Consider the following 220,989-nt stretch of genomic DNA (forward strand, 5'->3'; position numbering starts at 1 on the left):
CGCCTCCTTCGACGGCGACCTCTTTCTCACGGTCCGCGGCGCCAACGAGTATCCGCCACAGAACCACGTCGTCACCGTCGACTCGGGAGCCATCTCCTTCGTCTCCGACGGCGCGAACGTGATGCGTCCGGGCATCACCGAAGCGACCGACGACATCGAACCCGGCGACCTCGTCGTCATCGTCGAGGAGACTCACAGCAAGGCCCTCGCCATCGGTCGGGCGGAGGCCGACGGCGACGACATGGTCGGCGACAGCGGGAAAGTCGTCGAGTCGCTGCACCACGTCGGCGACGACCTCTACGAGTTCCACGTCTAAAGCGACAACTCGGCGGTCTTGAGGCCGTGTGCCGCGACGAACTTCTCCAGTTCCTCCTTCCGTTCGCCCATCTCGGTCGGGTCGTGGCTGTCGGTGCCGGGAACGAACTCGACGCCGTATTCCGCCAGTACGTCGAGAAAGTCGGGATTGGGATGGAACTCGCCGTAGTCGGCGAGGATGCGGCCGGCGTTGAGTTCGAGTTTCGTTCGGGAGTCGGCGGCCGCCTCCGCGACCGCCCGGTAGTGGTCTTCGGTCGCGTACCCACGGAGGGCGGGGTTGCGCTCCACTAAATCGACGTGGGCTGCGATGTCGAACAACTCCGATTCCAGCAGCGAAACGGCCTCCTCGTAGAACGTGTCGACCAACCGCGAGCGCTCATCGTCGGTCTTCTTTTCGAAGTACGGTTCGATGTGGACGTTCATCCCGTCGAGGTGGTGGACGCTGCCGATGGCGTAGGCGAAATCGGCCTCGTCCAGAAACGTCGCAATCGTCTCCTCGTCCCGGGCGTCGTAGTCCATCTCGACGCCGTCGTACACGTCGACATCGAAGCGGTCGTCGACGGTCTCGATGGCGTCGCGTCGACGCTCGTAGGTCACGTCGAGGTTGAAGCCGAGCGCCTTCTTCGCGCGCTTCTGGGCCGGCCGCGAGGAGACGTTGCAGTGGTCGGCGAAGCCGATGGCGTCGAGGCCGGCGTCTTCGGCGGCGCTGCACATCGACCACATGAAGCGGCCGTCGGAGTACGTCGAGTGGGTGTGATAGTCGACCCGCACGACTCGACTGTCGTCGCGGGGTTCCTTTAACCCGCTGGCGTCCCTACGTGGAGTATGCGCGTCGTCTCACTGCTGCCCTCGGCGACCGAAATCGTCTACGCCCTCGGCGTCGAACCCGTCGGAACCTCCCACGAGTGCGATTACCCGCCGGAAGCGACCGGGGTGCCGTCCGTCGTCGAATCCCGAATCGACGCCTCCGCGTCCAGCGCCGACATCGACCAACAGGTCCAACAGGCCGAATCTGACGGCGGCGTCTACGCCATCGACCGCGAGGCGCTGTCCGAAGCCAACCCCGACCTCGTCATCTCACAGGGCATCTGTGAGGTGTGTGCCGTCGACACCGTCGTCGTCGAGGAGGCCATTGCGGACCTTGGATTGGACTGTGAGTTGCTGACGACCGACCCCCACAGCCTCGGTGACATCTTCGAAGACATCGAGCGAATCGGTGCGGCGCTGGGTCGGGAGGAGCGCGCCGAGAGCCTCCTCGCCGACCTCCGTGGTCGCGTCGAGGCGGTCGAAGAGCGCGTCAGCGACACGGACGACCGACCGGAGGTGGCCATCCTCGATTGGCTCGACCCCGCGATGGTCGCCGGCCACTGGGTACCCGAGTTGGTCGAGTTGGCCGGCGGCCGCTACGGACTCGCCGACCCCGGCGACGCCTCGACGCCGCGGGAGTGGGCCGAAATCCGCGAGTACGACCCCGACGTCCTCGTCGCGGCGCCGTGTGGGTTCGAACTGGAACAGACGTTCGAGAACCTCACGGACCTGACCGACCGGCCGAGGTTCGACGACCTCCGGGCGGTTGAGACCAACCGCGCCTACGCGATGGACGGCCACCACCTGATGAACCGACCCGGGCCGCGGGTCGTCGACACACTGGAGACGCTGGCGGCACTGCTGCATCCCGAGACGTTCGAAGCGCCCGAGGAGTGGGCGGCACGACCGCTCGCCCGGACGACGGTATGACACTGTCGTTGCCGTCGGAACTCAGAGGGGAGATACTCGCCCACGCCCGCGAGGGCGCCCCCGAGGAAGTCGTCGGCGTGTTGGCCGGTGACCACGGCACCGAAACATCGACTGTTCAGCGGTGCTATCGGGCCGACAACGCCGCTGCGACGCCGCGGACGCGCTACGAAATCGCACCGACCGAGGAACTCGACCTCCTGGAACGCATCGACGCGGCGGGATTGGACGTGGTCGGCTTCTATCACTCCCACCCTCGGGGGCCGGCCGAACCGAGCGACACCGACGCCCGACTGGCGGCGTGGCCCGACCGCTCCTACGTCATCGTCTCGCTTTCTGGCGATGCAGAACTCGGCAGTTGGCGCTGGCGCGGCGAGCGATTCGAGCGCGAGGAGATACGCGCCCCCTGAGACCGCTCAGATGGCGCAGGTCTCGGTGTACTCCACGTCGTGTATCGACTCGATTCCCCCCTCACCGTCGCCACAGACCGGACAGTCGGGGCGTCGCTCGATTGTGATTTCCTCGAAGGTCATGTCACCGGCGTCGTAGAACAGCATCCGACCGTCGAGCGTCTCGCCGTAGCCGAGGACGAGTTTGACGGCTTCGGTCGCCTGAATGCAGCCGACCGTTCCGGGAAGCACGCCGAGGACACCGGCCGTCGCACAGTCGGGGACGGTGCCCGCCGGTGGCGCCTCGGGGAACAGACACCGATAGCAGGGGCCGTCGTCGTTCGCTTCGAACGTCGTTATCTGCCCCTCGAAGCGGAGAATCGCTCCGTGGGCGAAGGGGACGCCTGCGAGCGTACACGCGTCGTTGACGAGATACCGCGTCGCGAAGTTATCCGAACCGTCGACGACCACGTCGTAGGCTTCGAGCAGGCCCTCGATGTTGTCGGCGGTGACGCGCGTTTCGTGTGTCTCGACGGTCACGTCGGGGTTCTGTCGTTCGACGAACTCGCGGGCGGAGTCGACTTTCGGCCGCCCCACGTCGGTGTCGCCGTGGATGACCTGTCGCTGGAGGTTCGACCGCTCGACCACGTCGTCGTCGGCGATGCCGAGCGTGCCGACGCCCGCGGCGGCGAGATACTGGATAATGGGTGAGCCGAGGCCGCCCGCCCCGATGCACAGCACGTTCGCATCGAGGAGTTTCTTCTGTCCCTCCGGCCCCACGCCGTCCATGATGATGTGTCGGGAGTAGCGGTCGAGTTGCTCGGCATCCAACGAGAGGTCTGTCATGCCTCGCCATAGCGGTCGGAAATATAAATCCCCGAGGGTGGCCGCACCACTCACGAGCGTCGATTCGACTCGAAAACCGGAGTTTCAGCGTTGTGGTGCGGTTCAGTACTCGGGTTCGTCTCGGCTCTGTCGGAGCATCAACACGACGAGCGCAATCGGCGAGAGGAACGCGAGAACGAGTGCGATGCCGTACAGCGCCAACACGTCGTTGTCGGGGAGGCCGCTGTTGTCGCCCCCGCTCTCGCCACCGTTTCCACCGTCGCTGCCGTCGCTTTCGCCGTCTCCGCCCTCGCTGCCGCCGTCGCTGCCGTCGCCGCTGCTGCCGCCACCGCTGTCGCCACCGTCGGCCATCCCCATCTCGCCTTCGGTGATGTCGGGCGTTCCCTCGCCGCTGCCGACGGCGACGGCGCCTTTCATGCCCTGTGTCTGGTGGGGTTCACAGACGTACGTCGAGATGCCGTCACTCTCGAAGGTGACCGAGTAGGTCGTACCGGTGGTGTCGGTGAGTTCGCTGCCGTATCGCTCGCCGGACTCCTTTTCGACGACGTTGTGGAACCCCTGGTCCCACTCCCAGATAACCGTCGTCCCGGGGTCGACGTGAATCGCCGGCGGGTCGAAAACGAGGTTGCCGCCGGGGCCGACCGTGACTCGAACCTCGTCCTCGCCGGTCCGGTCGACGGTGCCTTCGAAGTTCGGTACGCCTTCGAACCAACCGCCGTAGTCGAACTCCTCCTGTGCGTATGCAGTCGTCGCCGAGGCCGACGCGGCGGCGGCCGCCGTCGCGCCAGCAGTAACGCGGACGAAGTCCCGTCGGCTCACGCCACCGGTGTCGTTCGTGGACATCCTTGTCGCCGCTTGTCGGGCGCGTTATATGAGGATTATCACTTCGAATTCCGCTGCGTGAATCACTCCGATTCGAAATCCAACGCGGCGGAGTTGATGCAGAACCGCTTACCGGTCGGTTCCGGCCCGTCGTCGAAGACGTGTCCGAGATGGCCTTCACAGCGGGCACAGACGACCTCGGTACGGACCATCCCGTGGCTGCGGTCTTCGCGTAACTCGACAGCGCTTTCCTCGGCGTCGTAGAAGGAGGGCCACCCCGAGTTCGAGTCGAACTTCGTCTCCGAGTCGAAGAGGACGGCGCCACAGCCGGCACAGCAGTAGTTGCCGTCGTCGTCCTTGCCGAGGTACTCGCCGGTGAACTTCGGTTCTGTGGCCTGCTCGCGGAGGATACGGTACTCCTCGTCGGTCAGCACCTCGCGCCACTCCTCGTCGGTCCGTGGTATGTCGTCGGCCATACCCCGCTTTGGGGAGCCAGCGGCTTCCGACTTCCGGCGGCGCGCTCGACGCCGCAAGGACAAAGAGGGCTCCGGCGGTGTCTCCGGATATGCGAGACGAAGCGGTGATTCGGGAGCGAATCGCGGAACTGGAGGCCCAGTACGACGACTACGACCCGCCGTCCTCGGAGTTCGAGGACACCGCCGAGGTCGCCATCCTCCGGGCCATCGAGGAACTGGAATGGGTCTTAGAGGAGTACGACGAGACAGCCGGGTTCACCACCTCCTGACCGCGAGGGAAGGCTTAACGGACGACCCAGCGTACTGTTCGGTATGACTCTCCTACAGCGCGTGGTCGTCCCGGTTGCGACCGAAGACGACGCGGCCGAGACGTGTGCGGCGCTTTCGCCGTATCTCGACGAAATCGAGCAGGTCGTCGCGGTCCACGTCATCGAGAAGGCCGGCGGCGGCATCGACAAGGCGCCGCTGGAGAAACGCCAAGAAGACGCCGAAGCCATCCTCGATGTCGTCGAAGACGCCCTCGGCGACGACGTGCCCGTCGAGCGGGATACGGCGTACGGAACCGATGTCGTCGAGACGCTGTTGGCGGAGGCGAACGGTCACGACGCGACGGCTATCGCCTTCGTCGCTCGCGAGGGAAGTCGACTCGTTCGACTGCTGTCGGGCGATACGTCGGTCCGACTCGTCACCGAGGCGACGCTGCCGGTCGTCGCGCTACCGAACGAGTGAGGCAGTCGCCGTGAGGACCACCGACGAGCGGGCGACCGAACACGAGAGACCGACCGTGATGGTCGCGCTGTCGAACCCCCGAACCGAACCGGCGCTGGTTTCGCTCGCGGCGGTGTGGGCGAAACACCACGACGGGCGGGTCCTCGCGATACATATCGTTCAGGTACCGGACCAGACGGCCCTGTCGGCCGCCGCGAAGAACCGCGAGCGAATCGACGCCGAGTCCGCCGAGCTGCTCGCGACCGCCAATGCCGACGCCGAAGCCGCCGGCGTCCCCATCGAGACGAAGACGGTACTCTCCCATCGCGGCCTCGCGGAGGTGTTCGACGCGGCACGAACGAACGACGCCGACGCCAAATTGCTGGTCGAGACGGGTGACGTGGAGGCGGCAATCGAAGCGGCGGCCGCAGACCACACCCTCGTCGTCGTCGGCGCGACTGAACGTGGGTTGCTCGCTCGCGTCGTCGGCGGGTCGCTCGCGCTGTCGGTGCTCGAAGACATCGAAACTCCGGTGGTACTCGCCGAACGACCGACTTCGCGGTCGCTTCGCGAACGGCTGTTTCGGCGCCGGTAGCGGTTGTCCCTGATAAACGACGGCTGAAAATTGGAGATACACTAAAGGCGGTTGCGTGGTACGGTCCGACACACCACGATGTCAGCCGACGAATACAAACTGATAGACGAACAGGTCGGACTCTGGGGTGCGGTCGCACTCTTGGTCGGGACGGCGCTGGGCATGAGCATCTTCATCGTCCCGACGCAGATGGCCGCGGCGGCCGGCCCGAGTATCACCGTCGCGATTCTCGTCTCCATCGTCCCGATGGTGCTCGGGGTACTGTTGCTGTTACAACTCGGCGGGGCGATTCCCGTCGCCGGCGGTATCTACGTCTACGGCTCGCGGCTGGTCGGCCCCTTCTGGGGGATGCTCGGCGTCTCGGTACCGGTGCTCGCGGTGTGGTCGTACCTACTCTTTGCCGCCGTCGGCTTCTCGGATTACCTCAACGGCTTGCTGGACACCCTCGGTATGGGGTCGGTCCCGACCGTCGCGGCGGTGTGGGGACTGCTCGGCCTGTTTCTCGTATTGAACTACGTCGGCGTCCAAATCGTCACGAAGGTCCAAATCGCGTTCGTCATCGCACTCATCCTCGGGATGGTCGCCTTCGTCGTCAGCGGGATTCCACACGTCGACACCGCGAACTACACGCCTGTGTTCCCCTCCGGCGAGGGCCAACCGTTCGCCGACAGTTTCGCGCCGTTCCTGCTGGCCGTCGTCACGCTGTATATCCCCTTCCAGGGGTTCGGCATGATAATCGAAATCGGCGAGGAACTCGAAAATCCCGTCGAGAACATCCCGCGCGTCCTCGCCATCGGGATGGCCATCGTGACGGTGCTCTCGATAGCTATCGTGTTCACGCTCATCGGGGCGATTCCGCTGGAGAACATGACCGTCTCGGGTGAACTCGGCGGCGAACCCGTCGAAGGCGGCCTCGCCGCGGTCGCGACGGGCGTCCTTCCGACGCCGATACTGCTGGTCGTCGGCGTCTCGGCGCTCATCGCCGCCGCGACGACCGTCAACACGCTGTTTACCTCCTACTCCCGAACCGTGATGCGGGCGGCCCGCGACGAGGTCGTCCCCGACGTGTTCGCGTCGGTCCACGACGACTACAACACGCCACACCGCGCCATCCTTCTGTTCGGCATCCCGCCGTTGCTCGCGGCGCCGTTCGTCGGCCAACTCGACGCCATCACGCCGCCCGACGTACTCGACTGGCTCGTCGTCGTCGTGGTCACCGGCATCTTCATCGCCTTCGCCATCGGCGGCGTCGCGCTGTGGAACCTCCCGAAGGTGTTCCCCCAACGCTACGAGTACTCCATCTACAAGCTCCCGATGCCCGTCCTCCGAATCGTCGCCGTCGGCAACGTCGTCGTCTCGGTGGCGTTCACCGTCCTCGTCGTCTCCAGTGCGCCCTCGGCGTTCGCCGTCGTCCTCGCGTGGATGGCGCTGTCGGCCGCGCTGTACTTCTACCGCATCCGCGCCTACGACAAGAAGGGCGTCGACCTCAAAGAGCGGATGGCACTGTTGCACAAACACGAACAGGTCGGCGGGTCGGACGACTGAATCCCCGCCGACCACCAATTGAAGCATCTCGAACTCCTATCGGAAGCCATGACAGAGACCGCGACGCTCGCAGGGGGCTGTTTCTGGTGTATCGAGGCCGCGCTGAAGGAACTCGACGGGGTGGCGTCGGTCGTCTCCGGCTACGCCGGCGGCCACGTCGAGGACCCCACCTACGAGGCCGTCTGCCGGGAGGAGACCGGCCACGCCGAGGCCGTCCAAGTCGAGTTCGACCCCGAAACCATCTCTTATCGGGACCTCTTGGAGGTGTTCTTCACCATCCACGACCCGACACAACTCAACCGACAGGGTCCGGACATCGGCACGCAGTACCGGTCGGCGGTGTTCTACCACGACGACGAGCAACGCGACACCGTCGAGTCGGTCATCGAGGACCTCCAGCCGCTGTACGACGACGACATCGTCACGGAGGTCGAACCGCTGGACGAGTTCTATCGCGCCGAGGAGTACCACCAGGACTACTTCGAGAAGAACCCCAACGACACCTACTGCGTCGTCAACATCAACCCGAAACTGAAGGAGATACGGGAGAAACACGCGGCGCTGTTGGCCGATTGAAGACGGCGGCCGTCCCGCATCTCTTTGTACCCTGGGGGAGACATTCCGTCCATGTACGACCGGATTCTTCTCCCGACCGATGGCAGCGACGCGAGCAACCGCGCAGTCGAGGAAGCCATCGGACTCGCCGAAGCGACGGGCGCGGAACTGCACGTCCTGTTCGTCGTCGAAGACATCCCCTACGCCCCGGAGATGATGGACGACGAGGTCGAAGCACGGCTTCGGAAAATCGGCGAGGACGCCCTCGAAGAGATTCGCACCCGCGCCGACAAGGCCGGCGTCGAAGTCGTCACCGACCTCGAAGAGGGGGCGCCGCATACGGCTATCCTCGGGTACGCCGACGAGGCCGACATCGACGCCATCGTGATGGGCACACACGGTCGAAGCGGGCTGGACCGCTACCTGCTCGGGAGCGTCACCGAACGCATCGTCCGCACCGCGGACGTGCCGGTGTTGACCGTCCGGATGTCTTCGGAGGGGTAGCCGTTCAGCGCAGGCCGAAGGAACGAAGCGAGCCGTAGGCGGCCAGCGCCGACAGCGCCACGGCGCCAGCCGCGACGCCGAGGAAAAGCGGGTCGGTCCGCACGCCGTACACCGCCGCCTGCAGCGCGCCGAAGCCGGACATCGCCGACAGCCACAGCAACGCGAGCCCGCCCAACGCGCCGCGGACGGTGACCCAGCCGTCGCCCGGCCCCTCGCTCGGGGCGTCGGCGTCGATTTCGCCGTCGTCCGTCCCGGATTCCATACCACGACGAGGGGCGTCGCGCCGATAAGCCCTCTCCCTCGCGATACACAGAGTAAAGTCACTGGCCTCGGGGGAACGTCTATGAGCGTCGAGTTGACCCGCGACGGTGCCGTTGCGACCATCACGATATCGAACCCCGAACGAAAAAACGCAGTCGACGCCCCGGCGTCGAAGGAGATGGCCGAACACGTCCACGACGCCGCCTACGACGACTCGGTTCGCTGTGTCGTCGTCACCGGCGAGGGTGACGCCTTCTGTTCCGGCCTCGATTTGGCCGGCGACATGGGCGGTGGCAGTCCCGCCGCGGAACTCGAACACGGACTCAACGCCATCGCCAGCGGCCTGATTCGGATGGAGAAACCGACCGTCGCGAAGGTTCCCGGCCCCGCAGTCGGCGCCGGCGGGTCGCTGGCGGCGGCCTGTGACTTCGTCTACGCCGCCGAGGACGCCTTTTTCGAGTGGGGCTTTACGAACATCGGCCTCGCTCCCGACACGGGCGCCACATACGTCCTGCCGCGACTCGTCGGCGTCCGGAAGGCCCTGGAGTTGCTCATCACCGGCGACCGAATCGGCGCCGAGGAGGCCGTCGAGTTGGGCGTCGCAAACGACGCGGTGCCGGCCGAGGAACTCGACTCGTTTGTCGCCGAGCGCGTCGAGACGCTCGCCGGCCGGCCGACGATGGCCGTCGGCGCCGCGAAACGACTCGTCTACCGGAGCCACCAGCGCTCCTTAGAGGAGACGCTTCGGGAGGAGGCGCTGGCCCAAGAGACGATGATAGACAGCGACGACTTCGCAGAGGGCGTCGCGGCGTTCATGGCCGACCGCGACCCGGAGTTCGAGGGGCAGTAGCGCCCTCCTGCGGTTGCCTCTGGGGTGGTCCGTGTCGACTAATGACATAAACCACCCCGCATTCGAGGCAGTAGGACGATTCTGTAGTAGGTGTCACGTGTAGTCGACCATGACACAGATTCGCGACGACAGCCGAGAGATGCGCATCAGCGAGGACACCGTCGGTGGTGGCTACTTCCGACACGCCGTCTACAACCACTGGGACCCCTACGAGGACATCTCCCAGGAACTCATCGAACAGGACCGCGAGCGAGCGATGTCGATGGACGGCGACGAGGAGGAGTTCTTCGACGTGGCGCAGTACCTCGCGCTGTTCGGCGCGGGCGAGGAGGCGGTCACCGAGGACCTCGCGCCGCTGATGATTGCACTCGGAGACATCAACGACCAGATGTTCGTCTCCAGCCAGATTTACGAGGAGGCCAAACACACCCAGTTCTTCGACCGCTACTGGCGGGAGGTCATCTATCCGGTCGCCGAGGAGCGCGGCTGGGAGAAAATCGCCCCCACCGACCAGCGGTTCTTCCCGGATGGCTACATCGAGCTGTTCGACCGCACCGAGGAAGCCATGCAAACGCTTCTGACCGACGACACCCCCGAAAACCGCGTGCGGGCGTACTGCCACTACCACCTCGTCGTCGAGAGCATTCTCGCCCAGACCGGCTACTACGGCCTCACGACCGCACTCGGGCCCGACGACGACGACCCGCTGACGCCGCCGGACCGCGAGACGCCGCACCTCGAAGGCCTCGTGAAGGGAATCAACTACATCCGGAGCGACGAGGGTCGACACGTCGGCTTCGGGATGCAGAAAGTCCAGAAACACCTCGCCGAGGACGGCGTCGACGAAGCGGTCGTCCAAGAGACGCTGATGGAGTTGATGCCGATGGTCGCCGAAACCGTCTCGGTCGGCGACAGCGTCATCGACCCGATGCCGCTCGTCAACTACGCTCGCGACAAACTCACCCGCCGCATCGACATCATCACCGACGCACAGGCCGAGATTCCGGACGTCGAGGAACTCGTCAAACTCGACGACGAACCTGCGGCCGCCGACTGATACGGGTCGCACCCGACGACGAACGAACCGCACGTTTCTTGTCCGTCTCACGCCTTCCATCTCCTAAATGGACGACACCGTGTTGCTCACCGGAGCCAAGGGCGCAGTCGGAACGGCCATCCGGGAAGGCATCGGCGACGACTACGACTGGCGCTACCTGTTTCACAACCCGCCGCCGTTCGACCCCGACCACCCGTATCTCGTCGGCGACGTGACCGACGAGGAACTGATGGCCGAGGCCTGCGAAGGCGTCTCCGCCGTGGTCCACCTCGCCGGTGACCCGCGACGCGACGCGCCGTGGGACTCCGTTCTCGACAACAACATCCACGGCACGAAGGTGCTGTACGACGCCGCAATCGACGCCGGCGTCGAGAAGTTCGTCTTCGCCTCCTCGAACCACGCCGTCGGCCACTTCGAGACCGACCGGAAACCCGACCTCTACCGGACCGACGACGAGTTCCGCCTCGACGGGACGGAACTGCCCCGTCCCGGGAACTTCTACGGCATCTCGAAGGCCACCGGCGAGACAATCGGTCGCTACTACCACGACGAACACGGCATCTCGGTGTGTAACATCCGCATCGGCAACCTCACCCGGAACCACCCGCCGAAGGAGTACGAACGCGGGCAGGCGATGTGGCTCTCCTATCGGGACTGTGCCCACATCCACGACTGTGCCTTGCAGGCCGACTACGACTACGAAATCGTCTACGGTATCTCCGACAACGACCGGAAGTACTACTCGCTGGAGCGCGCCAAGGAGGTCCTCGGCTACGAACCGCGGGACAACTCCGCGGAGTTCACCTTCGAGGGTGAACCGAAAAACGATACCGACAACTGACCGTCGCTACCCCTCACGTTCCGCCGGCTCGTCCGTCGACTCGATTTTCCGCAACCGTTCGACGCCGTCTATCTCCTCGATGCCCGCGACGACCGGGTCGGGGACGAGGTGGGCCCACTCCTCGCCGGCCAGTATTCGCCGTCGAATCTCCGATCCACAGAACTCCTCGCGGTTGTGCAGTGGCGTCCCCCGGACTTCATAGCCGTCCTCCTCGAAGAGCCGTTCGACGAAGGGATTGTTCGTGTAGGCCACCTCGAAACGGGGACACAGCGTTTCGATGTGTTTCACCCAGACGGCGTTTCGCTCCACGTCGGCGATGGGGATGAGGTAGGTCTTGGCGTCGACCTCGTCGAGGACGTTCTGGACCATCTGGACGCGCTCGCCGGACGTGAAGGGGTTGCGCTTCGTGTGTGACTGGCCGGCGCTGCCGATGCCGACGACGACCTCCTCGACCTCGTCGGCGATGCCTTCGACCAACCGACGGTGCCCCTCGTGAAACGGCTGGAACCGTCCGATGACTAACCCTCGCATGGCTACGCTCTCGGTGGCCGAACGGTTAGATTCCGGGGTAACTCACTCGAAGAGCCCGTCCACGTCGGCCTCCCGGGCCTGCCGCCGTTCGACGTGCTGGACGAGCCGTTTTCGGGCCGTCGGCGACCCACCGCGTAAGTAATCCAGCGTCAGCGTCACGAACGGACTCGTCTCGTTGCCCTCGGCGATATCGGCTTCGGCGTAGCCGACTCCCTGCTCGACGAGTTCGTCGCCGCGGGTTTCCGCGAGCGCCTCGGCAGCGATGCCGGCGGCGGGGAACTGCAAATCGGCCGTCGTGACGGCCTCGTCATCGATGTGGATTCGGGGTGGTCGCTCCCGCTCGCCCAGTTCGGGGTCGGCGGCGAGTTCGCGAAGCCACGCTCGAAGGTCGTCGTGGCCACAGCCCTCCAGATACTCGATGGCGCTTTCGGCCAACCCGACCGCTCCCGACCAGTTGCCGGTTCGGGCCTTGTGCGTCGCCGCCGTCGCCTGTACGAGTCCCTGCAGACAGTCGTCGCGCTCGCCAGCGGGTGCCTCCAGCCACCGATGTTCCCACGGCTCGTGAGCGGCGAGATAGTGGCCGGCGTTGAACAACGCCGCGCCGGCACGGAGGTGGTCCATACGCCGAGTTGGGGACGGGTCGGCAAAACTCCAGCGCGAGCAGTCGCTCGCCGTACAGCGTCGAGAGAAACGTCCGGACGGAGATTTGAACTCCGGTCCCTGGCTCCGCAAGCCAAGAGGATAGTCCACTACCCTACCCGGACTCATCTGTTCATACCCCGGTTCGACGTATAGGGGTTACGATTCGACAGCCACTACACCATCCGGCGACCAGTCGGTTCCCCGCCATCTACCCGTATATTTATTACAACGGGATTATAAGTGTGAATATAATGTCGGCCGGCGATGCAGTGGGGGACTCCTCGGGGGAGGATGCGGGGGTTAATCTCGACGGGGTGTCGAACCTCTTGGTGCTTGCACCGACGATGAGTAGCGCCGCTCGCCAGTCGTACTACGAGGCGCTGTTGCCGGAGCGGCCCTCGACGCTGGACGTGTTGGCCGTCGAGTATCGGCGCTCGCCGGACCAGTGGCTCGACGAGTGGCAGCAGTACGTCGGCGACCGCCCGCGGCAGTGTACCATCGTCAGCACCGACGAGACGACGCGGTCGGCGGCCGCGGCGAGCGGCGGTCCGGTCACCTACGGTCCGAACACCGCCGCCTGCGTCGAGAATCCGAGCGATTTGACGGGGTTGGGTATCACTGTCAGCGAGTATCTCTCCGAGCACGGCGGCCCGAACACGGTCGTCACGTTCGACTCGCTGACCGCGCTGTTGCAGTACGCCGACCTCCAGCGAGCGTTCCGGTTCCTCCACGTCCTCGCGAATCGCGTGAAGACGGCCGGGGCAGTCGCACACTTCCATATGGACCCCGGGGCCCACGACGACCGCGAGGTGGCGACGCTGTCGTCGCTGTTCGACGCCGTCGCGGAGTTCGACGACGGCGAGTGGTCGCTCCGGCGCCGGTAGCGACCGAGGGTTTTTGACCGAAGCCGCGACCAGAAACGCTATGTCGAAACGACGCCGTAGCGGCCGGTCGCACCGACAACGACAACGCTTTTCGGGTGGCCGTACTTGCCCTCCATAGCAATGGGCGCCATCGACGATATTTATGCGGAACTCGACGCGGACGTCGAGAAAGAGGAGTTCCGCGAGGCCGTCGAACAGAAGGTCGAACAGATGGGGGGATTGGCGGACGAGGAGACCGCCGCGATGCTCATCGCCCACGACCTCGACGGCGGCGAAGTCGAAACTATCGCGGACATCGAACCCGGGATGGACGAGGCGAAGTTCCTCGCGAAAGTGACGAGCGTCGGCGACCTTCGGACGTTCGAACGCGACGGCGAGGACGAAGACGGCACGGTGCTCAACATCGACGTGGCCGACGAGTCGGGGTCGGTTCGCGTGGCGCTGTGGGGCGAGGACGCCGTCGCGGGCGAGGAGGAACTGGAACCGGGACAGGTGTTGCGCGTGAAGGGCCGTCCGAAAGATGGCTACAACGGCCTCGAAGTGAGTGCCGACAGAGTCGAGGGCGAACCCGACGCGGATGTCGACGTGGAGGTCGGCGGCGAGGTGACTGCCGACTCGCTGACCATCGGCCAATCGGACGTGAACCTCCGGGGGGTCGTCCTCGACACCGACTCGATTCGGACCTTCGACCGCGACGACGGTTCGGAGGGCCGGGTGTCGAACCTGACGCTGGGCGACGAGACGGGTCGGGTCCGGGTGACGCTGTGGGACGAACGGGCCGACCGCGCCGAGGAACTCGACGCCGGCCAGAGCGTCGAGGTCGTCGACGGCTACGTCCGCGAACGCGACGGGGCGCTGGAACTGCACGTCGGCTCTCGTGGTGCCGTCGACGAACTCGAAGAGACTGTCGAGTTCGTCCCCGAAGCGACCGATATCGACGCCCTCGAACTCGACGAGACGGCCGACATCGCGGGCGTCGTTCGTTCGGCGGACCCGAAGCGGACCTTCGACCGTGACGACGGCTCCGAGGGACAGGTCCGCAACATCCGCCTGCAGGACAAGACCGGCGACATCCGCGTGGCGCTGTGGGGCGACAAAGCCGACCTCGACCTCGGACCCGGCGACGAAGTGTTCTGTGCGGAGGTGGAGATACAGGAGGGCTGGCAGGACGACCTCGAAGCCTCCGCCGGGTGGCGCTCGACGGTGACTGTCATCGACGGTGCGGAACCGGACCGCGGCGGTGATTCCGCCGGCCTCGACGAGTTCGCCAACGGCTCGAAGCCCACCTCAGGCGGGGAATCCGAGGAGACGGATGCCGACGACGGCGAGGAAAGCGACGATAGCGACGAGGAGACGTTCACCGGAACCGTCGTCCAGCCGGGTGACCCGGTCATCCTCGACAGCGGCGAGGAGACGTTACACGTCGAGACCGACGCCGACGTACACCTCGGCCAGGAAGTGACGGTTCGGGGTCGACGCGACGGCGAACGGTTCGTTGCCGACGACGTGTTCTAGGGTCGCGCCGCCTGCGTTACAGTTAAGGCCGACTCGGCCCGCGTGTGGGGTATGAGCGTCGAGCTACCGTTCGCTCCGGTCGATACCGTCATTCGCCGGAACGCGGGGAACCTGCGGGTCAGCGCCGAAGCCGCCGAGGAGCTCGCGCGTCGGGTTCAGACCCGTGGCGCCGAGTTGGCGGTCGAGGCTGCCGAACAGGCAACGGAGGACGGTCGAAAGACGCTGATGGCCGAGGACTTCGATGCCCCGGTCGTCGACAAAGACACCTTGGAGTTGCCGGTCGCGCCCATCGACCGAATCGCCCGACTCGACATCGACGACCGGTATCGGGTGTCGATGGACGCACGAATAGCACTCGCCGGCGTCCTCGAATCGTATGCCGACACCGTCGCCGCCGCGGCCGCCATCCTCGCGCGCCATGCTGACCGTCGAACCATCAAGGCCGAGGATGTCGAGACCTACTACGAACTCCAGCCCTACTTCGAATGAGGTTCGGCTACCGCGAGCGCTGCCTCGACCACGACACCGGTTCACGCCACCCAGAGACCGCCGACCGGCTTCGAGCCATCCGTCGCGGACTGAAGCGACGCCACGGTGTGGAGTACGAAGATGGCAGTTTCGCGGAGCGAGCGGCGCTGGAAGCCGTCCACGACCCCGACTACGTTGCGGAAGTCGAGGAGTTCTGTGCTGACGGGGGCGGAACGTGGGACGCCGACACCGTCGCCGTCGAAGCGACGTGGGATGCCGCCCGGGCGTCCGCGGGACTGGCCTGTTGGGCGGCCGAAGAGGCGCTGGACGGCGCCGACGGCCGACAGACTCCCTTCTCCATCGGTCGACCGCCGGGCCACCATGCCGAAACCGACGAGGCGATGGGGTTCTGTTTCTTCAACAACGCCGCCATCGCGGCCAACCGAGCGCTGAAGCGCGACGGCGTCGACCGCGTCGCCATCTTCGATTGGGACGTCCACCACGGCAACGGCACGCAGGACATCTGCTACGACGACCCGAACGTGTTCTACGCCTCGTTTCACGAACGCGGGCTGTTCCCGGGGACGGGCGACATCCTGGAGACGGGCGGCCCGAACGCCCGGAAGACGGTTCTCAACGCGCCGCTTCCCGGCGGTTGTGGCGACGTGGAGTACACCACCGCAGTCGACGACCTGCTCGCGCCCGCGCTCGACCGGTTCGACCCGGACCTGTTTCTCATCAGCGCGGGGTTCGACGCCCACCAACACGACCCCATCTCGCGGATGCGCGTCTCGACGGAGGGGTACGGCGTCCTCACCGACCGCATGCGGAGCATCGCAGAGGACAGCGACGCCGCGTTGGCGTTCATCCTCGAAGGCGGTTACGGTCTCGATGCGCTGTCCGACTCGGTGGGCATGGTCCACGAGACGTTCGATGGTCGCCAACCCGTCGAACCCGAGGGAGAAATCCTCTCGAAGGCCAAGCGAGTGCTCAACGACGTTCGTGACGCACACGACCTGTAGCCGGCGTCAGGGCCGCGGGTCGAAGTACGACGCCAACTCGGTGCCGAACTCCTCGGCCAGTTCCCCGATGTCACGGCCGGCAAGCAGGTCGTAGTCGTCTTCGAGTGCCGACTCGACGTGCGGCCCCAACGACACCTCGAACAGTTTCGATTCGACGAGTTCGGCGGGCGTTCGAGCCTCTCGAGGCCGTTCGACGACGTACCGTCCGTCCTCGTCGATGAACGGGCCGGCCACGCTCTCGTCGTCGTCGTAGGCGTCGTAGAACCCCTCGGCGTGAGAGCGGACGCCGACCGGTGGGCCGTCGTGGCGCTCGACGGCCGGCAACCTGGCGACGCCGCATTCGACGAACAGCACCGCCGTCTCGTCAGCGAACCGGGCGCTCCGAAGCGGTGCAAAGCCCGCGCGTTCGAGGGTGCCCTCGATGCCCGACAGCGACTTGTCGAGTTGGGGGTACAGTTGGTCCTCGACGATATCCGGGGTCTCGAAGCGGACGGCGACGGGTGCTGTCCCCCGGTCGGCGACGTGGTCTCGGATGTCGTTCGCTGAGAGGGGGTCGGGGTCTCGTGGGTCGAACAGTTCGATTCGAGGGTCGGCGAGCATCTCGCGGGCGTAGTGAATCAGTCGGCCGACGTTGCGTGGCGAGCAGACGGCGGCGACGTTGCGTTCGGGGTCGGTCGGGTCGATGACGACCAGCGGGTCGTCGAAGGATTTCGCCCCGTGGTCCTCGGGGTCGAGGTGAATCGGGGGGTTCCAGTCGGCGGCCGCTTCGAGTAGTTCGCGAAAGCCGCCGTACTCGACGACGAGCAGTTCGGTCAGAAACCCCGAAAACCCCTTCGTCCGGAGGTCGCTGCCGTAGGCGCCGACCGCACCGAGAAACGCCTTCGCCAGTCGAACGTCGTCGGCCAGCGAATCGATTCGCCCCTCCAGATACGCGGTGTGGAACGGCGTCCGGTCGACGGCCGAGCGGATGTTCGCGGCGTCATCGACGGCGTAGCAGGGCACACAGTCCACGTCGAAGCCGCGGTACTCGCCTTTGACGTAGGGGTGTTCGGCGAACTCCTCGTGGCCCTCCGGAACGACTTCGTGGCCGACCGCCAGCCCGTAGCGTTCGAGGTCCTCACGAGCGAGGTCCGGCGAAAACCGGACGAAGAGGTCGATGTCTCGGTCGCCGGCGAGCCACGTTCCGCGGGCGGTCGAACCGACCAGCCGCGTGTCCGCCTCGACGGGGAGGTCCTCGATGGCGCCCTCGGCACGAGCGGTGAGGTCGGCGACGACCCTCTCCAGGGCCTCGCGCTCCTCCGGTTGAGGGACGACCCGGTCGCGGACCTCCGAGACGACCGACTCGAATGTCATACTCGCGGTTGCGCCGTCGGCTGGTAAAGCGTGTCGATGCCGGGGCGAAGCGAAAGCCCTATTTGTCGTATCCGGGTATGAACGACTGCAACGTGCCGCCGTAGCTCAGTTGGTAGAGCACCTGGTTGTTACCCAGGTTGTCCCAGGTTCGAGACCTGGCGGCGGCGTGGTTCTCCGGTCGCTACACGGGTACCGATCGGTGTTCCAGTCGTCGTTTCCATTCTTACCACGCCTCCCGCAACACCGCTTCGAGTTCCTCGATGGTCGGATTCAGCCCGTCGGGACAGTACGGCATCAGCCCGTCGGTGTGAACGTCTTCGGCGATGTCGGTGAGATCGGATTCGTCCATGTCGTCGATTTCCCGCAGACTGCTCGGCAGTCCGAGGGCGTCGCGTATCGCTTCGACTTCTTCGACGACGGCCTCGGCGGTCGCTTCGGGCGTCCCACCGTCGACGCCGAGCCCTTCCGCCAGCAGGTCACGGCCGCCGTCGACCTCCGCGAACAGATACCGGAGGGCATGTGGTGCGATGATGCCGTGGGCACCGCCCTGCTGGATGTCGTAGCCGCGGGCGAGGCCGTGTCCGAAGGCGTGAATCAACGACAGCGTCAGCCCGTCCGGACGCGAACAGCCGTACTGGGCCAACACCGTCCCCACGACGGCGTCGTGTAGCGTCTCGTCGTCGCGGTCGCCCGCCCCGAGTGCGGGCAGTCCACGCGAGAGCAATCGCAAGGCTCGAACCGCGGTGCCGTCGGTTATCGGCGTCGCGGTGTTGGCGTACACCGTCTCGACGGCCTTGTCGAAGCCGTTCATCGCCGAGGCACACAGCACGCCGTGAGGCGTCGTCCGGAACAACTCGGGGTCGTAACACAGCGCCGCGGGCATCAACCGCTCGTCGTAGACGCCGCCGCGAATCAACTCCCCGCCGTCGCGGGTAGTGACGCTGCCTACCATCGAGAGGTCCGCACCCGCAAGCGTCGTCGGCACCGCAACGACCGGCCGGAGGTCACCCTCCGGCGCCGGAATCGACCCAGTGGCTTCGAAGGTCTCCCGGAGTTTCTCGTGGGCGGCCTCGGCGTCAGCGACGACAGCGATGATTTTCGCGATGTCGAGGCTGCTCCCGCCGCCGACCGCCACGAGGGCGTCGGCGTCGGATTCGGTGACACGGTCGGCGCCGTCAAACGCCGTCTCCAGCCGCTTTTCCGGCGTCGTCTCCGCGAACTCGCCGACGAGGCGGTCGCCGAGGCCGTCACGCAGGGGGTCCATGACTGCGGGGGTCGTCCCGACTGTCGTTCCCGTGACGACGAGCGCTCGCTCGACACCAAGCGCCTCAAGTTCCGCATCGAGGTGGCGCACGCAGTTCTTCCCGTAGCGGATGGTTCCGGGGTCGTACTCGAATCTGAACATACTGGCGTGTCGGGCGACAGGGGTTTGTGTGTTGGTGTGGAGACGACGACCGTCTTGCTCGGTGTCCCGTTTCGCACACCCTCATTTCGGGTCGAAAGCGTTTCGATGGGGCGTGATAGTGGTCGTTCGACTATTGTACACCCATGTTCCCCTCCGAAAGTGTGGGTTCTGTGAGGACGTGTGGACAGTCGAAGCCGAGTATCCTGTTCCAATGGCTCTCACTCCCTTCCCGAGACGACCGCTGACACGGACTGTTGTGGCGGTTCTCCAGTCCGATGCGAGATAATGGGGTGACGACACCGTTCCGACCCGAACTCCGAACTGCCGGCACACCCCATCGTTGGTAGGGTGTGCTCCGTCATTTGGGGTTTTCGAGAATGCTGTGTGTCGAGTCAGTATCCCCTCGTGGTCGTTGTACGCTGGCTGTTCCGGACCCCATCGCGCTCACTCGGACGGTTTCGAATACACAGCCTCCGAAGATGGTCACTTTTCGGCCAATCAGATGCCTGTGACTCAACGAGGCAACGCCAGAGACGTGTGTTCATTAGCAATTGGCCGAAACACGAGGGTGTTCTGTCGGCATACGTCTGTGGGTTTTATCGGGCACCCTGACGGGTGCGATGCCTCGGAGACTACTGACACACGCGAGCATTGATTGGGAAACACGCAGCGAACGCGTGGTGAGTCATGATGGGTGAGTTCCACGGGAATCAACACACTGACTCGGAGTATAATGAATACGAGTACGAGGATTTGGTGGAGGATGTCGCCGCACTAGCCGAAGAACTCGGTCGGTCGCCGACGACAGAAGACGCAAGCCAGGCGGACGGACTGCCTTCCATCGCCACGCTGTACAAGATTATTAAGGACGACTGGGTGAGCACGCTTCGGGACGCTGGCGTTGAGCCAACGAAGAACCAGCGTCGGTCGCTGCCAATTGACCGACGCGAGCGGATGCTCGAAGACTTACGACAGACGAACCGTGAGACAGAGGGGGACGTACTCCGACTCCGCCAGTATGATGAAAACGGGTCGTTCGATGGCAGTTCGATGAAGGTACGATTCGGGTCGTGGTCCGAGGCATGTACCGAAGCAGGGATTGACTGTGGAACGAGACACGGTGAACGGTGCGTTGGACCGAACGGCAACCAACTCGATAGCCGCCACGAACTGGCTGTTGCTCGGTATCTCGACGAAGCCGGAATCGAATACGAGACACATGTCGGAGTTGGGTCGACACGTTGGACGTGTGACTTCTACCTTCCAAATCAGTGCCTGTGGGTCGAAGTAGACGGATACGTTGCGGGTGAACGGCCGAACGAACGCATGTTCACACAGAAACTCGGCTACTACGCGTTTCGTGGAATGGATTTCGTGGTCGTCAAGACGCCTGAAGAGTTGAGAGAATCACTAGCCTCTACACGAACAGGAGACGATACCCGGCAAACCTAAGAGGGGGGAGCGGATATTCGGGTACACAAGGGCCCTTAGCTTAGTCTGGTCTAAAAGCCCCCGGCTCATATTCCTGTCAGTAATATCGGGCTGGTGCCCGCAGGATGGGACACCGGGTGAGCGCTGGTTCAAATCCGGCAGGGCCCATCCAGATTTTGCACGATTCGTAGCCAAAGGAATCGTGCGTATTAGCGTCCCTAAGATGGACTCCTCCCTTTCCATTCGATATTTGGGATATGATTTCGTTCGGAGTTCAACCAACCGTTAGATGCGGGTCGCCGCTGTCGTGCGTTCGCGAATAGTCGATACGAAGAGCCAGCAGCACGATGTCGAGTGGTTCGGCCGAGGTCCCGCAGGAGAAGTACGCGGCCGGTGGGCGTGAATTGCGGTTATCGATTCCCTTTGGGTCTGAAATATTTGATGTGGATACGACCGTCGATATGCTAGATACTCGATTCTCGCAGCCGCGGGTTTCGTCACCGCGAGCCGAACACTTCTAGGGCGTCTTTCTCTAAGCCGGATTTCGAGAACAGCGAGATGACATCTCCGGTTTGGATTTCGGTCTCGCCTTTCGGCGTAAGCATATCGCCGTCTCGTTCGATTCCGACGACCAACATCTCATCAGCGAGTAGCCCCTCATTGACTGCCTGCTCGATTGTCAGCCCTGCAACTTCTGCGCCCTCCGAGACCGTGAATTCGACGACCTCTGCGCCCCCTGCGAGACTCATGAAATCGGTCAGTGACGGACCGAGGGGGATGTCGTCCGGGCCGAATGGGTTGTACGGTTGGTGATACTCCTCTTCGATGACGCTCTCGTCTTCGATTTCTAAGCCGATATCCGATAACTCGCTCGCGATACGGCTGATGTCGCTGGTATTCGACCCGACTGCCGTGACTGTGAGGTTCGTTTTCCCCGTCATCAGTTCTCGGACCGACACGACACCGGAGACATCGAGGGCGGCTTGAGCGAGTCGGTCTCTGTCCGGAATCGGGGCCGTACAACTGAAGTGATAGGTGACGTGCCCCTCGATGGATTTGTAGTTGATGTCCGCGAGATACCCTCGCAGAATCCCCTCCGCTTCGAGCTGACGGATTCGATTTCGAATCGTTGCTGGCGTCACCTCCATCTCGTCGGCGATATCCGCGGCTGACGTGTTCCGGGCGTCACGCGCCAGGTGATAGAGGATTCGCTTATCGATCTCATCGGCCCGGTATTCCATACCGGAAATAGGGTTAGAACGCATAATTAATTCCCGATATACGCGTGGGCGAACCGCCGTTGTGGCACCCTTGATATATCATTACTCCACTAGGTATTCCGAATACTAAAAAATACTGTGCTTGTATTTCGCATCTCAAAAATTGAATACCAATATTTATGCCGTCTCGATAATCTAGGGGAGATAGCCCGCATTGACCACGACGAGATCGTCGGTCATCGTGGGTCCCGACCGGTGTAGACGCCAAACAACCCGACCAACCCATGACGCCATCCAACACTGACCCTCCCGACGACATCCCTGCTGACGTTGCTGAGACCCTCGAAGGGTTTAGCGACCACGAACTTCGGGAGGTCATTCATTACGCACAGCAACTCCTCGGAGACCATCCACCGCTGACGGATGCAATCGAGTCACGAACGGGCGAAGAGATCGTTCGTGTGGAAGACCACGACGAGTATGTCATCGTCGTCGTCAAGCGCCCCGATGAGACGGGCGAAGCTCGTGGCCCGTTCGCATATCGGGTCGATTGGGCACCGGACATTGAGGGTGGAGAAGGCAAGTATCGGTGGCATTACCTCGGGAAAGTTCACGGCGACTCCGGAGGCAACTGAGATGGTCGAGCAGTTCTTCCAGCGAGTCGTCATCCCCGTTGCTAACCGCGACGACGCGGCGGCGACGACTGCTGCACTCCTCCCCCATGTTGAAAATACGGATTCCACTGTGATCGCAGTCCATGTCATCGAAAAAGCCGGTGGGGCTCCCGACAAAGCATCCGTCGCTCAACTGGAGGAGCGCGCAGAGGACATCTTCAGCATCGTTACCGATGGGTTCGCGGATACCGGTGTATCCCTCTCAACGCGACTCCTCTATGGAACCGACATCGCGGCGTCCATCATCGACGCCGCTCACGAGAGCGACGCCAGTGCAATCGTGTTCACGCCCCGCGGCGGGAGCCGCTGGCGCAAACTACTGACCGGAGATGTAAGCCACAAACTCGTCGAAAACAGTGATATCCCGATTCTGGTTCTCCCGGACGAAGAGGTGAACGAGGCGTGAGAAAGACTGGACATCGACCGTGTGAACAGCCTACAAACAGATAATCTACACTACACATGTACATCATCATTGTTGGAGCCGGTGATATCGGAAGACCACTCATCGACATTGCCACTCGTGCCGGAAACGAAGTCGTGGTTATCGAGAGGGATTCACAGAAAGCCGACGCGGTCGCCAGCGAGTATGACTGCTTGGTGCTTAACGCCGATGCCACCACGAAAGAAACGCTCGCCGATGCCGGTGCTGGGCGTGCTGATGCGATAATCTCGACGACCGATCAGGACGCCACGAACGTCATGGTCTGTCTGCTCGCAAAAGAGTTCGATATTCCGGGAATCATGTCCGTCGTCCACAATCCCGAGCATATGAATCTCTTCCGGCAGATAGAGGTAAATACGATTGAAAACCCCCAGCAACTCATCGCTGGATACCTCTACCGGGCGGTCGCAAGGCCAGCCATCGTCGATTACATGCGAATCGGTGAGGATGCAGAAGTCTTCGAGATTACCGTCACGGAAGACGCTCCAATCGCTGGAAAGACACTCACCGAAGTGGGCGAGGAGAACCTCCTATCGGAGGATGTCCTCATCGTTGCAATCGAACGCGAAAGCGAAGACAAGCCGCTGACTCCCCGAGGGAAGACCCGAATCAACGCGAACGATTTGTTGACCGTCTATTCAGCGACCGGAGCGGACCCAGAACTCACCGACATCTTCGGCCATTACGAAGACCGAGCAGTGTGAGTGCTCAAAATGAAGATTTACAAATATGTCTAATACATCAATAGGCCGTCCCGGATTTCTGAGCACCTCGAAGACAGTCGTTAGAGACGTTGGCGCGCTTCAAGTCCTCATCGGCGGATTGATGGCGATACCGCTACTCGTCTCCCTGCTCTATCAAGAGTGGTACAGCGCACTCGCGTTCCTAATTGCTGCAGGGGTTACCGCGCTTGCTGGTGGAGCGGCGTACAAACTCTGTGAAGATGCGCCCGAACCGAAACGCCATCATGCGATGATCGTCGCGGCACTCGGGTGGTTCGTCACGGCGGCCTTCGGTGCTCTCCCGTTCATCATCGCGGCCTACATCACACCACACGCGGTACTGGAATCGTTCGTTCCAGCAGGGGCGAGCTATCAATCGAGTCTGCTCAACTTTCAGAACCCGCTACACGCCTTCTTCGAGAGCATGAGCGGGTATACGACCACCGGCCTCACCATGAGTGTCCACGAGCCATCGGTGGGCCATGGGTTCCTCTGGTATCGCTCACAGATGCAGTGGGTCGGCGGCGCAGGGATGATCGTCCTCTCGTTGGCGATTCTCCGACAGCCACACGGAACGGCCGGCATCTCGCTGTACCAGTCCGAAGCACGAAACGAGAAATTGCGGCCCAGTATCGTGGGCACAGCACGGGCAATTTGGAAGATCTACGTCGGTATCACTGCTCTGGTCGCCGTCTACCTCGCGGTGGCGACGTTCCTCGTCGCGCCAGGCTACGGCATCGAGAATACGATCTTCGATGCAATCAACCACGCCATGACCGGCCAGTCTACCGGCGGTTTCAGCACTCTCGACGATTCTATCGCCGGCTACGACTCGTATGCGATGGAGCTCGTCCACATCCCGGCGATGATTACTGGTGCAATCGCGATTCCGGTCTACTACGGGGTCCTTTCCGAGCGGGATTTCCGGGAGTTCACGCGTGACCCACAGGTCAGAGTGTTGTTCGGGCTGTTCGTCGTCGGTGTAATCGGCCTGTCGGCGTTTCTCGCCCGGTGGGTAGGCGTTCCGTATCACGGTGATCCGATAGGGTACGTCGGACGGGTAGCGACGAGTCAGGCGTTCCGTGACGGGCTCTTCCAGTACATTAGCGCGCAGACGACCACTGGATGGCAGACCTCTTCGATCGGTGACTGGAACAACGGCGCGGTCATGGTCATCGTTCTCGGTGCGATGTTACTCGGTGGCTCCGCCGGGGCGACCGTCGGGGGAATCAAAATCTTGCGTGGCTACATCATCGCTCGTGGGATTAGTTGGGAGGTCTCTCGAGTGTTCCTTCCGGGACACGCTATCGACGACCTCCGAATCGGTCAGCAGACGTTCAAGGCCGACGAGGCAAACGACGAAATTCGCGCGGCGACGACCTTCGCATTCGTATATCTCATATTGTTAGCTCTGTCGCTGTTCGTCCTGTTGGCGGTACTACCCTCGGATTTCACCCTCGCGGATGCAATCTTCGAAGTCGCGACTGCACAGGGTACTGTCGGTCTCTCCTCGGGGATTACCGGCCCGAGTATGCCGGTCGTTGCGGAAGTACTGTTCATCGTTCAGATGTGGATGGGGCGACTCGAAATTATCCCTGTCCTCGTCCTGATTAACAGTCTCCTCAGGAGGTGACCCGTATGTATCATCACAGTAGACCCAACACAACCGTACTCAATGTCCCCGGTCCGCCCGACTGTACCACTGTCAGTCGATTGTATCGCTAGCTGACTTTCACCGTTCCGATTCAACAACCAATGTACGTAATCATCATCGGCGCAGGCCGTACCGGGAGCACAGTCATCGACCTCGCAACCAAGGACGACCATGAGGTGGTCGTCATCGAACGCGACACGGAACTTGCCGAAGAGGTGAGTGCCACCTACGACTGTCTGGTCATCAACGCGGATGCAGCATCGAAGGACATCCTCCTCGAAGCCGGCATCGAGGAGGCGGATGCCCTCATCTCGACAACGGAGAGCGATTCGGTGAACCTCATGATAACCATGTTCGGGAAGCAATACGGGGTCGAGACGCTCGTCAGTTCGATAAACGACCCCGCACACATGGAACTCTTCGAGGACCTCGGCGTGAATCTCGTCGAGAGTCCCCACCGACTCAACGGCCAATACCTCTATCGTGCCGTCCAACACCCTGCGATTCAGGATTTCATGCCGGTTGCAGGTGAAGCCGAGATCTTCGAAGCCACGGTCGATGAGGGGGCACCAATCGACGGCCTCAGTCTCATCGATGCAGACAAAGAAGACCTGCTACCTGAAGAGACGATTATCGTGGCCATCGTACGGGACGACGAGTTACTTATCCCACAGGGGGACACCGGAATCCAAGCGGGTGATACTGTCACGGTATTTGCCAGAAACGGAGCGAGGAGTCCGATTACGGGAGTATTTACGAGGGACTAACATGCCGGATACCCCGGAGGAGCCTACCGTTCGAATCACCGCCCCAAGCCGGTCGTCCGGGTCGGATGATGAGTCCTATCTTCGTAGCGGCTCGCCTATTCAGACCCCGGAGTATATCGTCGTGGTTCCCGTTACCGACGCGCTGCTTGAGAGGCCGGGCATCAACGTCCGGCAATTCCTTCGGACAGCGGTTGCCCTTGCGGCGGATAACGACGGTCGGGTGCTCTTAGTTGGGATCGAGACCGTTGCGGGCGAAGCGGTTCTTGACACCGTTCGAGAGCATGTACAGACAGCGCAACCAACCGACGGCGAGAACACGGCAGTCGAGAACATCAAGCAACGACAGACACAGTTGGCAGAGATGGCTAATGTGGCCCAGGAACTCGACCCGGATGTCTCGGTCAATGCAGTCGTCCGGGCCGTAACAGACTCCACTCGAAGGATTCTCGATATCGTCGATGGTAACAATGAGACCGTCGTCTTGCTGTTACGCGGTACTGGACTCGATGAAGGATGGCTACTCAACCGAAGCACGATTGATGCGCTCTTGGCTGAGAGTGAGTGTGACGTATTCGTCGAAAATATGGGCACTCATGGGGGTGAGAACGCGCTGTACGTTCCGGACGTTGAGGAGCATACGGTCGCGTCCCTCGCCAAATCCGAATCGGAGTCGATCGAATCGATACTGCTACCGGTCGGAACTGGTCCACACGCTGCCCTTGCTGCGGAAGCAGCGCGCGCAGTGGCACGCGCCAGTGGTGCATCAATCACCGTGCTCCACGTCATATCGCCGACTGCATCTGCCGAGACGAGAGCCGACGGCGAGGACCTTCTGAAGTTCGCTGCATACATCCTCGGTTCCGAGGTGGCGGTTGAAACTGAACTCAAAGAGGCGTCTGATACGACCGATACGATTGTCCAAGAGGCGAAGACGTATGATTTCGTCTCGATAGGCTTCCCCGAGCAGAAATCCAGGCTGAAACAGTTGGTCTTTGGGTCGGTACAAGAGACGCTTTCAGAGTTACGTGGGACAACGGTACTCATGTCACGTGACTCGAATCGAACGATGCGTTCGCTCTACTATCGATGGAAACGCGGTATCACATCGACAGAGGACGACGGTGACTCCCGAAACTGATGACGTTCTGTCCGGGATGGTGAACGACGAACTACGATGAGAGTAAATACAGATACGGTCGGACGCGACGTTGGACGCATCGTTCAGGCGGTTTCGTTGATGATGCTCGTTTCTATCATCGTAGCAGCCGTCAATCAAGAATTCTACGCCATCCCCGCTTTCGTGGTCTCGGCGATTGTGATGGCGGGAATCGGAACCGGGTTGGTGTGGCGATATCGGGACGCAGAGCCACCGGAGAAACGGGAAGCAATGATTACCGCGGCGACCGCGTGGGCTGTGGTCGGCGTCCTCGGTGGACTACCTTTCATTCTCATCGCGTGGACGATTCAGTTCGACCCGTTTCCCGCCTGGGCGAATACACCCCCGATGGACGCGACGACGGCGGTGTTTCTCCACCCGCTCGATGCGGTGTTCGAGAGCATGAGTGGCTTCACCGGAACCGGGCTGACGATGGCCGCCGTCGAAGAGAAACTCCCACGCTCGCTACACTGGTGGCGGTCGTTCATCGAATGGGTCGGTGGCGTCGGGGTCATCGTCCTCACTGTCGCAATCCTCCGGCGGGGTGGCGGGAGTAGTGGGTCCTATACCCTCTATGAGAGCGAAGCGCGCTCGGAGAAGATTCACCCGAGCATCGTAACGACAGTACAGGAAATCTGGAAGATTTTCGTGGGCCTCACCGTTGGCTCGATCGTCCTGTTTCTCCTCGTCGGGATGCCGTTGTGGGACGCAATCAACCACGGGATGACCGGAATTGCGACGGGCGGGTTCTCCGTCCACGCGGATTCCATCGGACACTACAACAGCCCGCGAATCGAGTATGCGACGGTCCCGATAATGGTTGCAGGAAGTATCGCCTTCCCCATCCACTATCTGATATTCAAAGGGAAGTTGCGGAATTTCTACACCGACTTGCAGACGCGGTGGGTGTTCCTCTGGTTTACCGCCGGGTCGCTCGCACTGACGGGGATTCTGTACGCGAACGGGCAGTACGCGACGCTCGAAGAGACGTTCAGGGTGAGTCTGTTCCAGTTCGTCTCTGCGACATCGAACACCGGCTTCGGGAGCGCGACGATCGGCGGCGGGACCGAACAGGTCTGGAGTGCTGGCGCGACGCTGATGGCGTGTCTGGGCATGCTCACCGGGGCAGCGGCTGGGTCGACGGTGAGTGGAATCAAACTGATTCGAGTGATTACGCTCGTCAAGGGAACGGTCTGGCAGATACAGGAGGTGTTCCGACCCAGCACTGCCGTCCGATATTTGCAGATTGGAGAGCGCAAACTCGACGAGAAACAGGCCCAGCGCGAATACACCGAAGCGACAGTCGTGTTCATCCTCTGGATTACGTGTTTGGTGATTGGCATCGCTGTCCTCCTCCGTGTTCTCTCCCCCGCACACCCGCTGGAATACGTCATCTTCGACGTGATGAGCGCACAGAGTAACGTCGGGTTGGATTCGGGAATTACCGGTCCGGAGATGCCCGATGCGGCAAAGGCGATGTTGATTATCAACATGTGGGTGGGCCGTCTAGAGATTATCCCGGTTGCGGTGCTGTTCGGGGCGGTTTTCCAGCGCCTTGACCTCTACCGTTAGCCGAGAAATCAACTGCGTTGTCGATCCCCTCGGCACCACACCACGCAACGAACTGCTTCAGTCGGTACCCATGTGCCTGAATGGTCGCATTCGTGAGTTCGTGGCGCCGTTGTCGCGGTACATCTGCCGTGTTTCTGTCGGTGAACGTGATTTCAGTTCGTCCGCCATTGGCCTGTTTGGCGAAGCCACTCACAGCGAGCCGGCGCCTTGCCGACCGGTCATGTCGGTCGGAGTGAGGGCGTACCACTCGAAGGAGATTTCGGAGGGGTCGGGGCTGAACACGTCGACGGAGGCGAGTTTGCTGTCGGCGAAGACGGCGTGTACGTCGCGGTCCCGAACCTCCTCCGCCGAGAGGCGCTTCAGGTGGCCGTCGACGACGACACTCCGCCAGCGGTCGGGGCGTTCGTATCGGGTGACGACCAGCGACACCGCCTTCGACTCTTCCAGTCGAGTCTGCTTTTGACTTCCTTCGAACGACGACATGTGGAGGTACAGTTCTCGCCGCTCGGCGTCGTACCCGTAGGACATCGGGACGGCATACGGCCCTTCACTACCGAACGCGAGGACGCCGTAGCCGGCCGCGTCGAGGAACGCATCGATTTCCGCGTCGGTCATCTCCGTCGTCGTCGTCGCCTCCGCCTCCGGGGTGTCTTCGGTGTCCTCCGGTTTCGGTTCGGTCGCCGCTGTAGCTGTCGTTTCGTCGGACTCGCCCGGTTCGATGACCTTCGTGAAGAGGGATTTCAGCATGTGAAGCGTCTGCTCGTCGGTCGCCGTCGGGTGGAGGTGGGCGTGGACATCCGCCCCCGCGCCTTGCAGCGTCGCGAGGACGGTGTTGAGAAACCGGTAGACGAGGTCGTCGTCGTGATACGGTAGGAGCGATTCGATGTCTCGGAGACAGATTCTCACTGTCCCCTCGGTTTCGTCCCACTTCTCGATGAGTCGGGAGAACGCGACCGAAATCCCCGTCAGGTCGTGCGGGTTGACTTTGAAGCCGTACAGCGGCGTCCCCGCTCCGACTTCAGAGGTCGTCGCTTCCTCGTCGGCCTGTGGGGTGGTGATGATGACCGCCGCCTCCGAGGGGTCGTGGAGCCGTTCCAACTGGACGTCGAGTGCCTCCCGGAGCGATTCGAACGACTGCGCCGCAGTGAACTGGACGACTCGGTACTCCCCGCTGGCGTCGTCGAATACGTCGGTACAGAACGCCTCGTCGGCGTCGAGCGGTGTCGATTCGAGATACAGGGTCGGTCCGACATCATCGTCGGCTCTGTCGCTGCGTGTCCCCATCGTGGGTCAACCCTGCGGACCGGTGGGGATACGTTTTGTCACTCCATCGGGTCGAAGATGTCGGGGTTCTCCGGCCCTTCCGCGGAGACCACCGCGAGGGCGCCCTTGCGGGCGACCCGCGAGAGCGCGTGGTCGACGAGTTTGAAGTCCCCGGGAACGGGGAACGACATCGTCGCGACACAGGCGCTTCCGGGGAGGACGGGCGTCGTCTGGACGTAGCGCATCGGTTCGCTGGCGAGGGCGCCCTGCTCCCAGACCTCGTCCCACACCGACCCGATGGGGTGGAAACTGCTGAAGAGGTTCGGCCCACCGACGCCGTAGAAGATTCGGGCCGTCTCGCCGGTCTGGACGTTCATCTCGGCGTAGTTGTCGGGCGTGATGGCGTACTTCTCGCCGTTCATGAGGACGTAGGTGGGGTCCTCCATCGCCATCCGCTCGAAGTCGAACTCGTGGTGGCCCTTCTGTCCCGTCGTGCCGTTCGTGTACAGTTCGTGTTGGCCGAGGTAGAACTCGTGGTCGACCGGCGGCAGCCCCTCCTCGGGTTCGACGAGGATGAGGCCGAACATCCCACTGGAGATGTGGTAGTCGACGTTCGCTACCGCACAGTGGTAGATGAACGCGCCGGGGTAGGTCACTTTGAATCGGAGATGTGCCTCCTCGCCGGGGGCGACGTTCGTCGCCTCCGCACCACCGCCCGGCCCGCGGGCAGCGTGGAAGTCGACGTTGTGGACCATCGAACTGTCCTCGTGATTGCGGATGGTGAGGTCGACGGTGTCGCCCACGCGGGTGCGGACGAGCGGGCCCGGAACCTGCCCGTCGAAGGTCATGTAGGTGAACGTGACGCCGGGTTCGACTTCCGCGACGACTTCCCGGGTTTCGAGCTCCACTTCGACGGTGGCGGGACTCGACCGCGTAATCGGTGCGGGGATGTCCCGAGGGTCGGCGGCGATTCGGTCGACGTCGACCGGCTTGGCCTCGTCAAGTTCTTCTTCGGTCTGGAGCGACAACGGGGAGGTTTGGACCTCTTCGGTCGTCAGCGAGCCGACCGTACAGCCTGCGAGGGCCATCGCCCCGCCGAGTCCGGCGGTCTGCAAAACACGTCGTCGAGTGGTCGTGGGCATCATTGTTCTACTAAATCATACGATATCTTATGTTATATACTAGAATACGGTTTCTCAATGGCCGAGAATCCGGTTCTATGGTTATATCGTAAACGTACGTTGTATGGTGTATGACCGAAACGACTACGGGCCGACCGCTCGGCCGCCGACGGTTTTTGCAGACGACCGCCCTCGCGGCGGGCGGGACGGCGTTGGTCGCCGCCCACCCTGCGGCCGCTCAGGCCGACGCTGACTTCGAGGAGTGGTTCGGCAACGTCTCGAACTACGAGGGCATCGTCGACATGCGCGGCGCGGAGACGGTGTCGGTCGCCGTCGGTGCGGCGGGCAACGGGGGCGGGTTCGCCTTCGAACCCGCCGCGGTCAGGGTCGACCCGGGAACGGAGGTGACCTGGGAGTGGACCGGCGAGGGTGGCGTCCACAACGTCGCCGCGGAGGACGGAAGCTACGAGAGTGAGATGGTTTCCGATGCCGGCGAGACGTTCGCCCACGCCTTCGACGGCGAGGGCGTTTCGCTGTACGCGTGTTCGCCGCACAAGACGATGGGGATGAAAGGCGCCGTCGTCGCCGGCGACATCGACGTCGGTGCATCCACGGCCGCCCCGGATTACGTCTCCCGTGAGCCGGAGTACGACGGCTGGTTCGACGGCGTTGACAACTTCGACGGAACCGTCGACATGCGGGGTCGGGAGGAGGTCCGAATCGCCGTCGATACCGACGGCGACGGTGCGCCCGTCTTCTCCCCGCCGGCGGTCCACGTCGACCCCGGAACGCGGGTCCTCTGGGAGTGGGCGGGAGACGGCGCTCACGCAATCGAGGCGTCCGACGGGAGCTACGCCAGCCCCGAGCAGTCCAGCGGGATGTGGGGGCTGGCGTTCGACGGCACCGGCATCAGCAAGTACGCTTCGTCGGTCCACGGCAATACTGGAATGCGCGGGGCCGTCGTGGTCGGTGACGTCTTCGAAGGCGTTCGCGAACTGACCGTCGAACAGGTGTCGCTGCTGGGAGTGTACGGTGCGGCCCTGCTGTCGCCGGTCGTCCTCGGCGTTCTCATGTGGGTTCGGTCGTGGTACAGGACCGAGGAGACGGAGCCGTTGCCGTCCCGGGCGCCCCCGAACTCCGGCGTGTAGGCGTTCGCCTTTCGTCGGGCATTGCCACGCTCGGGTGACCGAGTTACACGAGCAACTGGGGTTTGATACGGAATCACACCGTAGGTACTCCATGGAAGACTTCGATTTCGTCGTCGTCGGTTCGGGGTCGGGACTCGACGTGGCCAACGCCGCTGCCAACCAAGGGCAGTCGGTCGCCGTCGTGGAAAAGGGCCCGCTCGGGGGGACGTGTCTCAACCGGGGATGTATTCCCTCGAAACACCTGTTGTATCACGCGGACGTACTCGAAACCATCGAGCGGGCCGGGGAGTTCCACATCGACGCCGAGGTGAACGATGTGGAGTTCGCCGAACTCGTCCGGTCGGTCAACGAGGAGGTCTCGGAGGACGCCGAGTCGATTCGGCGTGGACTGCGCTCGTCGTCACAGCACGACCTGTTCGAGGGCGAGGGCCGGTTCGTCGACGACCGAACCCTCGAAATCGTCGGCGGCAACGACGAGGGGGCGCGACTCCGGGGTGAAACGGTGCTCATCGCGGCGGGAACGCGACCGGCCGTCCCGCCTATCGACGGCATCGAATCGGTCGATTACCTGACGAGTACCGAAGCCCTCCAGTTGGAGACGCCGCCGGAACACCTCGTCATCGTCGGCGGCGGCTACATCGCGGCTGAACTCGGCCACTTCTTCGGGACGTTCGGCAGCGACGTGACCATCGTCGGCCGGCGGCCGAACCTGCTTCCCGACGCCGACGAGGGGGTCGCGGCGGCGTTCACCGACCGCTATGCCGACCGCTTCACCGTCCACACCGGCCACACGGCGACGGCCGTCAGCGACGGCGGCGACTCGGTGACCGTCGAGGCAAAGCCCTACGAGTACGGCGACGACGGCGGCATCGTCGAGGGCGCCGACCCCGTCACCGCGACCGGCGATGAACTGCTCGTCGCCGCTGGCCGCGTGCCGAACTCGGACACGCTGAACGTCGAGGCGACGGGCGTCGAAACCGACGACCGGGGGTTCGTCGAGACCGACGAGTACCTGCGGACGACCGCCGACGGCGTGTGGGCGCTGGGCGACATCGTCGGGGAGTACCTGCTGAAACACAGCGCCAACCACGAAGCGCAGGCGGTCGCCCGGAACCTCTTCGGCGAGGAACTCCAGGCGGTCGACTACGAGGCGATGCCGTTCGCCGTCTTCGCCTCGCCGGAGGTCGCCGGTGTGGGGGCGACGGAAAGTGACCTCCGAGCCGACGGCGTCGAGTACGCCACCCGGACGTACCCTTACGACAAAACTGCCCGCGGGAGCGCCATGCGTGCCGAGGGGTTCGTGAAGGTACTCATCGACCTCGACGGCGAGATACTCGGCTGTCACATCGTCGGTCCCGAGGCGTCGAACCTGGTTCAGGAGGTCGTCGTCGCGATGAAAGCGGGGTCCGGGACGGTTCGGGACATCCGCGAGTCGGTTCACATCCACCCGGCGCTGTCCGAGGTGGTCCAGCGGGCGTTCGCCGGGCAGTTCACCCGCCCGGACGACGCCCACGGCCACGACCACTGACCGGCCGTGACTTTTGCCGCGTGGTTCCGACGACACACGACCGAATCGGCCTTTTGTACCGACTCGACGTATCCATCCCCGTAATGACGAACGCAGCAATCGTGATTCTCGCAGGCACCGAATCGCACGCCGACCGCGGCCGACTCGTCAACGGCCTCGAAGCGGCCAAGGAGTTCGCCGAAACCGACGGCGACGACGTCGAGTTGATTTTCGACGGCGCCGGCACCCAGTGGGTGCCCGAACTGGAGGACGAAGACCACCGACACCACGACCTGTATCTGTCGGTTCGGGAGGACGCTTCGGTCTGTGATTTCTGTTCAGGGGCCTTCGGCGTCGACGAGGCGGTACACGACGCCGGCGTCGTCGTCGCCGACGAGAACGACGGCCACCCGAGCATCCGCTCGCTCGTCGCCGACGACTACGAAATCATCACCTTCTAACGCTCACTCGACCGTTCGGCGCCCGACGACCGACTCCATCTCCAACTCGAAGAGGCTGAAATCGACCGCCTCGACGGCTTCGTCGAACAGCCGAAACGGCGGGAACCACTCCCTGAGCGTCGCCTCCTCGACGTCGCTTTCGAACTCGCGTACGGGCCCGCGGACCTGAATGCTCCAGGAATCGGCCGTCGAGGCCTCGTAGACGACGAACGTCGTCGTTCCCGTCGTCTCCAGGAACTGCCGTTTCTCGCTGTCGTCGTCGTGGCCACTCACTCTGAGCAGGAGTCGCTCCCCGTCGTAGTGGTAGCTCAACGGCACCGCGTAGGCGTCGTCGCCGTCAGCCAACCCCAACACCCCGTGTTCGCCGATTCGAAGGTACTCCTCGAGTTCGGCGTCGGTCATCCCGACGGTGTACACGTAGTCGACGTGTTTCATGTGGCTAGTACCACCCCCAGTCGCTTAAGCGGGTCCCCGGTCGGGGCGCGGCGTCGCCCTGCCAGTCACTCACGGTGGATTTCGACCGTGACCGCGCTGTGTTTGTACTCGGGAATCTTCGCGACGGGGTCCAACGTGTCGCCGGTGAGTCGGTTGATGAGCGGGTCGGCGTAGTGAAACGTCGCGAAGACGGTCCCCCGACGAATCGCCGGCGTGAGGTCGGCCTCGATGGTCACCGACCCCCGGTCGCTTTCGACGCGAACCGAATCGCCGTCGGCGATGTCGCGTCGCTCGGCGTCCTCGGGGTGTATCTGTAAGACGTCCTCGCCGCGCATGCGGACGAGCGTTTCCGACCGCCGCGTGAGCGCGCCGCTGTTGAAATGCTGGAGGACCCGGCCGGTCGTCAACACGAGTTCGTCGTCGGCGACTTCGTCGACGGGGTCGACGTGTTCGACCGCCCGGAGGTTCGCGGTTCGGCGTCCGGATTCGAACCGGTCGCTGTGGAGGACGCAGACGCCCTCCTCGGCACCCGCTGGAAACGGCCACCGCTGGCTTCCCGTCCCGATGCCGGCGTAGCTCATGCCGGCGTACTGTGGCAGCACTTCGGTGAGTTCCTCGAAGACGGCCTCGGGACCGTCGTACTCGAAGCGGACGCCATCGTCGGCTAACCCCTCGCCGAGTGCACACAGCACCGCGAGGTCGAGGCGGGCGTCGCCGGGCGGTTCGGTGTTGGGTCGCATCCGCATGACCTGTCGGTCGGTGTTGGTGACGGTTCCGGCCTTTTCGGCCCACGCGCTCCCCGGAAGAATCACGTCGGCGTACTCGGCGGTTTCGGTCTCGAAGAGGTCCAACACGACCAGACAGTCCAGTTTTTCGAAGCGCTCGCGGACGCGGTCGGCGTTCGGTTCCGTCACGGCGGGGTTTTCACCGAACACCAGCGCTCCGCGCAGGTCCTCGCCGAAGGCGTGTGTCATCTCGACTTCGGTGAGTCCCGGCGTCGCCGGCGGTTCGAACCCCCACACGTCGGCGGCGTCCTCGCGGGCCTCGGAATCGGTAACGGGGCGATACCCGGGCAGGACGTTCGGCAGCGCACCGACGTCGCCGGCGCCCTGGACGTTGTTCTGGCCGCGAAGCGGATTCACGCCCGTCCCGCGCTCGCCGACGTTGCCGGTCAAAAGGGCCAAGTTCAACAGCGCGTGGACGTTGTCGGTGCCGCAGTGGTGTTGGCTCATCCCCATCCCGGTGAAAATCGCTGCCCGGTCGGCCTCGGCGTACGCGCGGGCGGCCGCCCGGAGGTCGTCGGGGTCGACGCCCGCCTGCCGGGCGTTGTCGTCGACAGCAACGCCCTCGAGGAACTCGGCGAACGCGTCGACGCCCTCGACGCGCGTTTCGAGGAACGCCTCGTCCGTGAGGTCCTCCTCGACTATCACCTTCGCGACGGCGTTGAGAAGCGGGATGTCGAACCCCGGTTTGACCGGCAGGTGATGTGTGGCCGCCTTCGTGGTGTCGTTCTCTCGTGGGTCGACGTGAATCAGTTCGGTTCCGTCCCGAACCGCGGGCAGGAGATACGACCGGAAGATGATGGGGTGTTGCTCGGCGGGGTTCGCGCCGGCGACGAGGTAGGCGTCGGCCTCTTCGAGGTCCTCCAGCGTGTTCGTCATCGCGCCGGCGCCGAAGCGCTCGCCCATGGCGGCGACCGTCGAGGAGTGACACAACCGCGCGCAGTTGTCGACGTTGTTCGTCCCGAGACCCCGTGCCAGTTTCTGGAGGACGTAGTTCTCCTCGTTGGTGCAGTTCGAGGAGGCGAAAAACCCCAGCGCGTCGGGACCGTCGGTTTCGACGATTTCCGAGAAGGCCTCCGTAACCTCCTCCAGGGCCGTCTCCCAGGAGACGGGGACGAACGTCTCGCCGTCGCGGACGAGTGGCGTGGTCAGGCGGTCCTCGTGGTCGACGATTTCCCACGCCGCCGCTCCCTTCGGACAGATTTCTCCGCGGGTGTTGACGGGGCCCTTCCAGCCGGTCGCCTTCCCCGAATCCGGGTTGTACGTGATGCCACAGCCGACACCACAGTACGGACAGATGCTTTCACGTGGCTGTGTGGGTCGATTTGACACACGTCTAAATCGGCGTCACTCAACATTAGTGTTCACGCCCGACGGGTTACCCAACCGACAAAAACCGACCGCGAACCGACGCTATTCGTCGGCAGTGCTGATTCCCAGCGCGCGGTACAGCGGACAGAGGCCGGTCAGGCTCGTCCCGACGAGGACGGCCCCGACGACGAGCGCGATGATGCCTGCCGTCAAGCCGAGTTCGAGAACGTTTGCGACGGCCGCGATACCGACGGCCGCGAGCAGTGCGCCAACCGCGAGCCGAACCCGTCCGTCGAGTACGCCGATATTTCGCTCCATGCACAATAATACGCACGCAACGATGTTAAAGATGGCCCTGCCAGCAGCGTGTTCACAGTTCCTCCGTGTCGGCCCAGACGGCGGGGAGCCGCGCGTAGACGGCCGCGTTGGTCGCGAGAGCGTCGACCGTGATGTACTCGTCGACAGCGTGGACCGTGTCGGTTCCAGCCGCGAACTCGACGGTCGGCACACCAGCATTGCGAAGCTTCTTGGCGTCTCCCCCGCCGGTCGCACTCCGGCGGTACACCCGCTGGCCGGTCACGGTTTCGGCCGTCGAGGCGACGGCCTCGACGAGCGGGCTGTCGGGTGGCTCTACGGTCCCGACGCTCCAGGAGACCTCCGAGATGGTGACGCCGTCACACGTCGCGACGCACTCTCGAACCTCCGAGAGAACGTCGGGCGTCTGTACCCCCGCCGTCAGCCGGATGTCGATTTCCGCCGTCGCGGATTGTGGGACGCTGTTTATCGCCTCGCCGCCCTCGATGGTTCCGAGGTTGATTGAGGGGTAGGCAAAGAGCTCACGAGCCGTCTCGGCGCCCATCGTCGGCGCGTAGTACTCGATTGACTCCTCCAGTATCGGTTCGACCGTGGCGTCGATGTCGAGTTCGCGCTTCCCGAACCGCTCCCGAAGCGTGGTCACGGCACCGTACAGGCGGTCGATGGCGTTGTCGCCGAGAACCGGCCGCGACCCGTGGGCAGCCTCGCCGGTCGCCTCCAGCGTCAACCAGATGCTCCCACGGTCGGCGACGACGACGGAGTATCGGCCGTCCGAGCAGGTCGGTTCACCGATGACGCAGGCGTCGGCGTCGAGTCGGTCGGCGGCCAACAGCGCGGGAAGGCCCGCGTCGCCGCCGACCTCCTCGTCGCTGACGAACGTGAACAGGAGGTCGACCGGCGGCTTCCCGTCGGCTTCGACGAACGCCCGCAGTGCGAGCAGCATCGCAGCCAGCGGCCCCTTCATGTCGGTCGCGCCGCGGCCGTAGATGCGGTCGTCGACTCGTTCGCCGAGGGGGTCGTACTCCCAGGTTTCGGCGTCGAACGGCACCGTATCGAGGTGGCCGTTGAAACAGAACGTCCGGTCGCCGTCACCCGGAACTCGTACGAGGAGGTTCGGCTTCGCGGGGTCGACCGCGAACCGTTCGGTTTCGACGCCCAATCCGTCGAGTTCCGCTTCGATTCCCTCGACGAGGGTGCGCGTGTCGCCGGGCGGGTTCGACGTGTCGACGGCGAGTACATCGAGCGTCGTCCGCACCAGTTCCGACCGGTTCTCGGCAACGTACGTCGCAGGGTCGCTGTGAGTCATCGTGTAGTGTGGTGCTGTCGGTGCTGCGACACAGTCACCCGATAGAGGTGCTGGTGGTACGTCAGCGCTTCGACGGTTCGGGCAGCGGATTCGAAGGTCGTGGAACAGTCGGACTCCCTACAATCGCCGCCGGGAGACCAACAGGCCGGCCGCGGCCACCGGGAGGACACACCACGCGAGGAGCGCGGCGACGAGTCCCGGCGTCGAAAGCCCCGTCGCCGAGAGGACGGCCGCGAACCCGCTCCCGGCGGTCGTTCCCAGTTGGCCCAACACGAGCACGCGGAAGATGCTCGCGGGGTTGGTGAGGACGAACACACTCAGCACCGCCTCCGGCAACTCGAAGGCCGCGACGACGCCCAGCGCCAGCAGGTCGTGGACGAGGACGAACCACACCCACACGAGCAACACGCCGCCGAGGGCGTGGGTCTTCTCGCGGGCCAGCGTCGAGACGAGCACGGCAATTGCGAGGAACGCCGCGCCGACGGCGACCGCACCGGCCAGGAAGGCGAGGAACGCCCCCCAGTAGGCGATGCCGAACTCCCGAACGAGCAGGGCGCCGACGACGCCGAAGCCAAGCACCGTCGCACCGGCGAGGACGGCGACCCGTCCGAGGTACGTCCCGGCGACGACCCGCCACCGCGACACCGGCAGCGAGAAGACGACCTCGAGCCAGCCCTCCTCGTCGCGGCCGACGACGGCGTCGTAGCCGAACGCCAGCGCCGAAAGCGGCACGAGATACACCGCGAGGCTGGTGAGGCTGGCGACGACCCGCTCCATCCCTTCGGGGCCGACCGCGGACCCGCTGAACGTCGCGAGCATCGTCCCGAACAGCGCGAACAGCGCCGCAAGCGCCAGCGCCCACCGACTCCGCAGCGCGAGTCGGTACTCGGTGACTGCGACCGTGGCTATCTGCCGCAGTCGCGGCCGCTCGCTGGACGCCGCGGACGCTTCGTGGGCGGCCGCGTAGCCGCCGTCGGGCGTCGGTTCGTCGGCCGAGTCGGTCATGCGTTTACCTCCGTGTTGAGTGCGCCGTGGAACGCCGCTTCGAGACTCTCGCGTTCGACGGTCACGTCGACAATGTCGGCCGCCGAGTCGACCGCCGCGAAAAGCGGCGGAACGTCGCCTGCCGGACACCGGACAGAGACCGCCCCGTTGGCCGTCGAGACGGTGCCGAACGGTTCGGCGGCGTCTGTGAGTGACTCGAGGGACGCCTCGCGCTCCGGGCGGATTCGAACCGTCACGTCGTCGGTGTCGACGAGTTCCGAGACTGGCCCCGCGGTGACGACGCGGCCGCCGTCAAGGATTGCCACCCGGTCACACAGCCGCTCGATTTCCGAGAGCACGTGCGATGAGAGGACGACCGTCGCGCCCGTCTCCGTCCGCACGCGGTCGATGATGCCGTGGAACTCGGCGACGCCCCGGGGGTCAAGTCCCGCCGTCGGCTCGTCGAGGACGAGCACCTGCGGCTCCGGGAGGATGGCGGCGGCGAGTCCGAGCCGCCGGCGCATCCCGTTGGAGTATCCCGAGACGGCACGGTCGGCGGCCGACGGCGAGAGACCGACCGTCTCGATGGCGTCGTCGATGCGGCCGTCACGCGGGAGGCCGCGCATCCGGGCGTGAAACGACAGCACCTCTCGGCCCGTGAGCGCGCCGGGGAAGCCGACCCGTTCGGGCAGGTAGCCGACACGCTCTCGTATCTCGGTGCCGGCGTCGGCGACCGACTGCTCGCCGACAGCCAGTCGGCCGCCGTCCGGTCGGTCCAGTCCGACCAGCAGTTTGAACAGCGTCGTCTTGCCGGCGCCGTTCGTCCCGAGGACGCCGAAGGTGCTGCCGTCGGGTATCTCTATCGACAGCCCGTCGAGGGCCGTCACGCTGCCGTACTCCTTGCGGACGTCGTTAGCTGTGATTCGCATAGTGCCTCCAGTCGTGTGGGGTGTCGGCCAGCGGCTGTCTGTCGACGATACCCGGCGAGTCGACGACGGGGAACGAACTCTCGGCGAGTCGAACCGCGTCGAAGGCGGGGCTGTCGACGAAGATTCGCGCCTGTGGCCGCTCGGCGACGAGGTGTTCGACCAGCCCCGCCGGTCGGTGGCGGACCTCGCTCGTCCCGTCGCCGTCGAGGTCGACGGCGCGGGCGTCCGACCAGTAGTTCCCGCGGTCGCTGCCGTTCCAGACGATGAGGTTCTGTGTCGTCGTCAGGACGGCGTCTTCGTTGTTGATGAAACTGTTCCCGACGACCTCCTGTCCGTTGCTGTCCGCGGTCACGTGGATGCCGACCGCATTGCGCAACAGGAGATTCCCGGCGATGCGGTTGTCCTGTGCGTTGTAGACGTACAGGCCGTTGCCGTTCTCCAGTAGGACGTTGCCCCGGATTTCGGAGCGCTCGATGTCCTTCAGGAGGATGCCGTGGCCGCTGGTGCCGTCGTTGCGGGCCGCCGTGTTGTTGAGGAGGGTCAACCCGTCGCTGACCATCAGCGCATAACCCACGTCGTTGTCGACGGCGAGGTTGTCCTCCAGTCGGTTGTCGTTGGAGTACATGTAGTGGACGCCGTAACGGCTGTCCCAGATGGTGTTGTTCGTCGCGACGACGTCCTCGGCCCACGAGTAGTAGATGCCGTCGCGGACGTCCGTGATTTCGGTGTTCCGGATCGTCGAGTTCCTAGTCTCCCAGAGGTTGATGCCGTTGCCGCGGTCGGTGCGGCGCTCGACGTCCTCCCGTCCCTCGATGCGGCTGTCGGTGACGGTCACGTCGTCGGCGCCGTCGACCCACACACCGAAGGTGATTTCCGAGAGGTACAGGTCCCGGAGTTCGGTTCCGTTCGCCGTCCCCTCGACGAAGACGCCGGCGTCTTCGCCCCCGGCGTCGTAGCCGGAGTTTCGGAGCCACAGCCCCTCGACGGCGACGTTTTCGGCTGCGATGAGGAGTACGTTCCCCTCGCCGCCGCCGTCGACGACCGCGCCGGCCTCGCCGGCCCTGACGGTCACGTCGCTGGTGTTCACCCTCAAGCGGTCCTCGAAGCGGCCTTCGAGGACGACGGTGTCGCCGGGACCGGCGGCATCGATGGCCTGTTGGGCCTCAGAGAACGTCTGCCCGCCGACCGTCGCGGTCGACTCCTCGGGCACCGACGGCGGTTCATAGGCGTTGGTCTCGTCGAGGTCGAAGCCATCGGGCGCCTCGTCGGCCGGCGCCGCCACGACGAACGGCGCGGTCACCGACACGAGGAGGGCGGCCACGACCGCGACCGCGAAGCCGGCTTCGAGGCGGGTCACGGCTCAGTCACCACCCGGTTCGTTCCGAACGCCGCTGTCTCGTCGGCGGATGCCGCCGATTCGTTCATGGACCAGTTCGGGCACGTCCCCGAACCGCATCTCGCTGTCGCGGGCGAGGTAGGCGACGCCCAACAGGACGACCGCCAGCATCGTCAGGTAGCCGCCGGGGCCGAACCACGCGAATCCGCTGATGTTCGCCACCTCGTAGCCGCCCAACACGGGCGGGGTGAACCCTTCGACGCCACGCAGCGGGGCATCGGGGTCAAGCGAGTGGCCGGCCTGATACAGCCGGTACTGGATGAGTGCGAACATGACGGCGAACGTCACGACGGTCCCGCCCAGTTGGGCGGTCAGTCCGCGTTTGAGCTTCCGGGCGGTCGGCGCCAGCGAGACGAACACGCCGGTCGCGGCGATGGCGACGAACGCCACCGGGCCGAGAATCCACTCCGGAACGCGGATGGATTTCTCGTGGACCGGGAAGTTCGGCTCGACGTAGACGGGGTCGGGGTAGTAGAACCCGACGTACTTGTTGAGGCTGTGGACCTCCACGTAGTCGCCGCCCAGCCGCGGGTAGGCGTACAGCTCGATTGCGAGCGTCTCGGTCGGGTACTGCGGCGCGGTGAGCGTGATACGCCACATCGGCACCGCGAGTGCGACCAGCAGGAGCCCCGCCGCCAGCAGGGGCAACCCACGCCGGAGTTCGCCGAACCGCGCGAGCGACGACTTCATGGGTTATCCCTCCGGTTCGACGAGGAGCCGAGAGCGCATCTCCAAGTGGAGTGCACTGCAGAAGAACCCACAGTACATCCAGTAGACACCTGGCTCGTCGGCTTCGAAGGTCACTTTCGTCGTCTCCTGTGGCGCCATCTTGATGTTGATGTCGTGCTCGGGGATGACAAGCGAGTGTAAGATGTCGCTCGTCGTCTCGATGTTCGTCACCTGCATCTCGACGGTGTCGCCCTCCTTGACGGTGATGTCCGGGAAGCCGAACTCGTTGCGCATCGAGTACATCTTCACCTCGACGCGGTCGTCGGCGACCCGCTCGACGGACTCCTCCCCGGCGGCAGTGTGCTCTAAGTCGATGTCCTCGGGGTCGTACGTCTTCGCCGGGCTAATCTTGTCGCGGTGGACGATGGAGGCGTCGTGGGGTTCGGCGTAGGACGGCTTGTCCTTCACCAACTCCATTCCACCCTCGTCGTCGCCGATGTAGATGAGCTGGTCGTTCTCGGGGTGCATCGGCCCGACCGGCAGGAACCGGTCCTTCGAGAGCTTGTTCAGCGAGATGAGCCAGTCACCCGCCGGGTCGGCCGTGTAGGACTCGCTGGCGATGAGGTGGCCGGGGTTGTAGTGGACGTCGATTTTCTCGACGACCGGGTCCTCGCTGTCGAGGTCGGCTTCGACGGCGGCCTCGATGTCCCACTTGACGACCTGCGAGTCGATGAACAGGGTCGTGTAGGCGTGGCCGCGGCCGTCGTAGGCGGTGTGCAGCGGCCCCATCCCGAGCCGCGGTCGGCCGACGACCGCCTCCTCGGGGTCGTCGACTTCGCCCAGCGCCGCGATGTCGATGACCGTCGCCGTCGGGTCGAGTTTCCCGCTGGCGATGGCGTAGCTGTTGTCCGGCGTGACGCTGACGCCGTGGGGACTCTTCGGCGTCGGGATGTACTTGACGACGGGGTCGCTCCCGCTGTTCAGCGGACTGTCCTGCCGGCCGTCGACGACCGGCACCTCGTTGATTTCCTCGTAGTCGCCGGCCTCGACGGCGGCCTCGATGGCCGGGATGTTGAACGCCTTCACCATGTCGCGGTCCGACTGGGTCATCTCCGATTCGGTGACGCCGCCCTCGCTGTTGTAGCCGGTGGTGAAGAACCACTTGCCCTCCTTGCCGCCGTCGCCGTTGTCCATGTTGCCGTCGACCAACACCTCCCACTCGACGTTCATCGTCTCGGGGTTGATGGCGGCGAACACCGACCCGTACTCGTCGGGGGCGTCGAGACTGCGGCCGTCGTTCTCCAGCGGGACGCGGAACTCGCCGACGCCGATGACGTACTTCGTGTCCGGAAGGACACAACAGGCGCCGTGGGTCCCCTGCTGGTTCGGGATGTCGACGATTGCGTCCGTCTCGAAGTACTTCAGGTTGATACGGGCCATCCGGCCGTTGGCCTTGTCGTTGACGAACGCCCAGCGGCCGTCGTAGTCGTTGTCCGTCTGGCTGACACGCGGGTGGTGGGTGTCCCCCCACGTGTAGCCGCCGGCCTCCTCCAGCATCTCGCTGCTCTTGTCGTCGTAGCCGTAGCCGCGTGCGCTCTCGTGGTTGAACACCGGAATGCGCATGATTTCTCGCATCGACGGCAACCCGAGAACGCGGATGTCCCCGGAGTGGCCGCCGCTGAGGAACGCGTAGTACTCGTCGAGTTCCCCGGGTGGGACGTGGGCGTCGGCGTTGCCGCTTGCGCCACCGGCTCCGGTCCCGTCGTCGCGGTCGAGCAGGCCGGTACAACCGGCCATGGCCCCGAGGGTCCCGGCGGCGGCACCGGCTTTCATGAAGTCCCGCCGGTCGAGGCCCAACTGCGGTAACAGCATCTCCTCCTCCCGGCCCTGTGCGTCGTCCGTCTCCGTATGGGTCGTTTCGTTCGTCATTGTCCTCTGGTATCGTTGGTCGCCGGGCGGTGCTACATGCGGCAGTACTGGAGGGACGCATATACCATCCTGAGCAGGGTCCCGACACCTGAGATGGTCCCGAACGTGTTCGGCCGACCGCCCATCTGTCGGGTCAATGCTCCGGGCAGCGGCGTTCGGCGCACCCGCTGTCGGAGGCTGGACACTCGAAGGATGGCGACACCGCCGCCGACACGCACGCGAGAAAGGAAGGGGGCTCGAACTCGACGGCTTACTCGACGACGACGACGCCTTTCATCCCCATCGTCTTGTGGGGATTACAGTAGTACTTGTACGTTCCGGCGCTGTCGAAGGCGTACTCGAAGGTCTCGCCGGATTCGCTGTAGAGGTCGCTCTCGAAGTCGCCGCCGTCGGCGACGACGTTGTGAGCGCCGCCGTTGCCGGTCCACTCCCAAAGGACCGTCGTGCCGCTGTCGACCCGAACCGCCGGCGGGTCGAACGTCAGTCCGTCGGAGCCGGCTCCCACGTCGACCGTGACCTCCGACTCGCCGGTCGCGTCGGTGACGCCGTCGTAGTTCGGCACGCCGTCGAACCAGCCGTCGAAGTCGGGTGTGTCACCACCGCTGTCGCCGCCGCTGTCGTCGCTGTCGCCCGGGGTGTCGTCACCGTTGCCGTTTCCGCTGTTGCCGTTGCCATTGCCACCGCCGGTACAGCCGGCGAGCAGGCCCGCGGCAACCGTCGTTGCAGTCACCTGAAGCACTCGCCGCCGCGTCGAATCGTGTCGTCCCATTACGTTCGGAGCGAGGACACCGATGGATAAAGACCGTCGAGGGGCGTCTCACCGCTCGGGACCTGGCCGAACATGTTCGCCCCGGCGGCGAGCGTCGCTCACACGGGTGAATCCCAACATATGGGAGGCGACGACGGGGCTTTGCCGTCGCGTTCCGTACCCTTTGGGTATGCCACGTGCCGAACTCACCATTGACCTCCCGGAGCGAACCTGGATTCACCAGGTGACGACGACGCACGCCGACGCGACGTTTCGCGTGCTCGCGACGATGCCCACCGACGACGTTGGGTTCGCACTCGTCGAGATTACTGCCCCCGAGCTGGAGCCGGTGATTCGCTCGATGGTCGAAAACCCTCAAATAAATGATGCCGAGCCGCTCCAGCAGTCCGCGGGCCGCGTCGTCGTCCAAATCGAGACGACCGCCCCCTTGTTGTTGCTGTCGGCGCAGGCCTCGGGCATTCCCATCGAACCGCCGGTGGTCATTCGGGAGGGCACCGCCGAAATCGAGGTTCGGGCCTCCCACGACCGACTATCGACCCTCGGCGAGGAACTCGACCGGTTCGGACTCTCCTACACCGTCGAGGCCGTCCACGAGGACACGGACCCCGACCGACTGCTCTCGAAGCGACAGGCCGAGTTACTGTTGACGGCCGTCGAGTGTGGCTACTACGACACGCCGCGGGAGTGTTCGCTCACCGAACTCGCCGACGCGGTGGGGCTCGCCAAATCGACGTGTAGCGAGACGCTCCACCGCGCCGAGGGGCGGGTCATCCGCCGGTTCACCGAACAGAACCTCGTCCCGCGAGGCGACATCGAGGCCCAGACCGACTCGCCGACGATGCTCTCGAACCGAACATAATCGGGGGAACGTCCACCCAACTCCGCCGTCGAGTGGCGGGTATGTCCGAGTCGACACTCGACGTTCGCGAACTCGCGCCGACCGAACGCCACCCGACGATTCACGAGGCCTTCGAGGAGTTAGACGCCGGCGAGACGCTGACGATACGCAACGACCACGACCCGAAGCCACTGTTCTACGAGTTCAGCGCGGAGGTAGAGGCCTTCGACGCCGAGGGCTACGAGGTCGAACAGCGCGGTCCCCAAGAGTTCGTCGCTCGCCTGCCGAAAAAGTAGTCGCCGAGTCGCACTCACCGCCAGATGGCGGTCACGACGCCGTCCTCGACGGTCACCGTGTCGTACTGCAACCTCCGGTCGTCGAGTTTGGGGTACAGCAACTTCGGCGCCCGGTCGTTCAACTGCAACAGCAGGTCGTCGCCGAGTTCCGGCACCGTTTCGAGCGTCCGCTGGAGCGGTTCCGGCGGCGGGAGTTCGCGCACATCGAGGAACTCCGTCGGTCGGTCCTCCGGGGCGGCAAGCGCTCGCCGCCACGCCGCTATCGGTGGGTCGGTCATCGTCCCGGACATACTCGAACCGTGGCGGGGGACGCTCCAGTGTGTTCTCCCGAACAGGTTCGGGACGGCACTCTCGGGGGCGTGAGACGAACGACGACGTATGTCGAGGAAAGCGCCCACTTCCGAGGGACCGCCGGCCGCTCCGGTCGACACCGACGACCGCCCGTTCGTTCTCGTCTGGGAGTTGACTCAGGCGTGTGACCTCGCCTGCGACCACTGCCGGGCGTCCGCTCGCCCCCAGCGCCACCCCGAGGAGTTGACGACCGAGGAGGGCAAACGACTGCTCGATGCGGCCCGCCGCTTCGGCGACGGGCAACTGGTCGTCCTCTCGGGTGGTGACCCCATGGTTCGGGAGGACGTTCGGGACCTCGTCGCCTACGGCAGCGACGTCGGCCTCCGGATGACGCTCACCCCGAGCGGAACGGCGTCGCTGACGGCCGACCGAGTCGGTGAGGTGGCCGACGCTGGCCTCAAGCGGCTCGCGCTCAGCATCGACGGCCCCGCGGCCGTTCACGATACCTTCCGGGGGGAGGTGGGAAGTTTCGAGCGGACGAAAGCCGCCGCCGAAACCGCCCGCGAGGTCGGCCTCCCCTTGCAAATCAACACGACCGTCTGTGCGGCGACCGTCGAGACGCTGCCGGCGGTTCGGGACATCGTCGCCGAGTTGGGCGCCGTCCTCTGGTCGGTGTTCTTCCTCGTCCCCGTCGGTCGGGGCCGTCGACTGGAGTCCGTCAGCCCCGACCGCGCCGAGTCGGTCATGGAGTGGCTCCACGCCGTCGCCGACGAGGCGCCGTTCGGCGTGAAGACGACCGAAGCACCACACTACCGCCGCGTCGGACTCCAACGGGAAGGTTCCGAACCGGCAGTGGGTGACGCCCCGACCGACACCGATGGCCTCGGCCGACGGTCGGGCATCGTCGCCGGCGACGGCTTCGCCTTCGTCTCCCACACCGGCGAGGTGTTCCCCTCGGGGTTCCTGCCGAAATCCGCCGGCAACGTCCGAGAGAGGGGGCTGGTCTCGACGTACCGGAGTGCGCCGCTGTTCGAGCGGCTTCGGGACCGCGACCGACTGCGCGGGAAGTGTGGCGCCTGCCCCTACCGAGGTGTCTGTGGCGGGAGTCGTTCGCGGGCGTTCGCGACCACCGGCGACCCGCTCGAAAGCGATCCCCTGTGTCCGTACGTTCCCGAGGGGTACGACGGCCCGCTCCCGGACGGCGTCGCGGCGACCGATTCGGACGGGGGCGTTCCGTGGTGAGGAGGGAACTCGGGGTTCGAATGCGGTCGTATCTTGGAACGGAGAACCGACTCCCGGCTATCGATTGTAGCGAACATCTTCGGGGAAATCGATTTGCCGACGGCGGACCGACGCCCGCCATGGTCGAACGACCGGAACGAAGCCGAACCGAGGGCGGCGAACGGGCACCCACCGGCCGGGAGTGGGAGGTGTTCGTCCGGGACGCCGGCGACGACCCCATGCGCCACGCCGGGAGCGTCCGCGCCCGCGGCGCCGAGACGGCCCACGAACTGGCCAGTCGGCTGTTCGCGTGGTACGCCACCGACATCTGGGTGTGTCCCGCCGAGGAGATGTCGCGGTTCAGCACTCACGAGGCCGAGGGCGCCTCCGCCGACGTGCCGCGGGAGGAGCCACGAACCACGGAGGGGTTCTGACGTGATTTCGGTCAGCACGCTGCTGTGTGACCACGCCGCAGGCGGGAACCGACTCCGTTACGATGTCGACACCGGCGACACCGACCCCGTCTCGACGGCACCACAGCGACGGCCCGTCGTCGTCTGGAACACCACGAACGGCTGTAACCTGCGCTGTGCGCACTGCTATGCGGGTTCAGGTGGACCGGAGCGGCCGGGCGGGGACGAACTGACGACTGAGGAGGGCAAACGGCTCCTCTCGGAGTTGGCCGACTACGGCGCCCCCGTCGTCCTCTTTTCCGGCGGCGAACCGCTCGTCAGAGACGACCTCGCGGAACTCGTCGCCCACGCCGCAGACGAGGGACTTCGCCCGGTGCTGTCGACGAACGGGACGCTGTTGACCGTCGAGCGCGCCCGTGAACTGAAGCGAGCGGGCCTCGCCTACGCGGGGGTGTCCGTCGACGGCCTCCCCGAGCGCAACGACGAGTTCCGCGGCGTCGACGGCGCCTTCGACGCCGCCATCGACGGCATCGAGTCGTGTCTCGATGTCGGCCTCAAGACCGGCCTACGGTACACGGTCACCGGTCGGAACGTCGACGACCTCGAAGGGGTCATCGAGTTGCTCCGTGAGGTCGGCGTCGACCGGTTCTGTTTCTATCATCTCGCCTACAGCGGCCGCGGTGCCGACCTCGAAGGCGTCGATTTGACCGACGACCAGCGCCGCCGGGTCGTCCGAACGCTGTGTGACCGAACTGTCGAGGCCCACCGCTCGGGTGACGATATAGAGACGCTTTTGGTCGGCAACTACGCCGATGCCGGGTTCCTCGTCGAGTACGCCCGCGAACGGTTCGGAGAGGTGGCCGCACGGCGCGTTTACGACCGACTGGAGCGCAACGGCGGCGACCCCGCAGGCGAGCGAGTGGCCGCCGTCGACTCCCGCGGCAACGTCCACCCGACGCAGTTCTGGCGCACCTACAGCCTCGGCAACGTCCGCGACAGGTCCTTCGGCGACATCTGGGAGGACGAGTCGAACCCGCTGTTGGCGGCGCTTCGGAACCGCTCGGAGCGCCTCCGTGGCCGGTGTGCGGAGTGTCGCTATCAAGAGGTTTGCCGCGGCGGCTCCCGACTCCGGGCGCTGTCGGCCGGCAACGGCCTCTTCGGTCCGGACCCGCAGTGCTATCTCGACGCCGAGGAGCGCCGGGGAGCGCCGCCGCCGACCGCAGATGCCGACTGAGCGGGCGCGGCGCCCCCGAGGACTTTCACGCTTGGCCACGAACCGCCGCCGATGAGCGCCTCCTCGACGACTGCGCGGTGGACGCGGCTGTTCGTACTCGCCGGTCTCGGGTGGTTCGTCTGCTGGCAGGCGGCGGTCGTCGCCGGCGTCGGCCGCCCCACCGTCGTCGTCGGCCTGTACGGCTTCGTCCTGCATACGGTGTTCGGGAAGGCCTACGCGCTCGTTCCCTCCTACTTCGACCGAGCGCTCGCGTTCCCGCGAGCGCCGGCGATTCATCTCCCGCTTGCGGTTCTAGGGACCGCCGCTGTCGCGGCGGAGGCGGTCGGGCTCGTTCCGACCCTGTGGGGGACCGCCGGCGCCGCGCTGTGGGCGCTCGGCTGTCTCGTCTTCGTCGGGACCCTCGTCTGGAGCGTCCGCGACAACCTCTCCGGCGGCGAAACCGGGACCAGCGACGCGAAGGCCGACAGACGGCGGGTCGACCGCTTCGCCAACGCCTTCGTCCCCGTCGCGCTCGGCTACCTCCTCCTCGGGTCGGTGCTGTCGCTCGATGTCGGATTCGGTCCACTCCCGACCGGTGGCCCGCCGGTGACTCACCTCTTCGCGGCCGGGACGGCCGCGCTCCTCGTGTTCACGCTCGGCTTCCGACTGCTGCCTCGATTCCTCGTCGTCGAACCGCGGTGGCCGCTCGTGGCCGTCGTCCTCCCCGCCGGCGCGGCCGGGCCGCTCCTTTTGACGACTTCCTTCGGCGGCGGCGGGTGGTTCCACCTCGGGGCCGGCGTTCAGGCGCTCGCTCTCCTCGGGTTCGCCGTCGCCTACGTCGACATGTTCTTCCGGAGCGATCGGCGTCGAATCGGGCTGTACACCGTCGCCGTTGCCGCCGTCGCCGCGGCGGGGGTCGCACTGCTCGGCGTCTACATGGCGGTCGGCGGAATCCGTCCCGGGGTCGCTTCGGCCCACGCTCGCCTCGCGTTGCTCGGCTTTCTCGGCCTCGCCGTCGTCGGCGTCGAATACCAGTTCTATCCGCCGACCGTCGCCTCGGCGATGGGGGTCGACGACCGAACCGCAGGGGTCGCCGTCGCCCTGCTCGCCGTCGGCGTCGTCGCGGAGGGCGGTGGACTGCTCGTCGGCACGGAGGCGGCCGTCGAGGGTGGTCGGTGGCTGGCGCTGGCCGGCGCCGTCGCTCACGCGGTCGTGTTGCTCGCCGTGTTCTGGGCGCGCCGAAACCGGAGGTAAGTCACTGCTCGTCCCTCGACGTGGTGAGTTGCGGCTCGAAGGCGGCATCGGGGCCGAACAGCGACCACGCCAACAGCAGGAACCCGAGGGCGATGGAGGCGCTGTGGACGGTGACACCGACGAGCAGCGAGGCGAGTTCCGATTGGTGCAGTAGCCCCCCGAGCAGCGTCCCGCCGGTGATACAGCCGAGGCCGGCCGACAGCGCCCGAAGCGACCGCGAGCCGGTTCGTCGGTATGCCCGGACGGCGAGCAGCGTCACGAATCCGCCGACGACGAGCGTCACCGTGTTGGCCACGACCACGGCCAACTGGAGTCCGTCGGCGGTCATCTGGTCAGTCCCCTCCGTGTGTGCCGTTGTCCACCCTTCATACTCATGAATACGGCACCCGTGGGTTTCAATCGGTAGTCGGCGTCCCAGTTCCTGAGAGTCGACACGGCTACTCGACGGTCCGGCTCTCGAACGTCGGAAGCACGTCGAGTTCCTCCGTCGGCGGGTTGGCGAGCAACTCCCGGGCGACGACGCGCTTGTGAACCTCGTCGGCGCCGTCGACGATACGGAAGGCACGAACCGACTCGTAGAAATCCGACAGCGGGAGGTCCTTGCCGATGCCGCTGCCGCCGCAGGCTTGGACGGCGTTGTCGACGGCCTCCTGGACGACTTCGGCGGTGAACGTCTTCGCCATCGCGACTTCGGTGCGTGCCTCCTCGCCCGCTTCGATTCGGTTGGCGGCGTGGCGCACGAGCGTCCGGGCGGCGTGGAGTCGCGTCCCCGAATCGGCGATGGCGAACCGCTGGGCCTGCTTGTCCGAAAGCGGCGTGCCGAAGGCCTCCCGCTCGGAGAGATACGCCGCCGCGATGTCGAGGGCGCGGTCGGCGACACCGGAGAACCGCAGACAGTGAGTCAGCCGTGCCGGGCCGAGACGCCGCTGGGCGGCGGCAAAGCCCTCACCCTCCTCGCCGAGGAGGTGTTCGTCGGGGACGCGAACGTTCTCGAATTTCACCTCGGCGTGGCTCTTCCCCGTCGGCCCGCCGCCCATGTGGGGGATGTTCCGAACCACATCGACACCCGGCGTCTCGGCGTCGACGAGGAACAGCGAACACCCCTCGTAGGGGTGGACCTCGGGGTCCGTTCGGGCGAGGACGACGAACACGTCGGCCTCGACGCCCTGTGTCGTCCACCACTTGTGGCCGTCGATGACCCACTCGTCCCCATCGCGCTCGGCGCGTGTCCGAATCATCTTCGGGTCCGACCCTGCACCGGGTTGCGGTTCAGTCATCGCAAACGCCGACCGCATCGTCCCGTCGACGAGCGGCTGGAGATACCGCTCCTTCTGGAGGTCGTCGCCGACGAGTTCCAACAGGTGCATGTTCCCCTCGTCGGGGGCGTCGACCCGGAGGGCGAGCGGCCCGAGCAGCGAGCGGCCGGCGGCCTCGAAGACGGGCAACGCCTCTCGAAAACTCAAGCCGAGCCCGCCGTACTCGGCGTCGATTTGGGGCGCGTACACCTCGTACTCCCGTGCGGCGTCCCGCAGTTCCTTGACGGTGTGTGCGGACACGTCGCCGCCGCTGGCGATGGAACGCTCTTTCGGAACGACAACGTCGTCGATGAACTCGCGGGTCCGCTCGGCAACGACGCGGCCTGCTTCGGGGTCGTCGTATTCCATGGGTAATCCTCGTCACGCCACATAACAACGGCTGTGCGGAATCCCAGCGACTGAGACACGAACATGTTCGGCGACGGGTGGACGTGGTCGGCGCTCGAACGCCGAACGTGCCCACGAAACGCCACCTCTCGGACCTCGACTCGACGCCGCAGGCGAACGTGTTTCCGGGAACCGAACCCCGGACGGTTCGACTGTCGCTTTCGGCCGGCGAGGAGATACCGGCCCACCGCCACCCCGACCGACACATCGTGCTGTATCTCCTTGATGGACGTCTCGACCTCGTACTCGACGACTCGACGCACGAACTCGATGCTGGGTCAGTCGTTCGGTTCGACGGTGACCAAGATATCTCGCCGAAGGCGGTCACAGACGCCACGGCGCTGCTCGTCCTCGCCTCGCGGTGAACGGTCCTCGGTCCGCCGACCGTCTCTTTCGTGTGTGGGTATGACACGCGCACAGCGAAGACGCTTTGATTGCCGCCGAACACACAGAACAACTGATGGACCGAGCGGACCCCGCCGACCGAATCGACGCGATTCGAACCGCCGAGGGCCTCGAGGAGTTGGCCGAACACTTCGAGACGGATTCGGTCCACGAGGCGTACTTCCGGGCGAAGGCGGTGTGGGAGGCGGCCATCCGGCGAACGCAGGCATCCGACTCCGACGACGAGGGGCTTCCGGGAACTCGCGTCGTCGTCGACGGCCACGCCTTCCACGTCCACGGCGTCACCCACGCCGACACCGACGAGGAGCGGTCGTTCCTCCGCGAGCACGTCTCGGCGTTTCAGGACCGCGGTGCCGTCGTCTACTGCGAGCAGGGCATCCGGCCGATGTACTTCGAGGACTTCCCTTCGACCTGTGAGATGGACGACTACCGGTGGGCGATGCAACGGTGTGCGGAACTCGATTTGCCGTCGCATCTGGAGTCGCTGCCGGAGTCCGGTGTCGACGCGCTGTTGGAGAACCTTCCCGGGGTCACGGAGACGTTCCGGGAGGCCACCTTCTCGCTCATCGACTCCGGAACGCCGGTGTACGGCGAAGCCTTCGAACGCGCCCTCGGCGACGTGGCGGCGGATTTCCTGACCACCCACACGGACCTCGCGGTCGGCAAGAGTTACGAGGCGTTCGCGCTCAGCAGCGAGGCGAGTCGCAACCCCGAGCGACTCGGCGCCCTCCAGCGATACTACGAGCGCAACTTCCTCCCACAACCGCTGGAACGCGAGTGGCTCCGAGGACACGACCCGGAACTGGAGATAGTCACCCACGCCCGAAACGAGCGGATGGCCGACTACTCTGTCTTCCACAACGACGACGCCGAGGAGGTCCACCTCATCGTCGGCGCGGCACATCAACCCGGCGTCGTCTACTACCTCGAACGCTACCGGGATGGACGGACGGTTCCCGAGTCCTTCGAGTTGGTCTGACCCACTGTGGTGTTCACGGGAACGCGTCGAACGGCGTCCACTCCCGGGGTTGGTCGGACAGTCCCCGTGTCCTGAGTTCGGCACTGCCGTCGCGGTCGCGAACCTTGATTTGTCCCGAACAGAACTGCGCGAGCGTGTTGATGGCCCGTTCGTCGTGTCCGGTGGGGTCGACGACGAACACGCCGAGTCCGTCGACTTTGTCGATACGGCCCACGAGCGTGTGGACGAATCGAGACACCGTCCGGAGGTCGCCGAACGACAACAGCGTCGACACCGAACAGAGTCCCGTCCGAACGCGGTCGATGTCCGTGGTTTTGAACTCCCGATACACGTCCGAGAACCGCATTCCGATACCCGTCAGGTCGGCGGGACCGGAGACGGGCAACACACGAGCGGGCACGTCCGGGTCGTCGTCGTCGCCGACGCAGTCGAGAATCGCGGTTCGGTCGTCTCGAACGTCGATGCCGAATCGCTGGCAGTCCTCAGCCATCCGGGAGGCGCGCTGGTTCGTCGTGACGATGATAGCGCCCTCGTCGTACTCACCCGCGAGCATCTGCATACCGAGACTCCGGGAGCCGTCGTGGGTCGGACCGGAGACGAGCACGCTGGTACCCGGTCGAATATCGTCCAGCGGCAAGTCGGTGAACCGGTAGTCGTCACTCATCGCGCTCACCTCCGGAGTCGCGGAGCCGTCGACGCAACACCAGTTGCTCCATCGCCTCGTCGGCCAGAAGCGACAGCAGTTCGCGCTCGCGTTCGGAGACCGTTCGCGGGTCGTCGCCGTACACACAGAACGTCCCGATGGTGTGTCCTTCAGGCGTCGTGATGGGCGCGCTCGCGTAAAATCGGATGTCGGCGGCTTGTAGCCCCTCGTTGTCCTCGAACCGTGGGTCCTCGCTGGTGTCCTCGATGACGGTCACCCCCTCGTCGAGCAGTGCGTAGGTACAGACCGTCTCCTCGCGTTCGACCGGGCCGAAAGAGATGCCGAAACAGGAGAGGAATCGCTGTTCGTGGGCGTCGATGAGGCCGATGGCGGCGGCGTCGAGGTCGAACAGTGCCGTGGCGAGTTCGGTCAGTCGGTCGAGGGAGTCGCCGAGGGATTCGGGGTCGGTCGCGTACCGTTCGAGCGCCGCCACTCGCGCGTCCTCGTCGTCCGGAAGCGGATACGCCGTCTGGTTTCGAAACAACAGCGCGTGTTCGACGAGTTCGGCGAGTTCCCCGTGGGCATCGGGGTCGTCTTTCGGGAGATACTCCGCGACCACGTCTCCGAAGGCGGCAGTGTCGATTTCGTCCAGCGCCGTGTCGGTAAACAGGATACACGCGGCGTCCGGCGCGTCGTTTCGCACCGCTCGAACCAACTCCAACCCGGTGCCGTCGGGGAGGTCGTACTCCGTGACGAGACACTCGACGGGCCGCTCGGAGAGTACGCCCTGCGCATCGGACAGCGACGCTGCAGTCCGGACCTCGTAGGTAGAATCGAGGGCCGCCCGCGTCGCCTCGCGGTCGTCCTCGCTCGGGTCGACACAGAGAATCATACAGCACTGTCAGATGGCCCCATAGTAAAGGATGTGGACTATATTGCAGGTTTCGGCGTGAACAAAACCTCGCTCAAGTGGCCGAAGCGGCTACTAAGACGCGTATTCGAGGGCGACGACGCGACCGTCGCCGTAGCGGACCAACACCTCATCGCGGCCGTCGCCGTCGATGTCGGCGGGGGTAACGAACGTCCAGACGGGTACGGCGCGCTCGTAGACGGCCACTTCCCCGCCGGAATCGGCATCGAGGGCGGTGACGGTCCCGGTTCGGGCCGCGGCAAGGACTTCGGGCCGGCCGTCGCCGGTCACGTCACCGAGTCGGGGCGCCGCGACGATGGTGTCCTCGCCCGACACCGTCGTGGACCACTCCGTGTCGCCCGATTCGGCATCCAAGACGACGACCTCGCTTTCGATTCGTCCGAGGTACACTTCGGGAGTGTCGTCGCCGTCCCCGTCGGCGACGGTGTGGATGCGGCCGTTCGTAATCGACCGGTTCCACGTCTCTGTGCCGGAGGCTCCGTCGTGGGCCCGGATGGTCGATGTTCCGGCGGCGACTATCCGTGCGCCGCCGTCGGTTTCCACGCTTGCGACGTACCGTGCGGCGTCGTCGCGCTGCCACTCGACCGTTCCATCGGCGGAAAGCAACACCAACGCTTCGGTGGTCCCCACGAGGATTTCGGGTCGGCCGTCGCCGTCGAAGTCCTCGACGATGGCTGATTGATACACCGACTGCCGCTCGCCGACGGTTTCGTTCAGCGCGACCCGCCACGCGACGGTTCCGTTGTTGTGTGCGAGGACGACGCCGCCACCGATGTCGCTGGCGACGATTTCGGGCCCGTCTGCGGCCGTGACGTTCGCTATCGTCGGCCGCGCGTAGCCGTACGTCGACAGCGGGACGCGCCACTGCTCGCTGCCGTCCGTTCCGTCGTAGACGACGAGTGCCTCCTCGGTTGTCGCGACGGCGACCTCCCGTTTCCCGTCGCCGTCGATGTCGTCGATGGCCGGTTCGGTGAGCGCGTGGGTGAAACACGCCTCCGGCGGCATTCCGTCCCGCCACAGCGTCTCGCCGTCGTCGGCGGCGAGTCGGACGAGCGAACAGGAGGCGTCGGTCAACTCGGCGTCGCCACCGGGTTGTTCGGTGACCGGCGCGACGAGTACGTCACCATCGCTCCCGGCACCGATGGCGTGGTGGTTGAACTCGTTGTCACGCGGGGTGTCGCTCACCCACGACTCCTCGAAAGTGCCGCCGAACGGCGAGGCGCCGATGCCACCCAACCCGACGACGAGGCCGGCGCCGAGGATGACGAGCAACCCGCCGAGGACGACCGCTGTGCGGACGCGCATCTGTCGTTCCTCGGGAATCGCCGCGCAAAAGCGTATTCATCGGAAACGGACGTTCGAGACACGAACCAGAGCGGCTTTTGGGTCGTCGGTGACTACCCTCGGTCGAATGGTTCACCGCCGGCCCACGTCGTCGCTCGCTGTCGGCATCGTCGCTGTCGCCGCGTTCGCCGTCGGTCCCGGCGTGGCCGCCGCACACGACGTGACCGGCTCTCGCTTCGACGCGCCGATTCCGCTGTGGCTGCTCCTCGTCGGTGCCGGCGTCACCGTCGCAGTGACGGCGCTGTGGCTGGCCCGCTCCCCGGAACCGACCGAGTCTCCCCATCGCCGCCATCTGTTGACGGTCCCGTCGTCGGTCGCCGGGCCACTCCGAGGCGTGACCCGCGGGCTCTTCTTTCTCGCCGTGCTCGCGGCTCTCGTCGCCGGCGTCGTCGGGCAACAGGTGCCAGCCGAGAACGCCGCGACGGTGTTCGTCTGGCCGGTGTGGTTCCGAGGGGTCGCCCTCCTGGCCATCCTGTTCGGAACCCCGTGGCCGACGCTGTCGCCGTGGGAGGCGGTCTACGACGGCCTCGTTCGACTCGAAGGCGGGGCCGTCGCCCTGCTCGGCTCCTACCCGACGGCGTTCGGGACGTGGCCGGCGCTCGTCGGCTTTCTCGCTCTCGTCGGCATCACCGAGACGCTGACGGTCGTTCCCCGGTCGCCGCGGCTGACGACCGCCGTCGTCGCGGCCTACGGCCTCACGATGGTCGTGGGCGCGGGCTGTTTCGGGCGGTCGTGGCTCCGGCGAGCGGACCCGCTTGCAGTGTTCTATCGTCTGTTCGGTCGGGTGGCGCCGCTGGAGTGGTCTCGGACCGACGACGGCGGATACGCCGTCGCCGCCCGCCCGCCGTGGCAGGGATGTCGCGACCCCGTCTACGGCGTCGCGAGCGTCGTCTTCGTCGTCGCGATGGTGTACACGGTGAGCTTCGACGGCTTCACCAACCTCCGGGCGTTCCAGACGGTCCTGTTCGCGACCCGGGACGCACTCGGTACCGGTCCCGAAACAGCCATTTTCCTGTACACCGCTGGCCTCGTTGGATTCGTCGCGACGTTCGCTTTTACCGGGTGGGCAGTCGAACGTCTCGGACGGCCCGCCGACGGTTCCGTCGTCGACGCGCTGTACGGCTTCGCCCCTACCATCCTTCCGATTGCGGCCGCCTACGAAATCGCCCACAACTACCCCTACGTCCTTCGGAGCCTCGCCACGCTGCTCGAAATCGCCGCCAGTTCCCGTGGGCCCGCCGTCGGGCCGCTCGACCCGCTCGGGTGGCTCTCGATGCCAGCCTTCTGGGGGTCCCAAGTTGCGCTCGTCGTGTTCGGTCACGTCGTCGCTGTCGTCGCCGCCCACCGCGTCGCAGTCGAGCGATACGGCGATTCGGCTGGCCGCGGCCACCTCCCGCTTGTCGTCCTGATGGTCGGATACACGGTGCTGTCGCTGTGGATTATCTCTCGGCCGGTCGTGTTCGTGTAGGCGTGGCGGCGGCCGCTACTTGTTCGGTCCCATCTCCGCCCCCGCCGTGTGGTCGAGCTGTTCGTGCAGTTCCCCGGGCGGTCCGACCCACGCCCCGAGTTCGAGTGCGCGCTCGATGAGCCGCCGGTACAGCGACCCGTAGTTCGGAAAGTCGTTCTCGTAGAAGAACCGGGGGTGCCACAGTACGGTCATGACGGCACCGTTCTCACGGGCTTCCTCCAGCAGTCGCTTACAGACCCGCCACGCCCGGTTCGGCCGACGCTCGACGTTCGGAAGCGGCAGCTCCATCACCGTCAGCGGGAACACGACGAATTCGTCGTCGAACGGTCGAAGCGGGGTGTAGCCGTGGTCGAAGCCGTACGTCTTCGAGGAGCCGAGACTGGCGTCGTACCGGAGTCCGACGTCGGCCTGCATCTCCCACGTATCCGGTACGTCGAGGTTCAGGTAGTGCTGCCGGCCGCCGACCACCTTGCCGCCGAGAATCGCTTCGAGTTTGCCCTTCTCGGCACGGAGGCGCTGTGGCTCCCGGTAGGACTCGTAGGACCCATGCAGTCCCACCTCCCAGCCGCCCGAATCGAGCCGGCGGATGACGTCGGCGATGTCAGGGTCGCTGACAGAGTAACGGTCGCCGTACAGCTGCCAGCTCCGTGCCGAGAGCCACTCCCGAACCGGCCGGTTGCGGAGGCGCTGTTCGTTCAGGAAGTAAAACGCCGAGCGGACGCCGAGGTCGTCCTCGATAGCCATCACGTCCTCGAAGCGCCAGTACGGCTCTGTTCCCGGGAGCAACGCTTTCAGGTGCCGTGGGTTGCGGTCCCGAAGCGTGCCGTAGATGGCGCCGAACCGCTTGTACACCTGTTCGACGTCGTGTGTGAGACACAGATGGAAGGTGGCATCCTCAGCCATCGGCGACCTCTCGGACGACCGCCAGTTCGTAGGCGGTCACGTCGATTGTGTCGTCGAGCAGTTCCCGTCGACGCTCGGCCCACCGCGCGGCGGCGTCGGGGTCACTCGCCACTCACCGTGGGCCGCGACGACGCCCGTCGCCGGTACCTGTTCGATGAGGCCGTAACTGGCGACCGCAGAGAGCGTGCCGAACTCGCCGCCGGCATCGATGGAGTTCGACCGGACGGTCGGTGTTCCCAACACCGCTGCCTCCATCGCCATCGTCGCCGAGTCGGTCACGCAGAGCGATGCCTCCGCGAGCAGTTCATCCGGCGTCCGGTCGTCGACGCTCAGCCGATAGGTCCACTGGGTTTCTATGTCGAGGTCGTCCCAGACGGAGGGTCGGGGGTAGCCGTACGCGGTGGGACACACCATCCGAAGCAGCGTCGCCCTCGAGTCGGCACGGGTCGCATCCACGACGAGGTCGGTGAACTCGCGGTTGAGTTTCTCCCGTTTGCTCCGTTTGGGGCTGGCCGGCATGAGTACGGGACCGAGCCGCGAGACGCCCACCCCCGGGCGGCGACGTGAGTACCCGTCCGAGTGGGGTTGACCGGCCGAACACCGGCAGCAGCGCCACCGGCCGGTCGCCGTTGAACCCCGCAAACAGCTGTAGGTCGCTGGCGGTGTGGTCGTCCAGCACTTCCAGCGCTTCGGGGGCATAGAACGGTTCGATTCCGTGGTCCGGAAGGGCGTCGTCCCACTCCGCAAGCGAGAGTCGTTCGAGTCGCATCTTCTGGGTGCTACGCTCCCGTCGCCTTCGTTACCGCTACCCTTCGGGCGCTTGCGGGGAGTAGGCCGTTGCTATCGCGGGGTGTCTCCCGAGCGGTCGACGAAAGTAACGTTACCCTTCGGTGCGTCCTCGCGGTATGGACCTGCTGGCCGCCCTCGGGAACCCCGCCGACAGCGACCAAGTGCGCGCCGTCGCCGCCGCCCTCGCTGGCATCGAGCGCGACCTCCACGACGCGATACAGGACCACTACGAGGCGTTGGGTGCCGACCCGCCGGCGGACCGCGGCGCGCCCGAGGAACGAATCGCACAACTCCAGCGCCTCGTCGAACACCACGTCGAAGGCGACCTCTGGGGATACTTCGTCGCCGAGCAGGCACCGGCGGGTTTCGAAAACGCCGAAGATGCCCGCAACTACGCCGACATCGAGGCGTCGGCGTGGGAACGACGGCGGGCGGAATTGGCGGAAACGGTCGACGACGAGGAGGCGAGCGAACGCGAGCGGGCCGACCGCGCCGTCAGGCGACGCTTCGGCGTCGACATCGAGACGTTCGAAGAGCACGTCGTCGGGTACTCGCCCGAGCGGACCCTCCGGCGTGCGCTCCGAGGGCCCGTCGATACCGACATCGAGCGCCTCCGCGTCGCCACGCGCGCGCTCGAACGACGGGACGAGTGACTTCCGTAGAACACGGCCGATTCCGCGAGACGTGGACCACGGTTCGACGGTATGTCAGAGGCCGAACGGGCGTGCGGTCGCGGGGCGCGACCACGGCGTTCGCGGAACCGGCCACCCGAAACAACAACCCCCGAACGGTTGAATCTGACTCAAAACACATCACGTGTCGATACTCCCTATCGCGTGGCCAGTTGCCTTCCATCGACGACTGTATTTAAACTCCCTCGGATTCGCGGAGGTAGGGCCAACGGTGGGGCGAACGACGTGCAGACGAATCACAATGTCGCAATCAGATAGTGAAGAACTCATCTTCCCGAGTCAGGCATGGTTCGAGGAGTACCGACAGCGCATCAACGACAACGAGCAGTACGCCGAGATGGGCGCCGATTGGGGCATCGACTTCAACGGCGACTTCATCTTCGAGATGCGTGAGATGCCCATCGACGACCTCGACACCGAGGCGATGCCGGAGTTCCTCGACGAGGAAATCGACACCTACGTCAGCGACGAGAACGGCACCTACGTCGGCTACGCCTTCCTCGGACTGGAGGGCGGGAAGTGTACCGAAGCGCGCTTCATCGAGAGCGAAGACGAGGTCGACGCCGGCTTCAAACTCATCGCCGACAACGAGACGTGGAAACAACTGATGAAGGGCGAACTCGGTGTCGTCGACGGCATGATGTCCGGCCACTTCGACATCGAGGGTGACATGCAGAAAGTGATGCAGTACTCCCAGGCGGCGGTGCAGTTGACCGAATCCGCCGCCGACATCGACGCGGTGTACGCCGACGACGAGTTCTCCGCCTGAGCGTTCACTCGTCTTCCTTCAGCGCCTCGCGGTCCGTCTTTCCGATGTCCGTCAGCGGCACGCTGTCGAGGAACTCCACTTCTTTCGGCATCGCCTGGCGGGGGACCCGTCCGTCCAGATACGCCCGAAGGTCCTCGGCATCGATGTCGGCGCCGTTTTCGCGCTCGACGAATATCTTCACGCGCTCGCTGCCCGGTCGCTCGGGGTCTGGAACGCCGATGGTGGCGGGTCGGCGGACGCCGTCCATCCCGAACAGCACCTCGTCGACCTCCTCGGCGTACACCTTCAGCCCCGAGACGTTTATCATGTTTTTCACGCGGTCGACGACGTAGAACCGCCCGCGTTCGTCGATTTTCACCACGTCGCCGGTCGCGACGAAGCCGTCGTCGTCGAAGGGGTCCTCCGCGTTGAGATACCCTTTCATGCGCTGGGGGCCGGACAGACACATCTCCGCCTCCCGCTCGTCGGCGACGGCCTCCGCAATCGGGATTTCCTCGCCGCTATCGATGTCCAGCAGTTTCACTTCGGTGTCGGGAACGGGGACGCCGACGGTCGGTTGCTCGAAGCCCTCACAGTCGTCGTCGGTGCCCATCAGCGCCTCCTGAATCCCGGCGACGTTGAAATGCGTTATCGGCGACAGCTCCGAGAGGCCATAGCCCTGTGAGAGGCCCGTCGAGCGCTCGCCGAAGCGCTCTTTCGTCTCGGAGGCCAGCGGCGCCGACCCCGCGATACCGATGACGTCGTGTTCGAGTTCCTCCTCGGCGATTTCCATGAACTGTGTCGGCACGCCGAACATCACGATGGGGTCGTGTTCGGCGACGTGGCGCCGCATCAACTCGGTGTCGCGGGCGTCGGGAACGACCAACAGGTCCAATCCCAACGCCACGAGCATGTTGCCGATGGAGTAACCGTAGGAGTGATACATCGGCAACGAAAGCACTGCCGACTCCCGGCCGCGCATCAGGTCGGGGAGCCGCGATTGGGCGGCGATGGTCTGGAGGGCGTTGGCGACGAGGTTGCGGTGGGTGAGCAGACACCCCTTCGGGAGCCCCGTCGTCCCGCCCGTGAACAGTACCGTGTGGGTGTCATCCGGGTCGATGTCGACGGGGTCGGGGTCGCCGTCGCTTCCCTCGATGACGGCCGGCAGCCACTCGATTCCCGCCTCTGGGTCGTGGTCCGGCGGGTCCGCCGAGTAGTCCTCGAGGTCGGTGAGGATGAGGTGTTCGACCGCGGCGGCCTCACGGAGTCGCTCCAGCAGTTCGCGGTGTTCGTCGTGGCCGATGAGCACCTCGGGGTCGCTCTGTTCGAGGCGGTAGACGAGGTCCTCGTCGGCGTCGAGGAAGTCGTTGGGAACGTGGACGCCGCCCGCCCGCGAGATGGCATGCGTCGCAAGCACGAACTGCGCCGAGGTGGGCAGCACCGTCGCCACCCGCGCACCTTTCTCGACGCCGCGGTCCTGAAGCGCGGCCGCGAGGGCGTCGGCGTCCTCGCGTAACTCCGCGTAGGTGACGGTCCGTCCGGACTGGACGACGCCCTGTTCGGGGTAGTCCTCGGCGGCGTCGTAGAGGAACCGATGCAGCGGGTGGTCGGGGTACGGTTCCAGCGACTCCTCGATGCCGAAATCCTCGTATTCGCTGAACCACGGCGGCCGTTCGGTCATATGCGGAACTTCTCCCACGCCGGCCAAACGCTGTGCGCTCGTATGCGAGGCCGTTTATCCAGTCCCCCGTGAGGAACGTCGACGGCGTTTGACCGACCGTTCGGTGGGGTCCGGCCGCGCTCTACAGCGGTGCTGTTCGACCCACGAACAGCATTGTTCCGACAGTTTAATACTAGAATTTTTATAAAAATATTGTAGTGTGTGATAAGGTAGCATAACATCTATGAGTTACAGAAATGCCTGACGAAAGGGAACTTACGGAGGGGGATGCCGGTGAACGAGATGGAATGGGTGCACACTCGACGCCGTATCGTCTCCGGATGCTCTCTTTCGAGCGCTCGGCAATCCGAAGCGTCGACGGGTGTTGGGGTATCTATTCGGACGGGGGGAAGCCACGTTCGAGGAGTTGGTTGACGTCCTCGTCGGGTGGGTCGCTTCCGAGGGGGTAGTCGTCGGGCCGGACGAGCGGCGCCGACGACCGACAGAAGTGTGCGCTCGTCGCCGAACAGCGCGGACCGGGCGAGTTCTACGGCACGTGGACCTACGACCCCTCGCTCGTCGACAGCGCGTTCGAAGCGGTTTCCTGAAAAACGAACCGCTACGGTGCGATGGCGGCCATCACCTTCGCCTCTATCTTCCGGAGGTGTTCGCCCACCGTCCCGTCAGAGCGGTCGAGGTGGTCGGCGATGTCTTGGTGGGTCGCCTCTCGCGGCACGCGGTAGTAGCCCACCTCCAAGGCCGCCTGCAGCGTCTCCTGTTGCCGCGGCGTCAGCATCGAGAACAGTCGTTCCTCCTCGGGAACGTAGTCGCTTATCTGTTCGAGATTGAGGCCGAGACCGTCGGGGACTTTCGGGATGACCTCCCGAATCACGTCCTCCTCGCCGACGATGTGGGCGCGCAACCCGCCGTCGGCGGTGTACTCCAGCGGCATATCGAGGATGAGTTCGTACTCCCGAAACAGGCTGAGGAGGTCGACGACGGTGTCGTTCGGGACGAAGTGGGCGTAAATCGTGACGTGGTCTTCGCCCTCGGAAATCTGGTATTCGAGGATTTCGGGGGACTCGGAGGCGATTTCGCGCATTCGCTCGACATCACCGGAGAGTTGAAACAGCGTGATAGCGGTGTCGTCGTCCAGCAGGCTGATGTTGTGGAGCAACTCGCGTGTGATATTTGGCTCCGCCGCCAGCGTCTCGTCGACCGGGTGTAACCCGCCCTCCCGAGGGATGATGACCGTCCGAACGTAGCGCATTGTACCTTTCAATGGTAACTCATGGATATAAACGCTTGGCAACGGCCCTCATCGGTAACGAATGAAGCGAACGGCGTCGTGATATAAAGACCCACCCATGGGAGGAACAATCCACAGGGACGAACGGCCGAACCGATTCGGTACACGGGGCGTCCGCCCCGAACTCCGACCATGAGTGAACTCACAGACCGCATCGAAGCATCGCTCGAAAAGTCCGCCGACGAACTGGAAGCCGACCTCCCCGACCTGCTGGCTGACCTCGACGGACAAACCCGCGAGTTCGTCCAGGAGAACCCCGGCCTCTTCGGCCGTCTCGTCGGCCGCATGGACGAGATGGAAGTCGCGCCGTTCGTCGAGGAAAACCCCGAGACGGCCGACGGCTTCCAGAACTTCCTGTGGACCGGCATGGAGGTCATCGTCGAGAACAGTCCCGAGGTCCAAGAGCAAATCGGCCAGGACATCACGGTCACCTTCGAGGCGACCGACTGCCCGATGGACGGCCACATGCAGGTCGACGGCACCGAGAAGACGCTCACCGGCGGTGCCGGCACCTTGGAGGACCCGACGCTGAAAATCAGCGGCCCCGCCGACAACCTCGTCGGCCTCATCACCGGTGCCATCGACCCCGTTCAGGGGTTCATGAGCCAGCAGTACGAGATGGACGGTCCCGTCGCGACGGGGACCCAACTCGCCCCCATCATGGGGAGCCTCTCGGAGAGTTTCGAGTAAGATGTACTACGACGACGACGGTGGAGAGTTCCGCGAGAACCTTCGGGCCCACCTCGAAGAGCACATCGAACCCATCGTCGACGAGGCCGACCGCGAGCCGCTGACCCGCGAGGAGTTCCTCGAATACACCGGCGTCCTTCGGGAACTCGACATCGGCTTCGAACCCGGCGTCGCCGAGGAGTACTTCGGTAACCTCGAACGGTTCACCATCGTCTCCGAGGAAGTCTCCCGGGTGTGGCCCAGCCTCAACGTCGCGTTGCAGATGTCGTTCCCGTCGGTGTTCGTCCAACACGCCGCCGACGTAACGCAGGACGCGATGTTGGACAAACTCCACGACGGCGAGTGTATCGGCTGTCTCGCCGTCACCGAACCCGAGGGCGGCAGCGACACCGCCCGACCCAACACCGTCGCCTACAAGGACGGCGACGAGTACGTCCTCGAAGGGAAGAAACAGTGGGTCGGCAACGCGCCAATCGCCGACGTGGCCCTGGTCGTCGCCCACGACGACGAAGCCGACACACAGGACATGTTCCTCGTCGACCAAGCGAACTCGCCGTTCGAAACCGAGACGATGGACAAACTCGGCTGGAAGGGCGTCAACAACGGGAAGATGTACTTCGACGACGTGCGGATTCCCGAGGACAACCGCCTGTCAAACATCGTCGGCAACGCCCTGATGGACGGCGCCGACATGCAGGAAATCGTCCCGTTCCCCGAATCGGTCTCACAACTGTTCTTCGAACAGAAGGCCCTCAACGCGACGTTCTCGTTCATGCGGACGGGAATGTCGTTCATGGCCGTCGGCATCATGCAGGCGGCCTTCGAGGAGGCCCTCGAATACGCAGAGGAACGCGAGACGTTCGGCGACCCCATCGGGTCGACCCAACTCGTCCAGGAGAAACTGTACGAGATTCTGCGGGACCTCGAAACGTCGCGGCACCTCTCGCGGCACGCGCTTGAACTGCTCAAACGAGGCGACGACCGCGCCCGCCTCATCTCCTCGCTGGCGAAAGCCTACACCGCCGAACGCTCCGTCGACGCCACCTACAACGCCCTGCAAATCCACGGCGGCGAGGGGCTAAAAACCGAGAACCGACTCGAACGCTACTACCGGGACGCCAGCGTCATGACCATCCCTGACGGCACCACCGAGATTCAGAAACTCATCGTCGGCAAGGAGCTGACGGGGATGAGTGCTTACTAACACCCACTTTTTACTCCCTCGGGTGTCCTTGCGCGCCTTCGGCGCGCTGCGGGCACCACTCGGTCGCAAAAACGTGGGGAAAAACGACCCGACGCCTCGCTACGCTCGGCGTCGGTGGAACCGCTCGCGCCTTCGGCGCTCGCGGATGCTTGTACTCGCTCTGCCCTACACCGACAGCACCGGCTGTGAGGCGTGAGCGAGGACGTACTCGGCGGCCTTCTCGATGACGGCCTCGGGGTCGCCCGTGACCGGTTCTCGGGGGATAACGACGAAATCGGCCTCCAGTGACTCCGTCACGTCGAGGATGACGCTGCCGGGGTGTTGAGAGAGCCGCGTCTGGGAGTAGCCGTACGCCGAGGAGTGGTCGACCGGGATGCCGTCGGCGACCGCACGGACGCCGGCCATCACCTGCTCGCCGCGCTCGGCGATGGCGGCGGCCTCGACGCTGCCCTCCTCCATCGCCGCGGCGGCGTTCTCCCCGAGGACGTACAGCGCGTGAACGACGGCGTCGTAGCGCTCGGCGATGGCGGTGGCGTATTCGACGGCCTCCATCGCCGCATCCGACCCGTCGACCGGAACGAGGACCGTTTCGACCTCCATACGCTACCCTCGTGAGGGGTGGTCAAAAAACCATCCGCGCTGGGGCCGTCTCGTGAGGGTGCTTCCTTCGGCGTTCGATACGTCTCGGCGAACGGAATATCGATACGCCCTACGAACGATTTAAACTACGGTGAATAACTCGCATAATTAAGTTACGAGTTTGGCGACTTCCGCAAGTATGAGACTGGGGAGGCGCGCCCTACTCGCCGCTTCGGGGTGTCTGGTTACCGGACTCGCTGGCTGCCTCGATGGAACGACGGACGCTTCGGAAAGCGGCTGTCTGACTCCGGTAAACCTTCCGACAATGACCGGACCAGACACGTGGCCGCAGTTCGCCGCGACGGCCACGAACGCGAATTTCGTTCCCGGTTCCGGCGTTCCAGCCGACCCCTCGACCGTCGGGTGGCGTTCACCCGGAAGTGAGGCACTCCTTCCGCCCGTTATCGCCGAGGACCTCTACGTAGCGGATTCGGGTACGGGTTCGGTCTCCGCAGTCGCGGCCGACGACACCGTCCGCTGGCGCTACGACGAGTTCGACCGGACTCGATGGCCCGTCGCCGTTTCCGACGGCACCGTCGTCGCACTCACGGAGAACGCCGACAGCCACGTTCTTCTTCAGGGAATAGACACCGAGGACGGGACAGTACGATGGGACATCGACACCACTGCCTCGTTTCGCGGGATTCTGTTACCGATAGCACCGACTGTCCGAGGGGGCATTGTTTATATCTGCACTAACACCGGCGTTCGGGCTGTCCAAATCGACGATGGAACCGCCGAGTGGCACACGGAACTCGGCGCGCACGTCGTCGAAGGGCCGGACGGTTCCTCGTGGCGGACGCTGTGGGCGACTCCCGCCGTCACCGAGAACCACGTCTACACCTTCGACAGAAACGACACCTCGGGTGACACCAGAACGATACACGCACTCGACCACGGTGGAAACATCGCGTGGAAGCGCGAGATTCCGGTGCCGGACGACTGGCGGGTTCTCGGTCACGTCGTCGCCGGCGAGAGCAGATTGTTCGTCGTCGCCCACCGCGAAGATGTCCGACTGATGGGGCACAACGGGACGGACGCCGACGGGAAGTCTCCGAAGAGTCGACTGTTCGCACTCGACGCCGACACCGGCGACACCGCGTGGCGTACCGACTTCGAGGGTGCCGCGCCGACGCCGCCCGCGCTGGCTGGCGGAATCCTCTTCGTCACGTCTCGCCGTAACGACGGTAGCGGTCGACTCCTCGCTTACGATGTCGAATCACAGTGTGTGCGCTGGGAGTACGAGAGCGACCGCGGCGTCGTGGGGACGCCCGCAGTGCCACCAGAGGCCCTCTGTATCAGCGAGGGCGACCGACTCACTGCGCTCGATGTCCAAAAAGGGGAGCCTCGCTGGCATCTCGGTTTCGAGTCCTCTGTGTCCGCGCCTATCGTAGCCGGCGGGAGCGTGTACGTCGTGGACCGTGTGTACACGGACCAGCCGATGCGAGTCGTCCGCGTCGATTGAGTCCAGCCGCGTACTTTTATGCCGTCGCCCCGCCGAGACCGAGTATGTTCGAGACGGTGGTCGTGGCGACCGACGGCTCCGAGAGCGTCTCGCGGGCGGTCCACTGTGCGCTCGACCTCGCATCGCGCTTCGATGCGACCGTCCACGCGCTGTACGTCATCGACGAGAGCCACGTCGAATCGCTGCCCGACCGGCTTCACGACGAGGTTCGCGAGGCTCTCGACGAACAGAGCCACGAGGCCCTCGACGCCGTCGTCGAGGCGAACACGGCACGCGGGGACGGCGTCGAGTTACAAACCGCCGTCAGGGCCGGCCCGCCGTCCAAGGAGATAATCGGCTACGCCGACGACGTCGACGCCGACGCGGTGGCGATGGGGACGCGCGGACGCCACGGGGAACACTCCTTTCTGCTCGGCAGCGTCGCCGAACGCGTCGTCCGAACGTGTTCGCGGCCGGTGTTGACCGTCCGACAACTGGAGTGACCGGCCGGCGGCAAGCGGTGGGATTATTCCCCGCGCCGCCCCTCCCGTCGGTATGGACGACTATCTCATCGACGACGACAACATCCCGCTGGGCCGCCGCTCGGTCCTGCCCGGCGAGGGCTTCTTCACGCCGGATTCCTTCGACGAAGCCCAAGCCGAAAAGGAGGCCCGCGAGGCCCTCGCCGGCGCCGACCGGGTCGTCGTCGCCGACCCCGACGCCGACGGACTGGGCTGTGTCGCACTCCTCCGGGTGGCCTTCGGCGATGCTGCTCTCCTTCCCGCAGGCCCCCACGAAATCGCCGAGGCGCTGGAGTACGTCGCCGAATTCGGCGAACCCGACCTCGAAGTGTTCGTCTGTGACCTCTGTCCGGACTCCGAGAGCGACATCGAGGCGCTGCCGGCGGTCGCCGAACGCGCCACCTCGGTTCGGTGGTTCGACCACCACCAGTGGGACGACGACCTCGCGAGGTCCGTCGAGGAGTACGCCGCCTTGACCGTCGGCGACTCCGAGGAGGTGTGTACGACCGACGTGGCGCTTGCGGAACTCGACTACACCTTCGACGACCGCTACGCCGACCTCGCGGCGGTCACCCGCGACCACGACCTCTGGCTCCGGGAGGACCCCCGAAGCGACGACCTCGCGGATTACGCGTACTGGTCCGACCCCGAGGAGTACATCGACACCGTCGTCGAACACGCCGCAGACCTCCCGGCGGAGGTGGAGTCGTTCCTCGAAGAACAGCGCGTCGAGAAGGAGGCGCTCATCGAGAAGGCCATCGAGCGGGCGGAGTTCGAGGCCATCGGCGAGTGGACCGTCGGCGTCACCTACGGCCGCTGTTCACAGAACGAGGTCGCCGAAGCGATGCGCGAGGAGGGCGCCGACGCCTCGGTCATCGTCAAGCCCGCGGGGTCGGCGTCCATCCGCGGCACCGACTCCTTCGAGCGTTGTCACGAAGTTGCCGGGCAGGTCAACGGCGGCGGCCACCCGAAAGCGGCGGGCTGTAAACCCGATATCTACGACGACATGCTGGATTACGCCCACCACTGGACGACTCGGGGCGCTATCACGAAACAGGTCATCCTCGATGCGTTCCGGAACCTGCCCGAAGAAGACGAGGAAGGCGTCGAAACCGACCGCTAACTCACTCCTCGACGACCCACTTATCCGAGTAGGTCGTCCCGCAGGCACAGGCTGCGTAGCCGTGAATCACGTCGCCGTCGGCGTAAATGCCGCCGACGCCCTCGTTTTGTTCCTCCGCGAAGGCGAAGACGAACTTGACGTAGTGGTCCTCGTCGGGCTTGTCCTCGGTGTCCGGACACGTCCCGCCGGTGCAGTCGGCGTCGATGTCGCCGTCGGTCTGCATCGCCATCCCCGCGAAGTCCATCGCGTTGAGGCCAGTCGCCTGCTGGAACGCCGACCGGCCCTCCTTGCCGGGCAACACCAACACGACGCCGTCGTCGACGCGGGTTCCGATTTCCAGCAACTCGCCCATCGTCCCGACGCCCTCTTCGTGGAGGTACACGAGGATGTCGTCGACGCGCTCGCCCTCTAGGAAGGCGTCATACAGCGCGCTCGCGGGGCGGTCGTCGTCGGTCATCCGTCGAGGTCCTCCGCTATCGAGGCGAGGCTGTCGTCGGGCGTCTCCGCAACGTCGTAGACGGCGTCTTCGCCCGGTGCACGGAGGCCGTACTGTTCGCCGTCGACGACTACGTCAAGAAGCGCGGAGCGACCTGCTTCGAGGCCGGCGGATTCGACCCACTCGATGAGTCGGTTCTCGCCGCCGCCTTCCCGGGCGAGACGGGCGTTATCGTAGAGGCCGCGCAGTTCGTACTCGCCGTCGAGGCCGACATCGACGGGGGCGTGATACGTCGACTCGTCGGCCTCGATGCGGACGACGCCTTCCGGCATCGTCCCTTCGGGAACGACGAGTTTCGGTCGGTCGAGCGCGCCGGCTGATTCGATGGCGACGCGAACAGTCTCGACGCCGTCGGAGGAAAGACTGGGCATGGATGCGATACGAACAGAAGGGGAGATTACTCGTCGTCCTCGTCGCCGCCGAGCAGTTCCTCGACGGACTGGTCGCCGCGACCGACGATTTTTGCGTTAATCTGCCGCGTGTCGTCGGAGACCTCGGCGCCGCGGACGGTCACGCGCTTGCGCTCGCCGTCGACGCTCGGCTCGAAGCCGACGCCGCCCTCGAGGAGGATGGCCTTCGTGCTGGTGCCAGCCACGTCCTCGCGCATCGGGCGGCCGGAGGTGTCCGACCCGCCGGTGAGTTCGAGTTCGTAGCCGGGGAGGCCGACGGCATCGCCGTCGACCGTCTCGCCGAGCGAGCGGCCGATGAATCGGTTCGCGTCCTGTCCGTCAACATCGAAGGAGTGCGTGGTGCCCTCCTCTGGGTCGCCGACGACGACCTGAAAGTCTGCCATACGGGTTTCAACTCGATGCGTCGGCAAAAGGGTATTGAAAAGACCTCGGCGTCTGAACTGCCGCTGAAGCCCGCGTTCCGTGCTCAGTCGGCCAGTTTTGCGGCCATCTCCAACTCGAAGCCGCTGGTGTCGCACGGCTCGAAGCCGACCTTCCGGTACAGCGCCGTCGCGGCCTTGTTCCAGCGCTCGACGGTGAGCCACACCTGCTCGATGCCGCTCTCGCGGCCCGCCCCGAGCAGACACTCGATGAGTTGGGTTCCGATACCCGCCTCCTGAAACTCTCGAAGGACGAAGATGGCCAACTCCGAGGCGCCCTCGGTGTCGGGAACGAGCGTCGCGTGGCCGACCGCGTCGTCGCCGTGCCACGCGACGACGTTCACACACTCATCGAGGAGCAGGTTGTCGAGCCACTTCCGAACTCCCTTTTCGGCGGTCGGCGGAATCCCTTGTGCGCGGTCCTCGGGGTCGAACTGCAGATACATCTCGACGAGCGTCTCGAACTCGTCGTCGTAGCGGCGGATTTCGATGTCGCGGTCGTCGCGGTCGGAGAACGAACGTGGTGGCCCTTCGTAGGGCCCGGCCACCTCGTCTGGGTACTCGCGAGTCATCGGATGAGTGTCACCGTCGTTTGGGCGTTCAGCAGGACGAACTCAGCAATAGAGCCGAGTTGTACTTTTCCGAGCGGACTCGTCTCGCCGCCGCCCAATACGATTCGGTCGAACTCCTCGCGCTCGGCGAATTCGAGCAACTGACTCCCCGGATGCCCGGAGAGCGACACCACCTCGGCGTCGAAGCCCTCGGTTTCCAACACCGCGTCGACGCGGGTCCGCAGTTCCTCTTCGTCCATGGTTGAGTCCGGGTTCTCCACGATAGCGATGGTGAGGTCGTCGCCGGCCGCCATCGCTCGCGCGACGGCTTGCTCCAGCGCATAGAGGGAGTCCTCGCTTCCGCCGATACCCAGCAGCACCTTCATGCACGGTGCTTGACGCCCCGAAGCAAAAGCCTCCCGGCCTCTCGTGTCGGCTCGCTGAATTGTTGTGTGTGGGCGACCACCCTTCCGGTCGGCCGACGCGACTCACGGCCCACTTCGTTCGCCGTTCGGACGTATCATGGTCCTCCTTACAGTCGGACCACGCGTACGCCACCCGTCAGACAACGCCGATACGCTTTTTCGGCGTCAGAACGCTACGGCCAGTATGGCCGACGACGCGCAGGCGACGGACGATGGGGAGGAACCGACGCCGGCGTTCAGACGACTTCCGGAGGACGAACGCACCGACAGCGAAGCTGATAGCGACGCTGACGTTCCCGAGGACGTCCGGGAGTACGCCCGCTTTTCGAAAATCGACGGGGCGACCTACGACCGTGCCAACGAGTTCCTCCGGGACCGGACGTACATCACCGCCCGCGAGTGGGCGATGGCGCGACTCTGTGCGGATTTCCGCACGGAAACCGGCGTCGAGATGACGAAAATCGGCGAGAACCTCCCGGAACTCGTCCCGTTCATGACCGACACCTACAGTCCGCAGGCGGTCAATCAGGCCCGCTCGTCGTTCGACGAGAAGGTCCGAAAGGCCGGTGCGACGTTCCTCTACGGCGCGATGTGTGACTTCTACACCGCCGAGGAACTCGACGACCTGATGTACGAGATTACCGAGGTAGCGAAGTTCCTCCTCGAAGTCGAGGGCGTCGAACTCACCGTCGACGAGGAACTGGAAGCCGAAGAGCGCATCTCCAGTGTCATGCGCGAGGTCCGGGAGTCCTCGGCGGCGCTGCGACACGACGAACTCGCCTGTCCGAACTGCGGCCACGAGATGCACGCCACGGAAGACGGCACCGACGCCGACATCGCCGCCGACGCCGCCGACGCCGCCGACGACTGACGCGCGTTACTCGCGGACGTTTTTCCCGTCTCCTTCACCGAACTCGCCGTCGTGGTAGACGACGGTCCCCCGAACCATCGTCAATTCGGGGAAAACGGCATCGCGACCCTCGAACGGCGTCCACCCGCACTTCGAGTGGAGCGCTTCGCCGCGAATCGGCACGCTCGCGTCGGGGTCGAACAGCACGAGGTCGGCGTCGTTGCCGGCTTCGATGCGACCCTTGTTCGATAACTCGAAGATGTCGGCGACGTTCGCCGCGGTCACGTCCCGGACGCGCTCGTAGTCGATGGTTCCCGTCCGGGCCTCCTCCAACAACAGTGGGAGGGCGGTTTCGACGCCGGGAACGCCGCTCGGCGCGTCCCAGATGCTGGCGTCTTTCTCCTCGCGAGTGTGGGGTGCGTGGTCGGTCGCGACGATGTCGACGGTTCCGTCGATGAGTCGCTCGAACAGTTCGTCTCGCCGCCGCTCGCTCCGCAGCGGCGGGTTCATCCGGCCGAACGTTCCGAGTTCTTCGAGGTCGTCACGCGAGAGGAAGAGGTGATGCGGCGTCGCCTCGCAAGTCATCCCCGCCTCGTCGGCGATGTCGGCGCCCTCCGGCGTTGAGGTGTGGGCGATGTGAATCTCCGAGTCGAGGCCGTTCGCGACCGTACAGGCGCGGTCGATGGCCTCGATTTCGGCCTCGGCGGCGCGGTAGGCGCTCCAGGCATCGGCGTTCACAGGACGTGCGTCCTGTGTGCTCGCGAGAGCGTCGCTCTCGCGACCGTCGTCGCGTTCTGTGGCCGCCTCATCGAACAGCGTCGCGTCTTCGGCGTGAACGGTCACTTTCACGCCCGCTTCCTCCGCTTTTTCGAGGGCATCTTCGAAGAGGTCGGCGTCGATGCCCATCTCGCCCGTCGAATCGGCGAGGAACACCTCACCCAGCGCCGCGATGGGTTCCTCGAACAGTTCCTCGGGGTTCCACGCCTCCGTAACGCCGCCGTTGATGCCGTAGTCGATGGCCGATTCCCGCGCCAATCGAGCTTTCTCCTCGAAACTCGCGGCATCTATCGTCGGCGGGTCAGTGTTCGGCTGGTCGAACACCGTTGTCACGCCGCCTGCAGCGGCGCTCTGTGACCCCGTCGTCCACGTCTCCTTGTGGGAGTATCCCGGCTCTCGGAAGTGGACGTGGGCGTCTATCATCCCCGGGAAGAGACGCTTTCCGTCGGCGTCCACTACGTCTCCGTCGGCGTCGAGTCCCTCCCCGACCGCGGCGATGGTTTCGCCGTCGACGAGCACGTCACGAACCCGGCCGTCGGCGAGCGTCGCGTTCCGAATGAGCATTACTCCGACTGTGGGGGGCCGACTCCTAAACGTCACGGAGTACGTCCTCCGCCGCGACGCGCTCGACGCGTCGCTCGTCGACGAACGCCGACTCGATGGCGTCGACGACCGCGCCGGGGTCGCCGGGGCCGCCCGCTGTTTCGACGCTGCCAACCGATTCGGGGTCGAACGGCACGTCGAGGGCGTCGTACACCGGAGTGAGTACGTCGGCGATGGCGGATTCGTCGGTCGCTCGGACGACGATACAGCCGCCGACGGTCGTGGTTTCACGGCGGACGCGCTGGGCGATGCCGGCGATTTTCCCCGCTCCCTGCAGGGAGTGGTCGCCGGGACAGAACGCGCCGTCGGGTTCGTCGTCGCGGACCGTCGCCCCCAGCGACCGAAGGGCGCGTTTCAGCCGGTTGGTCGTGTCGTCGTATCGGTCTCCGATCCCCTCGCCCTCTCGATTCGGGACGACGTAGGAGAACGCGACGACCGAACCGGTGTAGGCGACCGCACGGCCGCCGACCTCGCGTTCGACGACCGCGTAGTCTCGCTGTCGGGCAGCCTGCCGAGCGCAATCGTAGCCGTCGCTGGCGGCGTCGCGGCGTCCGAAGGCGACCTGTCGATGGGGCGTCCACACACGGAGCGCCGGTTCGCCGGTCGCCTCGACGCCGGCCGAGAGCGCGGCTTCGACCTCCCGGTCGGCGTTCACGTCTTCCCTTCGGCCTCGAACGACGCGCATGGGTCGCGTTGGTGACGACGGGGCTAAAACGGCCCGGCCCGAAGCTGCCGGTATGGTGACGCTGCCGTCGTCGGTCATCGAGGCGTACGAGCGGTTCTCGCTGTACAACTCGCCGTATCCGGCCCACGACCGCGGCTGTGCCGTCGATTTCTACCCCGGTTCGGACGAGGCAATCTCGCCAGTCGCCGGTGAGGTCATTGAGACGCGAACGGTTCGCTGTCCGCCGAAACCGTACGCCGTCGACGAAGACCACCTGATACTCGTCGACTGTGGCGACGTGGTCGCCCGTATCCTCCACGTCGACCCGGCGGTTTCGGCGGGCGAGTCGGTCGCAGTCGGCGAGTCGCTCGGCACGCTCGTCCGCTCGGGTTTTTTCGGCCAGTGGGTCGACAACCACGTTCACCTCGGCTTCCGGAGCCACGACCAGAACCTCCGGCGGGCATCGGGGTCGCTACCGTTGGAGTTAGACGTGGCGGTCGCTGGCGTGCCGTGGGACGGCACTGGCGAGGTGCTGGAGACGGGACCGACGCACGTCTCACTCGACGCGCCGACGTACCCGGGGGAGGGGTTCGCGGCGCTGTCCAGCGACGAGGGTGTTCCGCTCGATGGTGGACTTCCCCACTACGCTGGTGGCGGAACGCTACGGCAACACGAGGGGTCGGTGTCGCTGCTCGGAACGACGGTCGGCGAGGCGACGGGACGGGACATTCGCTGGGAGGACGTGGCCGTTTACGCCAACGATGTCCGAGCGACGGGGCTATCGCTGTTCGCCTCGCAGGTGCCGTTCGGCGCGAAACTCGTCTTCCACGATGGCCACGACTTCTCGGCCGGCGAGTCGGTTTCGGTGTCAATCGAACCGACGAGCGAACCGGTTCGGTTGGGCTGACAGCCGGTGGTCGGACACGACAGCGCGCTCCCGCGGCGGGCCACCGGACTCCTGCCGTGTTCGCCGCGGGTTCGGGTTACGTCACGACCGTCGGTGGCCGCGGCTCCGTATATAAACCTCAGCCGTGCCGCCTGTTTTCGGGTCGAGCCCACTACAAAACGAGCCAGCCGGCGATTCCGAGCAGGACGACACCCGAGATGCGCTGGAGCCACGGGCTGTCGCCGCCGAATTGTCCCGAGAGTGCGCCGACACAACCGAGGTAGGAAGCGGTGATGACGGCGTACAGCGCGCCGAGCACTAGCATTCCGGCGGCGGGGTTCGCTTCGGGTGCAAACCCCGGCAGAAAGGCGAGGAAGAACAGCGCGACCTGTGGGTTCAACACGTTGACTGTCAGGCCCTGCAGGAAGGGCTTTCCGGCCGTCGTTTCCCGTGTGTCGCCGTCGGCGTCGCGAAGCGACTGCACGCCGAGGTAGGCGAGATAGACCGCCCCGAGCGTGACGACGACCGTTCGGGCCTCGGGGACGGCGGAAAACAGCGCGGCGAGGCCGAACGCCGCCGCGGCGGTGTGGACGAGAATCCCCGTCGAGACGCCAAGTGCCGAGAGAACGCCAGCGCGTCGCCCCTCGCCGGCGCCGCGTGCGAGGACGTACGCCGTGTCCGGCCCCGGCGTCAGAATCAGGGCGACGGCGGCGGTCAGATACACCGCGAGCGTGGCGGCCTCGAACACGTTTATCGGTTCTCGCGTTCGGTCAAATCGCTGTCGACCGCGGCGACGTTACGCTCCGTCGCCGTCTTCGCTCCCCGAGAGGCCGTCGTCGCCGCGTTCGAGCGCCGGCGGGGCGTCGTGGTACTCGGAGTAACCGTCGAACCAGCGGGCGATGCGCTCCAGACGGTCGACGACGTGGCCGGGTTCGCCGGACCGAGACAGTTCGTGGCCCTCACGTGGATAGCGGACGAGTCGGGTGTCGACGCCCTGCTTGCGGAGGAACAGGTAGAACAGTTCGCCGTTGTTGACGGGGACGCGGTAGTCGTCGTCGGCGTGGACGACGAGCGTCGGCGTCTCGACCGATTCGACGTGGGCCGCCGGCGAGTGTTCCCAGAGGAACTCGGGGTCCTCCCACGGCGTCGCGTCGAAATCCCACTCGACGAGGTGGAAGGCGTCGGTCGACCCGTAGAAGGAGTTGAGTTCGTAGACGCCGCGCTGGGAAACGGCGCCGGCGAAGCGGTCGGTGTGGCCGATTAGCCAGCCGGTCATGTAGCCGCCGAAGGAGCCGCCGGTGAGGAACTGCTGGGAGTCGTCGACGTAGTCGCGTTCGCACACTTCGTCGACGCCCGCGAGCACGTCAGTGCTCGTCACCGCGCCCCAGTCGCGTTCGATGGCAGCCATGAACGACTCGCCGTAGCCGGTCGACCCGCGCGGATTCGACCAGAAGACGACGTAGCCGCGGGCCGCCAGCGTCTGGAACTCGTGGAACATCGTTCCGGCCGTCGACCACATCGCGTGGGGGCCGCCGTGAATCTCGACCGCGAGGGGGTAGGTCTCGTCCTCGTCGAACTCCGGTGGGTGGAGCACCCACCCCTGTATCTCGACGCCGTCGTCGCTCTCGAAGCGGATTCCCTCTGGTTCGGCGACGTGGTGAGTCTCGAAGTAGTCCGAATTGACGTTCGTGAGTCGGCGTTCCTCTCCTTCCTCGGTCAGGAACACGTCGCCGCGGTGGCTCCACTCGCTTTTCGTCACGACGACGCTGCCGTCGCGGGCGTCGAAGGCCGTCACGTCGCCTTGGGCGACGACGACCCCGATATCCTCGCTGTCGGTGTCGACGAGCGGCCCACGCCGTACCTTCCGGTGGCCCTCGTCGGGCGTCGAGAACAGTAGCGCGTCGCCGTCGAAAGCGAAAGCGCCGGCCATACGGTCGATGCCGGCAGTCGGTCGGACGGTCTCGCCTGCCTCGCGGTCGAACACCTCGATTTCCCGTTGTCGGATGGTCGGCCGGTCGGGTTCGGTGTAGGGGTAGGCGAGTGTCCCGTCGGCGGTCGCCTCGATGTCCAACTCCCAGGCGGTCGTCGTCGTCACCGTCTCGCGGGCCAGCGTCTCGAGGTCGAGGGCATCGATGTCGTACTCGATTGAGTCGTCGGGTTCTTCGCCACGTTTGACGCCGTAGTACAGCGTCGCCTCGTCGCCGAACGTTGGCGCGACGAAGTCGAAGTCGCCGTCGGTGTGGCGTTCGACCGCCTCCGAATCGAGGTCGACGGTGTAGACGTGGCTCCGCGTTCCGTCGAAGTACTGCTGGTCGGCGCGGTACACCATCCGGTCGATGACGCGTGGGTCCGGCGTCTCCCGCTCGTAACCGTCGTCGGCCGCGAGGTCCTGACTCGCCCGGCGTTCGGCTTCGGTGGCCCGTTGGGTGAACGTCAGCGCCTCGCCGTCCGGTCGCCACGCTATCGAGGACACGTCGCCGACCACGTCAGTCACCTGTCGGGCCTCGCCGCCGTCGGTCGGGACGACGTACACGTCGGCGGTCTCGTCATCACTCCGGACGAACGCCAGTCGGTCGCCGGACGGCGAAAAGCGCGGTTCGGTGTCGCTGCCGCCGGTCGTGAACGGTTCGGCGTCGGCGCTGCCGTCCGCCGGGACGGTGTAGACGTTCCGGTCGTAGCTCTCGTCGTCTGCCGGGTCCTCGTGGACGAAAGCGACCGTCTCGCCGTCGGGCGACAGCTGGGGGTCCGACACCTGAACGATGTCGCGATAGTCGGCGGCCTGAATCGGCTCCATGGCCGTCCGTCGGCCGCCGCGGTGGTAGGTCTTTCACTCGGAGCACTCGCAGTCAGCGGCCGAACGCTCATTTCGACGCCGGACGATGCGCCACGTATGGCCCTCCCCGATTTGCTCCCGTCCGACCGCTGGCTTCCAGCACCGACCGCCACGCTTGCGGTGTCGGCGGCCCTGTTCGGCCTCCAGATGGTCACGATTGGAACCCTCCCACAGCGAGCAGCGGTGGCCGTCGCCGTCGGAACCGCCCTCCTCGGCGGCGCGGCGCTCTTCGTCGCCCTCCGGTTGTACGCACCGCTTCTTTCGGGCGTCCTCGCCGTCCCGCTCGTGACCGTCGACCTACCGCTACTCGGCACCGTCGTCCTCCCCTGTGTCCTCGCCGTCGCCGGAGTCGAATACGGGGGTCGGCGACTGCTCGGCCACAGCGAGGTTCGACTGTCGGCGGCGACGGAAGCCTCGCTCGTGGCTGGCGTCGCTGTCGGGGCGCTGTGGACCGGGATGGTCCACGTGTTGTCACCGGGCGGCGACGATTTCGGCGTCGTCGCTCGGTCGGTCGGCGTCGAAGGGTACCTTGCGCCGCTGGCGGAACTCGCCTTCGTCGCGTTCGGTCCCCTCCTCGTGGTCGGATTGCCGGTCGCACTCGCCACTCGATTCGGCCTGCTCTCGCCGCTTCTCTTCGCGGCCGTCGAAGTTGGGTCCTTCCTGTCGGAACCCTCCGGCGGCGATACGGTCGGGTCGGCGGCGAGTCTCCTGTGGCCCGCCGCGGTGCCGCTGTTGCTCGGCGCCGCCGCCATCGAGCTGTGGGTGCGTCGTGAGGCAGTCCCGGCGCTCGGCGCTCGGCTCGCCGGCAGTTGAGGCCGCCGCGACGAACAAAGCCTTTACCGGCTGGGTAGCGTACGGAGTGTAAATGGTACTCGACGACTTGGGCAGTTCCCTCCGGGGAACGCTCGACAAGTTACAGGGGAAGACGACCCTGAGCGAGGACGACGTCGAGGAGATCGTCAAGGAGATTCAACGCTCCCTGCTCTCCGCGGACGTCGACGTCTCGCTCGTGATGGACCTCTCGGATTCCATCCGGGAGCGCGCACTGCAGGAGGAACCGCCGGCCGGCACCACCGCGAAAGACCACGTCCTCAAAATCGTCTACGAGGAGATGGTCGAACTCGTCGGCGAGTCGACGGAGCTCCCGCTGGAGGAACAGACCATCATGCTCGCCGGCCTCCAGGGGTCGGGGAAGACCACCAGCGCCGCGAAGATGGCGTGGTGGTTCTCGAAGAAGGGCCTCCGCCCGGCGGTCATCCAGACCGACACGTTCCGGCCCGGCGCCTACGACCAGGCCAAACAGATGTGCGAACGCGCCGAGGTCGACTTCTACGGCGACCCGGACAACGACGACCCCGTCGATATCGCTCGGAAGGGCCTCGAAGAGACGAAAGACGCCGACGTGCGCATCGTCGACACGGCCGGTCGCCACGCCCTCGAAGACGACCTCATCGAGGAGTTAGAGCAAATCGAGTCGGTCGTCGACCCCGACCGGAACCTCCTCGTCCTCGACGCCGCCATCGGTCAGGGCGCAAAAGACCAGGCCGAACGGTTCCACGATTCGGTCGGCATCGACGGCGTGATGATAACGAAACTCGACGGGACGGCAAAAGGTGGCGGTGCCCTCGCCGCCGTCGACCAGACCGATTCCTCCATCGCCTTCCTCGGGACCGGCGAGGAAGTCGGCGACATCGAGCGGTTCGAACCCTCCGGGTTCATCTCCCGATTGCTGGGGATGGGCGACCTCAAACAGCTCTCCGAGCGGGTCGAACGCGCGATGCAGGAGACCCAAGAGGAGGAAGATTGGGACCCCGAGGACCTGATGAAAGGGGAGTTCACCCTGAAGGACATGCGGAACCAGATGAACGCGATGAACAAGATGGGCCCGCTCGACCAGGTGATGGACATGATTCCTGGCTTGGGCGGCGGCATCAAGGACCAACTCCCCGACGACGCGATGGACATGACCCAGGACCGCCTCCGGGACTTTGAGGTCATCATGGACTCGATGACCGAAAACGAACTGGAGAACCCCCGCTCCATCGGCCAGAGCCAAATCGAGCGCATCGCCCACGGCTCCGGGAAGGACGAGGAGACCATCCGTGAACTGCTCGAACAGCACAAGATGATGTCCCGGATGATGAAGCAGTTCCAGGGGATGGGCGACGGCGACATGCAGCGGATGATGAAACAGATGCAGGGCGGCGGTGGCGGCGGTGGCGGCGGCGGTCTCGGCGGAATGGGGCCGTTCGGCGACTAAAAACGTCGTAGTTGATGGGTTGCCTTTTGACACGAAAAACGATTAGTGGTCACGCCCAGTCGACTCACACATGTCGCCCTCCACTCGATTCGGTCGTCTCAGCCCCTATCGGCTGGCCATCCTCGTCGTCTTCTTGGGCCTTTTCGGCGCTGGGGTCGCGTTCACCGATGAGCCCCTTGCGCCGACTGTCCTCGTGATGGGGGTGCTCGTGGCGGTATATCTCCTCGCCAGCGCCTTCGATTCGGTCCGTGACCACCCCCTTTTCAACGTCGCCAACGCGGCGTGGCTAACTGTCGTGTTCGTGCTGTGGTACGTCTCGACCGACGAGAGCATCGTCGTTCTTGCGTTCGCCGTCCTCGCGGCGGTCGGCACCGCCGTCGAGGCGTACAACTACCGCAACGACACGTCGTATCTCCGCATCGATTTCTGAACGTGATTCCAGCCGTATCTGTGGCGGCACCTAGTCTCAAGTGTCCCTGCCGAGACAGAAGGGTATGGCAGACGAGCCAAATCCACAGCTACAGCCCATCCTCGATATGGTCAACCAGACGCCGCCCCTCGAAGAGGTCGGCGTGGAGGGTGCCCGACAGCAGTTCGACTCCGTGGCGGATTTCACGCCCTCGTATGAGGTGTACGACGAATACGACACCACCGTCGCCGGCGCGACCGAAGAGCTAGACGCCCGCGTCTACCAGCCCGGCGAGGGCGAGCGACCGGTGCTCGTGTACTTCCACGGCGGCGGCTTCGTCGTCGGCGGACTCGACACCCACGACAACGTCTGTCAGAAAATCGCCGAGGAGAGCGGCTGGACGGTCGTCTCCGTCGACTACCGACTGGCGCCGGAACACCCCTTCCCCGCGGCGCTGGAGGACGCCTACGCCGCCACCGAGTACGTAGACGAAAACCCCGAGGCGTTCGGTGGCGACGGCACGCTCGCGGTCGGCGGCGACAGCGCCGGTGCGAACCTCTCGGCGGGCGTCTCGCTCATGGCCCGTGACGCCGAACTCGAAGTGACGTCCGACGTTGTGGGACCGGACATCACCCATCAGGTGCTGTTCTACCCCGTCTGTGGGTCGCCGTTCGAGGAGTACGACAGTCGCGAGGAGAACGCCGAGGGGTACTTCCTCGAACGCGAGACGATGGAGTGGTTCCAAGACCAGTACGTCCAGTCACCGGTCCACTCCCGAAACGAGTACCTCGCCCCGCTTCTCGCCGAGGACCTCTCGGGACTGCCGCCGGCGACGGTCGTCACTGCAGGCTTCGACCCCCTTCGGGACGAGGGCAACCGCTACGCCGAGGCGCTGGAGGACGCCGGCAACGAGGTGTTCCACGCCCAGTACGACGACATGATTCACGGCTTCGTTAGTTTCCTTGGCTTCGTCGATGCCGCTGAGGACGCGATTCGCGCCGCATCGAGCGGTCTTGAGGCCGAACGCTGAGGTATCTCCGGGCCTGGTTCGTTCCACCCGAAACGCAACCGTTTCCACCGCCCCGCCCCTGTTTCGACTCGAATGGCCCCCTCCGTCGGTTCGATACTCGTCGGCGACGTGTTGCCGCGAGTGCTCACCATCGCCGTCGCCATCGCGGGCGGGGTCACCTTCGCGAACCTGCTCGTCGCCTTCGGCGTCATCGATTACATCGCGACGCTGTCGCGGCCGCTGACCGGTCCCGCGAACCTCCCCGACGAGGTCGGTGGCGCCATCATCACCACGGCCGCGTCGACGACGGCGGGCTACGGCATGCTCGCGGAGTACCGCGATTCCGGCTTGCTCGACGACCGTGCGACGCTCGTCGCCGTCACCATCAACACGTTCTTCGGCTTCGTCCAGCACATCTTCACCTTCTATGCACCCGTCCTGATTCCGATTCTCGGACTCCGCGTCGGCCTGCTGTACGTCGGCGCCCGCGCTGGCGTCGCACTCGCGATTACGCTCACCGGTGTCGCGTTGGGCGCGCTGTTGCTCTCGGCGAAGAATGTCGACCCCGAGGCGATGGCGGGTGGCGAGGGCGACGGGGAAGCCCCTCCCGACGCGCGAGCAGACGGCGGCGAGAGCGACGACTCCGAGAACGGACCGCCCGAGACGACCCGCGGAAAACTCCGCGAGGCCGGCCGCTCCGGCATCGAGAAGACGTGGGACATCCTCCCCCGACTCGTCGTCGTCTACACCCTCGTCGTCCTGCTGACGACGTACTACGACCTCGAAGCGCTGACCGGTGGCGCCGCCGACCCGCTGGCGACGCTGACCGGCCTGCCCTCTGCGGCCGTCCCCGTCATCGTCGTCTACGCCTTCGACACCACCAGCGGTGCCGTCACTATCGCCCCGCTCATCGAGGACGGCGTCTTCACCGCCCGAACCGCCGTCGCCACGATGCTGCTCGGCGGTATCGTCTCCTTTACCGTCTCGACGTTCAAGCGGTCGGTTCCGTTCCAGTTCGGCATCTGGGGGACGGAGTTTGGCACGAAAGTCGTCGTCGTGAACACGACGCTGAAGGTGGTGTGGATTGCTGTCGCGTTGGCACTGCTGTTGGCGGTTTGAGACTCAAAAAACAGCGACGTGTCGAGCGCTTCGGAGCCGACCGTTCGTGTGGTCAGCTCTCGATTGGGATGGCCTCGCCGGGGGCGGTGCCCTCGGCGATGGGGATGGTCACTTCGAGGACGCCGTTGGTGTACTCGGCTTCGATGTCGTCGTCGACGACTCGCTTGGGCAGGCGGAACGACCGATAGTACCGCTTCCGCCGGCCGCGGTCGTCGTCGGTGTGTTCGGCGGCGACGTAGAGTCGGCCGTCGTCCCAGCGGAGGTCGATGTCCTCGGGGTCGAACCCGGGCATCTCGACGCTGAGGACGAAGGCGTCCTCCTGTTCGTACAGTTCGAAGCCATCCTCACTCCCGTCCGTTCCGAACAGGCGAGACGGGAGACCGAGGTCACTCGTCCACGAACCTGACGGTGTGGTCGGGAATGCCATCTTGGAACACCTCCACTCGACGGTATGTGCTCGCTTCGAAATAAATTTTTCGGAAGTTTATTTACTGGTCCCCCTCTCGCTGCCCTTTTGAAGCCGCCGCCCGTACCGCCGGTCGTGGAACTCCTCGCGACGACCAACGGCGGGCTCGAGACGATTGCTGCGGACGAACTCGACGACCTCGTCGGCGCCGATGCCGACAGACACCACCGTGGCGTCGTCGCGTTCAGTGGAAACCAAGACGACGTTTATGACCTCCACTACCGCTCGCGGACCTGCCACCGCATCATGGAGGTACTCGTCGACGCGCCGGTTGCGGAACTCGAAGATGTCTACGACCGCACGCGGGAGGCCGACATCGCCACCCACCTGCCCTTTGCCGACTTCGGCGTCGTCGGCACCCGACACGGCAGCCACGACTTTACCAGCGTCGACGTGGCCGAGCGGGTCGGACAGGCCGTCATCGACGACTACCGCGAGTCGACCGGTGACCGTCTCCCCGTGGATTTGGACGACCCGACCGTGCGACTGGAGGCGTATCTCTACGACGACCGGTTCACGCTGGCAATCGATTTGAGCGGTGAGTCGCTGCACAAACGTCCCTATCGGGTCTGTGAACACGACGCGCCGCTTCGCTCGACGTTCGCCTACTCGATGCTCCGTATCGCTGGCTACGAGGCCGACGACCGACTCATTGACCCGATGGCGGGGTCGACGACGATTCCAATCGAGGCGGCGCTGGCGGCGACCGACCGGGTTCCCTATCCCGGGTTCGAACCGGCGCTCGACGCACTGCCGCGCTACGACGGTGAGACCTTCGAAGAGCGGCGGGCCGCCCACGAACCAGTCGATGCCGACCCCAATATCGAGGCCCGGGAAATACGGGCGCGGTGGCGGCGCTGTGGGCGCGTCAACCGCGACGCGGCGGGCGTCGAGTGCGTCGACATCATCGAAGCCGACGCCCGGGAAGCGACGCTCGATGCCGACTGCGTCGTCACGAACCTCCCGTTCGGCATCCGGGTCAGCGAGGACCTCCGGGAGCTGTATTCGGCGTTCGCCGACCGCCTCCGTGAGGGCTCTGTCGACCGCTGTGTCGCGCTGACGACGAAACCCGAACTGGTGCCGCTGGAGCCAGTCGAACAATACGACGTTCCCTACGGTCGCCTTGAGGCCACTATCGCCGTCTACGAACCCTGAGCGGTCTCCGAGCGGCCGTCTCATTGGACGACTGTCGAGGATTTCACCGCCGGTTCGATACCTTTATGAACAATCGTGTTATACAGCGGAGTATATGCGAAACCCTGTCCGTGTCCGTGGTTCGCAGCTCCTCCTTGTAGGCGTACATTGCTGATTCTCCGGTCCGACCGCACCGCCTTCGACCGCACTTTCAAACCCTACAAATGAGCACCGAACCCCGATCCGACGCCCAGCCGATGACCGACGCCCGAACGACAGCAATCACCGCCCGTGGCCGCAGCGACCCGTGGGCCGACGAGGACGCGACGCCGTCACTTACCGCCGCCCGCGCACCACGACAGTTCGAGCCGACCGTCCGGGAGCGACTTCGCAACCTCATGGACGACGAGAACGCCTACTGTAGCTGAGCGGTCTGTGTCTCCGCTTCCCGTGGGAGTTCCGTGACCAACACGATGGCCTTGCCGTCAACGACGACCTCTCCGTCGCCGTCGTAGACGGTCGTCGTGAGTTCGAACTTCTCTTTCCCGAGGTCTTCGACCACCTCACAGACGGCGGTAATCGTTTCGCCGACTTCGACGGGCCCGAGGAATCGGAGGTCCTGTGAGAGGTAGATGGTCAGCCCCGGCAGCCGTGCCAGTGCCGCGCTGATGAGCCCCGCCGTGAGGATACCGTGGGCGATGCGCCCGCCGAATCGTGTCTGCTCGGCGAAGTCGTCGTCGAGGTGTATCCGGTTCGTATCGCCCGTCGCCTCGGCGAATCCCCGGACGTCCGCCTCGGAGAGTCCCTTCCGGAAGCGGACGGCGTCACCGACCGACAACGCCCCCTCTCCGACCCGCTCGAAGGTCCAGTCGGGGGCGTCGTAGGCCGTCGACGGCGATGTCGAGTGGGGCCGCTTGATACGCTCGGTCCAGTTCGAGGTTCTCCGGGAAAGGTGCGGCAGGTAATACGAGAGGTCCGTCGTGGTGACGATACCGACGAGCTCCCCCGCCTCACAGACGGGAAGCCGGTGGATGTCGTGGTCCGCTAGCAGCGTCGCCGCCGCCTCGATTTCGGCGTCCTTCTCGATGGTGATCAATTCGCCGGGTATTAGTTCCCGTACCGTCAGCGACTCCGCGTCGGCGTTCTCGGCGAGGAGCGCGACCATGTCTGATTCGGTGATGATACCCACCGGCCGTCCGTCCTCACACACGACCAGCGATCCGATGTCGGCGTCCCGTAACGCCCTCGCGGCCGCCGCCCCCGTCGCCTCGGGTGAAACGGTTTCGACGGGTGCCGACATCACGTCCTCGACGGTCAGTGAAACGAGCATATCCAGTCGATGGTGGCCCCGCCCAAGAGCCTACGGGAGAAGGTATTACGTCCCGGAACCCCACCTTGGGGCATGACGCGGCCGTCGTGGCTGACCGAGCCCCACCCGCGGGTCGTAGACGGCTCGCTGCTCGTCGGGGTGGGATTCGTCCTCGTTACGGGCGTCGTGAGTCTCTATTCGGGACGCCCCAGTCGAGCGTGGGTGTTCCTCACCCACGGCCTCGGTGGTCTCGTACTCGCCGCTCTCGTGGTACTGAAACTTCGGCGGGTTCGCAAGCGAGTCACCGGCGGCGCCTGGACCGCGGTCACCGCCATCTCCGTGCTGCTTGTGACCGTCACCGTCGCTGCCCTCGCAAGCGGCGTCGCGTGGGTGTTCGGCGCCTCCTTGGACCTCGGCCCGTGGGGTCTGCTCAACCTCCATATCGGCCTCGGATTGGCAGTCGCGGCCCTGCTCGTCGCACATCTCCGGTTCCGGTTCCGCCTCCCCGAGCGCTCGGACTTCGAGGGCCGCCGGACCGCGCTGCGCTACACCGCCCTCGTCGTCGCCGGCGCGGCCACCTACCGGCTGCAGGGTGCGGTCAACGCCGCACTCGAAACGGCCGGCAGCCAGCGGCGATTCACCGGTTCCCGCGAGGAGGGAAGCGACGACGGCAACGGCTTTCCAGTCACGAGTTGGGTCGCCGACAGCCCCGCCCCACTCGACCGCGAGACGTGGTCGCTTTCCGTCGATGGGGTGGTTTTCGACCCCCTCGAACTCGACTACGACGACCTCGCTCGCGACGAACGGCGGGCACTCCTCGACTGTACCAGCGGCTGGTACTCCGAACACGACTGGCAGGGCGTCGCCGTCGGCGACCTGCTCGACGCCGCCGGTCCCGAAGACGACGCCGAGTGGGTGTCGTTCCGCTCGGTGACCGGCTATCGCTGGAGTCTCCCCATCGAGGAGGCTCGCGATGCGCTGTTGGCGACCCACGTCGACGGCGAAGAACTCAGCCACGGTCACGGCTTTCCCCTCCGCCTCGTCGCTCCCGGCAGACGCGGCTTTCAGTGGGTGAAGTGGGTCGAGGAAGTTCGAGTCACGCGCCGCCGCGACAACAGCGAGCGGCTGGCGATTTTCGTCAGCGGCTTTCGGTAGCGTCGACCGGCCGGCCGTCTTCCGTCGGCGGCGCGACGTGGTCGATGAACGACTCCACGTCTGGCTCTTTCACGCGAACGCGGACGTGAATCTCGCCGAGTTCGCTCCCCTCGCCGACGGCGAAGTTGACCGCCCCGCGGAAGGCGGCCTGCTTCTTCAACTCGAAACTGAAGGTGTCGCCCTCCTGTCCGGCGAAGAACTGCCCGCGGGCGGTGTCGAGGATGGCCTGCTCGTGGAGGCGCTCCGAGAGGTGGTCCAGCGAGTGACACGTCGCCAGCAGTTCGCCGGGGTGGGACTCGATTTCGGCCTCCGGGAAGAGGTTGTGAATCGCATCTGCCACCCGGTCGGTCACTTCCGTGTCGTTGACTGGCGCCGTAATCTGAACGTCGATGCTGTATATCATTGTAATATCTCCTGCACCTGGCTCCTGAACTCCTCGAGCGTCCCCGTGTTTTCGACGGTGATGTCGGCACGCGCCATCGCCTCGTCGAGGCCGAACCCCAACTCGCGTTCGTCGCGGGCGGCGAGGTTCTCGCCGTCCCCGTCGACTTTGTCCCGGCCGCGTTCTCCGATGCGTTTCTCGCGGAGTTCGAACGGCGCCTCGACGCTCACGAGGACGAACGCCTCGCCGAAGCGCTCCTCGAAGGCGTCGACCTCCACGCCCGAGCGGATGCCGTCGACGAGGACCGTATCGGCCTCCGCCAGTGCCTCCTCGATGTGCGGTAGCGACTCCTCGGCGATGGCCGCCGGGCCGTTCTCCTCGCGGAGCGCCTGGGCGATTTCGCCGTGGTGTTCGGCCGGGTCTAATCCGCGGTTGCGACACTCCGCGCGGATGACATCACCCATCGTCACGACCGGGATGTCGAGTGACTCGGCGACGGCGGCGAACTCGCCTTTGCCGCTGCCGGCCAACCCGACGGTTCCGATGACTCGCATTCACTCCGAGATACCTCCCTGTCGGGCTTGAAGGCTTTGCTCGGCGGCCGTCACGCTCATCCCCCGGCGTCACCTATCCCAACCATGTCCGAACGCTCGTTTCTCACCCGCGCGCTGTGGTTCGTCTTCATCGGCTGGTGGCTCACGCCCGTCCTCGTCAACGCCGCGTGGCTACTGGGACTCACCGTGATTCTGCTCCCCATCTCGGTGAAACTCATCAACCTCGTCCCGACGGCGCTGACGCTGAAGACGCCCAAATCGACGCTTGACCCCGACTCCGCCCGCGGTCAGCGCAACCTCCTCGTGCGGGCGCTGTACTTCGTCTTCGTCGGCTGGTGGCTGAGTTTCCTTTGGGCCAACGTCGCCAACATCCTCGCCGTGACGATTATCGGCTTGCCGGTCGCAATCTGGATGCTGCATCGGCTGCCGTTCGTGCTGTCGCTGTATCGGTACGACGGCTGATTCGCACCGTTTTTGAGGTGGGGTCCGCTATTCGGTGGTAGGGCACGTAGCTCAGCTAGGATAGAGCGTCGGACTTCTATCCGCACCGGGCTTGCGGTGTGGGAAGCCATCCGACGGCCGTGGGTTCAAATCCCACCGTGCTCGCTCTCCGTTCGGTCGTCACCCTCGCAGTTCGTTCACGAAGTTTCGACGTGTGCGGACATTCAACCGTTAGATTTTCATAATTTTTATACTGGCTGGAGGGAAAAATTGTCTGGCCTCGAATGGTCTGGACTGACGAATTAACATACGCAGTCGTAAGCCAATCTTCGTCCGGATTCGGCGACCTGTTCGGATTTTTCCTGTTCGTGTTCTATTTGATGTTCGCGCTGGGTGTTTCAGTTTGGATACGCGGTGATGCGGTCAAACGGGGGAGCCAGCACCCGACGTTGTGGGGACTTGCGGTTGGGGCGCTCCTGTTCTTCGCTGTGATTCCCGGTGTGGTCGCTACTGCTGTCTACTTCTACGCGCGTAGGAATTTCACTTCGTAACTGCCCGCTCGATGGAGGTATCGGGCGATAATCGGTCGAGTCTCGATGGCGACCAGCCGACCGCTCTCGCGACCGCCTCGACCAACGCCAACCTCCAAACTCATGTTTCACGATATTCGTCATAATCTTGCACGTATGTATTCAAAATAGCGTAATAGGTTGTCTAGAGGAAAGATTTATTACTTCTCTGCGGATGTATGTGGATGTAATGTCCGCAAGTGTCCCACCGTACGTGGGGTCAGCAAGCTACGCACCGTGTCCCGAGTGCCGAGAAGGGGCCCTCACGTGGGACCCCGTCGAAGGAACGAGTACCTGTGGGGTGTGTGAAAACGCTCGGTGACCTCGACCGACCGCTCTGGCATCTGCCATTACCGCCGACGCCGCTTTGCGGCGTCACCCGCCGGCTCCGTGGGCCGGCGACTCCTGTCACCGACTCCGCCCTGCTCGGGCGGACGCCGTGGCGCTCTGTCCACCGCTGCGGCATTCGTTTTTGCCTGATACCAGTAGACTCAGCGACCGCTACTCGTTCGATAAAAGCGCTCTCCAAGGGATGAGTGGCCTCCCTACTCCTCGAACCCGTCTTCGAACCGGAATGTTCCGTCCCTTTGGACGACTTCGCCGTCGGCTTCGATGTAGGAGTCCTCGCTCATGTCGACTATCATGTCGACGTGGACGGCCGATTCGTTCTGCTCGCGGCCTTCGCCGACGGTGTCGGGGTAGGCGCGTCCGACCGCCATGTGGACGGTGTCGCCCATCTTCTCGTCGAACAGCATGTTGTAGGTAAACCGGTCGATGTCGCGGTTCATCCCGATACCGAGTTCGCCGAGTCGACTCGCGCCTTCGTCGGTCTCCAGTACCTCGGTCAGCAGGTTCTCGTTTTGGTCGGCAGCGTGTTCGACGACTTCGCCGTCCTCGAAGACGAGGTGGGCACCCGTAATCTCACGGCCCTGATGGTACAGCGGCTTGTCGAACAGCACCTCGCCGTTGACGCTGTCGACGACGGGAGCGGTGAACACCTCGCCACCGGGGAGGTTCTTCTCGGCGTAGTCGTTGATGGTCACCATCCCGTCGACGGACATCGTCACGTCTGTGGTGTCGCCACTCACGATGTGGACCTCGTCTGCGGGGTCGAGAATCTCGACCATCCGCTGTTGGTGCTTCCGTTGGGCTTCCCAGTCTTTGTTTACGGCGTCCCAGACGAAGCCCTCGTAGGCCTCGGTGGACATGCCCGCGAGTTGGGCGCTGGCCTGTGAGGGGAACTGCGTGAGACACCAGCGACTCGAGAGGGCAGCCTCCTGTACCGGCTGGTTCGCCCGCGAGCGGACGGCCTGCGTTTCGGGGTCGACATCGCTCGTCTCGGTGGCGTTTCGCTCCGCACGGACGCGGATGAGCACGTCGCTTTCCTCGTACAGCGCCTGGGTGTGGGTCGGCGTCTCGATCTTCTCGTCGTCGACGGCCTTCAGGTACGCCCGAGATGCGCGGGCGTCGTTGGCGAGATACACCGGCGTTGCACCCCGGTCACCGACGACTTCGTGGAGGGCGACCGCGAGGTCCTCGGCGACGCTCGGCGCGCTGATGACGACGTTGTCGCCCGCCTGCACGTCCGTCGAGTGGTCGACGATAATCTCTGCGTGTTCGCGAATGCGCGGGTCCATACCGAACATGTCGTCGCCCGGACCTATACGCTTTCGACTGTGCCGGCGAAGCAACGGATAAGTTACCCGCCGTGGTAGTGGGCTCCATGTGGCGCCGCCGGGACAACGAGGAGGTGACCTGTATCGCCTGCGGCGAGTCGGTCCCGCGTTCGGAGGCCCGCGAGTACGACAAACACGGCGACCGCTGGGACCGCGAGGACAAGGCCTTCGAACACCTCTGTAAGCCCTGCTATCGCGAGTTGTGTCATCTCCCTCGAAGCGGTCTGGAGACGCTGTTAGAAGACATCGACACCGGCGGTCGCACGCGTGCGGAGTTCCTCTCCGAGTACGTCGAACGCGTCGAGAGCGACCGCGAGGCCGAATCCCGAGACTAATCCAGCGCGTACATCGTGTGGTCGTACAGCGAACTGCCCTTCACCTTTACACAGCCACCGGTGTACAGCGTGCCGTCCCGGAAGATAGGTGACCCGAAGGTACCGGCGACGCCCGGCAACTCGATGCGCCACTGGGCGTCACCGCCGTCGGCCGAAAACGACGCCACCTCGTTGCCACCGACGTGAACCATCCCGCCACCCACGCCGATGCCCGTCTTGGCGACGTGGTCGACCATCCCGGACCACTGGCCCTCGCCACTCGCCCGGTCGAGGGCGACGACCCGCCGTGGCGTCGTCGTGTAGACCCGCTCGTCGTCGACCGCCGGCGTGGTGTTGACCCCTCGCTCGAAGGTCGCTTCCCACCGCTCGTCTCCGTCTCCGCCGACGGCGTACAGTCGGCCGGCGTCGGTGCCGACGTACACCGTTTCTCCATCGGACTTCGAGACCACCCGCGGCCCCTTGTGTACCGCCCCGTCGAGGTGCTTCGACCACCGAAACTCGCCGTCCCGACTCAACGCGAGCAGGCTACTGGTGTCGTCTTCCCGCGCCGTCGTCGCGACGTACACTGACTCGCCGACCGCCGGCGTGGCGAAGATGTCCGGCGCCGACAGCGTTCGCGTCCACAGTTCTGCGCCGGTGTCGAGGTCGCGTGCGGTCACCGCTGTCTCCTCGCCGTCGACCAGTGGGACGAACACCGTCCCGTCGGCGACGACCGGACTCGCCGAGACGGCGAGCGGTTCACGCCACCGCCTTTCGCCGGTAGCGGCGTCCAGCGCCCGCAGTGACGCCGTGCCGCCGCGGTCGATGATGTTCCGTCGGCCGACGATGTCGCGGGCCGACCCGACGACCGTTCCGGCGTCGACCGCGGCGGTGAAGCCGTGGGTCAACCCGCCCATCTCGACCTGCCAGTCGACGGTCCCGTCGGAAAGCGAGACGGCGGTCAGTTTCGTCTCGCTGCCGACGTACAGTCGGTCGTCGTCGACGCCCGGCGTCGACAGCGTGAACTGCCCCGGCAACTCCTGGGTCCACGTCGCCGAAAGCGGTGCGTCCTCGAGCGTCCGGGCGGGCGTGCTGGTTGGCTCCAAGCCCGCCGTCGCGTCGACGGTTCCGGTCCGATACCCCGCCGTACAACCGGCGAGACCGGCCGCAGAGACGCCGGTGGCCGCGAGGAGGGCACGGCGCGAGAGGCGGCTATCCATGCCCATCACTTCGACTCCGCGGCCAAAAGCCCGCCGTTCGTTTCGGGGTCGTTCGGTCCCCCGTGCGACACGCCTAACTACTCGACCACACAACTCCTCGATATGACTGACCGCGACGAGCAGGCGTACGCCGGCACTGCGGAGGGGCAGGGCCCCGTCGTCATCGACGAGGAACTCGCCCGCCACCTCGCCAACAAGCGCGAGGAACTGTTCGAGGAGTTCGAGATTCGCGACGAGTTCCCGAGCGAGGTGTTGGAGGAAGCCGAGGAACGCGCCAACGACCCCGAGGGCGACATCGAGACGGAACTCGACGAGCGGAAAGACCTCCGGGAGTTGACGACGTGGACGACCGACCCCGCCGACGCACAGGACTTCGACGACGCCATCTCCATCGAACGCACCGAGGAGGGCTACCGCCTGTGGGTTCACATCGCCGACGTGACCCACTACGTCAACCCCGAGACGGCGATGTGGGAGGAGGCCCAGAAACGCGGCAACACGGTCTATCTGCCGGGGTACACGATGCACATGCTCCCGCCGATTCTGGCGGAGACAGTGTGTTCTCTGGTCCCCAACGAGGACCGACTCGCCCACACCGTCGAGATGCACATCAACGGCGAGACGCTTTCGCACGAATCCATCGACATCTACAAATCCGTCATCCACTCCGACGCCCGACTGACCTACAACGAGTGTGAGGAGTCGCTGGACGACGAGGGCCACGACCTTCACGAAAAGAACACCCTCGCCTACGAACTCGCCGAGAGACTCCACGAACAGCGCAAGGAGGACGGCTCGCTCGTGCTCAACCCCAAGCGGGACCGCGCCCACACCATCATCGAGGAGTGCATGCTGAAGGCGAACAAGGCCGTCACCCACACCCTCCAGTGGGACCGAGGGCTCGAAGCCATGTTCCGGGTCCACCCCCAGCCGACGCCCGACGAGTGGGACGAGGCGCTCCGGGAGATTCAGGACCTCGAAGGCGTCTCGATTCCCGGCAACACCTGGGACGACCCCCGGAAGGCCGTCAACGCCACGCTCGAAGAGGCGCCCGGCCGACAGCTCAACAAGATTCAGTGGGCCGTGATGAAGGTGATGCCCCGCGCCAAGTACATGTCCGACCCCTTCGGCGGCCACCACGCGCTGAACTTCGAGATTTACGGCCACTTCACCTCGCCAATCCGCCGCCTGTCGGACCTCGTCAACCACTGGATTATCTACACCAACGAGGTGCCGGAGGGCATCGCCGACCTCTGTGACCACGCCAGCGACAAACAGAAGGACGCCGAAACCTGCGAACGCCAGTACAAGAAGTTCCTTGAGGAGGTCGGCCTCGACCCCCACGCGGTGAACAACCGCGGCATCGAGGTCGTCGAAGACCCCGAAGACGCCGACTACACGGTCTGAAACGCGCTGTCGACGCCGGTCCAGTAGCGGCAACCGACCGGGGTTCGCGGCAGATACTTGCCTGCTCGTCCCCTTATTTGGGTATCGTGCGCCGTTTCATCGCCCTCCTCGTCGCGGCCGCGCTGGTACTCTCGCTTGCGCCACCGAGCGTCGGTGCCGTCCCCGACGCTCGACTGACGGTATCCGACGTGACCGTCGCTCCCGACCGCCCGACCACCGACGAACCGACGACCGTCTCCGCGACGGTCGCGCTCTCTGCGGGGTCGACGAACGCCATCGAACTCGACGACGTGACGCTCCGAACCGACGCCGGCGACCGCCTCGCCCGCGCGTCGAACCCCGGGTCGTTGTCGCCCGGCGATAGCCTGACCGTCGACCTCGTCGGCGAGTTCGACGACGCCGGCAGACAGAACCTCACCGTCGTCGCCCGCGGGACCGACGGCGACGGCGACGACGTGACGATTCGACGACCCGTGACCGTCGTCGTCGAGGACTCACCGCCCGGTATCATCGTCGAGGCCGACCCCGTCGAGGGCGTCACCTCGCCGGTCGTCGTCGACATCGGCAACCCCGGCGTCGACCCGGTTCGCAACGTCGAAGTGTCGGTGTTGAAGAACACCGCCGTCGCCGACCGCGCGTTCGTTCCGACGCTCGCCGCTGGCGGCGAGGAGACGCTGAACCTCTCCGTGACGCCCGACGGCGACCGCCAGGAAATCGCGGTTCGGGTCTCCTACACCACCGCCACCGGCGACCGACAGACGACGTTCCGCAGGGAGACTCTCCGCGTCGACCCGCTCGAAGACGACGTCGGAATCGACGTTCGCCCGGTCCGAGAGCAACAGGCCGACGTACAGGCCGGCAGCGACCTCGGAAGCCTCCTCGGCGGTGCCGGCGGCGGGAGCGCCGGCGGCAACCTCCAGCAGGACGACGCCGAGGGCGAGACGCCCGGCCAAGTCGAAGTCGCGGTCACCAACTTCGGCAACGCGCCGATTACCGAGGCCGTCGTCGAACCCGAAGGCGAGGAACCGCTCGCCCGACAGTTCGTCGGTGACCTCGCACCCGGTGAGACGGAAACGGTGACCGTCGACCTCTCGGAGGCCTCCGGCGGCGACATCGACGTGGCCGTCAACTACCGACTCGACCGCGAACAGCGGCAGACCCAGACGACCTACGAGTACCGTCCCGAGACGGCTGCCATCACCGTCACCGGCGTCGACATGGAGCAGGACGGCGACCGCCTCGTGATTACGGGCAACGCGGGCAACACCGGCGAGGCGTCGGTTTCCGGCGTCGTCGTCTCGGTCGGCGAAACCGAGTCCGTCTCCCCGGCGTATCCCCAGCGCGATTACTTCGTCGGCACCGTCGACGGCAGCGAGTTCGCCCCCTTCGAACTCACCGCGCGCGTCGACGACAACGCCACGTCCGTCCCCGTCGAGGTGACCTACCGCGTCGACGGCGAGGCGTTCACCCAGCGCTACGAGCTCCCGGTCGAACGCTTCGAGGACTCCGATGACGGCGGCGTTCTCGGGTCGCTGTGGCCGTTCTCGCTGGACATCGCGGGCGTCGGCATCTCGGTCGCCCTCGGCGCCGCCGCCCTCGTCCCACTGTACCGCTGGCGACGATGAGCGGTGACGTGTCGCCGCCCACGGCGGAGCGAACGGCGGCCGCGGAGTCGACCGACAGTGACGGCGAGGCGCCCCCGCTGCAACTCATCGGGGTGACTCGGGAGTACGACGGTGGCGGCGAAACCGTCCGGGCGCTGATAGACGTGGATTTGACCGTCGAGGCCGGCGAGTTCGTCGCCGTCATGGGTCCCTCCGGTTCGGGAAAGTCGACGATGCTGAACACGCTCGGCCTGCTCGATACGCCCACGAGCGGGGAGGTGTTGCTCGACGGCCGCGACGTGACGACGCTGGACGACGAGGCCCGAACCGACCTCCGCAAGGAGTACATCGGCTTCGTCTTTCAGGACTTCTTCCTCATACCGACGCTGACAGCGACCGAGAACGTCAGCCTGCCGACGGTGTACGACCGCGACCGCGACGCGACGGCCCGCGCCGAGGACTTACTGGACCGCGTCGGCCTCGGTGACCGCCTCGACCACCGCCCACCCGAACTCTCGGGTGGCCAGAAACAGCGCGTCGCCATCGCGCGGGCGCTCATCAACCGCCCGGAAGTGCTGTTGGCCGACGAACCGACCGGCAACCTCGACACCGACACCGGACGGCAGGTCCTCGGCGAGTTCGAGCGCATCTGCGAGCAGGGTGTCGCCGTCGTCGCCGTCACCCACGACGAACTCGTCACCGAATACGCCGACCGGACGGTCGAACTCATCGACGGGCGACTAGAGGAATCATAGATGCGGCTCGGAGACTTCCCGGCGGTCGTGATGGCGACGCGAAACCTCCGGCGGAACAAACTCCGGTCGGTGCTGGCGGCGCTCGGCATCGTCATCGGCGTCCTCGCCATCGCCACCCTCGGCATCTTCGGCAACGTCCTCCAACTCGCGGCACTCGAATCGCTGGGCGGCCTCGGCGACCAAGTCATCGTCTCGCCGAACCAGGACGCCGGCGGTGAGTCGCTCACCGCTCGCGACATCACCGAAATCCAGCGCGTCTCGGAGGGCCGCGGTACGGTCGTCCCGTTGCGGAGCGACGGCGCCGTCGTCTCCGGAACCGGGGGGACGAGTAGCTTCGCGACCATCTACGGCACCGACCGGCCAGCGGCGCTGTTCAGCGCCGAAGCCGGCACCGTTCCCGAGCGCCACAGACAGGGCGCGCTCGTCGGCAGTTCGCTGGCCGAGGAACTCGGCGTTCAGGTCGGCAGTCTCGTCGAAATCGCCGGCAACGACTATCGGGTCATCGCCGTCCTCGCCCCCGGCGAAGACATCTCGCCCATCCAACCCGACAGCGCCATCGTCCTCCCGGAGAGCGCGTTCGTCCCCGGCGACTACGATCAGGTCGTCGTGCAGGCGAACTCCGGCGAGGACGCCCGGACTATCGCCGAAGAAGTTCGTGACCGACTCAACGCCCGCGAACAGCGTGTCTCCGTGTTCGAGTTGTCGAGCATCCTCGACCAAATCGAGGAGTTCTTCGACCTCCTGAACCAGTTCCTCATCGGTCTCGGTGCCGTCTCGCTCGTCGTCGCCGGCGTCGCCATCTTCAACGTCATGCTGATGAGCACGACCGAGCGGAAGGGTGAAATCGGCCTGCTCCGTGCGGTCGGCGTCCAGAAACGGGACATCCTCCGGACGCTCGTCGTCGAGGCGACCCTGCTCGGCATCCTCGGTGGGTTCGTCGGGGTGCTGTTGAGCATCGGCGCGGCGCTGCTGTTGTGGTACGTCTCGCCAATCGCTCTCGACATCATTCTCGACCCTTCGAACGGCGTCTACCTGCTCGTTGCCTTCGTCTTCGGCGTCGCCGTCAGCCTCGCCAGTGGGCTGTACCCGGCCTGGAAGGCCGCCAATCTCGAACCCGTCGACGCGCTCCGGGACTGACACTACACACGCGCCCACCCGACGACCGGCTGTCCGAAGCGTATCGACTGGCGGTCACAACGGACGTGGGCTCGGAAGCCGTGACAAATCTCTATCAGGGGCCGTCGTCGGCCTGAGCGGCGTCGGCCATTCGGTCGGTGAAATCCCACGTGTACAGTTTCTCCGGCGTGATGCGAAGTGCGACCTCCTCGCGGCTGTCGTCGAGTAGTCGGTCGGCCAGCGAGTTGTCGGTGCCGCCGAGATACCGCTCCAACAGCTCTCGTAGAAGTGTCTTCCCCTCGTCGGCTTCGATGCTGACGGTTCCCGACCCCCTGACGCCGCGGTACGGCGGCTCATTGTCCGAGACCTCGAAGGCCACGCCGGCGTCGGCTTCGAGATACCGAACTACGTCGGCATCGGCGCCGGTTGCACAGAGGAACTCGCCGTCGTGGTAGGCGTACCAAAGCGACAGCATCCACAGCCCTCCCGAGGGCGTCCGGCAGGCGAGTCGAATCGGGACGGTCGATTCTCGGAGGTACGCGGTGGCTTCCGTCGCCGACCACGCACCGTTCCAAGCGGGCATACCCCAACCTACGGGCGAACGTGGTAATTAGTTGCTGCCGGAGATCGCGTTGTCCGGTTTCTCTTCGTCGGAAGAAGACGGCCCGCTCGCTTCGCTCGTGAAGTAGCGTTGTCAGAAAGCGCCCGAGGCGGGATTTGAACCCGCGTCACGACCGTGACAGGGTCGTATGATGGGCCACTACACCACCCGGGCCTGACGCATCTCATCGTAACCGGGTTTGTACCTTAAGGCTTTCCAATGGAAGGCGGCCCGGTTGGGTGTGACACACCACGAATCGGCCGGCCGAGTAGCGGTTTCGGAGGCGACGGCTGGCTGGCGGGGGTCCCAACTCACCGAACACGAAATACTCGACCCCCTAAATGCCACGAACACTCCCGAATCAACGAACGAGCATCCGCGAGCGCCGCAGGCGCGAAGCGGTTCTCCGGCGGCGAAGCCGCCGGTAGCGACGAAGCTGACCACCGCGCGCCTTCGGCGCGCAACGGGAGCGAGTCGCCATTTTTCATCGACGTTTTTCCGGCGCGCGGAGCGCGCCGTCGAAAAAGTTCGCAGGGAAGAACTTTTTATACTGCCCTCCGTAGGGGGTGCAACGAGCAGTCGCGTGCCGCAGTAAGGGCGGCACGAATAGCCACCGCCGTCCGATTTGGCAACTGTTAAATCCCTGCCGCCAGTAGCACGCTGTAGTATCTCGTGACAGCTTCTTCACCCGGTCAGCCCAACACATGGTAGACGTAAGCCAACACAATCTGGTTCCGGAGCATTCGGTCCTCGAGGAGGACGAAATCGAGGAGATGCTCACGGAGTACGACATCGACCGCACAGACCTGCCGAAAATACAGCGTCGCGACCCCGGACTCCCCGACGAGGCGGAGGTCGGCGACGTCATCAAAATCGTCCGTGACTCCCGGACGACGGACCAAGCAGTCGTATACCGACTGGTGGTAGAATGAACCGGGAGGACCGACGCGCCGTCTCTCGGGAGTACTTCTCGCGGGACCGACTCGCCGAGCACCACTTCCGGTCGTTCAACAACTTCCTCGACCGCGGCATGCAGGACGTCGTCGACGAAAAGGAGAACATCGACACCGACATCGGCGACAAAGAGGGCCAAGAGCCGGTCCGTGTCGACCTCGGCAACGTCCGCATCCTGACGCCGCGCGTCCGGGAGGCTGACGGCTCCGAGGAACTGCTGTACCCCCAGGAGGCCCGCCTCCGGAACATCACCTACTCGGCGCCGGTGTTCATGGAGATGAGCATCGTCCGCGGCGGCGAGGAGGAGGAAGAACACATCGTCGACCAGGCGGAGACGAAGGTCGGCCGGATGCCGATTATGGTCGGCTCCGACAAGTGCAATATCGCGGGATTCACCCGCGACGAACTCATCGAAATCGGCGAGGACCCCGCCGACCCCGGTGGGTACTTCATCGTCAACGGCTCCGAGCGCGTTCTGATGACGAGCGAGGACCTCGCGCCGAACAAGATTCTCGCCGAGTACGACACGAAGTACGGCGACGAGATTCAGATTGCCAAGACGTTCAGCCAACGGCGCGGCTACCGCGCGCTCGTGCTGTGTGAGCGGAACCGAAGCGGCATCCTCGAAGTGTCGTTCCCCTCCGTTTCGGGCTCTATCAACTTCGTGACGCTGGTTCGGGCCCTCGGGCTGGAGTCCGACGAGGAAATCGTCCACCGCGTCAGCGACGACCCCGAAATCGTGAAGTTCATGCTGGAGAACCTGGAGGCCGCGGAGGTCCAATCGACCGCCGAGGCCATCGAGCAGTTGGGCCAGCGGGTCGCTTCGGGGCAGGGGAAGAACTACCAGTTGAAGCGGGCGAACTACGTCATCGACCGGTATCTCCTGCCGCACCTCCACGAGGAAGGTGTCGAGGACGAGGAGACGCGGATGAACAAGGCCGTCTACCTCTGTCGGATGGCCGAGGCCTGTTTCGAGTTGGCACTGGAGCGTCGGGAATCCGACGACAAGGACCACTACGCCAACAAGCGGCTGAAGGTCTCCGGCGACCTGATGAAGGACCTGTTCCGGACGGCGCTGAACAAGCTCTCCCGGGACGTGAAGTACCAACTCGAACGGGCGAACATGCGGAACCGACAGTTGTCGGTGAACACGGTCGTTCGCTCGGACGTGCTGACCGAACGGCTCGAACACCCCATCGCGACGGGCAACTGGGTGGGCGGTCGCTCCGGCGTGAGCCAGTTGGTCGACCGGACCGACTACATGGGTGTGCTGTCCCACCTCCGTCGGCTCCGCTCGCCGCTCAGCCGTTCACAGCCGCACTTCGAGGCGCGTGACCTCCACGCGACCCAGTGGGGTCGCATCTGTCCCTCCGAGACGCCGGAGGGTCCGAACTGTGGGCTGGTGAAGAACTTCGCACAGGCGATGGAACTGTCCCAGAGCGTCGACGACGAGCGCGGACTGAAGCGCGAACTCGCGTCGATGGGCGTCGAGGGCATTCCGGGAATCGAGACGGTCGAAACACACACGGCGGACGACTAACATGAGCCAGGGACGAGACGCAAAAGTGTACGTAAATGGGAGCCTCATCGGCACCCATCCGGACCCGCATAAACTCGCAAACGACATCCGCGAATCCCGACGGCGCGGCGAAATCGACGAGATGGTGAACGTCGCGGTGCGGGAACGCACCGGCGAGGTCATCGTCAACGCCGACGCCGGCCGCGCACGCCGGCCCCTCATCGTCGTCGAGGACGGCGAACCGCTGCTCGGTGACGAGGAAATCGAGGCCGTCGAGGCGGACGAACTCCAGTTCGAGGAGCTCGTCAACCGCGGCTACATCGAGTTCATCGACGCCGAGGAGGAGGAGGACATCTTCGTCGCCGTCGACGAGGACGACCTCACCGAGGACCACACCCACCTCGAAGTCGACCCACAGTTGATGTTCGGCATCGGTGCGGGGATGATTCCGTACCCCGAACACAACGCCTCGCCGCGGATTACGATGGGGTCGGGGATGATCAAGCAGTCGCTGGGGCTGCCGTCGGCAAACTACCGCATCCGGCCCGACACGCGTCAGCACCTGCTTCACTACCCCCAACTCTCCATCGTCAAGACCCAGACGACCGAGCAAATCGGCTACGACGACCGCCCGGCGGCACAGAACTTCGTCGTCGCCGTCATGTCGTATGAGGGGTTCAACATCGAGGACGCACTCGTCATGAACAAGGCGAGCGTCGAGCGCGCACTCGCCCGGTCGCACTTCTTCCGGACCTACGAGGGCGAGGAACGCCGCTACCCCGGCGGTCAGGAGGACCGCTTCGAAATCCCCGACGATGAGGTTCGGGGCGCACGTGGCGAGGAGGCCTACACCCACCTCGACGAGGACGGCCTCGTCAACCCCGAAACGGACGTCGGCGAAAACGACGTGTTGCTCGGGAAGACATCGCCGCCGCGGTTCCTCGAAGAACCGGACGACATGGGCGGACTCTCCCCACAGAAGCGCCGTGAGACCAGCGTGACGATGCGCTCCGGTGAATCCGGCGTCGTCGACACGGTGACGCTGATGGAGGGCGAGGACGGCTCGAAACTGTCGAAAGTGAAGGTACGTGACGAACGCGTGCCGGAACTCGGCGACAAGTTCGCGTCCCGACACGGCCAGAAGGGCGTCGTCGGCCACCTCGCACCACAGGAGGACATGCCGTTCACGCAGGACGGCCTCGTGCCGGACCTCATCGTCAACCCCCACGCCCTGCCGTCGCGGATGACGGTCGGACACATTTTGGAGATGCTCGGCGGGAAGGTCGGATCCCTCGAGGGACGCCGCGTCGACGGGACGCCGTTCCAGGGCGAAAACGAGGACGAACTCCGCGGTGCGCTCGTCGACCGCGGCTTCAAGTCCAACGGGAAGGAAGTGATGTACTCCGGCGTCACCGGCGAACGCATCGAGGCCGAAATCTTCGTCGGCGTCATCTTCTATCAGAAGCTCTACCACATGGTGTCGAACAAACTGCACGCCCGCTCCCGCGGGCCGGTGCAGGTGTTGACGCGCCAGCCGACGGAGGGGCGTGCCCGTGAGGGTGGCCTCCGTATCGGTGAGATGGAACGGGACGTGTTCATCGGCCACGGTGCGGCCATGACGCTGAAGGAACGACTGCTCGACGAATCCGACCGCGAGTGGATTCACGTCTGCGGGCAGTGTGGGATGAGCGCGGTCGAGAACGTCGAGCAACGCCGGGTGTACTGTCCGAACTGTGACGAGGAGACGGACGTCCACGAGGTCGAGATGAGTTACGCGTTCAAGCTCCTACTCGACGAGATGAAGGCGCTCGGTATCGCTCCGCGAATCGAACTGGAGGATGCAGTATAATGGAGGGACACGCACCTAAAGAAATCGGGTCGCTCAGTTTCGGACTGATGGACCCCGAGGAGTATCGGGACATGTCGGCGACCAAAGTGATTACGGCCGACACGTACGACGACGACGGCTTCCCAATCGACATGGGGCTGATGGATCCCCGACTCGGGGTCATCGACCCCGGACTGGAGTGTAAGACCTGCGGGAAGCACTCGGGTTCGTGTAACGGCCACTTCGGCCACATCGAACTCGCGGCGCCGGTCATTCACGTCGGCTTCGCGAAACTCATCCGGCGGCTCCTGCGTGGGACCTGTCGGGAGTGTTCGCGACTCTGTCTCACCGAGGACGAGCAGTCGGAGTTCCGCGACCGACTCGACCGGACGCGACAGCTCGGCGAGGACTTAAACGACGTGACGAAGGCGGCTATCCGCCTCGCACGGAAGAAGGACCGCTGTCCGCACTGCGGGGAGAAGCAGTTCGACATCAACCACGAGAAGCCGACGACGTACTACGAGGTCCAGCAGGTGCTGTCCTCGGAGTACCCCGAGCGCATCGCCGCCGCGATGGAGGGACGAGACCCCGACGCCGAGGACGGCGAGGAAGACGCCGACCGCGAACCCATCGGTCCGAACGAACTCTCCGAGGAGACGGGTATCGACCTCGAACGCATCAACCAGATTCTCTCCGGGGAGTTCCGCCCGAAGAAGGACGACCGGAAGGCTCTGGAGAAGGCACTGTCCGTCGACCTCACCGAGGAGGACATGAACAAACTGATGCCCTCGGACATCCGCGACTGGTTCGAGGACATCCCCGACGACGACATGGAGACGCTCGGCATCTCCTCGGAGAAGTCCCGGCCGGAGTGGATGATTCTGACCGTGCTTCCGGTGCCGCCGGTGACCGCACGACCCTCGATTACGCTCGACAACGGCCAGCGTAGCGAGGACGACCTCACGCACAAACTGGTCGACATCATCCGCATCAACCAGCGGTTCATGGAGAACCGCGAGGCCGGTGCGCCGCAACTCATCATCGAGGACCTCTGGGAGCTGCTCCAGTACCACGTCACGACGTTCATGGACAACGAGATTTCGGGGACGCCGCCGGCCCGACACCGCTCGGGACGGCCCCTGAAGACACTCTCTCAGCGACTGAAGGGCAAGGAAGGCCGCTTCCGTGGCTCGCTGTCCGGCAAGCGCGTGAACTTCTCCGCGCGAACCGTCATCTCGCCGGACCCGACGCTCAGCCTCAACGAGGTCGGCGTTCCCGACCGGGTCGCAAGCGAGATGACCCAGACGATGAACGTCAACGACCGGAACATCGAGGACGCCCGGCGCTACGTCGCCAACGGCCCCGAATCACATCCGGGCGCCAACTACGTCAAACGGCCCGACGGCCGCCGACTGAAGGTGACCGAGAAGAACTGCGAGGAACTCGCAGAGAAAGTCGAGGTCGGTTGGGAGGTCGCTCGACACCTCATCGACGGCGACATCGTCATCTTCAACCGCCAGCCGTCGCTGCACCGGATGTCCATCATGGCCCACGAAGTGGTCGTGATGCCGTACAAGACGTTCCGGCTGAACACCGTCGTCTGTCCGCCGTACAACGCTGACTTCGACGGCGACGAGATGAACATGCACGCCCTCCAAAACGAGGAGGCCCGTGCGGAGGCGCGTGTCCTCATGCGCGTCCAAGAGCAGATTCTCAGCCCCCGGTTCGGAGAGAACATCATCGGCGCGATTCAGGACCACATCAGCGGGACGTACCTGCTGACCCACGAGAATCCGCAGTTCAACGAGACGCAGGCACTCGACCTGCTCCGTGCCACGTCCATCGACGAACTGCCCGAAGCCGACGGTACCGACGAGGAGGGCAAGGAGTACTGGACCGGGCGAACGGTGTTCTCGGAGTTGCTGCCGGAAGGGTTGAGTCTCGAGTTCACCTCTTCGGCCGGTGATACCGTTGTCATCGACGAGGGGCAACTCGTTTCCGGCACTATCGACGAGGACGCCGTCGGTGCCTTCGGCGGCGAGGTCGTCGACACCATCTGTAAGGTGTACGGCAACACTCGCGCCCGCGTGTTCGTCAACGAAGTCGCGACGCTGGCGATGCGTGCCATCATGCACTTCGGGTTCTCCATCGGTATCGACGACGAGTCCATCGAACGGGAGGCCGAAGACCAGATTGCCGAGGCCATCGACAACGCCTACGAGCGCGTCCAGAAACTCATCGACACCTATCGGTCGGGCGAACTCGAGTCGCTGCCGGGCCGGACCGTCGACGAGACACTGGAGATGAAAATCATGCAGACGCTCGGGAAAGCCCGTGACTCCGCCGGTGACATCGCCGACGACCACTTCGGCGACGACAACCCCGCGGTCGTCATGGCCCAGTCCGGCGCACGTGGGTCGATGCTGAACCTCACGCAGATGGCCGGCTGTGTCGGCCAGCAGGCAGTCCGCGGCGAGCGAATCAACCGCGGTTACGAGGACCGTACCCTGAGTCACTTCCAGCGCAACGACCTCTCGGCTGACGCCCACGGCTTCGTCGAGAACTCCTACCGCAACGGCCTGACGCCGCGGGAGTTCTTCTTCCACGCGATGGGCGGCCGCGAGGGACTGGTCGACACCGCGGTCCGAACGTCAAAGTCCGGCTACCTCCAGCGCCGACTCATCAACGCGCTGTCGGAGTTGGAAGCGCAGTACGACGGCACGGTCCGGGACACTTCCGACACCATCGTCCAGTTCGAGTTCGGCGAGGACGGCACTTCGCCGGTTCGGGTCTCCTCCGACGAGAAGTTCGACATCGACGTCGAATCCATCGCCGACCGCATCGTCGAAGAGGAGTTCGACACCGAACAGGCACGCGAGGAGTTCCTCGGCCTGCAGGAGCCGACGACGAACCTCTCGGAACACGGGGAGTCGTGGCGAACCGCCTCGGGAACGGAGGTGGAATCCGATGACTGAGGTTACCGACGACATCGAGGCCATCGTCGAGGACACCGACCTCCCGCGACGGCTGAAAGACGAGGTCTATGAGACCATCGAGGCCCGTGAGGGCGTAACGACCGAACAGGCCGAGAGCATCACGCAGGCCGTCGAGTCCCAGTACCTCGATACGCGCATCGACCCGCTGGACCCCGTCGGGACCGTCTCGGCGCAGTCCATCGGCGAACCCGGAACGCAGATGACGATGAACACGTTCCACTACGCGGGCGTCGCGGAAATCGACGTGACACAGGGGCTGCCACGGCTCATCGAGCTGGTGGACGCCCGGAAGACGCCCGACACGCCGATGATGACGGTGCATCTCGACGGCGAGTACGCCGAAGACCGCGAGAAGGCCCACGAGGTCGTCTGGCAAATCGAGGCGACGCGCATCCTCGCGCTGGGTGACATCTCGACGAACGTCGCGGACATGCTCGTCCGCATCGACCTCAACGAGGAGACCCTCGAAGAGCGGTGGCCGACCGTCGAGAGCCTCCCGGAGGTGGCCGGCGAAATCGCCGATACCATCGATTCGAAACTCGGCGTCGAGACGGTCCAGCCCGAACCGACCGTCATCGAGTTCGGCCCCGACCAGCCCTCCTACCGGGAGTTGCTCCAGTTGGTCGAAGAACTTCGGGAAGTCGTGTTCAAGGGCATCGACGAAATCAGCCGCGTCGTCATTCGGAAGGAAGAACTCGAAGACGGCGAGGAGTTCGTCCTCTACACCGAGGGGTCGTCGTTCGGCGACGTTCTCGACATCGAGGGCGTCGACGCATCCCGGACGACGTGTAACAACATCCACGAAATCAACCGCAACCTCGGCATCGAGGCGGCCCGCGAGGCCATAATCGAGGAGACGATGAACACGCTCGAAGAGCAGGGGCTCGACGACGTGAACATTCGGCACCTGATGTTGGTCGCCGACATCATGACCAACAACGGCGAAATCGAGTCCATCGGCCGACACGGCATCTCCGGCAACAAGGACTCGGTGTTGGCGCGTGCGGCCTTCGAGGTCACCGTCAACCACCTGCTCGATGCGGCGATTCACGGCGAGGTCGACGCCCTCGATGGGGTCACGGAGAACGTCATCGTCGGCAAACCCATCAAACTGGGCACCGGCGACGTCGACCTTCGGATGGGCGCAAAGCAAACCGGCGGCAAATCCGCCGACGACTAATTTCGGGCTCGCGTTTCATACTTCATGACCATCACGCTCTCCGACGAGGCCAGACAGTACATTGCGCTCCTCGATGAGGAAACCGGCGTGGCGGCGACTGATTGTCTCGTAGACGACGACGAGGACCGCCTGACTTTCGTCGTGCCGCCGGGGACGATGGGACAGGCCATCGGACCGGGCGGAAAACACGTCAAGACCCTCGAAGAGCGGTTGGGCAAGCACATCGAGTTAGTGGAGGGAGCGGACACACCCGAGGATTTCGTCGCGAACGCGCTCGCGCCCGCGGCGGTGTACAACGTGACGATAAGCAACGGCGATACGACCGTCGCCTACGCGGAGGTCGACCACGACGACCGCGGCGTCGCCATCGGGACGGAGGGTCGAAACATCGCTATTGCGCGTCGGTTGGCGAAGCGTCACTTCGACATCGACGAAATCGAGCTAACGTAGCAGGCGTCGCCACTCCCAAACGAGGATGCTCCCGCAGTCGGGGCCATCACCGCCAAGGGCGGCGTACAGCCGGCGTTCGCGGTTGGTGGGTCCAGACGAGTGGGTGTGACTCCCACGTGCGGGAAGGACACACGACGACGCGGTCGAAAAGGGATGCTTAAGTATCTCCGTAGGGAAGCAAGGGGTACTATGGCGAACGGCAAATACGCCGCGCGCAAACTCAAGAAGGACCGCCAGAAACACCGGTGGTCCGACTCTGATTACGCGCGCCGTGCCCGCGGACTCGGCAAGAAGTCCGACCCCCTCGAGGGCGCCCCCCAAGGTCGGGGCATCGTCCTCGAGAAGGTCGGTATCGAGGCAAAGCAGCCCAACTCGGCCATCCGGAAGTGTGTCCGAGTGCAGCTCATCAAGAACGGAAAGCAGGTCACCGCCTTCTGTCCCGGTGATGGTGCCATCTCGTTCATCGACGAGCACGACGAGGTCACCATCGCCGGTATCGGTGGTGCAAAGGGTCGTGCGATGGGCGACCTCTCGGGTGTCAACTACAAAGTCGAGAAGGTCAACGGTGTCTCGATGATTGAACTCGTCCGCGGGAACGCGGAGAAGCCGGTGCGATAACGATGAGTTCGGACGCACCCGAGCCGGACGCCCCGGCATCGACCGACGACGAACGCGTCTCGGCGAAACTGTTCGGACAGTGGGAAATCGGCGAAATCGAGTACACCGACCCCTCGATGCGCCGCTACATCACCGTCACGCCCATCGCTCACACGATGGGACGCCACTCCGAAAAACAGTTCAAGAAATCCGAAATCAGCATCGTCGAGCGGCTCATCAACCGCCTGATGCAGACCGAGGAGAACACAGGCAAGAAACAGCAGGCGACGCGCATCGTCCGCGACGCCTTCGAAATCGTCGCCGAGCGAACCGACGAGAACCCCGTCCAGGTACTCGTCCGCGCCGTCGAGAACAGCGGCCCCCGAGAGGAGACCGTCCGCCTGAAGTACGGCGGCATCTCGGTTCCGAAGGCCGTCGACGTGGCCCCGCAGCGCCGCGTCGACCAGTCGCTGAAGTTCATCGCACAGGGCACACAGAGCGGGTCGTTCAAGACGACGACGCCGGCCGAGGAGGCGCTGGCCCAACAGATTACGGGCGCCGCCAACTACGACCTCCAGGCCTACCCCATCAGCCAGAAGGAAGAACAGGAGCGCGTCGCTGCCGCAGCCCGCTAACCGTTCGCTTTCCCTCTCGTTTCTCTTGGCGAGTAGCCCTGCCGCTGTCGAGTCAGTCTCCCGAACACCTTCCCGAAACAGCACGTTTTAGCGGGCGGGACCGCATGAGGCGGTATGGAGCCCCTCCACAGTCGCCGTCGGTTCCTCGCGTCGGTCGGTGCGGCCGGGTCAATCGCCGTTGCCGGCTGTTTCGGCCTCGGGACCGACGACCTGGAACCCGTCGACTCACAGTACGACCTCTCGGTGTCTCACGACATCGAGTCGTGGAACCGCTACGACCCCGAGTGGGAGCCGCCCCGCAACTCGCCGCAGGAGGCGACCTACGGAACGGAAACGGTCATCGAGAACCTCGAAGTCGGCTGGGACATCGAGTTCGCGGACAGCGGCGAGGTGTACATCTCCGAGCGTGTCGGCCGCATCAGTCGTTACTCCTCGGGGGAACTGGAAGCCGTCGCCACGCCCGACGACGTTATCGACCACGCGGACTCCATCGCGGACCCCGAAAACAACGACTGGTGGGCCGGCGGTAGCGAGGGTGGCTTGCTCGGTATCGCCCTCCATCCGAATTACCCCGAGGTGCCCGTACTGTACGCCTTCTACACCTATCAGGCGGGCGAGGAGGACTACCGCAACCGACTGGTGTTCTATGACCTCGAAAACGGCAACGAGGAGACGGTCGTCATCGACGACATCCCCGGCCACCGCATCATCCACAACGGCGCACGGCTGGCGTTCGGCCCGCGGAACTACCTGTGGGTGACCACCGGCGACGCCAACGTCGAGGGACTGCCGCAGGACCCCGGACGACTCGGCGGGAAAGTGCTTCGGTTGAACCCCGACGGCACCGCTCCCGAGGACAATCCCGGCCTCGAAGACCCCCGCGTGTACACCTACGGCCACCGGAACCCACAGGCCGTGACGTGGCTGCCGGATGGAACGCCGGTCGTCTCCGAACACGGCCCGCAGGCGCGCGACGAGGTACAGATACTCGAAGCGGGCGGCAACTACGGCTGGCGGAACGTCCGCAGCGGTCCGGACGACGATGCCTACGAGTCGTACCCGGACCACCCGGACGTGGTTCCGCCGCTGGTGAACACGGGTCCGGGAACGAGTTGGGCGCCGACCGGCGGCGTCTTCTACACTGGCGATGCCGTCCCCGCCCTGCAAAACCGGTTCATCAGCGGCGGACTCATCTCCCAGCGGCTGAACGTCGTCTCGATTTACGACGGCGACCCGCCGGACATCGGTGGCCGGCGCTTCGATGCCGATTGGCTGTACTCGGAGTACGACGCGGTTTCCCACCCGCTGTTCGAGGACGAACTCGGTCGGATTCGCCACGCAGAGCAGGGTCCCGACGGGGCGCTGTACGTCGTCACGTCGAACCGCGACGGCCGGGCGACCGAGCAGTTCCCCAAGCCGAACGACGACCGCTTGCTCCGTATCGTCCAGAACTAGTCGGCGGCCCGCTGGGTCGGTCCCTCGTCGAGGACGTACTCCCGGGTCACGTCGACGAGTGCCTTCCGGTACTCCGACTCGTCGGGGTCGTCTGCCAACGACCGGAACGTTCGTTTGAACGTCGACAGCGACACGTCGGGTGCGTCCGCGGCGGCGGCGTGGGCGAGGTCGTACAGTCGGTGGTCGTCGTCGATGGCATCGTGGCGTTCGAGCAAGGCGAGTGCGAACGCCGCGTTGACGGCCGTAATATCGGGGTCGGCGGCGGGACTCCACCGCTCCCACTCGCCGGGTGCCGACGGTGGGGAATCGGCGACCGCCCGCGCGAGTGATGATTCCATGAAGGCGACCAACTTCTCGGTCGGGCCGATGTCGAGGGTGATGTCGTCGGCGTAGATGTCCTTCATGTGGTTGGCGATTTGATAACAATGTGAGAGTTTGCGCCGCTCGACGCTCTTGCCGGCCAACGCGAGAAACAACGCTTCTTCGGTCGATTGGAGGTGTGAGGGGTGTTCTTCCTCGTAGCGGGCCATGTGTGCGAACTCGTGGAGGGCGAGTTCCCGTGCCATCGCCGAGGTGGCGGCTCGTCTGGAGACGAGCAGTTCGTGTCGGTCGTCGTAGTGACCCGCGACGGTCCGCTCGTCGGGGTTCTCGCGTATCTTTACGACCACCGGGAGGTCGAGGTCGTACTCGGTCGCCAGCAGGTCACGCGAACTCAAGAACGGTTCGGCTGGCCCACGTCCCGTCACGCGAACGTCCATGTCATCACTTGACAAGGGCTGCCACCGTTTGACTCTTACGCAGGCGGCAGCCTCGATGACGAACGTCGCCGTTGTCGTAGTCGTCGTTCCGGCACGCTCGTTCACAGCAGAGGTCGAATTAAGTGAACGGGTGGCATACGTCTAAAGAATGCCCGAGCGTGACGAATCGGAGTCACCGCCGGAGTCGTCCGGGCGGGGGGTTCCCGAGTGGAAGACCGACTGGAAAACGGGGGATGAGACGGGGATTGACCGTTCCGAAGTCGACCACGGCGGCGTGTCGCCGCCGGAAGCGTTCTCGATGCTGGCCAACGAGACCCGAATCGAGATACTACAGGCGCTCTGGGAGCGTCGCGACGAACCGGTCGCCTTCTCCGAACTCCACGCCGATGTCGACGTCGACCGGGGGAACTTCAACTACCATCTCTCGAAACTGGCCGAACACTTCGTCCGACAGACGGGGGAGGGCTACGAGCTCCGAGAGGCCGGAAAGGCGGTCATCAGGGCGGTGCTGGCAGGCACTATCACCCACGACCCGCGAATCGAACCCACCGACCTCGGCGTCCCCTGTCCGCTCTGTGGGGGTGCAATCGAGTTCAGCTACGCCGACGAGTTCATCACCGTCCGCTGTACCTCGTGTGCGGGCGTGATGGGAGGTGATGTCCCTAGAGGTACGTTCATGCACCACACGTTTCCGCCCGCCGGCCTCCAGGGCCGCCACGGTATCGAGGTCCTTGAAGCGGCTCGCGTTCACTACGAGACCGATCTGGCCACGATGTTACAAGGTGTCTGTCCCGAGTGTGGTGGAACGGTCGACCGCTCGATGCACGCCTGTGAGGAACACGAGACGGACACCGACGGGATGTGTACTGCGTGTGGTTCCGTCCCCGACATCTGGGTCGAACACGTTTGTGCGAACTGTTCGTACAGTCGGTGGTGTGTCGTCTGGTTGCCGATACTGTTTCACCCGGCAGTCATTGCCTTCGTCTACGAGCGTCAGCCCTTCGAGAGCTTCCTCGAGTTGCGGCGGCTTTTTTGGGTCGATTCGGGGTACATCGACGGAATCGAACGCTCCGTCGTTTCGGAGGCTCCCCTCGAGGTAGAGGTACGTGTCCCGTTCGACGGCGACGAGATTCGAGTTACCGTCGACGAGGAGATGCGAACCAAGAACGTGCGCTGATACCGGTGTCAGTCAGTTCCGGCCGCTGGAACGAAACGGCCGACCCACGTCGTCGGCTCCATCGATGCTCCCGAGCGTCGTCGGCCGGTCGCCAAACCTGTCAGATGATTTGGAGCAGTCGGTTGCTCACAATCGTTTACTTCCAGCCACACGGGTAGACGAACGCCGCGGCAGGGGAGGGGGGCATACTGGGGATGGGCCCTTGGTGGTGGGTTCCGTGGCCCACTTCCTGCTTTGTAGTCGGGAGTCGACCACTCGGAGCACTGCCGTACGCCGAAACATTGCTGAGCGTTCTCAACCCACCTTGGGGCGGTTGTCGTCCGTGGCGAAACACTATCCTTTTCACCCTGCTGTCGATAATTGACTGTATAATGGGCCGACGCAAGAAAATCGTACAGGAGTGCGAACGGCTGATGGACAACCCGGAGAACATCCGGAACATCGCCATCGCCGCGCACGTTGACCACGGGAAGACGACGCTGACCGACAACCTGCTGGCAGGTGCCGGCATGATTTCCGACGACACCGCCGGCCAGCAACTCGCGATGGACACCGAGGAAGACGAACAGGAACGCGGTATCACCATCGACGCGGCCAACGTCTCGATGACACACGAGTACGAGGACACCAATCACCTTATCAACCTCATCGACACGCCGGGCCACGTCGACTTCGGTGGCGACGTGACCCGTGCGATGCGTGCTGTCGACGGCGCGCTCGTCGTCGTCGACGCCGTCGAGGGCGCGATGCCCCAGACGGAGACCGTCCTGCGGCAGGCGCTGCGGGAGGGTGTCAAGCCGACGCTGTTCATCAACAAGGTCGACCGCCTCATCTCCGAGCTTCAGGAGGGTCCCCAGGAGATGCAACAGCGGCTCACGGGTGTCATCCACGACGTCAACGAGCTCATCCGCGGGATGACCGAGGAGATGGACGACATCGACGAAGACTGGACGGTCTCCGTCGAGGACGGCACCGTCGGCTTCGGGTCGGCGCTGTACAAGTGGGGCGTCTCGATGCCCTCGATGCAGCGTACCGGGATGGACTTCGGCGAGATTATCGACCTCGAACAGGCCGACAAGCGCCAAGAGCTCCACGAGCGGACGCCGCTGTCCGACGTGGTTCTCGACATGGTGTGTGAGCACTTCCCGAACCCCATCGACGCACAGCCTCGTCGTATCCCGCGTATCTGGCGTGGTGACCCCGAATCGGAAATCGCCGACACGATGCGACTCGTCGACGAGGACGGTGAGGTCGTCATGATGGTCACCGACATCGGTATCGACCCCCACGCCGGCGAAATCGCCGCGGGTCGTGTCTTCTCCGGGACGCTGGAGAAGGGCCAGGACCTCTATGTCTCCGGGACGGCCGGGACGAACCGCGTCCAGAGCGTCGGCATCTACATGGGCGGGGAACGCGAGGAAGTCGAAGAGGTTCCCGCCGGCAACATCGCTGCCGTCACCGGACTGAAGGACGCCATCGCCGGGTCGACCGTCTCCTCGGTGGAGATGACGCCGTTCGAGTCCATCGAACACATCTCCGAGCCGGTCATCACGAAGTCCGTCGAGGCCCAGAGCATGGACGACCTGCCGAAGCTCATCGAGACGCTCCAGCAGGTCGCAAAGGAGGACCCGACCATCCAAATCGAAATCAACGAGGACACCGGCGAACACCTCATCTCCGGGCAGGGCGAACTCCACCTCGAAGTCATCACCCAGCGTATCGAGCGCAACCAGGGTATTCCGGTCAACACCGGTGAACCCATCGTCGTCTACCGGGAGGCACCGCAGGAAGCGTCCCGCGAGGTCGAGGGCCGCTCGCCGAACAACCACAACCGGTTCTACATCACCGTCGAACCGCTCGAACAGGACATCGTCGACAGTATCAAACTCGGCGACATCTCGATGGACATGCCCGAACTGGAGCGCCGCGAGGAGCTCATGGAGCAGGGCATGGACAAAGACACCGCCCAAAACGTCGAACACATCCACGGCACGAACGTGTTCATCGACGACACGAAGGGTATCCAGCACCTCAACGAGACGATGGAGCTCGTCATCGAGGGGCTCGAAGAGGCGCTCAACGACGGCCCGCTCGCCGCCGAACCCGTCGAGGGGTCGCTCATCCGTCTCCACGACGCACGCCTCCACGAGGACGCCATCCACCGCGGTCCGGCACAGGTCATCCCTGCGGTTCGGCAGGCCGTTCACAACGCGCTCATCGACGCCGAAATCAAGCTTCTGGAGCCGATTCAGGAGGTCCGCATCGACGTGCCCAACGAGCACATGGGCGCTGCCTCCGGCGAGATTCAGGGTCGACGCGGACGCGTCGACGACATGTACCAAGAGGGTGACCTCATGGTCGTCGAGGGCATCGCGCCCGTCGACGAGATGATCGGCTTCTCCAGCGACATCCGCTCGGCCACCGAGGGCCGTGCCTCCTGGAACACGGAGAACGCCGGCTTCCGCGTGCTGGCCGACAACCTCCAGCCCGACATCATCAACGAGATTCGAGAGCGGAAGGGCATGAAGCTCGAACTGCCACAGTCTATCGACTACTTCTAAGGCGTCTCGACTGCTCTCTCGTTTCTTCGTCTCTTCGCCGAACAGCGTCAGCAACCGACGACTCGTCCCTCAGACGGGGGTTTCGGTCCGGCAGTCCCACTCGAAGACGGCGTAGTACGACAGGACGATTGCGCCGCCGGCCAGCACGGTCATCACCGGGTTGACGCTGAGTCCGACATTGGCCGGAGGGACGCCGATGAGGGCGCCCAACATCCGATAGCCGACGACGGTGCCGAAAAGCAGGGACAGTCCGACGAGGGACCCACAGAACACGACGGCGAACCGAGAGAGTCGGCGCGCGTCGACGCCGACGGCTAACGCCGTCGCCGCGGGGAGTGGCCAGACGAGCAACGCCCCGTACAGTTCCGCTCCGGTCTGCGGACCGAACACCGCGGCCGTCGTGACGACGACGAGCAGCGCCGTCACTGCTGCTGTGGTTGCCACGCTCGGAACCTTCCCTTCCATCGCTCCGTAGCCATCGTCTTCAACCGGACATAAACATACGTTCGATTTCGAGGCTCGAAACTCGATACAGGAACACAGCGACACGCCGAAGGGGGCGGCCGGCGTATCTCTCGGTATGTCCATGGCGTATCAGGTGGTCGACGTGGTAATCGCGGCGCTGTTGGCAGGGCTGTCGTCGTTTCTCCTCAGTGCCGTCCTGCCGGAGTTCGCGGTCACGACGGGTATCGTGTTGGCCTGTATGTACTACTTCTCGCGGAACCCGTGGGGAGCGGCCGACGGCGCGGCCTACAACGAGCGCATCGACGAGGTGTACGATCGGCTGTTGCCGGTGTGAACTACCGGCCACGCTTGCGAATGACGGCGCTCTTATAGCCGGCGGTGTTGAGTGGCAGGTAATGAGCGAACGTTCGGAGGTGAGTCGATGAGCGAGGCAGACAGACGGTCGTACACGGTTCGGCTCGAACTCGTCGACGAACCCGGTGAGCTGTTGGGCGCGCTCGAACCCATCGCGGACAACGGTGGGAACCTGCTGTCAATATTCCATGAGCGCGGCAATCTCACACCGCGGGGCCACATCCCTGTCGAGGTCGACCTCGAGGCGACCCAAGCGCAGTTCGACGTCATCGTCGACTCGCTCCGGGGGGCGGGTGTCAACGTCATCCAGGCGGGCGCCGAACGCTACAGCGAGGAGTTGACCGTCGTGTTGGTCGGCCACCTCGTCGAGACGGACCTCTCGGATACCCTCCGGCGGTTCCACGATTGCGGTGGGGTTTCGGTCGCGGACCTGTCGTTGTCGGCGCCAGCGGGTACTGAGGGGCCATCCAGCGCCCGCCTGCGCGTCGTCGCCAGCGAAGGACAGAGCGACGACGCACTCGCGACCATCCGGTCGGTCGCCGAAGAGAAGGACCTGCGCGTCATCGAGCCGCTGACGGAGGGGTCCCAATGAAACTGGCCGTGATGGGAGCGGGCGCCGTCGGTTCCTCCGTCGTGGAGTTGGCCGGCGAGTACGGCCACGAGGTCGTCGCGGTCGCGGACTCCTCGACGGCGGCCGTCGACGACGGGGGTCTCGACGCCGAGGATGTCCTCGCCCGAAAGCGGAGCCGTGATGTCGTCGGGAACCACGACCCTGCGGACGCGCTGGAGGCCGACTACGACGCGCTCGTCGAGACGACGCCGACGACGCTCGGTGACGCCGAACCGGGCTTTTCACACGTCGCGCGTGCGCTCGAACGCGACCGTCACGTCGTGTTGGCGAACAAGGGGCCGGTCGCCGAGCGCTACGACGAGGTTCGCAGTTTGGAGGCCGACTCGAAGGGGACGGTGCTGTTCGAGGCTGCCGTCGGCGGCGCGATTCCCATCCTCTCGACTATCGACGACCTCAACGGGCAGGTGACCGCCGCTCGCGGCGTTCTCAACGGGACGGCGAACTTCATCCTCACTCGGATGGCCGCGGAGGGACTGGGCTACGAACACGTCCTCGCCGAAGCACAGGACCTCGGCGTCGCCGAGGCCGACCCCACCTTCGACGTGGAGGGGACCGACGCCGCCCTGAAGTGTGTCATCCTCGCGAACGTGCTGTACGACGACACCTACACCCTCGAAGACGCCGAGGTCGAGGGCATCGCCGATTTGCCCGGAAGCGCCCTCGAACTCGCCGCAGAGGACGGCCGAACCATCCGACTCATCGGGGAAGTCGCCGACGGAGCGGTTCGGGTCGGACCGCGATTGGTGCCCGAAAACGGGACGCTCGCCGTCTCGGGGACGCTCAACATCGTCCAGTTGGAGACGAACCACGCTGGCCGACTGAACATCTCGGGGCGCGGTGCGGGCGGCCCGGAGACTGCCAGCGCCGTACTGGCCGATATCGGGCGACTTCCGCCTGTGGAGTGACCGCTCTGGACGGCGGCGTTCCCCGCTAACGCTCCCGCTTACTGTTCCCGTGTCATCACCTCGCAAACCGCCCGACGCGCCCGGTTTCGGCGGAATCCCTTTCGAAATCGTTTTACGGGGCACCGACAAAAGACTCCGATATAGCGCCTCTGCGCGTGAGACCACAATGAGCGACAAACCACACCAGAACTTGGCCGTCATCGGCCACGTCGACCACGGAAAGAGTACGATGGTCGGGCGGCTCCTCTTCGAGACCGGGAGCGTCCCCGAGCACGTCATCGAACAGTACCGAGAGGAAGCCGAAGAGAAGGGTAAAGGCGGCTTCGAGTTCGCCTACGTCATGGACAACCTCGCCGAGGAGCGAGAGCGCGGTGTAACCATCGACATCGCCCACCAGGAGTTCGACACCGACGAGTACTACTTCACCATCGTCGACTGTCCGGGTCACCGCGACTTCGTCAAGAACATGATTACTGGCGCGAGCCAGGCCGACAACGCGGTGCTCGTCGTCGCAGCCGACGACGGTGTCCAGCCGCAGACCCAAGAGCACGTCTTCCTGGCCCGTACGCTGGGCATCGACGAGCTCATCATCGCGGTCAACAAGATGGACCTCGTCGACTACGACGAGAGCAAGTACAAGGCCGTCGTCGACGAAGTCAACCAGCTGCTTCAGCAGGTTCGCTTCAACACCGACGACGCCAAGTACATCCCGACCTCGGCGTTCGAGGGCGACAACGTCTCCGAGGAATCGGAGAACACGCCGTGGTACGACGGCCCGACCCTGCTCGAGGCCCTCAACGACCTGCCGGAGCCGCAGCCGCCGACGGACGCGCCGCTGCGACTGCCGATTCAGGACGTTTACACGATTTCGGGTATCGGTACGGTCCCGGTCGGCCGTGTCGAGACGGGTATGCTGAACACGGGCGACAACGTCTCCTTCCAGCCGAGCGACGCTGGCGGAGAGGTCAAGACCATCGAGATGCACCACGAGGAAGTCCCCGAGGCCGGCCCCGGCGACAACGTTGGATTCAACGTCCGCGGCGTCGGCAAGGACGACATCCGACGCGGTGACGTCTGTGGCCCCGCCGACGACCCGCCGACGGTCGCCGAGACCTTCCAGGCACAGGTCGTCGTCATGCAGCACCCCTCGGTCATCACTGCTGGCTACACGCCGGTCTTCCACGCCCACACGGCGCAGGTCGCGTGTACCATCGAGTCCATCGACAAGAAGATCGACCCCTCCTCCGGCGAGGTCGCCGAGGAGAACCCGGACTTCATCCAGTCCGGCGACGCTGCCGTCGTCACCGTCCGACCGCAGAAGCCGCTCAGCATCGAGTCCTCGAACGAGATTCCCGAGCTGGGCAGCTTCGCCATCCGCGACATGGGTCAGACCGTCGCGGCCGGCAAGGTCCTCAGCGTCAACGAGCGATAACGCATGCAACAGGCACGCGTTCGCCTCGCGGGCACGGCACCCGAGGACCTCGACGACATCTGCGACGACGTTCGCGAAATCGCCGACAAAACCGGCGTGACGCTGTCGGGACCGGTCCCGCTGCCGACGAAGAAGCTGGAAATCCCGGCGCGTAAGTCCCCCGACGGAGAAGGGACCGCGACGTGGGAACACTGGGAGATGCGCGTCCACAAGCGACTCATCGACATCGACGCCGACGAACGCGCACTCCGCCAGCTGATGCGGATTCAGGTCCCGAACGACGTCTCCATCGAGATCGTCCTCGAGGACTAACGCGAACCCCCGTTCGCGAGGGTCGGAAGACGCCACGCGTCTTCCACACCGCCCGCCGCAGCACTCACGCGCGACCGCTCCCGGTCGCTTTCCCGAGTGCGAAACAGAAGGTACAAACGACCGAACCGATAATCGACTGTCGAGGGCTCGTAGATCAGCGGCAGATCGCTTCCTTCGCAAGGAAGAGGCCCCGGGTTCAAATCCCGGCGAGTCCATTTCCTTCGCTCACTACGTTCGCTCAGTCACTGCACTCGCCGACCTTCGCGAAGCCGAAGGCTTCGCTCAGCCCCGGCGAGTCCCGTTTTGACTGTTTCATTCATCAGGTGAGAACCCGTCGACGGTGTCGAAATCACGACAAGGGCATAATTTTGTCCTAGCAACTAGAGTTCGCGTCGCACACGTAGGGCGGCAGTGTACCAGCCGAGATTCCCTCGGCCGGTTTGTGGGTGGGTGGATGGAAATGCCGCCCGCTCGTATAATGCAGTCGACCCGTGTTAGCGATACTGCCTGTTAGTTGAGAAGTATTTATATTGTGGCTTATTTATTCCGTCTGTAGGTGCAGTTGAGAAAGGCGTCTTGGAGGCGAAACGGCCGTTCTCAGAGCGAGAAAACAGCCCCAACGGCTATTTTGTTGTATCTCGTTGGGGTCAGTATGGGGACGGATACGGAGACGACCGAAACGGCGACGGTACTCGTCGTCGACGACGAGCGGGACCTTGCCGATTTATACACGGCGTGGCTCTCCCAGGAGTACGACGTTCGAACGGCCTACGGCGGCCAGGAGGCGCTCGACGCTCTCGACGAGGACGTCGACGTGGCGCTCATCGACCGCCTGATGCCACAGGTGTCGGGCGACGAGGTGCTCGAACACATTCGCGAGTCGGAGTACGACTGCCGGGTGTCGATGGTGACGGCCGTCGAACCTGATTTCGACATCATCGAGATGGGGTTCGACGAGTACATCGTCAAGCCGATTCGGCGCGATGACCTCGTCGGGGTCGTCGAGTCGTTGCTCTCCCGGTCGGCTTACGACAACCAACTGCAGGAGTTCTTCTCGCTTGCCTCGAAGCGGGCGGCGCTGCAGTCCCAGAAGAGCCAACACGAACTGGAGAACAGCGATGCCTACAGCGATCTCACCGAACGCGTCGAGGCGTTGCGGGCGGACCTCGACAGCACGGCCGAGGAGCTTTCGACACGGGATTTCGAGGTACAGCTGCGGAAATTGAACGCCGATAGGTCGGCTTAGCGAACGGTATTCTCCAACGTCCCCAGTCCGTCGACGTGTAGTGTGACGGTGTCGCCTTCTTCGAGAAACCGTCCCAACTCGAGGCCACAGCCTTCGCCGACGGTACCGCTGCCGAGTACGTCACCGGGGTACAGCGTCTCGTCGCGTGAGACGTGTTCGACGATGTCCGCGAAGGAGTGATACATCTCGCCAGCGACGCCGTCGGACCACGTCTCGCCGTTGATTTCGGCGGTCATGCGCGCTTCGGAGAGGTCGAAGGAATCGGTCGTGACGAGAAACGGGCCGAAGGCGTTGGCGAAGTCCTTTCCCTTCGCGGGGCCGAGGCGGCCCTGCATCTCCTTCATTTGGGTGTCCCGGGCGCTGAAGTCGTTGAAGACGGTGTAGCCGGCGATGTACTCCTCGGCGTCGGCGGCGTCGATGTCGGTTCCCTCCTTGCCGATGACGGCGGCGATTTCGAGTTCGTAGTCGAGTTGCTCGGAGTGACTCGGCCACGCTACCTCCTCGCCGGGTCCGACGACGCTGTCGGGGTTGCCCTTGTAGTAGACCGGGGTGTCGTACCACACCTGCGGTGGCTCCTCGCCGAGGCTATTCTTCACGTGTTCCTCGAAGGCCATGAAGTCCCGAATCGAGTTCGGCCGCGGTAGCGGTGCGAGGAGTCGAACGCCCTCGTCGGCGGGGTCGAACCGGAGTTGCCCGCCCGTCGGGCCTTCCGAGGCGTCGGTCTCACGGACGAACGCGACGGCGTCGCGGGCGGCGTTGAAGGCCCGTTCACCGCGCTGGAGGAACGTCGACATTTCGGGTGGAGCGTGGGTTTCGGCGACGGCGAGGGGGTCGGCCTCCCCCCGCGAGTTGAGGTCGGCGGCGTAGGCGGCGGTCACGTCGACGAGCGCACCGTGTTCGTCGCGGACGCCGACGCGCTGTCGTGTTCCGACCGGCGTTTCGACTTCGAAGGAAGCGAGTTTCATGCCGCACCCCCCTCGAAGACGGCGACGGGACGGACCCAGGCGGCGCTGGCGTCTTCGGTGCCGATGCTGACCGGTGTGGCATCCTCGAACATACCCCTATGCGCGTGCGAACGGACCTATACTTTCGCCCGGTCGACGGGGCAGCTACGCGACGGTGGCACCGATTTCGCTTCCGAGAGCGACCGCGAGGAGAGCGGCGACGAGCGTCCCGGCCGCATAGACGGCTGCGACCTCGACGTTTTCGTCTTCTGCGAGTCGGACGCTCTCGACGGCGAACGACGAGAACGTAGTGAACGCCCCACAGAAGCCGACGCCGAAGGCCAGCCTTGCGGTGTCTCCGAGGCCGACTGCGAGAACGACGCCGAGTGCGAAACTGCCGAGGACGTTCACGGCGAACGTGTCGAGGCCCCGCTGCTCGATTGCGTTCCCGATGGCGTACCGTGCGAGCGCCCCCACCGACCCGCCGATGCCGACCGCAAGCGCCGCTACGAGCGCCACCGGACCACCTCTCGTGCGAGCAGGACTGCCACGCCGCCGAGTGCGTAGTTGGCGAGGACGTTGGCCGCCGCCAGCGTCGGCGTGAGTCCGACCGTCTCGCTGGCGAACGTGCTGTAGGTGGTGAACGACGAGAGGAACCCGGTCGCGACGAACGTCCGAGCGGCCACCGAGAGTCGCCCCTGATGCAGCGTCTCGTAGACGACCATCCCCAACAGAAACGCGCCGACGACGTTGACCGCGAGCGTCCCCCACGGAAACGCTGTCGGCAACGCGACGGCGACGGCGTGTCGACTCACCGCACCGACGAACCCGCCCGCCGCGACCAGCGCCGCCGCCCGCGGTTGCATGGGCGACGCTGCGCCCGGGACCTACAGGGGTCTTGCGGTTCCGATGGCCGAGATTGCGGTTCCGGCGACCCGGCGGTTTATGTACGATACCGAGGCCAGACGCCCCATGTTCAGAGCAACACGGCTACGCGAGGACGAACGCGGTATCGAGGGACTGCCGGTTCGCCTCGTTATCGCACTCGTCGTCGGCGTCGCCAGCCTCTCGGTGATGATGAGCATGATTTCGGGTATTTCCGGACTCGCGGTGACGGAACTCGACGTTCGGCCGACGCCGGAGGTCACGACGCCCGACAACGGTTCCGTCTCGGTGGCGGTCGTCGACCCCGACGGGGGGCGCGTCGCCGATGCCACCGTCGTCGCCCGCGGCGGGTCAGCACGGCTCGACGGCGTCGCGACGGCGAAGACCGACGAGAACGGCACCGCGAAGTTCGACATCGACCCCGAGTTGGGGCCGAACCAGCGAGACGGCACCGTCGTCTTCGACATCAAACCGCCCGCGGGTAGCGACTACGCCGACAGACGTGAGAACACGGCGCTGTTGGTGGTCGAAAAGTAGGCCACTTCAGAGTCGGTCGTCCCAGTCTATCCACGACTGCTCCCAGCCCTTCCGGCGCTCGGCGGCCCGGCGGGCGTGCTCGCGGTCCTCGCGGTGGGTTCGGTTGCGCTCGACGGTGTCGGCCTGCTCGCCTTCGACCAACATCGGCTGGAAGGCGACGGTGCCGAACTCGGCGACGGCCTCCTCGCCCTCGACGGCGACGAGTTCCTGGGTTCCGGTGCCTCGGGGCATGACCAGTCGTCCTTCGGGGGCCAACTGGTTCAGGAGCGCCCGCGGCGGTTCGATAGCGGCGGCTTCGAGGAGAATTCGGTCGTAGGGTGCGTAGTCGGGGAGTCCGCGGGCGCCGTCGCGACGGTCGACGAGTACACCAGGGTAGCCGGCGCGTTCGAGGTTCGACCGCGCCTCGTAGACGAGGCGGCGCGTGATGTCGATGGCCTGGACGTTCGCCTCGCCGACAATCTCGGCGATGACGGCGGCGGTATATCCGACGCCACAGCCCACGACCAACACGTCGTCGTCGGGGTCGACGGCGAGTGCCTCCAACAGTCGTCCCGCCGCACTCGGGGAGAGCACGCGCGTTCCGTAGCGCTCCGAGGAGCGGTCGGCGTAGGCGGCCGCCTCGTCGTCGACGAACGGCTCACGAGGCACTTCCCGCATCGCGACGCTGACCGTCTCCGAGCGAACGACGGCCTTGGCCTCGTGTTCGAGGCTGTCGACCATGTCGTCGCGGAGCACCGCCGGGTCCATACTCGAAATCGGGGCCGGAGCCTATTGAATCGAGCGCCCGATGAGCGCCGAGCGCCGACTCGACGGCACCGCCTCGACGGATACGTCGTCGAACGCCCCTTCGAGCCACGAGCGGGTCGCTCCGATTCCGTGTACGCGACCCTCCCCTGCCGCCAGTCGGTCGATATCGACCAACGCGGCTCCGGGCGTTTCGCCATCGAAGGTGTCGAGGAAGACGACCGTAGATGCCGCGGCGGCCGCGGCCGCGACGTGGTCTGTGGCACTGTCACTGTCCCGGCGACTCAGGGTTTCGACGCCGACCACGAGGTCACACGTTGGTATCTCGGTTCCATCGCCGCGACGGAGGTCGATGGATTCCCGACGAAGCAGCGGTTCGGCGGCATCGATTCGGGCTTCGCTGTCCAGCAACGTCACTGACCAGCCACGGCGGGCGAACTCGACGGCACGGCGGCCCGCTCCGTCGCCGACCACCACGACGCTGTCGCCGTCCGGGGCGGCGTGGACCGCGGTCGTCACCTCCGAGCGCAGACAGACTTCGTCGGCGGCAGCCTCTTTGCCGAGTTCGTTCCGCAACTCGTCTGGCTGCTCCGGAACCGCTCGACCGGCCAGCGTCTCCGGCAGCGCGACCCACCGCCCGAAGGCGTCCAACTCGGCGGGCAGGCGGCCGATAGAGCGGAGGTCGGTCTTCGTTAGAAAGCCAAGCAAGCGGTTGGTGGGTTCGCACTCCCCGTCGACGCGGGTGAGAAAGCCCTGCGACTGCAGCGCGGCAACGAGACGCTCGGCCGCTTCGGGGTCGATATCGGTGGCGTCGGCGACCGCTTCGGGCGCTCCCGCGGTCGTCGACAGCGCTTCGAGGGCGCCACAGCGGCGGGCCGCCCACAGCAACGCTATCTCGCGCCAGGGCGGCTCGCTTCGGTCCTGCGTTGGCATACGCCGACTTCGCGTTCCGGCCTCAAGAATCGCCGCCCTGCATCGGGACGAACCGGACGCCGCCGAACTCTTCGCGGTCGATGCCGTCCTCGCGTTTGACGGCGCGGACGAGCCGCTGTCGGCGCTCACCGACGGGCGCGAGCAAGCGACCACCCTCCCGGAGCTGTTCGAGGACCGCTTCGGGCAACTCACGGGCGGCACAGGTGAGATACGCGGCGTCGTAGGGGGCGTACTCGGGCCACCCGTCGTGGCCGTCGCCGACGCGGACCTGAACGTTGTACCCGAGGTCGTCGAGTCGCTTTCGCGCGTCTTCGGCCAGCGATTCGACGTACTCGACGGTGTAGACGTTGCCGTCGCCGACGATTTCGGCCGTGACCGCGGCGTGATACCCACAGCCGGTACCGACTTCGAGCACCGCCTCGCCTTCGCTCAAGGCGAGTCTGTCGCACATGATGCCCACCATGTGCGGCGCGGAGATGGTCTGGTCGTTACCGATGGGAAGCGGTCGGTCGGCGTAGGCGCTCCCCCGGCGCTCGGGTGGGACGAACTCGTGTCGCGGGACGGCCTTCAGCGCCTCGATAGTCGACTCGCGTTCGATGCGACCGCTTTCGGCGAGTGCCTCGACCATCCGCTCTCGCCGCGTCTCGAAATCCGCATCGGCGTCATCGTCGCGTCGGAACACGGTCCTACCAGGCCGACCACGCCCGCTGGGTGGAGTTCTCGTCTCGGGCGTACACTCGCTTGAGGTCCTTCGCGAGCGCCGCGTCGCCGCCGTGGTCGTATCCCTCTCGATAGTAGTCGGTGGCGTCCTCCCGGACCAGCAGGCGCTCGACGGTGAACTCCTCGCCGCCGTACTCGTGGGTTCGGCCGACGATGAACTCCTCGTCGCCGGGTACCTGTATCTTCACGCTCCGAGTCTCGTCGTGGCCGCCGTCTTTCGGGTGCAGCGTCAGGTTCACCGCGACGTTGCCGACCGCACGCGTCCACAGCGTCTTCACGTCTTCTGCAGTGGCTTCGTCGACGCGGGCGCCCTCCGTCGTCTCGATGGAGGTGATACGTGCGGTGAGAATCGCCTCGTCGGTTTCGACGAGGAACTCGTCGCCCGTCGATAGCTCTTCTTCCGGCGGCACTTCGACGCGTGCCTCAGTCGATTCGTCGTCCTGGGAGACGATGACCCGGCGGTCGACGCGTGACTCCTCCTCGATGGTCGTCTTGTGAACGTGACTGCACTCGCTGCATCGAACCGTGGCCTGCCCACCGTGGTTGAGCACCTCGTGGGCGGTCTCGTCGGCCGGCGAGCAGGAGGGGCACCGAACCGCGACGCGCTGTTGACTCATTGGCCGCACTTGACGGCGCGGACGTATAAGCGCGTGGCTCCGGCGGTGACGAGGCTTCGACGGTGACCCGTCGGTAGGATTATTTCCTCGGCCGTCTCGTTCGGCGCCGTGACGCTCGCCGAATCGGCGGTTCGGATGTACCTGTTCTACGCCTTCGCCACCATCGGGTTCGTCTCCATCGGAGCCGTCCTCGGGACGGTCCTCCCGGACGCGGTCGCGCTGTTCGTCGGCTTTCTCGTCCTGCTGGTGGTCGTTCTCGCGGGGCTATTCTGGTACGCTCGATTCTGAGCGTCACTCGACGGTCGGAAGTTCGATTTTCTCCCCGTCTCGCGGTTTCACCGCTCGACCTGAGGAAGTTCCACTTCCTCCCCATCCACGTACACCGTCGGCTCCCGAAGGATGCCGTCGAGGTGGATGGGGGCGTCGTTGTCGCCGCCGATACCGGCGTCGTCGCCCAGCGCGATGTGAACGGTTCCGCCGGCCTTCTCGTCCAGCAGGACGCTGCCGACGAGGTCGGTGACACCGATGTTCGTTCCGATGCCGAGTTCGGCCATGTTGTAGGCGTTCTGCCCCACCTGCTCGGCGGCCTCTTCGACATCGGCGCGGATGGCGTCGTCGCCAATCGAGGTGACGTAGCCGTCTTCGACTTCGAAGGTGACCGTCTGTCCCTCGTCGAGCAAGCCGTGTGGTCGGATGGTGCCGTCGACGACGTAGGTGCCGTCGGCGGATTCGGGGCTGATGAACACCTCACCGGCCGGGAGGTTCGAGAAGTCGCCCGACTCGTGGACGATGCCGGTGTCGTCGTTCCAGACGCGGTCACCCAACTCGAAGGTGATGTCGGTGCCCTGCGGCGAGGTGACGCGGATTTCATCGGCGCCCTCGACGGTTTCGAGCATCGCCTCGCACTCGGCGGCGATGGCGTCGTAGTCGGCGTCCAACCCCGTCGTGAACACCTCCTCGGTGATGCCCGGCAGCGTCGCGCCACGAGCGCCGCCGTCGGTCGCATCCGAGCGCGCGCGGGTGTGACTGAGACTCTTCGTCGTCGGCGCGAGGAAGGTGTCGGCCGATTGCAGCGCGCCTGCGACCGGTTCCGGCGGCTCCGCGCCGTGCTGTGGTCCCGGCGGGTACCGGACGATGACGGCGTCGTCGGTGGCTTCGAGGGCGGCGTCGTACAGCGCCTCGCCGATGGGCTGGCGTTTGTCGTCGGTGACGACGACGCAACTCTCGTCGGGGTCGACGGCGAGACACTGCTGGACGGCGGTCTCGGCCGCCGCGGCGACGGCCTCCGGGTCTTCGATGTCGAGTACGTCCGAATCGCTCATGTCCCGACCTGCGGCCGAGACGACGAAAAGGATTGGCTTCGCGGACTACTCCTCGCGGAGTTTGAACTTCTGGACTTTCCCGCTTGGGTTCTTCGGCAGTTCCTCCACGAAGTGGTACTCACGCGGCCGCTTGAAGTCCGCGAGGTCGTCGCTGTCGAGGACGAACGACTCCAGGGTGTCGGCGTCGGTGTCGCCGACGACGTAGGCGACGACCGCTTCGCCCCACTCGGGATGCGGTTCGCCGACGACCGCCGCCTCGACTACGTCTGGATGCGAAAAGAGAACGTCCTCGACTTCGGTCGGATAGACGTTCTCGCCGCCGGTTATTATCATGTCGTCCTTGCGGTCGACGACGTAGAGGTAGCCGTCGTCGTCGAAATACCCGAGGTCACCGGAGTAGTACCATTCGACGCCCCCTTCCTCCCGGAGGGAGTCTGCGGTCGCCTCCGGGCGGTTCCAGTACTCCCGCATCGTACACGGCCCGGCGAACAGTATCTCGCCGATGTCGCCCTGCTCGACCTCGGCATCCGGCGCGCCGTCGGGTTCGACGACCCGGACATCGTGGTTCAGCGCGGGTTTCCCGGCCGACCCCTGTTTCGGTATCTGTTCGTCGGGGTGTTGGAACGTTCCACAGGGGCCGATTTCGGTCATGCCGTAGGCCTGGAGGTAGTCGTCACAGAACTGCTCCATGCAGGCGTCGAGTACCTCCTTCGGCATCGGCGAGGCGCCGTACATCCCGAGTCGGAGCGAGGAGGTGTCGGCGTCGACCTCCTCGGCGGCGTGAGCCAGTCCGTTCCACGCCGTCGGCGCGGCGAACATCACCGACACGTCATGTTTCTCGATGTCCTGAAGCACAGCGACGGGGTCGAACTCGTGGTGGACGACGCTTTTCGCCCCCACCTGAATCCGGGGGAACAAGGCGGCGTGTAACTCCGCGCAGTGATACAGCGGCAGCGCCGACAGCCCCACGTCGTTTTTCCGGAGGCCGCCCTCCGCGACGCAGATGAGGTTGTGTTCGACCATATCGCGGTGCTCGTGGACGACGCCCTTCGGCCGACCCGTCGTCCCCGAGGTGTAGATGAACGCGTACACGTCGTCTTCCTCGACGATGGTGTCGGGTGTCTCCGCCGGGGCCGCCTCGATGATGGCATCGAAGTCGTGGGTGTCGTCGGGGGAGTCCTCTTCGATGAAGACGTACTCCTCGACGGTTTCGAGGTTCTCGCGGGCGCCTTCGACCGCCTCGCGGGTGTCGTCTTCGTAGATGAGGACGCGCGATTCGGCGTCGTTGCAGATGAACTCGACCTCGCCGGCCGGTAGGCGGTAGTTCAGGGGGTTGAACACCGCACCGAGTTTCGCACAGGCGAACACCGTACAGATGATTTCCGAACCGTTGTACAGCATCGTCGAGACGCGGTCGCCCTTCTCGACGCCGAGGTCCGCCAGGGCGTTTGCCAGCCGGTCGGCACGCTCGTCGAGTTCCGCGAACGTGTAGCGGCGGTCGCGTCGCGGATACACCAGCGCTTCTTTCTCGGGGTACTTCTCGGCGCTGAGTTCCAGTGTATCTGCTATCGTGGGATGCATACTCAACCCACAGACTCCGCCGTGTTAACGCTTCGCCCGACGACCTCCTGCGGCGTGGAGAGAAACGGTTATTCCCGTCGGCACACGACCCGGAGGTATGAGCATTCAGGTCGCGGTCAACGGCTACGGAACCATCGGCAAACGCGTTGCCGACGCCGTCGCGCTCCAACCCGACATGGAGTTGGTCGGCGTCGCCAAGACCCGCCCCAACCACGAGGCGGAACTCGCCGTCGAGAACGACTATCCGCTGTACGCTGCCATCGAGGACCGCGTTCACCTGTTCGAGGAAGCCGGAATCGAGTTGGCCGGCACCGTCGACGAACTCGTCGAAGCCGCCGACATCGTCGTCGACGCCTGCCCCTCCGGCATCGGCGCCGAGAACAAGTCGCTGTACGAGGCCCACGACACGCCCGCGCTGTATCAGGGCGGCGAGGACGCCGACCTCGTCGACGTCTCGTTCAACGCCCGGAGCAACTTCGAGGAGGCCGCCGACGCAGACCACGTCCGCGTCGTCTCCTGTAACACGACCGGTCTCTCGCGGTTGCTCGCGCCGCTACAGGAGGAGTACGGCGTCGAGAAGGCCCGCGTCACCCTGGTCCGACGCGGCGGCGACCCCGCCCAGACTGGTCGTGGACCCATCAACGACATCCTGCCGAACCCGGTGAGTCTCCCCTCCCACCACGGTCCCGACGTGAACACCATCTTCCCCGACCTCGCTATCGACACGCTCGGGTTGAAGGTGCCCGCCACGCTGATGCACACCCACTCGGTCAACGTCACGCTGGAGGACGCTCCCGACGCCGAGGATGTTCGGGAGTTGCTCGACGCTCAGTCCCGAACCTTCCTCGTCCCCGAGTCCTACGACATCGACGGCGCCGGCAAACTGAAGGAGTACGCGATGGACCGCGGTCGGCCCCGTGCGGACATCTGGGAGAACTGCATCTGGTCGGAGTCGATAAGCGTCGAGGGCGACGACCTGTATCTGTTCCAGGCGATTCACCAGGAGTCCGACGTGGTGCCGGAGAACGTCGACGCCATCCGTGCGGTGCTGGGGACCGCCGACGCCGAGGAGTCCATCCAGCGCACCAACGAGACGATGGGTGTCGGTTTCTAACCGCCGTCCTCGTCGGATATCGATTTCTGCCCTCGACAGAAGGCTTTTGATGGCGACTCACATACCGACGGGTATGCGCCGTGACGACCGCGACGACCCCTTCGACGACATCTTCAGCGAGATAGAGCGAATGATGGAGGAGATGACGGGCGGCGTGAGCGCGGCGGGTAACGCCGGTTTCGGTAGCGACGCCCACGTCTCCATCTACGAGACCGACGACGAACTCCGAGTCGTCGCGGACATGCCCGGCGTCCGAAAGGAGGACATCGACATCAAATGTGACGGCCGCCACGTCACCATCTCCGCGTCGACGGACACCAGCGACTACGAGGAGCGCATCGAACTCCCCGCCCGCGTCGACGAACACTCGGCGTCGGCGACGTTCAACAACGGCATCCTCGAAATCACGCTCGACCGAACCGGCAGTTCCGCGAACATCGACCTCGACTGAGGCCCCGACGCTTGGGTTTCGTTTCTCTCGCTTCGAGCATCGAAGCGACCAGTACATCACCGGTCCCGATGTGCGGTCCGACGAATGAGGGCGGCGAGGCGTTCGTAGAACTCCGCCTCGTATTTCGTCGCCGCATCGACCGTCGGGCGGGCGTTCGTCTCGTTGACGACCGCGCGGTCGCCCGAGACGAGGATGTCGACGCCGAGCCAGTCGATGTCGAGTGCTTCTGCGGCGTCTTCGGCAAGCTTGCGGTGTTCTTTCGGCAACTCGATGCCCTCGGCGACGGCGCCGCGGTGGACGTTGTGTTTCCAGCGGCCTGCCGCTCGCTCGGCCTCGGGGAGGCGGCGCTCGACGGCGCCGACGCACTCGCCGTCGACGACCATCGCCCGATAGTCGCGGGCGTCGGGGAGGTACTCCTGGACGAGAAACGACCGGTCGCCGGTCGCGCGGTAGTCGTGGACCAAGGATAGGTAATCGCACAATCCGAAGAACGAATCGAGATCGCCCGCTTTGGCGATGCCGACGCCGCGGGTCGTCGAGTTCGGCTTGACGACGACCGGTGGGTCGAACCGCTCGAAGGCCGCCCGGAGTTCGGAGTTGTCGGCGGGGTTCGAGACGTACACCGACTCGGGTGTGGAAACGCCGGCGCGGTCGAGACGGGCGAGTGCACCGGCCTTGTTCCGACTCCGCAGGATGGCCTCCCGGTCGTTGACCCACGGCACGTCCAGCATGGCGTCGGCGACGCCGCCCTCCATCAGCCGCGAGGGGAAGACGAACCCGGCGTCGAACGCCTCGTCGGCGAGCGGTTCACCGAGCGGTTGGGCGCGCTCGCTCGTCGGGACGTACGTCGCCTCGATGTCGCGTTCGGCGAGCGGGTCACGAATCCGTTCGAGTGTTTCGGCGTCGGTCGCGACCGCGAGCCGGAGCATATCCCGAGATGGGTGTCGGCGGACTTGAATACGTGGCTTCCGGCGGGTCGTCGGCGGTCGGCCGTCGATGGTCGGCCGTCAGTCGTCGTCGGCGTCGGTGCGGGCCTGCCGTTCCGCCGCCCGTTCGATGAACTCCTCGGGAAGTTCGTCGATTTCGCCGGCTTGGACGCCCCAGAGGTGGGCGTACAGGCCGCCCTCTTCGAGCAGGTCGCCGTGTGTCCCGCGCTCGACGATTTCGCCGGCTTCGAGGACGACGATGGTGTCGGCGTCCTTGATCGTCGACAGGCGGTGGGCGATGGCGAAGGTCGTTCGGTCGGCGGTCAGTCGGTCCAGCGACCGCTGGATGAGCATCTCGGTTTCGGTGTCCACGTCGCTTGTCGCTTCGTCTAAGACGAGCACGTCCGGGTCCTTGAGGACGGCCCGGGCGATGGAGATGCGCTGTCGTTGGCCACCGGATAGTTTGACACCGCGCTCGCCGACCATCGTGTCGTAGCCGTCGGGGAGGTTCTCGATGAACTCGTGGGCCTCGGCGGCCTTGGCGGCCTCGACGACGGCCTCCTCGTCTGCGTCGAAGGTGCCGTAGGTGATGTTCTCCCGGACGGTGCCGTAGAAGAGGAACGTGTCCTGTCCGACGTAGCCGATGTGCTGTCGCAGCGAGGATAGGGTCACGTCGCGGATGTCCTGTCCGTCGATACGGATTGCGCCCTCGTCGACGTCGTACAGTCGAAGGAGGAGTTTCAGTACCGTCGACTTGCCGGCGCCCGTGGGGCCGACGAGAGCGAGCGTCTCGCCGCCCTCGACGGAGAAATCGACGTTCTCGATGATGGCCTCCTCCTCGTCGTAGCCGAAGGTCACGTCGTCGTACTCGACGCGCCCGTCGTCGACCGCCAGTGGTTCGGCGTCGGGGTCGATTTCGAGGCGGTCGGGTTCGTCCATCAGTCCGAAGATGCGCTCGGAGGAGGCGTAGGCCCGCTGGTACATGTTGATAATCTGTCCGAACTGCGCCATCGGCCAGATGAACCGCTGGGTAAAGAGGATGAAGACGACGAACGTCCCGACCGAGAGTTCGCCGGAGAGTGGGCCGGGGGCGGTGCCGGTGAACACCCACAGCCCGCCGACGATGAACGTGACGACGAAGCCGATGCCCGCGAGCAGTCGGAGGCTGGGGAAGAACTTGATGCGGGTCTCGATTGCGTCCCAGTTGGCGTCGAAGTACTCCATCGACACGTCGTCGACGCGATCGGACTCGTAGGGTTCGGTGTTTGCGGATTTGATGACCTGAATCCCGCCGAGGTTGTTCTCCAGTCTGGAGTTGACCTTCCCGACCGAAGAGCGGACGCGGGCGTACTTCGGCTGGATGATGCGGATGAACAGGTAGGTAAAGCCGGCGATGAGCGGCACGGGAAGCAACGCGATGAGCGCCAACTGCCAGTTGTAGTACAGGAGGACGCCACCGATACCCAGTACCATCACCGACAGCCGGAACACGGAGTTCAGGCCGTCGTTGAGGAACCGTTCGAGGCGGTTGACGTCGTTCGAGAGAATGGACATGAGTTCGCCGGTCTGCTTGTCGGCGAAGAAATCCATGTTCAACCGCTGCATCGTGTCGTAGGTATCCGTTCGAATGCTGTGTTGGATGTTCTGTGCGAAGGAGTTGAACCCCCAGTTGCGAATCCAGTGGAACGCCGCCCCGAGAGTGAACGCGCCGGCGATGATGCCGATGACGACCCAAAACTGCGTCCACTCGTCGGTTGGTACCCACGCTTCGGGGACGAGCCACAGCGAAAACGCCTGCTCGCCGAAGACCGAATCGATGGCCAACCCGAGCATGATGGGTGGCAGCAAATCGAGCAGTCGCGCGAAGATGCTCGCGAGAACCCCGACGGTCACCTGCAACGCGTTCGGTCGGCCGTACTCGGCGAACAGCCTGCTCATCGGGTTCTCCGCGTTCTCCCGTTGCTCCTCGAAGGGGTCGTCCTCGTCGGCCCCGACGGCACTCTCCGCCATTACTAAAACTGACTCTTCGGTCAGCATAACGCTTGGCACATCGGCCGGACGGGCCGCTACACCTCGAAGACGAGTCGGTCACCGACCTCGACACCGCGCTCGTCGGTCCACCCGCGATTGACTTCGAGGACGTACTGCCCCGTACCGGTGTACTGCTGGTCGTTGCCGTCCTCGTCGGGGGCCGGGGCGGGTGCCTCGTGGATTTCGGTAATCGTCCCGTCGGAATCGACGAACACGATATCGAGGCCGAACTCCATCTCCCGCATCACGTAGGTTCGCTCGGCGACGCCGTCGTGGACGAACAGCATTCCCTGGTCGTCGTCGAGCGATTCGGTGTCGCTCAGACCCACGTAGCGCTTCGAGAAGGTGTCGGCGACGGCGGCGTCGACTCGACCCAACACCTCGTCGCTGTCGGCGTCGACGACGGTCACCTCGGTGTGTTCGTAGCCGGATGCCGCCGGATTCGAGGCGTCGTAGCCGGCCAAGAGTGAGGCGAACACGCCCATCGCAAAGCCGAGATAGACGAGCAACGCGAGAACTACGACCGCCGAGAGCGCGTAGCCGAGACGGCGTCGGTCCATCACGCCGACGCACGGCCCGGCGGGCGAAAAGCGTGCCGGCGCACCCTCACTCCGGCAACTCGAAGGCGACCTGGTCGCCCGCTTCGACGCCACGGTCGGTCGTCCAGTGGTGGTTCACTTCGAGGACGTACTGTCCGCGGCCGGAGTATTCCTGGTCGTTGCCGTCCTCGTTCGGTCCCGGTGCGGGCGCGTGGTGAATCGACGTTATCGTCCCGTTGGAATCGATGTAGACGATGTCGATGGCGAAGTCCATCTCCCGCATCACGAACGTCAAATCCCGTTCGGAGTCGAAGACGAACAACATCCCGCGGTTCTCCGGCAGCGATTCGGTGTTGCTCAACCCGGTGTATCGGAGCGACCCGTTGTCGGCGATGGTGGCCTCGACGGCCCCCAGTTCGGCGTCGCCGTCGCCGTCCTGTACCGTGACGGTCGTCTGGGCGTAACTGCTGTGAACCGGCGTCGCAGTGTGCGTCGGGTCGTCCGTTGCCGTCGGTGCCGTCGACTGTCCGCCGGCGTCGAACGGGCCGACACAGCCGCCGAGGGCGGCGGTGACGACCACAACGGCGAGTGCCCACGTCCGGTGTCGCGTCATTTCCCCTCCCTCGGGACGGAACGTGCCTAAACGTTCCGTCACCGGCGACGACCGGCCGGCGCGGAAGGCAAGGGTTAACTCTACGGGCCGGTTTCGGCCGAGTGCGGGCGCGTGGTCTAGTGGCTATGACGCGTCCCTTACAAGGACGAGAAGATGGTTCGATTCCATCCGTGCCCACTTTTCGAACGGTCGTCGCCGCGAAAGGCCTATGCGCCGCCACGACCCACCACGTAGTATGTCAGGACGTGCCGGTTCGGACTGCCCGGAGTGTGGCGGACGACTGGAATCCATCGATGGGATGGAGTACGAATGCGGCGACTGTGGCCGAACGTTCGACTCCGCAGACGTGTTCCTCATCTAGCCTCGATTCAGTCTCATCGCCGCGCCGGCTTTCGAAACCCTTTTTGATAGCGTCGGCGTCGTTGCGTCTGCAAGCCGCCTTAGCTCAGACTGGGAGAGCACTCGACTGAAGATCGAGCTGTCCCCGGTTCAAATCCGGGAGGCGGCATTCGGATTCTACACGATTTCCATTTGAGTAGCTTTTGTACTCGACTGAAGATTGAGCTGTCCCCGTTTCCGCGAGCGAAGCGAGCGGGAAGCCGGAAGACGAGTCACAGCCCGGGAGCGCAGCGAAGCGAGCACCCCGGACTGTCTCGGCAAGGTTCACAATCCGGGAGGCGGCACTCCCTGCGAACGACGTGAGAAGTGAAAAGCCGTGGCGTCACTCTGATTGTTCGGCGACGATTCTACTCGACCCACCGACCCGAAGCCGTCGGGTTCGAAAGCCCGCGTCTTCGAGCGTCCTTTCGATGACGGCTTCGTTGTCGTGCGGTTCGACGACGAGCAATCGGCACGCTGGGCGGTCGAGTGTCGCCTCCATCCCTGCCAGTAGGTCAGGGGCTGCTCCCTCGACGTCGATTTTGACGACGTTCGGCGGTGGATACGCTCCGGACTCGACCGTCCGGTCGGCGGTCGTCGTCTCGACGGTGATGGTCCCAACCGCGTCGTCGGTCGTTGCGTACTCTTCTTCGATGGAGCCTTCTCTCGACCCGACTTCGTCGGTTCTCATCACGAAGAACGTCCGTTCCCCCTCGCCGTCCGAGAGCGCGCGCGACTCCACGTCGTGGAAAACGTCGTTTCGCTGGAGATTGCGTCGCAGTCGTTCGACGTTCGGCGGGTACGGTTCGAAGGCGACGACGTGGCCGTCCTCCAGTACGTCGCCGGCGATGCAGGAGAAGGTACCCACGTTCGCGCCGACGTCCCAGAACACGTCGTCTTCGTTCAGTTCGTCGACGATGGTTCTGGCGACGGGTCGCTTCTTCCCGGAGATGCTAACGACGTTGTCCAACTCGGCGGCGCTTTCGATTCCAACGTCAGCCGTTGTGTGGTCGATTTCGACGGTAATCGTCTCTCCGTATCGGAGTCGGTACAGCGTCACGTACAGCGTTCTCAGGTGGGCGTCGATGCCGACCCGGTGAACGGCGTCTTTCAGCCTCGGCCGATACAGCCACGACCGGACCGAATCGAGGAGCGAATGTCCGCCCATACTTCTCGAAACCCACCCGAAAATAAAGTCATGCGTCGGATACGGACGACTGGATTGGGCGTCAGTTTCCCGCTATGGCCTCGGCAGCGATGGCGGCGGCGAGGCTCTCTTTCGGCGCGTCTTCGGAGTCGCTGTCCTTCGGCGGTGACGACTGAGGTCGCGATGGCGTTCCGTACGGCCGCTGGAACGGGCGGCCGTCGGAGTATCATGTTTTACGGTACCATGAACCAAGAACTGAAGTACGTCTCCCCCGTCGGCCCGAACATGGAGACGTCCGAGCGGCCAACGTTCGAAACGGAGGCCGGAGAGGAGATTTACCAGTACGTCGAACGGCACGGCACTGCAGCGCGACATCGGGTTCGAGAGGTCACGTCGCTGCCGCCCGAGGAGTTCAGCGAGGCGCTCGAACAGTTGGAATCGAGGGGGTATCTCGAAGACGATGGCGGGACGCTACAGGTCGCTCTCGACGTGGGGTCGGTGGAGTCCTACACCGCCGGCGACGTCGAGTACACGATTCGACCGGCCAAGCAGTCTGATTTCGATGGACTCATCGACACCATCCGGGACGTGACGGCGAAAGACACCTACGTCGTCGCCGAGTCCATCGCCGAGCAACTGCTGTACGAAGACGCTGTGACGCGACACAACAGCGTCGAATCGCGGGTGTTCTTCGTCGCCACCGTCGACGGCGACGTCGTCGGGTGGGCACACCTCGATTTGCCGCAGGTCGATAAACTCCAGAGCACCGCTCAACTCACCGTCGGCGTCCGCGGAGACTACCAGGACAACGGCATCGGGAGCCGACTGCTCGAACGCGCCCTCGATTGGGCGGAGGCCAACGGCTACCGGAAGGTGTACAACAGCGTCCCGACGACCAACGACGAGGCCATCGTCTTCCTCGAAGACCACGGCTGGGAGACCGAGGGCGTCCGCAAGGACCACTACACCATCGACGGCGACCACGTCGACGAAGTGATGCTGGCGTACACGTTCTGAGCGCCATCCTCTCGATGCGGCACCTCTTGAATGGGCCTTCAGTGCGGGGTGTAACCTCTATACTGATTCGTGTGAAACGTCATGGAGAACCATGAATATAGATAGCACACGACACCTACAACTCGACCGGGAGAGTCGTGGGACCCGATACTACCGCAACGCTGTTGAACGACACTGGGATCCCTTCGATATCGACCTCGAGGCCGACCGCGAGGCGCTAGTCGAGTCCCTGCAGTCCGTACCCGATGCCGAAGAGCGACTCGACAACTTCCGGATGGGTGTGGCCCGCTTCGGTGCCGGCGAGCAGGCCGTCACCGAGGACCTCGCGCCGCTTGCGACGGCACTCGACGACATCGACGACCAACTGTTCATCACGACGCAGTTGTACGAGGAGGGCAAACACACCGACCACTTCGACCGCTACTGGCGGGAGGTCATCCACCCCGTCGAGGAGGAACTCGGCTTCGAGACCTCCTCGCCGACCGACGAGAAGTGGTTCAACGAGGCATACGACGACCTCTTCGAGCGCAACGAGGAAGCGATGCACCGACTGCTCGATGAGCCGACGCCGGAGAACTTCGCACGCGCGTACTGTCACTACCACCTCGTCATCGAGGGCATCCTCGCCCAGACCGGCTACTACGGTCTCCAACAGGCGTACTCGAAGGACAACCATCCCGACCTTCCGCACCTGCCCGGGCTATACGAGGGCTTTACGCTCATCCGACAGGACGAGGGCCGACACGTCGGCTTCGGGATGGCGAAACTCAAAGAACTCGTCTCCGAGGGCGACGTCGACCCCTCGTTGCTCGACGAGACGGTCAACGAACTCCTGCCGTTGGTCGACGGCATCGCCGCCAACCCCGACGAGGAGTACCGCGAGGACATCGGGCCGAGTCCCGAGGAACTCCAGCAGTTCGCCACCGAAAAACACCTCCAGCGAATGGAGCAAATCAAAGACGCCGCCGAGGACGTGCCGGACCTCGAATCCCTCACCGAACTGGAAGGCGTCGGCGACTGAGGCGACTCAGTACCGGTAGACGGCGTCGGCGATGCCCGCGGTTTGCCCGACGCCGACGACTGCGAGTGACGCCGCGAGCGCGGGTTGGGTTCCGGTGGCGACCCCAGTCGCGTATCCGGCCGCACCGAGACCGCACAGCGCCGCCCCGCCGAAATAAATCCACGCACCCGCTCGCACGCGCCGTCCGGTGTAGACGAACCCGATGGCGGGCAGGAGCATCCAGCCGTACAGCGCGACCGAAAACAGCGCTCTCGCGGGACCCTCAACGCGAAACCCGACCGTTCCGGCCACCGTGATGAGGAACCCCACCGCGATGACGGTTCGCCAGGCCCACAGCACCCCTTCGCTCATCTCTTGCCACGACGCGACGGCGAAGGCCGCGAGCAGGACGCTCATCACGACGTGGGCGACGAAGAGGGTATACGAGTCGACGATGCCGAGGTGGGCGGCGGTGACGAACGCCCACGCCAGCGGGACCAACACGACCGGCCCTGTCTCTCTCGCGTTTCGGAACACACCACCGCTTCGTGTCGAACCGACAAATAGCCCCGCTCACGTCGGCTCGATTCTGATGATTCGGTCGTCGGACTCGACTGGGAAGTCGGTGAGCGTCCGACCGTCGCGGTTCGAGGTGAGCAGGTACAGCGCGCCGTCGGGACCTTCCTCGACGTGGCGCAGGCGGCCGAACTCGCCGTCGTACAGCCGGTGTGCGGTCGCGGTGTAGCGGTCGTCGAGCCAGTCCGCATCGAAGCGTCTTCCCCCGTCGGGGTCTGCTCCGTCGGCGTCGAGAGTCACACAGAACAGTGTCTGGGAACGCAGGCCAGCGACGAACAACCGGTTGTGCCACGCCGATATTGCGTCACCGGTGTAGAACGTGCTGCCGGAGGGTGCCCACGTCGTATCGGCGCCGGTGTTGAGAAGCGGCGGCGTGAACGCCTCGCTCTCGCCGTAGGCGTTGTACTGGACGCCGCCGGGGCCACCGCGGGCGACGTTCCAGCCGTAATTGGCGCCGGGGCGTAACGCCGACACCTCGTCGCGGTTCAGCGGCCCGTGTTCGGCGACCAGTGGTTCGCCGTCCGGCGTGAACGCGATACCCTGTGGGTTCCGGTGGCCGAGCGTGTACGTTCGGGGGTCACCGCCCGCCCCGAAGTCGGGGTTTCCGGGTGCGGGGTCGCCGTCAAGGGTCACCCGAAGCACAGCGCCGCCGAGGGAATCGGGGTCCTGTGCGATGTCTGCGCCTTCCTGTGCGTCCCCGGCGAGTATCCAGAGGTGGCCGTCGGGACCGACTTCGATGCGGCCGCCGTTGTGCCAGTCGTTGGCCGGAATCCCGTCGACGACAGCCGAGACTTCGTCGGCGTCGATGTCATAGCGGATGACCCGGTTCCGGAGGTCGTCGGCGGCGGTGTAGTAGACGAACAGTGTCCGCGGGTCCGGGTATTGTGGGTGGGTGGCGATACCGAGCGTCCCGCCCTCGCCGGGGCCGGTTCGGTCGGGGAGGTCACTCGCCGAGAGCACGGTCGTTGCGTCGTCGGGCTGCAAGCCAGACTCCGTCGCTAGTGTCTCGGCCTCGAACCGTCGGACGCCGCCGGTTCGCTCGGTGAGTAGCGCCTCGCCGCCGGCGAAGGTCAAATCCCACGGAATCGAGAGGTTCTCGACGGCGGTCGTCGCCGTCACCTCGGCGTCCAGCGGCGACCTCTCGGCCGGGTCCCACGTCGGCGTCGCCGGCCACGTCGTTTCGCCCTCGCCGGTCGGGTACTCGTCAGCCTCGCCCGCGAAACAGCCGGCGGTCGCCGTCAGGCCGGCAACACCACAGGCGAGCAACTCCCGTCGCGTCGGCCGATGCATACCCGCCATCGGGGGGCGAGACGGATACGTTCTCTCCCACCGGCGAACGTTCCTCCCCCGAGGTCTCAGAACACGGAGTCGGCGGTCGCGGCGCCGACGACGCTGAACACCGCGCCGACGGCGATGGCGCGCAGCGTGACGACAACCATCTCGACGCCGACGAGGTCATCGAGAAAGGTCCCGGGGGCGCCGAACGCCACTGCGAGAATCGCGACGGAACCGTAAGAGACCAGCATCAACGAGAGAAATCGGGTAGGAACGCCCGCGAGGTCCCTGTCGTCGTCCGGGTCGCGGCCGGCGGCTTTGTACAGCGCCGCATAGCCGATGGCGAAGACGATGGTAACCGTCAGAAGCAACTGAAAGGAATTCATGTCGCGTGCGAGCGTCCACACCTCCTCAGTGACGACGAACGGGCCGGCAAGCAGGAACCCGCCGACGACTTGCTGGGCCGAGTCGGCGAGTCGGAACCGCCCTTGAGGCCGAATGCGACGCATACTCACCCCGTCGGCAGCGATAAGTAAAACGGCTCCGTTGTGTGCGGCGATGGTCGACCGAGCGGGAATTCGCGCCGCCCTGTCGGAAACGCGGGGGTATCTCCTCTCGCATCACGGCCCCGACGAGGAGTTCCAACGGAAGTACGTCAACTGAGTCAGCAGAACAGTTGCGTGACGTAGACGGCGTCCTCGCCCAGTGCGACGCCGACGCCCTGTCTCGTGTAGCGGTCTCGCAACAGCGTCCGTCGGTGCCCCGGCGAATCGAGCCACGACCGGATGACGTGGTCGGCGACGGCACGCTCGGAGGTGGCGATGGCGCCACGGGGCGTCTGATAGATGTTCTCGCCGACCCGACAGTCGAGCCCGGCGGCGTCGACTCTGTCTTGGGGGCTCTCACCGTCTGGATTCGTGTGATTGACGAACCCTCGGTCGCGCATGTCGCGACTGTGTGCGCGGGCGACCGCGGCGAGTGATTCGTCGTGTTCGGTCGCTCCCACGCCCGCGTCGGCCCGCGCGGCGTCGCTTCCGTTCTCGATGTGGGTTTCGACCGCGTCGGCGTCGAGACCACCGTCGTCGAAGGGGCCGACGGTGGCGACGGCGCCCAACGCGAGGCCGACGACGAGGAGCGTCAACACGGCGAGACCGACGCCCGGCCGGAACAGCGACGACAGCGACGGCGAGTCGTCGGTGTCTTCTCGCCCCCTAGCCGCCCCGTCGAGGTCGAGTCGCCATCCGGTCGTCGTTCCGGCGGCCGTCCCCGGGCAGTCGTGGGCGTCCGGCGGGCGGTGGTCGGGACAGTACGCTCCGCCGCAGTGCGGACAGGCGTCGCTGACCGTCGCATCGTCGCCACAGACCGCACACTCGGAGGCCACGGTCGGCCTATGGTCCGGCCCCTCAAAACGACGGCGTCGAACTACAGCGTCAACTCGGCGCTCGGCATCTGAAGGAACGCCGTCTCGTAGCCCTCGTGGCGGGCTACCTGCGGATGCGTGACGACTTCGAGCGTGAGTTCGTCGCCTGCCTGGATGTCGTCGACGGCCGCGCCGTAGTGGTAATCGAGGCTGTCGTCGAAGGTGCGTTCGAGCGCCCCCTCGAAGACGGTCTCGCCGCCGCGTTCGATTCTCGCATCAAGCGCCATTCCCGGCAACACGAGTTCGTTGTACGGCGTTCGGGCCGATACCGCGAGATAGTCGCCCTCGCCGTCGACGCCGTCGGGTCGCTCCGAAAGCGAGACGACGGCCAGTTTCGCCTCGCCACTCTCGGCGGTTCCGTGGTGGGTCCCGGGCAGTTCCTCCAGTTCGGGCGCGACGCCAAGGGGGTGGTTCATGTCCATGACCGACGGGACGGCGGCCTCGCCGGCCCGGTCGCCCGCTCGCTCGATGCCGAGTTCGTCGCGCTTCTCGGTGGTGAACTCGAAGGGGACCGTGACGCTGGCCGGATCGCTGAAACGGCCCACGTACTCGCCGGTCCGGCGGACGTTCGTACCGCCGACCGACATCGTCACGTCGTAGGTTCCCTCGCCGTCGAGTTTGAAGTTGGCGCCGTAGTGAAAGCCCATCCGTGCCGACAGCATCGGATAGATGACCTGTTCGTCGAGCGCTTCGCCGTCCCGGGCGATGTCGACGCTCATGCCCGTATCCGGGAGGACGCGGCCGGTCTTGGGGTCCCAGACGACCGCCATCAGGTGGATGTCGTTGCTCCCGTCGACGTCGTGGAGGTTGGCCTCCTCGGCTTCGGTCGTCGTCGCATCGACCCGCCAGAAGCGGTGCGGGTAGGTGTACATCAGCGCGAAGGCGTACTCGCCGTCGTCGGTTTCGGCCATGTCGACCATCGCCATTCCGTCGACGTGCGTCGGGTAGTACACGCGGTCGGGTCGGTCTTCGAGAATCGGTGGTGTGGAGGTGACTTCCCGTGTCCGGATGAGGTCCGAACAGCCGGCCAATCCGACGGCTCCGGCACCGAGACACAAACGGACGTAGTCGCGGCGTTGCATTACGTGTGCGTCGGTTCGGAACCCGTATTTGGGTTCTGGTCCGACCGTCGAATCGTGCGGGGTGTCGTCGTCCGTTATTCCAACAGCGCGTCGACGAGTCGCGTAAAGCGGTCGACGAGGCGCTCGGGGAGCCGCGGGTCGGCGGTGTCCAGCAGTTCGGCGGTCCGGTCGGCGTCGACGACGGCGAGTTGGTGGCCGTCGTGGCGCTTCTCGATTAAGCCGGCTTCGGCGAGTCGCTCGGTGTGCCACGAGAGCGTGCTGCGGGCGATGCCGACCGATTCGGCGATGTCGACGGGTCGACTCGGTCCCTCGTCGAGCAGCGCCGCGACGATTTCGGCGCTCGTCTCCCGGCGCAACAGCGCCAGTGCCGCCCGCTCCCACTCGTCGTACTCCGGCGGGTAGTAGTGGGTCCTACCGAACAGTTCGTCGGTGACGACGGCGCTGCGGCGCCGGAGTTTTCGGACGTGATACTGGACCTGCCCGGGTGCGAGGTCCAGCGCCCGGACCAACTCGTTGAAGTGGACACCCGGGTCCTCCCGGATGTGTCGTTCGATGCTGTCGCGGGTGTCGCTCACCGTATCCCACCTCCGATGGGGTCTCGGACGGTGTGTGCCGACAGCACGGCGGCAATGACGAGTGCGGCCATCACGATGTCGAGTCCGTGTTCCAGCAGGTGATGTACTTCCAGCGATAGCCCGCCGGTCATGTATCCGACGCCGGTCACTGCGCGGACGAAAAGTGCCGCGAGCGCGAGCGCGACAAGCAGATACGGCCACGAGCGCCGCTGGACGAACGCGGCGAGGCCGACGCCGAGGATGCCAGCGGCACTCACCGTCCCGAACGCCAGCAAAACGCCGAGTATCAGTGTGTAAGCCATGGTTTGGGGTACTTCCACCTCGTCTCACGACGGAAGTGAGTTGTCGCCCGACGCTATGGGTCCGAGTCGAATATGCGTTCCGTCGCGTTCGTCGTTGGACCGTAGCGGTGACTCCCCAGTTCGATTATCAATTAGAATCAGCCGTCACCAATCGCTCACAGCTCGATTTCCTGTTCCTCGTACAGTTCCTCGAAGTCGAGGTCGCGCTCTTGAGCCTGCAGTTCGCGCTCGATTTCGTATTCGCGGCGCTGCTCTCGCTTCTTTCGTCCTTTCTGCTCGCGGCCTCGCTTCGTATCCGGCATGGCTATGTGTGGGTATGACACGCACACATATATGCGTAACGCCACCGGCGGAGTCTGCGCTCAAAAAAACAGGGTTGCCGGCCTCAGACCGGGGGTCCGCCGGCGAGGCTGTCGCGGTCGTGCGGTTTCCCGAAGTCGGAGGTCGGCCCCATCGGTACGATTCGTTTTGGGCTCACGTCCGGATGGGTGGTGTAGTAGTGTTCCTTGATGTGGTCCATGTGGGTCGTCTCGCCGAATCCCGGCGTCTGATACAAATCACGGAGGTACGGCCAGAGGGTGTCGTACTCGCGGACGAGTTTGTGGTTGCACATGAAGTGGGTGTGATACACCTCGTCGAAGCGGACGAGGGTGGTGTACATCGCGATGTCCGCCTCGGTGAGGCGGTCGCCGACGAGGTATCGCTGGTCGGACAGCACCGAATCCCAGCGGTCGAGGGCTTCGAACAGCTCGGTGACAGCCTCGTCGTAGGCCGACTGCGTCTCGGCGAATCCGGTCCGGTAGACGCCGTTGTTGATGGGTTCGTAGATGTCGTCGAGAGCCGAGTCGATGTCTGCTCTGCGGTCTGCGGGCGCGAGGTCGATGCCGTTGCCCAACTCGGCGAACGCCGTCGTCAGGTTCCGCATTATCTCCCGGGACTCGTTGTTGACGATGGTTTCCTCCCGTTTGTCCCAGAGTACCGGCACCGTGACGCGGCCGGTGTAGTCGGCATCGGCCTCGACGTACACCTCCCGGAGGTAATCGGAGCCGTGTATCGAGTCGGTCGTACAGCCGTCCTTCTCGGGGGTGAACTGCCAACCGCCGTCGTCGCGGTAGGGGTCGACCACGTCGACGGAGATAGCGTCCTCCAGACCGAGCAGTTTTCGTGTGACGAGCGTTCGGTGCGCCCACGGACACGCATAGGAGACGTAGAGATGGTAGCGGCCCGCTTCGACGCCTTCGGCATCGACGCGGTCCCGGAACGTCGTGGGTTGGCGCTGGAACGACCCGTCTTCGGCGGTGGGGTCGTACTCGGTTACCCACTCGCCGTCGATGAACTGATTGACCATATCCATTCTTGGTTCTCTCGGGGGATATGCTTCCGGGCGATGACGGCGGTTGCCGGAATCGGTGACGGTAGAATCGATATCACGTAATTTCGTGGTGGTGGGCAGGGATTCAAGTCGTTCCGTCGTTGTACGCGAGTGAGGGCCGATGGCCCGAGCGAGCGCTTTTTCATCGACGTTTTACGGGGGTTGAGCGCTCGCCGCAGGCGAGCGCGAGGCCCCCGACGAAAAAAGGTCGAATCACAACGCTATTGAAGGGCCTTTACTAACATCGAATATGGTCACGACAGTGGGTATCGTTGGCGGGGCGGTGCTGACACTCGCCGCGGTCGTCCTGCACTTCTCGAAGGGCTCGGAGTGGACGCCCCGAGAGGACATCTCCGACGAGGTCATCGAACAGCGGGCCTCGGCGGTCCCGGAGACGGAGTTCCCCGAACCGGGCAATCGCAGTATCGGCGGTGGCGGTGCGGCCGCCGCGGCGGTCGCTGCCGGCGAGGGTGAAAGCGAGGGCGAACTCGAAGACGGCGAGGCGGGCGACGACAGTCCGGCCGCCATCCCCGACGACGAAGCGGAAGTGTACGAAATCGAGTACGTGAAGGAAGGCACCACCATCGAGGTCAAGGAGAACGAAACCGTCCTCGAGGCGGGCGAAGACGAGGGCTGGGACCTCCCCTACGCCTGCCGGGAGGGACAGTGTATCTCCTGTGCCGGCCACATCACCGACGGGGGCAACGCCGAAGACTACGTCGAACACCACACCAACCAGATGCTCGGCGAACCCGAACTCGATGACGGCTACACGCTCACCTGCGTCGCCTACCCCGTTTCGGACTTCTCCATCGAAACCGGCGAATCGCCGTAACGCTCGGCCTTCTTTGGCCGTCTATTTCCGTTCACAACGGTTACATTGCGGCTTCGATTATCTGCAATCGAGAGCCGTAGCTCAGTAGACAGAGTGCTTGGTTCCGGACCAAGATGTCGCGGGTTCAAATCCCGTCGGGCTCGTTCCGTTTCATCACGTTCCGAATTGTGCGGATGATGGCTTGGTGTATGCAACCCCATCTTCAATAGATGAATAAGCCCCTTCGTCACATATCTCAGCGAGAGTATAAATCAACGACGGGATGTCGGAGTCGCCAGATATCCGTCGTGGGGTCGAGGTTATTCGGTTCGCTTCCCCGTTCGGTGAGCAGGCCAACGTGGTAGAGCATCGCTTTCAGCTGGAACACGGTCGGTGAATGGTAAACGTTGCCGTCAGCGAGCACCGATGTACGGAGCCCACCGTCGGCGTCGAGAGCTCGCGTTCGGACGCTCTCGGTTCCCCGAAGGAACAGTTCGACTGCGAACGTCGGGTGTGAACGGTGGAGATGCGTGAGAAACTCGGCGAGCGACGGTTCGGTGTTCCCGTCCTCCTGAAGCGTCTGGAGGGCCTCGACGAGCAACGGCGTCGCCGGATACGCCCAGACGACGCGGCGAGCGAGTTGCCCCCATGCCGGCGCGAGGTCGGTGAACCGTTTTTGGCTTCTGTACCAGCCGGCGAACTCGGCAAGTGCGTTTTTGACGTTGCCGGAGTGGTCAAGCGCAAACCGGATGACTTCGTCACCGAGTGGAGTGAGTCGCGGGCCGGCGGCTGTCTCCTCCGTCAGTCCGAGAAACGCGGACCCACGGCGGGCGTCATTGGTCGCGCTGACCACGTCGTACTCGTCCAAGAGGTCCGCGGTGTCTCCGTCGGCGTAGAGTGCCAGCGGATAGCCAAGGTAGTTTTTCGGGTGATTGAGGCCGAACGACTGGTCGGTGACGCCCTGTGCGCTCGCCTGAAAACGGATGGCCCGGGTGTCATCATTCGCGCTGTTGCCGACGACTCGCGGCGTCTCCAGTACCTCGACGCGCTTGCCATGGACGGCGAGTAGGCCGACGTTGAGTTCGCGTGCGAGCGTCCGGTTCGGTTGGTCGACTGCTGCTGCGGGTACGGCGACGTACGCCGCGTTCGCCTCGCCAAGCCGGTTATGCGCCTGCACGATGCCTCGTTCGACGTCGACGGTGCCGTTGGCAGTGTATCCCTTCGCCTCTATGACAACGAGGGGTGGATTCGTCTCGTCCACTCGGTCGACCGAAAGCAGGTCGTTCTCGAGTTTCCGGACGCCAACGAGGTCGGGGTAGCCGCTCCCGACGCGGACATGATTGAACGGGGCGAGTTGGTCGCGGATTGATTCCGGGATTTGCTGGCCGTGTAGCCACGTTTGCTGTCCGAACTGCGTGTCGCAGACAGCGTAGGTGCGGTCCTCGTCTGGGTAGGGAAACAGTCGTGCCTTCGCGGACGCGAGGACCTCCGGTTCCGAGAGGGCAGTTGCGGACATGGGTGGGGATCGCGTGGGTGCGGCAAGAAGTTATGGGGAGCGAGAGTGCGAAACGGGCCGTCGGATTGGACGGCGTCGAGTTATTCCCCGCTTTGGGACGGAGCGGTACAGGGCGCAGTTTCCGGTGTCCTCGCTCGTTTTCCGTCTTCCGCTCTCTCAGATTGGTTTCGACTCGCCTGCTGTAATCCGCTATGTCGACGATTCGGCCGAACAGTTCTGCGACAGTCTCGATGAACTCCGGGTCGCCGGTCAGGCGAATCGTCGAGATGTCCGCCGGGAGCGTGTTCCCGGCGATGTTGCTCGGTTTCTCGACTGCATCACGAGCGTCGGAATCAGTCCTCTGGGTCTTTCGAGGCCATCTCTGAGGGAACGCCAGCGTGTCTGATTCCCGTCTGGTTCTGTATCTCGAACCGATACACGTTGACATCCTCCGATTCGCTCGCATCCTTCAGCGCCTCGGGGCGTTGGATCGGTTCGAGGGCCTCTCCGAGCGATTCCCATTCCCGTTCCGGCACTCGACTGATGGTCCCTTCGAGGCTGACGCTACTCCACATGTGCTCAGTGTCGGCTGTGTACACCAGGAAACTGGCCGCGGCGGTTTCCTCGGTCAGCAGCGCCTTCTGACTCACGCTCCCCACGACGTAGGTGAAATAGAGGTTCGTTTCGCCGTCGAACCCGTAGGATAGCGGCACCATGTACGGCAGTCGCTCGGTCGGGAGGCCGAGTACGCCGATTCCCTGCGTTTCGAGGAACTCCCGAATCGTCTCCTCGTCCATACGTTCGACGCCGTGGTCGGCGAGTTCGTCAATCGTCATGGGTCACATACGACTCCGTCCTCATTAAATTGGACGGGCGAAACGACCGTCTGGGGTCCACGCTGTCGGTGCAGCCGTCGGATACCGGCGTTCGTGGCGGCGTTTTCACGTCCCGTCAGACGCGTGGCCGACTGGTCTTTTTGTACGATGCCGTCCAAGCCGGTATTCCACAGTATGCCTCGTGATACGGATGACGGCGAGCGTCCGACATCGGGAACCGACGGTCACGTCCCCGTCGAGGTCAGCGTCGGTGCCGACACGGACGAACAGCCGTCCGTCGAGTCGAACACGCGCATCGACATCATCGTCGACCGGGAGTCGTACCCGACGGCGCGACTCGACGACGGCCGATACGTCGCGTGGTGGTTCACCGCCGACGCTCCCGAACCGGATGCAGCGGTGACAAGCGAGTGGGTGACTGCGCCGACGCGCTTTCTTGCGGCCGGCACGTTACACGAACTCTGGGAGAACCCCGCGGCCTTCGACTCGCTGACTGCACAGGGATAGCGGTGGCCGTTTCGGCGCTTCAGTCGGTCACTCCTCGGTCGTCTCTTTTCCGTCTCCGGTGTCGACCAACCCCAATCCATCGAGAAGTCGGTCGGTGACGACGGCGGCGACGATGTCGACGAGTGTGGTGTCGTCGCTGTCGTAGTTGGCGAAGATTCCGAGCGGAATCTCCCCGCCGGCCATCTCTCGGTGGCCGCCGGCGCTTCCAACCTCCTCGAAGGTCGTCGCGAGGACGTCACCGATGTTGATTCGTGGGTCCGTCGAACGGGCGCTGATGTGAATCGATTCGTCGATAATGCCGAAGACGACGGCGGTTTCGACGCCCTCCAAGGTGGCGAGGTAGTCGGCGGCTTGCGGGAGGGCATCCCGTTCGGTCGTCCGGCCGACGTGGGTGATGAGGACGGCCCCGCGGACGGTTCGATTGTCGATGGCGTCGGCGATGGCGTCCACGGTCGCTCCGGTGACCGACGGCGAGGAGAGTTCTCGGAGGAGGCCGCGGTCGGCGTGGTCGTGAAGCTCGGCGGCGGCTTCGTACTCAGCGCTCGTCGTTCCTCGGAGAAAGCCCAGCGTCTCCCGTCGTATCGCGAACAGTAGCGCGGTCGCAAGGGGCGTGTCGAGTTCCACGTCGAGTTCCTCAACGTACTCCGTCAGGATGGTCGCCGTCGCGCCGATGTCCTCGCGGTGGTCGACGAACGTCGCGTCGATGTCGTCGTTCGGGTGGTGGTCGATGACGATGTCGACATGCGTCCCGTCGGGTACTTCGTTGTTCGACCCCGGGACCGCGTGGTCGACGAACGCGAGCAACGAGTCCTCGGGGCGTTCGGTGATGGCCGCGGCATCGAACGGCTTGAGGTCGATTTCGAGAAGATTGACGAACGCACGGTTCTGCTGGTGGCTGATTCGGCCGCTGTAGACGATGCGACGCTCGTCGATACCCACGCTGGCAGCGATTCGCCCCAACGCCAACGCGCTCGCGAGACAGTCCGGGTCGGGGTTGTTGTGACAGACGATAGTGAGCTCCGAGGCTCCCGACAGCAGTTCCCGAAGTGATGCTGCGTTGCTCATCCGTGTCGTCCATCGGGCCGTCGCTACAAGCCTCTGACCCCTGTCCGTGACTCCACGCTGCCAACGGCTAGGTGAATAATGCCATTTCTTGGTATTGAGTGGTATTTGGTGGTAAGAGTTATATAGTCGGGACGCGTTAGTTCAATTACAATGAGCCAAAACGACTCCGCGGTCAGCACGATGTTCAGTTTCCAGCGCAGCACGCTCGAACAGACTCAGAACGCCATCGAATCCGGCGTCGAGTTCCAGCAGAACGTCAACGAGCGTCTCGTCGAGAGCTTCGACACGACCCGAGAGTTCTCCGAGCGCAGCAGCGACCTCGTCCGCACGGGTGTCGACGCCTACTTCGACGCCGTCGAGTCGGCCGTCCCCGGCGACCAGGACGTGCTGGCGGACGTTCGTGAGACCCTCGACGAACAGCTCGACGAACTCGAAGCCAACCAGTCGGATGCCTTCGACACCATCGAGGAGAACCTCGACGACGGCCACGAGTCTGTCGATGAACTCCTCGAGGACTTCCTCGAAACCCTCGACGAGCAAGTGTCCCAACTGCTCGAGGCCAGCGAGGACCTCGAAGACCAGACCGTCGACGCCCTCGAAAACCTTCAGGAGTCCATCGAGGACCTCCAGGAGCAACTCGACGAGCGCTCCGAGGAGTTCCAGGACCAACTCGACGAGCAACTCGACAACATCCAGAACCAACTCGAAGAGCAGGCTGACACGGTCCAACAGCAGATAGAGGACGTCTCCGAGCAGGTCGAGGACGCGACCGAGAACACCGACCTCACGGCGTAACTCGGATACACACTGTCGAACCACTCCTTCGACGTTTTTCCGCTTTCATCTAGCTACCGTCAGGCCCGCTCGGCACGTCACCTCGACGGCGCGTGACGGCCCTGCTCGGCTGCTCTCACGTTTTCAGTCCGCCCGACCCTTTATACCGAAGAACGGCACAACGTATACACCGAAGCGGTCCCCGAACGCGGAAACAGGGTCTACGGATGAACGACGATGCGCCGTCGCTGCAGGGTACGGACGATGCCACCAGCACCGCACAGGTCGGTCTCGTCGTCCTCGCCGCTCTCGCGCTCGTCGTCGCCGCCTTCCTCGTCCCCGTGGTCGCGCCCTCCGGCGGGGCCGGCTCGGGGGAGAGCGACTCGACGGGTGGTCCCGGAGGGGATGACTCGACCGACTCCCCCGACGGCACCTTCGATTGGTACGAACTCCTGGAGTGGTTCCTCCCGGAGAACGACGGCGAACCCACGCGTACCGAGCCGCGCTGCTCTATCGGCCTTGACCGCCAGCCGGAGCCCGGCGGCGAGGTCACGGCGAAGGTCTCCTACGAGGGCGAGTCGCTCGCCGACGCGTCCGTGTGGTTCAACGGCGAGCGCGTCGGCACCACGAACGCCAACGGCGAGGTGACCGGGACGGTCCCCTACGAGCGCGAACTCACGATTCGGGTCGACGTTCCGGGCCGTCCCGACTGCCGTGCGAGTACCGGCAGCGTCCGCCGAAGCGGTGGCCCCGTCCTGTCGTCACCTGCAACGTTCCCGGCCCTCTCGGTCGCCGCGGCGGCCCAGCAGACCGCCACGCCGAACGCGAGCGTCACCTATCCGGTCGACGGCACCGTCACGGTCGACGTTCGTGGGCGTCCCTATCCCGGCGACACGCTCACCGTCAAGTCGGCGATCGACGGACGACCGTTCCGCGGCGCCGAGGTATTCGTGGACGGCGAATCGGTCGGCGAAACCGACGACGACGGCACTGCAACCGTCGCAGTCCCCGAAGACGGCACGGAACGATTTCGTGTCCGCGTCGTCCGCGGTGACTTCGCGGGGTCCGAACGGGTTGACGTGCTCCTGTTGTCGGCATCGCTCCGCCCGGAGAACCTCCTCGCGCTCCCGGGTACCGAGGGCGACGTACTCGCTCGGCTGGGAGACGACCCGACCGAAGCCGCCGTCTTCGTCGGCGGTGAACGCCGCGGGACGACCGGTGCCGACGGCCGACTCACCATTGACTTACCGTTGGACCCAACCACAACGATAGCAGTCGAGACGGCGGACCAGCGGGCGACGACCAGCGTCGCGTCCCACTACGCCGTTCCGGCAGGCGCCTTCGCCCTCGTCGTCGCGCTCCTCGCGGCAGTCGCCTACCGCATCCGCGGCCGCCGCGGCGTGGCAACCGTCGCTGCCGGTGTCGCCGCCGTCGCTGCAGTCGTCGTCGCGGACGGCCTCTACGGACCGACGGGTCGATACGCCGCAATCGTTGCGGTGGTCGCCGCCGTCGTCGGAATCACTCTATACCGGTGGCGGCAGTCGATTACGAAGGGTGCCGCTACGGCTGGCGGGACGCTCCGCTGGCTGGGCGTCACCGTCGTTCGCGCGGCCACGAACGTCCGCCGCCTTCCCGGCCTGCTCCGACGCCTGTGGGCGTCGTTCGTCGAGTCGGCGTACCGCAACGCACTCCGTGTGGCCGACGACATCGGGCGCCTCGCGTCGGCCGTCGCGACGGCCGTACGGCGTGCAGCAGCACGCCTCCGGTCGCTCCCACGGTCGGCATCCGAGTTCTTCGAGCGTTTGCGTGACGGTCTCCGCTCGATGGCCGGCGGTATCCGACGGACCGTTCGGAACCCAATCGTCCTCGCCCTCGCGGTGGCGGGCGCGGGAGCGACGGTCGTTGGCTACCGCGTCGGTGGCGGCATCGGTGCGGTTCTCGGAGCGGCAGCCACGCTCGTCGTCGCCGTCGCTCTCGAACTCCGTCGCCGTGCCGCCGACGGCTCGAACTCCGCCGACGGCCCCGCCGCCGGCGAAACTGCCCCGACCGAACCGGCCCACGTGACCGACGACGGCCGCTCGGTTCGCACGCTGTGGCGTGGCTTCGCCCGTCTCGTCGCTCCGAATCGGTGGCGTTCGAGCACTCCGGAGGAGATAGCCGCTGCCGCGGTCGAACAGGGGTTCCCCCACCGACCGGTCGCGGAACTGACGCGGCTGTTCCGGGAGGTGGAGTACGGCGACCGCCCGCTGTCGGCGGCCGTGCGCTCGCGTGCGACCGACGCCTACGAAGCCATCCGACGACGCGACCGGGGTGAAGAGCAGTGAGACGCCAACTCCTCGTCGCCGTCGCCGGGTTCGCCCTCGTGTTGGGCGGCGCCGCACTCGCCGTACTCGCCGAGTGGCCGAGTTCCTCGACGGTCGAAACCGGTTTGCTCGTCGCCGTCGCGCTCTTCGCACTGCTGTTGGCCGCTCTGAAAATCAGGACATCCCCCGCGGCCGCCGACAGCGGGCGGTCGTCTGCCGAGCCTTTCGCCTCGCCTCCTCCCGAAGATGTCGCAAGCGAGTATCCACTCTCGAGTGTCGCACTCGCCCGCATCCTCGACGGTGCGGGCGAGACGGCACGCCGTGAAGGAACCGTCGAGGACGGCATCGACGTCGTCCGGCCAGCGCTCCGTGATACGCTCATCGGCGCGCTCACACAGGGTGGGAGCTCCGCCGAATCCGTCGAGGACCTGCTGGACTCGGGCGAGTGGACGGACGACCGTGTCGCTGCCAGCGTCCTCTCCGAACACGTCGACCCGCCGGACCGGTCGATTCGTACCCGCCTCGAAGCGTGGCTGTTTCCCGAGCGAGTCGTCCGACGGCGCGCCCGTCGTGCGACCGAGGCGGTCGCGGTCGCCGCCGAAGCGGCGCTGCCGACCGTCCCCGGACAGACGGCACCCCGAACCGTTCCCACCGTCAGCACGTCGCTGTCGGAACTCCAGCGCGGCGTCGACGGGCGCCTCCAGCGCGCGAGTGACCCGATGGCGATTGCCCGTGGCCCCTCGCCACCGGAGGCTTCCACCGACGAGGAGGATAGCGAATGACTCGCCGACAGCGGCGCTGGGGTGGCGGCCTCGCAGCGAGCGTCTTCCTCGCTGCCGTCGGCGTCTTCGACGGCAACGGCGCTTTGCTCCTCGCCGCTGCAATCCCGCTTGCGTACGTCGCGGCCGACGCCATCTCGGACGTCACCGTTCCCGACGCCATCTCGATAACCAGACACGTCGACCCGACGCCGGCCCCGCCCGGCCGCCCGGTCACCGTCTTGCTCACGGTTCGGAACGACTCCGAACGGACGGTCCCCGACCTCAGGGTCGTCGATGGAGTTCCGGCCGACCTCGCGGTCGTCGACGGGACGCCGCGAGGCGGGACCTCGTTGGCCCCCGGCGAGGACCTCACGGTCGAATACGCCGTCGCGGCACGGCGCGGCACCTACGAGTTCGAACCGGTGCAACTCCGGGCCCGCGGGTTCGGTGCGGGCACCGTCGAGACTACACGGCGTGTTTCGGACGGCGACAGGCGTCTCGTCTGCCGTCTCGACGCTGATGCCCCACCCATCGACGAATACGGCGACGCACGGCCGGGACGACTCGAAAGCGACGCTGCCGGCGCCGGCGTCACGTTCCACTCCACGCGGGAGTACTACGCCGGCGACCCGGCCGAACGAATCAACTGGCGTCACTACGCGAAGCGGGGCGACCTCGCGACCACCAACTACGAGCGAACCGTCGCCGCGACGACGGTTCTCGTCATCGACGCCCGGATTCGAAACCGGGTCGTCGCCGGCCCCGGCCGCCCGACGGCCGTGGAGTTGGGCACCTACGCAGCGACACACGCGCTCACCGACCTCCTCAGACGCGGCCACGACGTTGGCGTCGTCGTCTTGGGTCTCGACGGCCCTGGGCCGGCGGGGCTCTACTGGCTGCCGCCGGCCGGGTCCCGACAGCAGCGCGCTCAGGCCCTCGAGTTGTTTCGGGCAGCCAACGACGCCGCAGGCCGTCCGCCGAACGAATCGGCGCAGGTCAGACGCGTCATCGAGTTGCTCCCGCCGGGTGGACAACTCCTCACCTTCTCGCCGGTCCTCGACGACCGGGCCGTCGACGCCGTCGAGACGTGGCGAGCGGCCGACGTTCCCGTCGTCGTCCTCTCGCCCGATATCGTCCCGGAAAACACCGTCAGCGGGCAGTACGTCCAAGTCCGGCGGCGGGCCCGACTCGCCCGGTGTCAACGAGTCGGTGCCCGAACGGTCGATTGGCGCCGCGGGACGCCGCTTCCGGCCGTCTTGGCCGAGGCCTTCGCCGCCGACGCACGCCTCGCCTCGACCCGGCGACGAGGCCGCGCGACCGGGGGTGACGGCCGGTGACGATACCGATTCCGCTCTTGGACCGCTCGTCGGCCGTCGGCGACGAGGGCCGCCCCCGCGCAGCCAGCCTCGCTGTCGCCTCCTTCGTCGTCGCGTTGCTCGTCGTCGCGGGTGGGTTCGCTATCGGCCAACCCGACCTCCTGCTTTCGCTCGGTTCGGTGACTGGACTGGCCGGGGCCGGCCTCGCGCTGCTGGACCGCGAGCGGTTCGTCCACCTGCTGGCCGGCCACTGTCTGTTCGTCTGGTTCGGGGCGCCGCTTTCGCTTCTCGTTGTCTTCGCGCCACTCGCCGGCCGCGTCGGCATCGCCGTCGACGGGTTCGCACTGGCGCTGTTCGGCCTCGCGATGACGTGGGGCAACGCCGGCACGCGAACGCATCTCAGCGACGGTCTCTCGGCGAGTACGCTCACTTTCGCGGCGGCGATACTGTGGCTCGTCGGGTTCGCTGCCGTCGCCGTCGGTCTCGCGATTGCAGAGCTGTCGGTCGAGGCTCTCGTCGGCCAGTCGTCCGCTGCTGGAGGGCTGGCGAGTTTGTTCGTCGTCGCCGCCTATGCGGGGGCGGGAATCGCCGTCGCGATTCGATGGCTCCCGATTCGACAGTTGACGCCGCGCTCGCGGCGTCCGGCCGTCGAGAGGCGGGTCGCTGCTGTCCGGCGGTACGCCCTCGGAACGATTGCCGTCGCCGTGCTCTCGCTTTTGGCCATCTCCCTGATTCGGGCGTCGGGTGGATTCGAACGTCTCGAGGGGACGGTGCCCGCGGCGGGATTCAGCGCGCTGTCGTCGCCGTTCGTGGTCTGGCCCGCCGTCACCGTCGGGACGGTCGGCATCCTCGCCGGCGCCGTCGCGCTCACGCTCCGCCGACTGGCCCGCGACAGCGACCCGGCGTCGGCCGAGCGACTCGCCGCGGTCATCGCTGGGTTCGTTCTCGCGGTGGCCACCGTCGTCGCTGCCGCCCTCGTCGCCGTCTCCCCGCTCGTCGGCGTGATGACCCTCCTCGCGGTGCTCGCCGCTCCGCTCGCGCTCGTCGTCTGCGTCGCGATACTCGTCCTCGCTATCGACATCGGCGTCCTCCCCGACCGAGCCAGCGGTGCGGCGGTGGCTGCGTTCGGACTGGTCATCTCGGCTGTCGGCTTCGCTCGTATCTCGGTGCCGTTGACGTTCGCCTGCGTCGCCGTCGCGCTGCTCGTGTGGGACCTCTCGTCGTTCGGGTTCGGCGTCACCGCCGAACTCGGTCGGATTCCCGAAACGCGGCGTCTCGAACTGGTCCACGCCGTCGTCGGTGTCGGCGTTACGGTCGCCGTCGTCGTCGCCCTCACTGCCGTCGACACGTTCCGAACGAGCGTCTTCGCCGGCGTCGGCGGGACCGTCCCCGCCGTCGTCGCCTGTCTCGGCGCGCTTGCGCTGCTCGGAACGCTCCGTGGATGAGGGCCGGACATTCTTGTAGCCACCCGCCGAACGACGGCCATGAACGAACCGGACGAAACCGTCGACGACCCCGAGGAGACGGTGCAGTCCGTCGTCGAACGCATCGAATCCGTGGCCGTCATCGACCGGCGCGTCCTCCGGAGCATCCTCTCGGCGGTCGTCGCCCGCGGCCACGTCCTCATCGAGGACGTTCCCGGAACGGGCAAGACCGTCACCGCCCGCGTTCTCGCCGAAGCGCTCGGCCTCGATTTCAACCGCATCCAGTTCACGCCGGACCTCCTGCCGGCCGACATCACCGGCTCGACGGTGTACGACGAACACGAGGGCACCTTCGAGTTCGCCGAGGGTCCGGTGTTCACTAACGTCGTGTTGGCCGACGAAATCAACCGCGCGCCGCCGAAGACACAGGCCGCCCTCCTCGAAGCGATGGAGGAACGACAGGTCAGCGTCGACGGAACGACCTACCCCCTCCCGGAGCCGTTTCTCGTCATCGCGACCCAGAACCCCGTCGAACAGGAGGGAACGTTCCGTCTCCCGGAGGCCCAACGCGACCGCTTCAGCGTCAAGACCTCATTCGGATACCCCGACGTCGACGGCGAGATGGGGCTGTTGGCCCGCCGTGACGACCGCCGGGAACTCTCTCCTTCCGTCGAAGCAGTCGTCTCCCCCGAGACGGTTCGGGCCTTGCAGTCGCTGGCCGAGGATGTCCACGTCGACCCGAAGATTCGCCGATACATAATCGACCTCGCGCGGGCCACCCGGGCGGACGACCGAACCGAAATCGGCGTCTCGCCCCGTGGCGTCCAGCGAATCTTCGAAATCGCACGCGCCAGCGCGGTCATCGACGGTCGTGAGTACGCTACACCGAGCGACGTCAAGGGCCTCGCAGAAGCGACGATGGCCCACCGCCTCCTGTTGACGACCGAGGCCACCGTCGAGGGAATCGACGAGCGCGCCGTCGTCCGGTCGGCGCTCGAAGATGTCGACATCCCCGCGGTGTCACCGGACGCCAACGACCCGACGGCGGAGAGCGACCGGGAATCGACGGACCCGGACATCGAATCCGAAGCCGACGACTCGGCTTCCGAGGCGTTCGAGTTCGAATCGGACGCGACCCCGAACGCGGCCGGTGACGGACGCGACTCCGATTCGTCGTCCTGAAACGCGAACACAGAATTCAGTCCGCGCCGCCAGCGATGGCACCGCCGGGTTCGCCCGGTTTGGGAACCGTCTCGGGTTCGAGCGCCGTCCGGGCCTCCGCGGAGAGTTTGTTCATCACCGCACGTCCCTCCCGTTCGCGGGTGATGATGCCGTCCTCTTCGAGTCGCTGAAGGTGGTGGGTAATCGTACTCGGGTCCCGACCGAGTTCCCCCGCGAGGTCGCTGACCGACGCCGACCCGAGGCGCGCGATAGCGTCGATGATGCTCGCCGTCGAATCGTCGTTGAGCGCCGCGGCCAGTTCGATTCCCTCGGCGTACGCCGGGTAGAATCGACGCTTTCCACGGAGTTTCGCCCCGGAAACGAGGTCTTCGCGCTCGAGAACCCGCACGTGGTGTCGCGTCGTCGACAGCGGGAGGTCGGCTTCCTCGGAGACCTCCGAGAGGTACGACCCCGGCGCCTCGTTGACGATTTCGTAGACGCGCTCGCGGGCCTCGTGTTCCAGCGGGTCGGAATCGTCGTAGCGGCTGTATCGGAGGGGGAAGAAGAACGGCCGGAGTTTCTCGACCAGCGAGGTAAGGGTGAACCGGGGCATCGCCGCGAAAGCGCCCATCGCCGACGCGCCGACGCCGGCGCTGCCGGAGAGGAACGCGCTCCCACGGAAGGCGGCGACCGCTGCGACGGCACCGAGGCCGACCGCGGCACCGCCTGCGGGGGCGGTGGGGAGGGGTTGTCCGCCGGTACCACCGGCGCCGCCGGCACTCATCGCTGCACCGGCCGGGGCGTCGTCCCCGTCGTCGAGGACGATTTCGTCGAACTCGTTATCGGAGTCCGATGCCGCCGATGTACCGACGGCGCCGACCAGCACCTCGTCGCTTCCGGAGGTCAGTGTCCCACCGACGGTCGTCAACGTGGCCGTGGTGGTCGTTGCTGTTGTTTCGACGGTTTCGTCGGATTCGATTCCGGTGCCGGCCTCCAGCGTCTCGACGGCCAGCTCCGAACCACTTCTCGTCTCGACGTAGAGTCCCTCGAAGCGGTGCTCGTCGAGCGATTCGGCGTTCTCGAGGTCGCCGATGTAATCGAGTACTTCTGTCCGCCAGTCGATGTCGTCCGTCGAGTCTTCGGCCGTGTCGCCGGCCTCATCCGTCGCGTTCTCGACCGTGTCGTTGATTCCACCGGCCGTGTCGTTGACACGGTTTCGCACGCCTGTACTCGAGTTGTTGTCGCCTTCTCGGTCGCCAGAGGTGGTATCATCGGTCGAGCCGTCCGTCGTGTCAGCCGTCGACTCGTCCGAACTCGATGCGCCGTCGGAATCGTCACTCGCGTCGTCGTCCGTACTATCGCTCGTGCTGTCGCCCGAATCGCCGTCGGTATCGTCGCTCGTGTCGCCGTCGGTATCCGCTTCACCGTCGTTCGTATCGTCGTTCGTGTCGTCCGAAGTGCTGTCTCCATCCTCGCTGTCGCCGGAGCCGAACGTGCCGTTCAGTCCGTCTTCGAAGGTCGACGTACTCGCAGCCGCGACGGGCGCTCCCACCGCCGAGCAAACGACGAGCAGCGCCGCCAGCACAGCGAGGAGTCGACGCATGTGAGTATTTGACATGGTTGGGGCTCCGAAACCAAGTTAGCGAACGTATCGACTGTCTATTTAAATCGATTGTGCTGGTGATGTATGGGTGTATAAGTGAGGTGTCGACCCAGAACCGCAAGAGTGCGGGCCGAATACGAACGCGGACCTGGAATTGTCTTTTGTTTCTAAACACCTATATAAATACACTAGCCAAAGCGTCCAAAAGTGACAATATTTGCACCGGCGTTGTTCGTGAATATCCAACCCCGTTCCGCCCGCCCCGGTCAGAGGTTCTCGCGCTGATAACTCCCGTCGTAGGTCCCCTCGTGGTCGGCCTCCGCGAGGACGAACTGTGCGATTCGGGCACCGGCCTCGATTTCGATGTCGTGGTGGACTTCAAGCAGCCCCTCGCCTTTTCCCTCGTAGCCGGCGTCCCAGACGGCGGTATCGAGCATACAGGAGTTCCGCAGCAGCGACGACCGCGGGTAGATGAACCCGATGTGGTCGTCGGGAATCGAGACGATTTCGGCGTACTGGACGATGTATCCACCCGGTGGAAGGTAGTACGTCTCGTTTTCCTCGGTCACCTCGTCGATGGATTCACCCTCTACGACGGGGTCTGCGGGACGGCGATGCCGCGTCCCGATTTCCTTTCCGTCGCGGCCGATGCGTCCCGGTTCGCGCTGTTCGTACACCGCCTGCAGGGTCACGTCGACGCCGTTCGGCTGGACCTGCTCGTCCGTTGTCGGCGTGACGTGGTCGGCGACGAAGGCACCGCTTCGGTACATACGACCGGCCACTCCGGCCGCGAACAAGTCGCTTGCGCTCCCCCGCTCGCAGGGGTCCGACCGGCTTTTAGGGCCGCGCGACGAACGGCCCGCCATGGATGCAGACACCTTCGAGGAACAGAAGTACGTCGACTACTTCCCACAGCTCCAGCAGGCGTACAAGAACGCGTTTAACCGCGTCAACGAGACGTACGACTCCACGCTGGTCCACGGCATCGACCAGCAGGTGCTCAACGAATCCGAGCCGTTCTACGACGACGAGGAGGGGTTCTATCTCGAACTCCCCGAGGACCCCTATGACCGACTGACGGGCGTGCTCGTCGACGAGGAGAAGTTCGAGGCGGTACTGGACGAGTACGTCGAGGAAATCGAACGGGAGTTAGAGCGGGTTTTTGACGCCTGATACGAGACGGAACCAACCTGAGGGGTCAGCTGTCACAGGCCCCGCCGTTCCACACGTCGAGGCTCCCCTCGTCGTTAATGTGAATGCGGAGGCGGACGCACTCGGCGTCCTCACTGACACCGTGGGTGACACTCCTCGTCTCTATCTCGCCGTCGTCGAGACGGGCGTGGATGCGGTAGGCACCCGGTTCGTCGTTCCACTCGCCCTCGATGGTGGTGCTCGACCCGCCGGATTCGAGTTGGTAGGTGCCGAGATGGAGCATTCCGTCGCCGGCCTCGACGGCCAGTTGTACCTGATGGCTCTCCTCGTGGTTGTTCTGGACGGAGAGTTCACCGAGTTCGACCGTTTGGGTGTCATCGTCGTCGGCCGCATCAGCGATGCTACCCTCGGCGTTCGGCTCCCCGTCGTCTCCTAAGACGCCCAGACAGCCCGCACTGGCGGTTGCGACGCCGGCAGCCGCGAGCAGATGGCGACGAGTTGGCATACCAGCTAGCGGGCGTGAACCGACATAAACTCCCGTCAGACGCCCGTCTCCCACGTGTCACACCTCCGGCAGAAGTGCCCATCTGGACGCTCGGCCCGACCGGAGCCAAATCTTCATACGGCTGCGCTGCATACGCTCGGACATGAGTACCGAATCCGCCGACGCCGACGAGGACCTTCGCGAGCGCATCAGCAACTTCCTCCGCCGCAACTTCCCACAGATTCAGATGCACGGTGGTAGCGCGGCCGTCCAGAACCTCGACCGCGAGGCGGGCGAGGTCACCATCATGCTCGGCGGCGCCTGCTCGGGCTGTGGTATCTCCCCGATGACGATTCAGGCCATCAAGTCCCGCATGACCCAAGAAATCCCCGAAATCGACACCGTCCACGCCGACACCGGCATGGACGGTGGCAGCGAGGGAATGGCCGGCGGCCAGATGTCCCCCTCCTTCCCCGGCCACGAGGGCGGCGACGACGAGGCCGACGAAGGCCCCGAAGCCCCGTTCTAACTCCCTTCTAACGGCTAATCGTTCGACCACGACGACACACCAGTCGTTTTAAGCCCGGAACACTTCGACCACCGGTATGGACACCGACGGTCGGAACGTGCTGTTCGTCGTCATGGACACCGTCCGAAAGGACCACCTGACGCCGTACGGCTACGACCGCGAGACGACGCCGACGCTTTCGGCTTTCGCCGAGGAAGCACTCGTCCACGAGGAGGCCGTCGCACAGGCGCCGTGGACGCTGCCCGTCCACGCCTCGATGTTCACGGGGCTGTACCCCGGCGAGCACGGCGCCTCCCAAGAGTCCCCCTATCTCGCTGACGGGACGGCGACGCTCGCCGAAGCGATGTCTGCCGCCGGCTACGCCACCGCCTGTTACTCCTCGAACGCTTGGATAACTCCTTACACCCGTCTGACGAGTGGCTTCGACCAACAGGACAACTTCTTCAAGGCACTTCCCGGCGACACGTTCTCGGGTGCGCTCGCGAACCTCTGGCAGCGCGTCAACGACAGCGACCGCCTCCGTGGCATCGCCGACCGTCTCGTCGAGTTGGGCAACGAGGTCCACGAGTACCTCGCAAGCGGGGAGGGAGAGGACTCGAAGACGCCACAGATAATCGACGACACCATCGACTTCATCGACGACAACGAGGAGTGGTTCGCGTTCATCAACCTGATGGACGCCCACCTGCCGTACTACCCACCTGAGCAGTACCGCGAGGAGTTCGCCCCCGGCGTCGACCCCCACTCGGTGTGCCAGAACTCCAAGGAGTACAACGCCGGCGCCCGCGAGATAACTGATGCGGAGTTCGACGACATCCGCGGCCTGTACGACGCCGAAATCCGCCACATCGATTCGGAACTCGACCGGCTGTTCTCGCATCTGAAGGCCACCGACCAGTGGGAGGAAACCGTCGTCGTCGTCTGTGCCGACCACGGGGAACTCCACGGTGAACACGGCCTCTACGGCCACGAGTTCTGCATCTACGACCCGCTGGTGAACGTCCCGCTGATGGTGAAACACCCCGACCTCTCGACCGGCCGAACCGACGAGCAGGTCGAACTGCTGGACCTCTACGACACCGTCTTGGAGTCGGCCGGAGCCACGGCGGCCGCCGACCGCGTCGGGGCACGTCCCTTCGAGGCGGGCCGGTCGCTGCTCTCCGAAGAGCGAGACATCACCGACGGCGAGTTCGCCTTCGTCGACTACCATCGCCCAGTCGTCGAGTTGAACCAACTGGAGACGAAAGCCGCCGAAGCCGGCATCGAACTCGACGAGGAGTCACGGTTCTACTCTCGGATGCGTGCCGCCCGCCGCCCCGACGGGAAGTACATCCGCAACGAGCGCATCGCCGACGAGGCCTATCGGCTCGATTCCGACCCCGACGAGCGCGAATCGGTCGACCCAGAGGACCCCGTCATCGGCGAGGTGCTGGCGGCGCTGGAGCGCTTCGAGGCGCGGGCGGGAAGCGAGTGGGACGACTCGACGGCTGACGCCGACGGCTCACTCGAGGAGATGGACGAGGAGGCCAAACAGCGGCTGCAGGACCTCGGCTACGTGGAATAGAGCCGTCCGGCTATCGGCTGCTCAGTTCGCTTCGAGGTGGGCCGTCTCCCACGCTCGAAGGAGACGCGCAAGGGTCGTGTTGACCGGCACGTCGACGCCCAGTTCCTCGCCGCGGTCGACGACGTAGCCGTTGATGGCGTCGACTTCCGTCCGCCGGCCGGCGAGGACGTCCTGTCGCATCGAGGAGGTATTTTCGGCGGTGGCATCGGCGACCGCCTCGAGGGCCGCTGCTGCGTCGTCAGCCGAGAGGTCGACCCCGTCGGCGCGTGCGACGGCTGCGACCTCGCGGGCGGCGGTCGTCGCCACGGCGTTGGCGTCGGCGCCCAACAGCGCGCCGTTGTCGATGTCTGCCAGCGCCGTCGTCGCGTTGATGCCGGCGTTGACGGACAGTTTCTCCCAGAGGCGACGCGGCATGTCCGCCGCGACGGCGGTGACGACGCCGGCGTCCGCGAAGGCGGCCCCGACGCGGTCTGCCGCCTCCGAGTGCCCTCCTTTGCGTGGGCCCAGAACCGTCTCGCCGACGCCGGTACAGCGGACGACGCCCGGTGATTCCAGCATCGCACCGTAGGTGCAGGTGCCGGCCAGCACCGTCGCGTCGAGGCGGTCGGCCAGCAGTTCCTCGTTTCCCATGCCGTTCTGTAGCGACAGACACCACTCGAGGTCCGTCCCAGTCAGGGCCGTGGCCGCTTCATCGGTGTCGAAGGACTTCACGCAGATGACGGCGAGGTCGGCTTCTGTCGGCGGCTCGGTGTCGGCGTCGGGAAACACCGTCGTCTCGACGGCCCCCTCGATACGGAGACCGTCCGCTTGGACCCGACTGACGTGGGGGTCGCGTCCGACGAGTGTGACGGCGTGTTCGCGGGCCAACAACCCGCCCAGCAGGCTGCCGAGGCTGCCCGCGCCGAAGACGGCGATGTCCATACCGCTACAACGGGCCGTTACGGTAGAAAAGCGGTCGGTTCCCGCTCAATCCTCCTGCCAGTAGTAGATTTCCTCACTTTCGGCGCCACAGGAGGGACACGTCTCGGGAATGTCGTCGATGTTACCCATCTCGCCGCACTCCCAACAGCGCCACATCAGTGTCTTCTCGCCGGCCTTGCTCTCGGCTTGGCTCATCGTCGAGACGCCTTCGGCGCTGGAGACGTAGAACCCTGAGTCGTCGAACGCACGAACGCGGCCCAACTCCTCGCCGTCGTCGTCGTAGACGGTCTCTCCGAACTGTACCTGTCGCTGTCGTTGCTCGGTTGCCATACACTTTGGTACGTTATCACACACCAAAAAACCGCCGACGGTTCACGCTACTCCGTGGTCGTCTCTTCGAGGTCCTTGTCGCCTTGATGGATTGCGATGCCGTCCTTTGCGACTTTCTCGGCGAGGACGGCGCATTTCACTCGCATCGGGCTGAGGTCGACGCCGAGCATCTCCTCGATATCCTCGCGTTCCATCTCGCGGACCGCCTCGAGACTCTTGCCTCGGAGTTCCCCCGAGAGCATGCTCGCGGAGGCTTGGCTGATGGCACAGCCGTCGCCGATGAAACTGACGCCCGCTATCGTGTCGCCGTCGTCGGCCAGCTTCAGGAACATCTTGATTGTGTCGCCACACATCGGGTTCTCGCCGACGTGTTCGATGTCCGCATCCTCGAGTTCCCCGTAGTTGCGGGGGTTCTTGTAGTGGTCGAGGATTTGCTGCCGATACATATCCGTGCCGGGTCCCATTGTTGTCGAACACGAGGGGAATGACGAGTAAAAGCCCACCGGTCGTGTGAGCCCGTGCCGTGTCGAGAGCGCAAGGTCGAATACCCCCGGGCGTCCACACCGCGACATGAGTGACGACTCCGAGTCGGCAGTCGATGGTTCCTCCGGGGACGAGACCGACCCCGACGACCCGGCGTCGGAGCCTCGCCTCTCCGACGACGGCGTCATCCTCGCGTTGGCCGGTGCCGCGTGTCTGCTCGCCGCCGGAACGGCCTACTCGCTGGGCCAACCCGGCCCCATCGTCGTCTTCGCGGTGCTGGCGGGCGTCCCCGCCGTCGTCGCGGTCGGCGCGGACCTCCTCACCGACTACACCCCGGGGCTCCGACCGCATCTCGTCCTCGGCGTCGCCGCCCTCGTCGGTGCCGTCGCCGCCGTCCCCGGCGAACACTACGTCAACGTCGCCACGCTCGGCGTCGCCTCGCTGATGGGACTCGGACGGGTGTTCGAGGTCGAAGTACGGGGAAAGTCATGACACGTCGTGTTCCACGATAGACCTCAGGTCCTCGTCGCCCCAGCGCTGAAGTGATAACATACTTGGATCATACGGGGTCGGCGTTATACCACTTCGCAGCGACCACGGCATATGGGCATCGGTTGGGACCATTCGAGTAAGACGAATCTATGCGAGTCGCGACGGCGGGGCTTGCGATAATGAACCCCGAGATGTGTATGGAGTGTACGTGTTCGCGAGAGCTCCGATTCCGACCCTCGAACGAGCGCATCGAGTGTGAGTGTGGCGCTGTCTACGCGGTCGCCATCACGAAACTACGGCACGGTGACCGGGAATGATGCCTCGTCGGTTGTTCAGTGCGTGGTGACCATCAGCTGAACAGTTCTCGGGCCTCGTCGACGGCGTCGACGAGTTCGTCGACCTCGTCTTTCGTGTTGTAGAGATAAAACGAGGCACGTGCCGAGGCCGTCGCACCCAACACGTCGTGCAGCGGTTGGGTGCAGTGGTCGCCGGCGCGGATGGCGACGCCGTAGTCGTTGAGGATACTGGAGAGGTCGTGTGCGTGGAGCCCTTCGACGTTGAACGCGACGAGGCCACCGCGGTCGTCGGCCGGGGGGCCGTACACCTCGACGTCGTCCCATTCGGTGAGGCGGTCGTAGGCGTACTCGGCGAGTTCGGCTTCGTGGCGCTGAATCGCCTCCATGCCGATGTCATCGAGGTAGTCACAGGCCGCCGCGAGCGCGATGCCCTCACAGATGTTCGGCGTGCCGGCCTCGAACTTCCAGGGCAGTTCGTTCCACGTCGCGTCCTCGAAGGTGACCTTCAGTATCATGTCGCCGCCGTAGAGGTACGGCTCCATCTCTTCGAGGATGTGTTCTTTCCCGTAGAGGACGCCGATGCCGGTGGGTCCGGCCATCTTGTGTCCGGAGAAGGCGAGGAAGTCGGCGTCCAACTCCTCGACGTCGACGGGGCGGTTCGGAACCGACTGGGCGGCGTCGACGAACATGTAGGCGCCGTGGTCGTGGGCGATGTCGGCCAACTCGGCGACGGGGTTGATGGTACCGAGGGTGTTGGAGACGTGGACGGCGGAGACCATCGCCGTATCGTCGGTGATGAGTTCGCGGGCGGCGTCCATGTCCAGTCGCCCCTCGTCGGTAATGGGGATGTACTTGCAGTCGGCGCCCGTGCGCTTGGCTATCTGTTGCCATGTCACGAGCGAGGCGTGGTGTTCCATCTCCGTGAGTACGACCTCGTCGCCGGGGCCGAGTTCGTTCAGTCCCCACGCGTAGGCGACGAGGTTCATCGATTCGGTGGTGTTCTTCGTGAACACGATTTCCTCGCGGCCGGCCGCCCCGATGAACTCCGCAACGCGGTCGTGGGCCTCCTCGTAGGCGATGGACGCCTCCTGGCTCAGTTGGTGGATGCCCCGGTGGACGTTCGCGTTGTAGTTGCGGTAGTAGTCGGTGATGGCCCCGATGACCTGTTCGGGGGTTTGCGTCGTCGCCGCGTTGTCGAGATACACGAGGTCCGTCCCGTTGACCTCCCGCTGGAGAATGGGGAAGTCCTCGCGGAGGCCCTCGACATCGAGTGGCTCGACCTGGTGGCTCATTACCGGGTAAAACGGGTTGGAGGCTGGTTACTCCTTCGGTCCCACGGGCCGCTATGTGGGGATTGAAGATACAGGAGGTGCATGGTGAGGTGGATGCGTCTCCCGCTCTCCGGTCGGACATCGACGGCCGTAATCTTCGGCTTCGGGGCCTCTCTCGCGGCCGTCCACGCCTACCACGCCCTCTCTCACGAGACGCTGGCTGCCGGAACCGTTCTCGGCGCCGTCGTGCCGTTCGGTCTCGCGGCCGCACTCGCGGCCATCCCCCTCGCGCTGTATCGGAACGACCGCAATGTGGTCCCGATTATCGCGGCGTGGGTCCTCCTCGGTTCGGCCACGCTCGGCGTCGTCGCGAGCGCCGTCGTCGCCCACCAGTTCGTCGAGGGCGTCCTCGTCGCGGAGGCGCTGTTCGTCGTTGCGGCGTCGGCCACTGGTGGCGGATTTCTGGGCGGCATCGCCGGGTGGTACGACGCACAGACCCGGACGCGTGCCGACCTCGTCGAGTCGCTCCAGCAGGCGACGACGGACCTTTCGGCGGCGACGACACAACAGGAGGTGTGTGAACGGGCCGTCGAAATCGCCAATCAGGTCCTCGATTTGCCCGTCACTGGGGTGTGGCTCTACGACGACGAGGCCGACGCGCTCGTCCCTACGGCCGTCGCCAACCCCGGTCAGAAACTGTTCGAGACCCCCCCGACGTACGCTCCCGGGGAGAGCCTCTCGTGGCTGGCCTTCGACTCCGGCGAAATGTCAGTTTACGACGACGTTCGGTCCGTCGACGGGGTTCACAACCCCGACACCGTGATTCGCTCGGAGATAATCATTCCGTTGGGAGCGTACGGCGTGATGAATCTCGGTGCGACGGAACCGAACGCCTTCGACGACCTCGACGTGACGGTGGCGAAACTGCTCGCGACGGCGACGAGGGCCGCGCTGGGCCGTGCCGACCGCGAGGAGGTCCTCCGCAGACAGCGCCACGAACTCGGTCGACAGAACGAGCGGTTAGAGGAGTTCACCTCCGTCGTCAGCCACGACCTCCGGAGTCCGCTGTCGGTCGCCAAGGGTCGGCTCGACCTCGCCCGCGAGAGCCACGACGACGAGGACCTCGAAGCGACCGCCGACGCCCTCGACCGGATGGACTCGCTCATCGAGGACTTGCTCGCACTCGCCAAACAGGGCCGGACGGTCGGTGACGTTCGGTCGGTTTCGCTGGCCGACATCGCCGAGACGGCGTGGGCGAACGTCGAAACCGCCGAGGCGACGCTTTCGACGACCGAGGCGACCATCGACGCCGACCCCGACCGCCTCCGACAACTCCTCGAAAACCTCTTCACAAACGCCGTCACCCACGGCGGCGAGACGGTGTCTGTCCGGGTCGAACCGACCGAGTTCGGCTTCGCCGTCACCGACGACGGCCCCGGCATCCCTTCCTCGGTACGTGAACAGGTGTTCGAGGCCGGCTACACCGACCACGAGTCGGGAACCGGGTTCGGACTCCCCATCGTCCGCCGCATCGCCGTCGCCCACGGCTGGTCCGTCGACATCGAGGAAAGCGAGTCTGGCGGCGCGCGGTTCGAATTCCGGTTCGACGGCGACCCGGCGGAGTGAGCTACTCGGCGTCGGCCAACACGCCGTCGGGAATCTCGATGCCGAGACCGGGTTTCTCGGGTGCGCGAATCGTCCCGTCGTCGTGTTCGAAACCGTCTTCCAGCATGAACGACCACACGTCGGGCGTCCACGGCGGCTCCATCGGGTACTCACACCACGGGCTCCCGACGGCGGTCATCACCTGTAAGTTCGCCGCGAAACCGACGGCGTTCGTCCACGTGTGGGGAACGAACTGGAGACCGTGTTCCTGACCCATCCGCGCGACGTCGACGGCCTGCCTGATGCCCGTCGCCAGCGCCGCGTCGGGCTGGAGGATGTCCAGCGACCCCTGCCGGACGAACTCCCGGAAGTGATGCGTACCGTTGTTGAACTCGCCGCCGGCGATATTGACATCCACGGCATCTCGGAGCCGACTGTATCCCTCGTAGTCGTGGCGATGTAGCGGCTCTTCGAGCCACGCGACGCCGCCGATGTCGTCGAGGCCGCGGGCGAACTCCAAGGCGTCGCCGAAGGACCACTCGATTGGGTCCTCCATCACGCGGACGGCCCACCCCTTGTTCGCGTCGACCATCAGCGTCAACTCGGGGAAGGCCTCCCGCACTCGTCGGACCGTCTCGATGTGGTCGACTTCCGTCACCCGGAGTTTGACGGCCTCGAAGCCCTCTTCGATGCGCTTTTCGACGTAGTCGATTCGCTCCTCGGCGTCCATCAACTCCCCCGTCGAGGCGTACACTGGGATGTCCCGGGCCTGTGCGCCGAACAGTTCGTAGACGGGCTTGCCGGCGTCTTTGCCGATGATGTCCCACAGCGCCATCTCGACGTGCCACGGCCGCGGGCCGACGAGGTTGACCGTCTCCAGTTTGCCGAGAATCCCCTCGACGTTGTGGGGGTCCTCGCCGGTCAAAAACAGCTCCAGCGGCGTCTCGTAGTCGAGGCCGCCCGCGAACGACGGCGAGGCGCCGTAGCCGCTGATGCCTTCGTCAGTTTCGATTTCGAACAACTCGAGTTCGTGAGTCGACTGCGGGTAGCCGGGAATCCACGTCGGATAGAACGGCTCCTCCAGCGCGTGGTCGAGGTGATACTGATTGACACCTGTTATCTGCATAGGTGCACCCCACCGGCGAAGGGCTTGAAACTTCGGCCCCGGGTTGCCGGTTACTTATTTCGTCCGGCCCCACGGCGTGTCGATGTCCGGTCGCTCCCGCCGGGGGCCGGCGTGCAGTTGGACGCTCCGGAACTCGAAGCGTGCGCCCCCGTCCTCCGAGTCGGTGACCGACACCTCCCACCCGTGGGCGACGGCGATGCTCCGAACGACGGGCAGTCCGAGCCCGGTCCCGCCGTGTGTCGAATAGCCGTAATCGAACACGTCGGCCCGGGCGTCGGTCGGGATGCCGATGCCGTCGTCGGCGACGAAAAAGCCGTCCGAGAGCATTCCGATTCGGACGGTGACGCTGTCGCCGTCGCCGGTGGCGTGTTCGACGCAGTTCTGGAACAGTTTCTCGAGTAGGTTCGTCAGTCGTGTCTCGTCGGCGAGTATCCACCCGTCGTCGACCGCCTGAAGCGTCCCATCGTCGGTCTCGACGTTCGCCCACGCCCGTTCGGCGGCCTCCGCGACCGGAACTGGCTCGGTCTCCTCGACGACCTGTCCTTCCTCGCCGAGGGTCAGCAAGTCGTCGACGAGCGTCTCCATGCGGTCGGTCGCAGGGTCGACCTGTTCGAGATACGAAACCTCACCCGTCTCGCGGGCGAGTTCGGTGTAGCCCGTTATCGCGTTCAGCGGGTTCCGGAGGTCGTGGGCGGCGACGCGGGTGAACTCCTCTAAGCGCTCGTTTTGCTCGCGGAGTTGTCGCCGGCGCCGCATCCGTTCGGTCACGTCGCTGACCAACAGAACCGCCCCTATCTCCTCGATGGGGACCTCCCGGGAACGGTACCACCGGTCTGTGCCGTTGGTGTCGAGTTGTGTCGCCTCGCCGTCGTCGTCTGAAAGCGACGCCGGGAGGAGGTCGGATATCTCCTCGCCGATGGGGTCGTCGTCGTCCAGCAGCGGCGCCGCTGCGGTGTTGAAATCGACGAGGCGCCGTTGGTCGTCGAGGACGAACACCGCGTCGTCGATGGCGTCGACGACCGACGACCGAGCAATCGGCGTCAGGTCGGCCAGTCGGGCGCCGAACACCGCATACGCGATGAATACGCCGCCGAGAGCGAACCCGACCGGCGTCGGGTCGACGGGGAGACCGCCGGCGGGTCCGAACACGTAGGCGACGTTCGTTCCCCACGGCAGGGCGACGCCGAAGAGCAACGGGAGCGCCTGTCGCCGGTAGTGACTCCGGTTCCCCGCGGCGAACCGGACGAGGAGGAGGGTTCCACAACCCAACAGCGCGTAACTGTACAGCGAGTGGACCCAAAACCACGGCCCGGCCGCCGCCTCGAAGACGACCGTCCCGTCCGTCACCGACGGTTCGACACCGGCGAAGAACAGCCCATGGGCCGGGTTCGTCGCCAACAGGAGCAACGAGATGGCCGGAACGACGAACAGGCCGGCGAGCTGTTGTCCCGTCACACGTGGCTTCGACCCGGTGTAGCGGACCGTGAAGACGAAAAACAGGACCGCCGTACTCACGACGCCGGCGTACATCACGAGCGTCAGGGCGTACCAGGCGGCCTCCGTCCAGACCATCGTCCGACCGAGCGCGCCGACGGACCACGATAACACCGCGACCATCGTGAGGCCGAACGCCCTCGAAATCCGGCCGGAGTGCCGGTACAAACAGTACCCCGACAGTCCGCCGGCGACCACCATGGCGGCCGCATACCCGACGAGGAACGGCTGTGAGACGGGTGCGGCCAGTGGCATTTACTCGCACACTCACAACCGACTCAAATAATTCTACCGGGCACAACGCCGCCGTCGTGATGTTTGTTCTATATTTCTTAGGTTTCCAGTCCGGAAATCAGAGCCGGAGGTACTGGGCGTGGACCGTCTCCTCGAACTCGAGGACGTTGTCGCTGTCGACGAACCCGTGTTCGACGGCGACGCCGACCGCCCGGTCGCCGACGAGGTTTGCCACTGCCGCCCCCGAGAGGCTGGCGACCACCTCTTCGACGGTCGCCTCCTCGCCGTCGTAAAAGTCCCGTTCGACGGTCAGCGACACCTCGCCGTTCTCGAAGGTTTCTCCGAGTACGTCGGCGTCACAGACGGAGACGAGCGTTCCCTCCTGTGTCGGCCGCTCCCGCAGTAGCATCATCGCTCCCGTGACTCGACGAGTTCTTCCTCGGCGTTTTGTCTGAGTTCCTCGGCCTCTTCGGCGACCTCCTCGGCGCGTTCGTCTTCACCCATCGCCTCGAGTGCGCGTGCTTTCTCCTCCAGTACGTCGGGACTGCGGTGGCCCAATCGGAGCGCGTTGTCGAAACAGGAGACGGCGTCTTCGGCCAGTCCCCGTTCGAGCAGGAAGAATCCGCGGTTGTACCACCCCTGCGGGAACCGAGGGTCCAACTCGACGGCGCGTTCGGCGTGTTCGAGCGCCTGTTCGCTCTGGCCGGACTCCCACAGCGCGTAGGCGAGGTTCGTCTCCGCCGAGGCGGCGTGTTCGGAGTCGTCGTCGATGGACAGGGCCTCTCGGTAGGACTCGATGGCTCGTTGGAACTCCTGTAACTCCGCGTGGGCGGCGCCCTTGTTCACCCACGCTTCCTGTTCGATGCCGTCGTCATCGGCGAAGTTCGCGACGCGCTCGAACGCTTCGGTCGCCTGCTCGTGGCGGTTGATGCGCATGTACTCCAGTCCCACGTCGAGGAGGCTCTCGGCGTCGACCTGGTCGGCCGGAATCTGCCGTCGGTCGAGCGTGTCGGCGACGACTCGAGAGTCCACGGGGTCTACCATCTCGGGGTCGAGGTCGAGTTCCGGCGGGTCGAGGTCGAACCCCTCGTAGGGGTCATCGAACCCTTGGCCCTCTGAGAACTCGTGTGAGTCGTCGGGTTCCTCGTCAGTCATGGCCGGGAGTTGGCCGCGAGCGCGGTTAAGGCCTACGGGCCAGCGATGCCGGCGCTCGGCCGGCCGAACACTCAATCCAGGAGCGCCGAGGATTTCGACTCGTTGTCGTAGCTGACGAGCTCTTCGAGTTCGTCTTCGGTCCCCTCCCGCTCCGTGTTCCAGATGAACTCCTCGGTCCGTATCGCCTCGGCCTGTACGTCGTCGATTCGGGGGATATCGGTCACACCCGAGAACACGACGACTGCGGCCACGCTGTCGGCGTCCGGGCGCGGATAGTCGCCGGTCCGAACCTCCAGACAGCCGGTCCGTTCTTCGAGCCAACTTCGCGCCTCTTCGATACCGTTTCGGTTGAGCTGTTCAGGTGGCCCTGAGACCACCAGCAATGCCCGCTTGGTGCTCTCGAGACCGCAGGGAACCGTGAGTTTTCCGAGCGTCGCTCGACGGACGAGCGAGGTGATTCGCCCCGCCGCGTCGCCCTCGGAGGCGATGTCCTCGTCGTCGGCTTTCAGTCGGTCGAGCAGTCCCGATTGCTCGGCGGTCAGTTCCTCGGCGGCGTAGCCGACGCTCGTGATGCCGCGGTCCCCGAGCGTGTTGATGATTTCGGAGGCGTCGACGACCGATTCAGCGATTGTGTCGCCGAGGGCGTCGAGTTCACCCGCCGAGAACAGCGACCCGAAGCGAGTGACGATTTCGTCGTTAATGGCGGTGTATCCCTCCGCGAGGCTCTCGCCGGTGGCTTTGAACGCGTCGTTGTCGAACAACAGGAGGTTGTCGACGCTGTCGACGAACCGCTCTAGGGAGTCGGCGGCGTTGCGATTGTAGATGCCGCCCTCGCTTTCGGCCGGCAGGATGCCGAGTCCGTAGACGGGCTTGGTGTATATCTCTCGGAGGTGGTCGGCCAACACCGGACTGCCACCGCTGCCGGTCCCGCCGCCGAGGCCGGCGACGACGAGGAACGCATCGACCTCGCTCGTGGCACCGTCGAGGGCGGTCTGTATCCGCTGGAGGTCCGCCTCCGCACACTGACGCCCCAGCGACGGTTCGGTACCCGCGCCGTGGCCGTCGACGACCGTCTGCCCGATGAGCACGCGGTTTTCCTCCGGGACACACTCCAGACTCATGAGGTCGGTCTTTGCGGAGTTCACCGCGATGGCGTGGCTGACGACGCCCGTTCCTCGTTCGAGGTCGTACTCGAGCAGTCGGTCAAGCACCTTACCCCCCGCCTGTCCGAACCCGATTACCGCGAGTTTCATGTGGCTATACCTCCCCAAATCGACGATTGCTCCGTCTCCGTGACTGTTCGATAGTGGTGCGTCATCTGTAAACACACCTTCTGGATGGGCTTTATTTAATATAGATTCAGTTTCGATAAACGAAATCAGTACCTTTCTTTATGTCAAACGAACCGTTCGAAACGGGGTCGATGGCGGCCGAACGCTCCGCGTAATCGCCTTTCAGCGGCCGGTTTCTCGCTTCTCACCCCTCGGCTTTTGGCCGTTCGGTCCCTAACTCCGATATGCGCCTGTTCGTGAGCGTCGACCTCGACGGTCTCGGCGAGGGGGTCGCCGAGGCTCAGGCACCGTTCGCCGACCTCCCCGGGTTGAACCCAACTGACCCCGAGAGTGCCCACGTCACGATGAAGTTCCTCGGAGACGGTCCGGAGGGTGGTCACGACCTCGATGCGCTGTCGACGGCCATCGAGTCGGCCGTCGAAACGGCCGACGTGGGTCCGTTCGACGCCCGATTCGAGGGACTGGGTGTCTTCCCGTCGCTGGAGTACATCAGCGTCGTCTGGCTCGGCGTCGAAACGGGAAGCACCGAACTCACGACGCTCCACGAGGCGCTGGAGGCCGAAACGACTGCCCTCGGCTACGACGCCGAATCCCACGAGTTCACTCCACACGTCACGCTGGCACGGATGGACCACGCCGCCGCAAAGGAGACGGTCCAGGAGGCAGTCGAGGAAACCCACCCCGAAGTCGGAACGCTCCGCGTCGAGGAACTCCGTCTCACCGAGAGTACGCTGACGCCAGACGGCCCCGAATACGAGACCGCCGAGCGGTTCCCGCTGTGACCCGACGGCCTCGATGGTGAGTGAAACGGCTGTTTGTCCCTCACGAACGCTGATGTCGGCGGCGAACGACCGGCCCACATGAATCGAGTGACGGAGATGGCGACGAGCGCGCTGGCGGCGTTCTGTGTCGGTGTCGCCGTCTGGCCGCCGTGGAGTGAGGCCCTTTACTGGTCGGCGGTGGCCGATGCGGTCGGTACGATACCGACCCTTGCCGTCGTGTTCGCGGTGTGTGCGGTGGCCGGGGGCGCTGCCGCCCGTCTCGGGCTCTCCCTCGAGTCGCTCACCGCCGGCGGCGCCATCGCGTACGCCCTCGGGATGGCCGGTATCGAGGCCACGATGTCGCCGGACAGCCCCGTTCACTTCCTGCTGTACGCCGCGCTCCTCGGCTGTTTCCTCCTCGGTGCGTTGGCCACCAGCGCCGGCGTCGGCGAGGCCATCTCACGACGCCTCGCCGATGGGTGAAGCGGTTGACTCTCGCACATCTCGTATGTCGTCACTCGCGCTGCTCGCTCGAACTCCCTTCGGTCGTCCTCGCAGCCTCCACGGCTCACTACGTTCGCCGTTCCGGTACGAGACCACTCCCTGCGGTCGGCGCCTCGCACTCAAAGGAACAAGAATTTAAACACCGCGAGGGAACACAGCGACACTATGAGCAAGAAGTCGAAGGCCAAAAAGAAGCGGCTGGCCAAACTGGAGAACCAGAACAGCCGCGTCCCCGCGTGGGTCATCATGAAGACCGACCGCGACACGCTGCGCAACCACAAGCGCCGCAACTGGCGTCGGAGTGACACGGACGAATGAGCGCCGAATTCGACGAGCGCGTCATGACGGTCCCGCTCCGAGACATCCTCGCGGAGTCGAAGGGCCAGCGCGCCGATAAGGCGATGAGCCTCGTTCGCTCGCATCTCGCACAGCACTTCAACGTTGAGGAAGACGCCGTCCGTCTGGACCCCTCCATCAACGAGGAAATCTGGTCGCGCGGCCGCTCGAAACCGCCGAAGAAAGTCCGCGTCCGGGCCGCCCGCTTCGAGGAGGAGGGCGAGGCCGTCGTGGAAGCCGAAACCGCATAACGTGCTCCGCGCGGCCCTCTCCGGCTCCTCCTATGTCGGCGTCTTCGCGCGGGCCACGGACGACTGTCTGCTCGTTCGTCCAGACATCGAGGAGTCCCTACGCGAGGACTTCGAGGACGAACTCGACGTTTCCGCCGTCCCGACGACCATCGCCGGCTCCTCGACGGTCGGTGCCCTCGCTGTCGGCAACGAGAACGGCCTGCTCGTCAGCCAGCGGGCCACCGACCGCGAGTGCGACCGCATCGAGGAGGCGACGGACCTCCCGGTCGTCGAACTCCCGGGCCGCATCAACGCCGCCGGCAACGTCGTGTTGGCGAACGACACGGGTGCGTACGTCCACCCCGACCTCCCGAGGAAGGCGATTCGGGCCGTCGAGGACGCCCTCGACGTGCCGGTCGAACGCGGGATGCTCGCGGACGTCCGAACGGTCGGCACCGCCGCCGTCGTCACCAACGATGGCGTACTGTGTCACCCGAAGACGACCGACGAGGAACTCGACGCCTTAGAGGACGTCTTCGGCGTCTACGCCGACATCGGGACGGTCAACTACGGCGGACCGCTGGTCGGTTCGGGCCTCGTCGCCAACTCCGCCGGCTACATCGTCGGCGAGGACACGACCGGACCGGAGTTGGGCCGCATCGACGACGCCCTCGGCTTCATCGACTGACGCCGGGATTCAGAACTCCGACCCGAGCGTCGACTCGTTTTCCAGTTCCGGCACGACGCCCTCCAGCATCGACTCCCGGTAGAAGTACGCGAACAACAAAAACGGGATGAAGACGGCGAACGGCTGGACGAGGATGAGAAGCGGGAACGCCAGCAGAATCCCGACGACGGTGATGAGCAGGACGAGGAACACCAACATCATCGCGAGGGTGATTCCGAACGTCGCGAGGAAGCCGAAGAGGAGTGCCTTCAGGTAGTTCGTCGTCTTGACGAACTCCAGAAACCGGAGGCCGCTGTAGGTTCGGGTGACGCTTCCGGTCGCCATGAACGTCGGCAGGACGCCGCCGCCGACGTACAGCGTCGCCAGATACAGCGGTATCGCCAGCAGCATCACCGACGGCGCATCGAGGGCGGTCGACAGACCGACCGGAACCGCGATTGCGATGAGCATCGCGATGAACACCGGTATCCCGACGACCGAAATCAGTAAGCCGTCGACGAACAGTCCGCCCCAGTCGCCGTACTCAGGTGGCCGATGGTCGCCACGGATGGCCGCCCGCCCGAGTCGGTAGGCGTAGCCGTAGACGAACACGAACGGAAAGATGACCAATCCTGCCAGAAACAGCAGTCCGGCGCTTATGAGCATCTGCTCCCAGCCGTCGGCGACGGGGTAGGTGAGTGCGAACCCCAGCGGGCCCTTCTCGAAGTAGTCTTCCCCGTCGTCGGCTTCTGTGGGCCGTGCCGTTTGCGGCCCCGAATGACCCTCTGGCGTTTCGGCGGGTTCGCCCCACCCCGAGGCGTCGGCGCCGCTGCCGGTCTCTCGCTCCGTTCCCCACTGGTCGCGGTCCGTCGACGGTTGGACGAGTTCGGACCCACAATCGGGACAGTACCGCCCATCGTCGACGGTCTTGTCGCACTGTTGGCAGTATGGCATGGGTGACACTGTTGGACGACGATGTTAACCGTTCGGGTCGTATCGCGCGTCCGACCGCAGGACGGCGAACCGTTTTGTCGGTTTTAGCCATCGAGCCCTCGGAGGGAAGATGAGGAAGATACTTCCCGCTCGCGCGTCGTATCCCGTAGTATGAGTGAGTTTACTGTCACGGGAACGTTCCCTGCTCGATTCGGCGAGCAGGCCTTCGAGAAGACGCTTGATGCGCCGAACGAAAACGTCGCGGTCGAGCACGTGTACACCCAGTTCGGCTCCCAACACGGCCTGAAGCGCACGCAGATTTCCATCGACGAGGTGTCGGCATGAGCCTCGGTGGTGGCGGTGGCGGCGGTGCGATGCAGCAGCTCCAACAGCAGCTACAGGCGCTCGAAGAGGAGAAAGAGGCCATCGAGGCCGAAATTCAGGGCGTCCGCGACGAGCAGTCCGAAATCGACGAGGCCATCGAGGCCATCGAGACGCTCGACAGCGACTCGACGGTGCAGGTCCCGCTCGGCGGCGGCGCCTACGTCCGTGCCGAAATCGCCGACATCGACGAAATCGTCGTCAGCCTCGGTGGCGGCTACGCGGCCGAACGAGACAGCGAGGGCGCAGTCGAATCCCTGAAGCGGAAGAAGGACACCCTCGACGAGCGCATCGAGGAACTCGAAGCGGAAATCGAGGAGGTCGAATCCGAATCCGAGGACCTCGAAGAGCGAGCCCAGCAGATGCAGCAACAGCAGATGCAGCAGATGCAGCAGCAGATGTCCCAGCAGGACGACGAGTAAGGCCCGATGTTCGACGGACTGAAGGACAAACTCGGCCGCTTCAAAGACGACGTCGAAGAGGAGGCCGAGGACGGAGAGGCCGACGCCGCCGAAGAAGCGGCTGCTGAGGCCGACCCGGACACCGAGACAGCCGAGACGCCGGACGTCGTGGGTAATTCCGACGCCGAGAGCGACTCGGCGGAAGCCGACGACGACGGCCCTGGACTGGCGAAGAAGGCGGCGCTGGCGGCGACCGGCAAGACCATCATCACCGAGGAGGAGCTCGAAGAACCCCTCGAACAACTGGAACTGGAACTCCTACAGGGCGACGTCGAGATGAGCGTCGCCAGCGAAATCACCGACCGCATCCGCGAGCAGTTGGTCGGAGAGACTCGCAAACAGGTCGAATCCGGCGAGCAGGTCGTCGAGCGAGCCATCGCCGACGCACTGCGCGAGGTCATCGGCGTCGGCCAGTTCGACTTCGAGGGTCGCATCGCCGAGACGGAGAAACCGGTCGTCATCGTCTTCACCGGCGTCAACGGCGTCGGCAAGACGACCACCATCGCCAAACTCTCCGAATGGCTCGAAGAGCGCGGCCTCTCGTCGGTGATGGCCAACGGCGACACCTACCGCGCCGGGGCCAACGAGCAGATTCGCGAGCACGCCGAGAACCTCGACCGAAAGCTCATTTCCCACGAACAGGGCGGGGACCCGGCGGCGGTCATCTACGACGCCGTCGAGTACGCCGAAGCCCACGACATCGACGTGGTGTTGGGCGATACCGCCGGTCGGCTGCACACCTCCAACGACCTGATGGCGCAACTGGAGAAAATCGACCGCGTCGTCGACCCCGACATGACGCTGTTCGTCGACGAAGCGGTCGCCGGGCAGGACGCGACAAACCGCGCCCGGGAGTTCAACGACGCCGCAGAAATCGACGGTGCGGTGCTCACGAAAGCCGACGCGGACTCACAGGGCGGTGCCGCGATCTCCATCGCGCACGTCACCGGGAAGCCGATTCTCTTCCTCGGGACCGGCCAGGGATACGGGGACCTCGAACGGTTCGACCCGGACGTCATCGTCGACCGACTGCTCCGCGAAGAGTAGTCAGGCTGCGGCGTCCTCGTAGGGCACTTCTAGCAGCCTGTCGCCACAGTTCTCACAGCCGACGGCGACGACGGTATGGGAGCGACAGCAGGATTCGACGGTTTCGGTGTCGGCGGTGACGATGCCGCCGCAATTCGGACAGGTTTCGACGAACACCCGGAGACCGCTGAGCAACTGGCTTCGCGCCCGGGAATCGAGGCGGTCCCATTCGACCCACTCGGGGAGTTCCGTCGCCGCCGCGAGGTCCGCCAACAGCGCCGACCGCGACTCCCACTGGCCGATTCGAGTCGTCTCGTTGCGAGCGAGGTAGGCGTCGCCGTGTGATTCGAAGGTGACTTCGCTGGCGTCGAGCCCCAGCTGTTCGGCGAGCTCGACTCGGAGCGCGTCGTCGTCGGCCATCGCGTCGATGTGGCGCCGCCACGCTCGCTCGAAGTCGTCCGTCAAACAGAGGTCCTCGTCCTCGCAGGGCTCGACGACGCCCGATTCGAGCAGCACCGTCTCGGGGTCGAAATCCGCGGCCGATATCGGCTCGCGGTCGGGCGTCGGCGCCTTGTCGAACTTCGCCAGCAGCCACTCCGGGAAGTACCGCTTGGTCAACTCCGGCGTTCCGGGAACGAGATACCCGCGAAGCCAGATGCTTCCGACGGCGACGACGGCGAAGACTAGGGCTGCGGGCGGCACCAACACCGCGAGCGCCGCCGTCACCACCGCAGCGATGAGGAGGTTCGTCGTCGTACACGGCAGACAGCGGTTCTCGCCAGTGTACTCCGGACGACGGACTCGGTCGAGTACTCCCTGAGACATGGGCGGAGATTCGTCCCGGACGGCAAAAGGATGCCGCACGGAACCGACGATTCTATATCGCAAATAGCGGTTTATTATTCGATTCCGGGCGTCACTCCTCGTCAGGGACGCCTTCGCCGCTGCGGCCCGCTCCGCCGGCAAATCGGTCGGCTCCGGCCTCGGCCACGTCGAGCGCACGCGACCCGTGCCAGCCTTCGGCCGCCAACCCCTGTTCCAGCGTCGACCCGAGGCCGTCGTAAACCGCCTCCCGGTCGGTTCGGAGCGTCTCTTGTGGAAATCCGGCGACGGTCTCGCCCAACTCGACGGCGGCATCGAGCGCTGTCCCCTCCTCGACGAGTCGATTGACCAGTCCCCACTCCATAGCGGTCTCGGGGTCGACCTCCCGACCGGTGATTATCATGTCCAGAGCCCGCCCCAATCCGATGACGTGCGGGAGCCGTTGTGTACCGCCGTCGACTAACGGGACGCCGAAGCGACGCTCGAAACATCCGAAAACGGCGGATGAACTCGCAATACGGAGGTCACACCACAGCGCCATCTCCAGTCCGCCGGCGACGCAGTGGCCCTCGATGGCCGCGATGGTCGGCTTCGAGACGCGCGTCCGCGTGAACCCGAGCCAGCCCTCCGGTCGGTCCTCCAAATCCATCGCCTTGAGGTCCGCCCCCGCGGAGAACGTCCCTTCGCTGCCGGTCAACACGCCGACGAGGGCGTCGTCGTCCCCATCGAAGCGCTCCCACGCGTCGCCGAGGGCTTCAGCGGTTTCGTTGTCGATGGCGTTACGCCGCCCGGGTCGGTCGACCGTGACGACGGCGACCGGTCCCTCGAGTTCGTAATGGACTGCCATAGCCCACGGAGCGGCGGGAGTATAAAAAGAGTGGCGTCAGTTGTCTCCAATAAACTGTATGTCGGGATATCGAATCGGTACTCGTTGGTTCGACCCACGCATCTATACGCCCCCCACTCGAAGGGGTCGGCGTGTCAACCGTTCGTCCGCTCGCAGTCGTTTTCCTCGTCTGTGCGGTCGTCCTCGCCGGGTGTTCGGGTGCGCCCGTCTCCGTCGAGGATGATTCGACACCGACGCCGGAGTCCGGTACCGTCTCGACCAACGGAACCGTCGCCGTCCACAACATCAACGTCGGCCAGTCGGTGAGTACGCTCGTCGTCGGACCGACCGGCGAGACGATACTCATCGACACCGGCCACTACAACGACGACGGTGAGTACGTCATCGACTACCTCCAGCGACAGGATATCGATCGCATCGACTATCTCGTTACGTCGCACAACGACGCCGACCACATCGGTGGCAACGCGGCCGTCATCGAGCACTTCGAGACCGAAGCCGACGGCGTCGGCGCGGTGTACGACCCCGGCATCGCCGCGAGTACCGCCACCTACGGGGAGTATCTCGACGCCATCGAGCGTCACGACGTGACGCTGTACGAGACGCGGGCCGGCGATTCGATTCCGTTCGACGGCGTCGAAACCGAGGTGCTCGGCCCGCCCGAACCTTACGTCGACGGCGAGGACCGAAACGAGAACAGCATCGTTCTCCGACTCTCCTACGGTTCGACGAGTTTCCTCTACACCGGTGACGCCGAAGGGGACGCCGAGCGACGACTCGTCGAGGAGTACGGTTCGGGGCTGGACTCGACGGTGTACAAAGCCGGCCACCACGGGAGCAGCAGTTCCAGCAGCGAGACGCTTCTCGACGCTGTCGACCCGAAGGCCGCTGTCGTTTCGAGCGCGTACGACTCCCAGTACGGGCATCCACACGACGAGGTGCTTGAGGCGTTCTCCGAGCGGTCGATTCCGACCTACTGGACGGCGACTCACGGCAACGTCGTCTTCGTCACCAACGGCGAGGGCGTCTCCGTTCGAACACAGGCCGAGGCCCCGACGGACCCGCTGTCGATTCGAGACGCGGCGCCGGTCGCTCCCGGAACCACGACGCCGGTCGAAGAGCGCGCTCGAATCGGTGCTGCGCCGTCGGCAACGTCGACGCCGACCGAGACGGCGCGGGCCGACGGCGGCACCGAAACCGAGGGTGAACTGGTCGTCGAGACGATTCACGCCGACGCCGACGGCGACGACCGTGAGAACCTCAACGACGAGTACGTAACCTTCCGCAACGTCGGGGACGGCCCGCTCGATTTGGGCGGCTGGACGCTTCGAGACGAGGCCGACAAAACGTACACGTTCCCCCAACTGACGCTTTCGGCCGGCGAGACCGTCACCGTCTACACCGGAAGCGGCACCGACACCGACACCGAACTGTACTGGGGGGCCGACGGCCCGGTCTGGAACAACGCTGGCGACACCGTAATCGTGACGAACGCGGCGGGCGAACGTGTCCTCACGGAGTCCTATTCATGATTTCAGACGGGCGCTACGTCGCGGTGGTCGACCGCATCGAAGACGGGGTCGCCGCGGTGATACCCGAGGTCGACGGCGTCGGTGAGGAACTCCTCGTCGACCCCGAGGCGTTACCGGAGCGGGCCCGCCATGCCGACGCAGTCCTCGATGTCGTGGTCGCCGACGGTGAACTCAGCGAAGCGACGTACGACGCCGAGGAAACGGAACGGCGAAAGGAGACGGCACAGAGCCGATTCGACAAACTCTCGAAACGACCACCGAAAGACGAGGAAGACGACGAGGAGTAACGTCTTGCTCCGACGGACGAAACGCTACCCGTGGGCTTCGTCTAGTGGGTCCTCCAACTCGCCCATGACGGCTTCGAGGGCGTCGGTGGCGGTCATCAGACCGACGACTTCGCCGTCCCGTAACACCAAGGCGAGTTCCTGGCCTTCGGCCTGAAACTGGTCGAAGGCGTCGCTGATGCTCGTGTCGGCAGCGAGGGTCATCGGCGGCGCGGCGATGTCCTCGAAGGTAACTTCCCCGGCCTGCAGGCGCTCGATGTTGTTCAGAATCGACGGCGCGTAGACGATGCCGCGGAAGTCGGTGGGCTCCTCGCCGACGAGCGGGAATCGGGTGTGTGGCGTCTCCCGGATGCGCTCGAGGTTCGTCTCGATGGTGTCCGTCGTCGATAGGGCGATGACGTCCGTCGGGTCGACCATGATGTCGCTGATTGGGAGTTCGTCCACCGCCAGAGCGTTGAGGACCTCCTCGCGGCGCTCGTCGTTGAGGTTGCCCTCGTCCAGCAGGCTATCGATGCGGTTTCGGAGGTCCGCACGGCTCTCGAGGACGTCCTCTTCGGTCTCCAGCCACGCGCCGGTCATCTCGATGCCGAACAGTTTCAGCGTCGCCTTCGCCACCCAGTCTCCGAGGGTGATTATCGGCGAAATCAGTGCGTTGAACCAGTACAGCGGCGTCGCGCCGTATCGACACACGAACCGCGAGCGCTCGACGCCGAGATACGTCGGCGTCTGTTCGCCGTGGGTGAGATGGACGAGATTGATGATACCGAAGGCGATGATGGCGCCAGCGCCGACGGAGGCCAGCGCCGTGTTCGCGAAGTACGGTTCGAACAGCGCCGCCAGCGCCGGCTCGGCGACGATACCCACCGCGATACTGGAGGCGGTAATGCCGACCTGACAGGTGGTCAGATATATCTCCAGGTTCTGTGTCATCTCCCAGGCACGCTCGAGTGCGGCCGTTTCGCCGATGAATTCTCCTCTGGTGAACTGCCGTGCTCGTGTCAGCGCGAACTCGATGGCGACGAAGAAGCCGTTGGCGAGGATGAGCAACACGCCAGCGACTAATCGGAACGATATCTCCAGTGGAGTCATTCACGGGCGATTATCCCCAGGAAACTGAAATATCCTCTGGCTCTCGGCGACGCCGTCACTCCAACTGCTCGCCGACGATGCGGTCGGCGTGCTCGATGAAGGTTTCCTCGGTGCCGGCCGGAATCGTCGCCCCGGCGGCCACGTCGTGACCTCCGCCGTCGCCGCCCGCTTTCTGACTCGCCTCTTTCATCACGACCGAGAGGTCCAGTCCCTCGCTCACGAGCGACCCGGTTCCGCGGCCCGACACTTTCGTCTCCTCGTCGTTCTTGCGAGCGAAGGCGATGATGGGTCGGTTCCGCGAGACGCCGTCGGCGCCCATCGACATCCCGGCGATGATGCCGACGATGGTCTCTCGAATCTCGTCGCCGGCATCGAACCACTGCAGGTTGTCTTCCTGCTCGACACCCCGCTGTTCGACCCACTCGATGCCCTCCGAGAGGTTCCGGCGGTGGTTTCGCAGGAGTTCTCGGGCGCGTTCGAGGGCCTCACCTCGGTCGCCGAGACACACGGCTAACCCTACGTCGGCGCGTTCGTACCGTGCGGTGGCGTTGAGCAGCGTCGAGAACTCGCTCGCGTCTCGGAGTTCCGTTCCGACCGCCTCCTCACGAAGGATGTAGGTCGTTCCGACGAGGCGGTCGATTTTGAAGGCGGGAACGCCACGCTTGACGGCGTGTTGGACGAGTGCGCTGGCGACCGACTGGCGTTCGTCGTCGGTGAGGTCGACCCACCGCTTCCAGTTTCCGTCCTCGCGGCACGCCACGTCCAAATCGGAGAGAAACGAGACGGCGCCGCGTTCGTCGTTCGTGATGCCCGGAATCCGTACGTCGGAGGCGTATTCGAGCAGTTTCGGTAGTGGCCGGGTCTGTTTCCCGTAGACGGCGAGGTCCTTCGTCTCTTCCAGCACCCCCGCCTCGACGCCGTCGGCGACGATGGCGGCGTTGGCACCATGGAGTGCACCGCTTTTGGCTTGCATGTCCCCGACGGCACCGACGACCGCCAGTGCCGCGAGGTCACGGTTGTCGTGTGCGTCGCTCTCGGCTGCGAGTGCGCGCGCGAGGACGTACGCCGCGCCGGCCCCGGACATCTCCGAGGCGCCGTCGATACCCTCCAACAGCGGGTTGAGGTGGTACTCCGTCTCGGCGTCTGCGGGCTGGTGGTGGTCGGCGATGACCGGCGTAAAATCGCCCGCGGCCTCGTGTTCGGCGATGATGTCGAGTTGGCCGCTGCCGAAGTCGGTGAACAACACGGTGTCGTACCCGTGTTCGGCGATGCCGGCTATCGACTCGGCGTCGAGTTGCTTTTCGAACACCGTCTCGAAGGGAAGCGACGCGCGTTCCAGCGCCGTCGACGCGACGCCGGCGCTGGTCAGTCCGTCGGCGTCGATGTGGGAGGCCAACAGCACGCGGTCGGCGTCGAGCAGGCGTTCGGCACACGCCGCGGCGGTGGTCGCTAACTCCGGGACGGGTGCGTCGGCAGCCATCTACGGATTCGTACTGCGCTCTCGGGTTTAAACCTCCGGACCGACCCGTGTGAGGACCGCCTCTGCCAGCGCCTCGAATTCTGCGACGGTCGGGACCACATCGACGGTGATACCCGCGTTCTCGGCCGTTTCGCGGGTCGGTTCGCCGATGGCGCCGACGACGGCGTCGTTCAACCCTTCGATGGCGTCGGCTCGGACGCCCCGTTCGGCGGCGGCCTCGAGGAAGTGCTCTACCGTGAGCGAGGAGGTGAAACAGGCGCCGTCGAGTCGGCCCTCCGCTGCAGCGACCGCCGATTTACCGGCTTCCGGTGGCCGACGGAGACGGTACAACACCGTCTCGTGGACGTACGCGCCCGCGGCTTCGAGGCCGTCGGTGAGCACCGGCGACCCGTGGTCCGAGCGGGCGACCTCGATTCGGGCGCCGGGGGCGTCGGTTCGGAGTTCCTCGACGAGTCCCGACGAGGAGTACTCCCCGGGGATGCGGTCGACACCGTATCCGGCCTGCTCCAGCGCCTTGGCGGTCGCAGAGCCGATGGCGACGATTTCGCCGGCCGGCTCCCACCCGGCGTCGGCGGTCAGTTCGACGCCGGTCTTGCTCGTCAGCACGGTAAACGCCGCATCGTCCCGCGGCGTCTCGCCGGTCGGTTCGACGGTCAACATCGGGTCCGAAAGCGGCTCACCGCCGAGCGAGCGGACGATTTCGGCCGCTTCGGCCGCTCGCTCGTCGTCAGGTCGGAAGAACGCGACCGTCTCAGACATCGCTCACTCGGCCTCCTGTCGTCCTGTCAGTTCGCATTTGATATCGTATCATGTGGTTTATTGAGTGTTCTCTCTCGAGTCGGGTTCGTTCTCCAGAAACGCCAGTACACGCTCTCTCGTCGCCGCGACGCCGCCGATGACGGTAATCGCCGGCGGTTCGATATCGGCGTCGTCGCGAACGTCGACAATCGTTTCCAGCGTGCCGACGGCGACTCGCTGGTCGGGCCAGGTCGCCCGCTCGACCAGTGCGACCGGCGTTTCCGGGTCCATACCGGCCGCCAGCAGTTCGTCGGTGTACAGCGGGAGTTTCCCGACGCCCATCAGAACGACGAGCGTGCCGCCGGTCTCTGCCAGCGCGGTCCAGTCGATTGCGGACTCGTCTTTCGTGGGGTCCTCGTGGCCGGTGACGAACGACACCGATGACGTGTGTTCGCGGTGGGTCACGGGGATGCCGGCGACGCCGGCCCCGGCGATGGCGCTCGTCACGCCGGGAACGTACTCGAAGGGAATCTCGTTTTCGGCCAGATGTTCGGCTTCCTCGCCGCCGCGGCCGAAGACGAAGGGGTCGCCGCCCTTGAGTCGGACGACGGTCTTTCCCTCCTCGGCGAGTTCGACCAACCGCTTGTTCGTGTACTCCTGTGGCGTCCACTCGCCGCCGGCGCGTTTTCCCACGTCCTCGCGCTTCTCCGCCGGAATCGACGACAGTATCTCGGGGCCGGGGAGTTTGTCGTGAAGCACCACGTCGGCCTCGTCGATGAGCCGTCGGGCTTTCACCGTCAGGAGTTCGGGGTCGCCGGGGCCGCTGCCGACGAGGTACACTTTCCCGGTCACGTCTCCCTCCTGGCGCGTTCGATGAGTTCGGCCGCACCTTCCTCGGCTAACCCCTCGGCGAACTCCCGGGCGGCTTCGGGGTGGGTTTCGACCGGCAAATCGCGCGTGGCCGATATTTCCTCGGTGCCGTCCTGTGAGAGCACCCGGACCTTCGCGTGGACGTACTCCCCTTGGATGACCGCGTGAATGCCGACTGGAGCGACACAGCCGCCGCCCAGTGTCCCCAAAATCGTCCGCTCGACGGTGGTTTCGACACGTGTCCGCGGGTGGTCGAGTTCGTGATTAATCGTCTGTGCAATCTCGCCGTCGCGGGCGGTGACCGCGAGGGCACCCTGTCCCGGTGCCGGAACGAAGGATGCTCCGAGGCGTTCGTGGTCGACGGAATCGAGCAAGTCGCTGCGTTCGAGGCCGGCTTCCGCGAGGACGATGGCGTCGAATCGCGTCTCGACCTCTCGGCCGAGCGCCTGCCGTTCGAACTCCGTGAGGTCGTCGAACCACTCCTCGGCGGTGCGGTCGTAGGAGGTGTCCGACTCCTCGGTATCGGCGTCCATCCGCCGTTCGTGTTCGGTCTGCAATTCCGGTGCGAGTAACTTCTGAACCCGGGTGTCGACGTTACCGCGAAGCGGCTGTACGTCGAGGTCCGGACGCTCGGCCAACAGTTGGGCTTTCCGCCGCAGACTCGACGTGCCGACCGTCGAGCCGCTCGGCAGGTCCTTGAGGGTCGCCCCGTCGGACGTCAACAGGAGGTCGACGGGCGAGGCTCGCTCGGGAACGCCCGCGACGACCAACTCCTCGGGGAACTCGGTCGGCATGTCCTTCATCGAGTGTACCGCGGCGTCTACGGTACCGTCGATGACCTTCTCATCGAGGCTGCGGACGAACGCACCCGTCTTGCCGAGTCGGTGAATCAGCTCATCGCGCAGTTCGTCACCCGTCGTGGATACCTCGACCAACTCCACGTCGCGTCTGCGGTTCTGCAGGCGCTGGGCCACCGCCTGGGCCTGTCGCAACGCGAGGTCCGACCCCCGTGTCGCCAGCCGAATCGTCTCAGTCATACCCGAACCTCCGTCGCGGCGGTTGAAACGCCCTTCGGCTTCTCCGGACGTGATTTCGTGTGCCGGGACGGCCGCCGATTTCTCGACGATAAACCGCTTCTCGATATACGAAATCGGGTGTGCGGTCGACCCACAGGTTCGGAAGGTAGATACCTACAAATCAAAATACCCTTGACAAATGTACAGGACTACGCAATCGACAACCCTCGATAGCGTGGCACTGTCTAGTTAAGCCAGTTTGAGAAGCGAGCAGGATCGCTTCGCGACTGCACCGGTGGTCGGCTACGCTGCCGCGATCGCCGGCATCACCGCCGCCTGCGCCATTCTCTGGCACCCCTCTGGCCGTCTATTGGGAAACGCGGGCGCGATTCTCTTCTTTCTGAGGGATCGTTTGTCGAGAGGTCGGTAATCAACAGATTTTCGGCTCAAAAGTCCTGTTTAGCCAAGCCAGATCGGCCGCCTAACCGTTGTATTATCTACATTGTGGTACGTGACATGGATGTCAACGGTTACAGGGCCAGCTGTCTGCGGTCCACGGCCCGTATATGTAATCCTGTATTCGTGAACGAATCCATCAGTGCCAATATAGGCATACAGTTCCGCGTTTTCAATCGTCTCGAACTCGGTGATTGAAGCAATATTCTTTTGATGGAAGTCAGTCGACTGCACTAAGAATACGTCCTGACTCTCTCGTTCAACCTGACTGTTAACCGTGGTTTGGAATGAATCAAAAACTAGGTACAGGCGATCTCGCTTCGAAGAAACTCCACCATAGTCCGGAGCGGTTCCAGTGATGTTCTCGATGGTTGTCTCTTCTGTTGTCGTCCGGGCGACCCACGTTTGAGTGCCATTCGAATAACTCTCGGTTCGAAGCGATTGGTTAGCTGCTGGCCGTGTTTGAGTGATAACTGAATAGAAGACCGAGTGATTTGACGCGACTTTCGTAGTCGTGTTTGTGGCACCCACACGAGTTCCGTTTTCGTCAGACCGAATCTCTGTCCGGTTAAATGTATATGACGAGTTGTCAAGTATATCCGCGTGGGCCCTTGCTAGCTCATCGGGATCTTCTACCCCCGCACTATCTAACCCGGGCGCAGCCGTCGATTGTCCGTTTGGCGACTCAAACACTGTACATCCAGATAGCGCTAAACAGACACACAGGATGAGGATCACTTGATGGGATTCCATAGATGGGTCAGGTGAACCGATTGGCACGTTATCTTCTAAATAAATAATATTTGGTCAAATAATTCAGTCATCAGGGCACTGGCAAATTGCGCTGCAGGTACAAGAGCCAGTTGAGCAGTTATCTGTATGCCCCAAATCGTAGCAGGTATAGCTACCATCTCCATCTGGACAACATTCGTACTCGTGGAGCTTACAGCTGTAAGAACCATCAACCGGGTGACAACAAGCCCCAATGACACAACCGCTCGAAGCTGTCACTTCGGAATCATCACCACCGTAACTAGTGGCGCTTCCTTCAGGTTCAAACACTTTCCGTTCTCCTGAATCGTCCTTCGGATTGTAAACGGCGTATCGCCGGTTCGAATCGGGGAGGAGGATAATATTCAGGGTGGCGTCTGGCAAATCTTTTTTGATTTGAATAAGCTCTCTTCTCCCTCTTTCGCCATCTAATAGGACAGCACAAAGCCCATAATCACAGTCATTTTCAAACAGCGAATATACAGACTCGGCTTTAATGCCAATGTCCTGAAATTCTGGACCGGAAATGACCTCGTAACTGTGGAGGAGTTCAAGAAGATCTCCAGCTTCTTTATCCACGTATTTAATCACATCATCTACTGTGGAATATTGCTCGCTCTCTTCTGCTATTAATTGCTCTTCGTCGTCTTTTGATAACGCGGCTCCAGTTTGGGTTAGAGCCAACCCGCTTGCTGTTCCTGCTCCTAATGTTCTGAGCAGTTGTCGACGCTGTACATCAGCCGTGTCGTCGCTGGCACTATCTTGTGCCATGCAAAACAAATGGGGGCCAGAAGGGATTAATAATATCTTCTAGGTAGTTTAAAAATATAGTTTCAGAAGTTGATTTTTGATTTTCATAACAAATAAATGAAATGTATAAGAAATTCGAGGGTTAACTCCGAGGCTGATACATACCAAGTCTTCAAATCCAATCCTGAGGTACTGATACGGCAAGAAATCGGCTATAGTAGCGTAGCCAACACCAATACCCATCCCCACGCAACGGTGCTCGTCAAAATCACTAATATACGGACATATAATGGAAATTTATCATCAATAGTGTCTGAAGGACCATTTTCAGCGAAGCGAGACCCAGAACGGAATAGCAATTCGTTTAGTGGGCTCGCTGCTCTCATTTTCCGGCCCCACCCGGCCACTATCGCCCAGAGCACTGACATCACGATTGTAAGACCAAAAATGATATTTCCGAACACGACCCCGGACACTTCACTCACTACATAGACCCCGGTGAGGCAGATTGCGGGGACAATCAAGCCAAACACCGGTATCCCGAAACGGACATCCCCTATGGATTTGACCGCCATTGAATCACCTTCATAAAGAATTTACAGCGCAACAATAAAAAACCACCACTTGACAACCCGTGTTAAATCACAGTGAGTGGTGATTCGGTTTCTTTACCCAGAACTTCACCTGAAACTGAGTAGGACGATTCAATATGTACAGACCGCAGCCATTACGATAACTACAATTAAGATTCGATATAATCAGCGAACTAATGATTACTTTTTTATATTTAATTTTGGTATGAAAAGACATGGGTAAACAAACTCCCCGCGATCTTAACAGATTGAACGAACACAAACTGACCCGCCGCCGGGTAATGAAGGCCGCAGCTGCCGCCGGGATGTCATCCGCAGCAGTGTTGACGATGACGCCCGATGATGTGAAAGCCGCTGATTCCGATCAAGTAACGATCCCGTTCGACACAGAGGGCGAAGAGAAGAAACAGATTGCAGCTGATGTCCTTGACTGGTACTACCGTGCCCGTGATGCAACGGATAAAATCAAAGAAGCCCACTTCGGCAAAGATGGAGTCCATCGGGTCGCCACTCGCGGCGGAGGTCAACTGACAATGCTCATGTACACGTGATTCTAAACAACGAGAAAGGAGAGGCCGACGAACGACGGGGCGAACTCCCTGAAGAAAGAAACGGAGTTCGAGTTGAGGTCGATACTACGGATACCGTAGAAACAAACGACCATTGTAACCCAAAGTGCTGGACCGACAAAGACAATTTCCCTGGTGGGCAAATAATAAGAACAATACAAGAAAATGGCGAAGGGACAATTTCGCCGCAACACTACCAAGGCGATCTTGAATGGTTCGGATGGACAACTGCCGCACACATCCTTCAGGATTGCTACACCGGCCAAAGCATGGAACACACAGCCTGTAGCACTCCCAAGGGTGTCGGTGAGGTGACAAAGATAGACAAGAAACGGGACATCGCCTGGATAACGCCCAATCAAGACGTGAGCCAAAGTCCGATGAACTACCATCCCGAACACACAGAGAGCGTAGAAATCCTCGGTACCATCACCGAAGAGGGTTTTGTCACTATCAACCAAGAAAACCAGCCACTGTTCATCTACGGAATATCAAGCTGTAAATCCTCGATGAACCTCCAAGAGTGGAACGGAACCCACCAGAAAGGCGACTACTGTGTCTCCGAAAGAGTTGACCAGATGTATAGCGGACACGAAGTAGTTGGCGGAACCGAGAAAGGCGACAGTGGCGCCCTCTACACAGTTGAAGACCCAGGCGTAGACGGGAATTTCTACGCAATGGGAAGCCACAGCGGGGCCGATGTTTTTGGATTTAATACATACAATTACGGGGCGCAGGGCTTCTCCATCGAGAACATCTATGACCGCCGGTGGGACAACTAATCTTAGGGAGTGGAACTATCAACCAACACAATTGTCAAGAAAAAGATTATGAAAGGTATGAAAACCGTCTTACCAGATAAAGTATCAGGTCAGGTGTCACTAGATGGAGTGGTCTATGTTCTGGCCGCTGTAACAACCGCGATCGGGATGTGGCTCGCACTCCACAAGTTCCTCCCGAAACCACCAGCAACAGAGGCTATTATGTGGGTAGGCGGCACTATTATCGCGCCATCGACAGCCATCCTAATCGGGTATAGGAACGGGCCGTTCAGTGCAGGTGCTCTCCTCGGCGGCCTCCCAGTTATCGGCATAATGTTTGGTGGGTTCTTTCGAGGCTTTACGATCCGGGGCATTGAGAGCGCTATCGCCGCCGCATTCGTCCCTGCCAGCATTAGCCTCCCCGTCAGCGGTGGGCTCTATGTTCTCGGTATCGCCCTCCGACGCGACGGCACCTTCACCCGGCGCAGACGAGACCTCGCGATACGTATGGCCGTCGCCATCAGCATCGGAATCACTCTCGGATTGATGGCTCAACTAGGTATCGTAGAGGTACTTGGCGACCAGTGATCGTGCCACAACAGTGCGAACCAAGTGACTCAAATTCTATTACATGATTGACCGGGTTGACGGAAGAGAATATCCCGAAGCTGGGCGTGCGTTCTCTCTAGAAACCGTCTTCGAAAGAGACACGCTTGTTAAGACGATCGAGGCTTGTCTTAGCCCCCTCTGACTTATCTGGTTTGACAGGGATTCACGAAAACGGTGGCACCCTGCGATGCTGCTGTACACACGGAAGATCCCCACTCGTTGACTACCTCGAGTACCCAACGTACCCAACAGTATAATTTGACCTGCTAAACACTCATTACACAGACGTACTCAACGCGAGTTTCATTCCATTGGGATAAAGAAACCGTAATACCAACTACTGATATGCCGTCTTCAGATTGTTTTATCGACATCAGTCAGTTTCTCGTCGGCCCGGTCAAGAAACGCCGTATATTTCGACTCAATCCGATCCTGAAGCGCCGCTCGCTCCGCAACCAACTCGTCAAGATCCCGACGCCCCAACCACTCCCCAAGCCACTCATACTCGTCTGTCAGTTTGTACACCTTCCGCTTCTCTCTACGTTCCTCTCGCTCGATGTACTGAATTTCCTCTTCCAGCATTCCCAGTTTGACACCCTCCTCCAACCGTGAGGTAAGCGTCGCCGAACTCACATCAACCAGCTCTTTCAAATCACTGAATCGTTTCGGAGCCTCACGCAGCTCGAGTAACAGTTCCATCACTCCCTTCTTTCTGAGATATTTCGTCCGAGCAACATTCTCTGAAGACCCCTCCGTGCCAGATCCAGTGCTTTCAATCATTACTTCAACTTGAACTTGAGTTCACCATAACATTAAAACTCCCGCACCCAATACTTGAACTCAACTTTAGATTAAAGCCAACTCTAACATATCTCTCTCCGACTCACGACCCTTCCTAAACCCATCCACTCTCCCATGATCTGTCGTCACCCACGCCGAGCCCTCCAGCGAACCGTTGAGGCACCGCCCACGCCATGAGTGCTACCCCACCTAGCATCGCTTCGTCTATCGTCACTCACGCCAGCGCAGTCTGTAAACACGAAGACCACCTCTGGGATGTGATTAAACAACTCTCGATACCCACTGAGGAGGTCCACGACCAGCGCCAATCACACAAAACCACATACGAAACCGACTCTGTTCTTCGGGCATTTCTCTACCAGAACATACGAGGATTCAGCCAGGCCGAATTCGCCTCGCGACTCTCTCAGAGACCCATCTTGCTCAACTGCTTCGGCTTCGAATCCGCTCCAACCCAACAAACCCTCTCACATAGCTGGAATCAGCTTGACCAACAGGGCAAAGCAGTCATCGAAGCCGCTGCGACTGGAATTGCTAAAGAAGCTGCCGAGCACGGCATCATCTCGGAGGCACTCACCGTCGACACGCCAGACGACGGCGGGCCGCAACCGGACAAAGAACGCGATTATCGACGAACAAAGACGACCAAAACAATCCAGCTCGCCAGAAAACATGCGCTAACAGAATTCGACACAGGACGCGCCCCCCATCGCACGTACTCGGATGCGGACATCTGGGATATGTTCGCTCGGCTCTGTGATCGAAACGGAAGTGCCCACGCCGAAAGCGAGTATGGCTGGCTCACTGCAGATGACCTAACCTGTCATGGCTCGACCTTCCTCAGAGCAATTAAAAAAGCCGGCACACCCAAAGACAGCGAAACGCAACTCACGCTGGCTGACTTCGAACACGACGACCCGCTGCCGCGAATCAATCGAATTCGAGACTCCCTCATGGAGTCGTTCGATGCAGCAACCCACAACATCATCAACTCAATTCGTGGTGATGACCCCTTCGACGACCGCAACACTGTCGCCGCAATCGACATTACACACGAACAATTCCACGCCTCACCATGGACGGACAAAGCCGCTGGGTCCGTGAAGGCAGACTTCCCAGCGATGGTGAGTGGATATAAGAAAGGCGGTGAGTACAAGCGAGGATACAAATATGCCACAATCACACTCGTTGGCGACCACGTGCCGATTATTCTTGGTATCGAGCCAGTCAAAGAGAACTCGAAATGGGAGCCTGCTGACTCATCGTCGTTCTCGAAAGCTGATCTCGTCGACCGACTCTTGGAGAAAGCCCAACGGTTTGTCGATCTCGATGAAGTGCTCTTCGACCGCGGCTTCTATAGTCACGACGTCTACGCAACGGTCCACGATCGGGGGCTAATCTACACCTCGCCGGTTCCAACGTACGAGGATGATTACGAAGTGATCGCGGATATAGAGGCTCATGAGACGGCTGATGCAGCGGTTAATCACGATGTGCCGTTCGGGCACGGTGGCGAGATTCATCACCACGCAGAGATGCTGTATGTCCCGAGTCAGAGCGATGATGCTGACGGGGCGTACGCGGTGTTCGTAACGAATCGTGACCGCGTGGAGCCCAACGAAATTCAGCGTGTGTGTAACGGCTACCGTCGACGATGGGATATAGAGAATCAGTACAAATCGATCAAGGAGTTCCTCCCGAAGACCTCCTCGAAGGACTACCGAGTCCGGCTCTGTAATTTCGCGTTTGCGTCATTGATTTACAATCTCTGGCGGTTAACGGATTACTTGGTGAAAGTGGGCCTGGACAAAGACATTCGGTCATCACCGGTCGTGACGGCGAAGACATTTGTCCGAGCACTTGGGGAACACCTCCGCAAGTTCGGATAGCTGTCCGTTCTCGTATTAGGGCCGCACCTCCGGAGTGGCAACGCTTATTTGATTGTCGTTTAGTTTACTAGTTACTGACAGTTATCGTACTATTCTGGTGAGCGAATTCTCAACGAGCACATATTCGAACAGATCTGGCGCGAATCGAGCTGTCGTCGCTCCTGTCTCATTTGTTGGCTTATAACTCCTCTAAGAATGTGGTCGACGGACACGTCACTCACCGGTTCGACAGTCGATGTGGACCTCTCATGAGCAACGACCGACGGCGCAGCCGCTGTGGCGGGGCTATGACGACAAAAAGACCGTTCAGGCCGGTTCTTCGAGTCCGGCGCGCTCGCGGATGATGTCCTCCAGTTCCTCGGGGTCGTCGATGCGCTCGATTTCCTCGCGTTCGATGAGCGCGGTTCCCTCGACGGACTCCTGTCGGGCACGGTCGACGACGTACACCGACCGGGTTCGGGTGACTTCCCCGACCGACGACATGATTCGGGCGCGCTTCTCGGCGGTGCGGTTGAAATCCGAGTGACCGGTGAGCATCTTTCGCTCGCGGGCCTCGTCCTCGCTGACGGCTTTGAACGGCGCCCGCATCGTCGGGTGGACATCGAACCCGACGCGGGTAAGGACGGTGATGAGGTGTGCGTCGTCGGGGTCGGCCTCGGGTTCGCCGGGGTCGTCCATCTCGTCGCGGACCTCCTCGGCGCCTTCGAGTACCTCGACGGGGTTGGCAAGCGGGCGGTCGAATATCTCCTCCAGTTCCGCCGCGACTTCGACGCTCGCGCTCATGCCGTCCTCGTACTTCGAGACGGTTCGGCGGGAGACGCCGAGTTCGTTCGCGAGTTTGCCGAGCGACATCTCCTCCTCGGAGCGGACCTCCGAGAGCAACTCGCCGTCGATGTTGACGTACAGGCCGCCGGGTGCGGCGTAGATGAGCGGTGGCACCTCCTCGATGAACAAATCCATCGCGGTGTCCGGCGAGAACACCGGGACGCCGTGGCGGAAGTAGATGACGCCAGGTTTGAGCTCCTCGTTTCGGGTTCGCAACCCGATGACCAGCGGTGTCGCGTCGAGGTACTCGCCGAGGCGGCGCATCTCAGCGCCGGTGTAGCCGTCGAAGGCGTCGATGTTGGCGAGCAGTTTCAACAGCAATACGTCGTCGCCGCGCCGTGCGGCGATATCGAAGCTTTTGGGACGGATTGCACACCGGTCGCTCACCGTGAAGCCTGCGTCCTCGAGCATCGCGGTGATGTTACCAACCAGTGCGGACCGTGACATAGTGGTACATAAGCCATTCGCCAGTTAAATCGTTTTCCCCAGCGATACCGCCGCTATCTGGCGGTTGGGACAGCCAGTAACACGGCGTCGGAACGCCGACCGAAACCCCGTTAGGCGGTGGTGTCCTACCCCGGGGCGTGACAGTCATCGGGTTGGACGACACCGACTCCCGCGAGCGCGGGATGTGTACGACCTACGCCGCCGACACGGTCGCTCGGCGACTGACCGACGCCGGGGCGGCGGTCGAGCGAGTCTTACTCGTTCGGTGTAACCCGGCGGTCGAACACAAAACGCGCGGGAACGCGGCGCTCGCCGTCCACACCGATGCGTCGGTCGACACCGCCCTCGAGGTGGCGGCAAGCGTCGTCGACGGCGCGGCCGAAACCGGCGACGACCGAACCAACCCCGGCGTCGTCGTTGCGGCGGGGGCGCCCGAAGCAGTTCCCGAATCGGTCGCGGCCTTCGCTCGGGCGGCCGTTCGGGACCACCACGACCGCGCGGACGCAGTAAACCTCGCCGAGGAGGCGGGTTTCCGGGTTCGTCGCTGGAAGAACGGCCGCGGCGTCATCGGCGCGCTTGCGGCCGTCGGCGCGTGGCGTGCCTTCGAGGAGTGGACCTACGAACACATCACCTACCGCGAGCGCCGGCGGTGGGGGACCGACCGCGATGTCGACGCCGAGTCCGTCTTCGAGGCCGCAGACGAGTACTACCCAACGGTGTGGGACACTGTCGACCGGGAAAGCGGCGAGGTCGTCTGTGTCCCCCGGACGCCGGGGCCGGTTCTGTACGGCATCCGAGGTGACGATGCGGCGGCCTGCCGTGCGGTCGCCGACCGAATCCGGAGTGAATCGGTCGACCGCGAACGGACGTTCGTGACGAATCAGGGGACCGACGGCCACCTCCGAGAGGGGGCCGTTTCGACTGCACGCGAGGGTCGTTCCTATCGACTCGACGCGACGGTCCGGACAGCTCCCGAGACGCGGCGGGGCGGCCACGTCTTCTTCCGGGTCGGCGACGGCGAGGCGGAACTCCGCTGTGCGGCCTTCGAACCGACCAAGCGGTTCCGCGACCACGTGCGGGCGCTCCGTCCCGGCGACGAGCTCACCGTCTGTGGGGAACTGAAAGACGGGACCCTGAAACTGGAGAAGTTCGCGGTTCGGGACCTCGACCGCACGGAACTCGTGACGCCGACGTGTTCGTCGTGTGACCGGTCGATGGAGTCCGCGGGCCGGGGACAAGGGTATCGGTGTCGGGACTGCGGGACGGTCGCCGATGGGAAGGTCGAGCGCCAACTCGACCGCGAACTATCTGTCGGGTGGTACGAGGTCCCGCCGCGAGCACGACGACACATCGCCAAACCTCTCGTTCGAGGTGGGTTTGACGCGCCGACGCATCCGGAATCGTAGTGTGTCTCGTGTGAACGTTCCTCACTATTTATTAGCACACGCCGACATGTCCCGGCATGGCGAGTCGTTCAGCGGGCCGGCGTCGAACCGTTTGTGAAACGTGTGAGTTGCCGTTCTACGCTGATTCGGGGGCCTGTCCGTACTGCGGCACCGAAGAGTCGGCCGCCGATACCGACGCCGACGCTGGTGGCTTCGTCTTCGAGGTTTCGGAGACAACCCAACGAACGCGGACGACCTGTCCGGCGTGTGGACTCCCCCACTACGACGATGTCGAGGCGTGTCCCTACTGCGAACGCGCTGGCGGGACTTCCGTCGAGGCCGATAGTCCCGACGGACCGACCGAATCGGAACCGAGCGCCGACGAACCGAGCGGCCTGTTCGGCCGCATCAAGCGCGCGCTCGGGTTCTAACTACCCCTTCAGGCCGCTGCCCGAGAGTGGAACGACCACGTCGTCGTCCGACTCGATGACGCCCCGATTTCGGTACACCTCCACTGCGGCAGGTGCGACCGCACACGTCGGTTCTGTGTAGAATCCGGCCGAGTGGAGGCGCTTCAGTTCCGAGGCGACGGCCTCCTTCGACAGCGCAATCGCGTCGCCGTCGGTCGCCTCGATTGCGTTGAGGATGGACGCTTTCTGTACGGGCTGTCGAATCTGGATGCCGTCGGCGACGGTGTTGTCCCCGACCACAGCGCTTTCTCCGTGGAGTTCGGCGGCGATGGGAGCGTATCCGGCGGCTTGTGCGCCGAGGAGTTTCGGCACCCGGTCGGTCCACCCGGCCTCTCTGAGCGCCCGGAAGCCGCGGTAGGCGCCGAGGAACATCGTGCCGTGACCGAGCGGCATCACGACGGCGTCGGGAACCGACCAATCGCGATGGTGGGCGATTTCGTAGGCCATCGTCGCCGTGCCGGCGAAGAAGGCCGGGTTCCACGCGTGGCTGGCGTACCACGCCTCGCCGTCGGTGACGGCGTCGATGCAGGCGTCGGTCACGTCCTCGCGGCTCCCCTCGACGCGAACCACGTCGGCGCCGGCGCGGCGAATCGCTTTCACCTTCGACTCCTTGACGCCCGCGGGCACGTAGATTTCGGCGTCGATGCCGGCGCGGGCGGCGTAGGTGGCGATGGCCGCACCGGCGTTGCCCGAGGAGTCCTCGACGATGCGGTCGGCGCCGACCTCCTTTGCGCGCGTGAGCGTCGCCGTCGCCCCGCGGTCCTTGAACGATCCGGTGGGGAAGACGTACTCCAGTTTGAACGTCGCGTCCCACTCCGGGGCGTCGACCATCGGGGTGTACCCCTCACCCAACGTCACGCGGTCGGTCGGGTCGGCGCCCACCGGCAGGAAGTGCTTGAAGGCCCACAGCCCATCCCGTGGGTCGATGGCGGCGTCTTCGGGCGTTCCGGTCGGCGGCAGCGGCTGGTCGGTGAACTCCAGCGGCGCCCCACACCGACAGCGCCAGCGGTCGGCGTAGTTCTCGCCACACGCTGGACAGCGAAGGTTCATATCGGACGGTCGGCCGCGGTCGCCGTGTCGGTTTCGGTGGGAGTGGGCAGAAGAGCAGCGCAAACGGCGTCCCACCCGGACTCAGAACTGGTCGATGTCGGTACCGACCGAGCAGACGTACTCGCCGGTGGCGACCTGCGGGAGTCGCCGTCGCCGCCAGAAGATACCCTCCGAATCGGCGGTCACCTCGGCTTTGACGGCTCCGAAGGGGTCGGTAACCTCGAACAGCGTGTCGCCGCGGGAGACCTCGTCGCCGAGGTCGACGGCGAACTTCGTGAGGCCGCCGGCGGGGGAGCCGTACTGTTCGAAGCCGGTGGCCCGCGTCTGCGGCCGTGATTCGACACTTCCATCGAGGAAGCCGTAGTGATGCAGGACGTTGAAGACGCCCTTGACGCCCTTCCGGATGGATTCGTCGTCCCAGCCGACCGCGCCGCCGAGTTCGGGGTCTATCGTGGGAATCCCTTCGTCGGGGGCCGCACGCGCCAGCTGTCCGTCGGGACCCTTCTGGTCTAAGATGTAGCCACAGTCGAACACCTTCGCGAGTTCGAGACAGTCCCGGTGCAGGCGGTGACGGGAGCCACAGCGGACGCGCGTCTCGTTGAGCATCCGGGAGGTCGACCCCTGATGGAGGTCGAGGATGAGGTCGGCGTCGCTCGCGGCCTCGAAGGTCGCTGCGGCGATTCGCTCCGAGGAGGTGCCGGTGGCGTCGCCGGGGTAGGTGCGGTTGAGTTTCGTGTCGTCGATGGGATTGCGGTGTTCGGCGACTTGAAATCCGTAGTGGTTGACGATGCCGACGATACGTATCTCGCCGGCGATGTCGGCCGGGTCGAGTTGTGGAACGAGTCGCTGCAGGACGCCAAGCCCGTTGAGTTCGTCGCCGTCGGAGACGGCCTGCACGTAGAGCGTCTTCCCGTCGCGAGCGCCGTTTACGACCGCGACCGGGAGGCCCACCTCGGAGCCGTCACGCGCCTCGCCGACCGACAGCCGCCCCGTATCCATCTCTCCGGGAGCGGCGTTCGCCGTACCGAGGGTAGTCATTATTATCACTCCTCTCCCGTTCGTTCTTAGGCTTACTGATACCCGCCGGGTTTTCCGTCTATCCGAAAAGTCGCCACGCCGAACCTGTACGGCTTATGTGGCTCCCCACGCTAGTTCGGGTGTGTCCGCCGACTCCGCCGACCGACCCGACCGTCCCGGCGTCGCCGCCCTCGTCGCCGAACTGGAGGTCCGTCGTCACGTCCGCACCGCCGCCGTCGCCGGCATCGGCTTTGCAGCCCTCGTGTTTTTGCTGTTCGCCTACCTCCCCGGCACCGACGAGTCGCTGCTGTACTGGGCGTCGCTTTCGTTCGTGCTCGCCTTCGCGGTCGTCTGTCTCGTCGCCGTCGTCCTCGTCGGCCGGGCGGCCTACCGGCGGACGCTCTCGGTCAACGGCATCGAACCGGGCGGCCGCTCGCCGACGACGGTTGCGGCCCTCCTCGGGTTGCTCGGGTGGGTCGTCGTCCCCGTCGTCGCGACGCTGGCCGTCAACGTTCCGAGCGACGCCTTCCGACTCACCGTCGCGTTGCTGACCGGCGGGTTCGTCGTCCTGTTCGTCGGCGGTCTCGGAATAAAACTCGTCGCGGCGCTGTCGCTGGACCACGCGTGGCGGCCGCTCGATGCGGCCATCGGTGCGGCCGCCTACACCGCCGTCGTCGCCCTCCCGGCGGTCGGCTGTCCCGCCGGCGGGGCGTGTCTCGGCACGCCCGACCGACTCGTCGCGGCGACCGTCGCTCTCGATTCGAGTCTCGTCGCGCCGGCGTACGCGGGCGTGGTCGTGGTCGGTGGGCTACTGGTCGGCGTCGCCCTCGGGATTCGAGGCGCCGCGCCGTCACACGGCTTCTTCGCCGGCGTCGCCGCAGCGATGAGTACGCTCGTCGTCGTCGCTGCGGCGACCGGCCAGCCATCGGCGGTGCGTTCGACTGCGCTGTACCTGCCCGTCATACTCGGAGCGGTCGGCGCAGTCGGCGGTGCCGTCGCCACCGTCGGGCGTAGAAAGATGGCCGAAGAAAGCGGCGGGTTTCCGGACGAATAAGCACTCACACGCCTGCCGTGAACGGTAACCCTTTTCTCCCGGGCATGGAAACCGGTAGCGTATGACCGAGGAGCTCAAGAAAGGGCTGGAGGGTGTCCTGGTCGCCGAATCGTCGTTGAGTTACATCGACGGCGACGAGGGCAAACTCGTCTATCGTGGCTACACAATCGACGACCTCGCCGAGAATGCGAGCTTCGAGGAGGTCGTCTACATGCTGTGGCACGGCGAACTGCCGAACCGCGATGAACTCTCGGAGTTCAAGGCGGCGATGGCCGAGGAGCGCCACATCGACGACGGCGTCCAGCGGCTCGTTCGCGACCTCGCCGAAGCCGACGAGGAACCGATGGCCGCACTCCGCACTATCGTCTCGGAGCTGTCGGCGTACGACCCCGACGCCGACGCCGACCCGACCGACGAGGCCGCGAACCTCCGGAAGGGCCGCCGCATCACCGCCAAGATTCCGACCGCGCTGGCGGCGTTCGCCCGCATCCGTGACGGCGACGACCCCGTCGACCCACGGGAAGACCTAGACCACGCGGCGAACTTCCTCTACATGCTCAACGGGGAGGAACCCGACGACGTGCTCGCCGACACCTTCGATATGGCGCTGGTGCTGCACGCCGACCACGGCCTGAACGCCTCGACGTTCTCGGCGACGGTGACGGCGTCGACGCTCGCCGACCTCCACTCGGCAATTACCTCCGCGGTCGGCACCCTCTCGGGGAGCCTCCACGGTGGCGCCAATCAGGACGTCATGGAGATGCTCAAGGAGGTCGACGCCTCCGGCAAGGACCCCCTCCAGTGGGTCCAAGACGCAATCGAGGAGGGTCGACGCGTTCCCGGGTTCGGCCACCGCGTCTACAACGTCAAGGACCCCCGTGCGAAGATTCTCTCGAAGAAGTCCAAGGCGCTCGGCGAGGCCGGCGACATGAAGTGGTACGACTACTCCGTCGCCGTCGAGGACTTCCTCACCGACGAGAAGGGGCTGGCCCCGAACGTCGACTTCTACTCCGCCTCGACGTACTACCAGATGGGTATCCCGGTCGACATCTACACGCCAATCTTCGCGATGAGCCGCGTCGGCGGCTGGATTGCCCACGTCCTCGAACAGTACGAGGACAACCGCCTCATCCGACCGCGCGCCCGCTACGTCGGCCCCGACGACCGCTCGGTGCCGTCGCTCGAGGAGCGATAGCGGCCGAACCAACTCCCGTTTTCACGCCCTTTCAGCCTCGCGCCCGCGTCTCCGATTCCTGGTTTGGCCGACACTCACAGCACGCCGAGTCGAACCCCGAGAAACAGGAACAGCCCGGCAAGCCACGACTGGAACAACAGCGTCCCGAGTGCCGACAGCGCGATGAACCGCCGGTCACCCATATCCGCGACGCCGGCCGGCACCGTCAACATCCCCCGCGTGAACAACAGCGCGTTGGAAATCGGGACCGCCAGCGGCCCCCAGCGGTCGAACCAGCCGTCGAAGCGGGCCAGCGACGACTCGCTGATACGGAACCACGACTGTTCGAGCAGGTACTCCCGGCCGGCGCGTTTGGCGACGGTGAACAGGACGAACTGACCGATGGTCGCGCCGACGACGGCGACGCCGATGACCGTCGCGATGCCGAGGTAGTCGTCGGCACCGGCCGTCAGAAGCGCGATACCGGCGGGGACAAGTGCCTCGCTCGGCGCGAAGTACAGAAGCATCGCACCCTCCAACACGAGAATGAAAAACAGCGCCGCCAGGCCGTAGTTTTCGAGCAGTCGGGCGGCGACTTCCGGGTCCGCGAAGACGAGGAGATACACCCCGGCGGCCGCACAGACGAGTGTCAATCCGCCGGCGAGGTGGACTGCGTAGCGTTCGAGAAAGCTTCGAACGCGGTCGACAGCGGTTGGTCTGCCGAGCGACATGTTCCTTCGTCGGTACAGGCGATATATAGGCGTTGTGTCGTCGCTTCGGGAGCGACGGGCCTTTGATGGCCCGGTTCGGAACGTCGGGTATGAACCTCACGGACCGGCCGAGACGGCTCCGAACCGACGGCATCCGCCCGCTCGTCGGCGAGACGGACGTACGGCCGACGGACCTCATCGCCCCGGTGTTCGTCGACGCGACGACCGACGAGCGCGTCGAAATCGAGTCGATGCCCGGCCACGAACGGGTGCCCGTCTCCGAGAGCGTCGCTCGCGTCCGGGAGATACAGGAGACGGGCGTCGATGCGGTGATGGTGTTCGGCATCCCAGAATCGAAGGACAGCGAGGGCTCGCGAGCGTGGGCCGACGACGGCGTCGTCCAGCGAGCAGTCGAACGAATCACAGACCGGACGGACTGCTACGTCATCACCGACGTGTGTCTGTGTGAGTACACCGACCACGGCCACTGCGGCATCCTCGAAGACGGGGCGGCCGAGGAGCCGTGTTTGACGGTCGAAAACGACGAGACCCTGGAGTTACTCCAACGCATCGCCGTCTCGCATGCGGACGTGGGCGCGGATATGGTCGCGCCATCGGGGATGATAGACGGGATGGTCGGTGCCATTCGTGAGGCCCTCGACGTGGCGGGCCACGAGAACCTGCCGGTGATGAGCTACGCCGCGAAGTACGAGTCGGCGTTCTACGGGCCGTTCCGGGACGCCGCCGACGGCGCCCCTGCCTTCGGCGACCGAAGACACTACCAGATGGACCCGGCGAACGCCCGCGAGGCGATGCGGGAGGTCCGACTCGACGTCGAACAGGGCGCCGACGTGTTGATGGTCAAGCCGGCGCTGCCGTATCTCGACATCGTCGCCGACATCCGCCGGGAGTTCGACCACCCGGTGGCGGCGTACAACGTCTCCGGGGAGTACGCGATGTTGCACGCCGCAAGCGAGAAGGGGTGGCTCTCTCTGGAGGAAGTCGCCTACGAATCACTGCTGTCGATAAAGCGGGCCGGAGCGGACCTCATCCTGACGTACTTCGCCGAGGATATCGCCGAGCGCCTCTGAAACGCCCCGAGGCCTTTTGTTGTCCGACTACTGTACGGCCCATGGACGCACGTGAGGAGTCGTCCGAGTCGTCGGACGGTCGGTCGCTGGGGTGGGGATGGGCCGGGAGTCTCCTCGTGGTCGCTCTCGCTGCGGTCGTTCTCGTTGCGGCTGCGCTCCGAACGCCGGGCGGTCCCGCTTGTGAGGCGTACACCGCTTCGGGGCGGGCGCTGCTGTGTCCGTGGTATCGGGCGTACCTTCGGGAGGCGGCGCTGCTCTTTGCGGCCGTCGGGGTGGCAGCTATTCCGCTGGGATTAGCCGTCGGCTTCACCCGGGTGCTACTGGGCTCCTCGTAACGCCCGTTCGGCCGGCGCGCGCTCCCGCGAGAAGAGTGAAATACGGCCAATTGGCAAGTGTTGCGATTGACGTTCGTCCAGAAAACGAGAATATTCCTCCCTGAACTCTTGACGCGAGACGACCTTATACAGATATTATCCTACCCCATTGCTGACGACCGTCCACTAAGGTCATACAGAAATTTTCAATTTCAACTGCAGGATTTATGTAGGGCTGTTCCATGAGGTTCTCCCGTGAGTTGGAAGACAAACATGGTGCAAATCAGAGAAAACATGGACGAACTTTCACAGAACTACGGAAGTAGTACGGAGGTCAAAGCATGCTAGACGGATTCGCGATGCAGCTTGACCCGGCTGGCGTCGCTGGTGCGCTCAACTACACCTGGATACTGGTGGTGACGTTCCTCATCTTCTTCATGCACGCGGGCTTCGCGATGCTGGAGGCCGGACAGGTACGTTCGAAGAACGTCGCCAACCAGCTGACGAAGAACATGCTCACCTGGAGTGTCGGCGTCGTCGTGTTCTTCCTCGTCGGTGCGGGCGTGAGTAGTCTCGTCGGTGGCGGCGGGTTCAGCTGGGTCGCCGGCAACGACCCCGCCTCGTGGGCCGACGGCTGGCTCTACGGTGCGGTGTTCGCGATGACCGCGGCGACCATCGTCTCCGGGGCCGTCGCTGGCCGCGCGAAACTCCGTGCGTACGTCGGCTACACGATTCTGCTGGCGGCGGTCATCTACCCCGTCGTCACCGGTATCACCTGGAGCGGTGCCTACGTTAGCCAGTACCTCGGTACCGGCTTCCAGGACTTCGCCGGTGGGATGATTGTCCACGGCATGGGCGGCATCGCCGGGCTCACGGCTGCCTGGGTGCTCGGCCCGCGCATGGACCGCTACAACGAGGACGGTAGCGTCAACGTCATCCCGGGTCACTCGATGACCTTCGCGGTGCTCGGGACGCTGCTCCTGTGTTTCGGCTGGTACGGCTTCAACGTCGGCACGGCGTCCATCTTCGTCGAAAACGCCGCCGGTGAGATGGTGTTCAACGGCGACGTGCTCGGTCGCGTCGCGCTGACGACGACGCTCGCGATGGCGATGGGTGCGGTCGGTGCGGGTTCGGTCTCGGTGCTGAAGACCGGGAAAGTCGACACGCTGTACGTCGCAAACGGCCTGCTGGCCGGTCTCGTCGGCATCACCGCGATTCCGAACGTCGCCGCGTGGTGGGGCGCGCTGGTCGTCGGTCTGCTGGCCGGTGCCCAGCTCCCCATCGTCTTCGAGTTCGTCGAACGCACGCTCAAAATCGACGACGTGTGTGCGGTCTTCCCCGTCCACGGCTCCGCGGGCGTCCTCGGGACGCTGTTGTTCCCGTTCGTCGCCGCCCCGGGCGTCGTCGACAGCATCGCACAGGCGTTCCTCGCACAGCTCGTCGGCGTCGTCGCCATCACGGTGTGGACGGTCGCCGCGACCGCCATCGTCTTCGGCGCGTTCAAGGCACTCGGACAGGCCCGGGTCACTCCCGACCACGAGCGCGAAGGGCTCGACGTCGCCGAACACGGCGTCGACACCTACCCCGAGTTCGGTGGTCGTGACTCGCTGGCCACCGACGGCGGAATGGTCGAGAAGGACGGCATCGTTCGCCCCGACGGCGGCGTCGCCAACGACGGCGGCATCAGGATGGTCATGGGCTTCATCCGCCCCGACAAGCTCTCGGATGTCAAGCAGGGTCTCGCCGAAATCGGCGCGCCCTCGCTGACGGTCACGAACGTCTCCGGCCGCGGCTCCCAGCCCGCAAAGAAGGGCCAGTGGCGCGGTGAGGAGTACAGCGTCGACCTCCACCAGAAGGTGAAAATCGAGTGCGTCGTCGCGGATATCCCTGCCGAGGATGTCGCCGAGGCAATCCGTGACTCCGCGAAGACGGGCGAACCGGGCGACGGCAAGGTGTTCATCCTGCCTGTCGAGAACGCCTACCAGATTCGTACCGGTGAGGTCGGAACGAGCGCGGTCTGACGTGACCGAGTCGCTCGACAGGCAGATTGTCGCCGCCCTCTTTCGGGACGGCCGCGCCGACGTGCCGTCGGTCGCGGAAGCCACCGACGCGGTCGCGACGACGGTGCAGAAACGCCTTCGGGCGCTCGAAGACGACGGCGTCATCGCGGGCTACACCGCCCGCGTCGACTACGACCGCCTCGGCTACGAGACGGCCATCGTCCGACTGGCGGTCGACCTCGATGCGATAGACGACGTGACGGCACGGCTCCGGGAACGCCCCGAGTTCGTCACCGTCTATCAGATGAGCGGTCCCTACACAGTCTTCGCCGTCGGGAAGTTCGAAGACGACGCGGCGCTGGCCGCCCAACTGCACGACCTGCACGACGACCCCGACGTTCGGACCGTCGACACCTGCTCGGTCCGGTCGGTCGTCCGCGAGGGTGACCCGCCCGCCTTGGAGGACTGAGCGCCGTCGGGGCGACCGCGTTTCGGTTTCACGCGACGCTTTTTTCCAGCCGCTAATTCCAGTACCCCGAGTCGTTCGGGTGCGACACCGGTCTCTATCGTCGATTCGTCGATAGCGTCCCGTTCGCCGTCTGGGAACTCACAGCAAAAAAGACGTCCGACCGTCAGTCGTCGCCGTCGAACAGTTCGGGTGCGGCATCGAACGACGCTGCGGTCCCCCGCGGTTCGTGGTCGTCTCGTTCACGGCGCGCTCTCTCAGTCATCGGATGCCGCCTCCGCGGTCGGTGTCGGAGCCTCTTCCTCCTCGCCGAACGGGTACCACGACTGCTTGGCGTCGTACAGACAGGGGTCGACGTAGTCGGTCTCCTCGCCCTCACAGAACTCCACGATAGGCTCGGTTCCCATCTGGTCGACCCACTGGCGGAACGACTGGCCCTCCTCGCGGTGGGCGGCGAAGGCCTCGACGAGGTTCTTGATTGCGCCCGGCATCTCGTCGGCGGGAACGCGTTGGTTGACCCACTCGACGAAGGTCGGTTCCTCGCCGATGCCGCCGCCGACGCCGATGTCGACGGCTTCGACCATCTCGCCGTCCTTGCGGGCGCGCATGCCCTGCAGGCCGATGTCGGCGGTCATCGCCTGCCCACAGTCGGCCGTACAGCCCGAGAAGTGCATGTGGATGTGCTCGACGTCGTCGGGTAATTCGACGTTGTCACGCAGCCACCGCAGGGTTCGGGCCATCCGCGCTTTCGTCTCGGTCAGCGCAAGCGAACAGAACTCGGTTCCGGTACAGGCGATGGCGCCGCGCTGGAAGGGGTTCGGTTCGGGTGCGTGTTTGTCGAGTAGCGGCTCCTCCAACAGGGCATGGAGTTTTCCCTCGGGCACGTCGACGATGAGTGGGTTCTGTCGACGGGTGAGCCGTATCTCCCCGGAGCCGTACTCGAAGGCGAGGTCCGCCAACTCGATTGCGTCCTGTGCCGACAGCCGCCCGACGGCCACAGAGAGGCCGACGTACTTGTTGCCGTCGGCTTGCTCGCCGACGCCGACGTGGTCGGCACGACCGGCATCGGCCGGCAGGCCGGCGTTGTAGGTGTACTTCTCGCGGAAGTCATCGCCCGCGGACTCCAGCGGGCCGACGCGCTCTTCGAGTCGGTCCCGAATCCAGTCGGTGCCGTGTTCGTCGACGAAGAACCGCGCGCGGTTCTTGTTGCGGTTCTGGCGGTTGCCTTCCTCGAAGTACAACTCGACGAACGCACGGACAACCTCGTAGGCTTCCTCGTCGTCGCTGACGAAGATATCGAGAGCGCGAGCGCGCCGGGGCTGACGGCCACCCAGACCGCCACCGACGCGGACGTTGAAGCCACGTTCGCCGTCTTTCTCGGCCGGTTCCAGCCCGATGTCGTTGATGGAATCCTGGGCACACCCCTCGTGACATCCCGTCGCCGAGATGTTGAACTTCCGGGGCATGTTCGCCAGTTCGTCGTCGCCGCGCAACTCCTCCTGAAAGCGGTCGAGCAGTGGTTGGGTTTCGACGTACTCCTCGCCTTTTCCGGCCAGCGGACAGCCGGTTATGTTCCGCATCGTGTCGCCGCCGGCCGATCTAGACGTGACGCCGACGGATTCGAGTTTCTCCCAGATTTCCGGTACGTCGTCCAGTTTCAGCCAGTGCAGTTGGATGGACTGTCGGGTCGTCAAATCGATGTAGCCGTTGCCGAACTCGGGATTTTCGACCGGCCCGGTGGCGTAGTCGCGGGCGACTTCGGCGATGGCACGGAGTTGCCCGGGTTCGAGGACGCCGTTTGCGTTCGTCAGCCGCATCATGAAGTAGCTCTCCTGGCCGTCGCGTTGGTGGAACAGCCCCCAGAACTTGAACCGGGAGAACCACGCCGCCTTCTCCTCGTCGGGAATCGACTCGAAGCCAGTCGCCGCGAACTCCAGAATCTTCTCGCGAACCTCGTCGCCGTAGCAGTCGCTCTTGTACTCCTCTTTGCTGTGCATGCGTCACTCGCCTCCGTTAGACGATGACCACTCGTCTACCAATACCGAGAATTCCTGTCCGAATATGCCGTTCATTACGTCCGGCCGTACCGTCCTTTCGCCCATAACGATGAGCGTTGACGAGCGTTCAGATAACTAGGGTACAGGAACCCGTTCGTGGCGTATGACAGGGAATATGTAGAATATAATCGCTTCAAACGGCGGCTTCTGTCCGGAGTTATTGAACAGCCGTTCGTCCGCGGAGGGTGTCGTCGGCAGCAGTCACCTCGGTCGGGTCGTTGCAGTTGCGTATCGCGCGGGCGTCGGCGTCGACGGCGGTCACGTCGAGTCGACCGAGGGCGTCGACGAGACGGCGAGACCCACAGGCAAGCGTCGTCTCACAGGCCTGTCGGGCAGCGTCGACGCGGTAGGCTGCTCCCAACGGCTGGGTCGTGTCGTCGGTGTCGACGACGGCGGCCTCGGCGCCGTCCAGCGCCGCCAGCAGACGCTCGGCAGTCCGGCGGTCGAACATCGGCATGTCGCAGGCGACGGCGACGACGCGGTCGGCGGCGCTCACGCGGAGGCCGGTCAGCAGTCCCGCTAAGGGCCCGCGGTCGGGAATCGTGTCGACGGCGAACCGCAGGGACAGTCCGCTGAAGGCCTCGGCCAGCGCCGCCCGCTGGTCGTTCCGACAGTTGACGACCAGTTCCTCGCCGGGTAATCCCTCGGCCGCCCGACGGCACATCGGTTCGCCGCCGACATCGGCCAGCGCCTTGTCACCGGGCGGATACCGCCGCGAGCGGCCGCCGGCGAGCAGGAGCGTCCCGACCTCAATCATCGGCGCTCACCACCGCCCGCTCGATGGCCTCTTCTCGTGTCTCGACCGGAGTGAGACGAACCGCACACTGTTTGAAGTTCGGTTCGCCGGTCGGGTCACGTTCGCGCGTCGTGAGTTCGTTCGTCGCGGGATGGTGAATCGGGAGCCACGCCATCCCTTCGGGGACCGCCTCGTCGCGGGCGACGACTGCGGTGACGACACCGCGGGGTGATTCGATGTCGACCGCTTCGCCGTCGTCGACGGGTGCGCTCTCGGGGTGGGCCCGCACCGTCACCGTCTCGGGGTCGACCGACCGCGAGCGGATACCCGTGTTGTAGCCGTCCTGTTGGCGGGCCGTCGTCAGTGTCAGCGGGTACTCTTCGGAGACGGGTTCGGCGACGCCCTCGAACGTCGCCGTCGAGAACCGCGCCTTCCGGGAGGGTGTCGGAAACGACCACTCGCCGGCGAGGCTCCGGGCCTGGGGGTCGTAGTAGCGATACCCCCCGCGCGATGTCGCGTTCGGCGCCGGCCACCGAACCGCATGCTCGGCGTCGAGCCGTTCGTAACTGATGCCCGAGCAGTCCGCGAGCGTCCCACGCGTGAGCGCGGCGAACTCATCGAAGACGGCCGCCGGGTCGCTCGACGGGAAGAGCCCGTCTTCGAGCGCGTTGCCGATGGTCGCGATGATATCGAGGTCCGTCCGAACGCCCGATGGCGGGTCGGTAACCCGGCGGACCCGCGAGACGGTCCGCTCCATGTTCGTCGTCGTTCCCTCGCTTTCGCCCCACGTCGCGGCGGGAAACACCACGTCGGCGAGTTCGGTCGTCTCGGTGTGGAAGGCGTCCTGTACGACGAGGAACGCGTCTTCGAGGGCTTCGCGGGCGGCCGTCGCGTCGGGCATCCCGGCGGCGGGGTTCGTGGCGACGGCGTAGATGGCTTCGACGTCCTCGCCGACGGCCTCCAAGGTTCCGACGGGGCCGGGGCCGGGGTCGTCGGGCAGGCGTTCGGGTGGCACCTCCCATGCGCTCGCCACGTCCCGTCGGGCGGCAGGGTCGTCGAAGTCGCGATGGCCGGGCCAGGTCCCCTTCGAGGAACAGATGCGGGTTCCCATCGAGTTGGCCTGTCCGGTCAGCGAGAAGGGGCCCGTCCCCGGACCCATGTTGCCGGAGGCGAGACACAAATCGATGAGCGCCGCGGCCGTGTCGGTGCCCTGGACGTGTTGGTTGATGCCCATCCCCCAGTACAGAAGCGTCGGATCCGCGAGAGCCTCACAGAGGTGGTCGACGGTTTCGGGGTCGACGCCCGCCGTCTCGGCGGCGTCTTCGGCTTCGGGTAGCGTCTCGCGGAGTTTCTCGAACCCTTCGGTGTGTTCGGCGACGAACTCGCGGTCGATGTCGCCGCGGTCGAGGAGTCGCGCGAGGACGGCCCGGGCCAACGCGAGGTCCGTTCCCGGGTCGGGTGCGACGTGGGTGTCCGCGGCCTCGGCCGTCTTCGTCTCGACGGGGTCGACGACGAGTAGTTCGCCGTCGTCGTCGCCGGCCGAGGCGTGTATCCACCGGAACATGACGGGATGGGCGACGGCGGGGTTGGCGCCCCACACGAGGTGCGTGTCGGCCTCGGGGATGTCGTCGTACGTCGGCGGGGGCGCGTCGCTGCCGAAGGCGTCGTAGTAGGCGGCGACGGCGCTGGCCATACACAGCGTGGTGTTGGCGTCGTAATACCGCGTGCCGACGGCGCCGCGGGCGAACTTCCCGAGGGCGTAGGCGGCTTCGTTGGTCTGTTGGCCGCTGCCGAGGACGGCGAGGCTGTCGGGGTCGTTCTCGACGCGCTCGCGGAACCCGGTGATTGCCTCCCCCAACGCCACGTCCCACGTCGTCGGCACGAGGTCGCCGTTCCGGCGGACCAGCGGCCGGGTGAGCCACTCGCCGTCGGGGTCGGTGCTCTCGGTGATGCCGCGGCCGCAGGCCAACCCCTCGTTCGTGGGGTGGGCGGGGTCGCCGCGTGCCACGTCGACGCCGACGCCGATGTCGGCACCACGGTGGACATGGCCACAACCGACCGCACATCGCATACACGTCGTCGGAACGGGGTCGCTCACGGCAGTCCCCCGTTTCGACGCGGCTTCGTCGACGATTCGACCGAGAGAGATGAACGAACGTCTACCGCAGCGGCCGATTCGAGTCCGAACGGAGTATCCATCGTCAGTCGATTCGACGAACTATCGTGCAAAAACCGTACGCGTTGACGAACGGCCACTACAAACGATTCAAACTGACTGCGTGGCGGGTTTCTAATGGCGTATTACGTCCTTAATTACGCAACGTCGGATTGAACTGGACGGTCGTCTCACGCACTAAAAAGCGGTTTCGGCCCGGAGGGGCCGACCACGGAAACCGTCGGATGCCAGCCGTTCGGTTCGTTCCTGAGCGATGCACACCGGAGACCACGAGGGTCCCGCGGTGTCTCGACGAACGAATCGGTGTCGTAATATCGCATCGGGAGCGGCAATATCTGAATACTATGGTGGAAATATTGCTTGAATGTCCTCTTATAGACGAATATTTTAGTCGAATGTTGTCTGCCACCGAATCGCTGTCCCTGCGATACCGTTCGACTGCGGACGGTAACGCCTTTCGGGCCGGCAGTCGAATCGGCGCGCATGAACCACGAGACATCGCGGTCGCTGTACGACCGGGCGCTGTCGGTCCTGCCGGGCGGCGTCAACTCTTCGGTGCGCGCCGCGCCACAGCCGTATCCGGTGTTCGCCGACCACGGCGAGGGCGGCCACGTCGCCGACGCCGACGGCAACCGCTACATCGATTGGATTCAGGGTCTCGGACCCCTGCTTCTCGGCCACGACATGCCCGAGTCGGTTCAGGCCGCGGTCCAGTCCCGCGCCGCCGAGGCGCCGATGTACGGCATGCCGACCGAAATCGAGGTCGACCACGCCGAATTCGTCTGCCGACACGTCCCGTCGGTGGAGATGATTCGGTTCGTCAACAGCGGGACGGAGGCGACGGTGTCGGCGGTCCGACTCGCCCGCGGGGTCACCGGCCGCAACAAGGTCGTCGTCATGCAGGGTGGCTACCACGGCGCCCAGGAGTCGACGCTCGTCGAGGGCGACGCCGACCACCCGAAACCCTCCAGTTCCGGCGTCCCGCAGTCGTTCGCCCAACACACCCTCCCGATTCCGTTCAACGACGAGGCCGCCGCCCGCGAGGTGTTCGAGGAACACGGCGACGACATCGCGGCCGTCCTCGTCGAACCGATACAGGCGAACATGGGCATCGCCTTCCCGGAGAGCGGATACCACGAGACGCTGGAGGCGCTGTGTGAGGACTACGGCGCACTGTTCATCTTCGACGAAGTCATCACCGGGTTCCGAATCGGCGGTCTGCAGTGTGCACAGGGCCGCTTCGATGTCGACCCGGACCTCACGACGTTCGGCAAAATCATCGGCGGCGGCTTCCCGGTCGGCGCCATCGGCGGCAAGACGGAGTACATCGAGCAGTTCAGTCCCACCGGCGACGTGTTCCAAGCCGGCACCTTCTCGGGACACCCCGTGACGATGGCGGCCGGACTGGAGACGCTGAAGTTCTGCGCAGAAAACGACGTTCACGACCACGTCAATTCGCTCGGCGAGCAGTTACGCGAGGGACTGGCCGACATCGTCGCAGACCACGCCCCCGCCTACACCGTCGTCGGCACCGACTCCATCTTCAAGGTCGTCTTCTCGCGGGCCGAAAGCGACCCACAGGGCGACCCCTGTTCGAACGGCTGTCGGCAGGACCCCACCTGCGGTCGCTACGGCGAGTGCCCCAAACGCGGCACCGACGTGGCCGACGCCGAAACCGAACGCTACGCGCGACTGTTCCGCCCCGCGATGGTCGAACAGGGCGTCCTCGTCTCACAGAACCAGTTCGAGGCCAACTTCGTCTCCTACGGCCACACCGAGGAAGACGTCGAGGAGACGCTCGAAGCCTACAAAGAAGCGCTGTAACGCGATTCAGGCGCCGTAGGTTTCTTCGAGATATTGGACGATGTCGTCGGACTCGGCCATCCCGTCGACGCCGTGTTCCTCGTCGACGATGACTGGGACGCCGGTCTGACCGCTCACTTCCTCGACGTCGGTGCGTTCCCCGTGGGCGCGCGGCACCTCGATGCTGTCGTACTCCAGACCGAGTTCGTCCAGTTTGTCGATGACCTTCGCACAGTACGGGCAACCGGGCAGTTCGTACAGCGTAATGTTCGCCATCGGTCTCCCGTAGGTCTCGGAGGATTAAGAGCGCGGCGGTGGTGTGTCCGCCCGGCGTCCACTCGGCCGTCTCGGTCAGTCGCCTCGCCGTGACGTGATTGCGGTGGCGAGTCGCTCCCGGCGGGACAGTGCTTCCCCGAGGCCCCACCCGACCGCGAGCAACACGCCGAGCACCGCCGAGAGGAACGCCCACGACCCCATCCAGACGGGCCGGAACCACGGCTCGATGTGCGAGTATCGGGTCGCCAGTCCGTCGAAGGTGCCTTCGACGGGCGTGTAGCTTCCGAAGTCGGCGATGGCATCGGCGACGTGGTACCGTGCTGCGGGGCCGCCGTCGCCGCCACCGGAGACGGTGTAACTGCCGGTCGTGCCGTGGTCGGCCATCGTCGGGCCGTTGCTTCCCTTCTCGCCGCGTTCGGCGTCGTACGGCGCCCACGCCGCGTAGAACTCCCAGACGACCTCGCCCTCTGGCGTTATCTCGACGACACGATGGTTCAGCGTGTCGGTGACGAGCGTGTTGCCGTTCGGCAGGCGGTCGGCGTCCCGCGGCCAGTTGAACCCGCCGACACTCCAGACGAGTTCCCACTCACAGGACTCCGGCGGCGTGTCGGCGCCGAGGCGAGGGTCGGCGCCGGCGCAGTCGCGTTCGTACTCGACGATGCGGTCGTTTTCGCTGTCGGAGACGAGGATGACCGGCGTGCCGTCGTCGCGTTCGAGGTAGTCGGGGTTGTGCTGTTCGAACAGCGTGCCGTGGTCGTTGTCCCGTCCCAGTCGCATCACGATGTCGCTGTCCGAACGGTCGACGAGAATCACCTGGTCGAAGTTCCGCGGGGAGGCCAACACGTAGCCGTCGTCGGGGCCGACCACGTCGACGTCGTTGACGTGGGTCCAGTCGGCGTCGAAGCCGCCGTCGGTGCCGTTGGGGTAGTGCTCGCGAAACAGCCACTCCCACTCGGCGTCGCCGGTGGTGGTGTTCTCGACGTAGAGACGGTCGTCGCTCACGCCGTTTCGGGTGTTCCGCATGTGGGCGACGAGGATTCGGTCTTCGCTCAGGCGCGTCGCGTCGTGGGTGTCGAGTCGCCCCGGCATGTCGTGGCGCCACTCGACGGCCTCGGTTGCGGTGTCGTACTCGAAGACGACGGTGCCGCCCTCGTAGGTGGACGTGACGAAGAGGTCGCCGTCGGCCGTCGGGTCGATGTCGTAAAACCACCGCGCTCCGACCTCCTCGCCATCGAAGCGCCACGCGACGCTGCCGTTTCCGTCGGCGGCGACGAGGCGGGCCGGTTTCTTGGGCTTCCCGTAGCCCGCGAAGTGAAAGCCCTGCACGCTGACGTAGGTGGTCTCGGCGGCCGGCTCCTCGACGGTCCCAGCGCCGAGTTCGAGGCTTTGGGGGTTGACTGCGGCGTAGGCGGCCGGCAGAAGGAGGACGAAGACGAGAACCGCGAGGGCGACCCGCAGCGTCACGCGACGTGACAACGAGTCGACTCGCGGAAGGTCCATGTTCCGTCCAGAGGAGTCCGCAAGGAATACCTTGCGGTTGGGCTCAGAAGGAGGGGAGGAGTCCGGCACTCGCCGCGAAGAAGACGGCGAAGTAGACGACGAAGATGACCGCCAGCGTCCACTGGCCGAGCGAGACGTCGTCGGCCTCGCCGACGGCGGCCTTGACGATGGGGTAACTCATGATGCCGGCCGCGAGGCCGTTGGCGATGGAGGTCGTAAGCGGCATGACCGTGATGGTAAGACCGGCGGAGATGGCCCACGCGGGGTCCTGCCAGTCGATGTCGGCGACGCCTTGCAGCATGATGATGCCCACGACGACCAGCGCGATGTAACTCGCGTACGTCGGAATCGCCGAGATGAGCGGCACGACGAGCAGCGACAGCGCGAACAGCGCACCGACGACGAGAGCGGTGAAGCCGGTTCGGCCGCCCTCTTCGACGCCGGTCGCGGATTCGATGAACGTCGTCACCGTCGAGGTGCCAATCATCGCACCGAACGTCGTCCCGATGGCGTCGGCCATCAGCGGCTTGTTGATTTCGGGGAGGTCACCGTTCTCGTCGAGGAAGCCGGCAATCTGAGAGACGCCAATGAGCGTGCCTGCGGTATCGAAGAAGTCGACGAAGAAGAACGTGAACACGACGAGCGCGAACACGACGGGGTCCTCAAGGATGAGTCCCAGTCCGTCGACGAAGCCGTAGACGAGCGGGGTGAAGTCGTACTGGACGCCGAACAGAAGCGAGCCGATACCCTCGCTTTCGACCTGTGAAACCGTTCCGGGTTCGAGGACGCCACGGTCGACGACGCCGGCCAGCGTCAGCGCGTAGCCGGCCAGCGCCGTCCCGATGATGCCGATGACGATAGAGCCCTTGATGCCGCGGGCGTAGAGAACGAAGGTGACCGCGAGTCCGAGCAACGACAGTGCTGCGACCGGGCTTTCGAGGACGTTCCCGAGCGTGGTGAGCGTCGCGGGGTCCGTGACGACGATTTGCATCTCCTGAAGGCCGAGGAACAAAAGGAAGACGCCGATACCAGCCCCGACGGCGAACTTCACCGGTTCGGGGAACAACTGGATGATATACTCTCGTGCCCCGACGGCCGTCAGCGCGATGAATATGAGTCCCTCGACGAACACCGCGGCGAGGGCCACCTGCCACGGGACGCCCAGCGTCAACACGACGGTGAACGCGAAGAAGGCGTTCAGTCCCAGTCCCGGCGCGAGACCGAACGGACGGTTCGCGTACAGCGCCATCACGACGATGGCGACCACTGAGGCGATGATGGTGACGACGGTGAGCATCTCGACGACCTGGAAGAAGTCGTAGGTCGCCCCCGCGATTTCGGTCGTCGGCGTCGGCTCGCCTTCCTGTGGCGACCCGCCGACGATGGCCGGCGCGAGGATGCTCGGATTGACGACGATGATGTAAGCCATCGCCAGGAACGTCGTCAATCCGGCGACGCTCTCGGTTCGTACGTCGGTGTCGTGTTCCTCGAACTCGAAGTACTCCGCCAGCGTATCAGTAACAGCCATAATTCACGTTCGAGCATACCACAGGTTGGTGACTTAATAGTTACCGTCGAAAACGACCGATTCTGTGCACGTATGTGCGTATCGGTGGCAACGCGACCCGAAACATGTCACTCCCGCGTAACGAGTGCGCCCACCGGGGCGTCGGTATGAGCACGGGCGCGGTCGATGCCCTCGTCGCCGACCGCGATGAGCGCGAACACGCCGGCCACGTCGGCGCCGGCCGACGCCGCGATGTCGAGCAGCAGTTCCTGTGTCTCCCCCGACCGGATGAGGTCGTCGACGACCAGCACGGACTCACCCGAGGCGATGGCGTTGGCGGGGAGGTAGTAGTCGATTTCGATGCCCGAGGAGAGTCGCTGTCGGGCCTCGATGAACTCCTCGACGGCGGTCTCACGTGACTTCTTGGCGTAGGCACACCGCGACCCGAAGTAGCGGGCCATCGCCGCCGCGAGGGTGATGCCGTCGGTGGCCGCGGTCAAAACGGCGTCCGGCGGTTCGATATCGAGCGTTTCGACGGCGACGGGCGGGACGAGCGACAAAAGCGACTGGTCGAAGACGACCCGGGAGTTGTCGACGTACCCCTCGTCATCGACGACGATGCGGGCGTCGAGTTCGGATGCCAGCAACTCGGAGCCGACCCCCTCGACCACCTCGCGGGCGCGGGCCTCACTCGGGAGGACGTGCCCGTTGACGTAGCGGTTCAGGTCGCCGGCGGGCAGTCCGGTTTCGGCGGCCAACTCCTCGTAGGTGCGCGTCTCCTTCAGCGTCCGCAACACGTCGACGGCGCGCAACTGGAGGGCGGCCTTCTCCGAACGGTTCATGCCTCCAAGGCGTCACTGCATATGTATGAATACTTCGGTGTGCTACCGAGAGGAAATAGACACGGGAGTGGATACTCTACGCGCGGTCGGCGTCGGCCAACAGCTCCGAGGCCGTCAACAGCGACTCCAACTCGATGTCGTGTTCGGCGAGGTTCTCGCGGGCGCCCTCCTCGCGGTCGACGACGACGAGTACGCGGTCGACGACTGCACCGGCGTCTCGGAGTGCTTCGACGGCGTCGATGGCGCTTTGGCCAGTCGTGGCGATGTCCTCTAGCACAACGACCCCCTCACCGTCCTCGAAGTCGCCTTCGATTTGGTTGCCAGTGCCGTACTCCTTGGCTTTCTTTCGGACGATGACGTAGGGGTTACCCGTCTCGACGGCCGTCGCGGCGACCAGCGGGACGGCGCCCAACGCGACGCCGGCGAGTTTCGAGTCACCGACCCGTTCGGCGAACGCCTCGGCGATGAGTTCCAGACAGTGTGGGTCGGTCTCGAAGACGTACTTGTCGACGTAGTACTCGGAGGTGCCGCCGTGGGAGAGTTCGAACTCCCCGAACTTCACCGCCTCCGCGTCCCGGAGCGCGTCGATGAGTTCCTGATTGACCATACACGCTCCTCGCCCGTCCGGGTAAAAAGCGGCGCGGAATCGCGGGGGCGCCTGTCTCCCACCGATTGGCCTTCCCTCGACAAAATACGAACAATGATAACAAATATCACGAAGTGGCCCATACCCTTTAGCACGGAGTGGTGGCAATGGTTACGAAACACACCCCAGAATCGCTGTGTGAGTGCTCAGCGGGCAGCGTGTGTGTCGGGCGAATTCAGCACTACACGTGTGCGGTTTCCGGGTTGGTGGCGGCTGTCGTCGTGGTTTCGCTAGTCGCGCCCGTGTTGTTCGCCGCCACCCAACCGCTTCAGTTCCTGTCGTCTACGGTGGTCGTGTTCGTCCTCCTTCTGTCGTGGCTCCTCGTCGCCATCGCCTTGGAACTCCTCTGGGAGTGGCGGGTGGAGGGACTCGACACCGCCGGGTGAGATTACAGGAACTCCCTGACTTCGGAGTACCACATGTCGTGGTGGTCCAGCGCATCGATGTGGCGGGCGATTTTCGTGGCGATAGCGTGCCAACAGAGCTCCGTTGGGTCCTCTGGGTCGAGGTTGTAGCGGGAATCCTCACACTCGCAGGTGCCGTCCTCGACGACGTGTTCCTCGGAATGGCCGACGACGACGGTGAAATCGCGGTACTCCTTGACCCGCTCTTCACCGACGGCCTCGATGGCTCGGACTCCGCGGTCGCCGTGGGTGGCGATGATTCGGTCGACGGCGTCGCTGGTGAGTTCTCCGTCGGCTTCCAGTTTCGCCTCCCACTCCTCGACCGGGTTCACTCCCGACTATTTTCGGGGACGTGGGAAAATCGCTTCGCTCCGAACTTTTTCATCGTCGGGTTCGCGCGAAGCGCGAACCACTCCTCGAAAAACTTCGATGAAAAAGGCGCGACCGAGGGCCGGAGGCCTGAGGTCGCGTGAACCGCGCGCCGTAGGCGCGCGGACGTTCGTGCTCACCGCGGCCGCCAACGCTTACTCCTCCCTTCTTGACGCTTGACTACAGCGCCAACAGAGCGATTCCCGCCGCCCCGAGCCCTGCCAGCACCGCCCCAATCCAGAGGTTTCGACCGGTCGCCTTCCGCAGTCCCGCGGCGACCTCCTCGTAGGGACCGCGAGCGACGAACGCCCCCTCGCGTTCGCATGTGAGGAGCGGTCGGCCGTACTCCCCGCCGACGGTCGCCTCGCCCGCGACGACGACGCTCTCGCCGGGTTCGACGACGTTCTCTTTGAATCGGAGTTCCCGCTCGGCCCGGCCATCGGTGGTCAGTGGGAGGTTCGGGAACGGTGCGCGGTCGCCACGGAGATGCTCCGGTACTGGTTCGCCTTCCTCGACGACGAGTTCGTGTTCCGCCGGCCCGCCGGTCGTCGTCCCCTCGGGGAGGTTTTCGGTGTCGGTCGGACTCCCCGCTGCGAGGCTGAGCCACGCGCCCTCTGGGTCGACGTTGGCGGTCCCGTCGTCGGTCTCGACCGCGAAGGGCGTCCGCTCGATAGTGAAATCGGTCGTGAAATATGTTCCGTAGGGTCGCAACGGCTGTTGTTTGTACTGGGCGACGGAGGCGGTGTAGCAGACGGCGTCCCGTCCGGTGACGGGCGTCGTCAGCGTCTCGCCGTCGGCAGCGGCCGTTCCACCGACAGCACTGGGACCGCTCGTTGGGAGGCCGTCGCCGCTGCCCGCTTCGAGGAGGTTCGCCCGGGGACGGTTGGCGATAGCCGTCGCGCCGACAAGCAGGCCGCCGGCGAAGATGCCGGTGACGGCGGCCCATCCGAATCCGACGCTGTCCGGGCCGTTGGTCACGACCGGGACCAGCGAAAGCGAGGCCACCAAGACCGCGGGGAGCGTTTCCCGTCGAGAGACGCCGGACTCGTAGGCTCGGAAGGTGAGCGTGGCGGCCAACGCACCGTCCGGGAGCCACCGAGACAGAACCCACCAGAAGGCGCCACCGACGAGGACGGCCGCGACGGCGTATGTGAATCCGTCGACGGGTTCGACCATGCTGTCGGCTCTCCATTCCCCGACGACAAAAATCGACTGCTCGATTCGGTCGGCGATACGCAAACGTATCCCTTTTCGGGGGCCACCCCACAACGGAGGGTATGGAAGTCCGCGAGGGCGGCGTGAGAATCGAGGTGCCCGAGGAGCGCCACGGCGCCAGCGAGGGCGCCGGGTCGGGGGTGTTCTACAACCCGGTCCAGGAGTTGAACCGCGACATCACCGTCGGCGTGTTGCGGACGGTGTCCGACGACTGTGACTCGTATCTCGATGCGATGACAGCAAGCGGCGTCCGTGCGGTTCGGGCCGCCAACGCGGGCTACGACGTGACCGCCTGCGATGTCGACACCGACGCCGTCGAGTTGGCCCGCCGCAACCTCGACGGAAACGACCTCGCGGGCGAGGTCCACCACCGGAACGTCAACGCTCATATGTACGAATCACGGCACGACGTAGTCGATTTGGACCCCTTCGGGACGCCCGTACCCTTCCTCGATGCGGCGTTTCAGAGCGCCGGGCGATACCTCTGTGTGACCGCGACCGACACCGCACCGCTGTGTGGCGCTCACTTCGAGAGCGGCGTCCGGAGTTACGGCGCGGTCCCGCGGAACACGGAGTTCCACCCCGAGATGGGCCTGCGCGTGTTGCTGTCGGCGCTGGTCCGAACCGCCGCACGCTACGATATCGCCGCCCGGCCCGTGTTGAGCCACGTCTCCAGTCACTACGTTCGAACCTACGTCGAACTGGACCACGGCGCCCGCGCCGCCAACGACTGTATCGAGGGGTTGGGCTACGTCGACCACTGTCAGAAGTGTCTCTGGCGCGACAGCGAGGCGACGCTCATCGCGGAGCCGACGAAAACGTGTCCGAACTGCGGGCAGTCGACGTGGACGGCTGGCGCCATCTGGCTTGGGCCGGCCCACGACGCCGGATTCGTCGAATCCGTTCGGGAGTCGATTCCCGACTCCTTCGGCGAGGCATCGAAAGCCGATCGCCTCTTGGAGACTGTCGCCGGCGAACTCCACGAACCGACCCACTACGACCAACACAAACTGTACAAGCGATGGGGCGAACCGAACATCGCGATGGACGAGTTCCTCGAGGAACTCCGAGCGGCGGGCTACGAGGCCTCACGGACGCACTTCGGCGGAACGACGTTCAAGACCGACGCCGATGTAGTGGCGATTCGAGAAGCGGTATTGTAGGCGGTGACGGTGCTGTGTCGGCCTCGCTATCGACGGCTTCCCACCGATTATATGTATGGTTCGCCCATAGCCGGGTTCGTGAAGGGGTATCTCGCCCGGGTCACGACGGTGACTCGGGGCGTCGTCAACGGCGCCCAATCGGACCGAATCACGTTCATCGCCGGGAGCCTCGCCTATTACGCGTTCATTTCGCTTCTGCCCCTGCTGTTGCTCGCCTTGGTCGCGGCGTCGACGTTCGGTGACGCCGGAACCGTCGAGGCGCTCGTCGCTCGGGCCACCGAAACGCTCGGCGAACAGGCGGGTGTCGTCGTCCGCGATGCGCTGACCGGTGCGACCGGACGGGGCGGCGCGACCCTCCTCGGCGTCGCGGTGTTGCTGTGGTCGGGGTTGAAACTGTTTCGGGGTCTCGACATCGCCTTCTCGGAGGTGTACGGCCACCCCGGTCCGGAGTCGATTGTCGACCAATTCCGCAACGCCACCGTCACGCTCGGGGCGGTCGGCGTCGCCGTCGCGGCGACGGTCGCCGTCGGCGCGCTCATCTCCCTTTCCGGCGTCGGTGGCGTTCTCGAAGGGGTCGGCGGCGCGGGCGCCGTCGCGGTGCTGGGCACGCTCACCCTCGTTGCCGGACTCACTGCCGCCTTCCTGCCGCTGTAC

235 protein-coding genes, 9 tRNA genes and 1 pseudogene (2 of these 245 cut by a window edge) are annotated in these 220,989 nt (G+C 64.7%); 130 read left to right on the forward strand and 115 right to left on the reverse strand.

Translation table 11 applies throughout. The annotated features are described in order from the left end of the window. A protein-coding gene (locus NMP98_RS13585) for an RNA-binding protein (protein WP_254858378.1) crosses the window boundary here: on the forward strand, positions 1-316 show its 3' portion. It extends 164 nt beyond the left edge of the window; the window shows 316 of its 480 coding nt (coding positions 165-480); its start codon lies beyond the left edge, outside the window; its stop codon occupies positions 314-316. On the opposite strand, the gene NMP98_RS13590 is transcribed toward NMP98_RS13585, so the two are convergent. Further along, complete coding sequence (locus NMP98_RS13590) at positions 313-1,086, reverse strand: PHP domain-containing protein (RefSeq protein ID WP_254858379.1); 774 nt, start codon at positions 1,084-1,086, stop codon at positions 313-315. The two genes, NMP98_RS13585 and NMP98_RS13590, sit on opposite strands and share 4 nt — an antisense overlap. Positions 1,087-1,140: 54 nt before the next feature. Here NMP98_RS13590 and NMP98_RS13595 point away from each other — a divergent pair, with 54 nt between their 5' ends. Further along, positions 1,141-2,052 (forward strand): ABC transporter substrate-binding protein, encoded by a 912-nt coding sequence (locus NMP98_RS13595; protein WP_254858380.1) that lies wholly within the window; start codon positions 1,141-1,143, stop codon positions 2,050-2,052. Continuing rightward, positions 2,049-2,459: a desampylase gene (locus NMP98_RS13600; RefSeq protein ID WP_254858382.1), complete on the forward strand. Its 411-nt coding sequence runs from the start codon at positions 2,049-2,051 to the stop codon at positions 2,457-2,459. The genes NMP98_RS13595 and NMP98_RS13600 overlap by 4 nt, the downstream gene beginning before the upstream one ends. Before the next feature lie 6 nt (positions 2,460-2,465). Here NMP98_RS13600 and ubaA read toward each other — a convergent pair whose 3' ends face one another. From ubaA to msrB, 3 genes are all read right to left on the reverse strand, one after another. Continuing rightward, on the reverse strand, positions 2,466-3,284 hold the full coding sequence (ubaA, locus tag NMP98_RS13605; protein WP_254858383.1) for an SAMP-activating enzyme E1: 819 nt from the start codon (positions 3,282-3,284) through the stop codon (positions 2,466-2,468). A 102-nt stretch (positions 3,285-3,386) separates the two neighbouring features. After that, entirely contained in the window at positions 3,387-4,127 is a 741-nt protein-coding gene (locus tag NMP98_RS13610) for a halocyanin domain-containing protein (protein ID WP_254858384.1), read from the reverse strand. Positions 4,128-4,189: 62 nt separating this feature from the next. Further along, complete coding sequence (gene msrB, locus NMP98_RS13615) at positions 4,190-4,582, reverse strand: peptide-methionine (R)-S-oxide reductase MsrB (protein WP_254858386.1); 393 nt, start codon at positions 4,580-4,582, stop codon at positions 4,190-4,192. An 89-nt stretch (positions 4,583-4,671) separates the two neighbouring features. Between msrB and NMP98_RS13620 the strand changes: the two genes are divergently transcribed. The 6 genes and pseudogenes from NMP98_RS13620 (at position 4,672) to NMP98_RS13645 (ending at position 8,489) form a co-directional block, all read left to right on the forward strand. Then, positions 4,672-4,851, forward strand: coding sequence for a hypothetical protein (locus NMP98_RS13620; protein WP_254858387.1), 180 nt, complete (start codon positions 4,672-4,674; stop codon positions 4,849-4,851). A gap of 43 nt (positions 4,852-4,894) precedes the next feature. Further along, positions 4,895-5,311, forward strand: a complete 417-nt coding sequence (locus NMP98_RS13625; protein WP_254858388.1) for a universal stress protein — start codon at positions 4,895-4,897, stop codon at positions 5,309-5,311. Between the two features lie 52 nt (positions 5,312-5,363). Continuing rightward, a pseudogene (locus NMP98_RS13630) lies at positions 5,364-5,885 on the forward strand (universal stress protein); the annotation flags it as partial. A gap of 78 nt (positions 5,886-5,963) precedes the next feature. Beyond that, a complete protein-coding gene (locus NMP98_RS13635; protein ID WP_254858390.1) occupies positions 5,964-7,430 on the forward strand; it encodes an APC family permease in 1,467 nt (488 codons plus the stop codon). 48 nt (positions 7,431-7,478) lie between these two features. Further along, positions 7,479-8,006 carry a peptide-methionine (S)-S-oxide reductase MsrA gene (msrA, locus tag NMP98_RS13640; protein ID WP_254858391.1) on the forward strand — a complete coding sequence of 176 codons (528 nt, stop codon included), beginning with the start codon at positions 7,479-7,481 and terminating at the stop codon, positions 8,004-8,006. A 51-nt stretch (positions 8,007-8,057) separates the two neighbouring features. Then, positions 8,058-8,489, forward strand: a complete 432-nt coding sequence (locus NMP98_RS13645; protein WP_254858393.1) for a universal stress protein — start codon at positions 8,058-8,060, stop codon at positions 8,487-8,489. Between the two features lie 4 nt (positions 8,490-8,493). Here NMP98_RS13645 and NMP98_RS13650 read toward each other — a convergent pair whose 3' ends face one another. After that, positions 8,494-8,751 carry a hypothetical protein gene (locus tag NMP98_RS13650; protein WP_254858394.1) on the reverse strand — a complete coding sequence of 86 codons (258 nt, stop codon included), beginning with the start codon at positions 8,749-8,751 and terminating at the stop codon, positions 8,494-8,496. Positions 8,752-8,832: 81 nt separating this feature from the next. Between NMP98_RS13650 and NMP98_RS13655 the strand changes: the two genes are divergently transcribed. From NMP98_RS13655 to azf, 3 genes are all read left to right on the forward strand, one after another. Continuing rightward, positions 8,833-9,600 carry an enoyl-CoA hydratase/isomerase family protein gene (locus NMP98_RS13655; RefSeq protein WP_254858395.1) on the forward strand — a complete coding sequence of 256 codons (768 nt, stop codon included), beginning with the start codon at positions 8,833-8,835 and terminating at the stop codon, positions 9,598-9,600. 109 nt (positions 9,601-9,709) lie between these two features. After that, the gene (locus NMP98_RS13660) at positions 9,710-10,657 is read left to right on the forward strand and encodes a ferritin family protein (RefSeq protein WP_254858396.1); all 948 of its coding nucleotides are present in this window, start codon (positions 9,710-9,712) and stop codon (positions 10,655-10,657) included. 67 nt (positions 10,658-10,724) lie between these two features. Then, positions 10,725-11,498: an NAD-dependent glucose-6-phosphate dehydrogenase Azf gene (gene azf / locus NMP98_RS13665; RefSeq protein WP_254858397.1), complete on the forward strand. Its 774-nt coding sequence runs from the start codon at positions 10,725-10,727 to the stop codon at positions 11,496-11,498. A 6-nt stretch (positions 11,499-11,504) separates the two neighbouring features. Here azf and NMP98_RS13670 read toward each other — a convergent pair whose 3' ends face one another. The 3 genes from NMP98_RS13670 to NMP98_RS13680 all read right to left on the reverse strand — a co-directional run bounded on the left by NMP98_RS13670 (position 11,505) and on the right by NMP98_RS13680 (position 12,793). Next, the gene (locus tag NMP98_RS13670; protein ID WP_254858398.1) at positions 11,505-12,029 is read right to left on the reverse strand and encodes a nicotinamide-nucleotide adenylyltransferase; all 525 of its coding nucleotides are present in this window, start codon (positions 12,027-12,029) and stop codon (positions 11,505-11,507) included. A 42-nt stretch (positions 12,030-12,071) separates the two neighbouring features. Further along, positions 12,072-12,650 (reverse strand): DUF309 domain-containing protein, encoded by a 579-nt coding sequence (locus NMP98_RS13675; protein ID WP_254858399.1) that lies wholly within the window; start codon positions 12,648-12,650, stop codon positions 12,072-12,074. A 70-nt stretch (positions 12,651-12,720) separates the two neighbouring features. Beyond that, positions 12,721-12,793: transfer RNA gene (locus NMP98_RS13680), tRNA-Arg, on the reverse strand. 129 nt (positions 12,794-12,922) lie between these two features. On the opposite strand from NMP98_RS13680, the gene NMP98_RS13685 reads away from it, so the two are divergent. The 4 genes from NMP98_RS13685 to NMP98_RS13700 all read left to right on the forward strand — a co-directional run bounded on the left by NMP98_RS13685 (position 12,923) and on the right by NMP98_RS13700 (position 16,560). Further along, positions 12,923-13,555 carry a DUF7504 family protein gene (locus NMP98_RS13685; RefSeq protein WP_254858400.1) on the forward strand — a complete coding sequence of 211 codons (633 nt, stop codon included), beginning with the start codon at positions 12,923-12,925 and terminating at the stop codon, positions 13,553-13,555. A 120-nt stretch (positions 13,556-13,675) separates the two neighbouring features. Further along, positions 13,676-15,070 (forward strand): single-stranded DNA binding protein, encoded by a 1,395-nt coding sequence (locus NMP98_RS13690; protein ID WP_254858402.1) that lies wholly within the window; start codon positions 13,676-13,678, stop codon positions 15,068-15,070. A 51-nt stretch (positions 15,071-15,121) separates the two neighbouring features. Beyond that, the gene (locus tag NMP98_RS13695; RefSeq protein WP_254858404.1) at positions 15,122-15,559 is read left to right on the forward strand and encodes a histone; all 438 of its coding nucleotides are present in this window, start codon (positions 15,122-15,124) and stop codon (positions 15,557-15,559) included. Beyond that, positions 15,556-16,560 carry a histone deacetylase family protein gene (locus tag NMP98_RS13700; protein ID WP_254858406.1) on the forward strand — a complete coding sequence of 335 codons (1,005 nt, stop codon included), beginning with the start codon at positions 15,556-15,558 and terminating at the stop codon, positions 16,558-16,560. The genes NMP98_RS13695 and NMP98_RS13700 overlap by 4 nt, the downstream gene beginning before the upstream one ends. Before the next feature lie 6 nt (positions 16,561-16,566). Here NMP98_RS13700 and cca read toward each other — a convergent pair whose 3' ends face one another. Next, on the reverse strand, positions 16,567-17,913 hold the full coding sequence (gene cca, locus NMP98_RS13705) for a CCA tRNA nucleotidyltransferase (RefSeq protein ID WP_254858408.1): 1,347 nt from the start codon (positions 17,911-17,913) through the stop codon (positions 16,567-16,569). A 94-nt stretch (positions 17,914-18,007) separates the two neighbouring features. Here cca and NMP98_RS13710 point away from each other — a divergent pair. Next, positions 18,008-18,080, forward strand: a tRNA-Asn gene (locus NMP98_RS13710). Between the two features lie 56 nt (positions 18,081-18,136). Here NMP98_RS13710 and NMP98_RS13715 read toward each other — a convergent pair. Beyond that, positions 18,137-19,318, reverse strand: a complete 1,182-nt coding sequence (locus NMP98_RS13715) for an iron-containing alcohol dehydrogenase family protein (RefSeq protein WP_254858410.1) — start codon at positions 19,316-19,318, stop codon at positions 18,137-18,139. 690 nt (positions 19,319-20,008) lie between these two features. Between NMP98_RS13715 and NMP98_RS13720 the strand changes: the two genes are divergently transcribed. Together NMP98_RS13720 and NMP98_RS13725 are read left to right on the forward strand one after the other, a co-directional pair. Next, on the forward strand, positions 20,009-20,770 hold the full coding sequence (locus NMP98_RS13720) for a homing endonuclease associated repeat-containing protein (RefSeq protein WP_254858411.1): 762 nt from the start codon (positions 20,009-20,011) through the stop codon (positions 20,768-20,770). 29 nt (positions 20,771-20,799) lie between these two features. Further along, positions 20,800-20,917 (forward strand) — tRNA-Ile (locus NMP98_RS13725). A 329-nt stretch (positions 20,918-21,246) separates the two neighbouring features. Here the strand turns inward: NMP98_RS13725 and NMP98_RS13730 are convergent. Next, positions 21,247-21,990, reverse strand: a complete 744-nt coding sequence (locus tag NMP98_RS13730; RefSeq protein ID WP_254858413.1) for an Lrp/AsnC family transcriptional regulator — start codon at positions 21,988-21,990, stop codon at positions 21,247-21,249. Positions 21,991-22,253: 263 nt separating this feature from the next. Here NMP98_RS13730 and NMP98_RS13735 point away from each other — a divergent pair, with 263 nt between their 5' ends. From NMP98_RS13735 to NMP98_RS13765, 7 genes are all read left to right on the forward strand, one after another. Beyond that, positions 22,254-22,604: a hypothetical protein gene (locus NMP98_RS13735; protein ID WP_254858414.1), complete on the forward strand. Its 351-nt coding sequence runs from the start codon at positions 22,254-22,256 to the stop codon at positions 22,602-22,604. A gap of 1 nt (position 22,605) precedes the next feature. Continuing rightward, positions 22,606-23,049, forward strand: a complete 444-nt coding sequence (locus tag NMP98_RS13740; RefSeq protein WP_254858415.1) for a universal stress protein — start codon at positions 22,606-22,608, stop codon at positions 23,047-23,049. Positions 23,050-23,105: 56 nt separating this feature from the next. Next, a complete protein-coding gene (locus NMP98_RS13745; protein ID WP_254858417.1) occupies positions 23,106-23,792 on the forward strand; it encodes a potassium channel family protein in 687 nt (228 codons plus the stop codon). Positions 23,793-23,913: 121 nt separating this feature from the next. Then, the gene (locus tag NMP98_RS13750) at positions 23,914-25,443 is read left to right on the forward strand and encodes a TrkH family potassium uptake protein (protein WP_254858418.1); all 1,530 of its coding nucleotides are present in this window, start codon (positions 23,914-23,916) and stop codon (positions 25,441-25,443) included. Positions 25,444-25,553: 110 nt separating this feature from the next. Beyond that, entirely contained in the window at positions 25,554-26,231 is a 678-nt protein-coding gene (locus NMP98_RS13755) for a potassium channel family protein (RefSeq protein ID WP_411911621.1), read from the forward strand. Position 26,232: 1 nt separating this feature from the next. After that, on the forward strand, positions 26,233-27,369 hold the full coding sequence (locus tag NMP98_RS13760) for a universal stress protein (protein WP_254858420.1): 1,137 nt from the start codon (positions 26,233-26,235) through the stop codon (positions 27,367-27,369). A gap of 36 nt (positions 27,370-27,405) precedes the next feature. After that, positions 27,406-28,959 carry a TrkH family potassium uptake protein gene (locus tag NMP98_RS13765; RefSeq protein WP_254858421.1) on the forward strand — a complete coding sequence of 518 codons (1,554 nt, stop codon included), beginning with the start codon at positions 27,406-27,408 and terminating at the stop codon, positions 28,957-28,959. A gap of 189 nt (positions 28,960-29,148) precedes the next feature. Here NMP98_RS13765 and NMP98_RS13770 read toward each other — a convergent pair whose 3' ends face one another. Together NMP98_RS13770 and nirK are read right to left on the reverse strand one after the other, a co-directional pair. Beyond that, entirely contained in the window at positions 29,149-30,243 is a 1,095-nt protein-coding gene (locus NMP98_RS13770) for a pyridoxamine 5'-phosphate oxidase family protein (RefSeq protein ID WP_254858422.1), read from the reverse strand. Between the two features lie 38 nt (positions 30,244-30,281). Continuing rightward, a complete protein-coding gene (gene nirK / locus NMP98_RS13775; protein WP_367997237.1) occupies positions 30,282-31,364 on the reverse strand; it encodes a copper-containing nitrite reductase in 1,083 nt (360 codons plus the stop codon). 110 nt (positions 31,365-31,474) lie between these two features. Between nirK and NMP98_RS13780 the strand changes: the two genes are divergently transcribed. The 3 genes from NMP98_RS13780 (at position 31,475) to NMP98_RS13790 (ending at position 34,459) form a co-directional block, all read left to right on the forward strand. Further along, positions 31,475-32,491: a halocyanin domain-containing protein gene (locus NMP98_RS13780; protein WP_254858424.1), complete on the forward strand. Its 1,017-nt coding sequence runs from the start codon at positions 31,475-31,477 to the stop codon at positions 32,489-32,491. A gap of 91 nt (positions 32,492-32,582) precedes the next feature. Then, a complete protein-coding gene (locus NMP98_RS13785) occupies positions 32,583-34,019 on the forward strand; it encodes a dihydrolipoyl dehydrogenase (protein WP_254858426.1) in 1,437 nt (478 codons plus the stop codon). An 83-nt stretch (positions 34,020-34,102) separates the two neighbouring features. After that, positions 34,103-34,459, forward strand: a complete 357-nt coding sequence (locus tag NMP98_RS13790; protein WP_254858428.1) for a hypothetical protein — start codon at positions 34,103-34,105, stop codon at positions 34,457-34,459. Positions 34,460-34,462: 3 nt separating this feature from the next. Here the strand turns inward: NMP98_RS13790 and NMP98_RS13795 are convergent, their stop codons facing one another. The 10 genes from NMP98_RS13795 to NMP98_RS13840 form a co-directional block, all read right to left on the reverse strand. Then, complete coding sequence (locus NMP98_RS13795) at positions 34,463-34,894, reverse strand: pyridoxamine 5'-phosphate oxidase family protein (RefSeq protein WP_254858430.1); 432 nt, start codon at positions 34,892-34,894, stop codon at positions 34,463-34,465. Between the two features lie 65 nt (positions 34,895-34,959). Beyond that, positions 34,960-37,008, reverse strand: a complete 2,049-nt coding sequence (gene fdhF, locus NMP98_RS13800; protein ID WP_254858432.1) for a formate dehydrogenase subunit alpha — start codon at positions 37,006-37,008, stop codon at positions 34,960-34,962. A gap of 81 nt (positions 37,009-37,089) precedes the next feature. Next, entirely contained in the window at positions 37,090-37,305 is a 216-nt protein-coding gene (locus tag NMP98_RS13805) for a YgaP family membrane protein (RefSeq protein ID WP_254858434.1), read from the reverse strand. 52 nt (positions 37,306-37,357) lie between these two features. Then, complete coding sequence (locus tag NMP98_RS13810) at positions 37,358-38,608, reverse strand: M20 family metallopeptidase (RefSeq protein ID WP_254858436.1); 1,251 nt, start codon at positions 38,606-38,608, stop codon at positions 37,358-37,360. 117 nt (positions 38,609-38,725) lie between these two features. Further along, the gene (locus tag NMP98_RS13815) at positions 38,726-39,613 is read right to left on the reverse strand and encodes an ABC transporter permease (protein WP_254858437.1); all 888 of its coding nucleotides are present in this window, start codon (positions 39,611-39,613) and stop codon (positions 38,726-38,728) included. Beyond that, on the reverse strand, positions 39,610-40,521 hold the full coding sequence (locus NMP98_RS13820; RefSeq protein WP_254858439.1) for an ABC transporter ATP-binding protein: 912 nt from the start codon (positions 40,519-40,521) through the stop codon (positions 39,610-39,612). Before NMP98_RS13820 ends, NMP98_RS13815 begins: the two co-directional genes overlap by 4 nt. Continuing rightward, positions 40,505-41,878, reverse strand: coding sequence for a nitrous oxide reductase family maturation protein NosD (gene nosD / locus NMP98_RS13825; RefSeq protein WP_254858441.1), 1,374 nt, complete (start codon positions 41,876-41,878; stop codon positions 40,505-40,507). The genes NMP98_RS13820 and nosD overlap by 17 nt, the downstream gene beginning before the upstream one ends. A 3-nt stretch (positions 41,879-41,881) precedes the next feature. Then, positions 41,882-42,607 carry a hypothetical protein gene (locus NMP98_RS13830; RefSeq protein ID WP_254858443.1) on the reverse strand — a complete coding sequence of 242 codons (726 nt, stop codon included), beginning with the start codon at positions 42,605-42,607 and terminating at the stop codon, positions 41,882-41,884. A 3-nt stretch (positions 42,608-42,610) separates the two neighbouring features. Further along, positions 42,611-44,458: a TAT-dependent nitrous-oxide reductase gene (gene nosZ / locus NMP98_RS13835; RefSeq protein ID WP_411911622.1), complete on the reverse strand. Its 1,848-nt coding sequence runs from the start codon at positions 44,456-44,458 to the stop codon at positions 42,611-42,613. Positions 44,459-44,765: 307 nt separating this feature from the next. Continuing rightward, entirely contained in the window at positions 44,766-45,284 is a 519-nt protein-coding gene (locus NMP98_RS13840; RefSeq protein ID WP_254858446.1) for a halocyanin domain-containing protein, read from the reverse strand. A gap of 169 nt (positions 45,285-45,453) precedes the next feature. Between NMP98_RS13840 and NMP98_RS13845 the strand changes: the two genes are divergently transcribed. Together NMP98_RS13845 and NMP98_RS13850 are read left to right on the forward strand one after the other, a co-directional pair. Beyond that, positions 45,454-46,143, forward strand: a complete 690-nt coding sequence (locus NMP98_RS13845; protein ID WP_254858448.1) for a helix-turn-helix domain-containing protein — start codon at positions 45,454-45,456, stop codon at positions 46,141-46,143. Between the two features lie 41 nt (positions 46,144-46,184). After that, a complete protein-coding gene (locus NMP98_RS13850; protein WP_254858450.1) occupies positions 46,185-46,418 on the forward strand; it encodes a DUF2249 domain-containing protein in 234 nt (77 codons plus the stop codon). Positions 46,419-46,432: 14 nt separating this feature from the next. On the opposite strand, the gene NMP98_RS13855 is transcribed toward NMP98_RS13850, so the two are convergent. Then, a complete protein-coding gene (locus tag NMP98_RS13855) occupies positions 46,433-46,696 on the reverse strand; it encodes a DUF2249 domain-containing protein (RefSeq protein ID WP_254858451.1) in 264 nt (87 codons plus the stop codon). Positions 46,697-46,796: 100 nt separating this feature from the next. Here NMP98_RS13855 and NMP98_RS13860 point away from each other — a divergent pair, with 100 nt between their 5' ends. From NMP98_RS13860 to NMP98_RS13875, 4 genes are all read left to right on the forward strand, one after another. Continuing rightward, on the forward strand, positions 46,797-47,951 hold the full coding sequence (locus NMP98_RS13860; protein WP_254858453.1) for a TIGR04053 family radical SAM/SPASM domain-containing protein: 1,155 nt from the start codon (positions 46,797-46,799) through the stop codon (positions 47,949-47,951). Positions 47,952-48,070: 119 nt separating this feature from the next. Next, the gene (locus tag NMP98_RS13865; RefSeq protein ID WP_254858455.1) at positions 48,071-48,364 is read left to right on the forward strand and encodes an Htur_1727 family rSAM-partnered candidate RiPP; all 294 of its coding nucleotides are present in this window, start codon (positions 48,071-48,073) and stop codon (positions 48,362-48,364) included. Position 48,365: 1 nt separating this feature from the next. Next, the gene (locus NMP98_RS13870) at positions 48,366-49,577 is read left to right on the forward strand and encodes a TIGR04347 family pseudo-SAM/SPASM protein (RefSeq protein WP_254858457.1); all 1,212 of its coding nucleotides are present in this window, start codon (positions 48,366-48,368) and stop codon (positions 49,575-49,577) included. A 51-nt stretch (positions 49,578-49,628) separates the two neighbouring features. After that, positions 49,629-50,810, forward strand: coding sequence for a hypothetical protein (locus tag NMP98_RS13875; RefSeq protein ID WP_254858459.1), 1,182 nt, complete (start codon positions 49,629-49,631; stop codon positions 50,808-50,810). 1 nt (position 50,811) lies between these two features. Here NMP98_RS13875 and NMP98_RS13880 read toward each other — a convergent pair whose 3' ends face one another. Together NMP98_RS13880 and NMP98_RS13885 are read right to left on the reverse strand one after the other, a co-directional pair. Then, complete coding sequence (locus NMP98_RS13880) at positions 50,812-51,138, reverse strand: DUF7521 family protein (protein WP_178915303.1); 327 nt, start codon at positions 51,136-51,138, stop codon at positions 50,812-50,814. A gap of 109 nt (positions 51,139-51,247) precedes the next feature. Then, the gene (locus tag NMP98_RS13885) at positions 51,248-52,474 is read right to left on the reverse strand and encodes an acyl-CoA dehydrogenase family protein (RefSeq protein ID WP_254858461.1); all 1,227 of its coding nucleotides are present in this window, start codon (positions 52,472-52,474) and stop codon (positions 51,248-51,250) included. A gap of 83 nt (positions 52,475-52,557) precedes the next feature. Here NMP98_RS13885 and NMP98_RS13890 point away from each other — a divergent pair, with 83 nt between their 5' ends. After that, positions 52,558-52,878, forward strand: a complete 321-nt coding sequence (locus NMP98_RS13890; RefSeq protein WP_367997238.1) for a cupin domain-containing protein — start codon at positions 52,558-52,560, stop codon at positions 52,876-52,878. 95 nt (positions 52,879-52,973) lie between these two features. Then, positions 52,974-53,897 (forward strand): hypothetical protein, encoded by a 924-nt coding sequence (locus tag NMP98_RS13895; protein WP_254858462.1) that lies wholly within the window; start codon positions 52,974-52,976, stop codon positions 53,895-53,897. Between the two features lie 13 nt (positions 53,898-53,910). Here NMP98_RS13895 and NMP98_RS13900 read toward each other — a convergent pair whose 3' ends face one another. The 3 genes from NMP98_RS13900 to NMP98_RS13910 form a co-directional block, all read right to left on the reverse strand. Beyond that, complete coding sequence (locus tag NMP98_RS13900) at positions 53,911-54,561, reverse strand: RAD55 family ATPase (RefSeq protein ID WP_254858464.1); 651 nt, start codon at positions 54,559-54,561, stop codon at positions 53,911-53,913. After that, positions 54,554-55,432, reverse strand: coding sequence for a GAF domain-containing protein (locus NMP98_RS13905; protein WP_254858466.1), 879 nt, complete (start codon positions 55,430-55,432; stop codon positions 54,554-54,556). The genes NMP98_RS13900 and NMP98_RS13905 overlap by 8 nt, the downstream gene beginning before the upstream one ends. A 93-nt stretch (positions 55,433-55,525) precedes the next feature. After that, a complete protein-coding gene (locus NMP98_RS13910) occupies positions 55,526-56,776 on the reverse strand; it encodes an FG-GAP-like repeat-containing protein (protein ID WP_254858467.1) in 1,251 nt (416 codons plus the stop codon). Positions 56,777-56,882: 106 nt separating this feature from the next. On the opposite strand from NMP98_RS13910, the gene NMP98_RS13915 reads away from it, so the two are divergent. Next, positions 56,883-58,283 carry a hypothetical protein gene (locus NMP98_RS13915; RefSeq protein ID WP_254858469.1) on the forward strand — a complete coding sequence of 467 codons (1,401 nt, stop codon included), beginning with the start codon at positions 56,883-56,885 and terminating at the stop codon, positions 58,281-58,283. Positions 58,284-58,298: 15 nt separating this feature from the next. Here the strand turns inward: NMP98_RS13915 and NMP98_RS13920 are convergent, their stop codons facing one another. After that, complete coding sequence (locus tag NMP98_RS13920; protein WP_254858471.1) at positions 58,299-59,186, reverse strand: polysaccharide deacetylase family protein; 888 nt, start codon at positions 59,184-59,186, stop codon at positions 58,299-58,301. 36 nt (positions 59,187-59,222) lie between these two features. Continuing rightward, on the reverse strand, positions 59,223-59,705 hold the full coding sequence (locus tag NMP98_RS13925; protein ID WP_254858473.1) for a hypothetical protein: 483 nt from the start codon (positions 59,703-59,705) through the stop codon (positions 59,223-59,225). 386 nt (positions 59,706-60,091) lie between these two features. Between NMP98_RS13925 and NMP98_RS13930 the strand changes: the two genes are divergently transcribed. Next, positions 60,092-60,628, forward strand: coding sequence for a hypothetical protein (locus NMP98_RS13930; protein WP_254858475.1), 537 nt, complete (start codon positions 60,092-60,094; stop codon positions 60,626-60,628). Positions 60,629-60,908: 280 nt separating this feature from the next. After that, complete coding sequence (locus NMP98_RS13935; RefSeq protein ID WP_254858476.1) at positions 60,909-61,436, forward strand: SCP2 sterol-binding domain-containing protein; 528 nt, start codon at positions 60,909-60,911, stop codon at positions 61,434-61,436. 4 nt (positions 61,437-61,440) lie between these two features. Here NMP98_RS13935 and NMP98_RS13940 read toward each other — a convergent pair whose 3' ends face one another. Together NMP98_RS13940 and NMP98_RS13950 are read right to left on the reverse strand one after the other, a co-directional pair. Continuing rightward, entirely contained in the window at positions 61,441-63,096 is a 1,656-nt protein-coding gene (locus NMP98_RS13940) for an AMP-binding protein (protein ID WP_254858478.1), read from the reverse strand. Between the two features lie 598 nt (positions 63,097-63,694). Then, complete coding sequence (locus NMP98_RS13950; RefSeq protein WP_178915263.1) at positions 63,695-64,345, reverse strand: helix-turn-helix domain-containing protein; 651 nt, start codon at positions 64,343-64,345, stop codon at positions 63,695-63,697. Between the two features lie 171 nt (positions 64,346-64,516). Between NMP98_RS13950 and NMP98_RS13955 the strand changes: the two genes are divergently transcribed. Both NMP98_RS13955 and NMP98_RS13960 read left to right on the forward strand, forming a co-directional pair. Beyond that, positions 64,517-65,074, forward strand: a complete 558-nt coding sequence (locus tag NMP98_RS13955; protein WP_254858480.1) for an SCP2 sterol-binding domain-containing protein — start codon at positions 64,517-64,519, stop codon at positions 65,072-65,074. A gap of 1 nt (position 65,075) precedes the next feature. After that, positions 65,076-66,278, forward strand: a complete 1,203-nt coding sequence (locus tag NMP98_RS13960; RefSeq protein ID WP_254858481.1) for an acyl-CoA dehydrogenase family protein — start codon at positions 65,076-65,078, stop codon at positions 66,276-66,278. A gap of 165 nt (positions 66,279-66,443) precedes the next feature. Here the strand turns inward: NMP98_RS13960 and NMP98_RS13965 are convergent, their stop codons facing one another. After that, entirely contained in the window at positions 66,444-66,878 is a 435-nt protein-coding gene (locus NMP98_RS13965) for a universal stress protein (protein WP_254858483.1), read from the reverse strand. A 304-nt stretch (positions 66,879-67,182) separates the two neighbouring features. Here NMP98_RS13965 and NMP98_RS13970 point away from each other — a divergent pair, with 304 nt between their 5' ends. From NMP98_RS13970 to NMP98_RS13980, 3 genes are read left to right on the forward strand one after another with little or no spacing between them, the layout of a single operon-like run. Continuing rightward, on the forward strand, positions 67,183-68,382 hold the full coding sequence (locus NMP98_RS13970; RefSeq protein WP_254858484.1) for a PQQ-binding-like beta-propeller repeat protein: 1,200 nt from the start codon (positions 67,183-67,185) through the stop codon (positions 68,380-68,382). 44 nt (positions 68,383-68,426) lie between these two features. After that, the gene (locus tag NMP98_RS13975) at positions 68,427-68,864 is read left to right on the forward strand and encodes a universal stress protein (protein ID WP_254858487.1); all 438 of its coding nucleotides are present in this window, start codon (positions 68,427-68,429) and stop codon (positions 68,862-68,864) included. Between the two features lie 52 nt (positions 68,865-68,916). After that, positions 68,917-70,005 (forward strand): DHH family phosphoesterase, encoded by a 1,089-nt coding sequence (locus NMP98_RS13980; protein WP_254858489.1) that lies wholly within the window; start codon positions 68,917-68,919, stop codon positions 70,003-70,005. 1 nt (position 70,006) lies between these two features. On the opposite strand, the gene NMP98_RS13985 is transcribed toward NMP98_RS13980, so the two are convergent. The 5 genes from NMP98_RS13985 to NMP98_RS14005 form a co-directional block, all read right to left on the reverse strand. Further along, complete coding sequence (locus NMP98_RS13985) at positions 70,007-70,462, reverse strand: DUF5807 family protein (protein WP_254858491.1); 456 nt, start codon at positions 70,460-70,462, stop codon at positions 70,007-70,009. Further along, positions 70,459-70,872, reverse strand: a complete 414-nt coding sequence (locus NMP98_RS13990; protein ID WP_254858492.1) for a DUF7112 family protein — start codon at positions 70,870-70,872, stop codon at positions 70,459-70,461. The genes NMP98_RS13985 and NMP98_RS13990 overlap by 4 nt, the downstream gene beginning before the upstream one ends. 26 nt (positions 70,873-70,898) lie before the next feature. Continuing rightward, positions 70,899-71,294, reverse strand: a complete 396-nt coding sequence (locus tag NMP98_RS13995; RefSeq protein WP_254858494.1) for a 30S ribosomal protein S6e — start codon at positions 71,292-71,294, stop codon at positions 70,899-70,901. Positions 71,295-71,377: 83 nt separating this feature from the next. Next, positions 71,378-71,902, reverse strand: coding sequence for a GNAT family N-acetyltransferase (locus NMP98_RS14000; protein WP_254858496.1), 525 nt, complete (start codon positions 71,900-71,902; stop codon positions 71,378-71,380). Continuing rightward, positions 71,899-72,267: a universal stress protein gene (locus tag NMP98_RS14005; protein WP_254858497.1), complete on the reverse strand. Its 369-nt coding sequence runs from the start codon at positions 72,265-72,267 to the stop codon at positions 71,899-71,901. The genes NMP98_RS14000 and NMP98_RS14005 overlap by 4 nt, the downstream gene beginning before the upstream one ends. A 223-nt stretch (positions 72,268-72,490) precedes the next feature. Between NMP98_RS14005 and NMP98_RS14010 the strand changes: the two genes are divergently transcribed. Then, positions 72,491-73,177 (forward strand): DUF5806 family protein, encoded by a 687-nt coding sequence (locus NMP98_RS14010; protein ID WP_254858499.1) that lies wholly within the window; start codon positions 72,491-72,493, stop codon positions 73,175-73,177. Between the two features lie 6 nt (positions 73,178-73,183). Here the strand turns inward: NMP98_RS14010 and NMP98_RS14015 are convergent, their stop codons facing one another. Next, a complete protein-coding gene (locus NMP98_RS14015; protein ID WP_254858501.1) occupies positions 73,184-74,497 on the reverse strand; it encodes a dihydroorotase in 1,314 nt (437 codons plus the stop codon). Positions 74,498-74,522: 25 nt separating this feature from the next. Then, on the reverse strand, positions 74,523-75,221 hold the full coding sequence (locus NMP98_RS14020) for a lipoate--protein ligase family protein (RefSeq protein WP_254858503.1): 699 nt from the start codon (positions 75,219-75,221) through the stop codon (positions 74,523-74,525). A 52-nt stretch (positions 75,222-75,273) separates the two neighbouring features. Between NMP98_RS14020 and NMP98_RS14025 the strand changes: the two genes are divergently transcribed. Further along, complete coding sequence (locus tag NMP98_RS14025; RefSeq protein WP_254858504.1) at positions 75,274-76,107, forward strand: DUF8155 domain-containing protein; 834 nt, start codon at positions 75,274-75,276, stop codon at positions 76,105-76,107. Positions 76,108-76,258: 151 nt separating this feature from the next. Here NMP98_RS14025 and NMP98_RS14030 read toward each other — a convergent pair whose 3' ends face one another. Further along, positions 76,259-76,834, reverse strand: coding sequence for a LysE family translocator (locus tag NMP98_RS14030; RefSeq protein WP_254858505.1), 576 nt, complete (start codon positions 76,832-76,834; stop codon positions 76,259-76,261). Between the two features lie 48 nt (positions 76,835-76,882). Beyond that, the gene (locus NMP98_RS14035; RefSeq protein ID WP_254858506.1) at positions 76,883-78,880 is read right to left on the reverse strand and encodes a S9 family peptidase; all 1,998 of its coding nucleotides are present in this window, start codon (positions 78,878-78,880) and stop codon (positions 76,883-76,885) included. A 96-nt stretch (positions 78,881-78,976) separates the two neighbouring features. Between NMP98_RS14035 and NMP98_RS14040 the strand changes: the two genes are divergently transcribed. From NMP98_RS14040 to NMP98_RS14060, 5 genes are all read left to right on the forward strand, one after another. Continuing rightward, entirely contained in the window at positions 78,977-79,732 is a 756-nt protein-coding gene (locus NMP98_RS14040; RefSeq protein WP_254858507.1) for a hypothetical protein, read from the forward strand. A 52-nt stretch (positions 79,733-79,784) separates the two neighbouring features. After that, entirely contained in the window at positions 79,785-81,179 is a 1,395-nt protein-coding gene (locus tag NMP98_RS14045; protein ID WP_254858508.1) for a signal recognition particle protein Srp54, read from the forward strand. A 70-nt stretch (positions 81,180-81,249) separates the two neighbouring features. Next, positions 81,250-81,609 carry a DUF8064 family membrane protein gene (locus tag NMP98_RS14050; protein ID WP_254858509.1) on the forward strand — a complete coding sequence of 120 codons (360 nt, stop codon included), beginning with the start codon at positions 81,250-81,252 and terminating at the stop codon, positions 81,607-81,609. A 64-nt stretch (positions 81,610-81,673) separates the two neighbouring features. After that, complete coding sequence (lipP1, locus tag NMP98_RS14055) at positions 81,674-82,618, forward strand: LipP1 family hormone-sensitive lipase (protein ID WP_254858510.1); 945 nt, start codon at positions 81,674-81,676, stop codon at positions 82,616-82,618. Positions 82,619-82,690: 72 nt separating this feature from the next. After that, complete coding sequence (locus NMP98_RS14060) at positions 82,691-83,716, forward strand: nucleoside recognition protein (RefSeq protein ID WP_254858511.1); 1,026 nt, start codon at positions 82,691-82,693, stop codon at positions 83,714-83,716. A 52-nt stretch (positions 83,717-83,768) separates the two neighbouring features. Here the strand turns inward: NMP98_RS14060 and NMP98_RS14065 are convergent, their stop codons facing one another. Then, positions 83,769-84,143, reverse strand: a complete 375-nt coding sequence (locus NMP98_RS14065) for an Hsp20/alpha crystallin family protein (RefSeq protein WP_254858512.1) — start codon at positions 84,141-84,143, stop codon at positions 83,769-83,771. A 114-nt stretch (positions 84,144-84,257) separates the two neighbouring features. Here NMP98_RS14065 and NMP98_RS14070 point away from each other — a divergent pair, with 114 nt between their 5' ends. Next, a complete protein-coding gene (locus tag NMP98_RS14070; protein WP_254858513.1) occupies positions 84,258-85,337 on the forward strand; it encodes a THUMP domain-containing class I SAM-dependent RNA methyltransferase in 1,080 nt (359 codons plus the stop codon). Between the two features lie 203 nt (positions 85,338-85,540). Continuing rightward, positions 85,541-85,744, forward strand: coding sequence for a hypothetical protein (locus NMP98_RS14075; RefSeq protein WP_156708463.1), 204 nt, complete (start codon positions 85,541-85,543; stop codon positions 85,742-85,744). Here the strand turns inward: NMP98_RS14075 and NMP98_RS14080 are convergent. Beyond that, a complete protein-coding gene (locus tag NMP98_RS14080) occupies positions 85,732-86,646 on the reverse strand; it encodes a CBS domain-containing protein (RefSeq protein ID WP_254858514.1) in 915 nt (304 codons plus the stop codon). The genes NMP98_RS14075 and NMP98_RS14080 overlap by 13 nt on opposite strands. Before the next feature lie 72 nt (positions 86,647-86,718). Between NMP98_RS14080 and NMP98_RS14085 the strand changes: the two genes are divergently transcribed. Then, on the forward strand, positions 86,719-87,780 hold the full coding sequence (locus NMP98_RS14085) for a molybdopterin-dependent oxidoreductase (RefSeq protein WP_254858515.1): 1,062 nt from the start codon (positions 86,719-86,721) through the stop codon (positions 87,778-87,780). Here the strand turns inward: NMP98_RS14085 and NMP98_RS14090 are convergent. Continuing rightward, the gene (locus NMP98_RS14090; protein ID WP_178915229.1) at positions 87,764-88,183 is read right to left on the reverse strand and encodes an RNA-binding domain-containing protein; all 420 of its coding nucleotides are present in this window, start codon (positions 88,181-88,183) and stop codon (positions 87,764-87,766) included. The genes NMP98_RS14085 and NMP98_RS14090 overlap by 17 nt on opposite strands. Then, entirely contained in the window at positions 88,180-88,716 is a 537-nt protein-coding gene (locus NMP98_RS14095) for an AAA family ATPase (RefSeq protein WP_254858516.1), read from the reverse strand. The genes NMP98_RS14090 and NMP98_RS14095 overlap by 4 nt, the downstream gene beginning before the upstream one ends. A gap of 84 nt (positions 88,717-88,800) precedes the next feature. Between NMP98_RS14095 and NMP98_RS14100 the strand changes: the two genes are divergently transcribed. Continuing rightward, a complete protein-coding gene (locus tag NMP98_RS14100) occupies positions 88,801-89,178 on the forward strand; it encodes a YccF domain-containing protein (RefSeq protein ID WP_254858517.1) in 378 nt (125 codons plus the stop codon). 40 nt (positions 89,179-89,218) lie between these two features. Beyond that, positions 89,219-89,322 (forward strand) — tRNA-Arg (locus NMP98_RS14105). Positions 89,323-90,271: 949 nt separating this feature from the next. On the opposite strand, the gene NMP98_RS14110 is transcribed toward NMP98_RS14105, so the two are convergent. Continuing rightward, positions 90,272-91,363, reverse strand: a complete 1,092-nt coding sequence (locus tag NMP98_RS14110; protein WP_254858518.1) for an aminopeptidase — start codon at positions 91,361-91,363, stop codon at positions 90,272-90,274. Positions 91,364-91,449: 86 nt separating this feature from the next. On the opposite strand from NMP98_RS14110, the gene NMP98_RS14115 reads away from it, so the two are divergent. Then, entirely contained in the window at positions 91,450-91,737 is a 288-nt protein-coding gene (locus NMP98_RS14115; protein WP_254858519.1) for a DUF7562 family protein, read from the forward strand. Here the strand turns inward: NMP98_RS14115 and NMP98_RS14120 are convergent. After that, entirely contained in the window at positions 91,734-92,942 is a 1,209-nt protein-coding gene (locus NMP98_RS14120; protein ID WP_254858520.1) for an outer membrane protein assembly factor BamB family protein, read from the reverse strand. The genes NMP98_RS14115 and NMP98_RS14120 overlap by 4 nt on opposite strands. A gap of 96 nt (positions 92,943-93,038) precedes the next feature. On the opposite strand from NMP98_RS14120, the gene NMP98_RS14125 reads away from it, so the two are divergent. The 4 genes from NMP98_RS14125 (at position 93,039) to NMP98_RS14140 (ending at position 97,839) form a co-directional block, all read left to right on the forward strand. After that, on the forward strand, positions 93,039-94,343 hold the full coding sequence (locus tag NMP98_RS14125; protein ID WP_254858521.1) for a ribonuclease catalytic domain-containing protein: 1,305 nt from the start codon (positions 93,039-93,041) through the stop codon (positions 94,341-94,343). 86 nt (positions 94,344-94,429) lie between these two features. Continuing rightward, complete coding sequence (locus NMP98_RS14130; protein WP_254858522.1) at positions 94,430-95,968, forward strand: CARDB domain-containing protein; 1,539 nt, start codon at positions 94,430-94,432, stop codon at positions 95,966-95,968. Further along, positions 95,965-96,702, forward strand: coding sequence for an ABC transporter ATP-binding protein (locus tag NMP98_RS14135; protein WP_254858523.1), 738 nt, complete (start codon positions 95,965-95,967; stop codon positions 96,700-96,702). Before NMP98_RS14130 ends, NMP98_RS14135 begins: the two co-directional genes overlap by 4 nt. After that, positions 96,703-97,839 (forward strand): ABC transporter permease, encoded by a 1,137-nt coding sequence (locus NMP98_RS14140; protein ID WP_254858524.1) that lies wholly within the window; start codon positions 96,703-96,705, stop codon positions 97,837-97,839. A gap of 94 nt (positions 97,840-97,933) precedes the next feature. Here the strand turns inward: NMP98_RS14140 and NMP98_RS14145 are convergent, their stop codons facing one another. Both NMP98_RS14145 and NMP98_RS14150 read right to left on the reverse strand, forming a co-directional pair. After that, positions 97,934-98,401, reverse strand: coding sequence for a pyridoxamine 5'-phosphate oxidase family protein (locus NMP98_RS14145; RefSeq protein WP_254858525.1), 468 nt, complete (start codon positions 98,399-98,401; stop codon positions 97,934-97,936). Between the two features lie 119 nt (positions 98,402-98,520). Next, positions 98,521-98,593 (reverse strand) — tRNA-Asp (locus NMP98_RS14150). 530 nt (positions 98,594-99,123) lie between these two features. Here NMP98_RS14150 and NMP98_RS14155 point away from each other — a divergent pair. The 9 genes from NMP98_RS14155 to NMP98_RS14195 all read left to right on the forward strand — a co-directional run bounded on the left by NMP98_RS14155 (position 99,124) and on the right by NMP98_RS14195 (position 110,033). Further along, the gene (locus NMP98_RS14155) at positions 99,124-99,351 is read left to right on the forward strand and encodes a DNA-directed RNA polymerase subunit H (protein WP_254858526.1); all 228 of its coding nucleotides are present in this window, start codon (positions 99,124-99,126) and stop codon (positions 99,349-99,351) included. Next, complete coding sequence (locus NMP98_RS14160) at positions 99,348-100,913, forward strand: DNA-directed RNA polymerase subunit B'' (protein WP_254858527.1); 1,566 nt, start codon at positions 99,348-99,350, stop codon at positions 100,911-100,913. Before NMP98_RS14155 ends, NMP98_RS14160 begins: the two co-directional genes overlap by 4 nt. 1 nt (position 100,914) lies before the next feature. Continuing rightward, positions 100,915-102,741: a DNA-directed RNA polymerase subunit B gene (rpoB, locus tag NMP98_RS14165; protein ID WP_254858528.1), complete on the forward strand. Its 1,827-nt coding sequence runs from the start codon at positions 100,915-100,917 to the stop codon at positions 102,739-102,741. After that, positions 102,741-105,695, forward strand: coding sequence for a DNA-directed RNA polymerase subunit A' (locus NMP98_RS14170; RefSeq protein WP_367997239.1), 2,955 nt, complete (start codon positions 102,741-102,743; stop codon positions 105,693-105,695). Before rpoB ends, NMP98_RS14170 begins: the two co-directional genes overlap by 1 nt. Beyond that, complete coding sequence (gene rpoA2, locus NMP98_RS14175) at positions 105,688-106,896, forward strand: DNA-directed RNA polymerase subunit A'' (protein WP_254858529.1); 1,209 nt, start codon at positions 105,688-105,690, stop codon at positions 106,894-106,896. The genes NMP98_RS14170 and rpoA2 overlap by 8 nt, the downstream gene beginning before the upstream one ends. Positions 106,897-106,920: 24 nt before the next feature. Continuing rightward, entirely contained in the window at positions 106,921-107,346 is a 426-nt protein-coding gene (locus NMP98_RS14180; protein ID WP_254858530.1) for a NusA-like transcription termination signal-binding factor, read from the forward strand. Between the two features lie 189 nt (positions 107,347-107,535). Then, positions 107,536-107,964 carry a 30S ribosomal protein S12 gene (locus NMP98_RS14185; protein WP_015410678.1) on the forward strand — a complete coding sequence of 143 codons (429 nt, stop codon included), beginning with the start codon at positions 107,536-107,538 and terminating at the stop codon, positions 107,962-107,964. A 2-nt stretch (positions 107,965-107,966) separates the two neighbouring features. Continuing rightward, complete coding sequence (locus NMP98_RS14190) at positions 107,967-108,578, forward strand: 30S ribosomal protein S7 (RefSeq protein WP_254858531.1); 612 nt, start codon at positions 107,967-107,969, stop codon at positions 108,576-108,578. A 114-nt stretch (positions 108,579-108,692) separates the two neighbouring features. Further along, entirely contained in the window at positions 108,693-110,033 is a 1,341-nt protein-coding gene (locus NMP98_RS14195; protein WP_254858532.1) for a PQQ-dependent sugar dehydrogenase, read from the forward strand. On the opposite strand, the gene NMP98_RS14200 is transcribed toward NMP98_RS14195, so the two are convergent. After that, positions 110,030-110,791 (reverse strand): DUF5781 family protein, encoded by a 762-nt coding sequence (locus NMP98_RS14200; protein WP_254858533.1) that lies wholly within the window; start codon positions 110,789-110,791, stop codon positions 110,030-110,032. The genes NMP98_RS14195 and NMP98_RS14200 overlap by 4 nt on opposite strands. A 148-nt stretch (positions 110,792-110,939) precedes the next feature. On the opposite strand from NMP98_RS14200, the gene NMP98_RS14205 reads away from it, so the two are divergent. Together NMP98_RS14205 and NMP98_RS14210 are read left to right on the forward strand one after the other, a co-directional pair. Then, the gene (locus NMP98_RS14205; RefSeq protein ID WP_254858534.1) at positions 110,940-111,968 is read left to right on the forward strand and encodes a winged helix-turn-helix domain-containing protein; all 1,029 of its coding nucleotides are present in this window, start codon (positions 110,940-110,942) and stop codon (positions 111,966-111,968) included. A gap of 371 nt (positions 111,969-112,339) precedes the next feature. Then, positions 112,340-114,529 (forward strand): elongation factor EF-2, encoded by a 2,190-nt coding sequence (locus tag NMP98_RS14210; protein WP_254858535.1) that lies wholly within the window; start codon positions 112,340-112,342, stop codon positions 114,527-114,529. Between the two features lie 69 nt (positions 114,530-114,598). Here NMP98_RS14210 and NMP98_RS14215 read toward each other — a convergent pair whose 3' ends face one another. Next, the gene (locus NMP98_RS14215; protein ID WP_254858536.1) at positions 114,599-114,994 is read right to left on the reverse strand and encodes a hypothetical protein; all 396 of its coding nucleotides are present in this window, start codon (positions 114,992-114,994) and stop codon (positions 114,599-114,601) included. Between the two features lie 115 nt (positions 114,995-115,109). Between NMP98_RS14215 and NMP98_RS14220 the strand changes: the two genes are divergently transcribed. The 7 genes from NMP98_RS14220 to NMP98_RS14250 all read left to right on the forward strand — a co-directional run bounded on the left by NMP98_RS14220 (position 115,110) and on the right by NMP98_RS14250 (position 119,874). Further along, positions 115,110-115,328, forward strand: coding sequence for a hypothetical protein (locus tag NMP98_RS14220; protein WP_254858537.1), 219 nt, complete (start codon positions 115,110-115,112; stop codon positions 115,326-115,328). 87 nt (positions 115,329-115,415) lie between these two features. Then, positions 115,416-115,940: an amino acid-binding protein gene (locus NMP98_RS14225; RefSeq protein WP_254858538.1), complete on the forward strand. Its 525-nt coding sequence runs from the start codon at positions 115,416-115,418 to the stop codon at positions 115,938-115,940. Continuing rightward, positions 115,937-116,884, forward strand: a complete 948-nt coding sequence (locus NMP98_RS14230; RefSeq protein WP_254858539.1) for a homoserine dehydrogenase — start codon at positions 115,937-115,939, stop codon at positions 116,882-116,884. The genes NMP98_RS14225 and NMP98_RS14230 overlap by 4 nt, the downstream gene beginning before the upstream one ends. 166 nt (positions 116,885-117,050) lie before the next feature. Further along, entirely contained in the window at positions 117,051-118,316 is a 1,266-nt protein-coding gene (gene tuf / locus NMP98_RS14235) for a translation elongation factor EF-1 subunit alpha (protein WP_178915198.1), read from the forward strand. A 3-nt stretch (positions 118,317-118,319) separates the two neighbouring features. Beyond that, positions 118,320-118,628 (forward strand): 30S ribosomal protein S10, encoded by a 309-nt coding sequence (rpsJ, locus tag NMP98_RS14240; protein ID WP_156709892.1) that lies wholly within the window; start codon positions 118,320-118,322, stop codon positions 118,626-118,628. Between the two features lie 143 nt (positions 118,629-118,771). Next, positions 118,772-118,843 (forward strand) — tRNA-Ala (locus tag NMP98_RS14245). A gap of 437 nt (positions 118,844-119,280) precedes the next feature. Next, complete coding sequence (locus tag NMP98_RS14250) at positions 119,281-119,874, forward strand: HalX domain-containing protein (protein ID WP_254858540.1); 594 nt, start codon at positions 119,281-119,283, stop codon at positions 119,872-119,874. Here the strand turns inward: NMP98_RS14250 and NMP98_RS14255 are convergent. The 3 genes from NMP98_RS14255 to NMP98_RS14265 all read right to left on the reverse strand — a co-directional run bounded on the left by NMP98_RS14255 (position 119,871) and on the right by NMP98_RS14265 (position 121,684). Next, on the reverse strand, positions 119,871-120,839 hold the full coding sequence (locus NMP98_RS14255) for a fumarylacetoacetate hydrolase family protein (RefSeq protein WP_254858541.1): 969 nt from the start codon (positions 120,837-120,839) through the stop codon (positions 119,871-119,873). The two genes, NMP98_RS14250 and NMP98_RS14255, sit on opposite strands and share 4 nt — an antisense overlap. 144 nt (positions 120,840-120,983) lie before the next feature. Then, the gene (locus NMP98_RS14260) at positions 120,984-121,337 is read right to left on the reverse strand and encodes a fluoride efflux transporter FluC (RefSeq protein WP_254858542.1); all 354 of its coding nucleotides are present in this window, start codon (positions 121,335-121,337) and stop codon (positions 120,984-120,986) included. After that, positions 121,325-121,684 (reverse strand): fluoride efflux transporter FluC, encoded by a 360-nt coding sequence (locus NMP98_RS14265; RefSeq protein ID WP_254858543.1) that lies wholly within the window; start codon positions 121,682-121,684, stop codon positions 121,325-121,327. Before NMP98_RS14265 ends, NMP98_RS14260 begins: the two co-directional genes overlap by 13 nt. A 106-nt stretch (positions 121,685-121,790) precedes the next feature. On the opposite strand from NMP98_RS14265, the gene NMP98_RS14270 reads away from it, so the two are divergent. Then, positions 121,791-122,240 (forward strand): DUF7382 domain-containing protein, encoded by a 450-nt coding sequence (locus NMP98_RS14270; protein WP_254858544.1) that lies wholly within the window; start codon positions 121,791-121,793, stop codon positions 122,238-122,240. A 6-nt stretch (positions 122,241-122,246) separates the two neighbouring features. Here the strand turns inward: NMP98_RS14270 and NMP98_RS14275 are convergent, their stop codons facing one another. The 4 genes from NMP98_RS14275 to NMP98_RS14290 are packed head-to-tail and all read right to left on the reverse strand — an operon-like array spanning position 122,247 to position 125,254. Next, complete coding sequence (locus NMP98_RS14275; protein WP_254858545.1) at positions 122,247-122,987, reverse strand: protein-L-isoaspartate O-methyltransferase family protein; 741 nt, start codon at positions 122,985-122,987, stop codon at positions 122,247-122,249. A gap of 21 nt (positions 122,988-123,008) precedes the next feature. Further along, entirely contained in the window at positions 123,009-123,917 is a 909-nt protein-coding gene (locus NMP98_RS14280; RefSeq protein ID WP_254858546.1) for a class I SAM-dependent methyltransferase, read from the reverse strand. A gap of 22 nt (positions 123,918-123,939) precedes the next feature. After that, entirely contained in the window at positions 123,940-124,599 is a 660-nt protein-coding gene (locus NMP98_RS14285) for a protein-L-isoaspartate(D-aspartate) O-methyltransferase (protein ID WP_268105276.1), read from the reverse strand. 4 nt (positions 124,600-124,603) lie between these two features. Further along, a complete protein-coding gene (locus NMP98_RS14290; RefSeq protein ID WP_254858547.1) occupies positions 124,604-125,254 on the reverse strand; it encodes an HVO_0476 family zinc finger protein in 651 nt (216 codons plus the stop codon). A 108-nt stretch (positions 125,255-125,362) separates the two neighbouring features. Here NMP98_RS14290 and NMP98_RS14295 point away from each other — a divergent pair, with 108 nt between their 5' ends. Beyond that, a complete protein-coding gene (locus tag NMP98_RS14295; RefSeq protein WP_254858548.1) occupies positions 125,363-125,542 on the forward strand; it encodes a hypothetical protein in 180 nt (59 codons plus the stop codon). A 47-nt stretch (positions 125,543-125,589) separates the two neighbouring features. Here the strand turns inward: NMP98_RS14295 and NMP98_RS14300 are convergent, their stop codons facing one another. Together NMP98_RS14300 and NMP98_RS14305 are read right to left on the reverse strand one after the other, a co-directional pair. Beyond that, positions 125,590-126,576: an aminopeptidase gene (locus NMP98_RS14300; protein ID WP_254858549.1), complete on the reverse strand. Its 987-nt coding sequence runs from the start codon at positions 126,574-126,576 to the stop codon at positions 125,590-125,592. Positions 126,577-126,621: 45 nt separating this feature from the next. Beyond that, positions 126,622-128,163 carry a long-chain-fatty-acid--CoA ligase gene (locus NMP98_RS14305; RefSeq protein WP_367997240.1) on the reverse strand — a complete coding sequence of 514 codons (1,542 nt, stop codon included), beginning with the start codon at positions 128,161-128,163 and terminating at the stop codon, positions 126,622-126,624. Positions 128,164-128,254: 91 nt separating this feature from the next. Here NMP98_RS14305 and NMP98_RS14310 point away from each other — a divergent pair, with 91 nt between their 5' ends. Further along, positions 128,255-129,271, forward strand: coding sequence for a type II glyceraldehyde-3-phosphate dehydrogenase (locus NMP98_RS14310; protein WP_254858551.1), 1,017 nt, complete (start codon positions 128,255-128,257; stop codon positions 129,269-129,271). Positions 129,272-129,344: 73 nt separating this feature from the next. After that, positions 129,345-129,722, forward strand: a complete 378-nt coding sequence (locus NMP98_RS14315; protein WP_254858552.1) for an Hsp20/alpha crystallin family protein — start codon at positions 129,345-129,347, stop codon at positions 129,720-129,722. Positions 129,723-129,778: 56 nt separating this feature from the next. Here the strand turns inward: NMP98_RS14315 and NMP98_RS14320 are convergent, their stop codons facing one another. The 4 genes from NMP98_RS14320 to NMP98_RS14335 form a co-directional block, all read right to left on the reverse strand. Then, positions 129,779-130,651, reverse strand: coding sequence for an ATP-grasp domain-containing protein (locus tag NMP98_RS14320; protein ID WP_254858553.1), 873 nt, complete (start codon positions 130,649-130,651; stop codon positions 129,779-129,781). Positions 130,652-130,729: 78 nt separating this feature from the next. After that, entirely contained in the window at positions 130,730-132,658 is a 1,929-nt protein-coding gene (locus NMP98_RS14325) for an ABC transporter ATP-binding protein (protein ID WP_254858554.1), read from the reverse strand. A gap of 56 nt (positions 132,659-132,714) precedes the next feature. Then, positions 132,715-133,239 (reverse strand): DUF192 domain-containing protein, encoded by a 525-nt coding sequence (locus NMP98_RS14330; RefSeq protein WP_254858555.1) that lies wholly within the window; start codon positions 133,237-133,239, stop codon positions 132,715-132,717. Positions 133,240-133,285: 46 nt separating this feature from the next. Continuing rightward, positions 133,286-133,831, reverse strand: coding sequence for a DUF192 domain-containing protein (locus tag NMP98_RS14335; protein ID WP_254858556.1), 546 nt, complete (start codon positions 133,829-133,831; stop codon positions 133,286-133,288). Positions 133,832-133,936: 105 nt separating this feature from the next. Between NMP98_RS14335 and NMP98_RS14340 the strand changes: the two genes are divergently transcribed. From NMP98_RS14340 to NMP98_RS14345, 3 genes are all read left to right on the forward strand, one after another. Continuing rightward, a tRNA-Val gene (locus NMP98_RS14340) sits at positions 133,937-134,008 on the forward strand. A gap of 58 nt (positions 134,009-134,066) precedes the next feature. Continuing rightward, positions 134,067-134,192 carry a hypothetical protein gene (locus NMP98_RS19470; protein ID WP_255453959.1) on the forward strand — a complete coding sequence of 42 codons (126 nt, stop codon included), beginning with the start codon at positions 134,067-134,069 and terminating at the stop codon, positions 134,190-134,192. Positions 134,193-134,265: 73 nt separating this feature from the next. Continuing rightward, positions 134,266-134,339 (forward strand) — tRNA-Phe (locus NMP98_RS14345). A gap of 213 nt (positions 134,340-134,552) precedes the next feature. Here the strand turns inward: NMP98_RS14345 and NMP98_RS14350 are convergent. Further along, complete coding sequence (locus NMP98_RS14350; protein ID WP_254858557.1) at positions 134,553-135,377, reverse strand: FkbM family methyltransferase; 825 nt, start codon at positions 135,375-135,377, stop codon at positions 134,553-134,555. Between the two features lie 264 nt (positions 135,378-135,641). Here NMP98_RS14350 and NMP98_RS14355 point away from each other — a divergent pair, with 264 nt between their 5' ends. Beyond that, positions 135,642-136,373 (forward strand): GNAT family N-acetyltransferase, encoded by a 732-nt coding sequence (locus NMP98_RS14355; protein WP_254861329.1) that lies wholly within the window; start codon positions 135,642-135,644, stop codon positions 136,371-136,373. A 91-nt stretch (positions 136,374-136,464) separates the two neighbouring features. Further along, positions 136,465-137,394, forward strand: a complete 930-nt coding sequence (locus tag NMP98_RS14360; protein ID WP_254858558.1) for a ferritin family protein — start codon at positions 136,465-136,467, stop codon at positions 137,392-137,394. 6 nt (positions 137,395-137,400) lie between these two features. Here the strand turns inward: NMP98_RS14360 and NMP98_RS14365 are convergent, their stop codons facing one another. From NMP98_RS14365 to NMP98_RS14405, 9 genes are all read right to left on the reverse strand, one after another. Next, positions 137,401-137,910 carry a hypothetical protein gene (locus NMP98_RS14365; protein WP_254858559.1) on the reverse strand — a complete coding sequence of 170 codons (510 nt, stop codon included), beginning with the start codon at positions 137,908-137,910 and terminating at the stop codon, positions 137,401-137,403. Between the two features lie 36 nt (positions 137,911-137,946). Next, positions 137,947-139,239 (reverse strand): PQQ-dependent sugar dehydrogenase, encoded by a 1,293-nt coding sequence (locus NMP98_RS14370; RefSeq protein ID WP_254858560.1) that lies wholly within the window; start codon positions 139,237-139,239, stop codon positions 137,947-137,949. Positions 139,240-139,304: 65 nt separating this feature from the next. Further along, the gene (locus NMP98_RS14375; protein ID WP_254858561.1) at positions 139,305-139,733 is read right to left on the reverse strand and encodes a DUF2391 family protein; all 429 of its coding nucleotides are present in this window, start codon (positions 139,731-139,733) and stop codon (positions 139,305-139,307) included. A 155-nt stretch (positions 139,734-139,888) separates the two neighbouring features. Then, positions 139,889-140,605, reverse strand: a complete 717-nt coding sequence (locus NMP98_RS14380) for a CAP domain-containing protein (protein ID WP_254858562.1) — start codon at positions 140,603-140,605, stop codon at positions 139,889-139,891. Between the two features lie 41 nt (positions 140,606-140,646). Then, the gene (locus NMP98_RS14385) at positions 140,647-141,726 is read right to left on the reverse strand and encodes an iron transporter (protein ID WP_254858563.1); all 1,080 of its coding nucleotides are present in this window, start codon (positions 141,724-141,726) and stop codon (positions 140,647-140,649) included. A 74-nt stretch (positions 141,727-141,800) separates the two neighbouring features. Continuing rightward, positions 141,801-142,301: a winged helix-turn-helix transcriptional regulator gene (locus NMP98_RS14390; protein ID WP_254858564.1), complete on the reverse strand. Its 501-nt coding sequence runs from the start codon at positions 142,299-142,301 to the stop codon at positions 141,801-141,803. Continuing rightward, the gene (locus NMP98_RS14395; RefSeq protein WP_254858565.1) at positions 142,298-142,603 is read right to left on the reverse strand and encodes a DUF7471 family protein; all 306 of its coding nucleotides are present in this window, start codon (positions 142,601-142,603) and stop codon (positions 142,298-142,300) included. The genes NMP98_RS14390 and NMP98_RS14395 overlap by 4 nt, the downstream gene beginning before the upstream one ends. 155 nt (positions 142,604-142,758) lie before the next feature. Continuing rightward, positions 142,759-142,905: a hypothetical protein gene (locus NMP98_RS14400; protein WP_254858566.1), complete on the reverse strand. Its 147-nt coding sequence runs from the start codon at positions 142,903-142,905 to the stop codon at positions 142,759-142,761. A gap of 83 nt (positions 142,906-142,988) precedes the next feature. Further along, the gene (locus NMP98_RS14405) at positions 142,989-143,957 is read right to left on the reverse strand and encodes a glutathione S-transferase family protein (RefSeq protein WP_254858567.1); all 969 of its coding nucleotides are present in this window, start codon (positions 143,955-143,957) and stop codon (positions 142,989-142,991) included. A 268-nt stretch (positions 143,958-144,225) separates the two neighbouring features. Here NMP98_RS14405 and NMP98_RS14410 point away from each other — a divergent pair, with 268 nt between their 5' ends. Then, complete coding sequence (locus NMP98_RS14410; protein WP_254858568.1) at positions 144,226-144,810, forward strand: 2Fe-2S iron-sulfur cluster-binding protein; 585 nt, start codon at positions 144,226-144,228, stop codon at positions 144,808-144,810. 71 nt (positions 144,811-144,881) lie between these two features. After that, positions 144,882-144,953 (forward strand) — tRNA-Arg (locus tag NMP98_RS14415). A gap of 92 nt (positions 144,954-145,045) precedes the next feature. On the opposite strand, the gene NMP98_RS14420 is transcribed toward NMP98_RS14415, so the two are convergent. Beyond that, positions 145,046-146,305 carry a hypothetical protein gene (locus NMP98_RS14420; RefSeq protein ID WP_254858569.1) on the reverse strand — a complete coding sequence of 420 codons (1,260 nt, stop codon included), beginning with the start codon at positions 146,303-146,305 and terminating at the stop codon, positions 145,046-145,048. Positions 146,306-146,637: 332 nt separating this feature from the next. Beyond that, complete coding sequence (locus NMP98_RS14425) at positions 146,638-147,120, reverse strand: pyridoxamine 5'-phosphate oxidase family protein (RefSeq protein WP_254858570.1); 483 nt, start codon at positions 147,118-147,120, stop codon at positions 146,638-146,640. Between the two features lie 174 nt (positions 147,121-147,294). On the opposite strand from NMP98_RS14425, the gene NMP98_RS14430 reads away from it, so the two are divergent. Continuing rightward, positions 147,295-147,627 (forward strand): hypothetical protein, encoded by a 333-nt coding sequence (locus NMP98_RS14430; protein WP_254858571.1) that lies wholly within the window; start codon positions 147,295-147,297, stop codon positions 147,625-147,627. Between the two features lie 27 nt (positions 147,628-147,654). On the opposite strand, the gene NMP98_RS14435 is transcribed toward NMP98_RS14430, so the two are convergent. Next, positions 147,655-148,692 carry a DHH family phosphoesterase gene (locus tag NMP98_RS14435; protein WP_254858572.1) on the reverse strand — a complete coding sequence of 346 codons (1,038 nt, stop codon included), beginning with the start codon at positions 148,690-148,692 and terminating at the stop codon, positions 147,655-147,657. Between the two features lie 150 nt (positions 148,693-148,842). Between NMP98_RS14435 and NMP98_RS14440 the strand changes: the two genes are divergently transcribed. From NMP98_RS14440 to NMP98_RS14465, 6 genes are all read left to right on the forward strand, one after another. Then, the gene (locus tag NMP98_RS14440; RefSeq protein WP_254858573.1) at positions 148,843-149,487 is read left to right on the forward strand and encodes a V-type ATP synthase subunit I; all 645 of its coding nucleotides are present in this window, start codon (positions 148,843-148,845) and stop codon (positions 149,485-149,487) included. Positions 149,488-149,693: 206 nt separating this feature from the next. Then, positions 149,694-151,790 carry a DUF4129 domain-containing protein gene (locus NMP98_RS14445; RefSeq protein ID WP_254858574.1) on the forward strand — a complete coding sequence of 699 codons (2,097 nt, stop codon included), beginning with the start codon at positions 149,694-149,696 and terminating at the stop codon, positions 151,788-151,790. After that, positions 151,787-152,551: a DUF7269 family protein gene (locus NMP98_RS14450; RefSeq protein ID WP_254858575.1), complete on the forward strand. Its 765-nt coding sequence runs from the start codon at positions 151,787-151,789 to the stop codon at positions 152,549-152,551. Before NMP98_RS14445 ends, NMP98_RS14450 begins: the two co-directional genes overlap by 4 nt. Beyond that, on the forward strand, positions 152,548-153,867 hold the full coding sequence (locus NMP98_RS14455) for a DUF58 domain-containing protein (RefSeq protein ID WP_254858576.1): 1,320 nt from the start codon (positions 152,548-152,550) through the stop codon (positions 153,865-153,867). Before NMP98_RS14450 ends, NMP98_RS14455 begins: the two co-directional genes overlap by 4 nt. Continuing rightward, positions 153,864-155,291, forward strand: a complete 1,428-nt coding sequence (locus NMP98_RS14460) for a hypothetical protein (RefSeq protein WP_254858577.1) — start codon at positions 153,864-153,866, stop codon at positions 155,289-155,291. Before NMP98_RS14455 ends, NMP98_RS14460 begins: the two co-directional genes overlap by 4 nt. Positions 155,292-155,330: 39 nt before the next feature. Further along, the gene (locus tag NMP98_RS14465; protein ID WP_254858578.1) at positions 155,331-156,452 is read left to right on the forward strand and encodes an AAA family ATPase; all 1,122 of its coding nucleotides are present in this window, start codon (positions 155,331-155,333) and stop codon (positions 156,450-156,452) included. 16 nt (positions 156,453-156,468) lie between these two features. Here the strand turns inward: NMP98_RS14465 and NMP98_RS14470 are convergent, their stop codons facing one another. Then, a complete protein-coding gene (locus NMP98_RS14470; RefSeq protein ID WP_254858579.1) occupies positions 156,469-158,049 on the reverse strand; it encodes a winged helix-turn-helix transcriptional regulator in 1,581 nt (526 codons plus the stop codon). Positions 158,050-158,300: 251 nt separating this feature from the next. Continuing rightward, positions 158,301-158,804 (reverse strand): deoxyuridine 5'-triphosphate nucleotidohydrolase, encoded by a 504-nt coding sequence (locus NMP98_RS14475; RefSeq protein ID WP_254858580.1) that lies wholly within the window; start codon positions 158,802-158,804, stop codon positions 158,301-158,303. 94 nt (positions 158,805-158,898) lie between these two features. Between NMP98_RS14475 and NMP98_RS14480 the strand changes: the two genes are divergently transcribed. Continuing rightward, the gene (locus NMP98_RS14480; protein ID WP_254858581.1) at positions 158,899-159,207 is read left to right on the forward strand and encodes a DUF5783 family protein; all 309 of its coding nucleotides are present in this window, start codon (positions 158,899-158,901) and stop codon (positions 159,205-159,207) included. 25 nt (positions 159,208-159,232) lie between these two features. On the opposite strand, the gene NMP98_RS14485 is transcribed toward NMP98_RS14480, so the two are convergent. Continuing rightward, positions 159,233-159,691: an Ig-like domain-containing protein gene (locus NMP98_RS14485; protein ID WP_254858582.1), complete on the reverse strand. Its 459-nt coding sequence runs from the start codon at positions 159,689-159,691 to the stop codon at positions 159,233-159,235. A 142-nt stretch (positions 159,692-159,833) separates the two neighbouring features. On the opposite strand from NMP98_RS14485, the gene NMP98_RS14490 reads away from it, so the two are divergent. Then, positions 159,834-160,199, forward strand: a complete 366-nt coding sequence (locus NMP98_RS14490) for a NifU family protein (protein ID WP_156709631.1) — start codon at positions 159,834-159,836, stop codon at positions 160,197-160,199. Positions 160,200-160,275: 76 nt separating this feature from the next. Beyond that, entirely contained in the window at positions 160,276-161,763 is a 1,488-nt protein-coding gene (locus NMP98_RS14495; protein ID WP_254858583.1) for a sulfatase, read from the forward strand. A gap of 21 nt (positions 161,764-161,784) precedes the next feature. On the opposite strand, the gene NMP98_RS14500 is transcribed toward NMP98_RS14495, so the two are convergent. The 3 genes from NMP98_RS14500 to sufU are packed head-to-tail and all read right to left on the reverse strand — an operon-like array spanning position 161,785 to position 163,478. Next, on the reverse strand, positions 161,785-162,684 hold the full coding sequence (locus tag NMP98_RS14500) for a ketopantoate reductase family protein (protein WP_254858584.1): 900 nt from the start codon (positions 162,682-162,684) through the stop codon (positions 161,785-161,787). A 45-nt stretch (positions 162,685-162,729) separates the two neighbouring features. After that, on the reverse strand, positions 162,730-163,014 hold the full coding sequence (locus tag NMP98_RS14505) for a DUF7130 family rubredoxin-like protein (protein ID WP_254858585.1): 285 nt from the start codon (positions 163,012-163,014) through the stop codon (positions 162,730-162,732). Between the two features lie 47 nt (positions 163,015-163,061). Beyond that, entirely contained in the window at positions 163,062-163,478 is a 417-nt protein-coding gene (gene sufU / locus NMP98_RS14510) for a Fe-S cluster assembly sulfur transfer protein SufU (RefSeq protein WP_254858586.1), read from the reverse strand. Between the two features lie 106 nt (positions 163,479-163,584). On the opposite strand from sufU, the gene NMP98_RS14515 reads away from it, so the two are divergent. Together NMP98_RS14515 and NMP98_RS14520 are read left to right on the forward strand one after the other, a co-directional pair. Further along, positions 163,585-163,989 (forward strand): hypothetical protein, encoded by a 405-nt coding sequence (locus NMP98_RS14515; RefSeq protein ID WP_254858587.1) that lies wholly within the window; start codon positions 163,585-163,587, stop codon positions 163,987-163,989. A gap of 149 nt (positions 163,990-164,138) precedes the next feature. Then, on the forward strand, positions 164,139-164,306 hold the full coding sequence (locus NMP98_RS14520; protein ID WP_254858588.1) for a hypothetical protein: 168 nt from the start codon (positions 164,139-164,141) through the stop codon (positions 164,304-164,306). Positions 164,307-164,338: 32 nt separating this feature from the next. On the opposite strand, the gene NMP98_RS14525 is transcribed toward NMP98_RS14520, so the two are convergent. Next, positions 164,339-165,577, reverse strand: coding sequence for an aminotransferase class V-fold PLP-dependent enzyme (locus NMP98_RS14525; RefSeq protein WP_254858589.1), 1,239 nt, complete (start codon positions 165,575-165,577; stop codon positions 164,339-164,341). Between the two features lie 93 nt (positions 165,578-165,670). Between NMP98_RS14525 and NMP98_RS14530 the strand changes: the two genes are divergently transcribed. Further along, the gene (locus NMP98_RS14530) at positions 165,671-167,182 is read left to right on the forward strand and encodes a sensor histidine kinase (protein WP_254861330.1); all 1,512 of its coding nucleotides are present in this window, start codon (positions 165,671-165,673) and stop codon (positions 167,180-167,182) included. A gap of 1 nt (position 167,183) precedes the next feature. Here the strand turns inward: NMP98_RS14530 and NMP98_RS14535 are convergent, their stop codons facing one another. The 5 genes from NMP98_RS14535 to NMP98_RS14555 form a co-directional block, all read right to left on the reverse strand. Further along, entirely contained in the window at positions 167,184-168,287 is a 1,104-nt protein-coding gene (locus tag NMP98_RS14535) for a mandelate racemase/muconate lactonizing enzyme family protein (RefSeq protein WP_254858590.1), read from the reverse strand. Between the two features lie 54 nt (positions 168,288-168,341). Beyond that, positions 168,342-170,036, reverse strand: coding sequence for a sensor histidine kinase (locus NMP98_RS14540; protein ID WP_254858591.1), 1,695 nt, complete (start codon positions 170,034-170,036; stop codon positions 168,342-168,344). A gap of 97 nt (positions 170,037-170,133) precedes the next feature. Continuing rightward, entirely contained in the window at positions 170,134-170,424 is a 291-nt protein-coding gene (locus NMP98_RS14545) for a DUF424 domain-containing protein (RefSeq protein ID WP_254861331.1), read from the reverse strand. Next, entirely contained in the window at positions 170,424-171,170 is a 747-nt protein-coding gene (locus NMP98_RS14550; RefSeq protein WP_254858592.1) for a tetratricopeptide repeat protein, read from the reverse strand. Before NMP98_RS14550 ends, NMP98_RS14545 begins: the two co-directional genes overlap by 1 nt. A 71-nt stretch (positions 171,171-171,241) precedes the next feature. Then, a complete protein-coding gene (locus tag NMP98_RS14555; RefSeq protein ID WP_254858593.1) occupies positions 171,242-172,423 on the reverse strand; it encodes a tubulin/FtsZ family protein in 1,182 nt (393 codons plus the stop codon). A 263-nt stretch (positions 172,424-172,686) separates the two neighbouring features. On the opposite strand from NMP98_RS14555, the gene thpR reads away from it, so the two are divergent. The 5 genes from thpR (at position 172,687) to NMP98_RS14580 (ending at position 174,981) form a co-directional block, all read left to right on the forward strand. Further along, positions 172,687-173,244 (forward strand): RNA 2',3'-cyclic phosphodiesterase, encoded by a 558-nt coding sequence (thpR, locus tag NMP98_RS14560; RefSeq protein WP_254858594.1) that lies wholly within the window; start codon positions 172,687-172,689, stop codon positions 173,242-173,244. A 78-nt stretch (positions 173,245-173,322) separates the two neighbouring features. Further along, positions 173,323-173,706, forward strand: a complete 384-nt coding sequence (locus tag NMP98_RS14565) for a hypothetical protein (RefSeq protein ID WP_254858595.1) — start codon at positions 173,323-173,325, stop codon at positions 173,704-173,706. A gap of 186 nt (positions 173,707-173,892) precedes the next feature. Then, complete coding sequence (locus NMP98_RS14570) at positions 173,893-174,045, forward strand: 50S ribosomal protein L39e (protein ID WP_156709617.1); 153 nt, start codon at positions 173,893-173,895, stop codon at positions 174,043-174,045. After that, a complete protein-coding gene (locus NMP98_RS14575; RefSeq protein ID WP_156709616.1) occupies positions 174,042-174,314 on the forward strand; it encodes a 50S ribosomal protein L31e in 273 nt (90 codons plus the stop codon). The genes NMP98_RS14570 and NMP98_RS14575 overlap by 4 nt, the downstream gene beginning before the upstream one ends. 1 nt (position 174,315) lies before the next feature. Next, the gene (locus NMP98_RS14580; RefSeq protein ID WP_254858596.1) at positions 174,316-174,981 is read left to right on the forward strand and encodes a translation initiation factor IF-6; all 666 of its coding nucleotides are present in this window, start codon (positions 174,316-174,318) and stop codon (positions 174,979-174,981) included. Positions 174,982-174,990: 9 nt separating this feature from the next. Here the strand turns inward: NMP98_RS14580 and NMP98_RS14585 are convergent, their stop codons facing one another. Then, positions 174,991-175,914: a DUF4013 domain-containing protein gene (locus NMP98_RS14585; protein ID WP_254858597.1), complete on the reverse strand. Its 924-nt coding sequence runs from the start codon at positions 175,912-175,914 to the stop codon at positions 174,991-174,993. A 150-nt stretch (positions 175,915-176,064) separates the two neighbouring features. On the opposite strand from NMP98_RS14585, the gene rpl18a reads away from it, so the two are divergent. Genes rpl18a through ftsY form a run of 3 tightly spaced genes read left to right on the forward strand, consistent with a single transcriptional unit; the run spans position 176,065 to position 177,782 of the window. Beyond that, positions 176,065-176,238 (forward strand): 50S ribosomal protein L18Ae, encoded by a 174-nt coding sequence (rpl18a, locus tag NMP98_RS14590; protein ID WP_156709614.1) that lies wholly within the window; start codon positions 176,065-176,067, stop codon positions 176,236-176,238. After that, positions 176,235-176,696, forward strand: coding sequence for a prefoldin subunit alpha (gene pfdA / locus NMP98_RS14595; RefSeq protein WP_254858598.1), 462 nt, complete (start codon positions 176,235-176,237; stop codon positions 176,694-176,696). Before rpl18a ends, pfdA begins: the two co-directional genes overlap by 4 nt. Before the next feature lie 6 nt (positions 176,697-176,702). Beyond that, a complete protein-coding gene (gene ftsY, locus NMP98_RS14600; RefSeq protein WP_254858599.1) occupies positions 176,703-177,782 on the forward strand; it encodes a signal recognition particle-docking protein FtsY in 1,080 nt (359 codons plus the stop codon). Here the strand turns inward: ftsY and NMP98_RS14605 are convergent, their stop codons facing one another. Both NMP98_RS14605 and NMP98_RS14610 read right to left on the reverse strand, forming a co-directional pair. Beyond that, a complete protein-coding gene (locus tag NMP98_RS14605) occupies positions 177,783-178,586 on the reverse strand; it encodes a DUF8054 domain-containing protein (RefSeq protein WP_254858600.1) in 804 nt (267 codons plus the stop codon). A 91-nt stretch (positions 178,587-178,677) separates the two neighbouring features. Continuing rightward, on the reverse strand, positions 178,678-179,430 hold the full coding sequence (locus NMP98_RS14610) for a crotonase/enoyl-CoA hydratase family protein (protein ID WP_254858601.1): 753 nt from the start codon (positions 179,428-179,430) through the stop codon (positions 178,678-178,680). A 131-nt stretch (positions 179,431-179,561) separates the two neighbouring features. Here NMP98_RS14610 and NMP98_RS14615 point away from each other — a divergent pair, with 131 nt between their 5' ends. Together NMP98_RS14615 and NMP98_RS14620 are read left to right on the forward strand one after the other, a co-directional pair. Beyond that, the gene (locus tag NMP98_RS14615) at positions 179,562-180,962 is read left to right on the forward strand and encodes an MBL fold metallo-hydrolase (RefSeq protein ID WP_254858602.1); all 1,401 of its coding nucleotides are present in this window, start codon (positions 179,562-179,564) and stop codon (positions 180,960-180,962) included. Continuing rightward, a complete protein-coding gene (locus NMP98_RS14620) occupies positions 180,959-181,249 on the forward strand; it encodes a DUF3006 domain-containing protein (protein WP_254858603.1) in 291 nt (96 codons plus the stop codon). Before NMP98_RS14615 ends, NMP98_RS14620 begins: the two co-directional genes overlap by 4 nt. Before the next feature lie 24 nt (positions 181,250-181,273). Here NMP98_RS14620 and NMP98_RS14625 read toward each other — a convergent pair whose 3' ends face one another. The 6 genes from NMP98_RS14625 to NMP98_RS14650 form a co-directional block, all read right to left on the reverse strand. After that, entirely contained in the window at positions 181,274-182,335 is a 1,062-nt protein-coding gene (locus NMP98_RS14625; protein ID WP_254858604.1) for a CNNM domain-containing protein, read from the reverse strand. A gap of 55 nt (positions 182,336-182,390) precedes the next feature. Beyond that, the gene (gene recJ, locus NMP98_RS14630) at positions 182,391-183,815 is read right to left on the reverse strand and encodes a RecJ family nuclease (protein ID WP_254858605.1); all 1,425 of its coding nucleotides are present in this window, start codon (positions 183,813-183,815) and stop codon (positions 182,391-182,393) included. Between the two features lie 27 nt (positions 183,816-183,842). Further along, positions 183,843-184,574 (reverse strand): uroporphyrinogen-III synthase, encoded by a 732-nt coding sequence (locus NMP98_RS14635; RefSeq protein WP_254858606.1) that lies wholly within the window; start codon positions 184,572-184,574, stop codon positions 183,843-183,845. Positions 184,575-184,631: 57 nt separating this feature from the next. Next, positions 184,632-185,405 carry a uroporphyrinogen-III C-methyltransferase gene (gene cobA, locus NMP98_RS14640; RefSeq protein WP_254858607.1) on the reverse strand — a complete coding sequence of 258 codons (774 nt, stop codon included), beginning with the start codon at positions 185,403-185,405 and terminating at the stop codon, positions 184,632-184,634. Continuing rightward, complete coding sequence (gene hemC / locus NMP98_RS14645; RefSeq protein ID WP_254858608.1) at positions 185,402-186,460, reverse strand: hydroxymethylbilane synthase; 1,059 nt, start codon at positions 186,458-186,460, stop codon at positions 185,402-185,404. Before hemC ends, cobA begins: the two co-directional genes overlap by 4 nt. Before the next feature lie 1,251 nt (positions 186,461-187,711). Further along, entirely contained in the window at positions 187,712-188,437 is a 726-nt protein-coding gene (locus tag NMP98_RS14650) for an LbetaH domain-containing protein (RefSeq protein WP_254858609.1), read from the reverse strand. A 787-nt stretch (positions 188,438-189,224) separates the two neighbouring features. Between NMP98_RS14650 and NMP98_RS14655 the strand changes: the two genes are divergently transcribed. Genes NMP98_RS14655 through NMP98_RS14665 form a run of 3 tightly spaced genes read left to right on the forward strand, consistent with a single transcriptional unit; the run spans position 189,225 to position 190,927 of the window. Then, positions 189,225-189,560: a twin-arginine translocation signal domain-containing protein gene (locus NMP98_RS14655; RefSeq protein ID WP_254858610.1), complete on the forward strand. Its 336-nt coding sequence runs from the start codon at positions 189,225-189,227 to the stop codon at positions 189,558-189,560. Continuing rightward, positions 189,557-190,360, forward strand: a complete 804-nt coding sequence (locus tag NMP98_RS14660; RefSeq protein WP_254858611.1) for a hypothetical protein — start codon at positions 189,557-189,559, stop codon at positions 190,358-190,360. Before NMP98_RS14655 ends, NMP98_RS14660 begins: the two co-directional genes overlap by 4 nt. Before the next feature lie 9 nt (positions 190,361-190,369). Next, positions 190,370-190,927, forward strand: a complete 558-nt coding sequence (locus tag NMP98_RS14665; protein ID WP_254858612.1) for a hypothetical protein — start codon at positions 190,370-190,372, stop codon at positions 190,925-190,927. A gap of 375 nt (positions 190,928-191,302) precedes the next feature. Here the strand turns inward: NMP98_RS14665 and NMP98_RS14670 are convergent, their stop codons facing one another. Then, the gene (locus NMP98_RS14670) at positions 191,303-191,728 is read right to left on the reverse strand and encodes a hypothetical protein (protein WP_254858613.1); all 426 of its coding nucleotides are present in this window, start codon (positions 191,726-191,728) and stop codon (positions 191,303-191,305) included. A 194-nt stretch (positions 191,729-191,922) separates the two neighbouring features. Here NMP98_RS14670 and NMP98_RS14675 point away from each other — a divergent pair, with 194 nt between their 5' ends. Next, positions 191,923-193,638: a transposase gene (locus NMP98_RS14675; RefSeq protein ID WP_254858614.1), complete on the forward strand. Its 1,716-nt coding sequence runs from the start codon at positions 191,923-191,925 to the stop codon at positions 193,636-193,638. A gap of 306 nt (positions 193,639-193,944) precedes the next feature. On the opposite strand, the gene NMP98_RS14680 is transcribed toward NMP98_RS14675, so the two are convergent. Further along, on the reverse strand, positions 193,945-194,910 hold the full coding sequence (locus tag NMP98_RS14680; protein ID WP_156710490.1) for a transcriptional regulator: 966 nt from the start codon (positions 194,908-194,910) through the stop codon (positions 193,945-193,947). A 137-nt stretch (positions 194,911-195,047) separates the two neighbouring features. Between NMP98_RS14680 and NMP98_RS14685 the strand changes: the two genes are divergently transcribed. Then, positions 195,048-196,316, forward strand: a complete 1,269-nt coding sequence (locus NMP98_RS14685) for a tRNA(Ile)(2)-agmatinylcytidine synthase (RefSeq protein ID WP_254858615.1) — start codon at positions 195,048-195,050, stop codon at positions 196,314-196,316. A gap of 56 nt (positions 196,317-196,372) precedes the next feature. Then, positions 196,373-196,726: a hypothetical protein gene (locus NMP98_RS14690; protein ID WP_254858616.1), complete on the forward strand. Its 354-nt coding sequence runs from the start codon at positions 196,373-196,375 to the stop codon at positions 196,724-196,726. Here NMP98_RS14690 and NMP98_RS14695 read toward each other — a convergent pair whose 3' ends face one another. Beyond that, on the reverse strand, positions 196,727-197,815 hold the full coding sequence (locus tag NMP98_RS14695) for a pyridoxal-phosphate dependent enzyme (RefSeq protein WP_254858617.1): 1,089 nt from the start codon (positions 197,813-197,815) through the stop codon (positions 196,727-196,729). Between the two features lie 81 nt (positions 197,816-197,896). Further along, a complete protein-coding gene (locus NMP98_RS14700; RefSeq protein WP_254858618.1) occupies positions 197,897-198,853 on the reverse strand; it encodes a succinylglutamate desuccinylase/aspartoacylase family protein in 957 nt (318 codons plus the stop codon). A 121-nt stretch (positions 198,854-198,974) separates the two neighbouring features. Here NMP98_RS14700 and NMP98_RS14705 point away from each other — a divergent pair, with 121 nt between their 5' ends. Next, on the forward strand, positions 198,975-199,886 hold the full coding sequence (locus tag NMP98_RS14705) for a DUF7536 family protein (protein WP_254858619.1): 912 nt from the start codon (positions 198,975-198,977) through the stop codon (positions 199,884-199,886). A 61-nt stretch (positions 199,887-199,947) separates the two neighbouring features. Continuing rightward, positions 199,948-201,081 (forward strand): citrate synthase, encoded by a 1,134-nt coding sequence (gene citZ, locus NMP98_RS14710; RefSeq protein ID WP_254858620.1) that lies wholly within the window; start codon positions 199,948-199,950, stop codon positions 201,079-201,081. A 74-nt stretch (positions 201,082-201,155) separates the two neighbouring features. Here the strand turns inward: citZ and NMP98_RS14715 are convergent, their stop codons facing one another. Further along, the gene (locus NMP98_RS14715; RefSeq protein WP_254858621.1) at positions 201,156-201,791 is read right to left on the reverse strand and encodes a DedA family protein; all 636 of its coding nucleotides are present in this window, start codon (positions 201,789-201,791) and stop codon (positions 201,156-201,158) included. Positions 201,792-201,880: 89 nt separating this feature from the next. On the opposite strand from NMP98_RS14715, the gene hemB reads away from it, so the two are divergent. The 4 genes from hemB to NMP98_RS14740 all read left to right on the forward strand — a co-directional run bounded on the left by hemB (position 201,881) and on the right by NMP98_RS14740 (position 205,644). Continuing rightward, positions 201,881-202,861 (forward strand): porphobilinogen synthase, encoded by a 981-nt coding sequence (gene hemB / locus NMP98_RS14720; protein WP_254858622.1) that lies wholly within the window; start codon positions 201,881-201,883, stop codon positions 202,859-202,861. 41 nt (positions 202,862-202,902) lie between these two features. Continuing rightward, positions 202,903-203,196, forward strand: a complete 294-nt coding sequence (locus NMP98_RS14725) for a hypothetical protein (RefSeq protein WP_254858623.1) — start codon at positions 202,903-202,905, stop codon at positions 203,194-203,196. A gap of 320 nt (positions 203,197-203,516) precedes the next feature. Further along, positions 203,517-205,196 carry an ammonium transporter gene (locus tag NMP98_RS19475; RefSeq protein WP_303049589.1) on the forward strand — a complete coding sequence of 560 codons (1,680 nt, stop codon included), beginning with the start codon at positions 203,517-203,519 and terminating at the stop codon, positions 205,194-205,196. Between the two features lies 1 nt (position 205,197). After that, a complete protein-coding gene (locus NMP98_RS14740) occupies positions 205,198-205,644 on the forward strand; it encodes an Lrp/AsnC family transcriptional regulator (RefSeq protein WP_254858624.1) in 447 nt (148 codons plus the stop codon). 254 nt (positions 205,645-205,898) lie between these two features. Here the strand turns inward: NMP98_RS14740 and NMP98_RS14745 are convergent, their stop codons facing one another. From NMP98_RS14745 to nasA, 3 genes are all read right to left on the reverse strand, one after another. Beyond that, positions 205,899-207,638 (reverse strand): nitrite/sulfite reductase, encoded by a 1,740-nt coding sequence (locus NMP98_RS14745; RefSeq protein WP_254858625.1) that lies wholly within the window; start codon positions 207,636-207,638, stop codon positions 205,899-205,901. A gap of 217 nt (positions 207,639-207,855) precedes the next feature. Then, entirely contained in the window at positions 207,856-208,455 is a 600-nt protein-coding gene (locus NMP98_RS14750; RefSeq protein ID WP_254858626.1) for a molybdenum cofactor guanylyltransferase, read from the reverse strand. Beyond that, positions 208,448-210,532, reverse strand: coding sequence for an assimilatory nitrate reductase NasA (gene nasA, locus NMP98_RS14755; protein ID WP_268105280.1), 2,085 nt, complete (start codon positions 210,530-210,532; stop codon positions 208,448-208,450). Before nasA ends, NMP98_RS14750 begins: the two co-directional genes overlap by 8 nt. Positions 210,533-211,093: 561 nt before the next feature. Here nasA and hemL point away from each other — a divergent pair. Beyond that, on the forward strand, positions 211,094-212,434 hold the full coding sequence (gene hemL / locus NMP98_RS14760) for a glutamate-1-semialdehyde 2,1-aminomutase (protein ID WP_254858628.1): 1,341 nt from the start codon (positions 211,094-211,096) through the stop codon (positions 212,432-212,434). 6 nt (positions 212,435-212,440) lie between these two features. Here hemL and NMP98_RS14765 read toward each other — a convergent pair whose 3' ends face one another. The 5 genes from NMP98_RS14765 to pyrE form a co-directional block, all read right to left on the reverse strand. Further along, on the reverse strand, positions 212,441-212,689 hold the full coding sequence (locus NMP98_RS14765) for a glutaredoxin family protein (RefSeq protein ID WP_254858629.1): 249 nt from the start codon (positions 212,687-212,689) through the stop codon (positions 212,441-212,443). Positions 212,690-212,764: 75 nt separating this feature from the next. Beyond that, positions 212,765-214,189: an aryl-sulfate sulfotransferase gene (locus NMP98_RS14770; RefSeq protein ID WP_254858630.1), complete on the reverse strand. Its 1,425-nt coding sequence runs from the start codon at positions 214,187-214,189 to the stop codon at positions 212,765-212,767. 43 nt (positions 214,190-214,232) lie between these two features. Continuing rightward, a complete protein-coding gene (locus tag NMP98_RS14775; RefSeq protein WP_254858631.1) occupies positions 214,233-215,717 on the reverse strand; it encodes an NCS2 family permease in 1,485 nt (494 codons plus the stop codon). Positions 215,718-215,824: 107 nt separating this feature from the next. Next, entirely contained in the window at positions 215,825-216,538 is a 714-nt protein-coding gene (locus NMP98_RS14780) for a phosphoribosyltransferase family protein (protein WP_254858632.1), read from the reverse strand. A gap of 76 nt (positions 216,539-216,614) precedes the next feature. After that, positions 216,615-217,145, reverse strand: coding sequence for an orotate phosphoribosyltransferase (gene pyrE, locus NMP98_RS14785; protein WP_254858633.1), 531 nt, complete (start codon positions 217,143-217,145; stop codon positions 216,615-216,617). A 146-nt stretch (positions 217,146-217,291) separates the two neighbouring features. On the opposite strand from pyrE, the gene NMP98_RS14790 reads away from it, so the two are divergent. Next, a complete protein-coding gene (locus tag NMP98_RS14790) occupies positions 217,292-217,570 on the forward strand; it encodes a hypothetical protein (protein WP_254858634.1) in 279 nt (92 codons plus the stop codon). Positions 217,571-217,572: 2 nt separating this feature from the next. On the opposite strand, the gene NMP98_RS14795 is transcribed toward NMP98_RS14790, so the two are convergent. Together NMP98_RS14795 and NMP98_RS14800 are read right to left on the reverse strand one after the other, a co-directional pair. Further along, positions 217,573-217,920: a hypothetical protein gene (locus NMP98_RS14795; protein WP_254858635.1), complete on the reverse strand. Its 348-nt coding sequence runs from the start codon at positions 217,918-217,920 to the stop codon at positions 217,573-217,575. Between the two features lie 217 nt (positions 217,921-218,137). Next, a complete protein-coding gene (locus NMP98_RS14800; RefSeq protein WP_254858636.1) occupies positions 218,138-219,133 on the reverse strand; it encodes a hypothetical protein in 996 nt (331 codons plus the stop codon). A gap of 101 nt (positions 219,134-219,234) precedes the next feature. On the opposite strand from NMP98_RS14800, the gene NMP98_RS14805 reads away from it, so the two are divergent. Together NMP98_RS14805 and NMP98_RS14810 are read left to right on the forward strand one after the other, a co-directional pair. Further along, positions 219,235-220,335 (forward strand): tRNA (guanine(26)-N(2))-dimethyltransferase, encoded by a 1,101-nt coding sequence (locus tag NMP98_RS14805; protein ID WP_254858637.1) that lies wholly within the window; start codon positions 219,235-219,237, stop codon positions 220,333-220,335. Between the two features lie 51 nt (positions 220,336-220,386). Then, on the forward strand, positions 220,387-220,989 hold the beginning of the coding sequence (locus tag NMP98_RS14810) for a YihY/virulence factor BrkB family protein (RefSeq protein ID WP_254858638.1). Its footprint extends 693 nt past the window's final position; only the first 603 of its 1,296 coding nucleotides appear in the window; its start codon is at positions 220,387-220,389; its stop codon lies off the right edge, out of view.

The organism is Natronomonas gomsonensis, from assembly GCF_024300825.1.
Taxonomy (GTDB): domain Archaea; phylum Halobacteriota; class Halobacteria; order Halobacteriales; family Haloarculaceae; genus Natronomonas; species Natronomonas gomsonensis.

Coding starts and splice junctions, on each gene's coding strand:
- NMP98_RS14160 (WP_254858527.1), top strand. CDS start 99,348: ATGAACCGGGAGGACCGACGCGCCGTCTCTCGGGAGTACTTCTCGCGG.
- NMP98_RS14765 (WP_254858629.1), bottom strand. CDS start 212,689: ATGGCGAACATTACGCTGTACGAACTGCCCGGTTGCCCGTACTGTGCG.
- NMP98_RS14405 (WP_254858567.1), bottom strand. CDS start 143,957: ATGGATATGGTCAATCAGTTCATCGACGGCGAGTGGGTAACCGAGTAC.
- NMP98_RS13895 (WP_254858462.1), top strand. CDS start 52,974: ATGGACCGAGCGGACCCCGCCGACCGAATCGACGCGATTCGAACCGCC.
- NMP98_RS14695 (WP_254858617.1), bottom strand. CDS start 197,815: ATGAACCTTCGCTGTCCAGCGTGTGGCGAGAACTACGCCGACCGCTGG.
- NMP98_RS13685 (WP_254858400.1), top strand. CDS start 12,923: ATGTCGGCCGGCGATGCAGTGGGGGACTCCTCGGGGGAGGATGCGGGG.
- NMP98_RS14330 (WP_254858555.1), bottom strand. CDS start 133,239: ATGGACCGACGCCGTCTCGGCTACGCGCTCTCGGCGGTCGTAGTTCTC.
- NMP98_RS13845 (WP_254858448.1), top strand. CDS start 45,454: ATGCCACGTGCCGAACTCACCATTGACCTCCCGGAGCGAACCTGGATT.
- NMP98_RS14650 (WP_254858609.1), bottom strand. CDS start 188,437: ATGGCACAAGATAGTGCCAGCGACGACACGGCTGATGTACAGCGTCGA.
- NMP98_RS14355 (WP_254861329.1), top strand. CDS start 135,642: ATGGAGACGTCCGAGCGGCCAACGTTCGAAACGGAGGCCGGAGAGGAG.
- NMP98_RS13610 (WP_254858384.1), bottom strand. CDS start 4,127: ATGTCCACGAACGACACCGGTGGCGTGAGCCGACGGGACTTCGTCCGC.
- NMP98_RS14500 (WP_254858584.1), bottom strand. CDS start 162,684: ATGGACATCGCCGTCTTCGGCGCGGGCAGCCTCGGCAGCCTGCTGGGC.
- NMP98_RS14145 (WP_254858525.1), bottom strand. CDS start 98,401: ATGCCCGCTTGGAACGGTGCGTGGTCGGCGACGGAAGCCACCGCGTAC.
- azf (WP_254858397.1), top strand. CDS start 10,725: ATGGACGACACCGTGTTGCTCACCGGAGCCAAGGGCGCAGTCGGAACG.
- NMP98_RS13830 (WP_254858443.1), bottom strand. CDS start 42,607: ATGAAGTCGTCGCTCGCGCGGTTCGGCGAACTCCGGCGTGGGTTGCCC.
- NMP98_RS14050 (WP_254858509.1), top strand. CDS start 81,250: ATGTCGCCCTCCACTCGATTCGGTCGTCTCAGCCCCTATCGGCTGGCC.
- NMP98_RS13860 (WP_254858453.1), top strand. CDS start 46,797: ATGTCGAGGAAAGCGCCCACTTCCGAGGGACCGCCGGCCGCTCCGGTC.
- tuf (WP_178915198.1), top strand. CDS start 117,051: ATGAGCGACAAACCACACCAGAACTTGGCCGTCATCGGCCACGTCGAC.
- NMP98_RS14555 (WP_254858593.1), bottom strand. CDS start 172,423: ATGAAACTCGCGGTAATCGGGTTCGGACAGGCGGGGGGTAAGGTGCTT.
- NMP98_RS14530 (WP_254861330.1), top strand. CDS start 165,671: ATGCGTCTCCCGCTCTCCGGTCGGACATCGACGGCCGTAATCTTCGGC.
- rpoB (WP_254858528.1), top strand. CDS start 100,915: ATGAGCCAGGGACGAGACGCAAAAGTGTACGTAAATGGGAGCCTCATC.
- NMP98_RS14080 (WP_254858514.1), bottom strand. CDS start 86,646: ATGCTCGTTTCACTGACCGTCGAGGACGTGATGTCGGCACCCGTCGAA.
- NMP98_RS14310 (WP_254858551.1), top strand. CDS start 128,255: ATGAGCATTCAGGTCGCGGTCAACGGCTACGGAACCATCGGCAAACGC.
- NMP98_RS14485 (WP_254858582.1), bottom strand. CDS start 159,691: ATGCCAACTCGTCGCCATCTGCTCGCGGCTGCCGGCGTCGCAACCGCC.
- NMP98_RS13700 (WP_254858406.1), top strand. CDS start 15,556: ATGAGGTTCGGCTACCGCGAGCGCTGCCTCGACCACGACACCGGTTCA.
- NMP98_RS13655 (WP_254858395.1), top strand. CDS start 8,833: ATGAGCGTCGAGTTGACCCGCGACGGTGCCGTTGCGACCATCACGATA.
- NMP98_RS14230 (WP_254858539.1), top strand. CDS start 115,937: ATGAAACTGGCCGTGATGGGAGCGGGCGCCGTCGGTTCCTCCGTCGTG.
- NMP98_RS14115 (WP_254858519.1), top strand. CDS start 91,450: ATGTGGCGCCGCCGGGACAACGAGGAGGTGACCTGTATCGCCTGCGGC.
- NMP98_RS14470 (WP_254858579.1), bottom strand. CDS start 158,049: ATGTCAAATACTCACATGCGTCGACTCCTCGCTGTGCTGGCGGCGCTG.
- NMP98_RS14635 (WP_254858606.1), bottom strand. CDS start 184,574: ATGTCTGAGACGGTCGCGTTCTTCCGACCTGACGACGAGCGAGCGGCC.
- NMP98_RS13990 (WP_254858492.1), bottom strand. CDS start 70,872: ATGCCCAGTCTTTCCTCCGACGGCGTCGAGACTGTTCGCGTCGCCATC.
- NMP98_RS14745 (WP_254858625.1), bottom strand. CDS start 207,638: ATGCACAGCAAAGAGGAGTACAAGAGCGACTGCTACGGCGACGAGGTT.
- recJ (WP_254858605.1), bottom strand. CDS start 183,815: ATGGCTGCCGACGCACCCGTCCCGGAGTTAGCGACCACCGCCGCGGCG.
- NMP98_RS14170 (WP_367997239.1), top strand. CDS start 102,741: ATGGAGGGACACGCACCTAAAGAAATCGGGTCGCTCAGTTTCGGACTG.
- NMP98_RS13970 (WP_254858484.1), top strand. CDS start 67,183: ATGACCGGACCAGACACGTGGCCGCAGTTCGCCGCGACGGCCACGAAC.
- NMP98_RS14430 (WP_254858571.1), top strand. CDS start 147,295: ATGCCTCGTGATACGGATGACGGCGAGCGTCCGACATCGGGAACCGAC.
- nirK (WP_367997237.1), bottom strand. CDS start 31,364: ATGCCCACGACCACTCGACGACGTGTTTTGCAGACCGCCGGACTCGGC.
- NMP98_RS13600 (WP_254858382.1), top strand. CDS start 2,049: ATGACACTGTCGTTGCCGTCGGAACTCAGAGGGGAGATACTCGCCCAC.
- NMP98_RS13975 (WP_254858487.1), top strand. CDS start 68,427: ATGTTCGAGACGGTGGTCGTGGCGACCGACGGCTCCGAGAGCGTCTCG.
- NMP98_RS13955 (WP_254858480.1), top strand. CDS start 64,517: ATGAGTGAACTCACAGACCGCATCGAAGCATCGCTCGAAAAGTCCGCC.
- NMP98_RS14140 (WP_254858524.1), top strand. CDS start 96,703: ATGCGGCTCGGAGACTTCCCGGCGGTCGTGATGGCGACGCGAAACCTC.
- NMP98_RS14110 (WP_254858518.1), bottom strand. CDS start 91,363: ATGGACCCGCGCATTCGCGAACACGCAGAGATTATCGTCGACCACTCG.
- NMP98_RS14040 (WP_254858507.1), top strand. CDS start 78,977: ATGGCCCTCCCCGATTTGCTCCCGTCCGACCGCTGGCTTCCAGCACCG.
- NMP98_RS14045 (WP_254858508.1), top strand. CDS start 79,785: ATGGTACTCGACGACTTGGGCAGTTCCCTCCGGGGAACGCTCGACAAG.
- NMP98_RS13925 (WP_254858473.1), bottom strand. CDS start 59,705: ATGCCGGCCAGCCCCAAACGGAGCAAACGGGAGAAACTCAACCGCGAG.
- NMP98_RS13850 (WP_254858450.1), top strand. CDS start 46,185: ATGTCCGAGTCGACACTCGACGTTCGCGAACTCGCGCCGACCGAACGC.
- NMP98_RS14180 (WP_254858530.1), top strand. CDS start 106,921: ATGACCATCACGCTCTCCGACGAGGCCAGACAGTACATTGCGCTCCTC.
- NMP98_RS14790 (WP_254858634.1), top strand. CDS start 217,292: ATGGTTACGAAACACACCCCAGAATCGCTGTGTGAGTGCTCAGCGGGC.
- NMP98_RS14215 (WP_254858536.1), bottom strand. CDS start 114,994: ATGGAAGGGAAGGTTCCGAGCGTGGCAACCACAGCAGCAGTGACGGCG.
- NMP98_RS14210 (WP_254858535.1), top strand. CDS start 112,340: ATGGGCCGACGCAAGAAAATCGTACAGGAGTGCGAACGGCTGATGGAC.
- NMP98_RS14370 (WP_254858560.1), bottom strand. CDS start 139,239: ATGCATCGGCCGACGCGACGGGAGTTGCTCGCCTGTGGTGTTGCCGGC.
- NMP98_RS14020 (WP_254858503.1), bottom strand. CDS start 75,221: ATGCGCGTCGTTCGAGGCCGAAGGGAAGACGTGAACGCCGACCGGGAG.
- NMP98_RS14265 (WP_254858543.1), bottom strand. CDS start 121,684: ATGCAACCGCGGGCGGCGGCGCTGGTCGCGGCGGGCGGGTTCGTCGGT.
- NMP98_RS13595 (WP_254858380.1), top strand. CDS start 1,141: ATGCGCGTCGTCTCACTGCTGCCCTCGGCGACCGAAATCGTCTACGCC.
- NMP98_RS13985 (WP_254858491.1), bottom strand. CDS start 70,462: ATGACCGACGACGACCGCCCCGCGAGCGCGCTGTATGACGCCTTCCTA.
- NMP98_RS13660 (WP_254858396.1), top strand. CDS start 9,710: ATGACACAGATTCGCGACGACAGCCGAGAGATGCGCATCAGCGAGGAC.
- NMP98_RS14385 (WP_254858563.1), bottom strand. CDS start 141,726: ATGCAACGCCGCGACTACGTCCGTTTGTGTCTCGGTGCCGGAGCCGTC.
- NMP98_RS14220 (WP_254858537.1), top strand. CDS start 115,110: ATGTCCATGGCGTATCAGGTGGTCGACGTGGTAATCGCGGCGCTGTTG.
- NMP98_RS13950 (WP_178915263.1), bottom strand. CDS start 64,345: ATGCGCTACGTTCGGACGGTCATCATCCCTCGGGAGGGCGGGTTACAC.
- NMP98_RS14570 (WP_156709617.1), top strand. CDS start 173,893: ATGAGCAAGAAGTCGAAGGCCAAAAAGAAGCGGCTGGCCAAACTGGAG.
- NMP98_RS14625 (WP_254858604.1), bottom strand. CDS start 182,335: ATGACTCCACTGGAGATATCGTTCCGATTAGTCGCTGGCGTGTTGCTC.
- NMP98_RS14425 (WP_254858570.1), bottom strand. CDS start 147,120: ATGACGATTGACGAACTCGCCGACCACGGCGTCGAACGTATGGACGAG.
- NMP98_RS13675 (WP_254858399.1), bottom strand. CDS start 12,650: ATGGACCACCTCCGTGCCGGCGCGGCGTTGTTCAACGCCGGCCACTAT.
- NMP98_RS13750 (WP_254858418.1), top strand. CDS start 23,914: ATGGCGATACCGCTACTCGTCTCCCTGCTCTATCAAGAGTGGTACAGC.
- NMP98_RS14190 (WP_254858531.1), top strand. CDS start 107,967: ATGAGTTCGGACGCACCCGAGCCGGACGCCCCGGCATCGACCGACGAC.
- NMP98_RS14315 (WP_254858552.1), top strand. CDS start 129,345: ATGCGCCGTGACGACCGCGACGACCCCTTCGACGACATCTTCAGCGAG.
- NMP98_RS13735 (WP_254858414.1), top strand. CDS start 22,254: ATGACGCCATCCAACACTGACCCTCCCGACGACATCCCTGCTGACGTT.
- NMP98_RS14700 (WP_254858618.1), bottom strand. CDS start 198,853: ATGACTACCCTCGGTACGGCGAACGCCGCTCCCGGAGAGATGGATACG.
- hemB (WP_254858622.1), top strand. CDS start 201,881: ATGAACCTCACGGACCGGCCGAGACGGCTCCGAACCGACGGCATCCGC.
- NMP98_RS14680 (WP_156710490.1), bottom strand. CDS start 194,910: ATGTCACGGTCCGCACTGGTTGGTAACATCACCGCGATGCTCGAGGAC.
- NMP98_RS14690 (WP_254858616.1), top strand. CDS start 196,373: ATGGCGAGTCGTTCAGCGGGCCGGCGTCGAACCGTTTGTGAAACGTGT.
- NMP98_RS14395 (WP_254858565.1), bottom strand. CDS start 142,603: ATGGCTTACACACTGATACTCGGCGTTTTGCTGGCGTTCGGGACGGTG.
- NMP98_RS13730 (WP_254858413.1), bottom strand. CDS start 21,990: ATGGAATACCGGGCCGATGAGATCGATAAGCGAATCCTCTATCACCTG.
- NMP98_RS14575 (WP_156709616.1), top strand. CDS start 174,042: ATGAGCGCCGAATTCGACGAGCGCGTCATGACGGTCCCGCTCCGAGAC.
- NMP98_RS14200 (WP_254858533.1), bottom strand. CDS start 110,791: ATGGACGTTCGCGTGACGGGACGTGGGCCAGCCGAACCGTTCTTGAGT.
- NMP98_RS14440 (WP_254858573.1), top strand. CDS start 148,843: ATGAGCCAAAACGACTCCGCGGTCAGCACGATGTTCAGTTTCCAGCGC.
- nosZ (WP_411911622.1), bottom strand. CDS start 44,458: ATGCTGTTACCGCAGTTGGGCCTCGACCGGCGGGACTTCATGAAAGCC.
- NMP98_RS13915 (WP_254858469.1), top strand. CDS start 56,883: ATGGTTCACCGCCGGCCCACGTCGTCGCTCGCTGTCGGCATCGTCGCT.
- NMP98_RS14495 (WP_254858583.1), top strand. CDS start 160,276: ATGGACACCGACGGTCGGAACGTGCTGTTCGTCGTCATGGACACCGTC.
- NMP98_RS14620 (WP_254858603.1), top strand. CDS start 180,959: ATGATTTCAGACGGGCGCTACGTCGCGGTGGTCGACCGCATCGAAGAC.
- lipP1 (WP_254858510.1), top strand. CDS start 81,674: ATGGCAGACGAGCCAAATCCACAGCTACAGCCCATCCTCGATATGGTC.
- ubaA (WP_254858383.1), bottom strand. CDS start 3,284: ATGACAGACCTCTCGTTGGATGCCGAGCAACTCGACCGCTACTCCCGA.
- NMP98_RS14780 (WP_254858632.1), bottom strand. CDS start 216,538: ATGAACCGTTCGGAGAAGGCCGCCCTCCAGTTGCGCGCCGTCGACGTG.
- NMP98_RS13965 (WP_254858483.1), bottom strand. CDS start 66,878: ATGGAGGTCGAAACGGTCCTCGTTCCGGTCGACGGGTCGGATGCGGCG.
- NMP98_RS14090 (WP_178915229.1), bottom strand. CDS start 88,183: ATGATATACAGCATCGACGTTCAGATTACGGCGCCAGTCAACGACACG.
- NMP98_RS13795 (WP_254858430.1), bottom strand. CDS start 34,894: ATGAAACACGTCGACTACGTGTACACCGTCGGGATGACCGACGCCGAA.
- NMP98_RS14135 (WP_254858523.1), top strand. CDS start 95,965: ATGAGCGGTGACGTGTCGCCGCCCACGGCGGAGCGAACGGCGGCCGCG.
- NMP98_RS13805 (WP_254858434.1), bottom strand. CDS start 37,305: ATGGAGCGAAATATCGGCGTACTCGACGGACGGGTTCGGCTCGCGGTT.
- NMP98_RS14445 (WP_254858574.1), top strand. CDS start 149,694: ATGAACGACGATGCGCCGTCGCTGCAGGGTACGGACGATGCCACCAGC.
- rpsJ (WP_156709892.1), top strand. CDS start 118,320: ATGCAACAGGCACGCGTTCGCCTCGCGGGCACGGCACCCGAGGACCTC.
- NMP98_RS14085 (WP_254858515.1), top strand. CDS start 86,719: ATGACGCGGCCGTCGTGGCTGACCGAGCCCCACCCGCGGGTCGTAGAC.
- NMP98_RS14290 (WP_254858547.1), bottom strand. CDS start 125,254: ATGAGTCAACAGCGCGTCGCGGTTCGGTGCCCCTCCTGCTCGCCGGCC.
- NMP98_RS14565 (WP_254858595.1), top strand. CDS start 173,323: ATGAATCGAGTGACGGAGATGGCGACGAGCGCGCTGGCGGCGTTCTGT.
- NMP98_RS14490 (WP_156709631.1), top strand. CDS start 159,834: ATGAGTACCGAATCCGCCGACGCCGACGAGGACCTTCGCGAGCGCATC.
- NMP98_RS14350 (WP_254858557.1), bottom strand. CDS start 135,377: ATGGGCGGACATTCGCTCCTCGATTCGGTCCGGTCGTGGCTGTATCGG.
- NMP98_RS14480 (WP_254858581.1), top strand. CDS start 158,899: ATGGATGCAGACACCTTCGAGGAACAGAAGTACGTCGACTACTTCCCA.
- NMP98_RS14545 (WP_254861331.1), bottom strand. CDS start 170,424: ATGCTACTGCGGGAGCGGCCGACACAGGAGGGAACGCTCGTCTCCGTC.
- NMP98_RS13815 (WP_254858437.1), bottom strand. CDS start 39,613: ATGACCGACTCGGCCGACGAACCGACGCCCGACGGCGGCTACGCGGCC.
- NMP98_RS14325 (WP_254858554.1), bottom strand. CDS start 132,658: ATGGCGGAGAGTGCCGTCGGGGCCGACGAGGACGACCCCTTCGAGGAG.
- NMP98_RS13770 (WP_254858422.1), bottom strand. CDS start 30,243: ATGGGGACACGCAGCGACAGAGCCGACGATGATGTCGGACCGACCCTG.
- NMP98_RS14420 (WP_254858569.1), bottom strand. CDS start 146,305: ATGTCCGCAACTGCCCTCTCGGAACCGGAGGTCCTCGCGTCCGCGAAG.
- NMP98_RS13720 (WP_254858411.1), top strand. CDS start 20,009: ATGGGTGAGTTCCACGGGAATCAACACACTGACTCGGAGTATAATGAA.
- NMP98_RS14540 (WP_254858591.1), bottom strand. CDS start 170,036: ATGCCACTGGCCGCACCCGTCTCACAGCCGTTCCTCGTCGGGTATGCG.
- NMP98_RS14770 (WP_254858630.1), bottom strand. CDS start 214,189: ATGGACCTTCCGCGAGTCGACTCGTTGTCACGTCGCGTGACGCTGCGG.
- NMP98_RS14670 (WP_254858613.1), bottom strand. CDS start 191,728: ATGATTGAAAGCACTGGATCTGGCACGGAGGGGTCTTCAGAGAATGTT.
- NMP98_RS14000 (WP_254858496.1), bottom strand. CDS start 71,902: ATGACTCGCGAGTACCCAGACGAGGTGGCCGGGCCCTACGAAGGGCCA.
- NMP98_RS14585 (WP_254858597.1), bottom strand. CDS start 175,914: ATGCCATACTGCCAACAGTGCGACAAGACCGTCGACGATGGGCGGTAC.
- NMP98_RS13810 (WP_254858436.1), bottom strand. CDS start 38,608: ATGACTCACAGCGACCCTGCGACGTACGTTGCCGAGAACCGGTCGGAA.
- thpR (WP_254858594.1), top strand. CDS start 172,687: ATGCGCCTGTTCGTGAGCGTCGACCTCGACGGTCTCGGCGAGGGGGTC.
- NMP98_RS14775 (WP_254858631.1), bottom strand. CDS start 215,717: ATGGCTGTTACTGATACGCTGGCGGAGTACTTCGAGTTCGAGGAACAC.
- NMP98_RS14205 (WP_254858534.1), top strand. CDS start 110,940: ATGCCCGAGCGTGACGAATCGGAGTCACCGCCGGAGTCGTCCGGGCGG.
- sufU (WP_254858586.1), bottom strand. CDS start 163,478: ATGGGACCCGGCACGGATATGTATCGGCAGCAAATCCTCGACCACTAC.
- NMP98_RS14250 (WP_254858540.1), top strand. CDS start 119,281: ATGGGGACGGATACGGAGACGACCGAAACGGCGACGGTACTCGTCGTC.
- rpoA2 (WP_254858529.1), top strand. CDS start 105,688: ATGACTGAGGTTACCGACGACATCGAGGCCATCGTCGAGGACACCGAC.
- NMP98_RS13855 (WP_254858451.1), bottom strand. CDS start 46,696: ATGACCGACCCACCGATAGCGGCGTGGCGGCGAGCGCTTGCCGCCCCG.
- NMP98_RS13840 (WP_254858446.1), bottom strand. CDS start 45,284: ATGGGACGACACGATTCGACGCGGCGGCGAGTGCTTCAGGTGACTGCA.
- NMP98_RS14300 (WP_254858549.1), bottom strand. CDS start 126,576: ATGAGCGATTCGGACGTACTCGACATCGAAGACCCGGAGGCCGTCGCC.
- NMP98_RS13760 (WP_254858420.1), top strand. CDS start 26,233: ATGCCGGATACCCCGGAGGAGCCTACCGTTCGAATCACCGCCCCAAGC.
- NMP98_RS14035 (WP_254858506.1), bottom strand. CDS start 78,880: ATGGAGCCGATTCAGGCCGCCGACTATCGCGACATCGTTCAGGTGTCG.
- NMP98_RS13650 (WP_254858394.1), bottom strand. CDS start 8,751: ATGGAATCCGGGACGGACGACGGCGAAATCGACGCCGACGCCCCGAGC.
- msrB (WP_254858386.1), bottom strand. CDS start 4,582: ATGGCCGACGACATACCACGGACCGACGAGGAGTGGCGCGAGGTGCTG.
- NMP98_RS13880 (WP_178915303.1), bottom strand. CDS start 51,138: ATGACCGCCGACGGACTCCAGTTGGCCGTGGTCGTGGCCAACACGGTG.
- NMP98_RS13910 (WP_254858467.1), bottom strand. CDS start 56,776: ATGCGCGTCCGCACAGCGGTCGTCCTCGGCGGGTTGCTCGTCATCCTC.
- NMP98_RS13740 (WP_254858415.1), top strand. CDS start 22,606: ATGGTCGAGCAGTTCTTCCAGCGAGTCGTCATCCCCGTTGCTAACCGC.
- NMP98_RS13765 (WP_254858421.1), top strand. CDS start 27,406: ATGAGAGTAAATACAGATACGGTCGGACGCGACGTTGGACGCATCGTT.
- NMP98_RS13935 (WP_254858476.1), top strand. CDS start 60,909: ATGTCGCAATCAGATAGTGAAGAACTCATCTTCCCGAGTCAGGCATGG.
- NMP98_RS14195 (WP_254858532.1), top strand. CDS start 108,693: ATGGAGCCCCTCCACAGTCGCCGTCGGTTCCTCGCGTCGGTCGGTGCG.
- NMP98_RS14065 (WP_254858512.1), bottom strand. CDS start 84,143: ATGGCATTCCCGACCACACCGTCAGGTTCGTGGACGAGTGACCTCGGT.
- ftsY (WP_254858599.1), top strand. CDS start 176,703: ATGTTCGACGGACTGAAGGACAAACTCGGCCGCTTCAAAGACGACGTC.
- NMP98_RS13620 (WP_254858387.1), top strand. CDS start 4,672: ATGCGAGACGAAGCGGTGATTCGGGAGCGAATCGCGGAACTGGAGGCC.
- NMP98_RS13780 (WP_254858424.1), top strand. CDS start 31,475: ATGACCGAAACGACTACGGGCCGACCGCTCGGCCGCCGACGGTTTTTG.
- citZ (WP_254858620.1), top strand. CDS start 199,948: ATGACCGAGGAGCTCAAGAAAGGGCTGGAGGGTGTCCTGGTCGCCGAA.
- NMP98_RS14185 (WP_015410678.1), top strand. CDS start 107,536: ATGGCGAACGGCAAATACGCCGCGCGCAAACTCAAGAAGGACCGCCAG.
- NMP98_RS14465 (WP_254858578.1), top strand. CDS start 155,331: ATGAACGAACCGGACGAAACCGTCGACGACCCCGAGGAGACGGTGCAG.
- NMP98_RS14520 (WP_254858588.1), top strand. CDS start 164,139: ATGCGAGTCGCGACGGCGGGGCTTGCGATAATGAACCCCGAGATGTGT.
- NMP98_RS14610 (WP_254858601.1), bottom strand. CDS start 179,430: ATGGCAGTCCATTACGAACTCGAGGGACCGGTCGCCGTCGTCACGGTC.
- NMP98_RS14715 (WP_254858621.1), bottom strand. CDS start 201,791: ATGTCGCTCGGCAGACCAACCGCTGTCGACCGCGTTCGAAGCTTTCTC.
- NMP98_RS13900 (WP_254858464.1), bottom strand. CDS start 54,561: ATGAGTGACGACTACCGGTTCACCGACTTGCCGCTGGACGATATTCGA.
- NMP98_RS14435 (WP_254858572.1), bottom strand. CDS start 148,692: ATGAGCAACGCAGCATCACTTCGGGAACTGCTGTCGGGAGCCTCGGAG.
- NMP98_RS14125 (WP_254858521.1), top strand. CDS start 93,039: ATGACTGACCGCGACGAGCAGGCGTACGCCGGCACTGCGGAGGGGCAG.
- pfdA (WP_254858598.1), top strand. CDS start 176,235: ATGAGCCTCGGTGGTGGCGGTGGCGGCGGTGCGATGCAGCAGCTCCAA.
- NMP98_RS13930 (WP_254858475.1), top strand. CDS start 60,092: ATGGACCTGCTGGCCGCCCTCGGGAACCCCGCCGACAGCGACCAAGTG.
- NMP98_RS14410 (WP_254858568.1), top strand. CDS start 144,226: ATGGTCACGACAGTGGGTATCGTTGGCGGGGCGGTGCTGACACTCGCC.
- NMP98_RS14375 (WP_254858561.1), bottom strand. CDS start 139,733: ATGCGTCGCATTCGGCCTCAAGGGCGGTTCCGACTCGCCGACTCGGCC.
- NMP98_RS13875 (WP_254858459.1), top strand. CDS start 49,629: ATGAGCGCCTCCTCGACGACTGCGCGGTGGACGCGGCTGTTCGTACTC.
- NMP98_RS13790 (WP_254858428.1), top strand. CDS start 34,103: ATGACGAACGCAGCAATCGTGATTCTCGCAGGCACCGAATCGCACGCC.
- NMP98_RS13645 (WP_254858393.1), top strand. CDS start 8,058: ATGTACGACCGGATTCTTCTCCCGACCGATGGCAGCGACGCGAGCAAC.
- NMP98_RS14475 (WP_254858580.1), bottom strand. CDS start 158,804: ATGTACCGAAGCGGTGCCTTCGTCGCCGACCACGTCACGCCGACAACG.
- NMP98_RS14155 (WP_254858526.1), top strand. CDS start 99,124: ATGGTAGACGTAAGCCAACACAATCTGGTTCCGGAGCATTCGGTCCTC.
- rpl18a (WP_156709614.1), top strand. CDS start 176,065: ATGAGTGAGTTTACTGTCACGGGAACGTTCCCTGCTCGATTCGGCGAG.
- NMP98_RS13745 (WP_254858417.1), top strand. CDS start 23,106: ATGTACATCATCATTGTTGGAGCCGGTGATATCGGAAGACCACTCATC.
- NMP98_RS14750 (WP_254858626.1), bottom strand. CDS start 208,455: ATGATTGAGGTCGGGACGCTCCTGCTCGCCGGCGGCCGCTCGCGGCGG.
- NMP98_RS14605 (WP_254858600.1), bottom strand. CDS start 178,586: ATGTCTCAGGGAGTACTCGACCGAGTCCGTCGTCCGGAGTACACTGGC.
- NMP98_RS13625 (WP_254858388.1), top strand. CDS start 4,895: ATGACTCTCCTACAGCGCGTGGTCGTCCCGGTTGCGACCGAAGACGAC.
- cca (WP_254858408.1), bottom strand. CDS start 17,913: ATGACATTCGAGTCGGTCGTCTCGGAGGTCCGCGACCGGGTCGTCCCT.
- NMP98_RS13670 (WP_254858398.1), bottom strand. CDS start 12,029: ATGCGAGGGTTAGTCATCGGACGGTTCCAGCCGTTTCACGAGGGGCAC.
- NMP98_RS14255 (WP_254858541.1), bottom strand. CDS start 120,839: ATGAAACTCGCTTCCTTCGAAGTCGAAACGCCGGTCGGAACACGACAG.
- NMP98_RS14400 (WP_254858566.1), bottom strand. CDS start 142,905: ATGCCGGATACGAAGCGAGGCCGCGAGCAGAAAGGACGAAAGAAGCGA.
- NMP98_RS14015 (WP_254858501.1), bottom strand. CDS start 74,497: ATGCTCATTCGGAACGCGACGCTCGCCGACGGCCGGGTTCGTGACGTG.
- NMP98_RS14100 (WP_254858517.1), top strand. CDS start 88,801: ATGTCCGAACGCTCGTTTCTCACCCGCGCGCTGTGGTTCGTCTTCATC.
- NMP98_RS14010 (WP_254858499.1), top strand. CDS start 72,491: ATGGCCGACGACGCGCAGGCGACGGACGATGGGGAGGAACCGACGCCG.
- NMP98_RS14515 (WP_254858587.1), top strand. CDS start 163,585: ATGAGTGACGACTCCGAGTCGGCAGTCGATGGTTCCTCCGGGGACGAG.
- msrA (WP_254858391.1), top strand. CDS start 7,479: ATGACAGAGACCGCGACGCTCGCAGGGGGCTGTTTCTGGTGTATCGAG.
- NMP98_RS13635 (WP_254858390.1), top strand. CDS start 5,964: ATGTCAGCCGACGAATACAAACTGATAGACGAACAGGTCGGACTCTGG.
- NMP98_RS13785 (WP_254858426.1), top strand. CDS start 32,583: ATGGAAGACTTCGATTTCGTCGTCGTCGGTTCGGGGTCGGGACTCGAC.
- NMP98_RS14095 (WP_254858516.1), bottom strand. CDS start 88,716: ATGCGAGTCATCGGAACCGTCGGGTTGGCCGGCAGCGGCAAAGGCGAG.
- NMP98_RS13960 (WP_254858481.1), top strand. CDS start 65,076: ATGTACTACGACGACGACGGTGGAGAGTTCCGCGAGAACCTTCGGGCC.
- NMP98_RS14535 (WP_254858590.1), bottom strand. CDS start 168,287: ATGCAGATAACAGGTGTCAATCAGTATCACCTCGACCACGCGCTGGAG.
- NMP98_RS14120 (WP_254858520.1), bottom strand. CDS start 92,942: ATGGGCATGGATAGCCGCCTCTCGCGCCGTGCCCTCCTCGCGGCCACC.
- NMP98_RS14455 (WP_254858576.1), top strand. CDS start 152,548: ATGACTCGCCGACAGCGGCGCTGGGGTGGCGGCCTCGCAGCGAGCGTC.
- pyrE (WP_254858633.1), bottom strand. CDS start 217,145: ATGGTCAATCAGGAACTCATCGACGCGCTCCGGGACGCGGAGGCGGTG.
- NMP98_RS14725 (WP_254858623.1), top strand. CDS start 202,903: ATGGACGCACGTGAGGAGTCGTCCGAGTCGTCGGACGGTCGGTCGCTG.
- NMP98_RS14320 (WP_254858553.1), bottom strand. CDS start 130,651: ATGCTCCGGCTCGCGGTCGCGACCGACGCCGAAACACTCGAACGGATT.
- NMP98_RS14280 (WP_254858546.1), bottom strand. CDS start 123,917: ATGCCAACGCAGGACCGAAGCGAGCCGCCCTGGCGCGAGATAGCGTTG.
- NMP98_RS13690 (WP_254858402.1), top strand. CDS start 13,676: ATGGGCGCCATCGACGATATTTATGCGGAACTCGACGCGGACGTCGAG.
- NMP98_RS14675 (WP_254858614.1), top strand. CDS start 191,923: ATGAGTGCTACCCCACCTAGCATCGCTTCGTCTATCGTCACTCACGCC.
- NMP98_RS13980 (WP_254858489.1), top strand. CDS start 68,917: ATGGACGACTATCTCATCGACGACGACAACATCCCGCTGGGCCGCCGC.
- NMP98_RS14805 (WP_254858637.1), top strand. CDS start 219,235: ATGGAAGTCCGCGAGGGCGGCGTGAGAATCGAGGTGCCCGAGGAGCGC.
- NMP98_RS19470 (WP_255453959.1), top strand. CDS start 134,067: ATGTCAGGACGTGCCGGTTCGGACTGCCCGGAGTGTGGCGGACGACTG.
- NMP98_RS14800 (WP_254858636.1), bottom strand. CDS start 219,133: ATGGTCGAACCCGTCGACGGATTCACATACGCCGTCGCGGCCGTCCTC.
- NMP98_RS14225 (WP_254858538.1), top strand. CDS start 115,416: ATGAGCGAGGCAGACAGACGGTCGTACACGGTTCGGCTCGAACTCGTC.
- NMP98_RS13995 (WP_254858494.1), bottom strand. CDS start 71,294: ATGGCAGACTTTCAGGTCGTCGTCGGCGACCCAGAGGAGGGCACCACG.
- NMP98_RS14505 (WP_254858585.1), bottom strand. CDS start 163,014: ATGGCAACCGAGCAACGACAGCGACAGGTACAGTTCGGAGAGACCGTC.
- hemC (WP_254858608.1), bottom strand. CDS start 186,460: ATGACTGAGACGATTCGGCTGGCGACACGGGGGTCGGACCTCGCGTTG.
- NMP98_RS19475 (WP_303049589.1), top strand. CDS start 203,517: ATGCTAGACGGATTCGCGATGCAGCTTGACCCGGCTGGCGTCGCTGGT.
- NMP98_RS13940 (WP_254858478.1), bottom strand. CDS start 63,096: ATGACCGAACGGCCGCCGTGGTTCAGCGAATACGAGGATTTCGGCATC.
- NMP98_RS13920 (WP_254858471.1), bottom strand. CDS start 59,186: ATGGCTGAGGATGCCACCTTCCATCTGTGTCTCACACACGACGTCGAA.
- NMP98_RS13885 (WP_254858461.1), bottom strand. CDS start 52,474: ATGGAATACGACGACCCCGAAGCAGGCCGCGTCGTTGCCGAGCGGACC.
- NMP98_RS14275 (WP_254858545.1), bottom strand. CDS start 122,987: ATGGACCCGGCGGTGCTCCGCGACGACATGGTCGACAGCCTCGAACAC.
- NMP98_RS14060 (WP_254858511.1), top strand. CDS start 82,691: ATGGCCCCCTCCGTCGGTTCGATACTCGTCGGCGACGTGTTGCCGCGA.
- NMP98_RS14335 (WP_254858556.1), bottom strand. CDS start 133,831: ATGACGCGACACCGGACGTGGGCACTCGCCGTTGTGGTCGTCACCGCC.
- NMP98_RS13865 (WP_254858455.1), top strand. CDS start 48,071: ATGGTCGAACGACCGGAACGAAGCCGAACCGAGGGCGGCGAACGGGCA.
- NMP98_RS13905 (WP_254858466.1), bottom strand. CDS start 55,432: ATGATTCTCTGTGTCGACCCGAGCGAGGACGACCGCGAGGCGACGCGG.
- NMP98_RS14360 (WP_254858558.1), top strand. CDS start 136,465: ATGAATATAGATAGCACACGACACCTACAACTCGACCGGGAGAGTCGT.
- NMP98_RS13695 (WP_254858404.1), top strand. CDS start 15,122: ATGAGCGTCGAGCTACCGTTCGCTCCGGTCGATACCGTCATTCGCCGG.
- NMP98_RS13715 (WP_254858410.1), bottom strand. CDS start 19,318: ATGTTCAGATTCGAGTACGACCCCGGAACCATCCGCTACGGGAAGAAC.
- NMP98_RS14525 (WP_254858589.1), bottom strand. CDS start 165,577: ATGAGCCACCAGGTCGAGCCACTCGATGTCGAGGGCCTCCGCGAGGAC.
- NMP98_RS14270 (WP_254858544.1), top strand. CDS start 121,791: ATGTTCAGAGCAACACGGCTACGCGAGGACGAACGCGGTATCGAGGGA.
- NMP98_RS14550 (WP_254858592.1), bottom strand. CDS start 171,170: ATGACTGACGAGGAACCCGACGACTCACACGAGTTCTCAGAGGGCCAA.
- NMP98_RS14005 (WP_254858497.1), bottom strand. CDS start 72,267: ATGAAGGTGCTGCTGGGTATCGGCGGAAGCGAGGACTCCCTCTATGCG.
- NMP98_RS13820 (WP_254858439.1), bottom strand. CDS start 40,521: ATGCGAATCACAGCTAACGACGTCCGCAAGGAGTACGGCAGCGTGACG.
- NMP98_RS14025 (WP_254858504.1), top strand. CDS start 75,274: ATGGTGACGCTGCCGTCGTCGGTCATCGAGGCGTACGAGCGGTTCTCG.
- hemL (WP_254858628.1), top strand. CDS start 211,094: ATGAACCACGAGACATCGCGGTCGCTGTACGACCGGGCGCTGTCGGTC.
- NMP98_RS14075 (WP_156708463.1), top strand. CDS start 85,541: ATGAGCACCGAACCCCGATCCGACGCCCAGCCGATGACCGACGCCCGA.
- NMP98_RS14655 (WP_254858610.1), top strand. CDS start 189,225: ATGGGTAAACAAACTCCCCGCGATCTTAACAGATTGAACGAACACAAA.